The organism is Streptomyces sp. NPDC056987 (assembly GCF_042673865.1).
GTDB lineage: Bacteria > Actinomycetota > Actinomycetes > Streptomycetales > Streptomycetaceae > Streptomyces.
The window spans coordinates 336,921-527,517 of sequence record NZ_JBHURV010000001.1; the positions used below are offsets into that span (position 1 = coordinate 336,921).

The window sequence follows — 190,597 nt, forward strand, 5'->3', positions numbered from 1 at the left end:
GCAACGGCGCCCACCCCGTCACCGTCGCCCCGCTGCCGTACCACGCCACCGGCCTGGTCTGCGCGGTCAAGGCGGTCGAGCGCGAGGTGCTGGCCGCCGCCGAGAGCGGCTCGCGCGCCTCGGCCGTCGCGGCCTTCGCGCTGCACCCGCTGGTGGACTCGGTCGGCGTCGCGCACCGGCTCCTGGACGGCTACCGGGCCGTGCACCCGGGCCTGGCCTACCTCGACCGCCGGTAGGCCGGGCGGGGGAAGTCCCGCCCGGCCTACCGGCGATCGAGGTGGACCGGGCGCCCCATGCCACGTCCGAATGGGGGACGGCGCCCGAATTGCCGCCCCGGGTAACCCGATCTTCATGGAAATCACCGGCGGAGCACGGACATCGCTCTTGTCGTGGGTCTGTATGCGAAATACGGTCGTCGGTATTCCTTGATCGGCTCCTGGCGGGAGGCAGAACCTCGTGCGCCGTACACCTCTTGGGACCGCCGCCGTCGCTCTGACGGTGCTTCTTTCCGGCTGCGCCTCGCTCCAGTCCTCCGCCACCGAGGTCGGCGGGGTGCGGATGACCGACGAGCGGCCCGTACGCGACGGAGGCACGCTCACCGTCGCCCTCAACTCGGACCCCGACAAACTCGATCCGAGCCTCGCCCAGACCCTCGTCGGGCGCACCGTCTTCGCCGGCATGTGCGAGAAGCTGTACGACATCGACCAGGACGGCACGATCGTCCCGCAGCTCGCCACCGCCCTGCCCGATGTCTCGGCGGACGGCCTGACCGTCACCGTACGGGTCCGCCGCGACGCCCGGTTCAGCGACGGCACCCGGCTCGACGCCGACGCCGTCGTCGGCTCCCTGCTGCGCCACCGCGATCTGCCGGGCTCCGCCCGCGCCACCGAACTCGCCCCGCTGGAACGGGCCGAGGCCACCGGCCCCGACACCGTACGCATCACCCTCAAGCAGCCGTACGTGCCGCTCACCGGGGTCCTCGCCGACCGGTCCGGGATGGTCATGTCCCCGGCGGCGCTGCGGACATACGGCAAGGACTTCACCAACAACCCGTCCTGCGTCGGGCCGTTCCGCTTCGTCGAGCGGGTCGGCGGTGACCGGATCGTGCTCCGCAAGGACCCCCGCTACTACGACGCGGACCGCGTCCATCTCGACCGGGTGATCTACCGGCCCATCCCCGACGGCACCGTACGCCTCGCCAATCTGCGCTCCGGCGACATCCAGGTCGGCGACCAGATGGCCCCCGTCGACGTCCGGGGCGCGCTGACCGAGCCGAAGCTCCAGGTCTTCAACTCGCCGTCCCTCGGCTACCAGGGCATCGGCCTCAACGTCGGCAACGTGAAGGGGCTCGGCGAGAAACCGGGGCCGATCGACACCCCTCTCGCCCGGGACGTCCGGGTCCGCGAGGCGTTCGCCCTCTCCCTCGACCGGGAGCTGATCAACAAGGTCGTCTTCCAGGGCATGTACGAACCGGCCTGCGGCCCCATCTCACCCGGCTCCGCCATCGCCCCCGGCGTGCGGCCCGAGCAGTGCCCGAAGCGGGACGCCGAACGGGCCGGACAACTGCTGGCCGAGGCCGGGGTGAAGACGCCCGTACGGATGGAGCTGAAGGTCTCCACGACCCCGGAGTCCGGCCGGCTGGGCCAGGTCGTCCAAGCCATGGCCAAGGAGGCGGGCTTCGCCGTCACACTGCGCCCCACCGAGTACGCCACGCTGCTGGAGGAGACCGACAACGGCGCGTACGACGCCTTCACCAGCGGCTGGTCGGGCCGGCTCGACCCGGACGGCAACATCGCAAGCTTCCTCAGGACCCAGGGCGCGATGAACGCGTACGGACTCTCCGACCCCCGGATCGACGAGCTGATCGCCCGCGGCCGCACCGAGGCCGACCTCCGCGAACGAGCCTCGATATACGAGGAGTTGACGCGCCGGGTGAACGCCGAACACGCCCTCGTCTACGTCTACCGGCAGAAGAACTACGCCGTCGCCGGCAAGGGCGTCGCGGGGCTGCGGATCTACGGCGACGGACTGGTCCGCGTCTCGACCGCCGGATACGTCCAATGACGCGTTATCTGCTCACCCGGCTGCGCCAGTCCCTGATCACCCTCTTCCTCGTCAGCGTCGTCGTCTTCGCGGGCATCAGGGCCCTGCCCGGCGACCCCGCCGTCGCCCTCGCCGGGGAGGAGCGCAGCCCCGAGGCGCTGGCCGCCGTCCGGGAGAGCTACGGACTCGACGACAACATCGCCGTCCAGTACGGGCGTTACCTCGGACGCGCCCTCACCGGTGACCTGGGAACCTCCTCCCGTACCGGACTCCCGGTCGCCGACGCCATCACCGAGGCGCTGCCCGTCACCCTCGAACTGGCCGCGCTCTCCCTGCTGCTGGCCGTCGTCATCGGCATCGGGGCGGGGGTCGTCGCCGCCGTACGGCGCGGCCGGCCCGAGGAATGGCTCGCCAACGCCATCGCCCTGCTCGGGCTCTCCGTGCCCACCTTCTGGCTCGGCATGGTGCTGGTGCTCGCCTTCGCGGTCGCCCTGCCGGTCTTCGCCGCCTCCGGATACGTGCCGTTCACCACCGATCCGCTCGACAACCTGCGCCGTATGGTGCTCCCCTCGATCGTGCTCGGATCCGGACTCGCGGCGGTCGTGATGCGCCAGACCCGCGCCGCCATGCTCGACTCGCTCTCCGCCGACTACGTCCGTACCGCACGCGCCAAGGGTCTGACGCAACGCCAGGTCATCGGTGGACACGCGCTGCGCAACTCACTCGTCACGGTGGTGACCGTGCTCGGTCTCCAGCTCGGCCATCTCATCTCCGGCGCCGTCGTCACCGAGCAGATCTTCGTCCTGCCCGGGTTCGGCAAACTCACCATCGACGCCGTCTTCACCCGCGACTACGCGACCCTCCAGGCCGTGGTGTTGTGCACCGCCACGGCGTACATCCTCATCAACCTGCTGGTCGACACGGTGTATTCGGTGATCGACCCGCGGATCAGGCTCGGAGGTGCCCGGTGACCCCATCCGTCCGTACGGCGCGCGGGCCGGCCGCCGCCGGGGCCACAGCGGTGCGAGCCGCGCGGGCCACGGCGGTACGAGCCGCGCGGGCCCTGGCGTACGGTCCCCGGGCGCGGGCCCTGCGGGCGAACCGGCTCGCGCTCACCGGGTCCGTCATCGCCGCGGTGTTCGTGCTCGCCGGACTCCTCGCCCCGCTGATCGCCCCGTATGACCCGGCCCGGCCGGACTTCACCGACGCCCTGGCCCCGCCGGGGCTCGCGCACTGGCTCGGCACCGACGACCTCGGGCGGGACCAGCTCTCCCGCATGATGTACGGCGCCCGCGCCTCGCTCCAGGTGGGCGTGGTCGCGGTGGCGTTCGCCTTCGCGGTCGGCGTGCCGCTCGGCCTGCTCGCCGGGTACTACGGCCGGTTCGCCGACAGCGCGGTCTCCCGGCTCACCGACACCATGCTGGCCTTCCCCTTCCTGGTGCTGGCGGTCGGTCTCGCCGCCGTCCTCGGCCCCTCGCTGACCAACGCCACCATCGCCATCGGCATCGCGCAGATCCCCGCCGTGATCCGGATCAGCCGCGCCGAGACGCTCCGGCTCAAACACACCGACTACGTGGCGGCGACGGTGGCCAACGGTGGCGGCGACGCCACCGTCCTCGGCCGCCACATCCTGCCCAACGCGTCCTCCGCGCTTCTCGTCCAGGCCACGGTCGGCATCCCCACCGCCATCATCGGCGAGGCCCTGCTCAGCTTTCTCGGCCTCGGGGTCCAGCCCCCCGAACCCTCGCTCGGCGTGATGCTCTCCGGCGCCCAGCCCTTCCTCGCCCCCGCGCCCTGGCTGGCGGTCTTCCCCGGGCTGGCGATCGTCGCCGCGACGCTCGCCTTCAACCTGCTCGGCGACGGGCTGCGCGACGTCCTCGACCCCCGGGGAGGCACCCGATGAGCCCGCCGCCCGTGCTGAGCGTGCGTGACCTGTCGGTGGCGTTCCGCACCGGCCACGCGGGAGGCGGGCCCGACTCCACCCGGACCGTACACGCCGTGGACTCCGTCTCGTTCGACCTCGCACCGGGTGAAGTCCTCGCCGTGGTGGGGGAGTCGGGGTGCGGCAAGTCCGTCACCTCGCTGGCCGTCATGGGCCTCCTGCCGCCCACCGCGACAGTGACCGGCTCCATCAGGCTCGGCGGCCGGGAGCTGGCGGGCGCGCCGGACAAGGAACTGCGGAAGGTACGCGGCAAGGACATCGCGATGATCTTCCAGGAGCCGATGACCTCGCTCAACCCGGTCCTCACCGTCGGCCGGCAGATCGGTGAAGTGCTGCGCGGACACCAGGGGCTCGGCAGGCGCCGGGCCAGGGACCGGGCCGTGGAACTCCTCGAACTGGTCGGCATCCCGGACCCCGCCCGGCGCGCCCGGGAGTACCCGCACCAGCTCAGCGGCGGCATGCGGCAGCGCGTGATGATCGCCGTCGCCGTGGCCTGCGACCCCGGGGTGCTGATCGCCGACGAACCCACCACCGCGCTGGACGTCACCGTCCAGGCGGGCATCCTGGAGGTCCTGCACTCCCTGCGGGAGCGGCTCGGCACGGCGATCGTCCTGATCACGCACGACCTCGGCGTCGTCGCCGACACCGCCGACCGGGTGCTGGTGATGTACGCGGGCCGCGCCGTCGAACAGGCCCCGGTGCACGAGCTGTTCGCCGCGCCCCGGCACCCGTACACGGAGGGGCTGCTGGGCGCGGTGCTGCGACCGGGTGCCGGTGTGGGTGCGGTGGGTGTGGGGGCGGGTGTGAGTGGGGGAGTCCGTGCGGAGAACAGGGCCGTCAAGCGCCGGCTGACGGAGATCCCCGGACTCGTGCCCAGCCTGGACGAACAACCGGATGCCTGCACCTTCGCCCCGCGCTGCGCCCGCGCCGACGACCGGTGCACGGAGGCCCGGCCCGCCTTCCGGCCCGAGCCCGATGCCCCGCACCACCTGGTCGCCTGCCGGCACCCGGCCCGTGCGGCGGCCGGTACCGATGACCCGCCCGCCGGCGAGGAGGAGAGCGCGTGACAACCGATCCGGTCACCTCGGCCCGGGGCGCCCGCCCGGAACGTACGCGGCGTACGGCAGAAACCCCACCCGTCCTCGAACTCACCTCCCTGACACGGCACTTCCCGGCGGGCCGGGGCACGGTCCGCGCCGTCGACGGGGTCACCCTCACCGTCGCCCGGGGCGAAGTCCTCGGCCTGGTGGGGGAGTCCGGGAGCGGGAAGTCCACGGTCGGGCGGTGCGCCGTACGGCTCGACGAGCCGACCTCCGGGACCGTACGGATCAACGGGACCGACATCACGCGCCTTTCGCGCCGGGCCCTGCGGCCGTTGCGCGAGAAGTTCCATCTCGTCTTCCAGGATCCGTCGTCCTCGCTCGACCCCCGGATGACCGTCGGCCGGATCGTCGCCGAACCGCTGCGCCTCCACGGCATCGCCCGCGGCGAGGCCGCCCGCGCACGGGTCGCCGGGCTCCTCGCCCAGGTGGGGCTGCGGCCCGAGCACATCGACCGGCATCCCCATGAACTCTCCGGCGGCCAGCGGCAGCGCGTCTCCCTCGCCCGTGCCCTCTCCGTCGACCCGGATCTGCTGATCGCCGACGAGCCGACCTCGGCGCTCGACGTCTCCGTCCAGGCGGCCGTCCTCAACCTGCTCGCCGACCTCCAGCGCGACCGGGGCTTCGGCTGTCTCTTCATCACGCACGATCTCGCGGCCGTGGAGTTCCTCGCCGACCGGATCGCCGTGATGTACCTCGGTGAGATCGTCGAACTGGCCCCGACCGCCGAGCTGTTCGCCTCGCCCAAGCACCCGTACACGCAGGCGCTGCTCTCCGCCGCACCGGTGCCCGACCCGGTCGTCCAGCGCTCCCGTGAGCGCATCGTCCTCAGCGGCGAACTCCCGAGCCCGCTCTCGCCGCCGCCCGGCTGCCGCTTCCACACCCGCTGCCCGGTCGCGGTGGACCGCTGCCGTAGTGAGCGCCCGGAGCCGCGGACGCTGCCGTATCCGCCGGGAGCGGCCGGCGGCCGGCAGGTCGCCTGCCATCTCGTCGCCGACGACGGCACCGCACCGGACGCCGGGGCCCGCGCCCGCGCCGCGCGGCCGGTCTCAGCTCCGGGCGGCGGCCGGGCCGGAGTCCCCGGCGGCGACTGAGCCGGCCGAGAGGAGCGCGCTGACCGCCGCGACCGCGCCCGCCACCATGACGGGGTCGGCGCCCCGCCGGGCGTGCGCGCTCATCCGTATCGCCGGTACCGGCGGCAGGTCATGGCGTTCGGTCAGGCCGTCGGGCCCCTGGCCGACCGACGCGAGCAGCGCGGCGCCCAGACCGGCGCGCGCGGCGTCCAGCACCCCGGCGAGATACCCCGCGTCACAGACGACGGTGGTGGGGATGGCGCGTTCCGCGAGCACGCCCAGGGCCCGGCGCCGGATCGCGCACGGGTCCTCGACGGCCACCAGCGGCAGCGGCGCCGGTGCCTCGGGGAGCACCCAGCCGGGCGCCGCGTACCAGCTCAGGGGCAGGCCGCCGACCGGGGTTCCTTCCGTGCCCGCCGCCTCGGTCACGTACACGGCCAGATCGACCGTACCCCGCTCCACGGCCTCCACCAGCCGGGCCGAGCGGTCGATCCGGAACCGCACCCGGCACTCGGGCCGCGCCTCGCGCACGGCGGCGGTGAGCAGCGGCAGGATCTGGTCGGCGGCGTGCTCGGTGGAGCCGATGACGACGGACTCCCCGGCGTCCCCGAGCAGCGTACGGACGGCCTCGTCGTGTACGGCGATGATGCGGCGGGCCTGTTCGAGCAGCCGGGCGCCGTCGGCCGTGAACCGGGTCCCGCGGCCCGCGCGCTCGACCACCGGACGGCCCAGGGTCTTCTCCAGCCGCCGAATGTGCTGGCTGACCGCGGACTGGCTCAGCGCCAGGGCCTCGGCGGCGCGGTGGAAGCCGCCGCGGTCCGCGACCGCGACGAGACTGCGCAGCGCGGTGATGTCCAGAACGGGTGCCATGGCCGCACGCTAGCACCGATCGATCAGGAAACGTGATCGATGATGAGTGCGAATCGTCGTTGGACGTGTGCGGTGTACGTCAGCCATGCTGGGGCCATGTTGCGAACTGCGCGCGGGGCAGCCGTCGAGCCGACCCCCTTCGACGCCCGGCGGACCGCCGCCGTGGGCGCGCCACTGACGCAACGCCGCGTGGTCGACTTCGGCCTCGTCAACAGCGCCCGCTGTCGCTGAACAACCGGAACACCCGGATCAAGGGGAACACCCGGAACCCCGGATCAAGCGGAACCCCGGGATCATCCTGATCGCTCGCGCCGGCGTGACCGCTCCGTCCGGTCCGGTCACGCGAGCGCCCTGATCGCTCTGTTCCCTCGGCCCTCTTGGCTCCCTCGGCTCCCGCTGTTCCCTCCGCTCCCTCGGTGAGCCCCGTCCCGTGCCCCCGCCGCCGTCCGGCGGGCGTCGTGCCGTTCCGTTTCGTGCAGTCTCCCGCGCCCGTCCGGCGGGGCCGGACGGGCGGGTGCGCCGTCCCGCCGTGTTCTCCTCGCCCCCGCCGTACCTCCCGGCGGTCCTGGCGGGTCCCCGCCGCTCCGGGGAACCCGCCGTTCCGCCGTATCTCCCGCCCGGCCCGACCTCACGCGCGTCCACCGCCGTACGCGCACGGCCCCGCCGTACGCCCGCTGCCCTCGCCGAGACCGCCGAGACGCCCTCACCCCCGCCGGAGGCGACCGTATGCCCGCCCATGCCACCCACCCTCCCCATGCCGCGACGCCCCGAGTCCTGACCACGGTCACCGAACTGGCGGGCCTGCTCGCCTCCGACGCCGCGCTCTTCCCCGGCTCCTGGTCCGCCTGGTCCGCCGACCCCGCCCGCCCCGCAGCCACCGGCCACCTGCCGGGCTGACCGAGAGGAACCGAGATGTCAGTGCAGGAGCACGCCGCCCCCGGCACCGCCCCGCCACCCTCCGCAGGCCCGGCCCGGCCGTCCCCTCCGGGCGACGCCCCCCGTCTCACCATCCGCCCCGGACCTCGGGCCCGGCGCGGGACGGGCGTCCCCCGGTGGGCGCGGCGCGCGAGCGGCCCCGTCGGGGTACTCCTCGCCTGGTACGCGGCGAGCGCGACCGGTGTGCTGCCTTCGAGCGTTCTCGCCTCACCGGTGGACGTCGTACGCCAGGCATGGGACCTCACCGCCAACGGCGAACTGCCCAGCGCCATCGGCGCGTCCGGGAAACGCGCCGCGACCGGCTTTGTGATCGGCGCCGTGATCGCGCTCTCCCTCGCCCTGACCGCCGGGCTGTTCCGGCTGGGCGAGGACGTCATCGACTCCTCCATGGGCATGTTCCGGGCGATCCCGTGGGTGGGTCTGATCCCGCTGTTCATCGTCTGGTTCGGCATCGAGGAGACCCCGAAGATCGCCCTGGTGGCGCTCGGGGTCACGTACCCCCTCTACTTCAACATCTACGGCGGCATCCGTTCCGCCGACTCCCAACTCATCGAGGCGGCACGGATGCTGGGCCTCGGCAGGCTCGGGCTGATCCGCTACGTGATCCTGCCGTCCGCGCTCCCCGGCGCGCTGATCGGGCTGCGGTACGCGCTGTCCACCGCGTGGCTGGCGCTGGTCTTCGCCGAGCAGGTCAACGCCGGTAACGGCATCGGCTACCTGATGAGCAACGCCCAGCAGTACTTCCGTACCGATGTGATCGTGCTCTGCCTCGCCGTCTACGCGGTACTGGGGCTGATCTGCGACTTCATCGTGCGGGTGCTCTCCAGGCGCCTGCTGAGCTGGCGGGCATCCTTCGACGGCGACGGGGCGTGAGGACACGCGATGAGTACGCATACGAGTACGGACGCGAGCGTGGAGATCCGGGGGCTGACCCGGACCTTCGACGGCAGGACCGTCATCGACGGACTCGATCTCACCATCCGGCAGGGCGAGTTCGTGGCCCTGCTCGGACAGAGCGGCTGCGGCAAGTCCACCCTGCTGCGCATCCTCGCCGGGCTGGACGACGAGATCAGCGGCGAGGTCACCGTCCCGAGCCGCCGCTCCGCCGCCTTCCAGTCGCCCCGGCTGCTGCCGTGGCTGAAGGTGTGGCGCAACGTCGTTCTCGGTCTGCCCGGCAGGCCGGACCGGGAACTCGCCACCCGCCGGCTCGCCGAGGTCGGCATCGAGCAGCGCGCCGGAGTGTGGCCCAAGACGCTGTCGGGCGGTGAGGCACAGCGCGTCTCGCTCGCCAGGGCTCTGGTGCGGGACCCCGAACTCCTGCTGCTCGACGAGCCGTTCGGCGCGCTGGACGCGCTGACCCGGGCCACGGCGCAGCGGCTGGTGGGGGAGTTGTGGCAGCGCCACGGCTGCTCGATCCTCCTGGTCACCCATGACGTGGAGGAGTCGCTGCTGCTGGCCGACCGGGTCCTGGTGATGGACGCGGGCGGCATCGCGCACGAGGTGACCGTGGACCTGCCCCGCCCCCGGAGTCTCGGCTCCCCCGAATTCGTCGCGCTGCGCGGCCAGTTGCTGGCCTGGCTCGGTGTACGGGACGCCTCGGCCGCCACCTCCGCTGCCGTCCCCGCCCCTGGCCCCGACTCGGCGCCGGGCACGAAATCCCTGGAAGGAACGCTCACATGACCCGCATCCGTACCCGTACCCGCACTCGTACCCGTACCCTCGTCGCCGCCCTCGTCCTCTCCGCCCTCGCTCTGGTGACGGCCGGATGCGGTACGGAGAGCGACGGTACGGCCTCCGGGCCGGCGGCCGCCGCCTCCGACGTCACCCTCACCCTCGGCGACCAGGCCAAGAACCTCCAGACCCTGGCCAATGCCTCGGGCGCCTTCAAGGGCGCTCCGTACCAGGTGAAATGGGCCGAGTTCGAGGGTGCGGCGCCGCTCTTCCAGGCCGCGCAGGCCGGGGCGGCGGACACCACGTACGCCGCCGATCTGCCCACGCTCCAGGCGCTCAGCGGCGGTGTGCCGATCAAGGCGGTGGCCGCGCTGCGCAACGACGGGACGGCCGTCGGCATCGTCGTGCGGAAGAACTCGAAGATCAGGACGGTGGCGGACCTCAAGGGGCAGACCGTCGTGGTCTCCTCCGCCAAGGGCAGCATCTCCGAGTACCTGCTCGCCAACGCCCTTCAGCAGGCCGGTCTTTCGTACTCCGACGTCAAGGTCAAGTATCTGCTGCCGACCGACGCGCAGGCCGCCTTCGGCGCCGGGAAGATCGAGGCCTGGGCGATCTTCGGTGTCTACAAGGCGGTCGCCACCCAGCAGGGCGGCCGGGAGATCATCAACGGCGAGGACGGGCGCGTCAGCGGTTACGGCTTCATCGGGGCATCCGAGAAGGCACTGGCCGACCGGGCCAAGAAGCCGGCCCTCGCGGACGCGGTCAAGCGCCTCGGCACCGCCCTGGAGTGGGCCAGGAACCACCCCGACGCGTACGCCGCCGCGATCAGGAAGAACAACGGCGCCTCCGCCGAGGTCGCGAAGACCATCGTGAGCCAGAGCTACGGCGAACTGGTCCCGGTCACCCCCGAGGTGACGCGGGCGGTCCAGAAGGTCGCGGACACGATGCACGGCATCAAGGTCCTGGACCCGAACGTCAAGGTCGCCGACTCCGTCGACACCAGCCTCTCCGTCAAGTAACCCCGCCCGTCGACCTCGCCCGCCTCCGGGCCAGTTGTCAGGAGTCCCCCGCCATGCCTGTCGAATTCATCAGCGCCGTCCACCCCAACCCGACCTTCGACGGAACCTCCACCTTCGGCCGGGGCATCGATCCCGACTTCACCCGCCGTTACGCCCGCGCCCTGGACGACGGCGGCTTCGACTACACACTGGTCGCCTACCACTCGTCGTCCGCCGACGCCCTCCAGCTCGCCCAGTTCGTGGCCACCCACACCGAGCGGCTGAAGCCGATGCTCGCCCACCGCCCCGGCGTCGTCTTCCCGACGCACGCGGCCCGCGCCTTCGCCACCCTGGACCGGATCAGCAAGGGGCGGCTGGCCGTGCACATCATCTCCGGCGGCAGCGACGAGGAGCAGCGCCGTGAGGGCGACTACCTCGGCAAGAGCGAGCGGTACGACCGGTCGGACGAGTACATCCAGATCCTGCGCAAGGTCTGGTCCGCCGACGGGCCCGTCTCGCACGAGGGCACCCACTACCGGTTCGAGGACTTCGTCTCCGACGTCACGCCCTACCACGGCACCATCCCCGTCTCCGTCGGCGGCTCCTCGGCCGACGCGTACCGGGTCGGCGGAGAGCAGGGCGACATCTTCGGGCTCTGGGGCGAGCCGCTGAAGGAGACCTCCGAGCAGATCGCCGCCGTCCACGCCGTCGCGGACGCGGCGGGCCGGCCCCGGCCGCGTATCTGGGTGTCGTTCCGGCCGATCATCGCCCCCACCGACGAACTGGCCTGGGAGAAGGCGCACCGGATCCTCGGCCGGGCCAAGGAGGGCGCCGCCGAGCGCGCGCGGCACCAGCACGCCCACCACTACCCGGCACCGGGCGCGGGCCGGCCCGCCAACGTCGGCTCGCAGCGGCTGCTGGACATCGCGGCCCGGGGCGATCTGCACGACCGCGCGCTGTGGACGCCGCTGGCCACCGCCACCAACGCGGCGGGCAGTTCGACCGCTCTCGTCGGTTCGCCCGAGACCGTCGCCGCCGCCCTGCTCGACTACGTGGACATCGGCTGCGAACTGCTGTCCATCCGCGGCTGGGACCCGCTCAACGACGCGATCGACTACGCGCGGTACGTCCTGCCGCTGGTACGGCAGGAACTCGCCTCCCGCGAGGCCCGCGCCGCCGCCTGAGCCCCGTCCTCCTTCACTCCGCCCGCCCGCGTCGGCCACCGGAAGGAGTACGCCCAGGTCCTCGCGGACCGTACGCACCAGCCCCTGAGCCTCGCGCTCCGCCCGGCAGGCCGACCGGGCCCGACGACCCGACCGAGGAGCCCACATGACCCTCACCCACCAGCCACCTCACCAGCCCCACCACCCCGTACGCCGGCCCCCCGTGCTCCAGCCCACCGAACAGGCCACCGCCGCCGCCCAACTCCTCGGCCTCCTCGCCCGTGACCTGGCCCCCGACCGCCTCACCACGGACCCGGCCGCCACCGCCCCGTACGCCACCGACCGCTCCGGCGCCCGCCCCGACGGCCAGCCCATGGCCGTCGTGCACGCCGCGCACGCCGATGACGTACGGACCACGCTGCGCCACGCCGACGCCCTGCGCGTCCCCGTCGTCCCCCGGGGCGCGGGCACCGGACTCTCCGGCGGCGCCACCGCCCCCGAGGGCTCCCTCGTCCTCGACCTGGCGCGGATGAACCGTATCGTCGAGATCGCCCCCGGCGACCAGCTCGCCGTCGTCGAACCCGGTGTGATCACCGCCGATCTCGACCGCGCCGCCGCCGCGCACGGACTGCGGTACGCCCCCGACCCGGCCGGCGCCGCCCTCTCCACCATCGGCGGCAACATCGCCACCAACGCCGGGGGCCTGCGCTGCGCCAAGTACGGGGTCACCCGCGACAGCGTCCTCGGTCTGGACGCCGTGCTCGCCGACGGCACCCTCCTGCGCACCGGCCGCCGTACGGTCAAGGGCGTCACCGGCTACGACCTCACCGCGCTGCTCACCGGCTCGGAGGGCACGCTCGGTGTGATCACGGCGGCGACCGTACGGCTGCGGCCCCTACCGGTCGCGACCTCGACGCTCGCCGCGTACTTCACCACCTTCGCCGCCGCGGCCGACGCCGCGACCGCGCTCACTGCCGCCCGGATCGAACCGGCCATGGCCGAACTGCTGGACGGTCCGGTCCTCGCCGCCATCGACGAGGCCACCGGCTCAGGCCTGCGCGGCCGGGGCGGCGCGCTGCTGCTCGTCCAGTGCGACGGCGCGGGCGCGGCGGCCGAAGCGGCGCGGGTCGCCGCGCTCCTCCACGGACGCGCCACCTCCGTCGAACTGACCGACGACGAGGGCGAGGCCGAGGCCCTGCTCGCCGCGCGCCGGCTCGCGCTGCCGTCCCTGGAGCGCCTGGGCCGGCCCCTCATCGAGGACATCGCCGTGCCCCGCTCCCGGCTGGCCGAGGCGGTACGGGAGATCGAGACGATCTCGGCGCGCCACGGCGTGCCCGTCTACACCCTCGCCCATGCCGCCGACGGCAATCTCCACCCCATCCTCGTCCTCGACCCGGCGCTCGCGGAACTGCCGGACGCGGCCTGGGCCACCGCCTCCGACATCTTCGCCACCGCACTGCGCCTCGGCGGCACCCTCACCGGGGAACACGGCGTCGGCACGCTCAAGCGCCGGTGGCTCGCCGACGAACTCGGCCCGGACAGTGTGGCGCTGCACCACCGGCTGAAGGCCGCGTTCGACCCGCACGGCATCCTCAATCCCGGTAAGGCGATCTGACGAGAATCCCGGTGAGGCTACCTATCCGGGTGAGGAATCCCTTGCACCCTGGCGATCGCGCCGCCCGGCATGCCATAAGGAGGTAACGCCCAAAAGGGAAAGAGGATGACGATGTCCGCACCCCGTATCAAGAGCCGTGCCGCTGCCGCTGCCGCGCTCGCGCTCCTCGCACTCGCCGGCTCCGCGGCCCTGACGGCCGCCCCGGCGGCGGCCGCCCCGGCCCCGCCCGCTCCTCCGGCCGCGTCCCCCGCGCCGCAGGGGCAGGCGTCCCCCGCCGCGCAGACGCAGACGCCCGCCGCCGAGCCCAAGGGGCGGGTCGTCTCGCGGCTCACCCTGAGCATCCGGGAGCGGCCGACCTCGGACTCGGCCTACCTCGGAGGTCTCCGGCCGGGCGCGGTCATCGCCCTGTCCTGCAAGGTCGTCGGCCAGAACGTGGACGGCAACCGCCTCTGGTACCGCCTCGGCGACGGACGCCCGGGCTATGTCGCCGCCCGGTACGTCGAGAACCTGTCGCCGGTGCCCTACTGCCGTTGATCCGCCGCTGATCCCGGCGCGCACACTTCAGGCCACCCCTCGAATTCCGGGGGGTGGCCTGAAGTATGCGCGCCTCTGTACGGCAGGTCGAACACCCTCGGTGATTCATCCAAACTCTGTGTCGGTTCACGGCTCAATAACGCTGCAATGAGGGGAGATCTGATCCCTTGACAGTCGATACATCCGATGTTTTGATGCGCGGAACGCCTTGGGCGTTGGCTTGCTACCGCGGTAGCAGCGCATGGATCAGGACAAGGAGCCCCAGTGAGCCGGATCACGAGTGTGTCGACGCGGGACGTCCGGTTTCCCACCTCACGGGAGCAGCACGGCTCGGACGCCATGAACCCGTCGCCCGACTACTCGGCGGCGTACGTCGAGATCGCCACAGACGCGGCGGACGGCCACGTCGGGGCCGGTTTCGTCTTCACCATCGGCCGGGGCAACGAGGTGCAGGCGGCGGCCGTCGACGCGCTGCGCGACCGGCTCGTCGGCGAGGACGCCGAGGCGCTCTGCGCCGACATGGGCGGTACGTGGCGCTCGCTCGTCCACGACTCGCAGTTCCGCTGGCTCGGCCCGGAGAAGGGCGTGATGCACATGGCGATCGGCGCGGTCGTCAACGCCCTGTGGGACCTCCGGGCGAAACGGGCGGGGCTGCCGCTGTGGGACCTGCTCGCCGGGATGTCACCGGAGGAGATCGTCGACCTGGTCGACTTCCGCTACCTCAGCGACGCGCTCACCCGCGACGAGGCCCTGGAACTGCTCCGCAAGGCCGAGCCGGGGCGCCCCGAGCGCCGCCGTGACCTCCTCGCGCGCGGATTCCCGGCCTACACGACGACGCCGGGGTGGCTCGGCTACGACGACGAACGGCTGGTCGCCCGCTGCCGCGAGGCGGTCGCGGACGGCTTCACGCAGATCAAGCTGAAGGTCGGAGGGGATCTCGACGACGACATCAGACGGCTGCGCCTCGCCCGGGAGACCGTCGGCGCCGGTGTCGCCATCGCGGTCGACGCGAATCAGCGGTGGGACATCGAGGAGGCCGTCGACTGGATCGACCGCCTCAGCCCGTACGGACTCGCGTGGGTCGAGGAGCCGACGAGCCCGGACGACGTCCTCGGCCACGCCGAGATCGCCCGCCGGATCGCCCCGGTACCCGTCGCGACCGGCGAGCACATGCCCAACCGGGTCGTCGCCAAACAGCTCATCCAGGCGCGGGCGGTGTCGGTGCTCCAGATCGACGCGACCCGGGTAGCCGGCGTGAACGAGAACATCGCCATCCTCCTCCTCGCCGCCAAGCACGGCGTCCGCGTCTGCCCGCACGCGGGCGGCGTCGGGCTGTGCGAGGCCGTCCAGCACCTCTCGATGTTCGACCGCGTCGCGGTGTCGGGCACCGACGAGGGACGCTTCCTCGAATACGTCGACCACCTGCACGAACACTTCGTCACACCGGTCGAGGTCCACGACGGACACTACTGGCCGCCGTCGGCGCCCGGCGCGGGCGCCGAGATGCTCGGCACGTCCCTGACCACCTTCTCCTACCCCGATGGCGCGGCATGGGCGCGGCACGAGGAAGGACCCGGCTCCGTACCACCCCAGTGAAGCACCGATACACAATGAAGTGGATGTCGCAATGAAACAACGGCTTTGCGTGAGTGCCACGGCGGTGGGCGCCGCCCTGGTGCTCGCACTGACGGGATGCTCCTCCAGCACGGGCACGTCGAGTCAGTCGAAGGACAGCCTCGTCTGGTCGATGTGGATCTCGGGGACGGCGGACAAGGCGGCCTGGCAGAAGGTCGCGGACGGGGCCGGGGCGGACGGCGGGCCGAAGGTCACGGTCCAGGGCTCCCCCTTCAACGACTACTGGACCAAGCTCCGTACCCAGCTCGGCACCGGCGGCGCGCCGTGCATCGTCACCGTACAGAGCCTCCGGGCGGCGAACTACACGGACGTCCTGCGCCCGATCGACGCGTACGCCAAGAGCGCGGGCACCGACCTGCCGGCGTTCGACGCGACGGCGCTGAACGGCATGAAGGTCGGCGGCAAGCTCTACGCCCTGCCGTACGACACCGGCCCGTTGATGATGTTCTACAACAAGGACCTCTTCCGGCAGGTCGGCGCGGCGGCGCCGAAGCCGGGGTGGACCGTCGCCGAATTCGAGGCGGCCGCCGCGAAGTTCAAGGCGGCGGGCAAGCCGCTGCTCGCCTCCTCGGTCGAGGACCTCAACCTGGAGTCGATGATCCTCGGCTACAACGGCGGCCGGGTCATCACCTCGGACGGTCAACTCGACCCGGAGAACGCGAAGTTCGCCCAGGGACTCGACTGGCTCTCCGGACTGGTGAAGAAGGGCGAGGCGACCCAGGCGAGCGCGGACAGCTCGGCCGACGACAACGCGTTCGTCGACCAGAAGGCCGGCCTCTACATCGACGGACCCTGGTCGCTGCTCCAGCAGAAGGCGAAGGTGAAGTTCCCGCTCGGGGTGACCACCATCCCGGCCGGCACCTCCGGTCCTTCGAGCTTCTCCGCCGGCTCCGGCTTCGGCATATCGAAGCAGTGCAAGTACCCCGAGCAGGCGTACCGGGCCATCGAGACGATGACCGGTGAGAAGACCCTGACCTCACTCGCCCAGCAGGGCCGGGCCTTCCCGGCGCGTACGGCGGCCCAGAAGGCCTGGTACGACAACGCGGGTATCGACGGCGCCGAGTCCCTCTTCACCGTGGCCCAGAAGAACGCGACCCCGCTGCCGGGCAACAAGCAGAGCGACCAGCTCAACCAGTTGTTCGTCCAGTACGCGATCCAGGCGGTCAACGGCCAGTCCTCGGGCGCCGAGACGATGAAGTCCGTCGCGGGGCAGCTCACCCGGTGAGGAGCACGGCGGTGCCGTCACCGGTCCCTCCCGGTGACGAGGACGGAAGAAGTCGGGTGGTGAAGGGCGTGGCGGACGCGCCGGGCAGAAACGATACGGCGAACGCGGCGGACACACTGAACGCGGCGGACCCGAAGGCGACGGAGGAGGCGGGCGCGCGGCGCTCCTGGTGGGGAGCGGCGTTCGCCGCGCCCCACTCGATCGGACTGGCGATCTTCACGGTGGTCCCGATCCTCGCGTCCCTCTTCGTGAGTTTCATGAACTGGCCCCTGATCGGGGAGCGTTCGTGGGACGGGTTCGGGAACTACACCCAGTTGTTCGCGGACCCGGTCTTCCGGACCGTCATCCTCAACACGGTCGGGTTCGTGGTGCTGTACGTGCCGCTGAACCTGGTGATCTCGCTCGGGCTCGCGGCCTGGCTGACCCCGCGGATCCGGCACCGGCAGATCTTCCGGGTGCTGTTCTTCATCCCGACGGTGACCCCGATCGTGGCGAATGTCGTGGTGTGGCGGATGCTGTACCAGCCCGACGGGCTGATCGACGCGACGCTTCGGTCGACGGTGGGGGCGCAGGCGCCGAACTTCCTCGCGGACGAGAAGTGGGCGATGTTCGCGATCGTCGCGATGAGCGTCTGGCAGGGCTTCGGCTACAACATGCTCATCTTCTCGGCGGCGCTCGACGCGGTGCCGGAGAACCTGATCGAGGCCGCGCAACTCGACGGCGCGGGCCCGTGGCAGACGTTCTGGCGTATCAAGTTCCCGGCCATCTCACCGTCGGTCTTCTTCGCGACGATGATGACGCTCATCACCTCGTTCCAGGTGTTCGCGCAGCCGTTCCTGCTGACGAAGGGCGGCCCGGGCACCTCGACCGAGACGCTCGTCCAGTACATCTACAACACCGGATTCCAGAACCAGCAGCTCGGACTCGCCTCGGCGGGCGCGTGGGTGCTGTTCGTCATCATCCTCGGGATCACGGCGGTCCAGTTCCTCGGCCAGAAGCGTTGGGTGCACTATGGGTAGCGGTACGCGGACGATCACAGCCGGCGGGGCGGGCACCATGACCGCCCCCCGGAGGACCGGCGCCGGGACCGGCAGCGGCCCCGGCCCGGGGGCCGGCGCGGGCTCGCGGGTACGGCGGGCGATCGGCTACGTGCTCCTGTGCCTCATCGCCCTGCTCTTCATGGCGCCGCTCATCTACATGGTGGCGACCAGCCTCAAACCCGACTCCGAGACCTTCTCGAACCCGCCCACCCTGTGGGGTTCCGCCATCCAGTGGCAGAACTACGCGGATGTCTTCACGTATCTGCCGTTCGCCCGCTTCATCCTGAACGGCGTGCTCGTGGCCACCCTCGGGACCGCCGTCAACCTCGCCGTCGCGGCGTTCAGCGGCTACGCCTTCTCGCGGCTGCGCTGGCGCGGCAGGAACCTCGTCTTCCTGCTCTTCCTGGTCACCCTGATGATCCCGCAGGACGTCCTCGTCATCCCCATGTACGTGATGATGCAGGGCGTCGGATGGGTCGACACGTTCCAGGCGCTGATCCTGCCGTGGGCGTTCACGGCCCTCGGCGCCTTCCTCGTCCGGCAGTTCTTCCTGACGGTCCCCCAGGAACTGGACGACGCGGCCCGTGTCGACGGCGCGGGCACCGTCCGTACCTTCTTCAGCGTGATGCTGCCGCTCGCCCGTCCGACCCTCGCCGTCCTGGCCGTCTTCACCTTCATCAGCTACTGGAACTCCTTCCTCTGGCCGCTCGTCGTCATCAACGACGTGGACGCCCGCGCCACCATCCCGCTCGGCCTCCAGGCGTTCTTCGGCCAGCAGGGCAGCCAGTGGAACCTGGTCATGGCCGCGTCGGTGGTCTCCATGCTGCCCACCGTGATCATCCTCGTCCTCCTCCAGAAACACCTCGTCAGGGGCATCGTCACCAGCGGCCTCGGCGGCCGCTGACCACCGGCTCCGCACCCCACCCACGTACGCACGGAAGGATCCGACCGACATGACTGTCCCCGCCTGGTTCACCGAGGACCGCTTCGGCATGTTCATCCACTGGGGCCTCTACTCCCTGCCCGCCCGCCACGAGTGGGTGAAGAACCGCGAGCGGACGACGGACGCGGACTACGACACGTACTTCCGCCACTTCGAGCCGGACCTCTTCGACCCGACGGAGTGGGCGCGCGCCGCGAAGAAGGCCGGCATGCGGTACGTGGTCCTCACCACCAAGCACCACGACGGCTTCTGCCTCTGGGACTCCAAGCTCACCGACTACACGTCGATGAACACCCCCATCGGCAAGGACCTCGTCCGCGAGTTCGTCGACGCCGTACGCGCCGAGGGGCTGCGCGTCGGCTTCTACCACTCGCTCATCGACTGGCACCACCCCGACTTCACCATCGACGGCCACCACCCGCGCCGCGACGACGCGCCCGAGGAGATCGAACGGCTCAACGCGGGCCGGGACATGGACCGGTACCGGGCCTATCTGCACGGCCAGGTCGAGGAGTTGCTGACCGGGTACGGCACCATCGACTACCTCTTCTACGACTTCTCCTACAAGGAGGACGACCACCACGACGTGTGGAACGGCAAGGGCGCCGAGGACTGGGGCGCGGAGGAACTCCTCGCCCTCACCCGCCGGCTCCAGCCGGAGATCGTGGTCAACGACCGGCTCGACATCCCCGGCGACCTCGTCACACCGGAGCAGTACCAGCCCGACCGCCCGATGGAGGCCGACGGCGTCCCCGTGGTGTGGGAGGCGTGCCAGACCCTCAACGGCAGCTGGGGGTACGACCGTGACAACGTCAACGTGAAGAGCGTCGACCTCCTGGTCCGGATGCTCGTCGACGGTGTTTCGAACAACGGCAACATGCTGCTGAACGTCGGCCCCACCGGACGCGGCGAGTTCGACGCGACGGCGATCACGGCCCTGGAGGGCATAGGGGAGTGGATGCGCCGCCATGAACGCTCCATCCGCGGCGCCGGCCCCGCCCCCTTCCGCGCCCCGGCCGACACCCGCTACACCCGGCGCGGCGACCGCCTCTACCTCCACCTCTTCGCCTGGCCCTTCGAGCACCTGCACCTGCCGGGGCTCGGCGGCAAGGTCGCATACGCGCAGCTCCTCAACGATGCCTCGGAGATCCCGTTCCGCGAGATCGACCCCTCGGTGAAGGCCCTCACCACCGGCCTCGGCGGCCAGCCCGCGGGCACCCTGACCCTCACCCTGCCGATCATCCGCCCCGACGTGGCCGTCCCCGTCGTCGAACTGTTCCTGAAGGAGGACGCCTGACCGTCGCGTCAGCCCCGGGGGGCCCGGCCCGTGGGCCGTTCCCCGGGGCGCCGAGAGGGTTACGCGACGTCGCCGGCTTCGCCACCATGGGGGACGCCATGGGGGAGCACCAGCGCCGAGTCGGTGTGGAGGGTGAGGCGCACCGGTGTGAAGGTGGTGGCCTCCACCGGTGACTCCCCGGTGCCGGGCCCGCGGGCGTACCGGGGATGGGCGCCCCCGCTGATCTGCCAGCGTATGCGGTGGCCGACGGCGAAACGGTGGGCGGTCGAGCTCATCGGCACGGTCACCCGCGCGGGTTCCTGCCCGCTCGTCCGCAACCGGCCCAGTCCGTCACAGACGTTGACGGAGCGGCCTTCCGCGTCCACGTCGCACAGACGGGTGAAGACGTCGGCGTGACCGGTGTCCGTGGAGACGCTCAGCCGCGCGGAGACCGGGCCGAGGACGTCCAGGGGCTCGGTCAGCGGAGGGCCGGTGAACGTCACGACGTCGTCCCGGGCCTCCAGGACCCCGTTGTCCCGGGAACCGGCGCCGGGGGAGAGCAGGGGGCCGCCGACGGACGGGGTGGGGTCGGCCGGGTCGTAGCGGAACGAGACCAGAGGCCGGGAGTCCGTGGGGGGCTGCCGGACGAGTACCCCCTCGGGAGCGGCGTACCAGGGGAAGGCGGCGTCCGGGGCCGGCGGCCAGTCGGCGAGATCGCGCGGGCCGTCCTCGCCGCCGACGTGCACGCGCACCCGGGTCGGACGCAGCCCGGAGGGGTCGTCGCACAGGTGCGCGCGCAGCCACGCGAGGCTCTCGGCGAACACCTCGGGCCACCCCTGCTGCAGTGCCGAGGCGTGGGTCCAGGGGCCGACGAGCAGGGCGGTCTCGCAGCCGGCCCGGCGGAGCCTGCCGTACTGCTCGAAGGTCTGGTCGACCAGCGCGTCCTGCCATCCGGAGATCAGCCCGACGGGCACGCGGCACGTCCGCGCCGCCTCCGCGAGTGAGGCGCCGCGCCAGTACGGGTCTCCGGCGTCCGGGTGTCCCATCACGTCGTCCAGCCAGGGGACCTCGCCCCCGAGGGCGGGCACGTACGCGCCGCGCAGCGGCCGCGCGTCGACGGCATCGCGCAGACGGCGCTGGAGACGCAGGGTGGACTTGAGGAAGGGCGCCATGCCCTGGTGCTGGTACGTCATGCCGGCACCGACGGCGAGCGCGGTCTCCAGGCGGAGCACGCCGTCGGCGTGGAACAGGGCGTACGGATCGTGCAGCCCCACCTGCACCACCATCGCCTTCAGCTCCGGCGGCGGTTCCAGGGCGAGAGCCCACTGGGTGTAGCCCAGGTAACTGGGGCCGATGGTCCCCAACGTCTCGTTGAACCACGGCTGTTCACGCAGCCAGGACACCGTGGCCCGGCCGTCGGCCGGTTCGTTGCGCCACAGGTCGAACGCGCCGCCGGAACCGCCGGTGCCGCGGCAGCTCTGCAGGACCACGTGGAAGCCCTGTTCGGCGAAGAGCAGGCCGTACATGGGCGACCACGGCAGCCCTCTGCCGTACGGCGAGCGCACGAGAAGGGTGGGGAAGTCGCCCTCCGCGCGCGGGAAGTAGTGGTCCGTGATCAGCGGGCTGCCGTCGGCTCCCGGCACCACCAGCCCCGGCTCCCACCCGACGTCGTGCCGCCGGGCCGGAAGGCGGCGCCAGGTCGCCCTCATCATCCGTGCGGACAGCGGCGGTTTCCCGGCGGGCGGCGCCCAGGCGGGCTTCGGTACCGGGCCGTGCGTGCGTGATGACATGGTTCCCCCTTCGTCATTTACGTACAGTGTACGAGAATAGGGCATGCTTGGATGACGCCCACAGGGGGCTGCCGTGATCGAGGAAAGGGGGCGCGAAAACCGTGACCCGTGACGGAGGACCGGGCGCCGGGGGCATCGACCCCCAACGGCTCTGGCTGGCCTCGACCCAGCCCCGCAGGGGCCGCAGGCCCGCCCACAGCCGGGAGGCGATCACCGCGGCGGCCGTCGCCCTGGCGGACGCGGAAGGACTCGAAGCGGTCACCATGCGGAGGGTCGCCTCGCAGGTCGGCGTCAGCGTCATGTCGCTCTACAGCTACGCCCCCGACAAGGGGACGCTGCTGGAGCTGATGGTCGACCACGTCAGCGGCGAACTGCGGACCGGCACCGAACGGCGGACCGGCGGTGAACCGCTGACCGATGGGGAACCACCGGCGGACGCTGAACTACCGACCGATGGCGAACCACCGACCGACACCGAACGACCGTCCAACAGCGCTCCGTTGACCGTCCCCGCGCCCACCGGTGACTGGCGCGCGGACCTCAAGGCCATCGGCCACCTCCAGCGCGCCCTCATGCTGCGCCACCCCTGGCTGCCCGCCGCCCTGTCCACCCGCCGCGCCCCCGGGCCCCACACCCTGGCCTTCCTGGAACACGCGCTCGCCGTGCTGCGCCCCACCGGACTGGACGGCGCCGCGAAGCTGGAGATCTTCGCCCAGCTCACCTCGTTCGTGGCCGCGCACGTCGGCCACGAACTCGCCCAGGCCGCGACGGCGCGCTCGCCCGACCGGCTGGCGGCCGAAGCCCGCTATCTCGCCGCCGTCGCCGCCGACGGCCACCACCCGGAACTCGCCGAAGCCCTCGCGGCCCCCGGACGCTCCCTCACCCCCGAGGCCACCTTCACCCGGTTCCTCAACCGGCTGACCGGCGGCCTCGATTCCGCGGCAGAACACCCTGAACAGTCATAGGTACCCCTGTGCGCCGCAGGATTTGTAGCGCGGCCACGGACCTGTTGCCCAGAAGGCCCACCGAACGCCTACAGCCCCGGATTGTGTCCGAGCCGCCGCGAGATGGCGTCCGCCGTGGCGACTGCCAGCGGGCCGAGGCGGTCGAGGGCGGGTTCGACGCGGTCCTTGAGGCCGGCGACGCTGATGGCGGCCACGACATGGCCGGTGTGATCGAAGATGGGGGCGCCGCAGCAGGCGCTGGCGAGGTCGAACTCGCCGTGCTCCTCGGTCCAGCCGCGGGCCTTGGCCGCGGTGATGTCGTGTTCGACGGCGTCGGTGGTGGTGAGTGTCCGCGGGGTGAAGGGGGTCAGGGTGAGGGTGCGGAGCAGGTCGGCTCTCTCGCGGGGGTCGAGGCCCGCGAGGTAGGCCTTGCCGACCGAGGTGGCGTGCAGGGGCCTGCGGGCGCCGAGTTCAGCGTTGACGCTGACCGACTGGGGGCCGCGTTCGCGGTAGATGAACACCATCTCGTCGCCGCTGAGGACGCCGAGGCTGACGGTTTCGCGGGTCTGCTGGACCAGGACCCGGAGCAGTTCCGGCGCGACGTCGGACACGTCGGTGGAGTGGACGGCGGCCATGGCGAGGCGGGCGGCGGCCGGGCCCAGGCGCCAGCGGCCGTTCGAGGTGGCGTGGAGGAAGTCGTACTGGCTGAGCTTTTCGACGATGCGGTACGCGGCGCTGCGGCTGATGTCGGCGGCGGCTGCCAGTTCCGCGGTGGACGCCTCTCGCGCGTCGGCGAGGTGGCTCAGGATGCTGAGTCCCCGGTCGAGTGCGCCCTTGCGGCCTTCGTCCTGCTCGGTCACGTTCTCGGTCCTCCGGTTGTCCGGTCGCGGTGGGCCCGCCCGCGTCGGCCGGGCGGGCGATGCCCGCTGCCAGTCTCTCAGCCCGCCGGGACGGCACAGCCGTGGGCGGGCCGGGAGCAGCCGGTCTCGGACCGTGACGGCCTCAGACCGTGACGGTCTCGCGGGTCCAGGCGCGGGCCTGCTCGCTCAGGCTGAAGCCCAGTCCGGGGCGGTTGGGCACGATCATCCGGCCGTCGCGGATGTCGAGGCGTTCGTTGAACATCGGCTCCAGCCACTCGAAGTGCTCCACCCACGGGTCGATCTCGTACGCCGCGGCGAGGTGCAGGTGGATCTCCATGGCGAAGTGCGGCGCCATCCGCATCTTCGCCTGCTCACCCATGGCCATGATCTTCAGGAACGGGGTGATGCCGCCCACCCGCGGCGCGTCCGGCTGGAGGAAGTCGACGGAGCGGTGACGGACCAGTTCGGCGTGCTCGGCGACGCTGGTGAGCATCTCGCCGGTGGCGATCGGGGTGGCCAGCTCCGCGGCGAGAGCGGCGTGGCCCTCGGCGTCGTACGCGTCCAGCGGCTCCTCGATCCAGGTCAGGTCGAACGCCTCCAGTTTCCGGCCCATGCGGATCGCCGTACTGCGGTTCCACTGCTGGTTGGCGTCGACCATCATCGGGAAGCCGTCGCCCAGCTGCTCGCGGATGGCCTCGACCCGCTGGAGGTCGATGTTCGTGTCGGGCTGGCCGACCTTGATCTTGATGCCGCCGATGCCGCGCTCGACGGATGCCCGGGTGTTCTCGACCACCTGCTCGATGGACATGGACAGATAGCCGCCGGAGGTGTTGTAACACTGCACCGAGTCGCGGTGGGCGCCGAGCAGCTTCGCGAGCGGGAGTCGGGCGCGCTTGGCCTTGAGGTCCCACAGGGCGATGTCGATGGCGGCGATCGCCTGCGTCGACAGCCCGCTGCGGCCGACGGAGGCGCCGGCCCAGACGAGCTTGGTCCAGATCCGCTGAATGTCGTTGGGGTCCTCGCCGATCAGCTCAGGCGCGATTTCCTTCGCGTGGACGTACTGGGCCGGCCCGCCGGCGCGCTTGGAGTAGCTGTAGCCCACGCCCTCGAACCCCGCCTCGGTGCGGATCTCGGCGAAGAGGAAAGCGATCTCGGTGAGCGGCTTCTGACGGCCGGTCAGGACCTTCGCGTCACTGATGGGCGCCGCCAGCGGCAGGCTGACGAGGGAGAGCCTGACCGAGGCGATGGCATCGGTGCTGGCTTCGCCGCGCTCCAGCGCCGCGAAGTGGCGCTCGTTGGTCCTGCTGCTGACGGTGGCGCTGGTCCGGTTGAGGAAATCGGTGCTCACGGATGGGTGTCCCTTCTTCTTTTCCTACGGGGAGATGGTGCGGTCGGCCGTGCGCCTCAGCGCGGATCAGGGGCGGGCCCGTCGGGGCCGGTACTCGTCATGGCCTGTGGTGTCCGGGGACCGGCTTGGCCGAGTTCGGTCCGGTCGACGGCCGAGGGGCCGGCCACCGGCCGGCGGGGGATACGGCGTACCAGGAGGGTGGCCACGGCCGCGATCGCGATGATCACTCCGAGTCCGAGCATCGCGAGACTGGTGCTGCCGGTCGAATCCTTGACCAGGCCGAAGCCGTACGGGGCGACGAAGCCGCCGAGGTTGGCGACGGAGTTGACCAGGGCGATCGCGGTCGCCGCGGTCAGGGGGTCGGTGCGCTCGCGCAGCAGCGGCCAGAAGACCGGTGCGACGGTCTTGAAGCCGAGGGTGGCCAGGACGATGAAGACCAGGCCCAGCCACGAGCCGGTGAGGGCCGCCGCCAGGGTTCCGGCCGCCGCCAGCACGAACGACATGGTCATCAAGGTGGAGCGCTGCTCGGGGTGACGGTCGCCGCGCCGGGAGACGAAGTACAGGTACGGGATGGTGCAGAGCCACGGAAGGGCGGAGAGCAGCCCGACCATGTTGTCACTGCTGACCCCGATGTCACGCACCACGCTCGGCAGCCAGAACGTCGTGGAGTAGATGGACATCTGCACGGCGAAGTAGATCCACATGAAGAGATGGATCACCGGACTGCGCAGCAGTTTCTTGAGGGTCCCCACGGTCGAGCCCGGCTCGGCGTCGGAGGTCCGCTCCGCGGCGATCTGCAGGCTGAGCTGCGTGCGCTCCTCCTCGGTGAGCCATTTCGCCTCACTGATCCGGGAGTCGAGCAGGAAGTAGCCGACGATGCCGAGTCCGACGGTCGCCAGGCCCTCGATGAGGAACAGCCACTGCCAGCCGTCGAGGCCGAGGAAGCCGTGCAGCGAGAGCAGCGGTCCCGAGACCAGACTGCCGGCGGAGTAGGCGAAGAGGGCGCCCACCGCCCAGGTGCCGGTGGCCCGGCCCTGGTAGCGGTTGGGGAGCCAGGAGGCGATGTAGAACAGCACCGCCGGCACGAACCCGGCCTCGGCCACGCCGAGCAGGAAGCGGAGCACGTAGAAGCTGGTCTCACCGCGGACGAAGATCATTGCAGCCGAGACGGCGCCCCAGGTGACGCAGATGCGGGTGATCCACAGCTTCGCCCCCACCTTCTGCATCAGTGCGTTGCTGGGCACCTCGAACAGGAAGTAGCCCACGAAGAACAGGCCGGCGCCGAGGCCGTACGCGGCTGCCCCGATGCCGAAGTGGGCGTCCAGGTCCTCCTGGACGAAGCCGATGTTCGAGCGGTCGATCTGGTTGAGCATCATCATCAGCGCGAACAGCACGATGACGCGCCGGTAGATCTTCCGGCTCGCAGTGGCGACTGCCGGATGTTCGTCTGCAATGGCGGTGGACATGTGTCTCGATCCTCTCGCAACGCTGCGCCTCGGATACCTGTCGGCAGACGGCGTGCATCCCATTCTTCGGGACGTTTTGTCGTTCATTGGTGTGCCGACGTGGGGACGCTAAGCGGCTGACTTGGGGCAAGTCAAGGAGTGGAACCCGATTAACGGGATGGTTGTTCAGTGAATGGGAAGTCGTCTAGGGTTGCGATCGTTCATCCCAGTCCCTGAGGAAGGTGGACCGTGACAGCGCTGGATCTTCCCCCTGTCCCCCCGGACGTGCTGGCCGATCTGGGCCGCGCCAGCACCGCGACCCTGGCGACCCAGCTCTACCGGCGCGGGATCCGTCAACCGTTCCTCGTCGGCCTCAGCCCTGTGGGCACGCACTTCGACGGCTTCGTGGGGCAGGCGCGCACCATGCGCTTCGTCCCTGCCCGCGAGGACGTGGACCCGATGGACGATCCCTACCGCACGGGCAACGTCCTCCAGTGGGAAGCGGTCGAACGGCTCGGCTCCGGCGATGTCCTGGTCGTGGACTCGCGCAGCGACATCACCGCGGCCTCGGCGGGTGACATGCTCGTGACCCGGGCGATGAAGCGGGGCGCCGCGGCCTTCGTGACCGACGGTGCCCTCCGCGACGGGGCCGCGCTCGCCGAGCTGGGCTTCCCGGCCTACTCGCGGGCGATCACCGCCACGACGCGACCCGCCTCCTTCCATGTCGCGGACCTCGACGTCCCGATCGGCTGCGCGGGGGTCGCGGTCTACCCGGGCGACATCCTCGTCGGTGACCGCGACGGCGTCATCGTCGTGCCCCGCGCCCTGGCGGCCGGGATCGCCGGTCCCGCGGCCGAGCAGGAACGGCTGGAGTCCTATCTCCACGACCGGGTCAAGGCGGGGGAGGCCCTGTGGGGCACGTACCCGCCCAGTGAGGAGACCCTGGCCTCCTATGAGGCCTGGCGGTCGGCGAACCCCGTGGACGACGCCCCCGGAACCCTCCAGCCGTCCGCCGCTGCCACCGGGGCGGAGGCAGTGCGATGACCCGCTTCGCCGACCTCCCGCGCGAGGAGCAGCGCAGCCGGATGGAGGCCACCATCCGGACCTACTTCCAGGGATGCAACGACGCGGACGTCGAGGGCATGGCCGCGACGTTCCACCCCGAGGCCGTCCATTACTTCCCGCCGGGACTCGACGGCCCCTGGCGGGGCGCCCGCACCATCGCCGAGAACTGGCGCGCGCTCGTCCTGCGCATCGGTTCGGCCTGGAGCATCGAGCGGCTGATCGCCGAACCCGAGTCACTGCAGGCGGTCATCGAGTGGACCCACTGGAAGACCGCGGTCGGTGGATACCTGCGCGGTGACGAGTGGTACCGCTTCGACCCGGAGACCGGACTGATCACCGAGATCAGGGCCTTCTACGCCGCCGCTTCCGACGGCCGCGCCGAGGTCACGCTCGAAGGCTTCGACTACGAGGCGGAGGGCTACCAGCTCGTCCCGCCGGTCGACCGACCCCATCCGGACGCGCACGCCCGCTGAAGCGACCGCCCCCCCGCCAACGCCCCAGGAGCAGCATGACCGCCGAGACCATCGTCAGTATCGACCCCGCCACCGGAACCGAAGTCGAGGAAGTCACCACCGCCACCTCGTACGAGGAGCTGGAGGAGGTGTGCGGCGCTGCCGCGGCGGCGTTCGCGCAGCTCGCGGACCGTGATCGCGCCTTCCGCGGGACGCTCCTGCGCACCATGGCGGACGCCATGGCGGCCCGGCACGCGGACATCGTGTCGCTGGGCGTCCGCGAGACCGGACTGCCCCGCGCCCGCCTCGAAGGCGAACTCGCCCGTACGGTCTACCAGGCGCGCCTGTTCGCCGATGCCGTCGACGAAGGCGGCCACCTTGAGGTCACGATCGACCACGCCGGTGACACCCCCATGGGGCCGAGGCCCGACCTGCGCCGGATGCTGGTCCCGACAGGACCCGTCGCGGTGTTCGGCGCCAGTAACTTCCCACTGGCCTTCTCCGTGCCCGGTGGCGACACCATGTCCGCCCTGGCCGCGGGCTGCCCGGTCGTGGTCAAGGCCCACCATTCCCACCCGGCCCTGTCGGTCATGATGCACGGCATCCTGAGCGCGGCGGCCTATGACGCCGGGGCGCCCGCCGGGACGATCGGGCTCGTGCACGGCCGCGAGGCCGGCGCGCGGCTGGTGCAGCACCCCGCCATCAGCGCCGTGGGGTTCACGGGGTCGCTGGACGGCGGCCGGGCGCTGATGCGGCTGATCGAGCAGCGTCAGACACCGATCCCCTTCTTCGGTGAACTCGCCAGCCTCAACCCGGTCGTCGTCACGCAGGCGGCGGCCGCGGCGCGGGGAACGGCGTTCGCCGAAGACCTCGTCCTGTCGATCACCGGCTCGGCCGGCCAGCTGTGCACCAAGCCGGGGCTCGTGCTGGTACCCCACGGCCCCGCCGGTGACGCCTTGGTCGACACGGCCGGCGCCCTCATCGCCGGCCGGCCCGCGGCCACCCTCCTCGACGAGCGCATCCGCGACGGCTACGAGGAGACCAGCGCGGAACTGCGGCGCATCCCCGGCCTCCGCGTGGTGGCCGAGGGGGAGAAGCCGTCCGGCAGCGGCTTCTCCGTAGCGCCGCGGCTGCTGGCCATGGAAGCGCGTGACCTGGCCGGGTCGCAGGTCGGCGAGTGCTTCGGCCCCACCACCGTCGTCGTCCGGTATGCCGAGGCGGACCTGGTCGGCATCATCGGCGGCCTGCCGGGTTCCCTCACCGCCACGATCCACTCCGAGCCGGGCGAGGACATGCGCGCCACCGTCCGTGCGCTGCTGCCCAAGGCCGGGCGGCTGCTGTTCAACGGGTTCCCGACCGGTGTGTCGGTCTCGTGGGCCCAGCACCACGGCGGCCCGTGGCCGGCGACCAACAGTCAGCACACGTCGGTCGGCACCACCGCCATCAGGCGCTTCCTGCGCCCGGTGACCTGGCAGTCGGCCCCGGCGGAGGTGCTGCCCGCCGAGCTGCACGACACGTACACGTCCATTCCGCGCCGGGTCGACGGGCGACTCGTCATCCCGTCCATGGCCGCCCAGGGGGATGCCCGATGAGGATTGCCACCGCCCGCGTCGACGGGGTCGTCACCACGGTCGTCGACGACGGCCAGGGGTGGCGGACCAGCCGGGTGCCCGCCCTCGGCGTCGTCACCGGAGCCGACGCCGGGCCCGGCGACCAGGTCGCCGAGGAGCAGCTGGAGTTCCTGCTGCCGTACCGGCCCCCGACGATCCACGGCATCGGCCTCAACTACGCCGACACCGTTGCCGAGATGGGGTGGACGACCCCGACGGCCCCCTACCTCTTTCCGAAACTCTCGTCCTCCGCGTGCGGCCCCCATGACGACATCGTCGTGGACCTGGCGCTGACCGCCCGGGCGGACTGGGAGGCGGAACTCGGCGTTGTCATAGGCCGTCCCGCCAGGTCCGTGCCCATCGACGAGGCGATGTCCTACGTCGCCGGGTACGTCGCGGCCAACGACCTCTCCGCCCGCGATCTCCAGGAGCGGGACGGCCAGTGGGTGCGCGGCAAGGGACTCGACACCTTCTGCCCCCTCGGGCCGTGGATCCTCACACGGGACGAGGTGCCGGACCCGCAGCAGGTCGCGATCCGGACGTGGGTCAACGGCCGGCTGATGCAGAACGGGTCCACCGCCTCGATGATCTTCAGCATCGCCGAACTCGTCTCGTACTGCTCGTCGTTCTTCACCCTGGCGCCGGGGGATGTCATCCTCAGCGGAACACCGGCAGGCTGCGGTGACTTCAGGTCCCCGGCGGTGGCCCTACGACCGGGTGACGTCATCGAGATCGAGGTCGCCGGACTCGGCCGCCAGCGCGCCACCATTTCGGCTCCCGCACCACGGGGCCGGGGGCTGTAAGGGCCGAACCTGGCGATGACCCCAATTCCAGTACCGGTATAGTAATGCCGGTATAGGTATTGGTTGCGCGAGAAGGATGCCACATGATCGAGATCCTCAACCCCACCCTGCTGGCCCGGGCGAAAACCACCGGCGCCCTGGTCGGTGACATCCTGCAGACGCTGAAGAGCCGTAGCACGATCGGCACGAATCTTCTGGACATCGACCGGTGGGCCGAGAAAATGATCGTCGAGGCGGGAGCGTCGTCCTGTTACGTCGACTACGCGCCATCCTTCGGACGCGGCCCGTTCGGCCACTACATCTGCACGGCCGTCAACGACGCAGTGCTCCACGGGCTGCCACACGACTACACGCTCGCCGACGGCGATCTGCTGACCCTCGACCTCGCCGTCTCCCGGGGCGGAGTCGCCGCGGACGCCGCCATCAGCTTCATCGTGGGCGACGCGAAGCCCCCGCAGAGCGTCGCGATGATCAGCGCGACCGAACGCGCGCTGGCCGCGGGGATCGCCGCCGCCGGGCCCGGGGCCCGTATCGGTGACATCTCCCATGCCATCGGTACGGTTCTCGGCGCGGCGGGGTACCCGATCAACACCGAGTTCGGAGGCCATGGCATCGGATCAACGATGCACCAGGACCCGCACGTCGCGAACACCGGACGGCCCGGCCGTGGATACAAACTGCGTCCCGGGCTGCTGCTGGCCCTGGAGCCATGGGTCATGGCGGACACCGCCCAACTCGTCACGGACGCCGACGGGTGGACGCTCCGAAGCGCGACGGGCTGCCGGACGGCACACAGCGAGCACACGATCGCCATCACCGACGACGGAGCCGACATCCTCACCTTGTCGCAGCAGGCGCGGCCGTGAGGTCGCACCCCGCGTTTCCGTGCCCCCGACGCCGTCAAGGACCAATGTTTCCGGTCGGAACACGACATCCTGTCGGGCCCGTGATGCCTCGCTCGGGTGCAGCGTCGTCGGCTCGATAGGGTCCGGGTCATGACGACGGTTCTGCACCGAGGGCTGATCCGTGGTTGAGCTGCGGGACTTCACGCTCGTCGACGGCCGACTGCTCGCAGCGTGGATCGCCGGACCGGTCGAGCTGTGGACGTGGTCCGGCGCCGACTTCAGCTGGCCGTTGGACGAGCGGCAGCTTGCCGAGTACGCGGCCGAGTCCGCGACGCCGCTACGCCGGAGCTGGATGGCGATTGATGCGGCCAGTGACCAGGCCGTGGGCCATGCCTCGGTGCGATTCGACGCGGATCGGGCGAGCGGTCGGATCGGTCGGGTCCTCGTGGCGCCCGAAGCCCGGAGCAAGGGAGTTGGCGCCGCGATGCTGACCAGTGTGCTGGCAACCGCGTTCGGAGAACTGGGCCTGGAGCGGGTCGAGTTGGGGGTCTGGACCGACAACTCCCGCGCGATCCGCCTGTACGAAGGGCTGGGCTTCGTGTGCGATCGCGTGCTTCGCGACGTGGAGCAGTTCGCGGGCACGTCCTGGTCTGCGATGCAGATGAGCTTGCCGAGATCAGCGTGGGGCGCCGGTGCTGTCTCCGGGTAGCAGGGGGGCGGGTGGGAGGCAGGTCGGCGTTTCCCTCGTCAAGTGGCCGGGGCGCTCGTTGCCGGCCCTCGCCCTCGACCACTGCGCCCACTCCGTGCCCGAGGCGGGGAAGAAGGGGCGCAGGCTGATCGATAGCCTTCTGGGGAGTGGGAAAGAGGACCCCTGGCGCACACTCCCCGGACCCTCCCCAGGGCCCGTCCTGAGCGCCCGTCAATCCAGGGCCGATATATGTACACAGCGAGGTGAGAGGCCGTATGTTCACGACCCGACCCACCCTCCAGGGCACCTTCGGCATGGTGTCCTCCACCCACTGGCTCGCCTCACAGTCGGCGATGGCCGTACTGGAGGACGGCGGCAACGCGTACGACGCCGCGGTCGCCGCGGGCTTCGTCCTCCATGTCGTCGAACCACACCTCAACGGCCCCGCGGGCGAGGTACCGATCATCCTCGCCCCGGCCGGCGGTGAGGTCCGGGTGCTCTGCGGACAGGGCCCCGCGCCCCGGGGTGCCACCATCGAGCACTACCGCGCCCTCGGGCTCGGCCTCGTCCCCGGCACCGGGCCGCTCGCCGCCGCCGTGCCCGGCGCCTTCGACGCCTGGATGGTGCTGCTGCGCGACCACGGCACCAAGCCCCTCGCCGCGGTGCTGCGGTACGCGATCGGTTACGCCGAGGACGGCCACGCCCCCGTCGAACGCGTCGGCCGGACCGTCGAGAGCGTCCGGGAACTCTTCGAGACGGAGTGGACCTCCTCGGCCGACGTCTATCTCCCCGACGGCAAGGCCCCCGCCCCCGGCGAGCTGTTCCGCAACCCCGCGCTCGCCGCCACCTGGCGCCGGCTGATCGCGGAGGCCGAGGCCGCCGGGGCCGGTGACCGGGCCGCCGAGATCGACGCCGCCCGGGAGATCTGGCGTACCGGCTTCATCGCCGAGGCGATCCTCGCCCACTCGGCCCGTCCCGCCATGGACACCAGCGGCTCCCGCCACGCCGGCACCCTGGCCGCCGCCGATCTCGCCGACTGGTCCGCCACGTACGAGGAACCCGTCACCTACGACTGGAACGGCTGGACCCTCTGCAAGGCGGGCGGCTGGAGCCAGGGCCCCGTCCTCCTCCAGCAGCTTGCCCTGCTGCCCGCCCGCGCCGCCGACCTGCCCCGCTACGGCTCGGCCGAGTACGTCCACCTCCTCGTCGAGGGGTGCAAACTCGCCATGGCCGACCGGGAGGCCTGGTACGGCGACGCCGCCCCCGTACCGCTCGACACGCTGCTGTCCGAGCCGTACAACACCGCCCGCCGCGCCCTGATAGGCGAGCGGGCCTCGTACGAGCTGCGCCCCGGCAGCCCGGACGGACGCGAGCCCGTGCTCAGCGCCCACGCCCGCGCCGTCGCCGCGGGCGAGCCCGGTTACGGCCCGCCGGGCGCCCCGGCGGCGGGCGCGGGCGAGCCCACCGTCGCCACCGACGGCGCCACCCGGGGCGACACCTGCCACCTCGACGTCGTCGACCGCTGGGGCAACATGGTCGCCGCCACCCCCAGCGGCGGCTGGCTCCAGTCCAACCCGGTCGTCCCCGAACTCGGCTTCCCGCTCGGCACCCGCCTCCAGATGGCCTGGCTCGACCCCGGCCTGCCGAACTCCCTGACCCCCGGCCGCCGCCCCCGCACCACCCTCACCCCGTCCCTCGCCCTGCGCGGCGGCGTCCCCGTGGTGGCCTTCGGCACCCCCGGCGGCGACCACCAGGACCAGTGGCAGCTCCACTTCTTCCTCGCGCTCGCCCTGCGCCCGCCGGTCCGCGGCGGGCTCGACCTCCAGGGCGCCATCGACGCCCCCAACTGGCACAACGACAGCTTCCCCGGCTCCTTCCACCCGCGCGCCATGCGGCCGGGCAGCGTCACCGTCGAGGCACGCACGGACCCCGACGTCATCGCCGGACTGCGCCACCGCGGCCATGACGTCACCGTCGGGGACGCCTGGTCGGAGGGGCGGCTCTGCGCCGTCGCCAGGGACCCGGAGACCGGCGTCCTCTCCGCCGCCGCCAACCCGCGCGGCATGCAGGGATACGCCGTGGGACGCTGACCATTCCAGGGGCGGCCCGTCGCGTCCGGCATCTCCCCGACACTCTCCCGACTGCCGGATGTCAGTGGTCCATGGTTGGCTGGACACATGATCGATGACTCGGTGTACGGAACGGTTCCCCTGTGCGGGACGGCTCGGGACGTCCAGGTCTCCGCCGTGGAGGAGGCGGTGCGCAAGGCCGCGGCGGACGAGATCATGCCTCGCCACCGGCGGCTCGCCGCGCACGAGATAGCCGAGAAGAGCGCCCCGCACGACCTCGTGACGATCGCGGACCGCCGCGCGGAGGCGCATCTCACCGCCGCGCTCACCGCGCTGCTCCCCGGCTCCGCCGTGGTCGGCGAGGAGGCCGTCCACGCCGACCCGGGGCGGTACGAGGCGCTCCACGGCGACGCGCCCGTATGGATCGTGGACCCGGTCGACGGCACCCGCCAGTTCATCCGCGGCGAGGACGGCTTCTGCACCCTCGTCGCCCTCGCGCAGGGCGGCGAGCTGCTGGCGTCGTGGACGTATGCGCCGGCGCTGGACGAGATGGCGATCGCGGTACGCGGCCGGGGCGCCGTCCTCGACGGCGCCCCGCTGCGCCCGGGACCGCCCGCGCCCGCCGCGCCGCTGCGGGTCGCGATGTCCCACCCGGACTACACCACGCCCGAGCAGAAGCACGCCCTGCTGGGGCTGCGCGGGGAGGGGGTCGAGGCCCGCCCGTGCGGCGCGGCCGGGCTGGAGTATCTGGCGGTGGCGCGCGGCGCGCTCGACGCGGTGGCCTTCAGCTGGGAGCTGGCGTGGGACCACGCGGCGGGCCTGCTGCTGGTGACGGAGGCGGGCGGCGCGCACGCGACGCTGACCGGCGAGCCGTACCGCATCACGGGCGGCAACGCGCTCCCGTTCACGGCCGCCAGGGACCGGGCGACGGCGGAGCGGGTTCGGGAGCGGCTGCTGGCCGGGGCCTGAGCGTCGCGGGCGGGTCAGGTGAGCAGGCGCAGCAGGTGCTCGCAGGCCGCCGCCTCGCTCGCGTGACGGGCGATGGTCTCGCTCGTCCCGCGTTCGTACGCGCCGGTCTCCCATGCCCCGTCGGCGGTCCTCCGTACGAAGAGGAAGTCGACGGGGGTGGGGGCCGGTTCATGGACCCCCTCGATGCGGTAGTAGTCGTCGGGTACCCCTGCCGCGCTCAGCGCGGCCCGCAGTGCGTGGCGGTCCATGACGGTGTTACGCGTCCGCGGGGGCCAGATAGCCGTGGTCCAGCAGCCACTTCACGTTGAGCCGCTGCCCCTCGCCCGGGTCGAGGAAGACCGGGTCGAGTTTGATCTGCTGCCCGCGGCCCGGCTGTTCGAACCACGGGGCGATGGAGCCCTGCCAGACCGAGAACGGCTTGAGGACCCGGTAGACGCGGTAGTCGCAGGGCGCGACCGCGTCCCGCGTGTTGAGGTTCTGCGGGGGCAGCGCGCGCTTCGCGTACGGGTCGCCCGCCGGGGCCAGATAGCCGCCGAACTCGGAGCCGAAGCGGTCGAGTTTCTCGCCGGGGCGCAGTGCGGTGGCCTTCTTGTCCAGCTCGCCGTTGACCTCGGCGAACCCGTCGTCGGGCGGGTACTTCCAGCTACCGGAGTCGGCCGGGCCCTCCCAGTACTTCTTCAGGAACGCCGAGGGCGACAGCTTCCCGGTCCGCTGGTACCCCTTCAGCAGCGGGCCGACCGGCTTCTGCCAGGCGCGCGGCAGATACTCGGGGCCGAGCCGGGCGTCGTCGAGGAACTCCCCGGTGCACGGCTCGTGCGGGACCCCGTGGGCGAGGGGGCCCCGGACGGCGTCCGTGACCGGGAACGGACCGGCCGCCGTGGCGGGCCGCTCCTCGTCGTGATGGGGGGTCGCGCTCGCGGCGGGCGCCATGACCAGGACGGCGGCGACGCCGAACCCGGCGAGTGCGGTGCGCATGCGGTTCACTCGGATGAATCCCTTCGGTTCCGATGCCACGGCGGACCTCTGTGTCCGGCCGGGCGTCGTGACGAAGAGTAGTGGATCTCGTGCGCACGGTGAGGATGGGCGGGGTGATGTCCTGAAGAGACGGGGTGATGTCCGGACCCGGCCCCGCGGTCCGCGGATCGTGTGCGGACCGTACCCGCCGTCGGGCTGTCGGTGCCCGGGAATATCCTGGAGTCCTTGCCATCGGCAGACAAAGGAGTCCGAGGTGACGTCGATGCTCGACGCCGTCGTCGTGGGGGCGGGCCCCAACGGGCTGACCGCCGCGGTCGAGTTGGCCAGGCGCGGTTTCTCCGTGGCCGTGTTCGAGGCCAAGGACACGGTGGGCGGCGGGGCCAGGACGGAGGAGCTGACGCTCCCCGGATTCCGGCACGACCCCTGTTCGGCCGTCCACCCGCTGGGGATCGGCTCGCCCGTCTTCAGGACCATGCCGCTCGACCGGTACGGCCTCGACTGGGTCCACCCGGAGCTGCCCATGGCGCACCCCTTCGACGACGGGACGGCCGCCGTGCTCTCCCGCTCCGTCGCCGAGACCGCCGCCTCCTTCGGCCCGCGCGACGCCGGTGCGTACCGCCGGCTCGTCGCGCCCTACCTCGGCAAGTGGGAGACCCTGACGCGGGACTTCATGTCCCTGCCGCTGACCGCGCTGCCCCGCGACCCCGTCACACTCGCCCGCTTCGGCCTCACCGGCCTGCCGCCCTCGACCTGGCTGATGCGCCGCTTCCGCGACGAGCGGGCGAAGGCCCTGTTCGCCGGGCTCGTGGCCCATGTGATCGCCCCGCTGAACGGCTTCGCGACCGGCGCCGTCGGGCTGCTCTTCGCCCTCGCCGCGCACACCGGCGGCTGGCCCGCGGCGCGCGGCGGCTCCCAGTCGATCTCCGACGCGCTCGCCGGGTACCTCCGTGACCAGGGGGGCACGATCCACACCGGGTACGAGGTGAAGCGGCTGGACGACCTGCCGCCCGCCCGCGCCTACGTCTTCGACACCTCCCCGACCGCCCTCGCCAGGATCGCCGGCCTCGGCCGGGTCTACGACGGCTACCGGTACGGCGCGAGCACCTTCAAGATCGACTACGCCCTCGACGGACCCGTCCCGTGGACCGCCGAGGAACCCCGCCGCGCCGGCACCGTCCAGATCGGCCCCACCAGCGGGGAGATCGGGCTCGCCCTGCGCCAGGCGTCCGGCGGCCAGGCACCCGACACGCCCTTCCTGATCACCGCCCAGCCCAGCCTCGCCGACCCCTCCCGGGCGCCCGAGGGCAAGCAGGTCTTCTGGGCGTACGGCCATGTCCCGAACGGCTGGGACGGCGACCTCACGGACGCCGTCGAGCGGCAGATCGAGCGCTTCGCGCCCGGCTTCCGCGACCGCGTCCTGGCCCGCGCCACCGCGGGCCCGCCCGAGCTGGCGGACCGTAACGCCAACTATGTGGGCGGGGACATCGCGTGCGGCGCCGCCTCGGGGCTCCAGCTCGTGCTGCGCCCCAAGATCTCCCTCTTCCCGTACACCACCGCGCACCCCGCGGTCTTCCTCTGCTCCTCCGCGACGCCGCCGGGGCCCGGGGTGCACGGCATGTCCGGACACAACGCGGCGAAGGCCGTATGGCGGCGGCTGCGGTCCCAGGGCCGCGGCTGAGGACGGCCGTACGGGACCGCGGGGCGCCGGCGGCGCGGCGGGTCAGGCCCGGGGGACCTTGAGCCGGTCCCAGCTCGTCCGGCCCGGGACGCCGTCGGCGTCGCCGCCCGAGAAGCCCAGCTTGCGCTGCCACGCGGCGTACGAGGCGCGGTCGGCCTCCGACCAGTCGGGCCCGGGCCCGACCTGATACTGCCCGCACCCCTCCGCCACCAGCCGCTTGCCCATCGCCGTGACGACCGCGCTGCGCCGCCCCACCGCGAAGAACGCCGCGCCGGGGAACGGCTCGTACGACGCCGGGGGCTTGGCCGGAGTCGTCGCCGGAGGCTTCGACGGGACCTCGGGCTTGCCGCCGAGCCGGTTCCCGATCCGGGTGCGCATCGCGTCCATCGTGAAGCCACGCGGATCGATCTTCCCGGGCTGCCACTCCTTGTGACCGATCACCGAACGCTGCGTCCAGCCGTGCGCACGGCAGATCGCCGCCGCGGCCTTCTCGATCGCGTCGAGCTGGGCGGCCGGCCACGGGTCCTGCCCGTTCCCCAGGTTGACGCACTCGAAGCCGTAGAAATAGCGGTTGCCGTCGGTGTTGGCCTCGTTGTCGGCGGGCAGTGCCGTCTCGTTGATCACCGCGCGCAGCACGTCGTCGTCGCCGAGACCGGCGTGGTTGGCCCGGCCGTTGCCGACCAGATGGACCGACCCGTCCTTGGCGATCACCCCGTGGCACAGTGGCCCCGGGAGGGTGGAGTGGCCGTTGTAGCAGAGTTCCACGGAGCTGTCGGTGCCGGAGGTGACGGTGTGATGGATCATCACCCCGTGCATCGGCCCCCAGGCGCCCTTCTGATTGCGGTTGTGGGTACGCCAGCTGCGGTGTTCGACGACGGTCAGCCCCTCGTCACGGAGGGCCTTGAGCAGTCTGGCGGCGGTCAGTGGCGTGGCCATCGTGGTGCTCCTTCACGGCTGTTGCGGTGTGCTGTTGCTGTTGTTGTTGGTGGCCCGGCGCGCCGGTGGCTCTCCCCGCGGGGTCAGTTCCCGGACCCGTCCTCCGTGCTCCCCGGCGCCTCGGCCGGAGGCTGTGCCGCCTGGGCGGCGGCCCGTTCCGCGGCGACGGCCTCCTCCTCCGCCGCGCGCTCCGCGGCCAGTTCCGCCTCGCTCGCCGCCGGCACCGGTGCGGCCAGCGGGCCGAACGCCAGCCGCAGATCGGTCACCGCGCTCTCGCTGAGCACCCAGGCCAGCGGCGCGTAGTGCGTCTCGATCCCGCGCGGGGAGCGCAGCAGCGGCCGGCGGGCCGCGTCCGTCGGCCATTCGACGTCGCCCGTGGCCGTACGCGCGGGCACGGTCCAGAAGTCACCGGAGCGATAGGTCCCGCCCGGCTCGAAGTAGACGTGCACACCGTCCTCCAGCGGCAGCCAGCCGCCCTCCTCGATCCGCAGCGCGCCGCCGCGCAGCTTCCCGGCGCCCTGCCCGGGCCGCCCGGAGCCCCCCGTACCGCCGCCGGTGTGGCGCCCGCCCGCCCGGTGGTCCCAGCGCCGCAGGAACGGGTGCAGCTCCGGGCGCCGCCCCACGTGCCGCTCCGGCTCACCGGAGAGCCGTACGCGCCGCCCCGGCAGGTCGAGTTCCTCCACCCGCAGCAGCGGCAGCGGCTCGCCCCGGCCGATGGCCCCGGTGTCGGTGAACTCGACGAGGTCACCGACGTTCAGGTCGAGCTTGTCGTCGCTGCCGAGGGAGGCCAGCTCCACCCACGTACCGTCGAGTTCGTCCACGGCGAAGGTCACGGAGCCGTTCTCCCGCGACCACTTGTACGTCGCCTCCTTGGCCGTGCCGCCCTCGTGGATCTCCACGCGGTACATCTGGTTCTCCGGCCCCCGGTAGCGCGCGTCGGGCCGCACCAGGCACGGCTCCTCGTCCGCGTGCTCCGGCCGCCGGCTGCGCGCCGCCATCCGGGCCTTCGGCTCCTGCGCCGCCACCCAGCGGTCGAACGCCTCCCGGACCTGGTCCTGGTTCTGCGGCGAACCGTCGGCCGTCTCCAGCTCCAGCGCCGCGCCGGGCAGCGGCAGCACCTGCCAGACGACCTTGAGCCGGGCCGCCGTGTCCGGCATCGCGGAGCCCAGCGCCACCTCCCGCAGCAGCGGGTCCTCGGCCGCCGTGACCGAGCGCTCCCACACCTTCAGATAGGCCAGATAGGGGAATTGGGCGGGCAGCCGGTCGCCGGGGCGCTCCGGGTCCCGGTACGCGTCCGGCTGGTCCCAGTACGTCCAGCCGGCCGGCGGCTCCGGCGCGGCGGGCGCCGGAGCCCCTTCGCCGTCCTGGCCCCCGTCACCCTCCTCGGCGGTCCTGGCCTCGTCGTCCGGGACCGGGACGCCGGGCGCGGGCCGGTCCGCGTCCAGCAGGATGCCGTCCACGTAGTAACGGCCGCCGCCGATGGTCAGATCGTCCAGCTCCCGTTTGCCCGGCACGAAGCCCACCGCGAAGCCGGTGGCGTCGCGCGGCCCGCCGTACCGCCCGATCAGGTCGGCGGCGACGGTACGGGCCCGGGCGAGCTGGATCGCGGCCTGCTCGTTGGCGTCCGCGTCGAGCTGGACTCGGCCCTGCTGCGCGAGCACGGCCGAGTAGTGCCGCTCGGGCCGGAAGGTGTCGCGGGAGATGTCTGCGTGCATGGGAAGGGGTCCCCCTCGGAAGTTCGGTGGGTCATGAGGCGTTGGGCGTCGGGCATCACATGAGGCATCAGACGTCAGGTGTCAGGCGTCAGGTGACGTGGAAGATGCCGGCGTCCGTACCGGCCGGGGTGTACTCGGCGAGCCGGGCTCGCAGGCTGTCCAGGCGCTGCGGCTGGTAGAGGTCGTGGAAGGCGCCCATCTCGGAGCCGTCGTCCGCGCCCCGCGCGATCTCCTCGGCACACCCCGCCGCGAACTGCCCGTACGCGGGCGTCCCGTACCGCTCGCTCGTGAACAGCGGCCGTACGAGCTGCGCGTTCTCCCGGCCCGCCAGATCCGGCTGGCAGCGGTGGCGCCGGGGGGTGCGGGAGCCGGGCGGCACGTACGAGAACCGCAGACAGCCGATGCCCCGCCGGGCCACCCGGACCACCCCCGTGAAGACGCTGTTCTCGGCGATCTCCACCGCGTGCGTGTGGATCTCGCCGATCACCGTGGTGCGGTACGCGTGCAGCACGGCGTGGGCGTGGCGGCAGTCCGGCGCGGACAGGGCGGCCCGGTCGTGGCCGGTGGCGTCGAGGACGCTGTCGCGGATGTGGAGCGGCAGCGGGTCGTGCCGTACCTCGTCACCGATCACCTCGATGGTGCCGAGGACGCTCCGCTCGATCGACACACACGCGGTGGTGCGGTCCAGCACCAGGCTCGGCTCCTCGGGGGAGTGCGGCTCGCAGTGCGGCTCCAGCGACCAGCCGGGGACGAGCGTGCAGTGGCGCAGGGCGAGCGCGCCGAGGGGCCCGGAGACATGGAGACCGCGCCCGGTGATCAGCAGACCGTCCAGCACGATCCGCGGCGGAGCGGGCCGCGCCGCGTCCGCGGGGGTACCTCTCCGTTCCCCGCCCCCGTCGCCTTCACCTGCGCCGTCACCCTCCGATTCCTCCCCGTCCTCCGTGGCACGGATGTTGAGCGCGTCGGGCCGGTTGCTGTACCAGTCCAGCAGCCGGATCACCGGCCGGGCGCCCTCGGCCGCCCGTACCTCCAGGCGGTCGCCGGGGTCCAGCTCGAAGTCCAACTGCTCCTGGTACGCGCCGCTGTGCGTGATCTCGATGACGCCGTCGGGGCCGCAGCGCCCGCCGCGCCGGTCCTCCCGCCACGCGCCGTACGCGTCCGTGATCCGCTGATACCGGCGGCCGGGGCCGACCTGGTACACCGCCGCCGTCACCGGCGTCTCCCGGTCCCGGGGGTACTCGCCGCCGCCCATGTCGTCGGAGAACGCGGTGTGATAGCTGACCCAGACGCCCTGGCGCGGCGCGGAGCGCGCCCCGAACGCGATCCGGCCGAGCACCGGGTCGACGGCCACCTGCCCGCGCGCCGGGCGGTAGCGCCAGTCGGTCAGGTCCGCCACGACGAGGTCCGACAGCGGCACCGGCTCCTTCCGCCCGTCGCGCCGGATGGTGAAACTCTTCCCGGGGCCGTAGTAGTCCAGGAGCCGGTCGGCGAGCTGCCTGCGGCGGATGTACGCGGGGACGTGGTCGATCGTCGCGACGTGGGCTGGCGACGGCTCGGGCACCGGCCTGGTCACCAGCGGTGTGTCGTTGCCGAGGATCGAGAATGTGTAGAGGTTACGGGCCCGGTCCACGCAGTACGCCGGCGCGCCCGTCACGTGGTGCGGCTTGAGCCGCCACACGAACAGCCCCACCCCGGCAGGGGAGTTGCCGCCCTGACGGCGCTCCGAACCGGCCCGCCGGACCTCCGCCGTCCGCGCCACCGCGCCGAAGGGACCGCCCGCCAGATCGAGCGCGGAGCCGTCCCGTACGTCCGCGAGCCTGCCGCGCTCCAGGCGGCGGGCGTCCACCGCGGAGGTCGCCGCCCCGTACAGCTTGACGGGCTGGTGGTGCGAGACGAGCCGGGAGAGTTCCACCGCCCGCGACGGCCAGCCGGCGACCCCTTCGGCCAGCTCCTCCAGCAGGGCGAGCGTGCCCTTGCGCCGCCGGTTGGCGACGGTCGCGGCGACATCGCGGCGCGGCGCCAGCGCCTCCGCGAGCCGCTCCCGCGCCTCCACCGCGTCCGCGCCCTCCGTACCGAGTCCGCGCGCCTGTACGCGCTCGAACCCCGGCAGCGCGGTGTAACCGACCAGGTCACCGAGGTACGGCAGCACCCAGGGCGCCGCGGTCTCCACGAACCGGTCCTCGTACCCCTGCTCGACCCCGTCCCGTACCCGGTCCACCTGCTCGGCGATCACCGCGAGCAGGGCGCGCAGCGGTTCGCCGTCCTCGGCGTCGCGCAGCCGGTGCCACTGCGGGAGGAGCTCCGCGAGCCCGTCCGGTTCCCTGCTCATGCGGTGACCTCCGTCAGGATCAGTGTGTCCGCGACCTCCGGTGTCAGCAGGGCGAGCTGGGCCGGCCTGATGCCCCGGAAGACACACACCACCCGTCCCTTCTCCAGCGGCCGGGTATCGGTGATGTCCGGGTTCAGACGCAGCAGTCGGTCCAGTGACAGGCCGTACCGCGCGGCGATCAGGGTGAGCGTCTCGCCGTCCGCGGCGGTGACCCGGTGGGTGTCCACGTCGTACGTGGCGAGCCGCGCCGGTATGGAGGCGCGCGGGCGCGTGAGGCCGTCCGCGAGCCCGGACAGCCCGTCGGCGGTGACCGATGCCGGCAGCCCGGTGAAGACATCGACATCCACGTACTCCACACCGGGCACCCGGTGGGCGGTCGCCAGGACCTCGGAGAGATGGACGGGACGCCCCAACTCCCCTCGCCCGCTGCCGAACGCGTACAGCAGCGCCTGCCGCAGCCGCGGTTCGACCACGGTCCAGGTGTGGTCGGGGGCCACCTTCACCCGTGCCGCCAGCAGCAGCAGCACCAGCTCGCGCACGTCGACCCGGACCGGGAGGCGCGCGTCGCCGTACCGCGCGAGCGAGGAGCGCAGCGCGCGCAGCACCTCGGAGTCGTCGGCGATCGCGATGTCGTCGGTCCCCGCGACCGTCAGGTGGAGCACGCGCCGCCGCCCGTCGAAGATCTCGCGGGCCGCCGCCCGGCCGATCCCCGCCCGTGAGCGGGCGAAGTCCTCGTAGTCCCGGAGGGAGACGAGGCGGTCGAGCGCGGAGACCGCGAGGGGGACGGTGCGCCGGGTGAGCCCGGGTCCGTCGCCGTCCGCGCCCCCCGTCGCGGCCAGCGGATTGGTCACGGCGGTGACGCCCAGCGGCCGGGTGATCGCCTGGGTGACGCGGTGCGCGGGCACGTTGGCCGCCCGGCCGGTGCCGAAGCGGTAGCGGGCCCGTACGTTCTCGTGCCCGGTGGGCAGCCGCGCACCGATCACCCCGTCGCCGAAGGTCACCGTGGGGCGCCCGTCCGCGTCCGTCCCCGACACGTACACCCTGTCCCGCGGCCCGTGTCCGGCCAGGCTGTCCACCTCGTGCCAGCGCAGTCCGTCGACGCGCACCTCCAGGGTCGGGACGGCGCCCAGCGGATTGTCGGCGGGCAGCCAGGTCAGCGGCGACTGCCAGAGGGCGAACGTCTGGTTGACCCGCTCAGCGTCGCCGTTGCCGATGGGCTCGTCGCGGCTCTCCCCGCGCGTCGCCGGCACCACGTTCCCCTGCACCCGCACCGTGTCACGGCGGTAGCGGTGGGCCAGACCGGCCGTGAGCGTCAGCGTCGTACGGACATGGTCGCCGGGCAGCAGCGGGTCGAGGCGCTGCTCCACCGCGGCGATCACCGCCAGTTCCGTGCCGCGCACCCCGGTCGTGCCGGGGATGTCGGTGCGCTCCCCGGACACGACGAGATGGCGGCCGGCGGTCAACCCGTCGTAGAGCGAGTCGAGTTCCAGCTCGTTGCCGTGGACGTCCGCGCCCAGCGGCTCGTCCGCGAGGCGCAGCGGCTCGCCGCCCGCGTGCACGACGGTGTCCCGGATCGTGGAGAGCAGCACGTCGTGCGCGTCGAGCCACGGGTCCGCGAGGGTCAGCTCGGTGCCCCGCCCCGTGATGCCGTAGTCGGTGTACGCGGCGGTGCGCACCGCGGTGACCCTGGTCCTCACGGACGCGAGCTTCGGATCACCGGGGATCCCGTCCGGGCCGGTGGCGCCCTTGCGGGGCCGCTCGATCGCGACCCAGCTCCCGACCGTGACGCCGTCCTGCACGGAGTCGAGCGCCAGGACATGGCGGCGGGGCCGCTCGGGCACGGTGGCGATCCCGATCTCGACATTCGCCGGTTCGCTGCCGGACGCGTAGCGGACCGTCAACTCGTAGCCCTCGTGGGCTTCCTGCCGGCGCTCGCCGGGTGCCAGCGACCACTCCTTCGACTCGCCGCCCCGGACGGTGATCCGGACGCGCCCGTCGTCGCCGGGGAGGGAGACGAAGAGGGTCCTCTCGGGGAGGCCGGGCAGCAACTGGGCCGTCACACCCGGCTGTTCGGGCTCGGCGCGGTCGCCGTCCCCGCTGCCGCCGTCGCCGTTGCCGCTCGGCGCGGGGACGGTGGTCAGGACGACCTGGCCGGGGCCGAGGCCGAAGGTCTTCGCGGCGGGCAGCGGCTCCGACGTCTGTACGGACGAGCCGTACTCCGTGTGCTGGAACTCGGCCCGCACCGCCACCTTGCCCGCCGTGTCGTACACGACCCGAACGGTGGTCAGCGCGGAGCCGGTGAGCGGCCAGTCCGTCTGGCGGATGACCCGGCCGCGCTCGTCCTGCACGGGCTGGAGCGGCGCGGTCGCCCCGAAGGGGGCCGCGGTCACCCGCATCGCCTGGAGCTCGCGCAGCAGCGGGACGCCGGCCCCGGCGGCGGCCGCCGGAGTGGCGTTGCGCCAGGCCGCGTACAGGCTGTCCGACACCCGCGGATCGAGCGCGGCCAGCAGCCGGGCGCCGAGGTCCGAGCCGGGCGCGAGGAGCCCGCCGGGGGCACCCGACGGCGCCCCGTGGCCGGCGGGCGGCCGCGCGCCACGGGTGCGCAGCGCGGGGAGTACGGCGCCGAGCGCCCGCAGGGCGGCCCCGGCCGTGCTGCCGGGTGCCCGGTCGGCGAGCGGGGACCCCTCCGGTGGCAGGGGCTGGTCCGGCCGGTCGGGTTGCTCGGGCAGCTCCGGTGGCTCGGGCTGGGAGGTTTCCAACTCGGCCGCCCGCTCGGACAGTTCGCCGAGTACGGCGGCCAACTGCTCGAACCAGGCGGCGACATCCTCGTGGGCGGCGGCGACGGCCGCCGCCTCGGCCATGCGTGCACGCGGACCGGCGAGCCGCCGTACGAGCCCCGCCGGCGTGGTGATCCCGTCGAGATCCGCGCGCAGCGGCGCCAGCACCTGGTCGTCGAAGACTGAGATGATCATGCTGATGGGGCGCGGGTTGGGGTTGTCGGGGGCCGGGTCGCCGTCCTCGGTCTCCCGGTCGTCCTCGGTGATCCACTCGCGTACCTCCGCGACCAGCTCGGCGAGGGACGGGGGCGGGGACTGCGGCAGCCCGATCGCCGTCACGTCGTCCTCGCGGTCGAGGCGGACGCGTGCGACCGGCAGCAACAGCGGCTGACCACCCTGCCCGTTGCCGTTGCCGTTGCCGGAGCCCTCACCCGAGCCCGAGCCCGAGCCGGTGCCGGTGCCGGAATCCGAGCCCGAGCCCGAGCCGGTGCCGGTGCCGGAATCCGAGCCCGAGCCCGCCGCCGTACCGAAGACGAAGAGCAGCTTGTCGCCGGTCCGGAGCGACGTGTCGGTTCCCGCGACCTGGATCTCGGACCGCTTGCGCAGATCCTCCGCGGTGAGCAGCGCGGGCCGGCGGCGGCGTACCGCCAGCTCGTTCCACGCGGCGCGGGCGGTGAGGTCCGCGCTGGTCTCGAACGCCTGCGACTCCTCGTCCGCGGTGGCGGGCACACTGTTGGCGCGCGCCCCGCGGGGGATCAGCACCGGCAGGTCCTCGGCGCGCGGATCGCGGTCCAGTGTGTACGCCAGGTGGGTGTCGGCGGCGATGCCCGGCCGGGGCCGGTGGCCGACCAGCCGGCCGAGGAGCGCCAGCGAGCGGTGTTCGTTCGCCGTCCGCAGATACCCCTCGTCGGCCGCCCGTTCGGTGTGGAACGTGAGCAGGTCACCGACGACGGCCGAGGCGTCCAGCAGCCCGATCGCCGGGTCGTCCGGCGTCCGGACGGTCAGCCCGCGCAGCGCCGGGTAGGCGGGGGAGGCGAGCCGGTCGAGCAGGGCCGCGAGGAACGAACCGTACGTACCGACGCGGTAGTCGAGCGCCGTGCGGCCCGGCGGGTTGTACAGCGGTTCGGGCGCCCGCCGCTCGTCATGACCGCCGCAGCCGCACGCGCAGCCGGTCCCGGTGCTGCCGGTCATCGCGCACCTCCGCCGAGCTCGATCGACAGCCGGCCGTTCTCGGGCCGGTCGGGGTCGTTGTCGCAACGCGCGATCTCCAGCGGTCCGAGCCGCAGCACGCCGTCCTCCAGTGCGGTGTCATCGAGGGGATCCCCGTGGAACAGCCTGCGCAGCCGGGTCACCCGGACGCTCTCCACGCCCGGTACACCCGCCGCCAGGGCGACCAGCCGGCTCAGCCGGACGGGTTCGCCGAAGGTGAGCGCGTCGGGGTGGAAGAAGCCGAGTCCGCCGCCCGGCAGCCGTCCGCCGCCCAGCACCCGGTACAGCTCGGCCAGGATCTGCCCGTGCTGGCGGCCGGGGGCGGCGCACACCACGAGCCGGACGTCCAGCGGCACGGTACGGGCGGGCCCCACCACCAGGTCGTGGCCGATCCGGCGGTACCGCTCCAGCGCGTACGACACGGAGTCGAGCAGCTCGGCGGCGGGCTCGTCGGTTCCCAGCGCGTCGACGGCGACATGCGCCTCCCGCACACTCCCGGTCCACCGGATCTCCGCCGCCGCGCGCCGCACCCCGGGCAGGCCGGCGGCGAGCTCCGCGTAGTCCTCGGCGGTGACCGCGCGCAGCCGTCGGCGCTTCAGATCGAGCGGCGCCAACTGGCGTACCTGGTCGACAGGTTCGGGATCCGCACCGCCGACGGCGGGCAGCGGGTTGCGTACCCGGCGCACCGCGGCCGCCTCCCCGGCGCCCGACGTCTCCGGGGCGTCCGGATCGCGGTACAGCACCAGGTGGCCGATGGCCTCGGCGCCGACATTGCCCGCCGTTCCGCCGCCGATCCGGTAGCGGGGCTCCAGCCGGGCACCCGGCCGGGGCCGCGCCCCGTACCGTCCGTCGCCGAAGCGCAGCGCGATCCGCCCGTCGTCCTCCAACTCGCCGACGAAGTGCCGGTCCCGTGGCCCGCTGCCGAGCAGATCCCGCCGCGGGGCCCAGATCGCGTCGCCGTCCCGCAGCCGCACCGCGGGCAGCGCGGCGCGCGGATCCTGGACGACGGCGGTGGCGGGACCGTGCAGCACCGGGTCGTCCGGGTCGAGACCGACCGCGTACTCCGGTCCCCAACTGTGCTCGATCTCCCAGGCGATGGCGCTGTCGAGCACCGCGCCCGCGCGGGCCCGCGCGCTCAGCACCTCGATCCTGCGCAGCTTCGCGGCCAGCAGCCGTTCACTGCGGTGCAGCAACTCCCGTAGCGCGGCCACCGGATGGCGGCGCAGCTCGAAGCGCTCCAGCACCCGCAGCCCGAACAGCACGGTCAGTTCCCGGACTTCCTCGGCCGAGAGCCCGTCGTGGTCCCGGGCGCTGCGCCACAACTCCACGAGTCGCCGCCGTACCCGGCCCGGTATCGCCGCGAGCCGGTCGGCCTGCCCGGCCGAGACTTGGCGGGCCTCGGGGAACGGTACGGACTGGACCACGGGGGAGTGGTGCAGCACCGGCCGGAAGCGCGGCGCGATGCCCGGGTAGGTGACCTGGGCCAGCAGCGCCGCCAGCGCCTCGGCCTGTGCGTACGCGGTGCCGGGGACGACCTTCTCGCGCTTGCGGCCCGCCTGCTCCAGCCCGATGCCGACGCGTTCCGTGGCCTCGTCGCCGACGACGGTGAACAGCTCCCGTACCTGGCGCGGGGTGAGCGCCCGACCGTGACCCGTCTGGTCCATGAGGGAGTTGAGCAGCTCGGCGGGTGCGTTGCCGTGGCCGGGCTCCCAGCAGCCGAAGCCGGAGGGCGTGCACGACCCGAGGACGGCGGGCGCCGGCGGCACGACGACCGTCTCCCCCGTAACGCCCCGGTCGAAGGCCAGGGACCGGCCGTGGTCGACGAGCACGACATTGCCGCGCGCCACACTCACGTCCTCGACCGGCGCACACCGCGGTCCGCCGAGGGTGGAGAGCCGGACGGGGAACGCGAGCGCGTCCCGCGGCGCCCAGGTCACCTCCAGCACGGGCTGATCCGCCAGCCGGTCGACGGCCGGGGTGACGGACAGGAGGCGTACGGCCTGCCGGTGCGCCGGGTCCGCGTCCCCGGGGGTGCCGGTGCGGGCGCCCCGTACCTCCTCGATCAGCAGCAGATCGCCCGGCGACAGATCCAGCGCACGGGCCGAGCACTCCTCGTCCGTCCACGCGTCCCGCAGTGTCGCCGAGACGGCGCCCCGGGGCAGCGAACACACCTCGCCGCCCCAGGTCCAGAAGCGGATGGTGTTGTGTTCCGGCCGCAGCACCAGCGGCGCCCCCGGCCCCGCCGGGCTCTCCGGGACGACCGGCTCGAAGACCTCCACCGACCCGCGCTCGTCCAGCGCGGCCAGTTCGCGGTCGTCCAGGACGGTGCCGGTCTCGGGCCGGTCGCGCGGTCCCAGCCTCCGTACGTCGACGGCCGCGAACCGGAACGTACCCGGTGCCAGGCTCAGCCGGCGCCCGGTCTCGACGGTCACGAACGCGCGGGCGTTGACCCCGTCGTGCATCGGATAGTCGATGAGCCGTACGTGCCGGCGCACCGACACCCGGCGCCGGGCCGTGTCGAGATACGCCTCCGTCGCCACCGCGTCCTGCTGGTAGCTGATCAAATCGGCCGTATGGGCGATGAGTTCGACCAGTGTGGTGCCGAGATCGGCGGCGTTGCGCTCGACCCAGCCGGGCGTGGTGAGCGCCAGCCGGTCCAGGATCACCTTGCGGACCGAGTCGTAGTCGCGCGCCACGTAGTCGATGACCGGCGCGGTGCCAACGGTCGACGCGGTGCCGATGACCGGCGCAGTGCCGCCGACGGGAGCCGTGCCGCCATGAGGCCCCTCATCGACGCAGTCGAAGGGCGTGGGACCACCGGCCCGGAAGTCGAACCCGGCCGAGTGGTACCGCTGGTCGAAGCCGGGGAACGGCTCGGTACCCGGCCGACCGTACGGGTCCTTCTCGACGAGGGAGAGCCGGTAGCGGGACGTGTCACCGGTCCGGTCGAGCGTGACGAACAGCCGGTCGTCGAGCTCCGGGTCCTCCTCACGCTCGACGGAGACGTCCACGGCCTCGATCCCGGTGATCCGCCGGCCACCGTCGATCCGTACGTTCTCCGGGCACAGCCCGTGTGGAGCCTTCCCGAGAAAGGTGACGGTGAGCGTCAGCCCGTCGTCGCCGACCTCGACCGCGTCCACACCGCCGAGCCGCGCGGCCCGCACCCGCGCGCGCCGCCCGTCCGTCCGGCACTCCACCTGGCCTCCGGGCCCGCTCATGCCGGACCACTCCCCTCGAACACCTCGTCGCGCCGGCTCGCGGTGGCGCGCACCACGTACCGCAGATACACCCGCACCACGTTCTCCTCGCTGACCACGTCCAGGGCCTCCACCTCGATCAGTTCACCCAGCCAGCGCTGGAGCGACGCCTGTACGGACAGCTCCAGCGCGGAGGCGAGTTCGGGGCTGTTGGGCGTGAAGACCAGATCGAGCAGCCCGCAGCCGAAGTCGGGGCGCATCACGCGCTCACCGGGGCTCGTGAAGAGCAACTGCTCGATGAGGTCGCGGACATGGTCGTCGTACGCGGCGTGCCCGGTGCGTCCCCGACGGTCGATCCGGAACGGAAAGGCGATGTCACTCCGTACGGTGCTGTTCCTCATCGCGCGCACACCCCCCGGCCCGACAGCGGCGTCACGACCGGCGGCCCCTGCGGCACGAGCGCGGCGCTGAGGCAGAGCGCCGAGGTCGTGTCCAGCAGCACGGGCGCGCCGTCGATCCGTACCGCGTCGTCGCCGGGCCCCGGTGTCCAGCGGACCGTGACACACGGATACGGCACCCGGTCGACGGTGTGCCGGCAACCGCTGACGACGAAGGTGTCGGACGGCGCGGGCACCGGCAGGCCGTCGAGCCGTACCCCGGACGCCGCACCGGCCGTGGGTACGACCCGGCCGCCGTGCGGACAACTGATGGTGAACCCGGTGTTGATGAGATTCCCGGACAACATGTCTCTCCCCGTCGCTGTGCTCATCGCTTCTTGGGCACGGTCAGCCGGCCCCCGTTGATGCTGACCTCGTCACCGATCAACTCGATCGTCGCGCCACTGCCGTTGCCGACGGTCACGCCCCTCTCGTCGATCCGGATGTACGCGCCGCCCCTGGCCTCCAGCAGGATCCCGGTGCCGCCGGGCACGTCCGACATGACCAGCTTGTGGTTGCCGGGGGTCTGGATCACCACCGGCTGCGAGGCGGGCAGCTCCGCGCTCGCGCGGGGCGGCAGCTCGGCGGCGTCCCCGTACCAACACCCCGTCCAGACAGGGAAGCTGGGGTCTCCCTGCTCGAACTCCACCCACACCCCGGCGCCGATCTCCGGGACGGCGTACTGACCCGACTGGCGCCCGGTGAACGGCAGACAGGGCAGCGCCCAGGTGGACGCCTCGTCGCCGAGCACATCCGGCACCTGGGCCGTGATCCTGCCGATCCTGAGCGGATCCCTGTTGTCGATCACCCGGCCCCGGAACTTGCCGAGGAAGCGGTTGTTCGGTGCCGCCATACGAAGTAGCTCCTGGTCTGATCCCTGGCGTCCTCTACGGACGGACGGTGGTGCTCCTGGCGATGAGTCCCTCGCGGGAGATCGTGAAGTTCTGCTGGTACGAGCCGGGCCTGAGGTTGTGGGTGACGGACTTGACGTAGTAGTCGCCGTCGTACGTCACCCCGGCGCCTCGCACCCCGACCAACTCGCGCGGGCGCAGGATGTAGCCGTGCCGGTTCACGTCCAGCGATCCGGACCCGGAGATGGCGTCGGCGGAGGTCGCGGCGCGCGCCAGAGCCTCCGCCTCGGCCTGTCCCTGGTCCTTCTTGGCGGTTCCGGACAAGGTCTTGCGCTTGAGCGCGGGCGTGGCCCGGCGGCCCAGCGGCGGCCGGAGCGGACTGATGTCGGGCTGGGCGAGCAGGGTGATGTCGCGGGTGCGCGGATTCTGGACGCGCGCCTGCGGCTCCTCGCGGGCGGTCCCGTCGTACGCGAAGGTGAGCTGGTCGACGGTGGAGTTGTTGTCCATGTTGACGTTGAGCGCGTGCTGCCGCTGCCCGATCCGCTGCTCGGGCCCCCAGAACGCGACGGACCGCCCGGGGCGTGGCCCGGGTTCGAGATAGAACGTGAACCCGTTCGCCTTCGCCAGGTCGTTCACATACTGGAGGTCGGTCCCGGTCTGATAGTCGACGCGCCACTGCTCGCGAGGCGGCTGCTGAACCTGCTCGCGGATGATGCGGGTGTCGATCCCGTAGTCGGCGTACTTGGCGAGGATCCGTTCGACGCGCTGGGACGGCGCGAGGTTGGGATACCGGTCGGTCCGCTCCTCCAGATCCATCAGCAGGGTGAGGTCCTCGCCGGTGACGGTGAGGGTGGTCTGCCCCGGCTGATTGCTGGCCCCGACCTCCTGCCGCACGATCAGCCCGTCGAGCAGCACGGTGGCGACGCCCTTGACGGCCGCGGTGACGATCACCCGGGTCCGCGGGTCGAAGAACCCCTCGGGCAGCAGCCGCCGGTTGATCACCCCCGTCTTCGTCAGGTCGAACGCGATCTGGAACCCGCTCCGCTCCCCCGCGGTGGTGGTGATCTGCGCGGACAGCAGCGCCTCGGTCACTTCGGCCGGCACGGGACGGGTGAGCTGGGGCCCCATGTACAGGCTGAGATGTACGGGCCCGTTCCCGACCGGCTCATCAGCCACGGCCGCCCCCGGCGAACCCGCCCGGCAGCGGCACGTCGATACGCCGACCGGGCTCGGCGGTCAACTCCCGCGGATCGAGCACGGGGTTGGCATCGGCGATCTGCCACCACTGCCCGGGGTCCCCGAAGTACCGCTGCCCGAGGTGATCGGGCCGCTCCCCGCTGCTGACGATGTGCGGCGCGGTGGCGTTCTCCGTCCCGTCGAGGGCCGGCAGCAACCGCCGCTTGGCGTACCGCACTTCGGTCCCGTCGGCCTGGACGTGCACCCCGATCTCGACATCGTGGTACCGGCTGTCACGGGGATACGGATGGGCCCCTGGAATCGCGTCGAGGGCGCTCTCGTACGGCTCGATCATCTCCGCCTACCTCCCGATCCCGGCGCCGAATCCAACGCCACCGAAGCCACCGACGCCCCCGGCGCCGCCACCGAGCCCAAGGCTCCCGAGCTGCCCCCCGACCGCGGCGGCGGCGAGCCGCTCCTTCTGCGCGAGATGCGCCAGATACAACTCGGCCCCGCGATGCCCGGCAGGCAGATCGCTGACGGTGAGCACTTTGAGCCCGATGCTGAGGCTCGCCCGAATAGGATTGAGATTCACGTCGAACGCCGACTCGTTGACGGACAACTCGGTCAACCGCACGGGCATGACTCTCTTGCTCCCCCAGGTGAAGAGGGTGAGCGGCGTCTCGATCGGACTGATCTCAATGGTCCCGTTCTGCGCCAACTTGGAAGCGGCCCGAAGCTGCGCGGTAGTCGGCTGCACCAGCATTTCGAGCACGGCGAGCTGAGGATGAATCCCGTCGGGCGCCGCCACCTCGAACTGATCGGTGGCATCGATCTCGGCGGTGAACTTCCACGTCTCCTGGGCCGGGCCCTTGAGTCGCAGAGCCTCGTTCCGGTCCCCGCTTCCACTCCCTCCGCCGCCGGAATCCCCACTGCCACCGGCGGCCTGGGGCGAGACGGAGCGTTCGAGGGTGTCGGGGTTGAACTGCAGCACGATGATGCGCTGCGGGGTGCCGCGCTCGGGGTCGACGATGACGATGCCGGAGCGGATGGGCTTGGGTATGTCGGCGTAGCGGGTCATGGGTTCCCTGTCCGTGTGTCTAGCGGAGGCGTTCGGCGAGCTGTGTATGCAGGGGTGCGTAATCGTGGTGCGCGAAAACAGTCGGCAGGACCTCCAACATCACCTGTAGATCAGCAGCTGTGCCGGGGAATTCCACGTCGTCCAGCGGCGCCTCCGTGAAGAGGTGTTGCCAGTCAAACACTCCCTTGGTCAGTCGCAGTGTGTCGACATATTGACGGTAGTCGAGATCCATCTGCCAAAGAGTGTTCGTTCGGTGATCGGAGAACCAGACTTCGGGATTTCCGACCCCGGGCTGTAGTCGCAACGCAACGAAGGAGCCAGTTCCGGTGAAAGGACTGGAGTCGATGACGCGGAACCCTGTGGCCAGTTCGCGTTGTTCGTCCGAGTAGAGCGAGGACGGAAACTCCGGAGATTCCTCGTGCACGGCCAGCGGTAGGGGAGTGAGTCGGAACTCGCCTGCCAGGGCTGGGTAAGGGGCGACGGTCCGCCATTGGCTGCCTAGTTGTGAAAAACGGATGTAGGCGCTGCGCGGTTCCGTGCCAATTTCGATGCCCTCCCATTCGGCGAGATCATCGAAGGCTGAATCCTCCGCCAGTAGATCGATGCCCTCCCGTGCCTCGTTCAGCACGTCGATAGCTGGGCTGTCCCGGAGTTCATCGAGGACTCTGAGCCAGTCCCATTCGTATGATGTTGGTTCATCGAGTTCCAATGCCCTCTCCTGTGATCTAGGCGAAATACAGCTTCTTATTTTGCTCGGCTTTCTCCAATATTGTAATCACTCTGGCCGCCGCAGCCAGCGCTGCAGGCCCTGGCCGCCGCGCCTTCAGCTTGGCTTCGAGGTCGCCCATTCCTGAGAATTTCTGACTCGGCTGGCTTTCCCTGAGGCGAACAATTCGCTTGGCGATGGCGGTGGTGAGTCCGGTGGTGACCGCGATTATCTCGTTGTGGGTCGCCGTGTTCAGGTTGACTGTGAGCGGAGTGTTTCCGGTCGGTCCCCACGGTGGCTCGGCGAAGCTCCCGCTGGTCCAGGACTTTCCTGGGTGGCTCTTCCTCTGCCAATGTCCGTTGGGGTATTCGTAGCTTCCCCAATGCATTTTTACGGAACTTGGGAATCCTGGGTGACTGTCGCGCATGGTGATATCAACGTCATACCAGATCATGTCCTGAAGCTCATTGGTCTCCCCTTTTATTTTTTCCCTCTTGCCGATTGCGCGCGCAGCGGGATGTTCTGCTCCTTCTCGAGCGGCGATGTTGTCTTCGCGGCGAGCGGGTGCCAAGTTCGACGTCGAAGTGTGGCCTCCGAGCTGCGCGGTGAGCATGTGCATGCGCACCCAGGCGCCTCCGTTGGAAAGTCCGCCCGCGACTACGCGGTCCCAGCCCAAAGGCCATGAGTCCGGACGTTCATGAGACTCCGTGCCCAGCGGTGTGTCCTTTTTTATGAAATGCGCCTTGAAGGACTTCGCTGTGTCCCCGTCCGAGAACGCCGGAAGAATGGTGGCCGGCATCGGCGGCTTGCCACCTCCTCGGGAACGCTGTTCCAGGGCTGTTGCGAGTTGTTTCATGAGCGCTCTCAACGCACTTAGTTCTCCCTCGACGTCGGGCCGATCACCGCCGGGGAAGATCGGTTCCCCGTACGAGGGTCGACTCGTGCGCCGCGTGTACCGCTCGTTACTGGTCTCCGGGGCGGGTAGACCTTTCTGCGTCTTCTCCGCGTGCTCTCTCAGCGCTTCTGCTTTTTTCCGAGATTCCTCCTGGCTGGAGTGCAGATCCCGGTCTCCGGAGATCGGCGATGAGTTGTTCTCCAGTTTCCAGTTGTCGATGTATGACTTGATCGAGGCCAGGGTGCTCCGCATCGCGAGGTCGGCGCTGTCGCCCTTGCCGTCGAAGAGCAGCGTGTGCAGCGATCCGTCAACGGTGCGAAAGCGGACGGAGGGGAGGTCGTAGTCCTTCCTGCCCTGCTGCCCAGCCTCGTTGTCCCGATCCCGCCTGTGGTCCCTGCGGCGATCAGACGACCGGTCTTGATCGTGCCGGCGGCGCCACTGTTCCCGCAGCCTGCGCAGCCGGTCGTTCAGACGGCCGCCGACCTTGCGGCGCGCCTTGCCGTACAGCCTGCGGGCCGCCCGACGGGCCCTGTTGACCGCTGACTTGATGGTCTGGCGGGCGCGCCGGATCGGGCGGCGGCGGGGACGGTCACCGGGGCGGCGGGTCTTTTCGGTGTCGCGGCGCCGGTCGTCCCTGCGGTCGTCGTCCCGGCGGCGGTCGTCGCGGCGCGTGTTCCTCGGGTCCCGGTCGCGCTCGTCCTTGCGGTCCGTGCCCGGGCGGCGCCGGTCGGGCCGGAGTGTGTCGCGGGCCGGGCCCCGACGGGTGGGCCTATTCGTGGGGGTGTCCCGGTCGTCGTCCCGTGTCCTGCGGTCCGCGTCCCGCGCCCGCCGCCTGGCCGCGTTCACCTCGCGGCCGTCCTCGCGGCGCTCCTCGTCGCTGCGGCGCTTCTTCGGCCGTGTCGTGTGCGAGGGGCGCGGCTTCTTCTCCGGGGAGGAACGCTTGCCGGGGCTGGGCTTCGGTCGTGGGCGGGACGTCTGGTCCGGGGTCGGCTTCCGGGGTGCCGGGCGGTCGGTGGCCGGGCGGTCGCTCGTCGGAGTGCGGTCGTCCGCGGCCGTGGAGGGCTCGTCGTTCCTGGGTTTGCCGGGCGGGTCCGGCTGGCCCGGAGTGTCGGACGGTCCCGGCTTCTTCTTGCGGAGGTTCTTCAGCATGTCACCTAGCCGGTCGGCCACCTTGCCCATGAACCGGCCGACACCCTCGATCAGGAACTGGTACACCAGCTCCAGCAGCGCGACGACCCCCGCCGCGACCGCCTTCGCGAAGGGCAGCGCCCCCCTGCCGCTCTTGACCGACTTCAGGAAGTCCATGAACAGCCCGAAAGCGGCGAGGATCTCGCTGAGCGCCCCCCACGCCGTCTGCAGGGCGTCGATGACGGCCATGACCCAGCCGGCGCCCGGAATGAGTTTGGCGACGACCTTCTCGACGACCAAAACGCCGATGATGAGGGGCAGTTGCGGGAGGGCCTCCTCCCAGGCCATCTGGCCCATCTCCTCCGCGGTGACCCCACCGTCGAGGAGTGCCTGGAAGTCCTCCATCGGGATGCCGATGATCTCCTGGACCTTCTGGTTGAACCAGGCCTTGACGGCGGCCTTGATCTCCTCGAAGAGGTGATCCTGTGCCCCGGTTTCCGCGGCGGCCCCCGCCTTGCTGATCCAGTCGCCCGGATCCGAGACGATGTCGTTGAAGATGGCCGCCCACTCGCCGAGCCCCTGCACCACCGCGGCGCCGAACTCCAGCGCGCCGACGGTCACGCTCTCCGCGACGTCGACGGCCGCCAGGAGCCCCGTCTCCAGGAGGTCGAGTCCCGCGAGCAGCGCTCCGCACAGGCCGTCGAGCAGCTTCCCGGCGACCTCCTTGAGAGCGTCGGCGAACTCATTGACCTTGTCCACGGCCCAGTCGCGTGCGCCGTCGATCGTGTTCCGCCACTTGTCGCGCATCGCCGGGTAGTCGGCGAGCAGTTCGTCACCCAGGGCGATCAGAGCGTCGGCGAAGACGTTGATCTGGTCGATGACCCAGTTGCGGGCGTCGTCGATGAGCTGGAAGACCGCCTGCTTGAACTTGTCGATGACGTCGGTGACGAACTGGCGTGCTTCTTCGAAGACCGTCTTGATGGCGTTCTTGAGCTCCTCGAAGAACTCCTTCAGCTTCTCGATGGCCTCTTCGAGCCAGTTGTCAGCGTCGCTCTTGCCTTCTTCCTGCTTCTCCTCGGCCTCCCGCTCCGCGTCGGTCTGTGTGTCCGTGATCCTCTGGTTGTCGTCCTCGGTGCGCTTGTCGACGTCCTCGTCGGTCTCCTTCTCCTTGTCGGTGATGTCCTTCCGGACCTTCTCGTACTTCTTGCCCTTCTTGTCGTCGATCTCCGCGACCTTGCCGTCCTGCTCCTGGCGCCAGTCGGCGCGGGAGGCGGAGATGTCGGACCTGCCCTTCTCACGGGTGTCGGACTGCTTCTTGCTGCTGGCGTCGACCTCCCGCTTGAGGTCCTGGTCGTACTTCTCCTTGTCCTGCTGCGACTTCTCGTCCTTCGCCCCCCGCTCCTTGGTCATCTTGCCCCGGCCCTCGGTGAAGCCGGCCTGGATCTGCGGGCCTCGGTCGTGTTCGGCCACGGCGGAGGCGGACTCGATCGGCACGCTCCCGGAAACCGACCGCGGGCCACTCGACTTCGCGGTCTTCTTCCCGCCGGGCACCTTGCCGGTCAGGGTCTCCACCGGCACGTCGGGATAGATCTGGTCCTCGCCCATCGGCAGGCCCGCGTCCGTACGGCCCGACCGGTGCAGTTCGTTCTTCCGGTCGTCCAGCTTCTGGCTCTGCTCGTCCGTGCGCTGCGGATCCGAGTCGTTCTCCAACGGCAGCCTGGGCGCGTCGCCCACCTTGGCGTTCTGCAGCCCCTCGTCCTTGGTGGGGAGCCCCAGGATCGAGTCGATCAGGTCGTCCAGCGGCAGAATCTCCTTGAGCAGGCTGCCGAACAACTGGGCGCCGATCGTCACGGCGATGTCCCACCAACTGGGCTCCGGCACGTTCGAACCCGGCAGCTCGCCTTCCGGTTTCTGCTCGCCGGTGATCTCGGGCGTACTGCCTTGCGCCGCCTTGGTACGGGCCACCTTGGCGTTGGTGTACGTACCGGGTGCGGCCACGGTCGGGCCGCCCGGCACCGTCCTCGGGGAGCCCGACGGGCGCCGCGTCTTCGGTGGTGCCTTGCGCAGCGTCGTCCGTTCCTTCTCGACCGACCGGCCGACCGCGCCGTCGACGCCCTTCAACGTCTCCAGCGCCTGGTGCGGCTTGAGCCCCGACGCGGTGGCCAGCCCCGACTCGGGCGTCGCGTTCGAGACGTCGGGCGCGGGAGCCTCCTTCTTGGCCTTTCCCGCGCCGGACCCACCGGTCCTGCCCGCGCCACGACCGGCCCGCCCGGGAGCCGGAGCCGAGGCCGAGGCCGAGCGACCGCCTCCGCCACCGCCGCCCCGGCGGACGGTCTTCGCCGCCTGCCGGGCGGCCTGACGCTTGGCAGGCGTCTGCCTCGCCCGCGGGGCCGCCCCCGCGGAGCCGGAACGCGGCGCTGCGGCGGCCTTGGGCGATGTGCCCTTCGCTTCCTGACCGGCCATGGGCGAGGGACCGTTGCCCGGCGACAGCGCCGGAGCGGAAACCGGTCCCGGCACCGAGACCTTGTCCGGGCCGCTCTGCGGAGCGGGGGAGGTGGCGGGCCCACCGCCCTCGGTGACGTCCTGGTCGGTGGCGGCGGGGCCGGGCGTGGGGGCGGGTGTTTCCTGTGCGCTGTTCCCGCCGTCGCCGGTCCGGCCCGTACCCGCCTCGGCGGACCCGCCGGTTCCGGCACCGCTCTCCGCGCCGGTCGGCCCGCCAGAGCTCTGGGGCCCGGCGGAACGCTCCGATTCCCCGCCCGCCTCCGTCCGGCCGCCTCCGTCGGTCGCGGCAGCCTTGCCCTCCGCAGCGGAGCCGGAGCCGGACGAGGCCGTGTCGGCTCCCTGGCTACGGGCGTCCTCACCGGCCTTGTCCAACTGCTCAGGTGCGGCCGTCTCACCGGGCCCGGAGGCTGTTCCACCCCCGGCGCTGTCGGCGGTACGAGCCGCTTCCTCCCGCCGCTGCGCCTCGGCGTCCTCCCCGCGCTCCTCCGCCTGCCTCTTCTCCCAGGCCGCTTCAGCGGCATCCGCCCCGGGTGCCACGGCCGTCCCGGAATCCGGCACCCCCAGGTCGCCCGCACCGCTGCCTTCCGCGGCCCCGAGACTCTGCTCGGCGGACGCGGCACCCAAGAGGTCCTGAGCGGACTCTCCTCCGGCGTCCTCCTCGGCCCCGGAACGCGAGGAAGAGTCCGCCGATGCGTCCGATGCGCTCTGGTCCTGCTCCGCGCTCGGCGCCGACGCGACAGCCGTGGAGGGAAGGCTGGGTCGGGCTGCGGTTCCCTTCTTCCGTTCCTCGACGAGTCCGGGGTTCTTCGCCGCATCCGTGTATCCGACGAGGTCGATGTCGGGGACGGGTTCGTTACCCCTGCCCGCGTCCTCGTCCGCTTCCGTGTCGCGCTGTTCCTCGGCGCCGTCCTCCGAGGATTCCGACTCCAGCCCCAACGGCTCGTCGTCAGCGCCCTCTTCATTGTCCGGATCGCCCGCGGCGCGGGCCGTGCCGAGGTCACCGCCGGTCCTGGCCTTCTCACCCGGTTCGGCTCCGCTCCTGTCCACGGCTGCCGGGGCAGCCGTGGCGTCCCCGCTCTCGGCGCGCCCCCCGGCAGGGGCGTCGTCCTGCTGCGGCTGCTCCTCCGTGGCCTGCCTGTCCTGCTCCTGAGCGGCGTTGTCCGCCGGGCCTTCCGCCTCCTGCTCCTGCTGCTCCTCCTCGTTCGCGCCCGCTTCGTCCTTCGACGCGTCCTCCTGCGCGGCCGCGTCCTTGCCGTCGCGGGCGGCGGCGTCCCTGTCCTCCTGCTGGGACTGCGACCGGTCCTGCTGCCGGCCCGCCGCCTCTTCCCGGTCCTGGTCGGCGACCTGTGCCGGGGAGGCCGCGGTGTCGGCGCCGTCCCGGGCACCGGTCCCTCCGCCACCCTCACCCGGGCGGTCCCGTTCATCCTGCCGGGCGGATTCCTGCGGGCCTTCCGCCGGCTCCCGTCCGTCGCCCCGCTCCTCACCCGGCTCGGGCTCCCGCTCCCGTTCCCGCGTGATCTCCTCCGCCTCGCCGGGAAGAGGCGTCGGGGCCCCGGCGGCCCGTAGTGGCAGCGGGCCTTGCCGCTCCGTCTCGTCGACCAGGTCCAGCAGCCGGCCGAGGACCGGGGTGGGCAGCCGTACCTCCAGCCGGTCGAGCACGCTCTCCTGCACCGTCGGTGCCATACGCGCCAGTTGGAGCCGCGCCCGGCCCGACCGGTCCTCGGGGTCGCCGCGCAGGGAGCGTACGACGCCGTTCGTGAGGCGGTCGATCAGCGTCGCGGGGTCCAGCTCCTCCATGCGGCGCCGGTCCGCGTCCACGGTGGCGTACCGCAGCCAGCCCGGAGTGGCCTGTCCCTCCTCGACCAGCGGGGCGGACCGCTCGGCATCGTTCGGCTCCGGGTGTACGAGGGCCTGGGCCGTCCCCTCCGCCTCGCGCTCCATTTTCTCCTGCGGCAGGCTCACCGCGCCCAGGTCGCGGCCCGCGCGCAGGGTGCCCAGGCCGTCCGGGTTCTGGATCGTGTGCAGCAACTCGTGGGCCAGCAGGCGCTGTCCGTCCGCCGTGCCCGGGCGGTAGGCGCCCTCGCCGAAGAAGATGTCCTGGCCCACCGCGACCGCGTCCGCGCCCAGAAGGGACGTCAGGTGGCTCGCGTCGCGGTCGGTGTGGAGGCGTACGCGGCCGAGGTCGTGGCCGAGTTGTTCCTCCAGCTCGCGGCGGACGCTCACGTCCAGCGGCTGGCCCGCGCCGCTGACGATGTCCTTGGGCTCGGGGGTACGGGACGCCGCGGCGCGCTCCTTGCGCTTGCGGCGCCTGGCCTCCTGCGCGGCACGGGCCTCCTGCGCCGTCGCCGACGTGCTCTGCGTGCTCATCGACCGCTCCCTCGTGTCGACTCACCGCGTCCTGAAAGGCCCGCGTGGACCGCGCGCGCCAGTGCCTCGCCCAGGCGGCGCGGCGAGGTGGTCGCGGGGAGGGGCGGCAGGCCGGTCAGGGCATCCAGGGCACGTCCGCCGTCCGTGGCCAGGGGGACGCCCCGGTCGCGTACGAGCCGGGCCAACTCGGCCTCGAAGGCGGCCGATACGCGGTCCGGGTCCAGCCGGTCGAAGCCGTCCAGGACCAGCTCGCCGATCTCCACCCGCACCGAGGGCAGGGGCGATGGCGCCGCGCCTCGCGGTTCCTCGTGGCGCCGCTCGTCGTGCCGTACTCCGTTCAGATCCATCCCTGGACCTCCGAAGGCGTCAACGACCGGTCCAGTTTGAGGTATTCGGTGCGCGCCGCCTCCAGCATGTGGCGCATCCGGAGGCGGTCGCCCTCCTCCGCCGCGAGGAAGGCGCCCGACAGCGCGATGTTGCGGATGGAGCCGCCCGCCACGGTCAGCCGGGCCAGCCGCTCGGGATCGATGCCCTTCATCGGGGCCCGCGCGGGCAGCACCCGCCGCCAGATCTCGGCGCGTTCGGCCTCACCGGGGAACGGGAAGTCGACGACGAAGCGGATCCGGCGCATGAACGCCGTGTCCAGGGCCTGCTTCATGTTGGTCGTCAGGATCGCCAGGCCCCGGTACGCCTCCATCCGCATCAGAAGATAGCTGACCTCCAGGTTGGCGTACCGGTCATGGCTGTCCTTCACCTCGCTGCGCTTGCCGAAGAGCGCGTCCGCCTCGTCGAACAGCAGGAGCGCGCCGCCGCGTTCGGCCGCGTCGAAGACCTTGCGCAGGTTCTTCTCGGTCTCCCCGATGTACTTGCTGACCACCTGGGACAGATCGATGATGAAGAGATCCAGCCCCAGCTCCTTCGCCATCACCTCGGCGGCCAGGGTCTTCCCGGTGCCGGAGCCGCCCGCGAAGAGCGCGGTGACCCCGAGGCCACGGCGCAGGGTCGACGCGAAGCCCCACTCCTGGTACACGGTGGCGCGCTGCCGCACATGTGCCACGGTCTCCCGCAGGATCTTCAACTGCCGCTCCGCCAGCACGAGATCGCCCCAGGACGCCTGCGGCTCGATGCGCCGGCCCAGCTCGTCCATGCCCATCCGGGCCTCTTCCAGACCCGCCTTCCACGCCAGTGCGGTGGCGCCCGTACCGTTCGCGTGCGGAAGGTCCCGTACGACACCGGCCCCGGCGGCCCTGACGAGGTGCGGCGGCAGCGAGAACTGCTCCACGAGGCCCCGCAGATCGTCCTCGGAGATGTCCGGTACGCCGTCGAAGGCGGCCGTCCACACACCGAGCTGTTCCTCGGAGTCGAGTGTCGGGACGGTGACCCGCTCGCCCCGCTGCCGCTCGCTGGGCCGCGGATCGGTGCTGGAGACGCAGAGCGGAACAGCCGCGCTCTCGATGAACGCGTCGGCGGCGCCCGCCTGTTCGCGGTCCAGGCCGTCGCCGGTCTCGACCAGCAGCGCGGCCGGCAGCAGCACCGCCTCGCGCTGCCAGAGCCGGGCCAGCCGGTCGCGTTCGTCCGGGGCGGTGGGCAGATCCGCCGCCGTCAGCGTGTAGAGCCCGAGCCCCGAACGGCGCGCCGCCGCCGCGGCGATGTCGGCGCGCGACCGCTGATCGCCGCCGACCAGCTCGACCCGGAGCGGGGCCCGCTGTCCGGCGTCGCCCGCCCACCCCGCGGCGACCCGGTCGGCCGCCAGGTCGTACGAGGCCGGGAGCGCGTCCGGTGCCGCCGTACGGCGCAGCAGCCCGTGCAGCCGCGCGTCCAGATAGGGCGAGCCGGCCAGGAAGTGCAGGACGCGTTCGTCGAGGCGGAGCCGGGACACGGTCAGCCGGGTCTCGTCGGCCAGCTCGATCAACCGCCAGCGGCGCAGGGGGGCGACGGGTGTCAGCGCGCTCCAGTGCGGTTCGGGGAGCGCGGCGAGGGCGAGGGAGAACGTCGGGTACGCCCGCTCCGGGTCACCGCTCGCCGCAGCGCAGCGGGCACCGGTGGTGGGGTCCAGCTCCGCCGCCGCGGCGAGGAGCACGATCTCGCGTTCGAAGGCGCTGAGCCCGAAGCAGGAGGCCAGGGCCTCCAGGGTGGCGGGGTGCGCGGGGCCGGGGCCGGTTGACCGGGTGGGGGCGGGGGAGTGCGGTGGGGCGTTCTCGGGGTGTGCGCGCCGCGCGTGGGCGTCGACGTGCGCGAGGACGGAACGTACCGCCTCGGTCAGTGCGCGGCCCTCCGCCGCCTCCGCGTTGTCCGTCGCCGTACCGGTGCTACCCGCCCGTGTGCCCGTGTCCATGTCCTCACCCGCCCCCGTCTCGCTCACGTTCCTCAGCTCTCCTTGCCGTCGTCGCCCGCGTCGGTGTCCGTCCGGGGCCCGGCGGGGCGCGATCTCGCCCGGCCGCGTCCGCCCGAGGCGGTGGTCTTGCGGGTACGGGACGAGGGTGCCGCCCGTTTCGACGGCGCGGATCCGCTCTGGGCCCGCTTCTTCGCGGGCTCGGGCTCGGGCGTAGACGTGGCAGTCGAAGTCGAAGTCGAAGTGGGTGTGGGTGCGGGCGCCTTGTCCTGGGGGGAATCGGCGGTGGGTTCGGCGTTGGGGTCCGCGTTGGGTTCGGGGGCCTGGTCACCCCGCGGCCTGAACGGCACGGCGCGGACCGTCCGGCGTTCCACCGGCTTCGCGGGCACCGGCTTCTCGCGGCCCTCGATCAGGACCAGCGACGCCTGATAGGCCACCGACAGGGTGTACGGCGTCTGGTGGAGCATCCCCCAGAGCTTGGACGTCTCGTCGATGTCCATCACCGTCGGGGTGAAGCGCACCCGCTGCGGGGACGCGGCCAGGTCGCTCCCCGCGAGATACGGGCGTTCGGCGGCCAGCTCGATCAAGTCCTTCGGCAGTACGGGGATTTCGTGCAGCGTGCGGACCACGCAGCCGATCAGCCGCTGCCCGACCAGCGTGGTCTCGTCCCCGTACGCGCTGATCAGGTAGTTCAGATCCAGCGCCGCCGCCGCGCGGTTGACCAGCCTGCCGTCCGAGGCGCGGGTCGGCAGGTCGGTGTGGCGCATCGACGGGTTGGGTGCCACCTGGTAGAGGAAGACGTTGATCGTCGGCTCCGTCGGGGGTTCCGCGGGTGGCTTGCGGGTCTCCACCGTGACCGCGATGTCCATCTCGGGTGACAGGTTGTTCCCGATCAGCAGGGCCAGGGCCTGGGTGACCGTCGCGACGGCAAGTGCGTTGCTCATGAACTCAGTTCCTCCTCTCGCCGCGGGCCAGATAGTCGTCCAGGGTCAGCGCGGGCGCGCGCCGTCCGGTGGGGCCCGGGCGGTCGGCCGCCGGGCGTGGCCCGCCGGGCGGCGGCGCCGCGCTCACCTCCAGCCGGCCTATCTGTACGTGGACCACGCGCTCGGCGGGCCGGGGCGCCCGGCGTCCCACCCCGCCCTGCGCGGCGCCGCGTGCGGTGGTCGTGTCGCTGTCGCGCGGGCGGGCCCGGCCCGGGGTGGCGCCCCACGTTGCACCGGGCGCGCCGGATGCGGGCGCGGCCCGGGCGTCCCGCCGCGCGGGGGCGTCGTCCTCCGCCGGGTGGCGCGACGGGCGCGAGCCGTCGGCGGCCCCCCTGCGGGGTCCGGCAGCGGGTCGCGGAGTCGGCCGCACCGCGGGCCGCTCCGCCTCCGCGTCGGGGGAGGGGCCGGCGGCCGGGTCCGGCCGCCCCGCCGCCTCTTCGGCGCGCGCGGCCCCGGTCCGTACGACCGTGTGCCGGTCCGTGCGCACCTCGCGCTCGTGCCGTATCAACTCGACGGTCCCGAGAGCCGGTTCGGGCGCCGTCGGGATCAGGGAAGCGGGTGCGTCGGGTTCCGGTGGCGCCGTACGCAGCGCCTCGACGCGTTCGAACGGGCCGGGCAGCCGGGGCCGTACCCGGGTCACCCCGGCAGCGCCCCCCGGTGAGCCGGTGTCCCCGCTCCCGGCGCCGTCGGCCACCGGTGTGTACCGGGCGAGCAGCCGGTCGAAGTAGTCAGACATCCGCGCACAGCTCCAGGTAGTAACGGCGCCGCAGCGGGCTGAGCGCCAGGATCTCCGGCTCGCTCCACCCGTAGGCGGTGGCGAGCAGATGAACGTCGAGGAGCAAGTCCCTTGCCCAGGTGTCGAGTTCCGCCCACAGATAGGAAGAGATGTCCAGCTCGGCGGCGGTGGCCCCACCGCACTCGGGACAGCTCACGTTCAGGGTCACCTCGGCGGCCGGGTCGGCCTCCGCCGCGGCCTCGGCCAGCCGCCGCTGGACGCCGGCCGGCAGCAGCTCGGTCAGCCGCTCCGGCGGTGCGGCCGCCCCGTTCCGTACGGCCGAGACCGTGCAGCGCGCCACCAGCAGCCGACGGGCCTCCGCCGCATCGGCCGCGGCGCCGGCCGCCGCGAGGTCGGCGACGGTGGGCAGCCGGAACTCGACCACCCACTCGCCCTCCGTCACCCGCAGCGGACCGTCCCGGCCCGGTCCCCGGGCGCCGAACGCCGTCGCGTCGAGGTCGAACTCCATGGCCGCCCCGCAGGCGCCGCACTCCGCGCGTACCTGCATGCGCTCGCCGAACAGGGCCCGGCGCAGCGCGAACAGATCCGCCTCCCGCTCACCGACGGGCAGCGACAGCAGGGTGTCGTTGGCGGCACCCGGGCGGGCCGCCCGGTGCAGCAGCAGCGACCTTCCCGAGCCGTGCTGGGCCAGTCCGGCCTCCCAGGTGGCGAGCAGCTCGGCGGGGCCCGTCGGCGTCATCCCTCAGTCCTCCGTGTCAGGATCCGGGTCGGGGGAATGAGGCGTCTAGGCCGGGTGGGTGAAGGACGGCTCCACCGGCTCCTCCACCTCGTAGTCCCGTTCCCAGCCCTCGCATTCGAGCTTCACGCTCTGGATCGCGACGGCGTTGGCATTCGCGTCCAGTTCGCCGAGCACCTGGTATTCGCTCACCCAGGCCCGGTAGAGCTTGTGCGAGACCGCCACCTGACCGGCCTCGTTGAGGACCTGGATGATGATGTCCTTGCGGAAGTCGCGGAGTGATACCTCGGCGCCGAGTCCGGCTCCGACCTGCCAGACCTTGTTGGCCCAGCGGTCGAACTCCGGGTCATGGGTGACACCGCGTTCCAGCGTGACCCCCTCGAATTCGGAGCGGCCCGGCGATTTGCGCGGAGAACTGGGGTCGCCGCCGTGGCGGTGCTTGACCACCTCGGTGGTGCGCTTCAGTGGACTGATCTTGCTGACGCCCGCGACCGTTCGACCGTCCCAGAGAACCAGGAACTTGAAATTCTTGTAGGGGTCAAAACGATGGGCGTTGATCTGGAACTCAGCCATCGGTTTCCTTTGCGTTTCCTTGTTCCTCGGCCTGGTCAGGAAAGGTCGAACTGCCCCGCGACCTGCTGGATCTTGACGATCACGAACTCCGCGGGCTTGACCGGCGCGATGCCGATCACGACGTTGACCACCCCGTTGTCGATGTCGGCCTCGGTGGTGGTGTCCTTGTCGCACTTGACGAAGTACGCCTCGCGCGGTGTGCCGCCCTTGAACGCGCCCTGCCGGAAGAGGTCGTTGAGGTACGCCGACGCCTTCAGCCGGATCTGCTGCCACAACTGCTCGGTGTTGGGCTCGAAGACCACCCACTGGAGACCGCGGTACAGGGACTCCTCGACATGCAGTGCGAGCCGCCGCACCGGCACGTACTTCCACTCGCTGTCGAGCGCGTCGGCGCCCGCCAGCGTCCTGGCGCCCCACACCAGCGGGCCGACCACCGGGAACGTACGCAGGCAGTTCACGCCGAGGGGGTTCAGCAGGCCGTTCTCCCGGTCGCTCAGCTTGACCGTGAGCGACCGCACCCCGGCCAGCCGCGCCTCGGTGCCGGCCGGCGCCTTCCACACGCCGCGCTCGCTGTCGATGCGGGCGATGACCCCGGCGACCGCGCCCGACGGCGGGAAGGCGCGCAGCCGTCCGGTGAGCGGGTCCGTGAGCTGTACGTGCGGGAAGTACAGCGCCGCGTGATCTCCGCGTACGGCGTCGAAGGCGCCGATCCCGGCCCGTGCCGCGTCCACACTGCCCCAGGCGGAGGGCGAGTCCACGAGCAGGAAGATCCGGCGCTCCTGGCAGAGCTGCCCGGCGGCGGAGACCACGGTGACCATGTCGTCGGTGGACTCGTACGCCGAAAGCTCGGGCAGGACCAGCAGGTTGACGTCGTCGACATCGCGCAGCGCCTGGATGCCGGTCTTGCCCGCCTCGCTGCCGATGAGGTCGCGCGGGCCGGGCGGGTCGCCGTCCTCGCCGCCCTCCAGGGCGAACGCGGGCGGGTTGACGGACCCCTCCAGGCCGAGGTCGTTGGCGCACTCGCCGATGAAGCGCACCACGTCGGCGGGGTCGATGGAGCCGGCGACGACCTGGATCCGCCGGCCGAACGGGGTGACCTGGACGCCGGCGTACGTGTGCTTGCCCGGCGCGTCGGGCAGCGCGCGCAGCTTGCGCTCCAGCAGCAGCGCCAACTCCGCGACGTTGGACGGCGCTTCACCGTCGTGGTGCGGGTCGTGGAGCGTGAACTCGCGCTCCACCTCGCCGATCTTGACCTTCAGTTCGACCTTGAGGTCGGGGAGTTTGGCCGCGAAGGGCTTGGAGACGGTGCCGGAGGGGTCCGGCCGGTCCCGGTCGACGGCCTTGACCCGGACGAGGGCGGAGCCGCTGTTGACGACCGTCTCCACGAACCGCCCGTGACCGGGATCCATCGACAGCCCGGTGAAGGACTCGCGGGCCCCGCCGCGCGCGTCGAGGACCTGGAGGTTGAACGTACGGTCCGGGGTGGGCGTGTCGTGGTCGACCGCCACCCGCAGCCGCGAGCCCCAGCCGCCGGGCTCCTTGGCGTGCACCTCCAGCACGGGGCATTCGCTCTTCCCCTCGGTGGAGTTGAGCGTGACGCACGCTTCCTTGCCGGTGCCGGCCTTGGCCACCCGCACGATCACCGCGACCGTTCCGCCGTTGCCGAAGAACTGGTGCACGGCGTGGCCGACGGCGCTGCGGGAGGTGAGCCCCCCGAAGCGGCGCTCGAAGTCGGCGAAGCTGGTGACCCGCACCGGCTGGTGGAGCGGCCCCCGGCGGGTGTGACCCACGAACGCGGTCACCGACGTGGTGACCGACGCGATGGTACGGACGCTGCTGGGGAGTTCTTCGATGTATACGCCGGGATAGCCCATGTGCGACGGCATTCCCCCTCCATTCCCTTCGCGCATCAAGGGATGAGATGAGGAGGAAAAGTGGAGGTGCGGCGCGCATGCGTCCCAGTAAAATTCACATGCGTGCGCACTTCCCCCGTTCCCCCGTCTCACACCCCCATGCGATAGCGGTACCTGTTTCGCATGGTCATCCGTATGGCCGTTCGCGTTGGTCATCCGCGTGGTCATCCGCGTGATCATGCGCTGCGCTCTCGGCTGTGACTCTTGGTGTATGAGTGCCGCTTGCGAGTCTCGTTTCTTTCCCAAGGAATGGTCAAGAGGTCGATTCGGTCATCGGGCGGTTCTTTCACGGGAGGCCGGCCGTTGGATAAATGGCGTGGTCAGCGGCGTGCGGCCGGAAGGATATGAAGGCGAATTCACGATCGCTTCACAGAAGGATTTCGAGTCAGGGTGGGAAACAAGCCGAAGAGATTTTCTTCCGGCGCGCCCCTTTGCCCGGCGGGTGTTTCCGTGCCGTCCCCCGTTCGGGCGGTGTGCTGGCCGTGCCCGGGCCACGTTCGGGCGGTGTCCGGAGGGGGTGCGCGGGCGGCGTACGGAGGGGTTGTGGGGCGGTGTCCGGAGGGGGTGCGGGGCGGTGTCCGGGCGGTGTCCCGCGCCGGACCCTGATGTCGTTTTCCTGCCAGCCGGGCCGCTCCGGATGCTCGATGCTTGACCCATGCACACCGCCACGCACCTCGCGATGCACGCCGACACGGAGCGCTGCGTCCGGGCCGTCAGGTCCAAGGACGCACGGTTCGACGGCTGGTTCTTCACCGCGGTCCTGACCACCCGGATCTACTGCCGGCCGAGCTGTCCCGTGGTGCCGCCGAAGGCCGAGAACATGACCTTCTACCCGAGCGCGGCCGCCTGCCAGCAGGCCGGATTCCGGGCCTGCAAGCGGTGCAGGCCCGACACCAGCCCCGGCTCGCCGGAGTGGAACGCCCGCGCCGACACCGTCGCCCGCGCCATGCGGCTGATCCAGGACGGGGTCGTGGACCGCGAGGGCGTGCCCGGTCTCGCCGCCCGCCTCGGCTACTCCGCCCGCCAGATCGAGCGCCAGCTCCTCGCCGAGCTGGGCGCGGGCCCGCTCGCCCTCGCCCGCGCCCAGCGGGCGCAGACCGCGCGACTGCTCGTCGAGACGACCGGACTGCCGATGGCGGAGGTCGCGTTCGCCGCCGGGTTCGCCTCGATCCGGGCGTTCAACGACACCGTACGAGAGGTCTTCGCGCTCTCACCGAGCGAGCTGCGCGCCCGTGCGGCACGCGCCGCGCGCGCCGCGCGCGCCGCGCGTATCCCGGACACGTCACCGGACGCACACACCGATCAGCGGCGGGCCGGGAACCCCGAGCGGGCCCGAACCCCCGGGGTGATCTGTCTGCGCCTGCCCTTCCGCGCGCCCCTCAACCCGGACAACCTCTTCGGCCACCTCGCCGCCACCGCCGTCCCCGGCGTCGAGGAGTGGCGGGACGGTGCCTACCGCCGCACGCTCTCCCTCCCGTACGGGCACGGCATCGTCGCCCTCACCCCGCGCCCCGACCACATCGCCTGCCGGCTCTCCCTCACCGACCCGCGCGATCTCACGGTCGCCATCAGCGGCTGCCGCCGGATGCTCGACCTCGACGCCGACCCCGTCGCCGTCGACGGGCAACTGCGCGCCGACCCGCTGCTCACCCCGCTGGTCGACAAGGCGCCCGGGCGGCGGGTCCCCCGTACCGTGGACGCCGCCGAATTCGCCGTACGGGCCGTACTGGGCCAGCAGGTCTCCACCGCCGCCGCCCGGACGCACGCGGCCCGGCTGGTCAGGGCGCACGGCGAACCGGTCGAGGACCCGGAGGGCGGCCTCACGCATCTCTTCCCGTCCCCCGCGGCCCTCGCCGCGCTCGACCCGGAGGCGCTGGCCCTGCCGCGCACCCGGCGCACCACACTCACCACACTGGTCGCTGCGCTCGCCGACGGGACGCTGCGGCTCGGCGCCGACAGCGACTGGGAGGAGGCGCGGGCCCGGCTCACCGCGCTGCCCGGCTTCGGACCGTGGACGGTGGAGGTGATCCTCATGCGCGCGCTCGGCGACCCCGACGCGTTCCTCCCCACCGACCTCGGGATCCGCCGGGCCGCGGCGGGCCTCGGACTGCCGTCGACGCCCGCCGCGCTGACGGCGCGGGCCACCGCCTGGCGGCCCTGGCGCGCGTACGCCGTGCAGTATCTGTGGGCCACCGAGGACCACGCCATCAACCAATTGCCCGGATAAGGGAGTTGAGTACACCATGACCACGGAGACCACCCGCTCGGCCGCCACCGCGGCCGGCCCCGCTCAGGCCGCTCGTGTCGTGCACACCGTGATCGACAGCCCGTACGGACCGCTGACCCTCGTCGCCACCGACGGCGTCCTGAGCGGCCTCTACATGCACGAGCAGCGCCACCGCCCGCCCGAGGAGTCCTTCGGCGCCTCGGACCCCGGCCCGTTCGCGGAGACCGTGCGCCAGCTCAGCGCCTACTTCGACGGCGAACTGACCGCGTTCGACGTGCCGTTCACCCTGCGCGGCACCCCGTTCCAACGCCAGGTGTGGGAGCGGCTGCTGCGGATCCCGTACGGCGAGACCCGTTCGTACGGTGAACTCGCCGAAGAACTCGGCAAGCCGGGCGCCTCGCGGGCCGTCGGGCTGGCCAACGGCAAGAATCCGATCAGCATCATCGTCCCCTGCCACCGGGTCATCGGATCCACCGGGAGCCTCACCGGGTACGGCGGCGGACTGAGCCGCAAGCAGCGCCTCCTCGCCTTCGAGGGCGCCCCGGCGGCCGGCGGGGGCGCCGTGACCGACGCGCTGTGGTGAGGAAGGCGCGGTCCCGGTCCGGGCCGCCCGGCCGCCGCCCGGTCCGGTCCGGGGCCGTAAGCCACTGCGGCCCGGCCCGGCCCCGGGCCGTTCAGCCGCCGTGGAGCTCCGCGAGCAACGCGGGCAGCGCCGTACCGATCGGCTCGCGGACGATCCGGTCCGCCCGGTCGTCGTACGGCGTCGGCTCGGCGTTGACCACGACGAGCCGCGCGCCGTGGTCCGCGGCCAGCCCCGCCAGCGAGGCCGCCGGCTGCACCTGCAGAGTCGTGCCCACCGCGAGGAACACCTCGCACGCCTTGGCGATCGACAGGGCCTGCGCCAGCACCTCCGGGTCGAGCCGCTCGCCGAACATCACCGTCGCCGACTTGAGGATCCCGCCGCACGCACGGCACGGCGGGTCCGCCTCGCCCGCCTCGACCCGGTCCAGTGCCTCCCGCATCGAGGAGCGGACATGACACCCCGTACAGATGATCTCCCGTGCGGTGCCGTGGAGTTCGAGCACCTTGCGGGCGGGGAGACCGGCGAGCTGATGCAGCCCGTCGACATTCTGCGTGAGGACGCGCACGGCCGTCCCCGACCGCTCCAGCTCGGCGATCGCGCGGTGCGCGGCGTTCGGCTCCGCGCGCAGCGCGGGGCTGTCGCGCCGCATCAGCCACGAGCGCCGGCGGATCTCCGGGTCCGCCATATATGTGTCGTACGTGACGAGCTTCTCGGCACCGGGGTCGCGCCGCCACAGGCCGTTCGGCCCGCGGTAGTCGGGGATGCCGGAGTCGGTGGAGATCCCGGCGCCGCTGAGGATCGCGACGAGAGTCATGATCCGATCGTAGGCGCCGGGCCGGACGGGGGCGAAGGGATTACGAGGTCACCCGCGTGAACGGGTCCGGTGTCAGCCCCGTCCAGCGGTGCAGGACCACCCGGCCCGTCTGCCGGGTCACACCGCCGGACTGGACCGTACCGGCCTCGGCGACGTAGTAGCGGCCGTCGTCCAGCGCGATCAGCCCGTACTGCCCGGCCGACTCCCAGCCGTACACACCGGATGCCGCGTGGTGCAGCCCGCGCGGCAGGAGCGACAGCAACTTCCCGCGCTCGGCCTGCTGTTGACCGCGTACCGGGCCCTGCACCGCGCGCTTGGAACCGTCGACGACGAAGAGGGAGTAGTTGGGGAACGAGCTCTTCTTGCCCTTGTAGACGGCCATCAGCCAGTTGCCGCTGCGCGCGTCGTACTCCAGGTTCTGCACGCCGTACGTGGTGTTGCCCGTGTACGCGAAGTACTTGCCGTCCGGCGCCGGCGGGCCCGAGGTGTGCGGGGCGTCCTCGGTCAGCGGGCGCTCGTACTGCTTCCACGCGCGGACGTCGTACTGGAGCAGGACCTGATGGTCGTTGTCCTGCCGGGCGGTGTTGGAGTAGATCCCGTACGCGACGGTGAGCTTGAGGCCGCCCCGTCCGTCGAAGGAGGAGCCGAAGGCGACGCCGTCGATGCCGCTGCAGCCGTAGCGGTGGTCGGGGGTGTCGGCGGTGTCGCCGTCGAAGACGCCGTCGCCGTTCATGTCGGCCGTGTAGTCCTTCACGACCTCGTCGAGATGGACGGTGGAGACCACGCCCGTGGACGCGGCGTCCATGTTCATCCGGTCGATGCGGTCCCCGTCGAAGACGGCGATGTAGAACGCCTTCGCCGCCTTGTACTCCAGGGAGCCGTACACCCGGCCGTCGGCCGTGTTGAAGTCGAGGTCGCCGAGGTGCCCGGTGAAGCCCGTGACGGAGCCCAGCGGTCTGCCGCTCAGATCCGTCTTCACCAGCAGGTTGGTGAAGGAGAAGTACATCAGGCCCTTGCGGCGGTCCACGGCCGTGCCCTGAAGATGCCCCGACTCCCAGGCACCGCCGTCCACCGACACCGGCAGGGCCGGGAGATCCGCCGCCTTCGGCAGGACGGGGACCGCCGCCTTCCGTACGGCGGGGGTCCGCGCCCCGTCCTCGGCATAGGCCGTTCCCCCGCCGGCCACGACGGCCGACCCGACGAGCGCGGACGTGAACAGGGCCGCCGTGAGTCGGCCGCGTGTCTGCCTTCGCATGATGCCTCCTGGGGGTCGTGGGACACCAGGATGATGGCGCGAGGGCGTGCACGGGGGACCAACACGGAATGAACCCGCGGCGCGGCCCGGACGGTCCGTCACCCCGGCCCGGCGCAGGGCGGGTTCCCGCCCCGCGCCCGGTCCGGACTCAGGCCGCGCGGGCCCGGATCGCCTCGGCGAGGGCGTGCTGCTCGGGCTCCGGCAGCCGCCGTTCGGCGTGGAGCATGCGCAGCACCGTCGTGATCCGCTCCTCGTCCTCCGGCGTGCCGAGGCTCCCCATACAGGCGGGCAGGAGCAGACTCAGCGCCTCCAGATCGGCGCGTGCGCAGAGCCGGGTGAGGAGAGCCGGCACCGGGTCGTCCGGGGCCGGCGGCGTGCCCGTTGCCGTGGCCCGCAGGCCCCGCGCGACGCAGAGACGCAGCCAGTCCTGATACGGGCCCGGTGGTACGGCGCCGAGATGGCGGGCCGCCGACTCGAAGTGGGTACGGGCCTCTTCGGGTCGCCCGAGATCGAGGAGCGCGCGGGCGATGTTTCCGTGCAGGGAGGCGTAGAAGCCGCGTACACGGTCGTCACCGACCCGGTCGGCACGGGTCAGGCACTCCTGGTTCCAGCGCAGCGTCTCCTGCGGGGTCGGCTGGTGGCGGGCGAGGTAGTGCGCCGCGACACACGCGTCGTAGTCGTTCTCCGCCGCCTCCCAGGCCCGCAGATACAGGGCACGCGCCTCGTCCGCCCGCCCTTCCGTCTCGGCCCGCATGCCCTGCGCGCAGAGCCGTACGACGGGGTTCTCCGGGTCCATCTCCGCTTCCGCCGCCTCTTGCTCCGCCATGTCAGTCCTCCGCAACCGCGGTGAGCGCGACGGGCATGACGAGGGTGGTGAAGCTGCCCTGGTCGGCCGAGCGCACCACGACCGGCCGGGTCGCCTCGGAGATCTCCAGCAGGACGTCGGGGCCGACGCTCGCGTCGAGTGCCGGGGCGAGTACGGCGGGGTCGAAGCCGATCCGCAGGGGCGGTTCGCCGATACGGAGCGCCCGCAGGGTGGTGGACGCGGGCGGCGGGCCGTCCTGGGCCCCCGGCCGCACCGGGGAGATGTGTACGTCGTCCTCGCCGAGCCGCAGGGCGATCACCGGCGCCTCCGTGCCGTCGGCCGCACCGTCCGTCTCGCCGTGTGCCGTGACGGCGGCGAGCAGTGCCGTCCGGTCGACGATCAACCGGTGGAGGGTCTCGGGCAGTTCGGCGAGCATGTCGCGGTACGCGGGGAACTCGCCCTCCCACAGGCTCAGTTCACGGGAGCCGGAACCGTCCGCGTCGGATATCCGGGCCACGTCCGCGCCGATCTCGACGGTCACCGCCGCGCACCGCGCCGCCCAGGCGCCCGCCTCGGCCAACGGCCCGGCGTCCAGCAGCACCTGACGCTCCGGGCCCTCCACCGCGACGACCGGCTTCAGGACCCGGGTCGAGAGGCGGTAGCGGTCGGTGGCGACGAGCCGGACCTCGCTGTCGTCGATCTCGACGAGGACCCGGCCGAGTACCGGATGGTCCGGGTCGTCGCCGACCGCCGTGCCCACCTGCCGTACGGCACCGGCCAGTTCGGCCCCGCCGAGCCGTACGCGCGTCACCGGCTCGGCCCCGTCCCCGCTCCCGTCCCCGGTCGCGCCGTCCGCGCTCTCCTGGCCGGGCAGGGAGCGCAGCACGGCTGCGATCGTGGCGTCGGCCGTCCGCGACTTCTCCCGTACGGAGCTGCGGTGCCGCTCCAGCACCGTACGGGCCGAGTCCGAGTCGCCGTCGAGGACGACCATGACCTCCGCGAGCGGCAGCCCCGCCTCCCGCAGGCTCCGCAGCACCCGCGCCCGCATCTCCTGGTCGAGGCTGTAGGAACGGTAGCCGGTGGTGGCGTCGACCTGGGCGGGAACCAGGACGCCGCAGTCGTCGTAGAAGCGCAGGGCGCTCGGTGCGAGGCCGACGCGCCGGGCGAAAGCGCTGATGCTCAGCAGCTCGGGCTGGAAGAGGCCGATCGAGATGTCCACCGGAGTGGAGCCTGTAGTGCTGTCCATGGCGGTGATTGTCGAGGTTCAGGCAACGTGAAAGTCAACTCCGGCGGCGGATCCCGGGGGAGGGGACACGGGAGGGGACGAAGGGGAGGCCGCATCGCCCCCGTCCGCGTCGCCGCTTCTGTGCAGAATCCACGGGTACGGATAGGGTCGGACCGGCGCGACTGCCTGTTCGAACGTAAGGGATGCATAGTGACGGACGGAGCGGTGTCCACGACCGCGCGGGTACTGATCGCGGCGGACAAGTTCAAAGGATCGCTCACGGCGACGCAGGTCGCCGAGCGGGTGACGGCCGGGCTCCGGCGGGTCGCCCCCGACGTGCCGGTGGAGACGCTGCCCGTCGCGGACGGCGGCGACGGCACGGTCGCGGCGGCCGTGGCGGCCGGTTTCGAGCGGCACGAGACACGGGTGGCCGGGCCCCTGGGCGACCCGGTCACCGCGGCCTACGCCCTGCGGGACGGCACGGCCGTCATCGAGATGGCCGAGGCGTCGGGGCTCCAGCACCTTCCCGAGGGCGTCTTCGCCCCCCTCACCGCCACGACGTACGGCTCCGGCGAGCTGCTGCGCGCCGCGCTCGACGCGGGCGCGCGGACCATCGTCTTCGGCGTGGGCGGCAGCGCCACCACCGACGGCGGGGCGGGGATGCTCGCGGCGCTCGGCGCGCGCTTCCTGGACGCGGACGGCAAGCCCGTCGGCCCGGGCGGCGGCGGACTGCGGGAGCTGGCCACCGCCGACCTCTCCGGTCTGGACGCCCGGCTCGGCCGTACGGAGATCGTCCTCGCCAGCGATGTCGACAACCCGCTGACCGGCCCCCAGGGCGCCCCCGCCGTCTACGGTCCCCAGAAGGGCGCGGGCCCCGAGGAGGTCGCCGTCCTCGACGCGGCCCTCGCCCACTACGCCGCGGTACTGGCGGCGGCCGTCGGCCCCCGGGCCGCCGATCTCGCGCTCTCGCCCGGGGCGGGCGCGGCGGGCGGCATCGGCTACGGCGCGCTCGTCGGCCTCGGCGCCGGCTTCCGCCCCGGCATCGAGGTGATGCTCGACGTGCTGGGCTTCGCCCCGGCCCTGGCCAGGGCCACCCTGGTGATCACGGGAGAGGGCTCGCTCGACGAGCAGACGCTGCACGGCAAGGCGCCCGCGGGCGTCGCGGCGGCGGCCCGCGCCCAGGGCGTCGAGACCATCGCGGTCTGCGGCCGGCTGGCCCTGACCCAGGAGGCGCTGGACCGGGCCGGGATCGCCCGCGCCTACGCCCTCACCGCCCTGGAACCGGACCCGGCCCGCTGCATGGCGCAGGCGGGCCCGCTGCTGGAACGCCTGGCGACGGACATCGCCCGCGACTTCCTGAGCTGAGCGAGCAGAGCGGTACATGGGAAGGGCCCGGGCGCTGTCCGCCCGGGCCCTTCCCATGTACCGTCCGCTTCCGCGTGTGCCTTACGGGAGCTGCGCCGCCCGCGCCTCGCGGCGGTTGCCGCGGAACGTGTTCACCCGCCGCGCCGTGGCGAAGAGCGGGATCACCGCGCCCGTCACCACCTGGAGCGCGCAGCCCGTCTGGAGCAGCAGCTGACCGCCGGGCGCGTCGAACGCCCAGGCCGCCAGCAGCCCCATCGCGGCCACGATCCAGCTGAGCATGGCCACCGCGAGGACACCCCGCGGCTTCGGGTACTCGACCCGGCTCACCATCAGCCACGCCACGCCGACGATCGCGAGCGTCGTCGGTACGAAGGGCAGCTCCAGCAGGACGATCGAGACGACCGTCAGCGCGCCGAACGGGGACGGCATCCCCTGGAACATGCCGTCCTTCATCGTCACGCAGGAGAATCTCGCCAGCCGTAGCACGACGGCCAGCAGCACCACGACCGCGGCCAGCGCCGAGACTCGTTGATGCGCGTCGTCCGCGACCATTCCGTACACCAGTACGAAATAGGCCGGGGCGAGACCGAAGCTGATCAGGTCGGAGAGGTTGTCCAGCTCCGCGCCCATCGGGGAGCTGCGCAGCTTGCGCGCCACGAGCCCGTCGAACAGGTCGAAGATCGCCGCCGCGAGCATCAGGATCACGGCGGTCGCGGCGGAGTGCCGCGCCATGCCGCTCTCGTCGCTGCCCGTGAGGTGCGGGATCAGGATGCCGGTCGTCGTGAAGTAGACCGCCATGAAGCCGCAGGTGGCGTTACCGAGCGTGAGGGTGTCGGCTATCGACAGCCGCAGTGAGAGCGGCATGTCCTCCGCGTCGTCCTCGGCCTCCGCCTCGGCCTCCGCGGCCCACCCTGCTTGTGTGTCGGGATCAATCACGGTCAATTCGAGTCACCCCTGCGGTCGTGGTCTGGCCGACCTCGACGGCGACCTCGACACCTTCCGGAAGGTAGATGTCGACGCGCGAGCCGAAGCGGATCAGGCCGATGCGCTCGCCCTGCTCCACCTTGGTCCCCTGGGGCAGGTACGGGACGATGCGCCGGGCCACCGCGCCGGCGATCTGCACCATCTCGATGTCACCCAGCTCGGTGTCGAAGTGCCAGACGACGCGCTCGTTGTTCTCGCTCTCCTTGTTGAACGCCGGGACGAACCCTCCGGGGACGTGCTCCACGGACGTCACGGTTCCCGCGAGGGGAGCGCGGTTGACATGAACGTTCAGCGGGCTCATGAAGATGGCGACCCGCGTGCGCCCGTCCTTCCACGGCATGATGCTCTGCACCACACCGTCGGCCGGGGAGATGACCCGGCCCTGCGTGATCTCGCGCTCCGGGTCTCTGAAGAACCACAGCATGCCCGCCGCGAGCGCGGTGGCGGGCACAGCGAGGACTGCCGCACGCTTGGAGCTGCGCGCGCGGGCCAGTCCGATCGCCGCGGTGGCGACGGTCGGGAGAAGCCACGGCGATGCTCCGCGAGCGATGCGGACACGACCGCGTGGTGCAGAGGTTTGGCTGTGGGGCATGGATGACCTTCGTAGCGGATGATGCCGCGCTGGCAACGGGGGACGGCGGCTTTCCAGCGATGGTACTGGTTACCAGCCGCAACTGAGCAAGCCAGCAGCCGAGTCGGGCGGCTTGAAGCGTGCGGGAGAGCACCACAGGGTGTGATTTTCTTCGCCACCAAAGCGGATCAAAGCCGATAATTAACCCTGGAATCGGTACTCCTCCAGCAGTCGGCGCCCGATGATCATTTTCTGGATCTCGGCGGTACCCTCGCCGATCAGCAGCATCGGTGCCTCGCGGTAGAGGCGCTCGATCTCGTACTCCTTGGAGAAGCCGTAACCGCCGTGGATCCGGAAGGCGTCCTCGACGACTTCCTTGCAGTACTCGGAGGCGAGGTACTTCGCCATCCCTGCCTCCAGGTCGTTTCGTTCCCCGGAGTCCTTTTTGCGTGCCGCGTTGACCATCATGGCATGGGCCGCCTCGACTTTGGTAGCCATCTCGGCCAGCTTGAACTGAATCGCCTGGTGCTGGGCGATGGGCCTGCCGAAAGTATGACGCTGCTGGGCATACGCGACACCCAGCTCGAAGGCGCGCTGAGCGACGCCGCAACCACGCGCCGCGACATTCACCCGGCCCACCTCCACCCCGTCCATCATTTGGTAAAACCCTCGGCCGGTGGCCCCGCCGAGGACCCGATTGGCCGGAATGCGTACTCCGTCCATGATCAGCTCGGTGGTGTCGACGCCCTTGTACCCCATCTTGTCGATCTTCCCGGGGATGGTGAGCCCCGGCCGCACCTCACCGAAGCCCGGCTCCTTCTCCACCAGGAACGTGGTCATCGACCGGTGCGGGGCCGTGCCCTCCGGGTGGCCCTCGTCCGTCCGGCACAACACGGCGACCAGGTGCGATGTGCCGCCGTTGGTCAGCCACATCTTCTGGCCGTTCAGTACGTACGCGTCCCCGTCCCTGACCCCCTTCGAGGTGATCGCGGAGACGTCCGAGCCGAGCCCGGGCTCCGACATCGAGAACGCGCCACGCACGGTGCCCTCGGCCATCCGGGGCAGGAACGTCTCCTTCTGTTCCTCCGTGCCGTGCTGCTTGAGCAGGTACGCCACGATGAAGTGGGTGTTGATGATGCCCGAGACGGACATCCACCCCCGGGCGATCTCCTCCACGCAGAGCGCGTAGGTGAGCAGCGACTCGCCGAGACCGCCGTACTCCTCGGGGATCATCAGCCCGAACAGCCCGAGTTCCCGCAGGCCCTCCACGATCCGGGTCGGGTACTCGTCACGGTGCTCCAGCTCCGTGGCGACCGGCAGGATCTCCTTGTCGACGAAGTCCCGCACGGTGGCCAGGATCTCCCGCTGGATCTCGGTCAGTCCCGCGGTCTGGGCGAGTCGGCTCATGACGTCACTTCTCCTGCGGCTGAGGGCGGCCCGGCTGTTCGCCGCCGCGTTCCTTGACGTAGCTCTCCGTCGGGACCATGACCTTGCGGCGGAAGACACAGACGACCGTGCCGTCCTGGTTGTAGCCCTTGGTCTCCACGTACACGACACCCCGGTCGCTCCGGGACCTCGACGGTGTCTTGTCCAGCACCAGCGTCTCGCCGTACAGCGTGTCGCCGTGGAAGGTGGGTGCCACGTGCTTGAGCGACTCCACCTCCAGATTGGCGATGGCCTTGCCCGACACGTCCGGCACCGACATGCCCAGCAGCAGCGAGTAGACGTAATTGCCGACGACGACGTTCTTCCCGAAGTCCGTCGTGTTCTCGGCGTAGTTGCTGTCCAGGTGCAGTGGATGGTGGTTCATGGTGAGCAGGCAGAACAGGTGGTCGTCGTACTCCGTGACCGTCTTGCCGGGCCAGTGCTTGTAGACCGCGCCGACCTCGAACTCCTCGAAGGTGCGTCCGAACCGCATCGCTCAGCCCTCCGGCGCTTCGAAGCTGGTGGTACGCCGCATTCCCGCGGCCCGGCCCTTGCCCGAGATCACCAGCGCCATCTTCCGGCTGGCCTCGTCGATCATCTCGTCGCCGAGCATGGCCGAGCCCTTCGCGCCGCCCGCCGCCGAGGTGTGCCACTCGTACGCGTCGAGGATCAGCTCGGCGTGGTCGTAGTCCTCCTGCGAGGGCGAGAAGATCTCGTTGGACGCCTCGATCTGGCCCGGGTGCAGCACCCACTTGCCGTCGTAACCCAGCGCCGCCGCCCGGCGCGCCACCTCGCGGTACCCGTCCACATCGCGGATCTGAAGGTACGGACCGTCAATCGCCTGGAGATCATAGGTGCGGGCCGCCATCAGGATGCGCATCAGAATGTAGTGGTAGGCGTCCGCACCGTAGCCGGGTGGCTGGTGCCCGACCACCAGTGTCTTCATGTTGATCGACGCCATGAAGTCGGCCGGGCCGAAGACGATCGTCTCCAGACGGGGCGAGGCGGCGGCGATCGCGTCGACGTTCACCAGCCCCTTGGCGTTCTCGATCTGCGCCTCGATGCCGATCCTGCCGACCTCGAACCCCATCGTCCGCTCGATCTGGGTGAGCAGCAGATCGAGGGCGACGATCTGCTGGGCGTCCTGGACCTTCGGCAGCATCAGACAGTCCAGGTTCTGCCCCGCGCCCTCCACCACCGTGATGACGTCGCGGTACGTCCAGTGCGTCGTCCAGTCGTTGACCCGTACGACGCGCGTCTTGCCCGTCCAGTCGCCCTTGTTGAGCGCGTCGACGATGGTGTGCCGGGCGCCCTCCTTGGCGAGTGGTGCGCACGCGTCCTCCAGATCGAGGAAGACCTGGTCGGCCGGGAGCCCCTGCGCCTTCTCCAGGAAGCGCGGGTTGGAGCCCGGTACGGCGAGACAGGAGCGGCGCGGGCGCAGCCGGTTCCGGGCGGGGCTCCCGGGAGCGGCGGGCGCGGGAATCCCGGGGGTGGCGGGCGCGGTCATGGGCGGACCTCCAAGGGGTCGAGTCTGTTCGCTTGCCGGATCTCGTCGACGATACGGCCGATGATCTCCGTGATCCCGAAGTCCTTCGGGGTGAAGACGGCGGCCACGCCGGCCGCCCGCAGCGCCTCGGCGTCGGCGTTCGGGATGATCCCGCCGACGATCACCGGGAGCTCGCCCGCGCCGGCCGCGCGCAGCCGCGTGAGCACGTCGGGCACGAGCGCGGCGTGCGAGCCCGACAGGATCGACAGGCCCACACAGTGCACGTCCTCCGCGAGCGCGGCCGCGACGATCTGCTCGGGCGTCAGCCGGATGCCCTGGTAGACCACCTCGAAGCCGGCGTCCCTGGCGCGTACGGCGATCTGCTCGGCCCCGTTGGAGTGCCCGTCCAGACCGGGCTTGCCGACCAGCAGCCGCAGCCGCCCCGCGCCCAGCTCCCCGGCGGTACGGGCTGCCTTCTCCCGTACGGCGGCGAGCGGAGAGCCCGGCTCGGCGCTCACCGTGAGCGGCGCCCCGCCCACCCCCGTGGGCGCGCGGTACTCGCCGAACACGTCGCGCAGCGCCCAGGACCACTCGCCGGTCGTCACCCCCGCGCGGGCGCACTCCAGGGTCGCGGCCATCAGGTTCTCGGTGGAGGCGGCGGCCTTCTTCAGGGCGGCCAGTGCGTCGCCGGCCCGGGTCTCGTCCCGCGTATCCCGCCAGGCGTCCAGGGCGGCCACCACCCGGGCCTCGTTCGCCGGGTCGACCGTCATGACCGCCGTGCCGAGATCCGCGGTGAGCGGGCTGGGCTCGGTGGACTCGTAGCAGTTGACGCCGACGATCCGCTCCTCGCCGGACTCGATCCGCGCCCGGCGCTCCGCGTGCGCGGCGACCAGCCGCGACTTGAGATAGCCGGACTCGACGGCCGCCAGCGCGCCGCCCATCTCCTCGATCCGGTCCATCTCCGCCAGGGCCCCCTCGACCAGCTCGGCGACCTTGGCCTCGACGACGTGCGAGCCGTCGAAGAGGTCTCCGTACTCCAGCAGGTCGCTCTCGTGCGCGAGCACCTGCTGGATACGGAGCGACCACTGCTGGTCCCAGGGGCGCGGCAGCCCCAGCGCCTCGTTCCAGGCGGGGAGCTGTACGGCGCGGGCGCGGGCGTCCTTGGAGAGTGTGACGGCCAGCATCTCCAGCACGATCCGCTGGACGTTGTTCTCCGGCTGGGCCTCGGTCAGCCCCAGGGAGTTGACCTGGACGCCGTAGCGGAAGCGGCGCTGCCGGGCGTCCTCGATGCCGTACCGCTCCCGGGTGATCCGGTCCCAGATGCGGGAGAAGGCCCGCATCTTGCACATCTCCTCGACGAAGCGCACCCCCGCGTTGACGAAGAAGGAGATCCGTCCGACGACATCCCCCCTGCGCTCCTCGGCGATCCGTCCCGACGCGAACACCGCGTCGAGCACGGCGATCGCGGTGGACATGGCGTACGCGATCTCCTGGACCGGGGTCGCCCCGGCCTCCTGGAGGTGGTAGCTGCAGATGTTGACGGGGTTCCACCGGGGCAGGTGGTGCACCGTGTACGTGATCATGTCCGTGGTCAGCCGCAGACTGGGCGCCGGCGGGAAGACATGCGTCCCGCGCGACAGGTACTCCTTGACGATGTCGTTCTGCGTCGTGCCCTGGAGCCCCGCGGGGTCCGCGCCCTGCTCCTCCGCGACCACCTGGTAGAGCGCCAGCAGCCACATGGCGGTGGCGTTGATGGTCATCGACGTGTTGGTGCGCTCCAGGGGGATGTCCTGGAAGAGCCGGCGCATGTCACCGAGGTGCGCGACCGGCACCCCGACCCGGCCGACCTCGCCGCGCGCGAGGACATGGTCCGGGTCGTAGCCGGTCTGCGTCGGCAGGTCGAAGGCGACGGAGAGGCCGGTCTGGCCCTTGGCGAGATTGCGCCGGTACAGCTCGTTGGACGCCTCGGCGGTCGAGTGACCGGCGTACGTCCGCATGAGCCAGGGCCGGTCCTTGTGACGATCGGTCATGTGGGCCCCCTCGGGGGGTCGGGCGGCGGGTCGGGCGGCCGGGTGCGCGGACGGGGGGCGGGTCACAGGTCCCGGAAGCGGTTGATGGCGTCGAGATGGCGGGCCCTCAGCTCCTCGTCGCGCACGCCCAGGCCCTCGCGCGGTGCCAGCGCCAGCACGCCGACCTTGCCCTGGTGGCGGTTGCTGTGCACGTCGTACGCGGCCTGGCCGGTCTCCTCCAGCGCGTACACCTTCGACAGGGTCGGGTGGATCTTCCCCTTGGCGACGAGCCGGTTCGCCTCCCACGCCTCGCGGTAGTTGGCGAAGTGCGAGCCGACGATCCGCTTGAGGGACATCCACAGATAGCGGTTGTCGTACTCGTGGGTGTAGCCGGAGGTGGAGGCGCAGGTGACGATCGTGCCGCCCTTGCGGGTGACATACACGCTGGCGCCGAACGTCTCGCGTCCCGGGTGCTCGAAGACGATGTCCACGTCCTCGCCGCCGGTCAGCTCGCGGATGCGCTTGCCGAACCGCTTCCACTCGCGCGGGTCCTGGCGCTCCTCGTCCTTCCAGAACCGGTACCCCTCGGCGGACCGGTCGATGACCGCCTCGGCGCCCATCCGCCGGCACAGCTCGGCCTTGTGGTCGCTGGACACCACGCAGACCGGGTTCGCCCCGCCCGCGAGCGCGAACTGGGTCGCGTACGAACCGAGCCCCCCGCTCGCGCCCCAGATCAGCACGTTGTCGCCCTGCTTCATCCCGGCGCCGTTGCGGGAGACGAGCTGGCGGTACGCGGTCGAGTTGACCAGCCCGGGTGCCGCCGCCTCCTCCCAGCTCAGATGCTGGGGCTTGGGCATGAGCTGGTTGGACTTCACCAGCGCCAGCTCCGCGAGACCGCCGAAGTTGGTCTCGAACCCCCAGATCCGCTGCTCCGGGTCGAGCATCGTGTCGTTGTGCCCGTCGGACGACTCCAGCTCGACGGAGAGGCAGTGCGCGACCACTTCGTCCCCGGGCCGCCAGGCGTTGACGCCGGGTCCGGTCCGCAGGACGACGCCCGCCAGATCGGAGCCGATGACGTGGTACGGCAGGTCGTGCCGCCTGGTGAGGTCGCTGAGCCTGCCGTACCGCTCCAGGAAACCGAAGGTCGGCACGGGCTCGAAGATCGAGGTCCAGACGGAGTTGTAGTTGACGGAACTGGCCATGACGGCCACCAGGGCCTCGCCCGGCCCGAGTTCGGGCACCGGCACCTCGTCGAGGTGGAGCGAGGCGCGGGGGTCCTTCTCCCGGGTGGCCAGACCCGCGAACATGTCCGTCTCGTCCTTGTGCACGGTCACCGCGCGGTACGAGGCGGGCAGGGGCAGTGCGGCGAAGTCGGCGGACACGGCGTCCGGCGACTGGATCGCGTCCAGGATGTCCTTCACGGTGGTGCCTCCGGCGAAGCGGGGATCCGGGCGGGGATCCGAGTGCGAGGGTCGCGTGCGTGAGTGCGGTGGAGGGGCGGTGCCGATGCGGCGGGTCCTGCGGGTACGGCGGACCGTGCTGATCGGGGGCGCGCGGAGGTGCGGGTGCCTGTGACGCAGGCGTCCGGGACGCGGGCGGGATACGCCTGCGGGGACAGCCGGACACCTTCAACGTATGGCACCCCGTGACACCTGGCAAGGCACTGGGTGCCAAATTTCTGTCTCAGTTGTCGGGCTCGCGGCACGCATGAGCAATCCCTACCGCCCGGCCGCCGGTACGTATCACTTCCAAAGGGGGCAACGGGGCGGCGGGGCAACGGGGCAACGGGGCAGAGCTTGCCGGGAAGGGCGCTAGCGGGGCGCGTCCAGCAGGTCCGCCAGGCAGGCCAGGTACAGGGCGAGGGCCGTCGCCGGCTCCCTGACCGGTTGCCCCGACAGCCGTTCGATCTTCTCCAGCCGGTACAGCAGCGTGTTGCGGTGCACGCCCAGCCGCTCCGCCGTGCGGACCAACTGGAATCCGCCCTCGCCCCAGGCGATCAGCGTCTCCCGCAGCACCGGCCAGTCCGCGCGCTCCCGTACGGCGCCGAGCACGGACCCCGTGTAGCGGATCCGCTCCTGCCGTACGGCCGAGGCCACCAGCCGCGGTATCCGCAGCTCCGCGGCGGCGAAGACCCGCGCGGCCGGATCCAGCGCGGGGCCGATCCGCAGGGCCGCCGCCGCGTCACGGTACGAACCGCTCATCCCCGCCGCGCCCGCCCCCGGCTCACCGACCGCCATCCGGGCGTCCACCCCGTGCCGCTCGCGCACCAGCTCCACCAGGAGAGCGCACCGCTCCAGCAGCGCGGAGCGCTCCGCCGGCGAGGGACACCCCGGCGAGGGATGGAGGACGGCATAGCGTCCGGCGGCGATCTCCCCGGCCACGTCCTGGCCGCCGTGGAACTCCTCGCGCACCGTGCGCAGCAGTGACATCCGGGACACCGGGGGCGGGGGAGCGCCCGCCGCCGTCGGCCGGGCGGCCGGCGCGGGCCGCGCGTCGAGCAGCACCGCCGTCCGCGCGAGCCGGACATCGAGCCCCAGCTCCGTGGCGCGCCCCTCCACGGTCTCCGCGTCCACCACCTCCGGGTCGTACAGCGCGACATCCCGCACGAAGTCGTCCACCGCCCGCTCGTGCAGCAGCCGGGAGCGCAGCAGCGCCGCCTCCTCCAGCAGGATCTCGGTCTGCCGCTGCACGACCAGACCGAACCGGTGCACCTCCTCGGGTTCACCGGTCAGGCAGACCGTGCCCACCGCCTCGGCGCCCACCCGGATCGGCAGGCTGATGCCGGGCCGTACCCCGCGCAGCCGCTCCGCCTGCCCCGCGCTGTGTGTGGCGGCCCGCCGGGTGCGCAGCACTTCGGACGACGCCTCGTGGACCGTGCCGAGCCGCTCCCGGTCCCCGCAGCCGATCACCACCGACTCCCGGTCGGTGATCAGCACGTTGAAACCGATGATCCTGCCGATGTCGCAGGCGATCTCCTGGGCCAGTTCAGGGGTGAGAACCGCGGAACCCTCACGTCCGTCCATGTGCGGACCGTACAGGGAGAGCCGTATTCCGGTCCCCCGATCAGGACGCTTCGTACGGTGACGCCGCGGCCGGGACTCCCTACCTTCTACGCACACCCCACAAGGGCACCCCGCAAGCACACCCCCCCCACACCCCCCACACCCCCCACAGGCGCACCGCACAAGCGCACCCGCACCCCGGGGCCGTACGTCCCCTTCCCCCTTCCCCTTCTCATCCCGGAGACGGCCATGACCGCTTCATTGGAGAAGACCCGCCCCGGCAGGACCCACTGGCTCATCACGCTCTACGCGGGCGGCGGTGAGCTGTGCGACGGCTACATCCTCAGCATCATCGGGGTCGCCCTGCCCCTGATCACCATGGACTTCGGACTCGGCTCCGCGATGTCGGGGCTGGTCGGCTCCGCCTCGCTCATCGGGATGTTCGTCGGCGGGCTCGTCTTCGGCTACGTCACCGATCTGATCGGCCGGCAGAAGGTCTACCTCGCCGACATCACCGCCTTCATCGTGCTGTCCGCCGCCCAGTTCTTCGTCACCGACCCCTGGACGCTGACCCTGCTGCGGTTCGCCATGGGCATCGCCATCGGCGCCGACTTCGCCATCGCCGGCACCATCGCCTCCGAGTTCGCGCCCAAACGCTCCCGGGGCCCGCTGCTCGTCGTCATGGTCACCATGTGGTCGGTCGGCGCCGCGCTCGCCTATGTCGTCGGCTGGGCGATGCTCACCACGGGCCACGACGACTGGCGCCTCATGCTCGCCAGCAGCGCCGTCCCCGCCGCGCTCATCCTGCTGCTCCGCTTCGGCACCCCGGAGTCACCGCGCTGGCTGCTGAGCAAGGGCCGCGTCGAGGAGGCCACCCAGGTCCTCAAGCGGATGCTCGGCCCCGACGCCGACATCGCCGAGCTGGAGGAGGAGGCCGCCGCGCCCACCCGGTACCTGGACATCTTCCGGGGCGTCTACCGGCGCCGGACGGTCTTCATCGGGGTGTTCTGGGCCTGTCAGCTCCTGCCGATCTACGCCATCACGACCTACGAGCCGACCATCCTCGCCTCCCTCGGCCTCGACCACGGGGACAGCGCCTATCTGGGCGCCGTCGCCCTCCAGATCTTCTTCGTGCTCGGCTCGCTCTCCGGGATCCTCTTCGTCAACCGGGGGCGCAGAGCGCTGCTGCTGTGGTCCTTCGCGCTCGCCGCCGTGCCGCTGCTGGTGCTCTCGCTGCTGGCCGACCCCGGCCCGGCCGCCGTCCTCGTGCTCTTCGGGCTCTTCGGCCTCGCCTCGTTCTCCAGCCAGTGCCTCCAGGCGATCTATCCCTCCGAGCTGTTCCCCACCGGGATCCGCGCCACCGCCAACGGCTTCGCCACCGGCGCCAGCCGGATCGGCGCCGCCATCGGCACCTGGGGCGCCCCCGTCGTCCTCGGCCACTCCACCCGGCTGGCGATGTTCCTCGCCGCGCTGATCTGCGGCATCGGATGGCTCGCGTCCTATCTGCTGGCCCCGGAGACCAGCGGCCAGACCCTCGCAGAGTCCAGCGGCCCCGGGACGGGGAGCGGCGCCCGTACCGGCTCCGGTACCGGCTCCCGCGCCGCGTCCGCCGACCGGACCGACCCGCACGTTACGGAGACCTCGTGACCCCGCACCCGCCGCCCCTCCCGCAGCCCGCACCGTCCTCGAAGGCCCCACATCCCTCGCGGCCCTCGGGGCCTTCCGGGGCCCCGCACCGGAGGCCCGCGTCGGCGGTCGTCGTCGGCGGCGGCGTCATCGGCCTCTGCTGCGCCCACTACCTGAGCCTCGCCGGACTCGACGTCACCGTCCTGGAGCGGGACCGGCTCGGCAGCGGTGCCTCCCGGGGCAACGCGGGCGAGGTCTGCCCCGATCTGGTCGAACCGCTCGGCGCCCCCGGCGTGGCCGCCAAGGCGCTGATGGGGATGGCGCGCGCCGACAGCCCGCTCGCGGTCCGGCCCACCCCCCACCCGGAGCTGCTCGGCTTCCTGGCCCGCCTCGGACGGCACAGCACCCGGCACCACCACGCCCGGGGCGCGGCCGCCCTCGGCGCCCTGGCCAGGGACACCTTCGAGCTGTTCGAGGAACTGGAGGCGGCCGGGGTCGACGGGCGGGCGGACAAGGACGGCTATCTCTTCGCCTACCCGACGGCCCGGTCGGCGGCCCGAGCCCAGGAAGGCTTCCGGCGGCTCGGCGCCCCCGTGGCCGCCGGGGGGATCCTCGGCCCGGGGGCCCTCGCCGAACGGGAACCCGCGCTCGGCTCCGCCGCCCGCGCCGGGTTCCTGGTGGAGCGCCAGTGGTCGCTCGACCCCTCGCTCTTCGTGGACGGGCTGGCCGGCCGGCTGCGCCGGGACGGCGTCACCCTCGTGGAGGGCGCGCGCGTCACCGCCGTACGGCGCCGGGGCGCCCGTACCGAGGTGCGCACCAGCGCCGGGACGTACGCCGCCGACGTGACGGTGATCGCCGCCGGGGTGTGGTCACGTGAACTGTGCCGGGGGCTCGGGGTCGACATCGACCTGTTGCCGGGCAAGGGCTACAGCTTCTCGGCGCCCGCCGCCCGGCTGCCCGCCCGGCTGATCCACCTCGGGGCCGCGAAGGCCGTACTGACCCCGCTCGGCGACCGGCTGCGGGTCGCGGGCACGATGGAGTTCGACCGCGACCCGGACCGGTTCCGGCAGCGCCGGGTGGAGGCGATCGTCGCCGCCGTCCGCCCGTATCTGCGCGGAGTGGAGTGGGACCGGCGCGAGCAGGAGTGGATGGGGCCACGCCCCATGACCCCGGACGGGCTGCCGCTCATCGGGTGGCTGCCCGGCCGGCCGGGGGTACTGCTCGCCACCGGGCACAACATGCTGGGCCTGATGCTCGCCCCGGCGACCGGCAGGCTGGTCGGCGCGCTGGTCACCGGTGGCGCGGGCGACGCGGCGCCGGGTACGGCGGACGACGGGACGGCCGCCGCCATGGCCGCCGCCTTCGGCCCGGCGCGGGGCGCGCGCCGCTACCGGGGGGCGCTCACGCGTCCTTGAGGGCCCGCTGGATTGTCCGCATGACCTCCTCCAGCGGCGCGTCCGTGCGCGCCACCGTCACGAGCACCTCCCCGGTGGCGCGCGCGGTGGCCGCGGCGGGCAGCGGGGCGCGGCCCATGGCCCGGCCCGCGCCGATGCCCGTGCCGAAGGTGTCCCGGACGATCGCGAAGGCGTGGTCGAGCTGCCCCTCGACATCGCCCTCGCCGCCGGCCCGCAGCCAGCGGCGCAGCACATGGTTGTGCGCCGTGACGACGGCGGACGCGGCCACCTCGGCGAGCAGCGGGTCGTCGTTGCCGTCGGTGTGGTCGCGCTCGTCGAAGTGGCCCAGCAGATAGCGGGTGAACAGCCGTTCGTAGCGGGCCACCGAGGCGATCTCGCGCTCCCGGAGCGTGGGCACCTCCCGGGTCAGGCGGTAGCGCTCCACGGAGACCGCGGGGGAGGCCGCGTACATCCGCATGACCTCCTTGATGCCCCGGCAGACCGTGTCGAGGGGGTGCTCGTGCGGGGGCGCGGCGTTCAGCACGGCCTCGGCCCGTACGAGGGTGTCGTCGTGGTCCGGGAAGATCGCCTCTTCCTTGGAGCGGAAGTGCCGGAAGAAGGTACGGCGTGCCACTCCCGCGGCGGCGGCGATCTCGTCGACGGTCGTCGCCTCGTACCCCTTCGTCGCGAACAGCTCCATCGCCGCCGCGGCCAGTTCGCGGCGCATCTTCAGCCGCTGGGCGGCGGCACGGGTGCCCGCAGCGCTCTCCGGGGCGTCGGACCTGGTGCTCGTACGGGGGGACTTGGCGGGCTGGGACATGAGGTGAACGTACTGCATCGGCGCAGGAGAGCGCGCCCGCGGGGGCGGACCGCCCGGTCCCGGAGGCTCCGGTTCCGGGCCGGGCGGTCCGTCCGGGCCGGCGCCCCGCTCCTCGCCCGGGTCAGCGCCGCGCGTACGCACGGAAGCCGCGCCCCGACTTGCGGCCCAGGCAGCCCGCCGCCACCAGCCGCTCCAGCAGCGGCGCGGGGGCCAGGCCGGGGTCGCGGAACTCGCGGTGCAGGGCGCGTTCGATGGCGAGCGAGACGTCCAGGCCGACCACGTCGAGCAGTTCGAAGGGCCCCATCGGATAGCCGCCGCCGAGCCGCATCGCGGCGTCGATGTCGTCGAGGGTCGCGTAGTGCTGCTCGACCATCTTGATCGCGTTGTTCAGATACGGGAAGAGCAGCGCGTTCACGATGAAACCGGCGCGGTCGCCGCACTCCACCGGGTGCTTGCGGACCGTGGCGGCCACCTCGCGGACGGTGGCGTGCGCCTCGTCGGAGGTGAGGACCGTACGGACCACCTCGACCAGCCGCATCGCCGGGGCCGGGTTGAAGAAGTGCATGCCGACGACGTCCGCCGGGCGGGTGGTGGCGCGGGCGCAGGCCACCACGGGGAGCGAGGAGGTCGTCGTGGCCAGCACCGCGCCGGGCCGGCAGACCTTGTCGAGGGTGGCGAAGAGCGACCGCTTGACCTCCAGGTCCTCGGCCACCGCCTCGACCGCGAGATCCACTTCCGCGAGGGCGTCGGGCGAACCGGCCGGCACGATCCGCGCCAGCGTGGCGTCGCGCGCCCCGGCGCTGATCCTGCCCTTGGTGACGGAACGGCCGAGGGACTTCGCGATCCGGTCCCTGGCCGCCGCGGCCTTCTCCGGGCTCCGGGCGGCGAGCACCACCTCGTACCCCGCCACGGCGAAGACCTCGGCGATCCCGGCCGCCATCGTCCCGGAACCCACGACGCCGACGGAGCCGACCGGCCGGCCCGGGGCGCTGCCCGCGACAGGGGAGGGCGTGAGGGCGTCCGGCACGGGGACGGGGCTGCCCGGCGCCTCGTACGTGTAGAAGCCGCGCCCCGACTTCCGGCCGGTCAGCCCGGCGTCGCCGAGCTGCCTGAGCACCGGCGCCGGGGCGTGCAGCCGGTCCTGCGAGGCCGCGTACATCGCCTCCAGGACCGTACGGGCGGTGTCGATCCCGATCAGGTCGAGCAGCGCGAGCGGCCCCATCGGCAGCCCGCAGCCCAGCCGCATCGCCGCGTCGATGTCCTCGCGGGAGGCGTATCCGGCCTCGTACATCGCGGCGGCCTGGTTGAGATAGCCGAAGAGCAGCCCGTCCGCGACGAAGCCGGGCCGGTCGCCCACCGCGACGGGCTCCTTGCCCAGCTCGCGGGCGAGCGCGGTGACGGCCGCGACGGCCCGGTCCGCGGTGAGCACCGAGGAGACCACCTCGACCAGCTTCATCGCCGGGGCCGGGTTGAAGAAGTGCAGCCCCAGCACGCGTTCGGGCCGGGCGGTGTCGGCGGCGAGCCGGGTCACCGAGAGGGCGTTGGTGCCGGTGGCGAGGATGGTGGAGGGGGCGACGATGCCGTCCAGCTCGCGCAGCACCCGCAGCTTGGTCTCGTACGACTCGGGCACCACCTCGATCACCAGCGTGGCGTCGGCGGCGGCGCGCAGGTCGGAGAAGGTACGGAACCGCGCGAGCACGGTCCGCCGCTCCGCCGCGCCGATCCGGCCGCGCTCGACGGCCCGCGCGGTGGACGCCTCCAGGGCCGCGACGGCCCGGCGGGCGGCGGCCTCGCTGATGTCGATGCCGATGACCTCGCGGCCCGCCCGGGCCAGGACCTCGGCGATACCGGTGCCCATCGTGCCGAGACCGACGACGGCGACGGGGGAGAGAGGGATGTCCATCAGGGGACTCCAGGGGAGAGTGACGACTGGAAGGGCGCGCGGGGCCGGTGTAGGGGGCACGTGTGTAAGGGGCACGTGCCCGGAACGCGGAAACATGCGGCGCGCGCGGAAGTACGGCACTGCGGCACGGAAAGCTCGGTGGAACGACGGCGGGCCCTGTCCCGTGGCCGCGCCGTACGGTGCGGTGCCGAACCGACAGCACCGCCGACCACACTCACGAACGGCTGCGTCACCAGGCCCTCGTGAGCGGCGGAGGTCATCCGCTCATCTGAGGTTAACCCACGGGTAACGAGCGCGCCAGGGCTGGGCCGCTGTGCGCTCGGTCACCCGGCCGGCGCCCGGCTCCCAGGGGCGTCAAGAGTGGCCGGTCGGGCGGTAGTTGCTGCTGGTGGGCGCCGATATCCTGGGCCCATGGACGAGGACTTCCGCTCGCTCGCCGACCGGACCAGGGACGAGTCCGGGGGCTCCGGCGCGTACCGGCGGCTGATCCGCACCGACGACCGGGAAGCGCTGGCCGACGTCCTCGTCCAGCACGGACAGCCCCTGTGGGCGCGGGAGATCGCCGCCTTCCGGCTCGGCTGCGCGGGGGACCGGCGGGCCTTCGAGGCGCTGGTGCTCCTCCTCAACCACCGCGATCCGGAGCGGTGCGTCTCCGCCTCGTACGCCCTGGCCCGGCTCGGCGACCCGCGCACCTCCCGGGCCGCCGCCGCGCTCGCCACCAACGGGCTCCGGACGGCCTACGCGCTCCACCCCGTGCGGCTGCTCACCGAGTTACGGGCGCCCGAGTCCGTACCGGCGCTGATCACCACCCTGCAGCGCCTGCTGGCGCCGGACGAGCCGCACTGGCGGGTCGCGCTCGCCTGCGTCGAGGGCCTCGGCCACCTCGGCGACGCCCGCGCCCGCCCCGTCCTGACCGCGGCGAGGGACCACCCCCGCCTGGCGACGGCGGCCGGCGAGGCGCTCACGCGCATCCCCGGCGCCTGACCCGCTCGATCACTCTGCTGTCGGTCGGCCATGCCCGTGTGGACATCTACCAGGGCGCGGTCGCCTCTCTCGTCGATTCCTTTGGTGATGGCGGCCACTTGCCACGTGGGCGATCAGCCTGTCAGCCCCAGCAGGTCGGTCAGGTGGCGTCGGGTGTACGCGTATGCCTCCTGGGCATTGAGTGACCCTACGTCCACGGTCAGAACCCGCCACGGAGTGTGCGCGAGGAGGCGACATGTCAGGTCCGCCTCGAAGCGGAGATGAACGGCGGCCGATGCGAGGTCATGGACGGCCCGAGTGCCGGGGGAGTTGGCGAGTTTCCGCACGTACCAGTCTTCCCATGCCTCCCCCTCTCGGTCGACAGCGCGTCGCAGTGCCGTCTCCGGGTCGTCGTGGACGTACACCACGATGACCTGGGCCGGCTCCACTGCCCGGACTTGCTCTCCCAGGACGTGGACGAGAGTGCTCTCGCCGTGGCCCCAAGCCACGAGGGACGGGATGAAGGGCAGGAGGGCATCCGTGACCAAGTAGTCCCTGCCTGCCGCGAGTGACTCCGCGACATAGGCGCGCGTGGACTCGACGAGGGTCTCAGGCCGGACGCCGGCAGCTCCGCCGGCGAATTCTTCGGCCACGGGCCGGAAGGCCGACCGCGTAAGGATTTCGGCTTCCTCGAAGTGGTCGACCGATGCGCCGGTGCCGGCCAGCCACTCGGCCACAGCACGGCACAGGGTGGACTTGCCGACACCAGGGCTGCTCCCGATGACGGAGATGAGGTGCGCGGTCATGGTGAGAGTCTCGCACCGGTGAGATTCCCTTCACTTGATGAGGCGGCGGAAAACGATGAGGGCTGCGGCAACGAGGGGAGTGATGCCGCGGTGGCGGAGCTGCCGTCACAGCAGGGTGAGTTGGGTACCGCCGGGTTCCTGGGGCGGCGGTGCCGCGGGGGTGGTGCGGATGCGGCGGGCCGTGCCGCTGCTCGCGGGGCCGATGCCGAACTCGTCGGCCAGTTCGTGGACTTGGCGGGTGATCCGCCGCTGGTACCACTTCGGGGCGTACGACCCGTCCGCGTACAGCCGTTCGTACCGCGCCACCAGATGCGGGTGGTGCCGCCCCAGCCACGCCATGAACCACTCGCGCGCGCCCGGCCGCAGATGCAGGACGAGCGGGGTCACGGAGGCGGCGCCGGCCGTGGCGATCGCCCGGACCGTCTCCCTGAGCTGTTCGGGGCTGTCGCCGAGGAACGGGATGACCGGGGCCATCAGCACCCCGCAGCCGATGCCCTGGCCGGTCAGCGTCCGTACGACGTCGAGACGGCGTTCGGGGGAGGGGGTGCCGGGTTCGACCGTGCGCCACAGCTCCTGGTCGAGGAAGCCGACCGAGACCGAGATGCCGACGTCGGTGACGGCAGCCGCCTCGCGCAGCAGATCGAGATCGCGGAGGATCAGCGTCCCCTTGGTGAGGATGGAGAACGGGTTGGCGTGGTCGCGCAGCGCCGCGATGATCCCCGGCATCAGCCGGTAGCGGCCTTCGGCCCGCTGGTAGCAGTCGACGTTCGTGCCCATCGCGATGTGCGCCCCCTGCCACTGGCGGGAGGCCAGTTGGCGGCGTACCAGCTCCGGCGCGTTGACCTTCACGACGATCTGTGAGTCGAAACCCAGACCGGTGTCCAGGTCCAGATAGCTGTGGGTCTTGCGGGCGAAGCAGTAGACACAGGCGTGGGTGCAGCCCCGGTACGGGTTGACCGTCCATTCGAACGGCATACGGGACGCGCCCGGCACCCGGTTCACGATCGAACGGGCCCGGATCTCGTGGAACGTGATGCCGCGGAACTCCGGGGTGTCGAAGGTGCGCGTCGTCACCGCGGCCGTGCCGAAGAGCGCGATCTCCCCGGGCGGCGGCCCCGGTGTGCCGGTCGGTCCCGGGGGTCCGCTCGCTCCGGGCGTTCCGGTCCCCGGGGTGTCGGGTGGGCTTTCGGCCAGATTGTCCCAGCGCATGGGTGCCTCCTCGGTAGCACTGGCGACAGAATAGAACACTTGTTCCCTTGATCGCTGCTACCCCGGATTTGGGCGGGTGTGCCGGGGGGTGGTTGGCTGGCCGCACCCCACTGAAGAACCGAGTGCTGGAGGAAGAGCCATGGCGCAGGTCGAGGCCACGACGGAGCGAATCATCGCGGCGGACCCGGAGACGGTGTTCGATGCTCTGGCCGACTACGAGAACACCCGCGCGAAGCTCCTCCCGGGGCAGTTCAGCGAGTACGAGGTCCGCGAGGGCGGCGACGGTGAGGGCACCCTCGTCCACTGGCGGCTCCAGGCCACCAGCAAGCGGGTGCGCGACTGCCTGCTGGAGGTGACCGAGCCCAGCGACGGCCGGCTCGTGGAGAAGGACCGCAACTCCTCGATGGTCACCACCTGGACCGTCACCCCGGCCGGCGAGGGCCGTTCGAAGGCCGCCGTCACCACGGTCTGGGACGGCGCCGGCGGCATCGGTGGATTCTTCGAGCGGACCTTCGCGCCGAAGGGGCTCGGCCGCATCTACGACGAGCTGCTGGCCAAGCTCGCCACGGAGACCGAGAAGGGCTGACCCCCTCTCACCGTTTCGAGTGGTTTTCCCCGCGGCGCGGTGGTGCGCCCCCGGCGTGCGGCGTCGCGGGAAAGCCCCTGATGAGCGCCTCGTTGCCACCTTTTCCGCTCAACTTCCCACCGTCACACTCCTCTTCGGGGGAGAGCCTTCCGCTTGCTCCTGCTCGGCGGCCAATGCGAAGAATGACGCCGCGCAGGTGCGACGAGGGGAGCAGTACGTGGGTGGGACCACTCTGATGCCGGAGGGCGGGCCGGCCGTCGAAGGCGACGGCGGAGCCGCCCACGGCGGGGACGGGCACGGCGACGGCGCCGGACGGCGGCCCACCCCGCGGAGCGCCGGCCCGGACACGCCCGGGCCCCCCGCCCCGGGCGTGTCCGGCGCCGCGGCCCCGCTCAGCCCCCGCCGGATCCGCCTGGTCTTCCTCGGCCTGATGCTCGCGCTGCTGCTGGCCTCGCTGGAACAGATGATCGTGGCCACCGCGCTGCCGAAGATCGTCGGCGAACTCCAGGGCCTGGACCGGATGTCCTGGGCGATCACCGCGTATCTGCTCACCGCCACGATCGGCCTGCCCGTCTACGGAAAGCTCGGCGACCTCCTCGGCCGCAAGGGCGTCTTCCAGTTCGCGATCGTCGTCTTCGTCATCGGCTCCGCGCTGGCCGGCTGGTCCCGCACGATGGACCAGCTCATCGCCTTCCGCGCGCTCCAGGGCGTCGGCGCGGGCGGACTCATGATCGGCGTCCAGGCGATCATCGCGGACATCGTGCCGCCCCGGCAGCGCGCCCGGTACATGGGGCTCATCGGGGCGGCCTTCGGGCTCGCCTCCGTCGCGGGGCCGCTGCTCGGCGGCTTCTTCACCGACCACGCCTCCTGGCGCTGGTGCTTCTACTTCAACGTGCCCTTCGGGCTCGTCACCCTCGCCGTCGTCACCGCGGTCCTCAAGCTCCCCAAACCCGCCGCCCGCGCCCGGCTCGACGTCCTCGGCACGCTGCTCCTCGCCGCCGCGTCCACCTGCCTGGTGCTGCTGACCAGCTGGGGCGGTACGGAGTACGCCTGGGGCTCCCGCGTCATCCTCGCGCTCGCCGCGGGCGCCGTCGTGACCTCGGTGCTCTTCCTGGTCGTCGAGCGCTTCGCCGCCGAACCGGTCATCCCGCCGCGCCTCTTCCGCGACTCCGTCTTCAACGTCACCGGACTGCTGGGCGCGATCGCCGGGGTGGCGCTGTTCGGCGCGGCCAGCTATCTGCCGACCTTCCTCCAGATGGTCGAGGGGGCCAGCGCCACCGAGTCCGGGCTGCTGATGCTGCCCATGATGGGCGGCATCGTCGTCTCCTCCGTCCTCGCGGGGCAGCTTGTCAGCCGTACAGGGCGCTACAAGATCTACCCCGTGCTCGGCTCCGCGGTCGCGACCGTCGGGATGTGGCTGCTCTCCCGGCTGGAGGCCGACACGTCCCTGGTGTTCTGCGCGGTGGCGCAGGCGGTCCTCGGGCTCGGGGTCGGCCTGGTGATGCCGGTGCTGGTGCTGGCCGTGCAGAACTCCGTACGCCCCGCCGACCTCGGCACCGCCACCAGCGCCAACAACTACTTCCGGCAGATCGGCGGCAGCGTCGGCGCCGCCGTCTTCGGCACGCTCTTCGCGGGCCGTCTCGCCGGGGCGCTGGCCGACCGGCTGCCCGCCGGGGCCGATCTGCCGAGCCCCGAGTCCATCACCCCGCAGACGGTCCACGCCCTGCCGCCCGCGCTGCGTGACGGCTATGTCCAGGCGTACGCGGACGCCATGCCGCGGATCTTCCTCTATCTCGTGCCGGTGCTCGCGCTCGGCCTGTTGACCGCCTTCTTCCTCAAGGAGAAACCGCTGGTGTCCCAGAACGCCTCCGCCGCCGAGCCCACCGCCGCCGAGCCGGCCGCGGTCCCGCCGCCGCGCGCCGCCCAGCCCGCAGCCGGGGCGCCGCCGGTGCCGGGGACACCCGCCGGATACGTCCCGGAGACGTCCCTCGGGTACGCCCCGGGGGCGCCCGCACCGTACGTCCCGGCGGCGCCCGCACCGTACGCCCCGGCGCCCACCGCGTACGTCCCGGGCGTGGCCGTCTGCGGCACCGTCCAGCACCCGGACGGCTCCACCGTGCCGCGCGCCGCCCTCACTCTCATCGACGTCCAGGGACACCAGATCGGGCGCGGCGCGAGCGGCCAGGACGGGCGGTACGCGCTGAGCGTGCCCGGACCCGGCTCGTACGTGATGATCGCGGCGGCCGGCGGGCACCAGCCGCAGGCCGTCACGGTGACCGTCGGTGAACGCCCCGTCGAGCTGGACGTGGTCCTCGGCGGGGCGGGCCGGCTGGCGGGCGCCGTGGTGACCGCCGACGGCACCCCCGTACGGGACGCCGCCGTGACCCTCACCGACGTCCGCGGGGACGTCGTGGCGACCACCCGCAGCGGACGCGAGGGCAGTTACGTGATCTCGGAGCTGGTGGCGGGCGAGTACACGCTGGCCGCGAGCGCCCCAGCCTTCCGGCCCGCCGCGCTCCCGGTCACCGTGCAGGCGTCACGGGAGACCCGGCAGGACATCGAGCTGGCCGGCGGGGCGGTGCTGCGCGGCACGGTGCGGGCCGGGGGCGGGCGGCCCGTCGAGGACGCCAGGGTCACCCTGCTCGACGCGGCGGGCAATGTGGTGGACACCCTGACCACTGGCGCCGACGGCACGTTCCGTTTCGTGGATCTCTCCTCCGGCGAGTACACGGTCATCGCGGCGGGCTATCCTCCGGTGGCCACCGTGCTCCGGATGGCGGGCGGCGGGCGCACCGAACGTGATCTGCAATTGGGTCACGAGGACTGACCGGAATTCAGTGAAGTTCCGTGAAGAAGGGGTTGTGCGCGGGCGCACTACCGATTAGTTCATTGCCCGGCGCAACCTGTGCCGAAGTGCGTACCGTGGAGGCGGAGCCGCGGATCCCGGCGGCAGGGAAGGAGCCTTCCACCCATGGACAGGGGTATTCCGCCGGGGCCGCCCGAGCAATTCGCGGCGGCCGGCCGGATTCCGCTCGCCGTGGTCGTCGTGGACGGCGACGGACTGGTGTCGCACTGGTCGAGCGGGGCCCGGCGGCTGTTCGGGCCCACGCGGGACGAGGCGGTGGGCCAGGCGGCGGCGGATCTGATGCCGGTGGCCGGCGCCCTCGCGCAGGACGAGCCGAGCGTCGCCCACGGCGGCGACGAGGGCCCGTACGGCCGGCCCGGCCAGGACATCACGCCCCGGGACATCCCGTCCGGGCAGTCCGGCCAGGACATCCCGTCCGGGCAGGGGTACGACGTCCGGTACGGCCGCGACGAGCTGGGCCCGGAGCTGCACACCCGCGGCTCCTACGCGACCGCCGGGTGCGCCAAGCTCTCCGAGCCGGGGCGCGGCAGGCTCGACGTGCTCTGGTGGGCCTATCCGCTGGTCGGTCCGGGCCCCGGACGCCATCTCGTACTCGCCGCCGACGCCGCGCAGTTCCGGACGGCCGACGGCGAGGCGACCGGCGACCCGGACGGCGGCGCGCTGCGGATCACCCCGGCCTTCGCCCTGCACACGGAGTTCCCCGACGCCGACCGGCTGGCGCGGCGGCTGCCGGACATCCTGCCCAACATGGGGCCCGCCGCGGCCGGCCGGATCGTCTCCCAGGTCCTCGAACTCGGCTATCCCGTGCTGGAGTTCAGCCACCAGGACCGGGTCCCGGTCACCCCCGACTGGGGCGTGCCGAAACGGGCGGTGGGGCGCCCGGGGAGCCCGGCGCCCGAGGACGGGTCGGCACCGTACCGGCGGCGGGCGGCGCCCCGGCCCGAACTCGACCTGGAGTATGCGGAGGTGCGCGAGCGCCTCGAATTCCTGAACGAGGTCAGCGGCCGGATCGGCACCTCCCTCGATCTGGCCCGCACCATCCGCGAGGTCACCAGCGCCGCGGTGCCCCGCTTCACCGACTTCGCCGGCACCCATCTGCGCGCCGCCGTGCTCGCCGGCGAGGGGTTCCCGGACGGGCCGCCCGACGTCACGACCATCTGGCACCGCGTCTGGGTCGAACACAACGACGAGCCGGGCCGCTGGGACGACACGGTCCCGGTCGGCGAGGCCATCGCCTTCCCCGAACACACCCCGTTCTTCCAGTGCATGGTCACCGGCGAGCCCGTGCTCATCCCCCGGATCAGCGAGGAGCAGGGCAACCGGATCTCGGGCGAGTTCGAGAAGCGCGATCTGCGGCCCCTCATCAACCACCGCTCCATGCTGCTCGTCCCGCTCAAGGCGCGGGACGTGGTGCTCGGCTTCATGGTGCTGATGCGGCGGCCCGAGCGCGAGCCGTTCGACGCCATGGACCGGACGACCGGGGCCGAACTCGCCGCCCGCGCCGGGCTCGTCCTCGACAACGCCCGCATGTACACGTACCAGGAGAACGTCGCCGAGACGCTCCAGGACAGCATGCTGCCGCAGGTCCCGCCGCGCATGGCGGGGTGCGACATCGCCACCCGCTATCTGCCCGGCACCCGGCTCGGCCGGATCGGCGGCGACTGGTTCGACGCCGTCAAGCTGCCGGGGTCGCGTACCGCGCTGGTCGTCGGCGACGTGATGGGGCACGGCCTCAACTCGGCCGCGATGATGGGCCAGTTGCGCACCGCCGTCCAGACGATGGCCACCATGGAGATGCCGCCCGCCCAACTGCTCCGCAATCTCGACGACCTGGCGCAGCGGCTCGGCGAACAGTATCTGGCGACCTGCCTGTACGCGGTGTACGACCCGATCCGCTCCGAGGTCCAGATCGCCAACGCGGGCCACATCCCGCCGGTGCTCGTCCGCGCCGAGGACGGCAGCGGCGAAGTCCTCGACGTGCCGACCGGCGCGCCCATCGGCGTCGGCGGCGTGGCCTTCGAGACCGCGACCGTACGGATCCGCCCCGGCGACCGGCTGGTGCTCTGCACCGACGGGCTGGTCGAGGTGCGCGGCGCGGACATCGGGGACGGTCTCGCGGCGCTCTGCGCCACCGCCGCCCACCCCGCGGCCTCGATGAACGACGCCTGCGACACGATCATCCGCGCGCTGAACACCCGCGACGGGCGCAAGGACGACGTGGCGCTGCTGATGGCGCGGCTCAATGGCATCCCCGCCGACGACGTGGCGGAGTACGAACTCGCCCTGGACCCGCGCGAGGTGGGGCGCGCCCGGCGGCTGGTACGCGACCGGCTCCTCGGCTGGGAGCTGCCCGGCCCGGTGGTGGACACGGCCGAACTGATGGTCAGCGAGCTGGTCACCAACGCCGTGAACCACGCCCGTTCGCACCGGGTCGTGCTGCGGCTGGTCCGTACGGACGCCCTGCTCTGCGAGGTCCTCGACGACGAACCGGCGCCGGCCACCCTGCTCAGCGCGGGCCGTTCCGACGAGTACGGCCGCGGACTGCGGGTGGTGAGCGCGCTCGCCCGCGAGTGGGGCAGCAGCAGTTCGGCACACGGCAAGACGGTCTGGTTCGAACAGGCGCTGCCGCGGGCGCCGCGCGTCCGTGCGAAGGGCAGGTGAAGGAAGCACCCGGCCCTCTTGCCCCACGCTCCCCACGGACGGTACTCCTCGGTGCGACAACTCGCGCCTGGCGAGCCGGACTTGGGGAGGACCGACATGGATGTGTCGTCGCGCTACCGTGAATCCTGGGAAGGGTACTGGCGGGAGACCTCCGACGTGCCGGGCGAGGCGATCTGGGACTGCGACCCGTCGCTCAGCTCCGTCCCGCACAGCGACCTGCTGGTGCCGCACGCCGACACCTCACTGCCCGTGGTCGACCTCGGCTGCGGCAACGGCACGCAGACGCGCTATCTCGCGACCCGTTTCGCCCGCGCGATCGGGGTGGATCTCTCGCACGCCGCGATCGAACACGCCCGCCGCGCCGACACCACGGGGACGGCCGAGTTCGAACAGCTCAATCTGGTCGACCACGACGCCGTGCGCGCGCTGCGTCAGCGCACCGGTGACACCAATGTCTACATGCGCGCCGTCATACACCAGAGCGAACCGCAGGACCGGCCCGCGGTCGCGGCGGCCGTCGCGGAACTGGTCGGCACGCGCGGCCGGGCCTTCGTCGCCGAGCTGACGCCCGCCTCCAAGGCGGTGCTCCAGGGGGCGGTGGAGAGCCCCGGCGGCCCGCCGGAGAAGCTGCGGCGGGTCTTCGAGCACGGGCTCAGGCCCGCGAGCGTGACCGACGAGGAGGTGCCTGACCTGCTCCGCGAGGCCGGCCTGGAGATCCTCGCCAGCGGTGACACCGCGCTCCCGCAGACGGAGCACCTGCCCGACGGCACCCGCATCGACCTCCCGGCGAGATGGTTCGTGCTCGCCGGCCAGTGACCCGGGAGGGCCGTACGGGGTTACCGCACGGGGCAGTTGTACGGGGCGGGCCGCCGGCCGCCCCGTACGGGTCACCCCTCGCCCGCGCCCACTCCCGCCCCCGCCCTCGCCCCGACCGTCGGACGGCGGCGCGGGTGGGGGATGGGCAGCGGAAAGCCGCCGGGGCGCCGGGGCGTCAGCGTCTGGAGCCGGATGACGGCCTCCAGGCCACCGCCCGGCGCGGGCAGCAGCAGCGCCTCGCCGCCGCTGGCCAGGGTGAGCCGCTGCACGAGGGAGAGCCCGAGACCGGTGCCGCCCTTGGGCGCGTCGGGCGCGCGCCAGAACCGGTCGAAGGCCCGCCGCCGCTGCTCCGCGCTCATCCCCGGCCCCTGGTCGGCGACATGGAGCTCGGCGCCGGTGCCGCGCAGCCGCCGGAAGACCGTCACCGTACTTCCCGCCGGCGCGACCCGCAGGGAGTTGGAGAGCAGGTTGTCCAGGATCTGTTCCACGGCCCCGGGGACGGCCAGCGCGTGACCGATCGGATCGCCGAGCAGCAGCAGCCGTACGCCGTGCCGCTCGTACAGGGCGTTCCAGGCGTAGACGCGCTCCTTGGCCGCCACGTCCAGATCGACCGCCTCGGGGGTGAGCGCGGTCTCCTCCATCCGGGCGAGGGAGAGCAGCCCCTCGACCATCCTGGCCAGCCGTTCCGTCTCCGTCATCGCCGCGTCGAGGTTGGACCGCAGATGCGGCGGCACATCGGGTTCCAGATTGTCCAGGCGCAGCCGCAGCGCGGCGAGCGGCGTCTTCAGCTGGTGGGACGCCTCGCCCGCGAACGCGGCCTGCGAGGCGAGCAGATGCTCCAGCAGCGCGGCCGTACGGTTGAACGTGGCGGCCAGCACCCGCACTTCGGGCGGGCCCGTGGTGACCGAGGCCGGAGTGGTCAGGCTGCCGCCCGCCAGAGTGCGTGCGGCGCGCTCCAGTTCACGGATGGGCCCGCCGATCCACCGGGCCAGCGCGAACGCCACCGTACCGACGGCGATCAGCACCCCGGCCCCGCCGAGTGCCAGCCCCAGCCACACCCGGTGGACGTCGCGCGCGACGGCGTCCGTGGGCACGATGAGCCGCACGGCGCCCTGGAGCGTCGCGCCGTGCCGGACCGGGACGGCCACCGAGAGCCAGTTGACGCCGCCGATCGAGGAGGTGCGCACATCGGCGCCGTTGCCGCCGCGCAGCGCCGCGGAGATCTCGGGGCGCTCGGCGAGGCCCGCCTGCTCCCGCGCGTCGAGCCGGTGCGAGGTGGCGAGCGGGACGCCCGCCGGGTCCACGACCAGGACCCGGCCGCCCATGCGCTCGGCACAGGCCACGACCCGCGCGGCGAGATCCTCCGGACTGCCGTAGGCGAGGGAGAGCGAGGCGAAGTCGGCGATCGACTCGGCCTCCTCGTGGGCGGCGTTGGTGGCGCGTTCGCGCTCCGCGCGGCTGTAGACGTAGCCGAGCGGGATCTCCAGACAGATCAGGACCAGAGCGGCGAGGGTCAGATAACTGACCAGCAGTCTGCGCGTCATCAGAACCGTGACCCCGGGTGGTCGAAGGCGTGCTCGGCACCGGCCGGGCCCTGGTGTTCCTCGTGCGGTTCGGTCCGCACGGCGAGCCGCAACCCTACCCCGCGCAGCGTCTGGATCCAGGCCGGATTCCCCAGCTTCCGCCGCAGCGTGGCGACATGGACGTCCAGGGTCTTGGTGGGCCCGTGGAAGTTCGGGTCCCAGACCCGGTCGAGGATCTGCTGGCGGGAGTAGACCGCGCCGGGATCCTCGGTCAGCAGGGCCAGCAGATCGAACTCCTTGGGGGTGAGGATCACCGCCCGCTCACCGACCCAGACCTGCCGGGTGCGCCGGTCGACGATCAGCGCGCCCGTGGCGGACGGCGGGGGCACGGACCCGGCCTCGGGCGGTTCATGGAACGGGTCCGCCGCAGGACCCCCCGCCGGTCCATAGGCCGGCGGCGCCTCGTAGGCCGGTGCCGGCTCGCGGACCCGCGGGGGCGCGGGCGCCCGTCCGGGCGGGGCGGGCCGGCGCGGCGCGGCCGGGGCGGACGCCGCCGCGGGGGCCGGGGGAGCCGCGGGGGCCGGGGGAGCGGAAGGAGCCGGGGGAGCGGCCGGCATCGGGTACGGGAACGCCCCGCGCCCGTGGGTCACCTCCACCCCGATGGGCGCCGGGATCCCGCCGAAGGCGCCCGTGGCGCCGTTCGGCCCCATGGGCGCGGTGCCCGCCGGGGCCGGACCCGCCCAGGCCGCGGTCCGGCGGGTGACGGCCCGGATCCGGGCGATCAACTCCCGTACGCTGAACGGCTTCGCGAGGTAGTCGTCGGCGCCCAGCTCCAGGCCGAGCACCCGGTCGGCCTCCGTGCCGCGTGCGGTGAGCATGATGATCGGCACGTCCGAGACCTGCCGGATGCCCCGGCAGACGTCGATGCCGTCCATGTCCGGCAGCCCGAGATCGAGCAGGACGATGTCGCCGTACGGGCCGCGCAGTCCGTCCGCGCCCGTGGTCACATGACCCACCGTCAGGCCGTACCGGCCCAGACCCTCGACCAGGGGCTCGGCGATCGTCTCGTCGTCCTCGATGAGCAGGGCCCTCAGGGTCATGTATTTCCGTCTCTCCGTGAATTCGGCCGGCGCGAGTTCTCCCCCGTATTCGCGCCGGGGCGAACACCGTACGATAAACGAATGCGGCGAACACCGTTTTCGGGAGAGTGGGAGCCAGGTCACAGAGTCCGGCCGAATGATGGTATTGCCTTAGTGTTCCTCTAACCTTCGCCTTGGGTAGCGCTCTCTACGGTGTTGAACCAGGTCCTGGCCCGCAACCACCCGCCGGCCACCACCACCCCCTGGGGAGGCACCATGAAGGCTCTGCTCGAACGCGCCCGCTCGTTCCGGCGCCGTGTCGATTTCGAAAGCGACACATATCGGAAACTGGCCGACGGGCAATTTCCACAGGCACTCTTCGTCGCCTGTTCCGATTCCCGTGTCATCCCCGCATTGATCACGGGTGCCCGGCCCGGCGACGTCTTCGAAATACGCAATGCGGGCAACATCGTCCCGCCGCACCGGCCGCACCTCGTCTCCGGCGAGGCCGCCACCGTCGAGTACGCGCTGGAGGTGCTCGACGTACGGGACATCGTCGTCTGCGGGCACTCGCACTGCGGCGCGATGGGCGCGCTCGCCTCCGGCAAGGACCTCTCCGGCCTGCCCGGCGTGGGGGCCTGGCTGGAGAACGCCAGGCCGGGGCTGGCCCCCGTACTGGACCGCGCGCCCGTGGACGGCGCGGATCCCGCCGCACCGGGCGACGCGCTCGTCACGGAGCTGGCGCAGCTCAACGTACGGGTCCAACTGGCCGCGCTGCGCGAGTATCCGGCGGCCCGGCGGCGGCTGGCGGAGGGCCGGCTGCGGCTGCACGGCTGGTACTACGAGGTCCACACCGGCGAGGTGTGGGAGCTGAACGAGGACGACGACAGCTTCCGGGTGCACCCGTGCTGAGCCCGGGGCAGGGATACGGCGGCGGCCCCGTCCAGCCGGGCCCGCCGGGCCCCGGCCGCCACCGCGGCCGGCACGCGGGGCGCGGTCCTGGCCGTGCGGAGAGCTCCGAACCGGCCCCGGAACCCGGGTACGGCGCGCCACCGCCGGATCCGTTCGACGCCTTCGGGGCGGACCCGTACGCGACCGACTTCGCCTCCGCGGGAGCGCACTCCGCGGCGGATCCATACATACCGGACCCGTTCGCGTCGACGGGGCAGTACGCGGCCGCGGAGTCCTTCCCGCGGGACCCGTACGCGACCGACCCGTACGCGACCGGCCCGTACACGGCGGACCCTTACGCGACCGACCCCTACGGGAGCGCGCCGGGTTCGTACGGGGCGCCGCCGTCCGCGCCGCCGAGGCCGCCGGGCCCGCCGCGGCCCGCCGGGAAGGCGAAGACCTGGCCGGGCGGGAAGGCGAAGGCCGGGCAGCCCGGGCCGGGCGGGCCGGGCGGGAAGAAGAAGGCGGGGGCCGGGCAGAAACCGGATCTCGCCACCGAGATCACCGCGTCCTTCGTCGTCTTCCTCGTCGCGCTGCCCCTGTGCATCGGCGTGGCCGTCGCCTCCAGCGCGCCCCCCGAACTCGGCATCATCTCCGGGGTCGTGGGCGGTCTGGTCGTCGGCATGGCGCGCGGCAGTACCCTCCAGGTGAGCGGCCCCGCCGCCGGGCTCGCCGCGCTGGTCGCCGAGGCGGTGCTGGAACACGGACTCGCCACCCTCGGCGTGATCGTGCTGGCCTCCGGGGTGCTCCAGATCGGGCTCGGGCTGATCCGCCTCGGCCGGATGTTCCAGGCGATCTCCATCGCCGTGGTGCAGGGCATGCTCGCCGGGATCGGGCTGCCGCTGATGTTCAGTCAGGCGTACCCGATGGCCGACGCCAAGGCCATCGGCGTACCGGTCGAGAACATGCTCGGCATCCCCGGGCTGATCGCGAGCACCCTGGCCGACCCGCAGAAGATGATCGCGGCCGCGCTCGGCATCGGCACCGTCGTCCTCAGCTTCCTCTGGAAGAAGATGCCGGCCCCGGTGAACAAGGCGCCCGCCGCGCTGGTCGCGGTGGCCGGCGGCATGGCGGTGGCCTCGCTGCCCGGGGTGGACATCAACACCCTCCAGGTCGGCAATCTGCTGGCGTCCGTGCAGGTCCCCGGGCCCTCGCAGTTCGCGATGCTCGCCAACGGCGCCGTCCTGAGCACCGTGCTCACCTTCACCATCATCGCCTCGGCCGAGAGCCTCTTCACGGCCGCCGCCGTGGACCGGATGCACACCGGCGCACGCACCCGCTACAACTCCGAACTGATCGCGCAGGGCGCGGGCAACACGATCTGCGGGCTCCTCGGCGCGCTGCCGATGACCGCCGTCGTCGCGCGCAGCTCCGCCAATGTGCAGGCGGGCGCCAAGACCCGGATCTCCCGCACCCTGCACGGCCTGTGGCTGCTCGCCTTCGCCGTGCTGCTGCCCGGGGTGCTCGCCCTCATCCCGATCTCCGTCCTCGCGGGCGTCCTGGTGCACAGCGGCTGGAAGCTGTTCGCCCCGGCGGAGTTCCCGAAGATGTGGCGCCAGGACCGGGGCGAGTTCGCCGTCATGACCCTCACCACGGTCGTGATCGTCGCCACCGCCCTCCTCGAAGGCGTCCTGGTGGGCCTCGCGGCGGGCATCGTGCTGGCCGCGCTGCGGATGTCGCAGACCTCGGTACGCACCGAGGTGGCCGGCGACACGGCGAAGCTGGTCATGGCGGGCAACGCGACCTTCCTGCGGCTGCCGAAGCTGATCGACGCGCTGGAGGAGGTCGCCTCCGCCGGGATGCCCAGGATCCGGCTCGATCTGACCGCCGTCACCCACTGGGACCACGCCTGCCGCAGCCAGGTCGACGAGTTCGTGGCACAGCAGCGGGGCACCGGTGAGGTACGGGTGGAACTGCTGCGGCCGAACACCCCCAACGCACCCGCCCCGCCGCCCACCCCGGTGGCGGAACCGGAGCCCCGGGCGGACCAGGAGGCGACACCGGGACCGACGGCCCAGTGGTTCTACCTCGACCCGACGCCGGTCGAGGAGTACCGGCCCTCGGCACGGATGCGCTGACCCCGCGCCCGCCCCGGTCCGTACGGCGCCCCACGCGAGGGCGCCGTACGGACCGGCGCGCGTTCGCGGGCTTCCCCGCCGTACGGACCGGCGAGGGTCCCCGGTGGCCGGCCGCACCGTCAGCGGCAGGCCGCCACGTTGTCCGCGGTGCCGGGCGCGGCCGCCGACCGTACCCGCGTGAAGTTCGCGAGGAACGCGTCGTACACCGAGCCCGTGGTGATGCGCACCATCGACTCGTCGTTGTCGCGCAGCGCGGGTCCGCTCCAGTTGTGGCTGCCGGTGAAGACCAGCCGCGACACCGATCCGGCGTACTTCCCGTCGATCATCATGTTCTTGGAGTGCACGATCCGGTTGGGCGTGGCAGGGTCCGCGTCGTGGTCGTGCTGGTAGCAGCGGGTCGTCAGCCGGGTCTGCCCGTGCAGCGCGTTCCACGTCCCCGCGTCGGTCTCGCTGTAGACGAGATCGACCGTGCACCCTTCGGCGGCCTTGGCGCGCAGCTTGTCCGCGACGGCCTGCCGGGTGATCTTCAGCATGGCGGCACGGATCACCGAACGGTGGCTGCCCGCGCTGTCCGTCCACACGCACTCGACGTTGTCGAGCGTGTTGACGACCGTGTCGGTCGACGCGGTCGTCCCGGCGCGCGGGAAGAAGTACACCTTGTAGTCACCCGCGTTGGCGTACGTGTACGACCAGGCGGCCCGGTCCTGCTTGCCCAGCTTGACGAAGTAGTCGCCGTACGCCGTGTACAGGGCGGTGTTCCCGCCCACGACCACCGCGCTGTTCCAGAAGCGGGAGTAGTTCGACGGCGTCAGATTCGACGAGGTCTGCACGACGACCTGCTGGGCGGCGCCGCCCCCGACGCTGCTGAACAGCAGGAACTTGTTGTGGTTGATGCCGCCGCTCCCGGTGGAGAGGCACGACCGGCCCGCCGCGCACAGCTTCACGTACGAGGTGCTCGCGATATCCGTGCCCAGCGCCGCCTTGAGCGTGTTGTACGGGGCCGGATCGATGCCGGTGGTGCTGACACTGGACTCGTCCAGCACCACCTGGACCCGTACCGCCCGGTCCTGGTGCGCCGTCACCAGATCCTGCGCGACCGTCTTGTCCCAGAGATGGTACAGGGCCATCCGGATGGTGGAGCCCTCGTCGGCCGCCGCGATCAGCGCGCGGATCCGGTCCCTGATGGCGTTCTGCGCCGCCGCGTCCCCTGTCGGCTCGTTGAAGACCGTACCCATGGGTGGCGCGTCGGCGGCGGCGGCCACCGTGGCCGGTCCCGCCACCCCCATGCCGGCGGCGGCCAGGACCAGCGCCGCCCCCAGTGCGGCCAGCCGGCCACGCGTCCCTGCGAACACCCGGAATCTCATGAATCCCATGTCTCCCCCTGAGACATTCCGGCACTCCGGTGATGGAGGTGCCGTTCGTCGCGGGACCTTACAGTCGTGCTGTCGAGTCGGTCCACACCCGCCCTGCCCTCAGGACCGGCGCGCGGTCGCGCGGCGCCGGGCGGAGAACGGAGCCCACCTGTGAAGATCCTCATCAGTGCCGACATGGAGGGTGCCACCGGGGTGACCTGGCCCGGCGACGTCCTGCCGGGGACCCCGCAGTGGGAGCGGTGCCGCCCCTTCTTCACCTCGGACGTGAACGCGGCGGTGCTCGGGTTTTTCGACGGCGGCGCCGACGAGGTCCTCATCAACGAGGCGCACTGGTCCATGCGGAATCTGCTGCTGGAGCGGCTGGACGAGCGCGCCGAAATGCTCACGGGGCGTCACAAGTCGCTCTCCATGGTCGAGGGCGTGCAGCGCGGCGACGTCGACGCCATCGCCTTCGTCGGCTATCACACGGGTGCGGGTACGGAGGGCGTGCTGGCCCACACCTATCTGCCCAACACCCTCACCGGGGTCTGGCTGAACGGCGCCCGCGCCAGCGAGGGCCTGCTCAACGCGCATGTCGTCGCCGAGTACGGCGTCCCCGTCATCCTGGTCACCGGGGACGACCTGACCTGTGAGGACGCCATCGGCTACGCGCCCGAGGCGCACAAGGTCGCCGTGAAGGACCACGTCTCGCGGTACGCGGCCGTCTGCCGCACCCCCGCCCGTACCGCCGCGGACATCCGCGCCGCCGCCCGGGAGTCGACGGCACTCGCGGTGCGCCACGCGCCGGTCGAGGGCGGTCCGTTCACCGTGGAGGTGGAGTGCGACGCCGCCCATCTCTCGGCCGCCGCCACGGTCGTACCGGGCGTCGCGCCGAGCGGTGAACGGCGCGTCACGTACACCAGCGGGACGATGTACGAGGCCATTCGCACGTTCAAAGCGGTCACGACGATCGTGTCGTCGGCCGTGGAGGAGCAGTATGGCTGACATGAACGCCAGCGAGACCAGCGACAACAGCGAGACCAGTGACAACAGCGAGACCGGGGAGAACGGTTGCACGCCCGGCGGCTCCGGTGCCGCCCTGGACGCGGCCGTCCTCGACGAGGTGGTCACCTTCACCTCCGAGCTGATCCGGATCGACACCACCAACCGGGGCGGCGGGGACTGCCGGGAACGGCCGGCGGCCGAGTACGTCGCGGAGCGCCTCGCCGCGGCCGGACTCGAACCCGTCCTCCTGGAGCGCACCCCCGGGCGCACCAACGTCGTGGCGAGGATCGAGGGCACGGACCCGTCCGCCGAGGCCCTCCTCGTCCACGGCCACCTCGACGTCGTACCCGCCGAGCCCGCCGACTGGACCGTCCACCCCTTCTCCGGCGAGGTCCGTGACGGCGTGGTGTGGGGCCGGGGCGCCGTCGACATGAAGAACATGGACGCGATGGTCCTGGCCGTCGTCCGGGCCTGGGCCCGGGGCGGGGTCCGCCCCCGCCGCGACATCGTCATCGCGTACACCGCCGACGAGGAGGCCAGCGCCGAGGACGGCTCGGGCTTCCTCGCCGACCATCACCCCGGCCTGTTCGAGGGGTGCACCGAAGGCATCAGCGAATCCGGGGCCTTCACCTTCCACGCGGGCCCCGGCATGGCGCTCTACCCGATCGGCGCGGGGGAGCGCGGCACCGGCTGGCTCAAGCTGACCGCGCGCGGCAGGGCGGGACACGGCTCCAAGGTGAACCGGGCCAACGCCGTGAGCCGGCTCGCCGCCGCCGTCGCCCGGATCGGTGACCACCCGTGGCCGGTCAGGCTCACCCCGACCGTACGGGCGGCGCTCGCCGAGATCGCGGTGCTGCACGGCATAGAGACCGACGTGTACGCCACCGACCTCGATGTGGACGGCCTGCTGGGGAAGCTCGGCCCGGCCGCCGCGCTGGTCGAGCCGACCGTGCGCAACAGCGCCAACCCGACGGTCCTGGAGGCCGGTTACAAGGTCAATGTGATCCCCGGGCAGGCCACGGCGTACATCGACGGGCGGATGGTGCCCGGCGGCGAGGAGGAGTTCCGCGCCACCATGGACGTGCTGACGGGGCCCGACGTGGAATGGGAGTTCCACCACCGGGAGGTAGCCCTCCAGGCCCCCGTCGACTCACCGACCTTCGCCAAGCTGCGCGCCGCCGTCGAACGCTTCGACCCGGCCGGGCACGTCGTGCCGTACTGCATGTCGGGCGGCACCGACGCGAAGCAGTTCTCCCGCCTCGGCATCACCGGCTATGGTTTCTCCCCGCTCCGGCTGCCCCCCGGCTTCGACTACCAGGCGCTCTTCCACGGCGTGGACGAACGGGTGCCCGTGTCGGCGCTGCACTTCGGTGTCCGGGTGCTCGACCATTATCTGAAGTCCGCCTGAGTCCACACCAGTTGGTCCGCGTACACCCGTGCACCGCCCGAACAGGCCCGGCCGTCGCCGGGCCGGGGAGCGAGGAACGTCCGTGATACTGCCCATGGGGCCCTACGGGACCTGGCCGTCCCCCATCGACGCCACACTGGCGGCCTCGCACGACGGGCGTCCCGATTACGTGGGGACGGTCGGCGACGAGGTGTGGTGGACCGAGCCGCGCCCGGCGGAGGGCGGCCGGCGCGCCCTCGTGCGCCGCCGCGCCGACGGCCGCGAGGAGTCGCTGCTGCCGGCGCCCTGGGACGTCCGCAGCCGGGTGATCGAGTACGGCGGCGTGCCCTGGGCGGCGGCCGACCGCCCCGCCGGCGGCCCGCTCGCCGTCTTCGTCCACCTCCCCGACCAGCGGCTGTACGCGTACGAGCCGGACGGCACGGCGCGCCCGCGCCCGCTCACCCCGGTGTCGGCCACCGGCGGCGGGCTGCGCTGGGCAGACCCGGTGATCCACCTGGACCGGGGTGAAGTCTGGTGCGTCATGGAGGAGTTCACCGGCGAGCGGCCCACCGATGTGCGCCGGGCGATCGTGGCCGTACCGCTGGACGGCACGGCCGCCGAGGACCGTACGGCCGTCACCGAACTCTCCGACGACCGGAACCGCTTCGTCACCGGACCGCGGCTCTCGCCCGACGGGCGCTCCGTCACCTGGATCGCCTGGGACCATCCGCGGATGCCGTGGGAGGGCACGGTGGTGATGCTGGGCCGGGTCGCCGCCCCCGGCGCGCCCGCCCGCACGGCCCCCTTCACCGGGGTCCGGCCGCTCGTGGGGGACACCGACGAGGCGGTCGCGCAGGCCGACTGGGCGCCGGACGGCTCGCTGCTCTTCGTCTCCGACCTCAGCGGCTGGTGGGAGGTGCGGCGCAGCCGTCCCGAGGGGACCGGTGGCGGCGCCGTCGCGAGCACGGCGCTCTGCCCCGGCCGCCGGGAGGAGTTCGGCGGCCCGCTGTGGAAGATCGGCCTCCGGTGGTTCCAGCCGCTGGCGAACGGGCTGATCGCCGTCGTCCACGGCCGGGGCTCCACCGCCCTCGGCATCCTCGACCCCGCGACCGGCGAACTCGTCGACGCCGCCGGGCCCTGGACCGAATGGGCGCCCACCCTCGCGGTCCGCGGCGACCGCGTCATCGGCGTCGCCGCCAGCCCGCGCAGCGGGTACGAGGTCGTGGAGGTGGACACCGCCACCGGGGAGGCCCGGGTCATCGGCTCGGCGCACCACGACCCGGTGGACCCCGCGTACTACCCCGAGCCGCAGATCCGTACCTTCACCGGGCCCGACAACCGCGAGATCCACGCCCATGTCTACCCGCCGCACCACCCGGGACGCGGCGCCCCCGGCGACGAACTGCCGCCCTACGTGGTGTGGGCCCACGGCGGGCCCACCGGGCACGCGCCGCTCGTCCTCGACCTGGAGATCGCCTACTTCACCTCGCGCGGCATCGGCGTCGCCGAGGTCAACTACGGCGGCTCCACCGGCTACGGGCGCGCCTACCGCGAACGGCTGCGCGAGCAGTGGGGCGTGGTCGACGTCGAGGACTGCGCGGCCGTCGCCGAGGCACTGGCCGCCGAGGGCACCGCCGACCGCGCCAGGATCGCCGTACGCGGCGGCAGCGCGGGCGGCTGGACCGCGGCGGCCTCCCTCACCGGCACGGACGTCTACGCCTGCGGCACGATCATCTACCCGGTCCTCGACCTGGTGGGCTGGGCCACCGACGAGACCCACGACTTCGAGTCCCAGTACCTCCACTCGCTGATCGGACCGTTCGCCGAGGTCCCCGGCCGCTACCACGACCGCTCGCCCCTCCAGCATGTCGACCGGATCACCGTCCCGTTCCTGCTGCTCCAGGGGCTCGACGACGTGATCTGCCCGCCCGCCCAGAGCGCGCGCTTCCTGGAGCGGACGGCCGGCCGCGGCATCCCGCACGCGTACATCGCCTTCGAGGGCGAGGGGCACGGCTTCCGCAGGGCCGACACGATGGTCCGCGCGCTGGAGGCCGAACTCTCCCTGTACGCCCAGACCTTCGGCGTCACCCGTACCGATGTCCCGCGCCTGGAGCTGACGACATGACACCCCTGCCCACCTCCCGGACGGCGCCACTGACCCGGCCCGCGCGGCTGCGGCAGGGGGACCGCGTCGCCGTCGTCTCGCCCAGCGGCCCCGTCCCCGCCGACCGGCTCGACGCCGGACTCGCCGTCCTGCGCGGCTGGGACCTCGACCCCGTCGTGGCGCCCCACGCGCTGGACGTCCACCCCCGCCTCGGCTATCTGGCGGGTACGGACGCGGACCGCGCCCGCGATCTCCAGGAGGCGTGGTGCGATCCGTCCGTCTCCGCCGTCCTCTGCGCCCGGGGCGGCTACGGGGCCCAGCGCATGGCCGACCTGCTCGACTGGGACGCGATACGGGCCGCGGGCCCCAAGGTCTTCGTCGGCTACAGCGACATCACCGCGCTGCACGAGGCGTTCGCCGTGCGGGCGGGACTGGTCACGCTGCACGGCCCGATGACCGCCGCGCTCACCTTCCTCAAGGATCCCAGGACCCAGGAGTCCCTGCGCGCCACGCTGTTCGAGCCCGAGTCGGTCCGCACCCTCGGCCTGGAGACGGCCCGCGCGCTGGTCCCCGGGCGGGCCCGCGGCATCACCCTGGGCGGCTGCGTCAGCCTGCTCGCCGCCGACCTCGGCACCCCGTACGCCCGCCCCTCCGCCGCCGGCGGGCTGCTGATGATCGAGGACGTCGGAGAGGAGCCGTACCGCATCGACCGCATCCTCACCCAACTGCTCCGCTCCGGCTGGCTGGACGGCGTCGCCGGCGTCGGCCTCGGCTCCTGGGCGGAGTGCGGCCCGTACGAGGAGGTCCGGGCGGTGCTGGCCGACCGGCTCGGTGGGCTCGGCGTGCCGGTGGTCGAGGAACTGGGCTTCGGGCACGGCGAGACGGCCCTGACGGTGCCGCTGGGCGTGCCCGGGGTGCTGGACGCGGAGAGCGCCACGCTGACCCTGGACGTGCCCGCGCTGACCTGACGGGGCGGCCCGGCCGGGTGCTCCGGGACCGGCCGGGTGCCATGAGTCCGGCCGGGTGCCGTGGGCCCGGCGGGTGCCGTGGGCCCGGCGGGTGCTGTGGGCCCGGCGGGGCCCACGGCACCCGGTCGTAAGCTGGCGCGATGCCCGCAACGCCCACCACCCCGCTCGCCGAGGGCCCCCGCACATATCTGCGCCCGTTCCGCCCCGAGGACGCCGACGAGTTCACCGCCCACACCCGCGCGAGCGCGGAGCTGCACCGGCCCTGGCTCTTCCCGCCGGACGAGCCCGCCGCGTACACCGCGTACGCGCGCCGGCTCATCGAGGATCCGACGCGGGCCGGTCACCTCGTCTGCGCGCGCGAGGACGACCGCATCGCCGGGTTCATCAACATCAACAACATCGTCCTCGGCGCGTTCCGGTGCGGGGCGCTCGGCTACGGCGTCTTCGCGCACGCGGCCGGGCGCGGCCTGATGAGCGAGGGGCTCGGGCTGGTCCTCGGCCACGCCTTCGGCCCGCTCGGGCTGCACCGCCTGGAGGCCAACATCCAGCCCGCCAACACCGGTTCCGTCACGCTCGTACGGCGCGCCGGGTTCCGGCTGGAGGGCTACTCGCCGGACTTCCTCCTCATCGACGGCCGGTGGCGCGACCACGAGCGCTGGGCGATCACCGCGGGGCCGTCCTGGACCCCTTCCGGTTGATCTTCATCGTGTCCATGTCGGTCACGGTGGACCGCAGCGCGCCGTGACCGCAGCCCAGCGCCCGCAGCGCCGACTCGGCACGGTCCTCGGCGAGCGCGCCCGCCATCTCCTCGCCGTCCGCCGCGTCCGAGACCACCTCGTAGCGGTAGCTGAAGTGCTTCAGCGTCGCGTCGTACGTGAGCGAGCCCTCCGGCGTGAACCGCATCTGCTCCAGTCCGTGCCCGGCCAGCTCCGCGAGGAGCCGCGCCCGGCTCTCCTCCGTCAGCCCCTCCCACGTCCCGCGCACGATCACCCGGTACGTGTGCTGAGTACTCATCCCGCCGCTCACTTCCTGCCGTTACGTGCCGGCCCACACCGCCTTGAGGAGCGCAGCGTACGGCAGCGGGACCGGCCCGCGCGCGGAATATTCGGACCGGCCGGGGGCCTGTCCGGAGCGGCCCGTCAGGCGCCCGGGACCACCTTGCGGTCCGCGTACTCGAAGACCGAGCCGTCGGGGTGGACGGCGATCAGATTGCGCCCCGCCGGGGTCGGCACCGGGCCCGCGACGACGCGGGCGCCGCCGCCGGTGAGCACCGTGAGCGTCTCCTCGACGTCCTTGACGGCGATGGTCGCCGTCACCTTGCGCAGGACGTCGATCTCCGAGGCGGGACCGCTCATCAGGAGGAAGCAGCCGACGGCGGCCACGGAGACCCCGCCGCGCTCGAAGCGGAGCGCGGGGCTTCCGGTGAGGCGCTCGTAGAACGCCACCGATGTCTCCAGATCGTCGACGCAGATGCGCAGCGTGGTACCCATGATTTCCATGCCCACCAGGTTAGTTGGTGTCAGGCCCGGCCCAGGATCTCGCCATGGGGCACCATGAACCAGGCGTCGTCCGCCGCGCCCCACTCCCGCCATCCCGCGGCGATCTCCGCGAGCCGCTCGCGCGTCGCGTGTCCGCCGTCGACCGCGAGCGCCGCGTAGGCCGAGGCGACCGTACGGTCCGCCCACAGCCCGCTCCACCACGCGCGCTCCTCCGGGGTGGCGTAGCACCAGGTCGCGGCGGTCGCGGTGACCTCGGTGAACCCGGCGCGCCGCGCCCAGGACAGCAGTCGGCGGCCCGCGTCCGGCTCCCCGCCGTTGGCCCGCGCCACCCTGCGGTACAGCTCCCGCCAGTCGTCCAGTACCGGTACGGCGGGGAACCAGGCGAAGGCGGCGTAGTCCGAGTCCCGTGCCGCCACCGCCCCGCCGGGACGGCAGACCCGGCGCATCTCGCCCAGGGCCCGGACGGGGTCGCCGACGTGCTGGAGGACCTGGTGGGCATGGACGACATCGAAGGAGTCGTCGGGAAAGTCCAGGGAGTGGACATCGGCGACCGCGAAGCGGACATTGGTCGCGCCCGCGGCCTCCGCGGTCGCCCGCGCCGTGTCGAGAACGCCCTCGGAGGCGTCGACGGCCGTCACCGTGCCCGGCGCGACGAGCGCGGCCAGATCGGCGGTGATGGTCCCGGGCCCGCACCCGACGTCCAGCACGTCCTGTCCGGCCCGCAGTTCGGGCAGGAGGTAGGCGGCGGAGTTGGCGGCCGTGCGCCAGGTGTGCGAACGGAGCACGGACTCGTGGTGCCCGTGCGTGTAGACGGCGGTCTCCTTCGGCATGGCCGGACTCCCTCTCGTGAAGTGGTCAGGCCACGCTACGCCTCCGTGTCGGAATATGAGATACGTGTCTTATGATGCGGACATGGTCCGGTCGGTGACGGGGCCGGAGCCGGGCGGTCGTACGGTGAGCCCGTCGATCACCGCGGTCGGCGGCGCGCCCTCCGACAGCAGCAGCGCGGTGATCGCGTCGGCGGGTCCCTCGGTGAAGTGCACGGCCCCGAGCGGGAGTTCCACCACCGTCGGCGACGTGCCGGGCGCCAGGCCGAGCAGGGTGCCCAGCCAGGCGGCCGAGGCGACCGGGTCCGGGGTCTCGACCAGGAGTCCCGCTAGATCGTGCGGCCCCCGGTTCACCCGCCCCGGCGCGCTGTACCGGGTCAGGATCGTGTGGCGGTCCGGCGTGTACGTCACGAAGAACGGCGCCCACGGCGGCACGTCCCGAAGGATCGCCTCGCGGAACGAGACGGGCGACCCCTCCGGCGCGAAGCCCAGCACCTCCACCGAGTGCCCCTGGGTACGCAGCCGTTCGGCGGTGGCGTCGGCATCGGTCACGTGGACGCAGAAGGTGAGCGCGCCGCCGCCCCGGGCGACGAGTTCGTCGTAGCGCGGCTGCCACGTCCGCATGGCCCTGCCGTACGGGGAGTCCAGGAAGGCCACGCGGTCGACGACGCTCGACAGTTCGATGTAGCGGGTGTCGAGCCGCCATGCGCCGTTGCGGTACCCCCGGTACTCTGGATTGGCGTGGGCGGGCAGCCCGGTCCGCGTGTAGGCCAGGGAGGCCGCCTCCACGTCCGGTACGCAGTGCACGAGGTGGTCGAACTCCGGCTGTTCGGGCAGGGGTGACTCCGGGCTCACGGCGCCTCCGTTGTAGGTTAGGTGAGCCTAACCGCCTCCCGAGCCTTCCAGTCCTCCCGAGCCTCCCAGTCCTCCCGGGTCAGTTCGTAGGCGACATCGCCGTGCTCCGACCCCTCGATCGTCTCCGGCCACTCCTCGAAGAAGGTGCGGACGTACCGCAGCCCCGCCTTCTCCAGCACCCGCCGCGACCCGGTGTTCACGGTCATGGTCTGCGCGGTCACCCGTTCCGCGCCGAGCGCGGTGAACGCCGTACGGACCAGGGCGCGCGCCCCCTCGGTGGCGTATCCCCGGCCCCACGCCGCGCGGCGCAGCCGGTAGCCCAACTCCACGACGTGCCAGTCCGGTTCGCCGCCGGGCTCCGGGGCCGGGCGCGGCGCCAGGCAGAACCAGCCGAGCCAGGCGCCCGTGGTCCGCTCCTCGGCCGCCCGGAATCCCGGGGCCAGCAGCCTCGGCAGGGTCGTGCCCCGGACTGTGCCGGCGGAGACGGGCCGACCGCCGTCGATGAACCGCCGGACGCCCGGGTCGTTGTCGAGCGCGACGACCCGGGCCACCTCGTCCTCGCCGTCGGTGAAGGGGCGCAGCCGCAGCCGCCGGGTCTCCAGGAAAGGTTCCATGTCCACGACCGGAATCCTCGGCCGCGCGCCCGGGGCTGTCCAGCGGATATCCCCGCCGGGAGCGGCTACAGCAGCGCCTGCGGCCGGTAGACCGTCAGCGCCTCGATCGCCTTGTCCAGCGTCAGCTCCCGTGGGGCCGGGGCCACTTCACCGTCGTACGCGAGCCGCGTCCCCGGCGCGATGTCCTTGATCCGTACGCGGCGCATCCGGACCGCGGCATGGACGGGCGAGCGGCTCAGCGGTCCGGCCAGGGCGGCGGCGAGCAGGCGGGCGCCCGGGGCCCGGCCGCCGTGCACGATGCGCAGGTCCAGCAGGCCGTCGGCGAGGTTCTGCCGGTGGCCGGGGGTGGGGCCCATCTGCTGGTAGATACCGTTGCCCGCGAACAGCAGCCACAGCGACCGCCGCCGGCCCTCGAACTCCGCGTCGATCTGGTGCTCGGCCCGCAGCACCCGCGCGGCGGCCAGCACCCCGGCGGGCCAGCCGCCGATCCGGGGCGCCCACTGCTCGCGCACCCGGACCAGCTCCGGATAGACGCCCAGGCTGAAGGTGTTGACGAAGTGCCCGGGCGTGCCGTCCCCGTCCGGACCGGGGGTGAAGCGCCCCAGGTCGACCCGTACGGCGTCGCCCGCCGTCAGCGCCCGGCAGGTGTCGTGGACGCTCTCGATGCCCAGGTCGTACGCGAAGTGGTTGAACGTACCGCCGGGGAAGACCGCCAGCGGCAGCGTGTGGCGTACGGCCACCGACACGGCGCGGTTTATCGTTCCGTCGCCGCCGAGGACACCCAGCGCCCGGCAGTCGCCCGCCGCCTTCTCCAACTCCGTGTCCACCTCCTCCGGCGCGCAGACCACCAACCGCGCGAACGGCAGCGCGTCACGCACCAGCGATGCCGTGTCCGCCGAGCCCGAGGCGCTGTTGACGACCACGGTCAGCCCCCGGCCGCCGGGCAGCGCGGGCGCCTGGGTGTGCGGCCGTCCCGGCGCGGGCAGTTGCGAGCGCGTCGGCACCATCCCCCGTACCGCGTACGCCGCCCCCACCCCGAGCGCCGCGCCCACCAGGACATCGCTCGGATAGTGCACGCCGGTGTAGACCCGGGACAGCGCGACGGCCGCCGCCACGGGCGCCACCGCGGCGCCCCACCCCTTCGACTCCAGCGCGACCCCGGTGGCGAACGCCGCCGCCGAGGCCGCGTGGCCCGACGGGAACGAGGACGTGAACGGCTGCCGCTTGAGCCGCCGTATCACCGGGACGACATCGAGCAGCGGACGCTCCCTGCGCACCGCGCGCTTGCCCACGGTGTTGATGGCCGCCGACGCGAGGGCCAGCGACGCCACGCCCCGCAGGGCCGCCCGGCGCGAGCGCGCGCTGCCGCCCAGCGCGGCCATCCCCGCCGCCGCCCCGAACCACAGCAGCCCGTGATTGGCGCTGCGGCTCAGCCTGGGCAGTACGGGGTCCGCGCCCGGCCAGTGCCGGCCGGCGACCGCGCGGAAGGCCCGGTTGTCCCACTGTTCGAGCAGCGCGGTGATCCGGGCGCGGCTGAGGACGGCGGAGGCGGCTGCGGTGTTCGGCATGGCACGCGGATACCCCGGCGGGGGCGGATCAAGCGGACGGTCCGGTACGGCGAACGGTCCCCCCGAGGGGGACGGGGCGGCGGAACCCGAGAAGCGCACAGGGACAAACCTCCGTATAAAGGGCTCAAGATACCGGGCGTACGGGACGGGCCGGCCCCCGGGCGGCCCCGGAGGTGGCGCATATGCGGCGGACGGCTCCCGAGGGCCGTGGCCCCGTACGCTACGGCCCGCCCGCCCCCGAGGCGGGACTGCCCGTCCTGCCCGAACTGGCCGAGGAGTGCGCGGCGGCCGCCCGCCGGACCGCGCCGGAACCGCCCGGCGGCGGCGCGGTCCTCCGGGAGGCCGCCTGCGGCTACTGGTCCCGCCGCGGGCTGCCCGGCGGCCTCGACGACGTGGCCGCCGCCCCCGGCGCGCAGCCGCTGCTCCTCGCGCTGCTCGCCGCGTACGGCGGGGACGTGCTGATGCCCCGGCCGTGTCCCGCCTGGTGGACGCCGCAGGCCCGGCTGCTGGGCCGGCCCGCCTATCACGTGCCGGCCCCGGCCGACGCGGGCGGCGTGCCCGACGCGTACGCCCTGCTGGAGACGGTCCGGCGGATCCGGTGGGAAGGGGGTGTTCCGCGCGTGCTGCTGCTCTGCCCCGCCGACGACCCGACCGCCACCGTCGCCCCGCCCGAACTGGTCGGCGCGGCGTGCGAGGCGGCGGTCGCCGAGGGGCTGCACATCATCAGCGACGAGACCTGGAGCGAGACCCTGCACCGGCCGCACGAGACGGTGCTGCTCAGCCCGGCCCGGATGTGGCCCGACGAGGTCACCGTCGTCAGCGACGCGGTCGGCTCGCTCCTCCCCGCCGCCTGGCCGCTGGCCGTCGCCCGCTACCCGGCCACGCCGGCCGGGGCCGCGCTGCGCGCCAGGACCCTCGACTTCCTCACCGCGCTCGGCGCCCTCGTCGCGGGCCCGGTCGCCGCGGCCGCCGCCCACGCGCTGGACGAGCCGGGGGCGGTCACGGCGCGGGCGCGGGACGCCGCCACGCTCTACGGGCGGATCGCCGGGGCCGCCGAGCACGCGGTGCTCGGCTCCGGGGCCCTCGCGCGCACCCCGCGGGCGGGCCGCCACCTCTACGCCGACCTCGGGCCGCTGCGCGCCCGGCTGGCCGCGCTCGGCGTCACGGACTCCCTGGAACTGGAGAACCATCTCGGCGCGCGGCTGGGCATGGACACCCCGGGGGGCCACCGGTTCGGCGACGAACTGGGCGCCCTGCGCGTCCGGCTGCCGACCGGTCCGCTGCTCGGGGCGACCCCGGAGCAGCGCCTGGAGTCGCTCTCCGCCGCGGCGCCCCTGGAACTGCCCCATGTGGCCCGCGCGCTCGCGGCGTTCGCCTCGGTCTTCGACGAACTGCGCTGACACGGCGACGCACCGCGCCACCCGCGCCGAAGAGGCCGCCGCCTCGGGCCCTGGTGCTCAGGCACTCACGCCCTCACGCTCCCCGGCCCTCCGGACCCCGGTCGGCCGCGGCCCCCGTGACCCTCGCGGTCCCGTCGGCCTTGTCCGTCCCGTCGGCCCCGTCGGCCCCGGCGTCTCCCCGGCGCCGTCGCAGTCTGCGCCACAGCGCCGGAGCGCCGCTGACCACCACCGTCAGCAGCACCGCCGCGAGCACGCCCTCCCACGGCTCGGCGAAGAGCGAGCCGCCCGCCACCCCGATGAGCTGGTACGTCGCGGCCCACGCCAGACACGCGGGTATGTCGCCCCGGGCGAACCGGCGCAGCGGCCACTCGCCGAGCAGACAGGCCAGCATCACCGGGATCCGGCCGGCGGGCACCAGGCGCGACAGCACCAGCACCGTCACCCCGTGCTCCCGCAGCCTGTCCTGCGCCTGTTCCAGCCGGTCGGGCGGGGCGCTCCTGCGCAGCGCCGCCAGCCAGCGCGAACCGTTCTTCGAACCGACCCCGCGCCGGCCGAGCCAGTACAGCGCGACATCGCCGAGGAAGGCCGCACAGGACGCCACGAGGAAGAGCCAGACATTGGAGAGCGGCGAGCTCTGATGGAACGCCACCACCGCCGCCGTGCTCACCACCGCGCCCGTCGGCACCACCGGCACCAGCGCGCCCAGCGCCACCAGCAGAAAGACCGACGGATAGCCGGCGGCCTGCTGGGTCGACTCCGGGGGCAGCACCGCGAACTGGGCCAGCAGCCGGTCGATCACCGCGCGACCTCCGGCCGCGCGCTCTCGCCGTGCCTCAGCAGATGCACCGACACCTGCGGAGCGAGCCGCGCCGCCTTCCGTACGAACTCGTCGCCCGGCGCGTAGAACTCGTGCGGTCTGACCCCGTCGAGCCCGATCGGCCAGTACGTGCCGTAGTGCACCGGCACCGCCGCGCTCGGCGCCAGCCGCGCCAGTGCCTGCGCCGCGCGCCCCGCGTCGAGGTGCTCGGGCCCCAGGTGCGGCCCCCAGCCGCCGACCGGCAGCAGCGCCACGTCCACCGGGCCCACGGACGCGGCCATGGTGTCGAAGAGCCCCGTGTCGCCCGCGAAGTACGTCCGTGACTCGCCGGTGATCACATAGCCGAGCGCGGGGGAGCGGTGCGGCCCGACCGGCAGCCTGCGCCCGTCGTGCAGCGCGGGCACCGCCCGTACCCGGACCGGCCCGACCGCCACCTCGTCGCCCGCGTCCACCTCCGTGATCCGCAGCCCCGCCGGATTGCGCCGCGCGTCGAGCCGCCGGAGCCCCGGCACCGAACGCTCCGCGCCACGCGGCACGATCAGCCGGGTGCCGGGCGCGAGCCTGGCCAGCGACCGCAGATGGAGATGATCGGAGTGCAGATGCGAGACGAGCACCGCGTCGGCGACGCCCGCCTCGGGCGGCGGTACGGGGCCCAGACGCCGGCGCAGGTGCGCGAGACGGCGCACGAAGACCGGGTCCGTCAGGATCCGTACCCCGGAATCCTCGACCGTGCAGGTGGCATGGCCCCACCAGGTGATGACAGTTCCCAACCCGACCTCAGCTCCGTCCGCCCCGGCGCGCACGGGGGCGCGTGGTGTCCCGCTCCCCGCCCGGGGCCGCTCCTCGGACTCAGCGTACGGCCGCCACCCGTCCGGGCGAACGAGGTGCGCTCGAACGCGCGCCTCCGACCGCCCCGTACGCGCCTGCCTCGCGAAGGCGTGCGCGGGTTAGGGTCGGCGGAACGAAGGCGGGTCCGGGGGGACGGGCCCGGAGTGCGCGGGGAGCGGGGGAGCGGCATGGGCGAGGTACGCGTGACGGCGATCGCCAGCCTGACACCGCTGGAGCAGCTGGACCGCGACCCCTTCCTGGTGGACACCCACGGACAGCACCTGATGTGCGCGCGCTGGGCCGAGGACAAGGGCTACATCGTCACCCGCCAGCTCTACTTCTACCGGCTGCGCCCCGACCACCGCGGTCTGTGGACCGACGTCGAGGACGGGCTGGTCGACCTCTTCGTCGCCGCCAACGACCGTGTGCTCGAACGGGCGTTCACCTCGGTCGCCGCCTTCGCCGCGGAGTGCGAGCGCCGGGGCGTACGGCTGGAGACGGCCGGCCTGGACGAGCCGTGCTACGACGCCGAACGGAAGGCGGAGGTCCACCGCAGGCTCTCGATACCCGCGAAGGGACGCCGCGCGCCGCTGTGACCCCGACCCCGCCCCGGTTCCGGCGGGGACCGCGCGCGCCTGTGCGAGGCTGGGGGCCGAGCCCGTGAGCCGTACGGGTCCGGACGTGAGGTGACGGGTAGTGGTGACGGGGCGATGGCGTACGACGAGCAGAGCCCTGCTGCGGGTGATCATCGTATGGGCGGTCTCCACCGTGACGATGCTGGCGCTCGCCGGCATCCTGCCCGACTTCCAGCTCCAGTCCGACGACGGGGACAGCCCCACCCGGATCGCGGTCACCGCGGCCTGGGGCGCGGGCGCGTTCGGCCTGCTCGGCGCGCTGGTCTGGCCGGTGCTCGTCCGCGCGCTGCTGCTGGTCCCGGCGCTCGTCCTCGGCCTGCTGGTGTTCTTCCTCAACGGATCGCTGCTGCTGATCGCGCTGCGGCTCATCCCCGACGGCCGGGGCGCCGCCGATCCGCGGACCGCGGTGGTGGTCGCCGCCGTGATGTCCGCGGTCGCTTCCGCGACGTCCACCGCGCTCGCGGTCGGTGACGACGAGGCGTACCGGCGCAGGCTCTCGCGGCTCGCCGACCGCCGCCGGCGCAGACGGGGCCGGCCGGGCGACGAGGGCCGCGCGGACGAGCAGCCCGGCACGGTCTTCCTCCAACTCGACGGGGTCGGCCACCAGGTGCTGCTGGACGCGGTCGCCGCCGGGGTGGTGCCGCACATCGCGAGCTGGCTGGGAGAGCGGCCCACCCACCGGCTGACGCCGTGGCGCACCGACTGGTCCAGCCAGACCGGCGCCAGTCAGCTCGGCATCCTGCACGGCTCCAACCACGATGTCCCCGCCTTCCGCTGGTACGAGAAGGACAGCGGCCGGATCATGGTGAGCAACCGGCCCGCGAGCGCCGCCGAACTCCAGCGCCGGGCCATCGCGCGCACCGGCGACGGCGGGCTGCTCACCCTCGACGGCGCCAGCCGCGGCAACCTCTTCAGCGGCGGCGCCGACCAGCTCGCGCTGGTGCTCTCCATCGCCGCCCGGCGCGGCCGGGCCAACCGGTCCCGGGCCGGCTACTTCGCGTACTTCTCCGACCCGGCCAACGCCGTCCGTACGGTCGTCTCCTTCGTCGCCGACGTCTGCCGCGAGATAGGCCAGTCGACCCGGGCCCGGCTGCGCGGGGACCGGCCCCGGGTGGGCCGGGGCGGGCTCTACCCGTTCATCCGGGCCTTCGCGACCGTCGTCGAACGGGACGTCGTGGTCGCGGCGGTGCTCGGCGACATGCTGGCGGGACGGACCGCCGTCTACGCCGACCTGGTCGCCTACGACGAGGTCGCGCACCACTCCGGGCCGCACAGCCGGGACGCCGCGCGGGTGCTGGCCCAGCTCGACCGGTCGGTCGGCATGATCGCCAGGGCCGCCGAACACGCGCCCCGTACATACCGGATCGTGCTCCTCTCCGACCACGGCCAGAGCCCCGGCGAGACCTTCGAGGGCGCGTACGGGCTCACCCTCAAGGATCTCGTCAGGGCCGGGTGCGGACTGCCCGTCTCCCGCCGGGCGGGGCGGACCAGGAGCGGCGCGGAGGCGCGCGACGCCGCCCGGCACGCCGTGCTCGGCGCGCTGCACCGTCCCGAGCGCGCCGAGGACGACGCGGCGGAGCCTCCCGCGAGCTCCTCGGAGCCGGTGGTGCTCGCCTCCGGGAACCTCGCGCTGATCTCCTTCCCCGACGTGCCGGAGCGGATGAGCCGGGAGGCGATCGACCGGCGCCACCCGGCGCTGCTGCGGACCCTCGCCAGCCATCCGGGCATCGGTTTCCTGCTGGTACGGAGCGAGGAGCACGGCTCCGTGGTGCTGGGCCGCGGCGGGGCGGAGGTCCCCGTCGGCGCGCTGGCCGACGACGGGCCGCTCGCGGGGCTGGGCCCCGGCGCGGCCGACGCCGTGCGGCGCACCGACGGTTTCCCGCACGTGGCCGACATCATGGTCAACTCGATGTACGACCCGGAGACGGGGCGGGTGCACGCCTTCGAGGAGCAGATCGGCTCGCACGGCGGGCTCGGCGGCGAACAGGCGCGGCCCTTCCTGCTGTCGCCGCTGGTGCTCAGCGCGCCGGTGCCCGACCACGCCGAACTCGTCGGCGCCGAGCAGGTGCACGCGGTGTTCCGGCGATGGCTCCGGGAGGGCGGCGGGCCGCAGGTGCCCCTGGCGGCGGTGACGGCGGCCGGCGCGGAGGCCGGGGTGGACGCCGACAACGGTGCCGACACCGGTGCGGGTGCGGGTGCCGGTGCCGGTGTCCCCGCGGACGCCGGCGCGGGTGCCGGGACCGCCGCCGAGGCCGGCGCGGGTGCCGAGGCAGGGGCCGGGGCCGGGGCGAATACGTTCTCTGCCGGGGCACGCACGGCCGAGAACGAGCGGGACCCGGCTTAGCGCGCGTACCCCGTGCGAGCGGTTTCCGCCGGTAGCAGGACCGGGTGCGGCCGTGCCTGGGCAGGGGTGGCATGTCCCAGGAGGTCATGCCCATGCGCTGTGCCCCGCCTCTCACTTCCCGCGCCGCGGCCGCTCGTGCCGCCGCCGTGCGCCGGGCCGTGGTGGTGGCGCTGCTGGTGCTGATCGCCTTCCTGGGCCTCGCGGCCGCGTCCTGCGCCACGGCGGCGCGGGCCGTCGAACCCGTGCCGCCCGCCTCCGGCACCCCGGCCCCGGCCGGGGAAGGACAGGGCGACGGGCAGCAGGACACCGCCGAGACCGATCAGCACACCGACCCCGCCAGGACCGAGCGTCCCGCGCGGGCCCGGATGGAGCCCTCGGTGCTCGCCGCGCCGGGTGCCATGAGGCCGTCGCCGTACCCGGACCGCCGTCTCCCCGTGGGCCCCCCGCGCGCGGCGGGCCCGACGCGCTGTGCGGTGCTGCGCTGCTGACAGGACGTGCACCCGCGCGTTCCAGGGACCCCTCCGGTCCCGCCCCCTCCAGCAGCAGCATCACCCCCTACAGCGTGAGGACACAGCCATGCCCATCGACGCCTTCGCCGCGCTCAACGCCATGATCCGCGCAGAGGCCGCGCGCGCCGACACACCGAAGCCCCGCCGCCGGTCCCCGGAGCCGAGTCCGTCCGACGGTCCGGCCTCCGCCTCCACACCCGCCGCGGCTCCCGTGTCCGTGTCCGCCGCCGAGCGCGGCCGGGCCGCGGAACGGGCCTCCGTGGAGGAGGAACCCGCGGAGAGCGGTACGGCGGCGAGCTGATCGCCGCACACTCCCGGTCGCGCCCGCCCGTACGCGGGTGCGACCGGACCGACCGTGAGTGAACGGATCGACCGTGACCGGACCGTACCGGCCGGGACCGCCCCGTAACCGGTCAGGCGCGGCCCCGGGAGAGGCTCTCGCGCTCGATCAGCCGGGGCAGCGGGACCTGTACGGTACGGGCCGCGCCGCCGTCGAGGAGCGCGGCGAGCTCCCGCGCCGCGATCCGGCCGAACGCGACGGAGTCGCGGGAGAGGGCCGTCAGCCACGGCCGTACCAGCCGGCAGAGCGCCGAGTCCTCCCAGGAGATGACCGAGACATCGCCGGGCACCGCGAGCCCGAGCCCGGCCGTGACCGCCGCCCCGGCCGCCGCCATCACGTCGTTGTCGTAGATCAGGGCGGTCGGCGGGCGGTCCTCCTCCAGCACCCGGCGGGTCACCGCCGCGCCCTGCGTGTCCGAGTAGTCGGTGGTGAGTGAACGCACCTCGGGGAGGCCGTACCGCTCCGCCTCGGCCCGCAGCGAACGGATCCGCCGCTCGGTGTGGGCGAGCGAGGACAGCCCCGCGATATGGACGATCCTGCGGTGCCCCAGCTCGTGCAGCCGGCCCACGACGGCGGCCATCGCGCCCGCGTCGTCCGCCCGGACCCGGGAGAGCGCCGGGTGCGACCGGGTGTCGCCGTCCGGCAGTTCGCCGATGACGACGGCGGGCAGCGCCAGCTCGTCCAGGAGCCCGGGGCGGGGGTCGTCGGTCCTCGGGTCGACGACCAGGACACCGTCCACCCGGTGCTCGGCCCACCACCGGCGGTAGACCGCGCACTCGGCTTCCACGTCTTCCACGACCTGGAAGAGCAGGCCGAGTTGACGGTCTGACAGGATCTCCTGGATGCCGGAGATCAGTTGCAGGAAGAACGAGTCCACGCCGAGGGACGCCGCCGGGCGGGCCAGCACCAGCCCCACGGTGGCCGAGCCCTCGCCGGAGAGCGCGCGGGCGGCGGTGCTGGGGCGCCAGCCGAGCTGTTCCGCGACCCGGCGGACCCGGGCGCGGGTGATCTCCGAGACGCCGGGGCGGTCGTTGAGGGCGAAGGACACGGCGCTCTCCGAGACTCCGGCGCGCTGGGCGATGTCCTTCATCGTCGGACGGCGCGCGGGGGTCCGGCGGACCGGCGCGGGCTCCACCGTGGGGGGCCGGGTCTCTCCGGCCGACGGCTGGTTGGCTGCCACCTCGGATCCCCTTTTCCTGCCGTATCGGACGAGCCATCGTGACTCCGGACTAATGCGCTTGAGTCAGAGCATCCTAAAGCGCATTAGTACCTTGCCGCAACTAAACCGTAATACCCCTCTGACCTGCGGTGAAACCAGCTTCGGCCGTGTTTGTGGCGAGAATGTGTTGACTTTCACCCGCGCACCTTGCAAGGTCTGCTGGACATAAGGAGTCGGGGCGCCGAAGCTCCGGCTCGCCCACCGCACGCCTGGTCCGAGCAGAAGGAGCCGTTCACCGTGCGCATCTCCCGAAGAGCAGTCGCCCTCGCCGCTGTTCTCGCCACTGTCCTGCCTCTCAGCGCCTGTGGCGGAGGATCCGACGACGAGTCCTCCGACGCCTCGGGCGCCATCAAGGGCAAGATCACCTTCCAGACCTGGAACCTCCAGGCCAACTTCAAGGACTACTTCAACGGAGTCATCAAGGACTTCGAGAAGGAGTACCCGGACACGGAGGTGAAGTGGGTCGACCGGCCGGCCGAGGGCTACGCGGACAAGCTCAGCGCGGATGCCGCGGGCGGCACACTGCCCGACGTCGTCAACATCTCCCCCGACCTGGTGGCCCCGCTGGCCAAGGCCGGCCTCGCCCTTGACCTCGACAAGGACAAGACGGCCGCCGGCTTCGCCAAGGACTATCTGCCGGATGCCTGGAAGAGCCACCAGATACCGGGCATGGAGGGCACGTACGGCTTCCCCTGGTACCTAAACACCGGCCCCACCTTCTACAACAAGCGCCTGTTCAGCGAGGCCGGGCTCGACCCCGAGAAGCCCCCGACCACCTATGACCAGGTCTTCAAGGACGGGCTGAAGCTCGCCGAGCAGAGCAACGGCAAGATCGCCACCCTCGCCCAGGTGCCCACGATCGAGGACTTCGGCCGCTACGGCGTGCAGCTCATGAACGACAAGGGCACCGGCTTCGCCTTCAACGACGCCAAGGGCGTCGAACTGCTCACCAAGTACAAGGAGCTGTTCGAGGCCAAGGCGCTCGACTCCCAGGCGCTGACCGCGACCCCCGAGGCCTCCGGCACCAAGTTCCTCACCGAGTCCGTGGCCATGAACCCGGGTAACGCGCTCGACCTGGAGAACTTCAAGACGAAGGCCCCGAACCTCTACAAGAACATCGGGATCACGGACCAGATCAGCAACACCGGCAAGGTCAACATGTACGTCATGGGCATGATGGTCAACTCCAAGACCAAGCAGAAGCCCGCCGCCATCGCCTTCGCCCACTTCGTGACCGACGCGACCCGCCAGATGTCCTTCGCCAAGCAGGTCGCCATCTTCCCGAGCACCAAGGGCTCGCTGGACGACCCGTACTTCACCAAGGAGGACGGCACCGACGAGACGCGCGTACGGATCGCCGCCGCCAAGTCCCTGAAGAAGGCCGAGAACTACACGCCCGTCCTGTTCAGCGAGCAGATGAAGACCGAGCTGCGCAACCAGGTCGCCAAGGCGCTCCAGGGCAAGCAGAGCCCGCAGGCCGCGCTCGACCAGGCCGTCGAGGCTTGTGACCGTCTGCTCAAGCAGAGCTGAGAGCTGAGCCCCGCACCATGACAAGCTCCACCGCCCCCCGGGCGCTTCCCCCGGAATCCGCCGCGGCGGGGCCCACGCTCCGGAGCTCCGGCTCCGGCGGCCGTGGGCCCCGCGGCGGGCCCGTCCGCGGGATCCGGCGTCAACACTCCCTCAGTCCCTGGCTGTTCGCCGCCCCGGGACTGCTGATTGTCGGCGCCTTCAGTCTCTATCCGTTCTTCAGCACCGTCATCAACTCCTTCACCGACCGCCGCACCCTGATCGCCGGCAGCTTCGTAGGCCTGGACAACTTCCGGGAGCTGATCCACGACGAGATGTTCTGGATCGGGCTGCGCAACAGCACGCTGTACGTCCTCTGCGTCGTCCCGGCCCTGGTCCTGCTGCCGCTGCTGCTCGCGATGCTGGTCCAGCGGCAGATTCCCGGCATCACCTTCTTCCGCTCGGCCTTCTACACCCCCGTCGTCGCCTCGATCGTGGTGGTCGGCCTCATCTGGGTCTGGCTGCTCGACGACCGCGGACTGGTCAACTCGGTGCTGGAGGCCGTCGGCGTCGGCCGGATCGGCTTCCTCAGCGACCAGTGGCTGCTGCTGTTCAGCGCGATGGCCGTCACGGTCTGGAAGGGCCTCGGCTACTACATGATCATCTACCTGGCCGCGCTGGCCAACGTACCGCGCGAGCTGCACGAGGCCGCGGCCGTCGACGGCGCCGGGGCCATCCGCCGCTTCGTCACCGTCACCGTGCCCGCCGTACGTTCCACCATGGTCCTCGTCGCGGCGCTCTCCTCGGTCGCCGCCTTCAAGGTCTTCTCCGAGGTCTATCTGATGGCGGGCCCGAGCGGCGGACCGGCCGGCCAGGACACCACCCTCGTCATGCTCGTCCAGCGGGTCGGTACCGGGCTGAGCGGCCGGGTCGGCTACGCCTCCGCGATCTCCGTGGTCGTCTTCGTCGTCACGGTCGCCCTGATGCTCCTGGTGCTGCGCGCCGACCGCAAGGAGGACGCGTGACCATCCTGAAGGCCACCGACGCCGAGGGCCGGCGCATCGCACCCTGGCAGCTCGCCCTCCGCTACGCGCTGCTGCTCATCATGCTGGCCGTGATGATCGGTCCGTTCCTCTGGCAGCTCTCCACCTCGCTCAAGGGCCCGACCGAGGACATCTACAGCTACCCGCCGACCTTCCTCCCGGACGACGTGACCCTCCACAACTACGGCCGGGTCGCCGAGATCATCCCGGTGTGGGAGTACGCGTTCAACTCGCTCAAGGTCGCCCTCGCCAACGTTGTCACCAACTGCGTCGGCGCCGCCCTGGCCGGCTACGCGCTCGCCCGGCTGCGCTACCGGGGCCGGACCGCCGCGACCCTGGGGTTCATCCTCGCGATGCTCGTCCCCGTCGAGGGCATCATCATCGCCCAGTTCACCACCATGCGGGACCTCGGCCTGAACAACACCCTCATCGGCGTGCTGCTGCCGGGATGCATCGGCGCGATGAACGTGCTGCTGATGCGCAACGCGTTCCTCAACCTGCCGCACGAGGTGGAGGAGGCGGCCTTCGTCGACGGCGCCAACGTCTGGCAGCGCTTCCTGCGGATCTCCCTGCCCGCCGTCAAGGGCACCCTCGCCGTCGTCGCGATCTTCGCCTTCATGGGCGCCTGGGACGACTTCCTCTGGCCGCTCATCGTCCTCAGCGACCCGGAGAACTTCACCCTGACCGTCGGACTCAACTACCTCCACGGCACTTTCGCCCAGGACCCCCGGCTGGTTGCCGCGGGGACGATCATCGCCGTGGCCCCGCTCATCGTGCTCTTCGCCTGCCTCCAGCGTTACTTCTTCCGGGGCGTCGGCGAAGGCGCCGTGAAGGGCTGACGCCACGCACTCGGAGCACCCGGCACACCACGGGCATTCCGCGCACCACCGCACGCTCCGCACAGAAGCAGGACAACGTTGCCCCCCATGAGCACTCCCGCACCGCGCTTCGGCGTCAACTACACGCCCAGCCAGGGCTGGTTCCACCACTGGCTGGACTTCGACCTGGACGACGTACGCGCCGACCTGGACTCGATCGCGGGGCTCGGCCTCGACCACATCCGGGTCTTCCCGCTCTGGCCGCTCTTCCAGCCCAACCGCACCCTGATCAGACCGCGCGCCGTCGAGCAGCTCGTCCAGCTCGCCGACGCCGCGGCCGAACGCGGCCTGGACGTCAACGTCGACGGGCTCCAGGGCCATCTGTCGAGCTTCGACTTCCTGCCCGCCTGGACCCGGACCTGGCACCGGCGGAACCTTTTCACTGACAACGATGTCGTCTCCGGGCAGGCCGCCTACCTCCGTACGCTCGCCGCCGCCCTCGCCGACCGGCCGAACTTCATCGGCATGACCATCGGCAACGAGATCAACCAGTTCTCCGGGCCGCCGCACCCCGACCCCGACCCCATCACCCCGGAACAGGCCGGAAGCTGGCTGCGTACGCTCCTGGCGGCCTGCGAGGAGGGCGCCCCCGGCAAGCTCCATCTGCACGCCGAGTACGACGCGGCCTGGTACCAGGACGGACACCCCTTCACCCCCGCGCACGCGGCCAGGATCGGCGCCGTCACCGCGGTGCACTCCTGGGTGTTCAACGGCACCGCGCAGCGCCACGGCCGGACCGGCACCGCCACCGAGCACCACGCCGCGTACATGATCGAGCTGTCCAAGGCGTGGGCCCTGGAACCGCGCCGGCCGGTCTGGCTCCAGGAGGTCGGCGCCCCCGCGCCGCTCATCCCGGCCGAGCACGCCGCCGCGTTCACCGACGCCACGGTGGCCGCCGCGCTGGACTGCGCCGACGTCTGGGGTGTCACCTGGTGGTGCTCGCACGACGTGTCGCGCTCCCTGGCCGACTTCCCGGAACTGGAGTACGGACTCGGCCTGCTGACCAACGACCGGAAGGTCAAACCGGCCGGGGAGGCCCTCGCCCGTACGGTCGCCGAGTGGCGGGAGCGGGCCTACGCGCCCGCGCCGCGCACCCTCGCCCTCGCCGTCGACACCGGAGACACCGGCGAAGCGGCTGACATCACTGACGCCGCGCCCGCCCGCGCCACCTGCGCTCCCGGCGGCGCGTTCTTCGAGGCGTTCGCCCGGCTGACTGAGGCGGGCGCCCGGCCCACCGCCGTCCTCGCGAGCCGGGCCGGGGACCGCGCCCATCTCGCCGCCCGCGGCATCACGGAGGTCGTCCACCCCGACGACGTCCGCTGACGGACCGCCGCCGGCCCTCCCGGCGGCGCGGCCACACTGGACACCGCACCCACGGAACCCACGGCACCCACCGCACCCACGCACCTCAGGAGCACCCCGCATGCACGACGACCGCACCCTGGTCGAAGGCCGTCTCAAGCGCGTCCTCGACGAACGCATCAGGCCCGCCGTATACCCCGAGTCGATCCCGCTCGACATCGCCGTCTGGCACGCGCCGGGAGAGCCCGTCCCCGTCGAGGAGGGCATCGCCGGGCCCACCGAGCCGGTCGCGGTGGGCGACCGCTGGGGCGCGCCCTGGGGCACGAGCTGGTTCCGGGTCTCCGGGACCGTCCCCGAGAAGTGGGCGGGCCGTACCGTCGAGGCGATCCTCGACCTCGGCTTCGACGAGAACATGCCCGGATTCCAGTGCGAGGGCCTGGTCTACCGCCCCGACGGCACCCCCGTGAAGGGCCTCAACCCGCGCAACCAGTGGGTACGGATCGGGGCGCCCGCCGCCGGCGGCGAAGAGGTGCTGCTGCACATCGAGGCCGCGTCCAACCCGGTCATCCTCGACTACCACCCCTTCCTGCCCACGAAGCTCGGCGACAAGGAGACCGCGGGCGGCGAACCGCAGTACACCCTCGCCCGGATGGACCTCGCCGTCTTCGACGAGACGGTCTGGCAGCTCATCCAGGACCTGGAGGTGCTCGGCGAGCTGATGGCCGAGCTGCCCGTGGAGGGCGCCCGCCGCTGGGAGATTCTGCGCGCGATCAGCCGCGCGCTCGACGCGGTCGACCTCCAGGACGTGAACGGCACGGCCGCCGCCGCCCGTGAGCAGCTCGCCGAGGTGCTCGCCACCCCCGCGCCGGCCACCTCCCACCGGCTCAGCGCGGTCGGCCACGCCCACATCGACTCGGCCTGGCTGTGGCCGCTGCGCGAGACGGTCCGCAAGGTCGCCCGGACGACGGCCAACATGACCGCCCTGCTGGAGGACGAGCCCGAGTTCGTCTTCGCGATGTCCCAGGCGCAGCAGTTCGCCTGGATCAAGGAGCACCGCCCCGAGGTCTACGCCAAGGTCAAGAAGGCCGTCGCCGAGGGCCGGTTCGTGCCGGCCGGCGGCATGTGGGTCGAGTCCGACACCAACATGCCCGGATCCGAGGCGATGGCCCGCCAGTTCGTGCACGGCAAGCGCTTCTTCCTCGACGAGTTCGGGGTCGAGAACGACGAGGCGTGGCTGCCCGACACCTTCGGCTTCGCCGCCGGGCTGCCGCAGATCATCAAGGCCGCCGGATCCAAGTGGCTGCTCACGCAGAAGATCTCGTGGTCCACGATCAACAAGTTCCCGCACCACACCTTCCGCTGGGAGGGCATCGACGGCACCCGGATCTTCACCCACTTCCCGCCCGTCGACACGTACAACTGCTCCATGACGGGCGAGCAGGTCGCCCACGCCGCGAAGAACTTCAAGGAGAAGGGCGTCGCACGCCACTCGCTCGCGCCCACCGGCTGGGGCGACGGAGGCGGCGGCACCACCCGCGAGATGATCGCCAAGGCGGCCCGGCTGCGCAGCCTCGAAGGCTCCGCGACGGTCGAGTGGGAGACCCCTTCCGCCTTCTTCGCCAAGGCCGAGGCCGAGTACCCGAACCCGCCCGTCTGGGTCGGCGAGCTCTACCTGGAGCTGCACCGCGCCACCCTCACCAGCCAGGCCAAGACCAAGCAGGGCAACCGGCGCAGCGAGCACCTGCTGAGGGAGGCCGAGCTGTGGGCCGCCACCGCCGCCGTCAGGACCGGCGCGGCCTACCCGTACGAACTGCTCGACCGGGTCTGGAAGACGGTGCTGCTCCACCAGTTCCACGACATCCTGCCCGGCTCGTCCATCGCCTGGGTGCACCGCGAGGCCGAGAAGACCTACGCGAAGGTCGCGGCCGAGCTGAGCGGCGTCATCGGGACCGCGCAGCGCGCCCTCGCCGGTGACCCGGCCGGCGGCACGCCCCTGGTCTTCAACGCGGCGCCGCACGCGCGCGGCGGGGTCGCGGCGGGCGCGGCGGGACCGGCCGGCGGCGGCGCGGGCGCGCAGCTCACGGCGCGTGAGGGCGGCGGCTTCGTGCTCAGCAACGGCCTGCTGGAGGTCGAGGTCGACGGCCGAGGCCTGGTGGTCTCGGCGTACGACATCAGCGCGGAGCGGGAGACGGTCGCCCCGGGCGAGGCGGCCAACCTGCTCCAGATCCACCCCGACTTCCCCAACCAGTGGGACGCTTGGGACGTCGACGCGTTCTACCGGAACACCGTCACCGATCTGACGGACCTCGACGAGCTGACCGCCGTCGAGGGCGACGGCACCGCGGGCGCCGTCGGCGTGCGGGTCGTGCGGTCCTTCGGCGCGTCGAAGGTCACCCAGCTCCTGACCCTCGCGCCGGGCGCCAAGCGGCTCGACATCGACACCGAGGTCGACTGGCACGAGACGGAGAAGTTCCTCAAGGCAGCCTTCCCGCTGGACATCCACGCGGAGCGGTACGCCTCGGAGACCCAGTTCGGCCATGTGTACCGGGCCACCCACACCAACACCAGCTGGGAGGCGGCCAAGTTCGAGGCGTGCAACCACCGCTTCGTCCACCTGGAGGAGCCGGGCTGGGGCGTCGCCCTCGTCAACGACTCGACGTACGGACACGACGTGACCCGTACGGTCCGCGCCTCGGACGCCGGTACGACCACCACCGTCCGGGTCTCGCTGCTGCGCGCGCCGCGCTTCCCCGACCCGGAGACCGACCAGGGCGTCCACCGCTTCCGGCACGCGCTGGCCCCCGGCGCCGCGATCGGTGACGCCGTACGGGAGGGCTACCGCGTCAACCTGCCCGAGCGCCGGCTCACCGGATCGGGGGAGGTCGCGCCGCTGGTCACCGTCGACAACGACGCGGTCGTCGTCAGCGCGGTCAAGCTCGCCGACGACGCGAGCGGCGACCTCGTCGTACGGCTCTACGAGGCGACCGGCGGCCGGGCCAAGGCGCGGGTCGCCCTGGGCTTCGACGCCACCGGACTCGCCGTCACCGACCTGCTGGAGCGGCCGTCGGCCGAGCTGGCCGGCGGCGCGGGCGGACCCGAGCTGGCGGACGGCGCGGTCCTGCTCTCGCTGCGCCCGTTCCAACTGGTGACGCTGCGGCTGACCCGGGGCTGACCCGCAGGAGCGGGCGGCGGACCCCTGCCCGGTCCGCCGCCCGCCTTCGGGCCGGGTGACCACCGCCCGCCCGGCGGCGGTCACCCGCGGTGCTCCGGCCCACCGCCCAGTGCCTGCGCGGAGACCAGATCCAGGAACGACCGCTCGTTGCCCGCTAACCCCGCGGCCATGAGCGCCTCGTCGGCCTCGGCCATCGGGGCCGCCAGCAGCGGGACGGCCAGGGACGCCCGCGCCGGGTCGTCCAGAACGGCGCGTACGGCCGCCAGCAGCCGCAGATAGGCACGGGCGGCGGTGCGCTCGTCCGGGGCGGCGGGGGTGCGGGACGTGGTGATGGCCATCGAGGCTTCCTCCCCATGGATCCGTGGGTCCACGGTCCCCGGACTCCGGGAACCGTCAGGACCCCCCAGTCTGATCCATGGGTCTGACAACGGGGCGTGACACCGCGCCCCGGCCGCCCGTTCCGCGGCCTACACCTCGGCGGCCTACTCCTGCTCCTACTCCTCGACGAGCATCCCCGCGCGCAGCCGCGTGATGATGCGGTTGAGCAGCCGGGACACATGCATCTGCGACACGCCCAGCTCCGTACCGATCTGCGACTGCGTCATCTCCTGGCCGAACCGCATCGTCACGATGGAGCGTTCCCGCTCGTCGAGCTGTTCCAGCAGCGGCGCCAGGGCGTGCAGGTTCTCGACCTTCTCCATCGCCGGGTCCGTCTCGCCCAGCACATCGGCGAAGGTCCGGCCGCCGCCGGTGCCGCCGTCCTCGTTCGTGGGCATGTCCAGCGAACCGGCCGTGTAGCCGTTGGTCGCGACCAGGCCCTCGATGACCTCCTCCTCGGTGAGGCCGAGGAGTTCGGAGAGTTCCCTGACGGTCGGGTCCCGGTCCAGGACCGTCGCCAGGTGCTCCTTGGCCTTGGCCAGCTCGACGCGCAGCTCCTGGAGGCGGCGCGGAACATGGACGGCCCAGCTCGTGTCGCGGAAGAAACGCTTGATCTCACCGACGATGTACGGCACCGCGAAGGAGGTGAACTCGACCTCGCGGGAGAGGTCGAACCGGTCGATCGCCTTGATCAGGCCGATCGTGCCCACCTGGAGGACGTCCTCCAGGTCACCGCCGCCCCGGTTGCGGAAGCGGCTCGCCGCGAACCGCACCAGCGACTGGTTCATCTCGATCAGCGTATTGCGGGCGTACTGATATTCGGGCGTGCCCTCCTCCAGGACCTGGAGCTGGTCGAAGAAGAGCTTCGACAGCGCCCGCGCGTCCTTCGGAGCGATCTTGGTGGGGTCCTCGATACGGGGCAGCTCACCGGTCGTCCCGCTCGCCACCGTTCCGACCGCCAGGACGCCCGCCAGCTGCTCCGCCTCGACAGCACTCACAGTTCTGGTCGTCATGACACTCACCCTCCAACGCAGCGGACCGTACAGGTTCGGCTAGTGCCCCGGCTTCCGATTCTTATGCACCGTCCTGTCAAGAGTTTTTGAACACCCTTGGAAACGCGCCACGTTTTACGGAGTGAGCGACGCCAGATAGGTGACCGTCGACGGGTCCGCCGGGACGAACGTCTCGATGGCCAGTTCGGCGACGGTCACGTCCATCGGCGTGTTGAACGTGGAGATGGACGAGACGAAGGAGAGCGTCCGCCCGTCGTGCTCGATCACCATCGGCAGCGCGAGGAGCGGCCCGGACGGCCCTTCCTCTGCCACAGCCACCGTCTCCCCGGACGGCTTCCCGGACCGCTCCGGCGGCGGATACGCGGCGACCTCCTCGTACAGCGCCCGCAGCGCGGGGGAGCGGTGCAGCGCGAGCTGACGGCCCATCTGGTCCAGGAGATGCCCGCGCCACTGCGGCAGATTGCGGATCCGGGAGGCGATCCCCTCCGGGTGGAGGGTGAGCCGCATGGCGTTCAGCGGCGGCGTGAGCAGCCGCTCCGGCACCCCCTCCAGCAGCATCGCGACGCCCCGGTTCGCGGCCACCACCGTGTACGTCCCGTCCACGACCAGCGCCGGATACGGCTCGTACCCGCGCAGCAGCCGCGTCAGCCCCTCGCGGAGCGCGCCCATGGCCGGGTCGTCCAGCGCGGTCTCCGTGAAGCGGGGCGCGTAGCCGGCCGCCAGCAGCAGGGCGTTGCGCTCCCGCACCGGGACGTCGAGACGGTCGGCGAGCCGCAGCACCATCTCCTCGCTCGGGCGGGCGCGGCCCGTCTCGACGAAGCTGATGTGGCGGGCCGAGGAGTCGGCGCGCAGCGCCAGTTCGAGCTGGCTGAGCCGCCGCCGGGTCCGCCAGCCGCGCAGCAGCGGGCCGAACGCGCCACCGGGGAAGGAGGGAACCGTCGTACCGTCTGCCGCCATCGCGCGCGCCGCCATAGGAGGACCGTAGTACAGCCCCGTATCGTCGGCCGCGTCGCCCGACCCTTCCCCTTCCTCTGCCCTTCCTCTGCCCTTCCCTTCCCCTTTCCTTCCCCCCATTTCTTTCCCCGAGGAGCCCGCCATGGCCGCCGAGCCGCTGTCGCAGGACGAGATCGAGAACCGGCTGCGGGAGCTGCCCGGCTGGACCCTGGAGGACGGGCGCATCACCCGTACGTACCGGCTCGCCTCGCACCGTGCCGCCGCCGCGCTGGTCGCCCATGTCGCGGCGGTCCAGGACGAGCTGAACCACCACTCCGACCTGACCCTCGGCTACAACACGGTCGTCCTCGCCGTGCACACGCACGACGCCGGCGGCGCCGTCACCGCCAGGGACTTCGCGCTCGCGCACCGCGTCGAGGAGCTGGCCCCCGCGCACGGCGTCCGCTGACGGTGCGCCCAACTACCCTGGGGCCATGGACGTACTCGCCGGGCTTCTCGACGGACCGCGTGCCCGGGGGGCCTTTCTGCTGCGCATGGTGATGGAGCCGCCCTGGGCCGTCCGGATCGAGGACCGCGCGCCGCTCTGTCTGATGTGTGTCACCAGCGGCGAGGCGTGGATCGTCCCGGACGGCGGCGGCGACCCCGTGGTGCTGCGCGCCGGTGACATCGCCATCAGCCGTGGCCCCGACCCGTACACCGCCGGCGACCGGCCGGACGCGGTGCCCTGCGCGGTGATCGGCCCCGGCGGGGTCTGCCGGACCCTGGAGGGCGAACCGCTCGCGGAGTCCATGCGGCTGGGCGTACGGACCTGGGGCAACGCCCCCGACGGCGGTACGACGATGCTCGTCGGCACCTACCGGATGGACGGCGAGGTGAGCCGTCGGCTGCTGGACGCGCTGCCGCCGCTGGTGCGACTGCCCGCCGACGCGTGGAGCTGCCCGCTGACGCCCGTTCTGGAGGAGGAGATCTCCCGGGACGACCCGGGCCAGAGCGTGGTGCTCGACCGGGTCCTCGACCTGCTGCTGATAGCCGCGCTCCGGGAGTGGTTCTCCCGCCCGGGGGCCGAGGCGCCCGGCTGGTACGGCGCGATGGCCGACCCGGTGGTCGGCAAGGCCCTGCGGCTGATCCAGGACGAGCCGGCCAGGCCCTGGACGGTCGCCTCCCTCGCGGGTGCGTGCGGCATCTCCCGCGCCGGGCTGGCCCGGCGCTTCACCGAACTGGTCGGGGAGCCCCCGATGGCCTATCTCACCGGCTGGCGGCTGGCCACGGCCGCGGATCTGCTGCGCGGCACGGACGCCACGGTCGAGTCGGTGGCCAGGAAGGTCGGCTACAGCGGCTCGTTCGCGCTGAGCGCCGCCTTCAAGCGGGTCCGGGGCGTCAGCCCGCAGGAGTTCCGCAAGAACGTGACGCCGGCCGTCTCCCGGACGCTCGTCTCGGGCTGACCGCCCGCCGCGTCGGTACGCCCGTACGGCCGCGCGACCGGGCACGGCCCGGCCGGACGGCGTACGGACGGCACCGCGTGCTCAGTTGACGTCCGCCGGGTGGCTGCCGAGGCGCTTGCCCTCGTCCAGCGCCGCGAACGCGGCCAGGTCGTCGGCGTCCAGCTCGAAGCCGAACACGTCGATGTTCTCCTGGATCCGGGACGGGGTCACGGACTTGGGGATCACCACGTTCCCCAGCTGGAGGTGCCAGCGCAGCACGACCTGGGCCGGGGTCCGCCCGTGCTTGCGCGCGACCGCCACCACCGTCGGGACCTCCAGCAGCCCCTTGCCCTGGCCCAGCGGTGACCACGCCTCGGTCGCGATGGACCGCTCCGCGTGGAAGGCACGGGACTCGGCCTGCTGGAGCTGCGGGTGCAGCTCGATCTGGTTGAGCACCGGAACCACGGAGGTCTCGCCGAGCAGCCGCTCCAGGTGCTCGGGGAGGAAGTTCGAGACACCGATGGACCGGGCGCGCCCGTCGGCGAGGATCTTCTCGAACGCCTTGTACGTGTCGACGTACTTGTCGGCGGCCGGGGTCGGCCAGTGGATCAGATACAGGTCGACGTGGTCGAGGCCGAGCTTGCCCAGGGACACGTCGAACGCGCGCAGCGTCGAGTCGTAGCCCTGGTCGCCGTTCCACAGCTTCGTGGTGACGAAGAGTTCCTCACGGGCGATGCCCGAGGCGGCGAGGGCCTTGCCGGTGCCCTCCTCGTTGCCGTAGATCGCCGCGGTGTCGATGCTGCGGTAGCCGGCCTCCAGGGCGGTCGCCACGGCCTGCGTCGCCTCGCTGTCCGGAACCTGCCAGACGCCGAAGCCCAGCTGGGGCATCTCGATGCCGTTGTTGAGAGTGAGGGTGGGGACCTTGCTCACGGGCGGTCGATCCTAACGTCGTCGGTTACTGCTCGGTCGTCCAACGATTTCGGAGCCGGGCGGATTCCCGTCCGCCTGTCCGCTCCGTCTCCTGAGGACAGGTGTTCAACGGTAGAGTGCCGCGACCTCGGCCGCGTAGGCGGCCTCGATCGCCTTCCGCTTGAGTTTCAGCGACGGGGTCAGCAGCCCGCGCGCCTCGCTGAAGGGGTGCGCCAGGATCCGGAACGTACGGATCGACTCGGCCTGCGAGACGGCCGTGTTCGCGGCCACCACCGCACGCCGGATCTCCGCCTCCAGGTCCGGGTCCCGCACCAGCTCGGCGGCCTTGAGCGGCGGTTTGCGCCGGACGGCCAGCCAGTGGTCGACGGCCTCCTGGTCCACCGTCACCAGCGCCGCGACGTAGGGCCGGTCGTTGCCGACCACGATGCACTGCGCGACCAGCGCGTGGGCCCGTACCCGCTCCTCCAGCACCACCGGCGAGACGCTCTTGCCGCCGGAGGTGACCAGGATCTCCTTCTTCCGTCCGGTGATGGTCAGGTAGCCGTCCTCGTCCAGCGCCCCCAGGTCCCCGGTGGCCAGCCACCCCTCGTTGAGGACGGCGTCGGTGGCCTTCGGGTCGTTGAGGTAGCCCGTGAAGATCTGGTCGCCGCGCAGCCACACCTCGCCGTCGTCCGCGATGTGCACGGAGGTGCCGGGGATCGGCTGCCCGACCGTTCCGTACCGGGTGCGCTCGGGCGGGTTGGCGGTGGCCGCCGCGCAGGACTCGGTGAGCCCGTACCCCTCGTAGATCCGGACGCCCGCGCCCGCGAAGAACAGCCCGAGCCGCCGGTCCATCGCCGACCCGCCCGACATGGCGTGCCGGACGCGCCCGCCCATCGCCTCGCGGATCCGCCCGTACACCGCCCGTTCGAAGAACTGGTGCTGCATCCGCAGCCCGGCGGAGGGGCCGGGGCCGAGGTCGAAGGCCCGCTGCTCCACCGCCTCCGCGTACCGCACCGCCACCTCCACCGCCTTGTCGAAGGCGGCGGCCCTGTCCTCCGTCTCCGCCTTGCGGCGCGCCGCGTGGTAGACCTTCTCGAAGATGTACGGCACGGCCAGGATGAACGACGGCCGGAACGCCGCCAGATCGGGCAGCAGCGCACTTGCCTGGAGCACCGGCTGGTGGCCGAGCTTGACCCGGCCGCGGATCGCCGCGATCTCGATCATGCGGCCGAAGACGTGCGAGAGCGGCAGGAAGAGCAGCGTCGATGCCTCGTCGCCCGACCGGGTGTGGAAGACCGGCTCCCACCGTGCCAGCACGGTGTCCGCCTCGAACATGAAGTTGGCGTGGGTGATCACACAGCCCTTGGGGCGGCCCGTGGTGCCCGACGTGTAGATCACCGTGGCCACGGAGTCGGGGGTGACGGCCGTACGGTGCCGGTGCACCACCTCGTCCTCGATCCCCGCGCCCGCCGCGTACAGCTCGTCCAGCGCGCCCGCGTCGAGCTGCCAGAGCCGCCTCAGCCGCGGCAGCCGGCCGATGACCGAACCGACGGTCATCGCGTGGTCCTCGTCCTCGACCACACAGGCCGAGACCTCCGCGTCGTGCAGCATCCAGTAGATCTGCTCGGCGGAGGAGGTCGGATAGACGGGGACGGGCCGGGCGCCGACGGACCAGAGCGCGAAGTCGAAGAGCGTCCACTCGTAGCGGGTACGGGACATGATCGCGACCCGGTCCCCGAACCGCACACCCTGCGCCAGCAGCCCCTTCGCCAGCGCGAGCACCTCGTCACGGAAGTCCGCCGAGGTCACGTCGTGCCAGTGGCCCGCCGCGTCCTTGCGGCCGAGGGCGACCCGGCCGGGATCGTCCAGGGCATGGTCGTACACAGCGTCCGCGAGCCCACCGACGTGGGGGGTCGCCGGCAGAGGGGGGACGGTGAACTCGCGCAATGACCTGGCTCCTTGTGACGCTCCGCACAGCGCGGTGACGGTACCCCACTGGCGGGACCGGGGGGTGGCCGCGGGAGCAACCGGCACAAAAGGGTGTCACCGCAGGTCAGAGCGGTGAAGGTCGCACTGCCATGGCGGGCTGGGGCCCTGTTCTGACCCCGGAGTAAGGAGACAACGCGGGAATCTCCACCGAATCCGTACGCCGTGCTCACCGGCGCTCTACCGGTGCGGGATTCCTGGTACGTACCTGAACGTACGCGCGTCAGTCCCCGGCGGGCGGCCGGTGCAGCCGGTCGCCGCCCGCCAGGATCGCCGCGGCCAGTGCGTCCGCGGCCGCCCGGGTCGCCCCGCCGCCCGGCCCCGGCCGGCCGGAGCGGCCGCCGTCCAGCAGGACGAACTCCACCTCGCCCAGCTCGGGCAGGCCCGCCCTGGCCGGGACCGGCACCAGGCCCGGCGGGACCAGCCCGCGGGTGTGGGCCATCACGCCGAGCCCCGCGCGGGCCGCCGCTATGAGCCCGCTCAGGCTGGCGCTCGTACACGCGACGCGCCAGTGCCTGCCGTGCGCCTCCAGCACCTCCAGCGCCCGGGCGCGGGTGATGCCCGGCGGCGGGAAGACGATCAGCGGCACCGGACGGTCCGGGTCGAGCCGGAACCGCGGCGCCCCGATCCACACCAGGGTGGACCGCCAGACCGGCCGGCCGTGGGTGTCGCCGGGACGCCGCTTGGCCAGCACCAGATCGAGCCCGCCGGCCGCGAGCTGCTCGTGCAGGGTGCCCGACAGCCCGACCGTCAGCTCCAGATCGACCTCGGGGTGGTCGCGCCGGAAGGCCTCCAGGATCTCCGGCAGCCGGGTCAGCACGAAGTCCTCCGACGCGCCGAACCGCAGCCGCCCGCGCAGCCGGGTCCCGGTGAAGAACGCCGCCGCCCGGTCGTGCGCCGCGAGGATCGTCCCGGCGAAGCCGAGCATGGCCTCCCCGTCCTCCGTCAGCTCCACGCTGTGCGTGTCGCGGGTGAACAGCGGCCGCCCCGTCGCCTCCTCCAGGCGGCGGACGTGCTGGCTCACGGTGGACTGGCGCACCCCCAGCCGGCGGGCCGCCTGCGTGAAGCTGAGCGTCTGAGCGACGGCCAGGAAGGTGCGGAGCTGTCCGGGGTCGTACATGGGTCCAGCGTACGGGCTCATCGCGAACCGTGATGACAGTCAGAGCGGTATACGGGATTCCCGATCAAGCGGAAGGGGCGCACGATGGGGAGGCACGATCTGTACCGACCCGCGAGACCGCCGTAGTGGAGCACATGAACCGCCGCACCGTCCCGAGCATCCTGTCCCGGCTGCCGGTCGACCCGTACGTCCTGGCCCTTCTCGCGACCGTCGGCCTCGCCGCGCTCCTCCCGGTCTCCGGCACCGCCGCGACCTTCGCGGGCGGCGCCTCGACCGGCGCGGTGGGCCTGCTGTTCTTCCTCTACGGCGCGCGGCTCTCCACCCGCGAGGTGGCCGACGGGCTACGGCACTGGCGGCTCCATGTGACCGTCCTCGCCTGTACGTTCGTCCTCTTCCCGCTGCTGGGACTGGCGGCCCGGGGGCTGGTGCCGTTCGTCCTCACCCCGCAGCTCTACAGCGGGCTGCTCTTCCTCTGCCTGGTGCCGTCGACGGTCCAGTCGTCCATCGCCTTCACGTCCATCGCCCGGGGCAACGTGCCCGCGGCGATCTGCGCGGGGTCCTTCTCCAGCCTCGTCGGCATCGTCGTCACCCCGCTCCTGGCCGCGCTGCTGATCGGCGGCGGCACGGCCGGCTTCTCCGCCGACTCCCTGTTCAAGATCGTCGCCCAGCTCCTGCTGCCGTTCCTGGCGGGCCAACTGCTGCGCCGCTGGGTGGCCGGCTTCCTCACCCGGCACAGGAAGGTGCTGGGCCTGGTGGACCGGGGCTCGGTGCTGCTGGTCGTCTACACCGCGTTCAGCGAGGGCATGGTGACGGGCATCTGGCACCAGGTGACCCCGGCGCGGCTCGGGGCGTTGCTGGCCGTGGAGGCGGTGCTGCTCGCGGCGATGCTGGCGGCGAGCTGGTACGGCGCGAAGCGGCTCGGCTTCGTACGGGAGGACCGCGTCGCCATACAGTTCGCCGGCTCGAAGAAGAGCCTGGCGGCGGGGCTGCCGATGGCGACCGTACTCTTCGGGGCGCACGCGAGCCTGGCGGTGCTGCCGCTGATGCTCTTCCACCAGATGCAGCTCATGGTCTGCGCGGTCCTGGCCAAGCGCCGCGCCGATGATCCGGAGTCACCGTCCGGGGAGCCGCTCCCCGCGGGGACCACGGCCCCGGACGAGGCCGTCCCGGCGGGAACGCGCTGACAGCCCGGGCCGCGGTTTCACGGTGCCGGTCCATCGGCCCGCCTCCCCGCCACGGCGGCGAACCGAGCCCCCAAAAGAAAGGGGAACCCGGCCGACGCAGGGGGCGCTCCCCGCCGGCCGGGTCCCTTCCCGTGCGGCGGGGGAGGGTCGCACCCCGGTGCGGTCATACGCCGGTGTGCAGTGCGATCCGTTCGTCTCCCGCGTACACGTTCATGGAGGGGCCGCGGAGGAAGCCGACGAGGGTGAGCCCTGTCTCGGCGGCCAGGTCCACGGCGAGCGACGACGGTGCGGAGACCGCCGCCAGTACGGGGATGCCCGCCATGACGGCTTTCTGCGCCAGTTCGAAGGAGGCGCGTCCGGAGACCAGGAGGATGGCCCGGGAGAGCGGCAGGAGGTCCTGGCGCAGGGCGCGGCCGACGAGTTTGTCGACGGCGTTGTGGCGGCCGACGTCCTCACGGATGTCGAGCAGTTCGCCGTCCTCGGAGAAGAGGGCCGCGGCGTGGAGCCCCCCGGTCCGGTCGAAGACCGCCTGCGCCGCCCGCAGCCGGTCGGGGAGGCCGGCGAGCAGGGCGGGTTCGACCCGGACCGGGGGAGTGTCGCGTATCGGGAAGCGGGCGGTCGTGCGGACGGCGTCGAGGCTGGCCTTGCCGCACAGCCCGCACGAGGAGGTGGTGTAGACGTTGCGTTCGAGGGTGATGTCGGGGACGGGGACGCCGGGGGCGAGCTGGACGTCGACGACGTTGTAGGTGTTGCTGCCGTCGGCCTGCGCGCCCGCGCAGTAGACGATGGACCGGACGTCGGAGGCGGCGGCGAGGACGCCTTCGCTGACGAGGAAGCCGGCCGCGAGCGCGAAGTCGTCGCCGGGGGTGCGCATGGTGATGGCGAGAGGTTTGCCGTTGAGGCGGATCTCCAGGGGTTCCTCGGCGACCAGGGTGTCGGGGCGGGTGGTGACGATCCCGTCCCGGATCCGGATGGTGCGGCGGCGCTCGGTGACCCGTCCCATGGTGATCAGTCCTACTCGTTGCTCGTGGAGATGTCGGCCCGTTCAGCGCTGCTGTACGTGCTGGAAGCCGAAGCGGCCTTTGATGCAGAGGTTGCCGTGGGTCACGGGGTTGTCGTGCGGTGACGTGACCTTCACGATCTCATTGTCCTGTACGTGGAGCGTCAGGTTGCAGCCGACGCCGCAGTAGGCGCAGATCGTAGTGGTCTCGGTCTGTGCCGTCTCGTTCCAGGTACCCGCGGCGCGCATGTCGAACTCGGATTTGAAGCTGAGGGCTCCGGTGGGGCAGACCTCGATGCAGTTGCCGCAGTAGACGCAGGCGGAATCGGTGAGCGGCGCGTCGTGCTCGGTGGAGATCCGGGCGTCGAAGCCGCGGCCGGCGACGGAGATCGCGAAGGTGTTCTGCCATTGTTCGCCGCACGCGTCGACGCACTTGTAGCACTGGATGCACTTGTCGTAGTCGCGGACGTAGAGATCGTTGTCGATCTTGGGTTCCTCGTCGAGCCGGGCCGCGTCAGGGCCGAAGCGGGCCGGCTTCGCCTCGTACTCCTTGATCCACTCGGCGGCCCTCGGCGTGGTCGAGAGGTCCGTCGCCGAGGCGAGGAGTTCGAGGACGATCTTTCTGCTGTGCCGGGCGCGCTCGCTGTCCGTGACGACGGTCATGCCCGGTTCGGCGCGGCGGGAGCAGGCGGGGGCGAGCGTCCGGGCGCCCTCGACCTCGACCACGCAGACGCGGCACGCGTTCTTCGGGGTGAGGGTGTCGCCTTCGCAGAGGGTCGGGATGTCCTTGCCCGCGGCGCGGCAGGCGTCGAGGATCGTGGCGCCCTCGGGGACTCTGGTCTCCTGGCCGTCGAGGGTGAACTCGACCAGCCGGCGCGGCGGCTGGAGCGGTATCGCGGTCACAGGGCTCCCTCGGTCTTGTGGGCGGAGTCGTAGACACCCAGTCGGTCGATGGCGGATTCGACGGCGTTCCAGGCGGTCTGCCCGAGTCCGCAGATGGAGGCGTCCTTCATGGCCCGGCCGACCTCGCGCAGCAGCGCGATGTCGCCGGCCGCGGCGGCGCCCGTACGGTCGGCGATCCGGTGCAGGGCCTCCTCCTGACGGACGGTGCCGACCCGGCAGGGCACGCACTGCCCGCAGGACTCGTCGCGGAAGAACTCGGCGATGCGCAGCAGCATGCGGGGCAGTTCGACGGTGTCGTCGAGGACGAGGACGACGCCGGAGCCGAGTGTCGTGCCGGCGGCGCGGGTGCCTTCGAAGGTGAGCGGGATGTCGCGTTCGTCGGGGCGTACGAAGCCGCCGGCGGCGCCGCCGAGCAGGATGGCGCGTACGGTGTCCGGCGCGTCGGCGAGGTCGAGGAGTTCGCCGAGGGTGGCGCCGAAGGGGAGTTCGTAGATGCCGGGGCGGCCGACGTTCCCGGAGACGCAGAAGAGTTTGGGGCCGGTGGATCCGGCGGTGCCGGTCGCCGCGTACGCCTGGGCGCCGCCGGTGAGGATGGGCAGTACGTTGATCAGGGTCTCGACGTTGTTCTCGGCGGTCGGCTTGCCGAACAGGCCCTGTTCCACGGGGAACGGCGGTTTGGAGCGTGGCTCGCCGCGGTAGCCCTCGATGGAGTTGAACAGGGCGGTCTCCTCGCCGCAGATGTACGCCCCGGCGCCGCGGCGGATCTCGATGTCGAACGCGTAGCCCTGGCCGAGGATGTCGTCGCCGAGCAGTCCGCGGGCGCGCGCCCGGTCGATGGCGTGCTGGAGCAGGCGCAGGGCGCGCGGGTACTCGCCGCGCAGGTAGAGGAAGCCGCGGTGCGCGCCGACCGCGTATCCGGCGATGGTCATCGCCTCGACGAGGGAGTACGGGTCGCCCTCCATGACCACCCGGTCCTTGAAGGTGCCGGGTTCGGATTCGTCGGCGTTGCAGACCAGGTAGTGCGGGTGGGCGGGCTGGGCGGCGGTGGCCTGCCACTTGCGCCCGGTGGGGAACGCGGCGCCGCCCCGGCCGACCAGACCGGAGTCGGTCACCTCGCGGATCACTCCGGCGGGCCCGAGGTCGAAGGCCCGGCGCAGCGCGGTGTAGCCGCCGTGGGCGCGGTAGTCGTCGAGGCTGTACGGGTCGACGACGCCGACGCGGCGCAGCAGGGTGAGTCCGGGCTGCCCGGCCTGCGGGACGGCGCTCGCGGCGCCGGGTTCGGCGGGGGCCGCGAGGGGTTCGGCCGCGGCGCGCACCACGGCGTCGGCGGTGGCGGGCGCGACGACGGCGGTGGCGTACGGGCGGGCCGGCGGGTCCTGCGCGGCGGCGGTCCCGGCCGGGGCGCCCGCCTGGACGAGGAGCGCGGCGGGGGCCCGTTCGCACAGACCGAGACAGGGACTGGGCTGCCAGACGAGCCCTCCGGCGGCGGTGTCCCCGGCGCCTGGGCCCGCGGTGTCCGTGCCCCCGGCGGCCGTGGCCCCGGCCGCGGTGCCGACGTCCGCCGTGCCGCCCCCCGCGGTCGCGCCGCCCGCCGAGTCCGAGGCCGCGGTGCCGTCCCCGGCCGTGCCGCTGCCCGCCGATATGCCCGTGCCGCCCCCCGCGGTCGCGCCGCCCGCCGAGTCCGAGGCCGCGGTGCCGTCCCCGGCCGTGCCGCCGTCCGCCGGTATGCCCGTGCCGCCGCCCGCCGGGGCTCCCACCGGGGTGCCCGCCGGGCCGAGGCGTCGTTCCAGTTCGGCGCGGAGGCCGGTGGCGCCGCGGCTCGCGCAGGCCAGGTCGGTGCAGACGTGCAGCACCTTCGCGGGGCGCGGCCGGACGGCGAACATCGCGTAGAACGTGGCGACGCCGTACGCCTCCGCCGGGGGTACGGTCAGCCGCCGGCAGAGGTAGTCCAGGGCGCCCTCGCTGATCCAGCCGACCCGGTCGTTGACCGCGTGCAGCCCCGGCAGCAGCAGATCGCGCCGCTCGCGCGCCTCCCGGCCGCCGCGGGCCCAGCGCAGATCCGTGTCCGTACGGTCGTCCGCGCCCTCCCAGGCGGAGCCGGGCGGGCCGAGGAGGGCGTCGACCGCCGCCCGTTCCTCGTCGGTCGGTTTGCTGTCACCGAAGCGCAGATCCACCTGTTCAGCTCCTTGTCGGGAGGGGCAGCTTCTCGATCCGGATCGCGGACGCCTTGAACTCGGCGGTGCCCGCGATCGGGCAGTTGGCCTCGATGGTGAGCTGGTTGGTGTCCACCTCGTCCGGGAAGTGCATGGTCATGAAGGCCAGCCCCGGGCGCAGCCCCGGGTCGATCCAGACCGGTGCCTGGACGGTGCCGCGCCGGGAGCTGATCCGTACCTCCTCGCCGACCGTCACCCCGTACCGCTCGGCGTCCTCCGGGCACAGCTCGACGTACTCGCCCCGGCGCAGCGGGGAGGCGAAACTCCCGCTCTGCACACCGGTGTTGTACGAGTCGAGCCGGCGTCCCGTGGTGAGCCTGATCGGGTAGCGGTCGTCGGTCAGGTCGACCGGCGGGTCGTGCCGGACGAGGCCGAAGGGGGCCCGCCTGCCGCGCCGTTCCGGGTCGTTCTCCCACAACCGGCCGTGCAGGAAGGTGGGTTCGAGCCGTTCGGTGTCGGGGCACGGCCACTGGATGCCCTGGTGCTCCGCCAGCCGTTCGTAGGTCATGCCGTAGTGGTCGGGGGAGACCGACCGCAGCTCGTTCCAGACCGACTCGGCGTCCGCGTACTTCCAGGCGTGGCCGAGGCGGCCCGCGAGGTCGCAGATGATGTCGATGTCCTCGCGTGCCTCGCCGGGCGGTTCCACGGCCTTGCGGACGCGCTGCACCCGGCGTTCGCTGTTGGTGGTGGTCCCGTCGGTCTCGGCCCACGCGGCGGTGGCGGGCAGTACCACGTCGGCGAGTTCGGCGGTCTTCGTGAGGAAGATGTCCTGCACCACGAGGCAGTCGAGCCGTCGCATCCGCTCCACGGCCTGTTCGCTGTCGGCCTCCGACTGGGCCGGGTTCTCGCCGATGCAGTAGACCGCCCTGAGGGCGCCGGTCTCCATCGCCTCGAACATGTCGGTCAGGTTGAGCCCGTAGCGCGGCTGGATGACGGTGTCCCACGCGGTCTCGAACTTCCGCCGTACGTCCGGCTCCAGGATGTCCTGGAAGCCCGGCAGCCGGTTCGGGATGGCGCCCATGTCGCCACCGCCCTGCACGTTGTTCTGGCCGCGCAGCGGCTGCACCCCGGAGCCGTACCGTCCGACGTGCCCGGTGAGCAGCGCGAGGTTGATCAGCGCGCGTACGTTGTCGGTGCCGTTGTGGTGCTCGGTGATGCCCAGGGTCCAGCAGAGCTGGGCGCGTTCGGCGCGGGCGTAGGCGTGGGCGAGGTCCCTGATCGCCTCGGCGGGCACCCCGGTCACCTGTTCCGCCGCCGAGAGGGTCCAGGGCTCGACCTCGGCCGCGTACGCCTCGAACCCGGACGTGGCGCGCTCGATGAACGACGCGTTGTGCAGCCCCGCGTGGATGATCTCGCGGCCGACGGCGTGGGCCATCGGGATGTCCGTGCCGACGTTCAGCCCCAGCCAGCTCTCGGCCCACTCGGCGGTGGAGGTGCGGCGCGGGTCGACGGCGTACATCCGCGCGCCGTTCCTGATGCCGCGCAGGACGTGCTGGAAGAAGATCGGGTGCGCGAAGCGGGCGTTGGAGCCCCACATCACGATCAGGTCCGTGTGGTCGACCTCGCCGTACGAGGAGGTGCCGCCGCCGGAGCCGAAGACGGCGGAGAGCCCGGCGACGCTCGGCGCGTGGCAGGTCCGGTTGCAGGAGTCCACGTTGTTGGTGCCCATCACCACGCGTGCGAACTTCTGCGCCACGTAGTTCATCTCGTTGGTGGCGCGGGCGCAGGAGAACATCCCGAACGCGCCGCGCGCGGCGCCGAGTCCCTCGGCCGCCCGGTCCAGCGCCTCGTCCCAGGACGCCGGGCGCAGGGGGCCGCCCTTGGTGTCCCGCACCATCGGATGCGTGATGCGGGCGTATGTCTTCGGCGTTCGGTCTCGCTTCTTCACGCTGCGCTCTCCTCGGAGTGAGGGCCGGCGGTCGCACACAAGGTCATTGCATACAGTATTCTGTAGGCGGGTGCGCAACGGAAGCCCTGTGGAAGGGATTCGGCCACGCACCCGCCGGATCAGGCGGCGGCGCCGCGGGCCAGCAGGTCGGAGATCGCGCCCACCGTGCGGAGCGTCGGGACGTCCACGCCGGTGATCTCCGCGAGCTCCACGACGGCGGCGAGCAGGACGTCCAGCTCCAGGGGTTTGCCCTTCTCCAGGTCCTGGAGCGTGGAGGTCCGGTGGTCGCCGACCCGTTCCGCACCCGCGAGGCGCCGCTCGACGGAGATGGCGGGGTGGCAGCCCAGCGCCGCCGCGACCCGCAGGGACTCCACCATCATCAGCTCGATGACCTCGCGGGTGGAGCGGTGCAGGCACATCTCCCGCATGGTGGCGCGGGTCAGCGCGCTGATCGGGTTGAAGGAGATGTTGCCGAGGAGCTTGATCCAGATGTCCTCGCGCAGTTCGGGCTCGACCGGGCACTTGAGGCCGCCCGTCCGCATGGCCTCGCTGAATTCCAGACAGCGCGCCGAGACCGAGCGGTCCGGCTCGCCGATCGAGAACCGGGTCCCTTCGAGATGCCGGACCACGCCGGGACCCGCCAGCTCCGTCGCCGCGTACACCACGCACCCGATCGCACGCTCGGGCGGCAGGACCGCGCTGACGGAGCCGGCGGGGTCGACGCTCTCGACCCGCCGGCCGTCGTACGGGCCCCCGTGGCCGTGGAAGTACCACCAGGGGATGCCGTTCTGGGCGGCGACGACCGCCGTGCGCTCCCGGAGCAGCGGCGCCACCAGCGGCCCGCACGCCGCGTAGGAGTTCGCCTTCAGGCCCAGGAACACGTAGTCGACCGGACCTATGCCGTCCGGCCGGTCGGTGGCGTGCACCCGTGCGGTGAAATCCCCGCGCGGGCTGCGCACCCGGACTCCGTACTGCCTCATGGCCGCCAGATGCGGTCCACGGGCGATGAGATGGACATCGGCGCCGGCCCGGTGCAGGGCGGCTCCGACATAGGCGCCGATGGCTCCGGCGCCGACGACTGCGACTTTCACGGTGAGGCTCTCCGTTCGGTTGAGGGGACCGAGGGAAGGCGTGTGCCTGCCGACTGCACGGTCGGCGATATATTGTCTACAGTATGGAGTTCTGGCCGACAAGGCTCCTGTGCGGTATGCGGTCGGCAAACTCGCCCGCTGAAAGATCTTCCCAACAGGGCATCCGGGTTCCTAGAGTCCGGACATGACCCCACCACTCGCACCCGCCGGCTGGAGCCGCTGGCTGGTGCCCCCCGCCGCGCTGTCGGTGCACCTCTCGATCGGCCAGGCCTACGCCTGGAGCGTGTTCAAGCCCCCGCTCGAATCCGCGCTCGGTCTCTCCGGCACCCAGAGCGCCCTCCCGTTCCAACTGGGCATCGTGATGCTCGGTCTGTCGGCCGCCTTCGGGGGCACCCTCGTCGAACGCAACGGGCCGCGCTGGGCGATGACCGTCGCCCTGTGCTGCTTCTCGTCCGGCTTCCTGATCGCCGCGCTCGGCGCCGCCACCGAACAGTTCTGGCTGATCGTCCTCGGCTACGGGTTCGTCGGGGGGATCGGCCTCGGCATCGGCTACATCTCCCCGGTCTCCACCCTGATCAAGTGGTTCCCCGACCGGCCCGGCATGGCCACCGGCATCGCCATCATGGGCTTCGGCGGCGGCGCGCTCATCGCCTCGCCGTGGTCCGCGCAGATGCTGAAGTCGTACGGCACGGGTTCGGAGGGCATCGCGTACGCCTTCCTGACGCACGGCCTGGTGTACGCCGCGTTCATGACGCTCGGCGTGCTGCTGGTCCGCGTGCCCCCGCCCGGCTACCGGCAGAAGGCGCCGGAGGGCGCGGACGGGAAGGCGCCTCAGGCGGCAGCGGGCTCCTTGATCTCCACCGCGCAGGTCTCCGCGAAGTCCGCCGTGCGTACCCCGCAGTTCTGGTGCCTGTGGCTCGTCCTGTGCATGAACGTGACCGCGGGGATCGGGATCCTGGAGAAGGCCGCCCCGATGATCACCGACTTCTTCGCGGAGACGTCGACGCCCGTCTCGGTCTCGGCCGCCGCCGGGTTCGTCGCGCTGCTCTCCGCGGCCAACATGGCGGGCCGGATCGGTTGGTCCTCCACCTCGGACCTGATCGGCCGGAAGAACATCTACCGCGTCTACCTCGGCGTCGGCGCGGTCATGTACCTGCTCATCGCGCAGTTCGGCGACTCCTCCAAGCCGCTCTTCGTCGTCTGCGCGCTGGTGATCCTCTCCTTCTACGGAGGCGGCTTCGCCACCATCCCGGCCTATCTCAAGGACCTGTTCGGCACGTACCAGGTGGGCGCGATCCACGGCCGCCTGCTCACCGCGTGGTCCACCGCCGGCGTCCTCGGCCCGCTCATCGTCAACTGGGTCGCCGACAGCCAGGAGGAGGCGGGCAAGAGCGGCGCCGGGCTCTACGGGCTCTCCTTCACGATCATGATCGGTCTGCTCGTCGTCGGCTTCGTCGCCAACGAACTCGTCAGGCCCGTCCACCCCCGTCACCACGTTCCCGCACCGAGGGAGGCAGCCGATGACCAGCTCGCAGGCGAACAGCGCCAGCACTCCTGAATCCGGCCGTACCGGTCTGATCGTCTTCGCCTGGCTTTGGGTGGGGATCCCCCTCGCGTACGGTGTGTACGAGCTGGTCCTGAAGGCCGCCCAGCTTTTCACCGGATGAGGCGGAGTCTCCAAGCCGCGCGGTGGAATCCTGTTGATTCCCCTGCACCCCTACCGGCGAGTCGCTGACGAGACTGGAGCATTCCTGTACGTCGACGAAGAGGGGGTCCGGGACATGACCGGAACTCGTATCGCCGCGCTGGGGCACTATCAGCCCGCCAAAGTGCTCACCAACCACGACCTGGCGGCGATGGTCGACACCAGTGACGAATGGATCACGAGCCGGGTCGGGATCAAGACCCGGCACGTGGCGGGTCCCGAGGAGCCGGTGGACGAGCTGGCCGCGTACGCGGGCGCCAAGGCGCTCGCCGCGGCCGGTCTCGACCCGGCCGACATCGACATGGTGCTGGTCGCCACCTCCACGGCGATCGACCGGTCACCGAACACCGCCGCGCGGGTCGCCGCCCGGCTCTCCATGGAGGCGCCGGCCGTCATGGACCTGAACGTGGTGTGCGCGGGCTTCACCCACGCCCTCGCCACCGCCGACCACGCCGTACGGGCGGGCTCCGCCTCGCGGGTGCTGGTCATCGGCGCGGACAAGATGGCCGCGATCGCCGACTGGACGGACCGTACGACCTGCGTCCTGGTCGGCGACGGCGCGGGCGCGGCCGTCGTCGTGGCGACCGGCGACGACGAGGAGCCGGGGATCGGCCCGGTGCTCTGGGGGTCGGTGCCTGAGATGGGGCACGCCGTACGGATCGAGGGCACCCCGCCGGTCTTCGCGCAGGAGGGCCAGTCCGTCTACCGCTGGGCGACCACCCAGCTCCCGCCGATCGCCCGCAAGGTCTGCGAGCGGGCCGGTGTCACGCCCGAGGACCTGGCGGCCGTCGTGCTGCACCAGGCGAACCTGCGGATCATCGAGCCGGTCGCCCAGAAGATCGGCGCGGTCAACGCGGTCATCGCCCGGGATGTCGTGGAATCGGGCAACACGTCCGCCGCCTCGATCCCGATGGCGCTCTCCAAGCTCGTGGCGCGCGGCGAGGTCGCGTCCGGGGCTCCCGCGCTGCTCTTCGGCTTCGGCGGCAACCTCTCCTACGCGGGTCAGGTCATCCGCTGCCCATGAACCCGGCGGATCTCGGTAGACTGTAGACGATAGCCAATGTGGTGATGCCCTCACATGTACGGTGCGGGCACTCCGCCGGCGGCTGTCGCCAACCGTCACCGTCATCGACACTGCCGGCCAGGAGGGGGACCGCGATGCTGTCCGCGAAGTTGGCGCAAGGATCCGTGCCCAGGCTCGAAAGACCGGGTCCACTGCGGGAGCGCGTCTACGAGGCCCTGCTCGAACTGATCACGACCCGGGCGCTCCAGCCGGGCCAGCATCTCGTCGAGAGCGAACTCGCGGGCCATCTCGGGGTGTCGAGGCAGCCGGTGCGCGAGGCGCTCCAGCGCCTCAACACCGAGGGCTGGGTCGATCTGCGCCCGGCGCAGGGCGCGTTCGTCCACGAACCGACCGAGGAGGAGGCCGACCAGCTCCTCTCGGTCCGTACGCTGCTGGAGGCGGACGCCGCCCGGCTCGCCGCCGCCAACTCCGGCACGGCGGGGATCGCCGCGCTGGAGGAGCTGTGCGCCCAGGGGGAGCGCGCCGTGGCCGACGACGACGTGGACCTGGCGGTCGCCACCAACGCCGCCTTCCACGCCAAGGTGATGGAACTGGCGGGCAACCTCGTCCTGGCCGAACTGGCCGCGCAGGTGGACCGCCGGGTCCGCTGGTACTACACACCGGTCGCCCGGCAGCGCGGCCATCAGTCCTGGATCGAGCACCGCGAGCTGATCGCGGCGATCTCGGCACGGGACGAAGGGCGCGCCACCGAGATCATGAAGGCCCACACGGAGCACACGCGCACCACGTACCACCAGCGCGCACGGGACTGACCGGGAGCTGCCCAAGAAGGCGCCGGACGGGTCACGCCGTGCGGCAGAGGGCATGGTCGATCAGGTCGCGCAGGGCGTCCTCCTGGCGGGCCGCTGTCTGCGGATCCGCCGGGCGGCTGTGTGCGGAGACGGTGATGGCGCGTCGACCATCGGTCGTGGTGGCGGCCCGGATGAGATAGCCGAAGCCGCTTCCACCGTGCCCGAGGTAACCACCGCCGCAGGACAGAGGGGTGAAGAACAGACCCAGGCCGTCCCGGGTGCCCGTGGGGTGGCCGCTGTCCTGCGGCACCGGGACGGCGGTTCGCATGGCGGCGAGAGCGGCGGGCGTCAGCAGCCGTCCGCCGACCAGGGCTGTGAAGAAGTGATTGAGCTCGCGGGCCGTGCCGGTCATCGAGCCGTCGGCCCCGCTGTCGAAGGGACGGTAGGGGATCGTGGTGTCGACCATTGGCCCGTCCTCGGCGAACTGCTGGTAGTTGGCCGCGTGTGGGCGCGGGAGGAAGGGCCAGGTGCCGGGGGTGTCCGTGTGGCGCAGCCCGAGAGGTCGCAGGATGCGGTCGTGGACCTGCTGTTCCCAGGAGTGGCCGGTGACCTTCTGGATGATCATTCCGGCGAGCACGTAGTTCGTGTTGGAGTATGCCCAGTCTGTTCCCGGCGGGAAGGCGGGCTTGTGGCGCATGGCCATGGCGACCAGCTGTTCGGGCCGGTAGGCGTGCCACCGGTTGGTGTAGTACGTCTGGGCGCTTGGGTCGGGGAACACGTCGGCCGTGTAGTCGTACAGGCCGCTGGTGTGCTGCAGCAGATCGCGGATCGTGATGGTCCGGCCGTCGTTGTCGGCACCGGACACGACCCCGGGCAGCAGTTGCTCCACCGTCCGGTCGAGCGTCAGCCGCTTCTCGTCGACCAGTTGCAGGACGACGGTGGCGACGAACGTCTTGGTGATACTGCCCAGACGCAGATAGCCGTCCTTCGGAACCGGGCGGCGACCGACCAGGTCACTGACGCCGGATCGGGCCGTGACGGTCCCGTCCGGGGTCTCCAGGCGGACCGACACCCCCGTGACCCCGGCAGCGTGCAGCATGTCGGCATCACGCTGAATGGACAGGTCCACGGCGGAAGGGCGTGGCGTGGCCGCCGAAGCTCCAGCGGTTGGCACGGCCGACACGGCTAACGTCAGGACAGCGGCTGACACCCATGAACGGCGAAAAATCATGGACCGAGGCTAGGCGCGACAGGTGCTGCCACCCATCCGGGCCACCCCCGGACACACCGGGGTGCTAACGGGATGGACACCACCCCGGCAGTAGGAACCCGGACCGTGCATGAGACAGACCTGAATCGGCACTCACGAGAGCACGAGAGCGCTCATGCCTGCGCGTATCCACCGTCGGCGAAGAACTCGGCACCGTTGACGTAGCTCGACGCGTCCGAGGCGAGGAACGTCGTCACGGCGGCGATCTCCTCGGGCTCGGCGAGCCGGCCGAGGGGTACAGCGCCTTCGGCCTGCTTGAGCATCTCGGGTGTGACCAGCTCAAGCAGACCGGAGGTGCGCGTACCGCCCGGGGACACGACGTTGACCCGGAAGCCGTGTGCACGCGCGCTGAGGGCCCAGCCGCGGGCGAGCGTGCGGATTGCGGCCTTCGACGCCGCGTAGATCTCAAGTCCCGGGTTGGGGCGTGTCGCAGCGGTCGAACCCGTCAGGATGACCGAAGCGTTGGTGCTGAGCAGCGGCAGCGCCTGCTGGAAAGTGAAGATCGTTCCCTTGACGTTGGTGGCGAACACCGAGTCGATCAGATCTTCCGTCACCTCGCCGAACGGCGCCGCGGTGCCGACACCGGCGTTGGCGACCAGCACGTCGATGCGTCCGGCCCGGTCGCGCACGGTGCTGTAGAACGCATCGAGCTCCGAGGGCACCGAAGCATCGCAGACCACGCCGGTCACGCCAGGTCCGAGCTCGGCAACCGCGGCGTCGAGCGCGTCCTTGCGGCGACCGGTGATGAACACCGTGGCGCCCTCGTCGCGGAATGCGCGCGCGGTCGCGAACCCGATGCCGGTGCTGGCTCCGGTGATCACGGCGACCTTGTTCTCCAAGACGGCCATGCCGCCCTCCTTCAAGTTATGGACTGTTGCGTCCATAACCTTCCCCGATATGGACCGTGCGGTCAAGATTGCTTCGGTATCCGGGCTTCCCGGTGCGGCGCCGGAGTGGGCAGCAGTCGTGCCAGGGCGGACCGGGCTGTCGCGGCGAGCGTTCCGATGTCCATGCCGGTACGCCCGAGAGCGATGAGGCCGAGTTGCGCGACGAGGGCCGCGCGGGCGGTCTCGGAAGGGTCGATGCCGGGGTCGAGGTCGCCTTCGCTCCGGGCGCGCTCCAGCGCCGCGGTGAGGATGGTCGCGATCGCGTCGTAGCTGCGGCGAGCCTCGGCCGCGACGTCCGGGGTGCCGGTCGCAAGCTCGGCGTTGCTGTTGGCCAGCAGGCAACCCCGACGCGCGACTGCCCCGGTCGGATCGCCGGTCAGGCCGAGCACGAACTCGCGCACCACGTCGATCCCCCGCGCAGCGGAGGCCAGGCGCTCGCGCAGCATCAGCAGGTTCGCGTCGTCGTAGTCGCGCAGCACCCGCAGGAACAGGCTGCGTTTGTCTCCGAACGCGCCGTAGAGGCTGCCTTTGCCCAGCCCGCTCACGCGCAGCAGGTCGTCCATCGATGTCGCCGCGTAGCCCTTGTCCCAGAACTCGTCACGGATGGCGAGAAGTACACGATTTTCATCGAATTCACGAGGTCGAGGCATGCCTGCACCATACTAGTTCTGGACTGTATGGGCCATAACGGACTCCGGGGTGCCATGTGCCCGGCCCGGCTCGGGAAAAGACGCGCGTCCCGGTGGGCGAAGCCGGGGTTTTGGTCACTGTGGTGTTGCCGATGTCGCGTTTTGTTTGTTTTGACGTGTTTGTCCGATGGGTCGCTCGTCTTTGTCCTCGGTGTGGAGAAAGTTGGTACCGATTCCTGCGCAACTTCTTCCCACCGTGGGCAAGCGCTGCTACGTTCCCTCGAAAGCGCGACGTACAGGCTCACCGAAGGGCCCGGTCGCACACACCGACGTACACCGACACATACGGCCGAGAAGGCGGGGAGGGGCGCGTGAGACGCATGACGGCACGACCCGCAAACGCTCACCAGGCGCGACTGCTCCGGCTGCTCCGCGACGGTGGACCCAACTCCCGTGCCCAGCTCGGGGACCAGGTCGACCTCTCCCGCTCCAAGCTCGCGGTCGAGGTGGACCGGCTGCTGGAGACCGGCCTCGTCGTGGCCGACGGGCTCGCCGCCTCGCGCGGCGGCCGGCGTTCCCACAACATCCGGCTGGCGCCCGGCATGCGCTTCCTCGGTGTCGACATCGGCGCCACCTCCATCGACGTGGCCGTCACCAACGCCGAGCTGGAGGTCCTGGGCCATCTCAACCACCCGATGGACGTCCGCGAGGGCCCCGTCGCCGTCTTCGAGCAGGTCCTCGTCATGGCCGCCAAGCTCAAGGTCACCGGACTGGCCGAGGAGTTCGACGGCGCGGGGATAGGGGTGCCGGGCCCGGTGCGCTTCCCCGAGGGCGTGCCGGTCGCGCCGCCGATCATGCCCGGCTGGGACGGCTTCCCCGTACGGGAGGCGCTCAGCCAGGAACTGGGCTGCCCGGTCATGGTCGACAACGACGTGAACCTGATGGCGATGGGCGAGCAGCACGCGGGCGTCGCGCGCTCCGTCGGCGACTTCCTCTGCGTCAAGATCGGTACGGGCATCGGCTGCGGCATCGTCGTCGCCGGTGATGTCTACCGGGGCACGACCGGCAGCGCCGGCGACATCGGCCACATCCAGGTCGAGAAGGACGGCCGCCCCTGCGCCTGCGGCAACAAGGGCTGCCTGGAGGCGTACTTCAGCGGCGCCGCGCTCGCCCGGGACGCGGAGGACGCGGCCCGCACCGGCCGCTCACCCGAACTGGCCGCCCGGCTGGCCGAGTCGGGGGGACCGCTCACCGCCGTGGACGTCGCCGCCGCCGCGGCGGCGGGAGACCCGGCCGCCCTCGAACTCATCCGGACCGGCGGCAACCACGTCGGCCAGGTCATCGCCGGCCTCGTCAGCTTCTTCAACCCCGGTCTCGTGGTGATCGGCGGCGGGGTGACCGGCCTCGGCCACACCCTGCTGGCCAGCGTACGGACCCAGGTCTACCGGCAGTCCCTGCCGCTGGCCACCGGCAATCTCCCCATCGTCCTGGGCGAGTTGGGCCCGACCGCCGGGGTCACCGGCGCGGCCCGGCTCATCAGCGACCACCTGTTCTCACCGGCCTGACGCCGGTGCAGCACCACTGATCCGCCCCGCACCACCCGTACCACCACCGCACCACCCGTACCCACCGGGACCCAGGTCCCACCGGAAGTACCGCGCCACCCGCACCACCGTGCCACCGCGCGACCCGTACCACCCGTATCACCCGCACCACCGCGTGATCCGTACCCACCGGTACGAGCCGCACCACGTACGACACACCGCACACCGCACCTCGCGGGAGCGGTGAAACACACCGCATACCGCACCTCGCACACCGCACCTCGCACGAGCCGCAACACTCGCACGAGCCGCGCCGTATCCGTACCCCGCACCCTGCCCGTGGGCCGCCGTGTCCCGCAGGCGGGCCGCTATCCGCCGAGGGGATTCGCCATGGCACCACCTCCACCACCGACCCCGCTGCTCACCATGTCCGGCATCACCAAGACGTTCCCAGGCGTCCGCGCCCTCGACGGTGTGGACCTGGAGGTCGAGGCCGGTGAGGTGCACTGTCTGCTCGGCCAGAACGGCGCCGGCAAGTCCACCCTCATCAAGACGCTCGCCGGAGCCCACCAGCCCGACGGCGGTGTGATCACCTGGCAGGGCGAGACGGTCACCCTCAAGTCGCCCATCGCCGCGATGCGGCTCGGCATCGCCACCATCTACCAGGAACTCGACCTGGTGGAAGGGCTGTCGGTCGCCGAGAACATCTTCCTCGGGCACGAGCCGACCACCGCCGGGTTCGTGGTCAGGGGCCGTGAGGCGCGGACCAGGGCGACCGCGCTGCTGGCCCGTCTCGGCCACCCCGAGATCCAGGCCACCCGCGCCGTCGGTTCGCTCTCCGCCGCCCAGCAGCAGATCGTCTCGATGGCCCGCGCCCTCTCCCACGACGTACGGCTCATCGTGATGGACGAGCCGTCCGCGGCCCTCGACCCCGACGAGGTCGACAACCTCTTCCGCATCGTCGACACCCTCACCGCCGACGGTGTCGCCGTCATCTACATCTCCCACCGGCTGGAGGAGATCCGGCGCATCGGCGACCGGGTCACCGTCATCAAGGACGGGCGCACCGTCGCCGTCGCGCTGCCGGCCAAGGAGACCCCGACCCGCGAGGTCGTCGCGCTGATGACCGGGCGGAACGTCGAGTACGTCTTCCCCGAGCGGCCCGGGGACTCCGGTACGGAGAGCGGCGCCGCGCGCCCCGAACCCGTACTGCGCGTCGAAGGGCTCGCCAGGGAAGGGGAGTTCGCCCCGGTCGACCTCGAACTGCGGCCCGGCGAGATCGTCGGGCTCGCCGGACTCGTCGGCTCCGGGCGCTCCGAGATCCTGGAGACGATCTACGGGGCGCGCAAGCCGAGCGCGGGCCGGGTCCTGGTCGACGGGGTGCCGCTGCGACCCGGCAGTGTGCGCGCCGCCGTCCGCGCGGGGCTGGGCCTCGCGCCCGAGGAGCGCAAGGCCCAGGGCCTGCTGCTGCTCGAATCCGTCACCCGCAACGTGTCGGTGTCCTCGCTGGGCCGCTTCTCCCGGGGCGGCTGGCTCGACCACACCGCCGAGCGCACCGCCGCGCAGACCGCCACCAGGGAACTCTCGCTGCGTCCCGACAACCCGGACGCCCGTATCCGTACCCTCTCCGGCGGCAACCAGCAGAAGGCGGTCCTCGCGCGCTGGCTGCTGCGGGGCTGCCGGGTGCTGCTGCTCGACGAACCGACCCGCGGTGTCGACGTGGGCGCCCGCGCCGAGCTCTACGCCGTGATCCGCCGGCTGGCCGACGAAGGCCTGGCCGTACTGCTCGTCTCCAGTGAGGTCCCCGAGGTCCTGGGCCTCGCGGACCGGGTGCTCGTGCTCCGGGAGGGCCAGGTCGTCCACCGGGCGCCGGCCCAGGAGCTGGACGAGCACCGTGTACTCGATCTTGTGATGGAAGGGAGTCCGACGCCATGACACAGCCCGCCTCCGAGGAACGGCGGGGCGGGCCCGAAGACGCCCCCGCGTCCGGGCCTCCCACTTCGCTCGCCAAGCCGGCCGCATCGGCCGCGCCGGCCGACACCGGGCACACCACCAAGGCCGCCCAGGCCGCCAAGTCGCCCCAGGGTGGCGGCGGTTGGCGCGACCTCGGGATGCGTCTCGATGTCCGTAACCTCTCCCTGCTCGGGGTGCTCGCCGCGCTGATCGTGGTCGGCGGCATCACCAAGCCGGACCAGTTCCTCGACACCAGCAACCTCCAGCTGGTGCTGACCCAGGCGTCGGTCATCGGTGTGGTCACCGTCGGCATGACCTTCGTGATCACCAGCGGGGGCATCGACCTGTCGGTCGGCGCGATCGTCGCCCTCGCCTCGGTGTGGGCCACGACCCTGGCCACCCAGGAGTACGGATTCGCCGGGATCCTCTTCACCGCGGTCCTCGTCGGACTCGGCTGCGGCCTGGTGAACGGGGTGCTGATCGCGTACGGCGGGATGGTGCCGTTCATCGCGACCCTCGCGATGCTCGCCTCCGCCCGGGGGCTCGCGCTCCAGATCACCGACGGCAAGACCCAGATCGTCACCGTGACCTCGGTCCTCGACCTCGGTGTCCCCGACTCGTACCTCCTGGGGATACCGCCGCTCGTCCTGGTCTTCGCCCTGGTCACCGTCATCGGCTGGCTGATCCTGAACCGTACGACCTTCGGCCGGCGCACCGTCGCCGTCGGCGGCAACGCCGAGGCCGCCCGGCTCGCCGGGATCGACGTCCGCAGGCAGCGGCTCTACCTCTACCTCCTGTCCGGGCTGTGCTGCGGGATCGCGGCCTTCCTGCTGATCATCCTGGCGGGCTCGGGACAGAACACCAACGGAAACCTCTACGAGCTGGACGCCATCGCCGCGGCGATCATCGGCGGCACACTGCTCAGCGGGGGCCGTGGCACCATCGTCGGCTCCGTCCTCGGGGTCCTCGTCTTCACCACGATCACCAACATCTTCGCTCTGAACAACCTCCAGAGCGACGTCCAGCAGATCGCCAAGGGCGCCATCATCGTCGCCGCCGTACTGGTCCAGCGCCGCACCGCGCGCAACGGCGAGGCCTGACCTCCCGCCTCGCACCCGCCCCCTGTCGTACCGCCCTATCCGAAGGGTTGAACCGCCATGCCAGAAACCAGCCGCAGAGGACTGCTGTTCGGCACCGCCGCGATCTCCGCCGGTGCCCTCCTCACCGCCTGTACCAGCAACGAGCCCGCCGCGAGCAAGGAGACGGCCGCCGACACCGCGCCCGCCGCCGACGACAAGCCGGGCAAGCCCCTCACCATCGGTTTCGCCGGGCCCCAGGCCGACCACGGCTGGCTCAACGCGATCAACGAGCAGGCCAAGTCGCGCGCCAAGAAGTACTCGGAGATCACGCTCGACATCACCGAGGGCTCCAACGACATCGCCGCGCAGATCGGCCAGGTCGAGACGCTCATCAACAAGAAGGTCGACGTCCTGGTGATCCTGCCGGCCGACGGCAAGGCGCTCACCCAGGTCGGCCTGAAGGCCATGCGCGCCGGGATCCCGGTCATCAACCTCGACCGGATCTTCTCCAACCCGCAGGCGTACCGCGCCTACATCGGCGGCGACAACTACGGCATGGGCGTCAGCGCCGGCAACTACATCGGCCAGCGGCTCAAGGACAAGCCGAACGCCAAGGTCATCGAGCTGGCCGGGGTCGACGGCCTGGAGCTGACCCAGCAGCGCACCCAGGGGTTCGACGACGCGCTGAAGAACTACCCGAACATCAAGAAGGTCGCCCGTCAGGCGGCCGAGTTCACCGTCGAGTCCGGCCAGGCGAAGATGGCGCAGCTCCTCCAGGCGCAGTCCTCCTTCGACGCGCTGTGGAACCACGACGACGACCAGGGCGTGGGCGCGCTGCGCGCCATCCAGCAGGCGGGCCGCAAGGACTTCCTGATGGTCGGCGGCGCCGGGGCCAAGTCGGCGATGGACGCGATCAAGGCCGACAACAGCGTGCTCAAGGCCACCGTTCTCTACCCGCCGACGATGGCCGCCTCCGCCATCGACCTGGCCCGCGCCCTGGGCAACGCCAAGGGCATCAGCGGGATGGCGGAGCTGGAGATCCCCGCCTCGGTCACCCTCTACTCGGCCGTGGTCGACAAGGACAACGTCGACCAGTACCTGCCCACCGGCTTCAACTAGTCCAGGGCCTGGAGCGGACCCGCCCGTGCCGGAAGGGGCACGGGCGGCGCTGGGCAACCCCCCACCGAGCGAGAGACGAGGAGTACTCCGTATGACCTCCAGTGAAGCGGCGGAGCAAGCAGCCGGTGCACCGCCGACACTCGGCGTCGGCATGGTCGGATACGCGTTCATGGGAGCCGCCCACTCGCAGGGGTGGCGGACCGCGGGACACGTCTTCGACCTGCCGATGCGGCCCGTGCTCGCCGCGATCTGCGGCCGGGACCGGGACGGTGTCCGGGCCGCCGCCGAGAGACACGGCTGGGCCGCCGCCGAAACGGAGTGGCGGGAGCTGATCGCGCGCGACGATGTGCAGGTGGTCGACATCTGCACGCCCGGGGACAGCCACGCGGAGATCGCGATCGCCGCGCTGGAGGCGGGCAAGCACGTCCTGTGCGAGAAGCCCCTCGCCAACTCGGTGGCCGAGGCCGAGGCGATGGTCAGGGCGGCGCGGGCCGCGCGCTCCCGCGGCCAGCTCGCCATGGTCGGCTTCAACTACCGCCGGGTGCCGGCCGTCTCGTACGCCCGGCAGCTCATCGAGGAGGGCCGGCTCGGCACCCTGCGCCATGTGCGGATCACCTACCTCCAGGACTGGCTGGCCGATCCGGCGGCCCCGCTGACCTGGCGGCTCAAGCGCGAGCACGCCGGGTCGGGGGCGCTGGGCGACCTGGGCGCGCACATCGTCGATCTGGCGCAGTTCCTGACGGGGGAGCCCCTGGTGGGGGTCTCGGCGCTCACCGAGACCTTCGTCAAGGAGCGGCCCGTGCTCAGCGGCGCCACCGCCGGCCTGTCCGGGGCGGGCGGTGCGGAGACCGGCGCCGTGACGGTCGACGACGCCGCGGTGTTCACCGGGCGGCTGGCCTCGGGCGCGCTGGCCTCCTTCGAGGCGAGCCGGATGGCCTCGGGGCGCAAGAACGCGCTCCACCTGGAGATCAACGGCGAACTCGGCTCGCTCGCCTTCGATCTGGAGCGGCTGAACGAGCTGTCGTTCCACGACCACACCGAGCCCGCGCCCTCGTCCGGCTTCCGCCGGATCCTGGTCACGGAGCCGGAGCATCCCTATCTGGAGGCGTGGTGGCCGCCGGGCCACGGGCTGGGGTACGAGCACACGTTCGTGCACGAGGTGCGCGATCTGGTCGAGGCGGTGGCCGCCGGGCGCGATCCGGTGCCGTCCTTCGAGGACGGGCTCCAGGTGCAGCGGGTGCTCGCCGCGGTGGAGGACAGCGCCGCGAAGAACGCGGTGTACACGCCCGTACCGCAGGGGCACGACGCGTCGCCGGCCGGGGAGCCCGCGGCGGCAGCGGCGCAGCAGCTTTCCTAGAGACTCCGGTAATTCTTAGAAGGAGGTCCGAATGCCACGTCCGTTCACGCTCTTCACCGGCCAGTGGGCCGATCTGCCCCTGGAGGAGGTGTGCCGGCTCGCCCGTGACTTCGGTTACGACGGGCTCGAACTCGCCTGCTGGGGTGATCACTTCGAGGTGGACAAGGCCCTCGCCGACCCCGGCTATCTGGCCGGGCGCCATCAGCTCCTCGACAAGTACGGGCTGAAGTGCTGGGCGATCTCCAACCATCTCGTCGGCCAGGCCGTCTGCGACAACCCGATCGACGAGCGCCACCAGGGCATCCTGCCGTCCCGGATCTGGGGCGACGGCGAGCCCGAGGGCGTCAGGCGGCGCGCCGCCGCCGAGATCCAGGACACCGCCCGGGCGGCGGCCGCCTTCGGCGTGGACACGGTCGTCGGCTTCACCGGCTCCTCGATCTGGCACCTCGTCGCGATGTTCCCGCCCGTACCGCCCGGCATGATCGAGCGGGGGTACGAGGACTTCGCGGAGCGGTGGAACCCGATCCTGGACGTCTTCGACGCCGAGGGGGTCCGCTTCGCGCACGAGGTCCACCCGAGTGAGATCGCGTACGACTACTGGACCACGCACGAGGCGCTGAAGGCGGTGGACCACCGTCCCGCGTTCGGGCTGAACTTCGACCCGAGCCACTTCGTCTGGCAGGACCTCGACCCGGTCAACTTCCTCTACGACTTCCGTGACCGGATCTACCACGTCGACTGCAAGGAGGCGCGCAAGCGTCTCGACGGCCGCAACGGGCGCCTCGGCTCCCATCTGCCCTGGGGCGACCCGCGGCGCGGCTGGGACTTCGTCTCGGCGGGACACGGCGACGTGCCCTGGGAGGACGTCTTCCGGATGCTGCGGTCGATCGGCTACGAGGGCCCTGTCTCCGTCGAGTGGGAGGACGCGGGCATGGACCGGCTGGCCGGGGCACCCGAGGCCCTCGCCGGTCTCAAGCGCTTCGACTTCGACCCGCCGAGCGCGTCGTTCGACGCCGCGTTCGGGGGCGGGGAGTAGGCGGAGCAGGCGGAACACGGGGAGCAGGGCCTTCCGGACCGTGGGGTTAGGCGGTACGGGGCCCCGGGCCCCAAGTACACAGCCCTGCGCTACGGGCCCCCGGGCCCTCGCGCAAGCAGCCCGGCGGCGTTCCGCGCCGCCGGGCGGTCCGGCCTCTCCGGGGGCCGCTTTGTCCAGAAACTGGAAAAAGTTCAACTTCACTCGTGCGCAAGGTCTTTCCGTACGGGACGAACACGGCTACCGTCCATGACGATTGAGTTGTACAGAACAACGCAAGGCGAACACGACACAGCACAACGGTGGTCACCGATGTGACGGCGCACGTCGGTGACACGGCCACCTCCACGGGGACCCGGGTGCGGGACGAGCACCCCCCTGGGGAGGCGAGGGCGCGAGGGACCGCGCGCCCTCCCGGCACCCCGCAGGTACGAACAGCCCACTGTGGAGGACTTTCGTGCACAGAAAACGCCCCCGAGCCGGCAGACACCCCCGAGCCAGAAATCTCCTCGCACTCCTGACGGGCGCCCTGCTCGCCGGATCGAGCCTGAGCGCCGTACCCGTCTCCGCCGCGGAGCCCGCCGCCCCGGCCGCCTCGGCCGCGGAGGAGAGCTTCCAGCAGGTGACCCTCGCCAAGGGCGCCGACGAGGTCGGCGAGCCCATGTCGCTCGCCGTGCTCCCGGACCGCCGCGTCCTGCACACCTCGCGCGACGGCACCCTGCGCATCACCGACGCCGGCGGCGACACCATGGTCTCCGGCACCCTCGACGTCTACAGCCACGACGAGGAAGGCCTCCAGGGCGTCGGGGTGGACCCCGGATTCGCCGAGAACCGGGCGATCTACCTCTACTACGCACCCAAGCTCGACACCCCCGCCGGTGACGCCCCCGAGAACGGGACGCCCGCAGACTTCGCGCCCTTCGACGGCATCAACCGGCTCTCCCGCTTCACCCTCAACGAGGACGGCACGCTCGACAAGGCGAGCGAGAAGAAGGTCCTCGACGTCGCCGCCACCCGCGGCACCTGCTGCCACGTCGGCGGCGACATCGCCTTCGACGCCGACGGCAACCTGTACCTGTCGACCGGCGACGACACCAACCCGTTCGCCTCCGACGGCTACACCCCGATCGACGAACGGACCGACCGCAACCCGGCGTTCGACGCCCAGCGCAGCGCGGGCAACACCAACGACCTGCGCGGAAAGCTGCTGCGGATCAAGGTCGCCGAGGACGGCTCGTACACCGTCCCCGAGGGCAACCTCTTCGCCCCCGGCACCGACAAGACGCGCCCCGAGATCTACGCCATGGGGTTCCGCAACCCCTTCCGGATCTCCGTCGACCAGCAGACCGGCATCGTGTACGTGGGTGACTACGGCCCCGACGCGGGGGCCGCCTCCCCGACCCGGGGCCCGTCCGGCATGGTCGAGTTCGCGCGGGTCACCGGCCCCGGCAACTACGGCTGGCCGTACTGCGTCGGCAAGAACGAGCCGTTCATCGACTACGACTTCGCCACCAAGGAGTCCGGCGCCGCCTTCGACTGCGCCGCGCCGAAGAACACCTCGCGGAACAACACCGGGCTCACCGATCTGCCGCCCGCCCAGCCCGCGTGGATCGACTACGACGGCGGCAGCGTGCCCGAGTTCGGCACCGGCTCCGAGTCCCCGATGGCCGGTCCCGTCTACCGCTACGACGCTGACCTCGACTCCCCGGTGAAGTTCCCCGAGGAGTACGACGGCGACTTCTTCGCCACCGAGTTCGGCCGCCAGTGGATCAAGCGGATCGAGCAGGGCGAGGACGGCACGGTCGAGAAGATCAACCCGTTCCCCTGGACCGGCACCCAGGTCATGGACTCGGCCTTCGGCCCGGACGGCGCGCTCTACGTGCTCGACTACGGCCTCTCCTGGTTCGGCGGTGACGAGCACTCCGCGCTCTACCGCATCGAGAACTCCACCGGCGGCAAGTCACCGATCGCCGTGGCCAAGGCGAGCAGGACCTCCGGGACCAGCCCGCTGAAGGTCACCTTCTCCTCGGCCGGCACGGAGGACCCCGACGGCGACGAGCTGAGCTACGCCTGGGACTTCGGCGACGGGGCCACCTCCACCGACGCCAACCCCGTCCACACGTACCGGAAGAACGGCACGTACACCGCGCGGCTCACCGTCACGGACCCGACGGAGCGCACCGCCACCGCGTCCGTGCGCGTGGTCGTCGGCAACACCGCGCCCAAGGTGACCCTCGAACTCCCGGCGGACGGCCACCTCTTCAACTTCGGGGACGAGATCCCCTTCAAGGTGAAGGTCACCGACCCGGAGGACGGGACGATCGACTGCTCCAAGGTCACCGTCCGCTACATCCTGGGCCATGACAACCACGGCCACCCGATCACCTCGGCCAACGGCTGCGAAGGCACCATCACCGCGCCCGCCGACACCGAGCACGACCCCAACGCCAACATCTTCGGTGTGATCGACGCCGAGTACACCGACGGCGGAGGCGGCGGCCAGGCCGCGCTCACCAGCCACGACCAGGCGCAGCTCCAGCCGCGCCACCGGCAGGCCGAGCACTTCAACAACTCCTCGGGTGTCTCGGTCATCGAGAAGGCCGCGGCCAACGGCGGCAAGACCGTCGGTGACATCGACAACGGCGACTGGATCTCCTTCAAGCCGTACAACCTGACCGGTTCGAAGACGCTCACCGCCCGGATCTCCTCCGGCGGCGCCGGCGGCTTCCTGGAGGTACGGACGGGCTCCGCCAAGGGCAACCTGCTCGGCTCCGCGCCGATCCCGGTCACCGGCGGCTGGGAGACCTTCCAGGACATCGACGTACCGCTGCGCTCCGTTCCGAAGAAGACCACCGAACTCTTCCTGGTCTTCAAGGGCGGCTCGGGCGCGCTCTACGACCTGGACGACTTCCAGCTCTCCACCGCGGTCCCCGGCAAGACCGAGAAGCGGGTCCTGGTCTTCTCCAAGACCGGCGGATTCCGCCACGACTCGATCCCCGAGGGCGTCGCCGCCCTGAAGGAACTGGGGAAGACGACCGGGATCACCGTCGACTCCACCGAGGAGGCCGGGCAGTTCACCACCAACAACCTCGCCCGGTACGACGCGGTGGTCTTCCTCTCCACCACCGGTGACGTGCTCGACGCCGACCAGCAGAAGGCGTTCGAGAACTATGTGGCCACCGGCGGCGGCTACATGGGCGTGCACGCCGCGGCGGACACCGAGTACGACTGGAAGTTCTACGGCGGCCTCGTCGGCGCCTACTTCGACTCGCACCCGGCGATCCAGCCCGCCACCGTACGGGTCGAGGACAAGGGCCACCCGGCCACCGCCCACCTCGACGACGAGTGGCAGCGCACCGACGAGTGGTACAACTACCGCACCAACCCGCGCGGTCAGGCCCGCGTCCTCGCCACCCTGGACGAAACCACCTACCAGGGCGGCAAGATGAAGGGCGACCACCCGATCGCCTGGTGCCAGACCTACGAGGGCGGCCGGTCCTTCTACACCGGGGGCGGCCACACGAAGGAGTCCTACGCGGAGGCGCCCTTCCGGCAGCACCTGCTCGGCGGACTGCGGTACGCGGCCGGCCAGGTCAAGGCCGACTGCAAGCCGAAGACCGGCTACCGCTCCCTCTTCAACGGCAAGACCCTCGAAGGCTGGAAGCAGGCGGGTCCCGGGAAGTTCGACATCGTCGACGGCGAACTGCGCTCCGAGGGCGGCATGGGGCTGCTCTGGTACCAGGCCAAGGAGTTCGGTGCCTACTCCCTGAAGCTGGACTGGAAGATGGCCGGGGACGACAACTCCGGTGTCTTCGTGGGCTTCCCGGCCTCCGAGGACCCCTGGTCCGCGGTGAACAATGGGTACGAGGTGCAGATCGACGCCACCGACACCCCCGACCGCACCACCGGCTCCGTCTACGGCTTCAAGTCGGCCGACGTCAAGGCCAGGGACCGGGTGCTGCGCCCGCCGGGCCAGTGGAACAGCTACGAGATCAAGGTCCAGGGTGAGCGGCTCCAGATCTTCCTCAACGGAGTGAAGATCAACGACTTCACCAACACGGATCCGGCCCGCAGCCTGAAGAACGGGTACATAGGCCTCCAGAACCACGGGGCCGACGACCAGGTGTCGTTCCGCGACATCCAGATCAAGGAACTGCCCTCCTCCTGACGGGCGGAACCGCCGGCCGGCGGCGGGCGGGGAGGCGCCGTACCCCCCGCCCGCCGTCCACCACGCACCGCATGTGTCTTGCACCCCACGCACCGCATGTGTCTTGAACGCCACGCACCATCGACCGCACCACCGGCAGGGAGGCAGCCCGTGACCACGACCGGTACGGAATCAACAGCAGCGGGGACGGCCGGGGCCGCCGTACGCACCGGAGTCTGGTTCGTCGGGGCCCGCGGCTCCGTCGCCACCACGGCCGTCGCGGGATGCGCGGCCGTCACCGCCGGGCTCCATCCCCCGACGGGCATGGTCGCCGAGACCGCGCCCTTCGCCGGGGCCCACCTGCCCGCCCTGTCCTCGCTCGTCTTCGGCGGCCACGACACGGCGAGCTGCCCGCTGCCCAAGCGCGCGGAGGCGCTGACCGCCGCGGGCGTGCTGCCGCACGGGCTGCCCACCGCGATCCACGCCGAACTCGCCGCCGCCGACCGGGAGATACGGGCCGGTGGCCCCCTGCCCGGTGACACCAGGAGCGACGACGAGATCATCGACGGCTTCGCCGCCGACCTCACCGACTTCACCCGGCGCACCGGCGTCGCCCGCACCGTCGTCGTCAACGTCTCCTCCACCGAGGCCGAACCGGACCCCGACGACCCGCGGCTGCCCCCGAGTTCGCTCTACGCGGCGGCCGCGGTACGGGCGGGCTGCCCGTACGTCAACTTCACCCCCTCGACCGGGCTGCGCACCGAGGCCCTCACCGCCGCCGCGCGGGACCGCGGACTTCCCCACGCGGGCCGCGACGGCAAGACAGGCCAGACGCTGCTCCGTTCCGTGCTCGCCCCCATGTTCGTCCAGCGGGCCCTGACCGTAAGGGCCTGGTCCGGGACGAACCTGCTGGGCGGCGGGGACGGAGCGGCGCTGGCCGACCCGGCCGCCGCGGCGGCCAAGAACGCGGGCAAGGAACGCGTCCTCACCGACACCCTGGGCGCCGCGCCCGAGGGCGAGGTCCACATCGACGACGTCCCGGCCCTCGGCGACTGGAAGACGGCCTGGGACCACATCGCCTTCGACGGCTTCCTCGGCTCGCGGATGGTCCTCCAGACCATCTGGCAGGGGTGCGACTCGGCGCTGGCCGCGCCGCTCGTCCTCGACCTGGCCCGGCTGGTGGCCCGCGCCCACGAGGCAGGGCTGAGCGGGCCCCTGCCGGAACTCGGCTTCTACTTCAAGGACCCGGACGGCGGACCCGCCGCGCTCGCCGAACAGTTCGAGGCGCTGCTCGCCTTCGCCGGACGGCTGGGGGAGACCGGACGGCTGGGGGAGGCCGGATGAGTGCTCGCGGCAGCGGGGGAGCGGCGGCCGGATCCGCCCGGGAGACCCTGGGCGCCTGGGCCGAACTGCTCCGCGTCTCCGCCCTGTTCACCGTGGTCGGCGACGGGCTCGCGGGCGCGGCGGCGCTCGGGGCGCGGCCGGGCCGCGCCACCGCGCTCGCCGTGGGCGCCTCGCTCTGTCTGTACGAGGCGGGCATGGCGCTCAACGACTGGGCCGACCGGGACGAGGACGCGGTCGACCGCCCGCACCGTCCCATCCCGTCGGGCCGGATCTCCCCGCCCGCCGCCCTCGCGGCGGCCGGGGGCCTCACCGCCGCGGGCCTCGCCCTCGCCGCCCGCGCCGGACGCCCCTCGCTGGCGGTGGGCACGGCGCTGGCGGCCACCGTCTGGTCGTACGACCTGCGCCTCAAGCACACCCCGGCGGGCCCGGCGGCGATGGGCGCGGCCCGCTCCCTGGACCTGCTGCTCGGTGCCACGGCGACCGCGCACGCGGCCGGTTCCGCGCAGGGCGCCGCGCCTCCGGCAGGGACGCGGCGCGGGGTCCGGGCCGCGCTGCCGGCCGCCGCCGTCCTCGGCGTGCACACCGCCGCCGTCACCACCGTCTCCCGCCGCGAGACCCAGGGCGGCTCGACCGCACTGCCGCTCGCCGCGCTCGCGGTGACCGGGACCGTCGGGGCGCTGCTCGGCCGCCGCCCGCCCGAGGCCGGCCCCGGCACCCCCGGCCGGGGCGCCCGCCACGCGCTCGCCGCCACCCTCGCCGCCGTCTACGCGGCGACCGCCGGGCGGCCCCTGCTGCACGCCGCCCTCAACCCGTCCCCGGCCCTCACCCAGCGCGCCGTCGGCGGCGGGATCCGGGCCATGATCCCGCTCCAGGGCGCGCTCGCCGCACGGGGCGGCGCGGTCGGAGTGGCCCTCGGAGTCATGGGGCTGGTACCGCTGGCCCGCACCGTCGCACGGAAAGTGAGCCCCACATGAGCCCGCGTTACGGATACGGCACCAACGGGCTCACCGACCTGCGGCTGGACGACGCCCTCGGCCTCCTCGCCGACCTCGGCTACGAGGGGGTCGGACTCACCCTCGACCACATGCACCTCGACCCGGCGGCGCCCGAACTGGCCGAGCGCACCCGCCGCGTCGCCCGCCGCCTCACCGCACTCGGCCTCGACGTCACCGTCGAGACCGGCGCCCGCTACGTCCTCGACCCGCGCCGCAAGCACGGCCCCACCCTGCTCGACCCGGACCCCGCGGGCCGGGCCGCCAGGACCGGGCTGCTCGTCACGGCCGTCCAGGTCGCCGCCGACCTCGGCGCCCACGCCGTGCACTGCTTCAGCGGCGTCACCCCGGACGGCACGGACACCGACACCGCCTGGAAGCGGCTGGAGGAGGCGATGGGGCCCGTGCTCGACGCCGCCGAGGCCGCCGGGGTCCCGCTCGCCGTCGAGCCGGAACCCGGCCATCTCGTCGGGGACCTCGCCGGCTTCCACGAACTCAGACGCCGGCTCGGCGACCCCGGGCCGCTCGGCCTCACCCTCGACATCGGCCACTGCCAGTGCCTGGAACCCCGCTCGCCCGCCGACTGCGTACGGGAGGCCGGGCCCTGGCTGCGCCATGTGCAGATCGAGGACATGCGACGCGGTGTCCACGAGCACCTTCCGTTCGGGGACGGCGAGATCGACTTCCCGCCCGTCCTCGACGCGCTGGCCGCCACCGGCTACCAGGGCCTCACCGTCGTGGAGCTGCCCCGGCACTCCCACGCCGGGCCCGAACTCGCCCGTACGTCCCTGGACTTCCTCCGCGCCCTGGAGGTACGCGCATGACCCTCAGCCGCGCGGAACTGGCCGACCGGATCGCCCCGGACGCCCTGCCCTGGCTCGACGCGGCCCTGGCCGAGGCGGCCGCCCCGGCCGGGCACACCGCCCCGGACACGGCTGCCCCCTGGGAGCTGCGCTTCGCCGCCGCCGGGCGCCACTGCGGCCAGGACCACGCCGACGCCGTACGCACCCTGCTGCTCCAGGAGGCCGAGGCCGGCCTGGCCACCCTCACCCGGCTCTACCACCAGGGCACCGCCGCCGAGCGCCGCGCCGTACTGCTCGCCCTGCCGCCGCTCGGCACCGGGCTCGGCGCGCTGCCCCTGGTCGAGGACGCCCTGCGGACCAACGACACCCGGCTCGTCGCGGCGGCCGTCGGCCCGTATGCCGCCGCCCACCTCGGTGCGCACGGCTGGCGGCACGCCGTCCTCAAGTGCCTCTTCACGGAGGTGCCCCTCGACGCCGTCGCCGACCTGGCCGTACGCGCCCGCGGGGACGCCGAACTGGCCCGTATGCTCCGCGACTTCGCCGCCGAACGTACCGCCGCCGGCCGCCCCGTACCCGCCGACCTGCACCGCGCGCTCGAACTGACCGGCGAGGAGTCCTGATGCGTATCTTCGACCCCCACATCCACATGACGTCCCGCACCACGGACGACTACCGGGCGATGTACGCCGCCGGTGTGCGCGCCCTGGTCGAACCGTCCTTCTGGCTCGGCCAGCCCCGCACCTCGCCCGCCAGCTTCTACGACTACTTCGACGCCCTGCTCGGCTGGGAGCCCTTCCGCGCCGCCCAGTACGGCATCGCCCACCACTGCACCCTCGCCCTCAACCCCAAGGAGGCGGGCGACCCGCGCTTGACCCCGGTCCTGGACGAACTGCCCCGCTATCTCGTCAAGGACGGCGTCGTCGCCGTCGGCGAGATCGGCTACGACTCCATGACCCCGGCCGAGGACACCGCGCTCGCCGCCCAGCTCCAGCTCGCCGCCGACCACGGCCTGCCCGCGCTCGTGCACACCCCGCACCGCGACAAACTCGCCGGGCTGCGCCGCACCGTCGACGTCGTACGCGAATCCGCCCTGGCCCCGGACCGGGTCCTGCTCGACCACCTCAACGAGACCACCGTCAAGGTGGCCGCCGACAGCGGCAGCTGGCTGGGCTTCTCCATCTACCCGGACACCAAGATGGACGAGGACCGGATGGTCGCCGTGCTCAAGGAGCACGGCACGGAGAAGGTCCTCGTCAACTCGGCCGCCGACTGGGGCAACAGCGACCCCCTCAAGACCCGGAAGGTCGCCGACGCGATGCTCGCGGCCGGATTCGACGCCGACGACGTCGACCAGGTCCTGTGGCGCAACCCCGTCGCCTTCTACGGACTGAGCGGCCGGCTCCAGCTCGACGTGGCCGCACCGGACGCCCTCCACGAGGGCAACTCCGTGCTGCGCGGCGGGGAGTGAGCCGATGCGCTTCCGCCACCCCGACGGCTCCACCGTCCACCTCGCCTACTGCACCAACGTCCACCCCGCCGAGACCCTCGAAGGCGTCCTGGCCCAACTGCGCGACCACTGCGAGCCGGTACGCAAACGCCTCGGCCGGGACCGCCTCGGCATCGGCCTCTGGCTCGCCAGGGACGCCGCCCAGGCCCTGATCAACGACCCGGCGGTGCTGCGCGCACTGCGCGCCGAACTCGACCGGCGGGGCCTGGAGGTCGTCACCCTCAACGGCTTCCCCTACGAGGGCTTCGGCGCAGAAGAGGTCAAGTACCGCGTCTACAAACCCGACTGGGCCGATCCCGAGCGGCTGTCCTACACCGCCGACCTGGCCAGGCTGCTCGCCGCGCTGCTGCCCGACGACGTCACCGAGGGCTCCGTCTCCACCCTGCCCCTCGGCTGGCGCACCGACTGGGACGACGCCGCGGCCCACACCGCCCACGCCGCGCTCACCACCCTCTCCGGACGCCTCGACGCACTGGAAGAGCTGACCGGCAAGTCCATCAGGATCGCCCTGGAGCCCGAGCCCGGCTGCATCGTCGAGACCACCGCCGACGCGATCGCCCCGCTCACCGCGCTCGGCGGCGACCGCATCGGCATCTGCGTCGACACCTGCCACCTCGCCACCTCCTTCGAGGACCCGGCCACCGCCCTCGGCGCGCTGGAGGCGGCCCGTATCCCCGTGCCCAAGGCGCAGCTCTCCGCCGCCCTGCACGCCGAACACCCGCACCTCCCCGAGGTACGGGAGGCGCTGCGGGCCTTCGCCGAGCCCCGCTTCCTCCACCAGACCCGCACCAGCACCGCCGCCGGACTGCGCGGCACCGACGACCTGGACGAGGCGCTGGCCGGCCGCTCCCTGCCCGAAGGGGCGCCCTGGCGCGCCCACTTCCACGTACCGCTGCACGCCCCGCCCGCCCCGCCGCTCACCTCCACCCTCCCCGTCCTCCAGGACGCGCTCGCCCGCCTCGTCGGCGGCGCCGTGCCGCGCACCCGCCATCTGGAGGTCGAGACGTACACCTGGCAGGCGCTCCCGCCCGAGCTGCGGCCCCGCTCGCGCGGCCGGCTCGCCGAGGGCATCGCCGCCGAACTCACCCTGGCCAGGGACCTGCTGGTCGACCTCGGTCTCAAGGAGCTGCCATGAGCGACACCCCGGCCGGGCCCCCGGCCGACGCCCCGTCCGGCACCCGGCCCGGGGGCGGGGCCGCGCGCCCGACCCCGCTGCTGGTCCTGGACGTCGTCGGCCTCACCCCGCAACTGCTGCGCCACATGCCGAACCTGTCCAAGCTGGCCGGAGCGGGCGCGCGCGCCCCGCTGACCACCGTGCTGCCGGCCGTCACCTGCAGCGCCCAGTCCACCTTCCTCACCGGCACGCTCCCCGCCGAGCACGGCATCGTCGGCAACGGCTGGTACTTCCGGGAGCTGGGCGACGTCCTGCTCTGGCGCCAGCACAACGGCCTCGTCTCCGGCGACAAGCTCTGGGACGCGGCCCGCCGCGCCTACCCCGGCTACACCGTCGCCAACATCTGCTGGTGGTACGCGATGGGCGCGGACACCGACTACACCGTCACCCCGCGCCCCGTCTACTACGCCGACGGCCGCAAGGAGCCCGACTGCTACACCCGGCCGCCCGCGCTCCACGACGAACTCACCGAGCTTTTCGGCACGTTCCCCCTCTTCCACTTCTGGGGGCCCGGCGCCGACCTGGTCTCCTCCCAGTGGATCACCGACGCGACCCGGCACATCATGGCCACCCGCCGCCCCGATCTCGCCCTCTGCTACCTGCCGCACCTTGACTACGACCTCCAGCGCTTCGGCCCCGACGACCCCCGCTCGCACCGGGCCGCCGCCGAACTCGACGCGGCCATGGCCCCGCTGCTCGCCGACGCGGAGGCGGAGGGCCGTACCGTCGTGGCGCTCTCCGAGTACGGCATCACCCGGGTCTCCCGGGCCGTCGACATCAACCGCGCCCTGCGCCGGGCCGGGCTGCTGGAGGTCCACACCCAGGACGGCATGGAGTACCTGGACACCATGGCCTCCCGCGCCTTCGCCGTCTCCGACCACCAGCTCGCGCACGTCTACGTACGCCGCCCCGAGGACCTGGACGCGACCCGCGAGGCGCTGAAGGACCTCGACGGGATCGAGCAGCTCCTCGACGACGAGGGCAAGAAGGCACACGGGCTCGACCACCCCCGCTCCGGGGAGCTGGTGGCCGTCGCGGAACCCGACGCCTGGTTCACGTACTACTACTGGCTGGACGACGACCGGGCACCCGACTTCGCGCAGCTCGTGGAGATCCACCGGAAGCCCGGCTACGACCCCGTCGAGCTGTTCATGGACCCCCTCGATCCGTACGTACGCCTCAAGGCGGCCAAGGCGATCGCCCGCAAGAAGCTCGGGATGCGCTACCGGCTCGCGGTCGTGCCCCTCGACCCCTCGCCCATCCGCGGCAGCCACGGCCGGCTCCCCGCGAACGACGAGGAGGGCCCGCTCATCCTCTGCTCCACACCCCATGACCTCGGTGACCGTGTCGCGGCCACCGACGTGAAGAGCCTTCTCCTCCACCTTGCCGGACTGCACTGACTGACAGAAGGAGTTCCGCCATGAGCCGCAAGACCCCAGCAGACCCCGAACTCGCACACAAGCTCAGCCGGCGCGGCATGCTCGGTGTGGCCGCGGGGGCCACCGCGGCCGCGGTGGTCGGCGCCTCGGCCGTGGCCACCCCGGCCGCCGCCCACGGCTCGGGCCCCCGCCCCGGCCACGGCGGGCACGGCACGGGACAGCCCGTCCTGCCGCCGGGCCGGCTCGGCATCCAGCTGTACTCGCTGCGCGACAAGGTGTCCACGATCGGCTTCGCGAAGGTCTTCGACGAGCTGGAGCGGTTCGGCTACGACGAGATCGAGTTCGCCGGATACACCCAGGGCAGCGCCGGCGCCATCACCCTGCCGCAGCTGAAGAGACTGGCCAAGAACCACGGTCTCAAGCCGATCGGCAGCCATGTCAACTACGCCGACGACAGCAACCCCAACGCCTACAGCTTCGCCCAGAACCTCACCAAGGTCCTGGACGACGCCCAGGAACTCGGCCTGGACCACATAGGCACCGCGTCGGGCCCCTTCCGCTACGGATCGACCGTCGACGCCTGGAAGCGGGCCGCCGCCGACTTCAACGCCTACGGCGCGGCGGCCAAGCGGCGCGGCATGAAGTTCTACCAGCACAACCACGCGGAGGAGTTCTCCTTCGCCACCGACCAGCCGAACGTACGGCTTTACGACATCCTCCTCGCCGAGACCGACCCGAGCCTGGTCTACCTGGAGATGGACATCTACTGGGCGTACGCCGGCCAGTTCCGCTTCAGCAAGACGCCCGAGGGCAGGCCCGCGCCCTTCGACCCGCTGCGGTACGTCCTCAAGCAGCCCCACCGCTACCCGCTCTTCCACGTGAAGGACGGCATCGAGGACATCACGGCCCGCGACGGCTACCGCATGGTGGACGTCGGCGACGGCGACATCGACTACCAGCGCTTCATCTCGGCCGTCAACAAGACCCACGGCGGCCGGCGCGGCCACCACTGGCAGGTGGAGCACGACCAGCCGGTGGACTCGCTGCTGTTCGCCCAGAAGTCCTCGGCGCATCTGCACTCGCTGCGCGAGAAGCGGTAACTCCCGCACGTCGCAGGGGAGATACGACGGCGGCCCTCCGCGCGGCCGGTACAGCGCCGCGGGGAGGGCCGTCTGCTGATCCGTCGTGCTCTTCAGGGTTTCGTCGTGTTCCCTTGAATGTGCTGTATTTGCCGTGTTCCGCCGTGTTCCGTCGTGTCAGGCCGCGCCCGGGGGCTCAGCCGTTCAGGCGGTGGCCTCACCCGGCTGTGGCAGCCGGACCGGGCGCCGTCCGGGCCGCGGGCCGCCCGGTTGCCGCAGGACCAGCGAGAGTCCCGCGGCGACCAGCGAGACCACACCGGACGCCACATACGCGCCGACGTACCCCCACGAGGCGACCACGACCGCCCCCATCCCGCCGCCGAACAACCCGCTGACCAGCTTCGCGCTGTAGACCATGCCGTAGTTCGACGCGTTGTAGTTCTCCCCGAAGTAGTCCGGGACCAGCGCCGCGAACAGCGGATAGAACGCTCCGCCGCCGAAGCCGGACAGGAAGGCGAAGGCCAGGAACAGCGTCTGGTTGCGGATCTCGCCCGCCCACAGCACACCGAACTGCGCCACGGCCAGCACCAGACACACGTAGGTGAGGGTCGGCCGCCGGCCCAGCTTGTCGGAGAGCCAGCCGACCACACCCCGCCCGGTGCCGTTGATCACCGCCATCACGCCCATGGAGGACGCCGCGATCAGCGGACCGAACCCCATCTCCTTGGCGAACGGCACCTGGAACGAGATCCCGAAGATCGACACGCCCGCGCAGCACAGCATGCACAGCCACATCAGGGGCACGATCCCGGTCCGTAACGCCTCCCGCGGTGTGTACTGCCGCACCGCGGGCGGGTTCTTCGCCAGCGCCAGCGACGACTTGGCGTCCCCGGAGCGGCGCAGCGGATCGATCTCCTCGGGCCACCAGTTCTTCGGCGGATCCTTGAAGAACACCCCCGCCACCAGCGTCAGCACGAGCACGTACACCCCGACGAGGTCCAGGACCGTCCGGTAGTTCGAGGTGTCGAAGCCGTACGTGAAGAGGAAGACGAACGGCACCGCGCCATAGGCGAACGCGCCGTTGACCAGCCCCGTCTTGCCGCCCCTGCGCTCGGGGTACCACTTGCCGACCATGTTGACGCAGGTCGAGTAGATCAGTCCGGAGCCGAGCCCGCCCAGCAGGCCGAAACCGGCCAGCGCGAACCAGAAGTCCGGCGCGTGACCGAGACTGACGAACCCCAGCAGCGAGCAGAACGAGCCGATCAGCATGGCCGCCCTGCTGCTCAGGATGCCCTTCTCCCGCAGGCGTCCCGCGGGGAAGGAGACCGCGGCCTGGAAGAAGATCCAGACACTGAGCACCCAGAAGGTGTTCGTCGAGGTCCAGTGATGTGCCCTGGACAGCGTCTGCTCGGCCGCCCCGAAGGCGTACTCGAAGACACTGATGGCGAGCATGGCGAGCCAGGGCAGGGCCACCATCGTCCAGCGGGGGAGGCCGAGGATCTGCCGGTCGGACTCGCCGACCCGGTAGACCCGGCCATGGGCGTCGGTGATCTCGCGGTAGCCCGCGCCGGCGGTGGCCGACGCGGACGGACCGGAGAGTGGTTCAGTGGTCATATCAGGCGATCTCCCGGCCGATCGGGTTCGGGTTGGGCTGGATCTTCTTCACGTCGGGCCTGCCGGGTGCCTTCAGGAACACCGCGAGGACGGCGGAGGCGAGGCCGATGCTGCCGGCGATCACGAACGCGCCCTCGTAGTCCCAGGCCCCCACCACGAGGGCTCCCACACCGGAGCCGACCAGGCCCGATATGAGCTTGGAGCTGTAGACCATGCCGTAGTTCGAGGCATTGTTGTTCTCCCCGAAGTAGTCCGCCGTCATCGCCGCGAACAGCGGGAAGATCGCCCCGCCGCCGAAACCGGAGACCATCGAGCAGAACAGGAAGAACGGCATGCTGCCCATCGACCCGGAGATCAGCACACCGAACTGCGCGCTGCCGAGCACCAGACAGACGATGATCAGGGTGTTGCGGCGCCCGTACCGGTCGGATATCCAGCCGATGACACCGCGCCCCGTACCGTTCACGATCGCCTTGAGGGACATCGCCGTGGCCACTATCCCGCCCGCGAAGCCCATGTCCTTGCCGAAGGGCACCTGGAACGCTATGCCGAAGATGTTGATCCCCGCCGTGCAGAGCAGGCAGAACCACATCATCCACAGCACCGGTGTACGGGCCGCCTCGCGCGGTGTGTACTGCTTCACCGCCGGCGGGTTCTTCGCCAGCGCGCGCCGGACCCTCGGGTCGTCGGAGACCTTCAGCGGATCGGCGCCCCGCGGCCACCAGTACTTCGGCGGGTCCTTGAAGAACCAGCCGGCGACCGCCACGACGAGGCAGCAGACCACACCGACGAAGACCAGCACACCCTGGTAGTTGCTCAGGTCCATGTACGAGGTGAAGAGGAAGACGAACGGCACCGAGCCGTAGGCGAAACCGCCGTTGACGAGGCCGGTCTTGCCTCCCTTGCGCTCGGGATACCACTTGCCGACCATGTTGACGCAGGTCGCGTAGACCAGCCCGGCGCCGATCCCGCTGAACATGCCGAAGCCGAAGTACGCCACGATCACGTGCGGGGCGTACGCCAGGGACACATAGCCCAGCAACGTCCCCAGCGCGCCCAGCATCATGGCGTAGCGGGCGGGCAGCCTGCCGCTCTCCCTGAGCTGCCCGGCCGGGAAGGCGACGGCCGCCTGGAAGAAGACCCAGACGCCCATAAGCCAGAAGATGTGCCCGCTGCTCCACAGATGGGCCTGGTGCAGCGTGTCCTCCGCGGAGGTGAACGCGTACTCCGACGAACTGATGCCGAGCATGCCCATCCACGGGAAGAGCACCATCGTCCATCGGGGCCGGCCCATGATGTCCCGGTCGCTCTCACCGATCCGGTACACGCGTCCGTTGCGGTCCGTCACCTCTTTGTAGGGGACGGAGCTGTCGAGTTGAGTGGTTGTCGTTTTCATGATGGTCTCTCGCACCCCTTGCATCGAAAGAACTGGCCAGCGCCCCCTGTCCAAAACCTTCGTGCCGTGCCCGGGTGAGGTCAGGTCATGAACCGCCTCCCAACAGCCCCGCCGCCCGCGCCCATCGGGCGGCGGCATACCCGGGGGCAACCCCCGGACCCCCGGCCGGTAACGACTGCTGTCGGTACGTCACAACAGCCCCGCCGCCCGCGCCCATCGATATTTCGCGCCGAGCACCGCGACCGGCTGTTCCGTGGTGTAGGGGTAGGCCACCACCCCGTGGTCGAAGAGGTACTGGCACGCCTCCTCGACCTCCACGTCGCCCGCGAGGGAGGCCACCACCGGTTTGTGGACGCCCCGCTCCCGGAACTCCGCCACGACCCGCGCCGTCAGTTCGGCGAAGACCATCGGCGGGGTGACGATCGTGTGCCAGTACCCGAGTACCAGCGCGTGGATCCGCGGGTCCTCCAGACCCAGCCGGATCGTCGCCTCGTACGTGGACGGCGGCTCGCCGCCGGTGATGTCCACCGGGTTGCCGGCCGCGCCGAACGGCGGGATGAACGCGCGGAACGCCTCGTCCAGATCCGGCGGGATCTCCATCAGGGAGAGCCCGTTGTCGACGATGGCGTCCGAGAGGAGCACCCCCGAGCCGCCCGCGCCCGTGATGATGACGACGTTGTCACCCTGCGGCGTGGGGAGCACGGGCAGCGCCCGCGCGTACTCCAGCATCTCGCTCAGCCCCGGTGCCCTGATGACCCCGGCCTGGCGCAGGATGTCGTCGTACACCGCGTCGTCCCCGGCGAGCGCGCCGGTGTGCGAGCCCGCCGCCTTCGCGCCGGCCGCCGTGCGTCCGGCCTTCAGGACGACCACCGGCTTCTTCGGTACGGTGGCCCGCGCCGCCGACACGAACGCGCGGCCGTCCTTGAGGTCCTCCAGGTGCATCGCGATGCACTCGGTGTGCGGGTCCTCGCCGAACCAGGTCAGCAGGTCGTCCTCGTCCAGGTCGGACTTGTTGCCGAGTCCGACGATCGCCGAGACGCCCGTCTTCGTGGACCGCGCGAAGCCGAGGATGGCCATCCCGATGCCACCGGACTGCGAGGTCAGCGCCACGCCGCCCTTGACGTCGTACGGGGTGCAGAAGGTGGCGCAGAGGTCCTGCCAGGTGGAGTAGTAGCCGTAGATGTTCGGCCCCAGCAGCCGGACCCCGTGCTCCTCCGCGATGGCCACGATCCTTTCCTGGAGCTCGTGTTCGCCGGTCTCGGCGAAGCCGGACGGGATCAGCACGGCGTTCGGGATGCCCTTGCGGCCGACCTCCTCCAGCGCGGCGGGCACGAACTTCGCGGGAATCGCGAAGACCGCCACATCGGGCTCACCCGGAACGTCCATCACGCTCTTGTACGCCTTGCGGCCGAGAATGTCATCGGCTTTGGGGTTCACCGGATGGATCTCGCCGGGAAAACCTCCGTCGATCAGGTTCCGCATGACCGAATTGCCGATCTTGCCCTGCTCGTTGGAGGCCCCGATCACCGCCACGGAGGTGGGCTTCATCAGCCGCCGCATCGAGGCGAGAATCTCCTCGCGGCCGTAACTCCGCCGCGCGGGCGGCCGTTCGGCGTCGAGCAGGATCCGTACGTCGGCGGCCATCACCCCGTTCGCCGACGCGAACACCGGGTTGAGGTCGACCTCGGCGATCTCCGGGAAGTCGGCGGCGAGCCGCGACACCTTGACGATCAGCCCGGCCAGCGCGTCCCGGTCGACGGGCGCCGCGCCGCGCACCCCGCGCAGGATCTCCGCCGCGCGGATCCCGTCGAGCATCGACAGCGCGTCGTCCGTGGAGGCGGGGGCGAGCCGGAAGGTGACGTCCTTGAGGACCTCCACCAGCACACCGCCGAGCCCGAACGCCACGATCTTGCCGAAGGTCGGGTCGGTGACGGTGCCGATCAGCACCTCGGTCCCCTCGGGCACCATCTGCTGGATCTGCACGCCCAGGATCCGCGCGTGAGGGTCGTACGCACGGGCGTTGGTGACGATCGCGGTGAACGCGCCCCGCACCTCGGCGGCGGAGGCCAGCCCGATCCGTACGCCGCCCGCGTCCGTCTTGTGCAGGATCTCCGGGGAGACGATCTTCATCGCCACCGGGAAGCCGATCCGGTCGGCCAGCGCCACCGCCTCGTCGGCGCTCTCGGCCAGCGCCTCGGCCGGCGTGGGGATGCCGTACGCGTCCGTGACGACCTTGCCCTCGGGCGCCGTGAGCGCGGTGCGGCCCTCGGCGAGCGCCGCGTCCAGCAGCGCCCGTACGGTCTTCCTGCTCTCTTCGTTGCTGTCCACCGCTAGATGACTCCGTCCGTCTTGAGAAGCCGCAGTTCCTCGTCGCCCAGGCCCAGTTCACCCACGTACACCTCCGCGTTGTGCTCACCGAGCAGCGGCGAGGTGAACACGTCCACGGGGGAGTCGGAGAGCTTCAGCGGGCTGCCGACCGTGGTGAACGAGCCGCGCTGGGGGTGGGGGACCTCGACGACCATCTCGTTGGCCGCGAGCGAGGCGTCCTCGATGATCTCCTTGGTGGAGAGGATCGGGCCGCACGGGATGTTGTGGGCGTTGAGCCGCTCCAGCACCTCCCACTTGGGCAGGGTCGCCGTCCACTCCTCTATGAGCTGGAACATCTTGCCGAGCTTCGGCAGCCGCGCCTCGGGCGTCGCCCACTCGGGATCGTCCGCCAGCTCGGGCCGGCCCATCAGCTCGGTGACCGGCCGCCACCCGACCGGCTGCACGATCACGTACACGTAGTCGTTGGGGCCGCCCGGCGCGCACTTGACGGCCCAGCCGGGCTGTCCGCCGCCGCTCGCGTTGCCGCTGCGGGGCACCTCGTCGCCGAAGTCCTCGTTCGGGTACTCGGCGAGCGGACCGTGGGCGAGCCGCTGCTGGTCGCGGAGTTTCACCCGGCAGAGGTTGAGCACGGCGTGCTGCATCGCCACGTTGACGCGCTGGCCGCGCCCGGTGTGCTCGCGCTGGAAGAGCGCGGCGAGTATCCCGGCGACCGCGTGGATGCCGGTGCCGGAGTCGCCGATCTGCGCGCCGGTGGCGAGCGGCGGGCCGTCCTCGAAGCCGGTCGTGGACATCGAGCCGCCCATGGCCTGCGCGACCACCTCGTACGCCTTGAAGTTGGTGTACGGGCCCTCCCCGAACCCCTTGATGGAGGCGTAGACGATCCGGGGGTTGATCTCCTGGATGCGCTCCCAGGTGAACCCCATCCGGTCCACGGCCCCCGGGCCGAAGTTCTCCACCATCACATCGGAGCGGCGGATGAGTTCCGTGAGGATCTCCTTGCCGCGCTCGGTCTTGGTGTTGAGGGTGATGGACCGCTTGTTGCAGTTGAGCATCGTGAAGTACAGCGAGTCGACGTCGGGCAGGTCGCGCAGCTGCTTGCGGGTGATGTCGCCGCTCGGCGCCTCCAGCTTCACCACGTCCGCGCCGAGCCAGCCGAGCAACTGAGTGGCCGAGGGGCCCGACTGGACATGCGTCATGTCCAGGACGCGTACGCCCGAGAGCGCCTTCTGGGGGGTGCCGGTGGGCGGGGTCTCAAGAGCCTGGGTCATGGGAGGGCTCCTTCACTTGTACATGGTCTGGTTCATGGTTCCGGGGGCGTACGCGTCGGGGTCGACCCAGACGTTGATCAGCGACGGCAGTCCGGACTCGCGGGCGCGCCGCAGCGCGGGCGCGATGTCCGCCGGGTCGCGGACCTCTTCGCCGTAACCGCCCAGCATCTGGGCGAACTTGTCGTAGTGGACGTCACCGAGGGTGTTGCCGACGCGCTCGCGCTCGTCGCCGTACTTGGCCTTCTGGCCGTAACGGATCTGGTTCATCGAGGAGTTGTTGCCGACGATGCCGACGAACGGCAGGTTGTAGCGCACCAGCGTCTCGAAGTCCCAGCCGGTCAGCGAGAAGGCGCCGTCGCCGAAGAGCGCCACGACCTCCTTGTCGGGCCGGGCCTGCTTGGCGGCGAGCACGAAGGGGACCCCGACGCCGAGGGTGCCGAGCGGGCCTGGATCCATCCAGTGGCCGGGCGACTTGGGCTGGACGACCTGCCCGGAGAAGGTGACGATGTCGCCGCCGTCCCCGATGTAGATCGAGTCCTCGGTGAGGAATTCGTTGATCTCGCTGACCAGCCGGTACGGGTGGATGGGCGAGGCGTCCGAGCGCAGTTGCGGCAGCCGCTTCTCGATGGCCGTCTGCTCGGCGGCGCGCAGCTCGTCCAGCCACGCCTTCCGCTTCACGGAACCTCCGTTGAGGCGCCCGCTCGCGGCCTGGGTGACGGAGGAGAGCACGAGCCCGGCGTCCCCGACGATGCCGAGGTCGATGTCCCGGTTCTTGCCGACCGTACGGTAGTCGAGGTCGATCTGGACGACGGTCGCGTCGGGCGAGAGCCGCTTGCCGTACCCCATGCGGAAGTCGAAGGGCGTCCCGACGATGATGATGAGGTCGGCGTTGGAGAAGGCGTAGCGCCGCGAGAGCTGGAAGTGGTGCGGGTCGCCGGGGGCCAGGGTGCCGCGTCCCGCCCCGTTCATGTACGCGGGGATGTTGAGCGTCCGCACCAGCTCGATCGCCGCGTCGGTGGCCCGGGTCGTCCAGACCTGGCTGCCGAGCAGGATGGCCGGCTTCTCGGCGTGTGTGAGCAGGTCGGCGAGTTTCTCGACGGCCTCGGGGTCGCCGGCCGAGCGGGTCGAGGCCCGGTACTGCCCGGCCGCGGGGACCCGGGCCTTCTCCACCGGCACCTTCGCGTCCAGCACATCGCGCGGGATCTCCAGGAAGGACGGTCCCGGGGCGCCGTGGTAGCACTCGCGGAACGCCATCGAGACCATGTCGGCCGCGCGGGCCGTGTCCGGCACGGTGGCGGCGAACTTGGTGATGGGGGTCATCATGTCGACGTGGGGGAGGTCCTGGAGCGAGCCCATCTTGTGCTGAGTGTGCGCCCCCTGACCGCCGATCAGCAGCATGGGCGACTCGGCGCGGAAGGCGTTGGCGACCCCGGTCACGGCGTCGGTGGTGCCGGGCCCGGCGGTGACCACCGCGCACCCCGGCTTTCCGGTGATACGGGCGTAGCCGTCCGCGGCGTGGGCGGCCACCTGCTCATGACGTACGTCGACGACATCGATGCCCTCGTCGACGCAGCCGTCGTAGATGTCGATGATGTGGCCGCCGCAGAGGGTGTAGATGACCTCGACACCCTCCGCTTTGAGTGCCTTGGCGACGAGATGACCACCGGAGATGAGTTCTTGGCTGTCGTCGGGCATGAGGAGGTCCCTGTCCCTTCGTAGTCCTTCGCCGGGGAGGGGCGAGCGCCCGCCCCGGTACATTGCATACAGTCGACGAATACTGTATGAAGCTTGTTATCCCGCATCCGGGCGGGTGGTGTCCAGGGGGCGTGCGCCACTTTTCGTCAACGGGAAAGCAAGGGGAGCAGCCATGGATCTGTACGAACACCAGGCAAGGGAACTCTTCGCGGAACACGGCATCGCGGTGCCGAAAGCCGAGGTGGCGGCCACGGCCAAGGACGCCGGGGCGGCCGCGCGGCGGCTCGGCGGGCGCGTGGTCGTCAAGGCGCAGGTGAAGACCGGAGGGCGCGGCAAGGCGGGCGGGGTGAAGCTCGCCGCCGATCCGGCGGCGGCCGAACTGACCGCACGCCAGATACTCGGCATGGACATCAAGGGGCACACCGTCCGGGCGCTGATGCTCGCCCAACCCGTCGCCATCGAGGCCGAGTTCTATGTGAGCTACGTCCTCGACCGGGCGGCCGGGACCTTCCTCGCCATCGCCTCGGCCGAGGGCGGCATGGAGATCGAGGAGGTCGCGGCGGTCCGGCCCGAGGCGGTGGCCCGGGTCCCCGTCGACCCGGCGGAAGGCGTCACCGAGGAGGTCGCCACCCGGATCGCCGCGGCGGCCGGGCTGCCCGACGGGGTCGTCCCCGTCCTGCGGGCGCTCTGGCAGGTGGTGGTCCGCGAGGACGCCCTGCTGGTCGAGGTGAACCCGTTGGTACGCACCACGGAAGGGCTCATTCTCGCCCTCGACGGCAAGGTCACCCTTGACGACAACGCCCTCTTCCGGCAGGCGCGGTGGGGCGAGACGGAGCCCGATCCCGGCGGCGACCCGCTGGAGGCGGAGGCGGCGGCCAAGGGGCTCAACTACGTGAAGCTCGACGGCGAGGTCGGCATCATCGGCAACGGCGCCGGCCTCGTCATGTCCACCCTCGACGTGGTGGCCGGCTGTGGCGCCCGCCCCGCCAACTTCCTCGACATCGGGGGCGGCGCGTCCGCCCAGGTGATGGCGGACGGGCTCTCCGTCATCCTCTCCGACCCGGCCGTGAAATCCGTCTTCGTCAATGTCTTCGGCGGCATCACGGCCTGCGACGCGGTCGCCGACGGCATCGTACGGGCCCTGGAATCAGTGACGTTGACCCGGCCGCTCGTGGTCCGCCTCGACGGCAACAGCGCGGCCCGCGGCCGGGCGATCCTCGCGGAGCGCGCGCACCCGCTCGTACAGCAGGCCACCACCATGGACGGGGCGGCCCGGCAGGCCGCCGCGCTCGCGAACGCGGGATGAGGAGAGGAACACCATGGCCATCTTCCTGACCAAGGAGAGCAAGGTACTCGTCCAGGGCATGACCGGCGCCGAGGGCATGCGGCACACCCGGCGGATGCTCGCCGCGGGCACCTCGGTCGTCGGCGGCGTCAACCCGCGCAAGGCCGGCGCCCGGATCGACCTCGACGGCGCCACCGTGCCCGTCTTCGGCTCCGTACGCGAGGGCATCGAGGCGACCGGCGCGGACGTCACCGTCGTCTTCGTGCCACCCCAGTTCGCCCGGGGGGCCGTGACCGAGGCGGTGGACGCCGGGATCGGGCTCGCCGTCGTCATCACCGAGGGCATCCCCGTCCACGACGCCGTCGCCTTCACCGCGTACGCCAAGCAGCATGCCACCCGGATCATCGGCCCCAACTGCCCCGGCCTCATCAGCCCCGGGCAGTCCAACGCCGGCATCATCCCGGCGGACATCGCCACCAAGCCGGGCCGGATCGGCCTCGTGTCGAAGTCCGGCACGCTCACCTACCAACTCATGTACGAGCTGAGGGAGATCGGCTTCTCCTCGGCGGTCGGCATCGGCGGCGACCCGGTCGTCGGCACCAGCCACATCGACTGCCTCGCCGCCTTCGAGGACGACCCCGACACCGAACTCGTCGTGCTCATCGGCGAGATCGGCGGCGATGCCGAGGAACGCGCCGCCGCCTACGCCGCCGAGCGGGTGAGCAAGCCGGTCATCGGCTACATCGCCGGGTTCACCGCGCCCGAGGGCAAGACCATGGGGCACGCGGGCGCGATCGTCTCGGGCTCCTCCGGTACGGCGGAGGGCAAGCGCAAGGCGCTGGAGGCGGCCGGGATCCGGGTCGGCTCCACCCCTTCGGAGACCGCGCGGCTGGTCCTGGACCACCTCGCGCCGTCACGCGGTGTCACCCATACTTGAGAGCGGGTGCGTGCCACCCGCACCACCGGCTCCCCGCACCGCCGGTCGGCGGTCCTGATCCGAGCCCGAACCGAGCCATGCACCTCCCGCCTCATCGGAGCGGAGACCCTCAATGGCACCCACCTCACTGATCCTCAAACCGGGCACCGCCTGGCCGGACGCCTGGGAGCGCAGCCTCGCCGCCGCGCCCGAGGCCTTCCAGGACGACCGGGTACGCAACCTCTGGGCCGCGTCCTGGCGGTCCGACGGGCGGGCCCTGCCCGCCACCAGCCCCGTCGACGGGAGCCCGATCGCGGGCCCGCCGCGGCTGGACGGCGACACCGCCCGGCAGGCGGTGCGCGCCGCGCTCGACGCGCACCGCGCCTGGCGCCACATCCCGCTGCCGGAGCGCGCCGCCCGGGTGAGCGCGACGCTCGACGCGCTCACCGCGCACCGCGAACTGCTCGCACTCCTCCTCGTCTGGGAGATCGGCAAGCCCTGGCGCCTCGCCCAGGCCGACGTCGACCGTGCGATCGACGGCGTGCGCTGGTACGTGGACGGAGCCGGGCCCATGCTGGCGGGCCGTACCCCGCTGCCGGGGCCGGTCTCCAACATCGCGAGCTGGAACTACCCGATGTCCGTCCTCGTCCACGCCCTGCTGGTGCAGGCGCTGGCCGGCAACGCGGTCATCGCCAAGACCCCCACCGACGGCGGCGTCGCCTGTCTCACCCTGGCCTGCGCGCTCGCCGCCCGTGAGGGCGTCCCCGTCACGCTGGTCAGCGGCAGCGGCGGCGAACTCTCCGAGGCGCTGGTGCGCGCGCCCGAGATCGGCTGCGTCTCCTTCGTCGGCGGCCGGGACACCGGCGCCGGGATCGCCACCGCGGTCGCCGACGTCGGCAAGCGCCATGTCCTCGAACAGGAGGGACTCAACACCTGGGGCGTCTGGAACTGCACCGACTTCTCCGCCCTGACCGCCGTGATCCCCAAGCTCTTCGACTACGGGAAGCAGCGCTGCACGGCGTATCCGCGCTTCGTCGTCCAGCGCTCCCTCTTCGCGGACTTCCTCGCCGCGTACCTCCCCGCCGTACGCTCGATCCGCCTGGGCCACCCCCTCGCCGTCGAGTCCCCGGACGACCGGCCGCCGGAGCTGGACTTCGGGCCGCTCATCAACGCGGCCAAGGCGAAGGAGCTGGCAGACCAGGTCACCGAGGCGATCGGCCGCGGCGCCGTACCGCTCCACCGGGGCGCTCTCGCGGACGCCCGCTTCCTCCCCGACCAGGACACCAGCGCGTATCTGGCCCCGGTCACCCTGCTCAATCCGCCCCCGTCCTCCCCCCTCCACCACGCGGAACCCTTCGGCCCGGTCGACACGATCGTCCTGGTCGACACGGAGGCGGAGCTGCTGGCCGCGATGAACGCCTCGAACGGCGCCCTCGTCGCGACCCTGTCCACCGACGACCCGGCGACGTATGCCCGGCTGGCACCCCAGATCCGGGCCTTCAAGACCGGCCACGGAAAACCCCGCTCCCGGGGCGACCGCGACGAGCTGTTCGGCGGCTTCGGCCACTCCTGGCGCGGCGCCTTCGTCGGCGGCGAGCTCCTGGTCCACGCGGTCACGGACGGCCCGCCGGGCGAACGCCTGCCGGGCAACTTCCCCGACTACCACCTCATGCCGTAACCCCGGCGTCACCGCGTGCGCACGGGATGACGCCCGGTGCGCGATCGGCCCCCCCCCCCCCCCACCCCCCCCCCCGCCCACCCGCGAGAAACCGGGTGGGTTTAAAAAAAAACAAACCCCCCACCAAACAAAACCCCCCGGTGGACGAGG

Annotated in this window: 155 protein-coding genes (1 of these 155 running past the window's edge); 81 read left to right on the forward strand and 74 right to left on the reverse strand. The window is 72.1% G+C overall.

From position 1 onward, the window contains the following. The 6 genes from ACFTZC_RS01495 to ACFTZC_RS01520 all read left to right on the forward strand — a co-directional run. Window positions 1–236: the 3' end of a 6-phospho-beta-glucosidase gene (locus ACFTZC_RS01495; protein ID WP_382885707.1), read on the forward strand. The gene continues 1,111 nt to the left of window position 1, outside the view; only the last 236 of its 1,347 coding nucleotides appear in the window; the start codon falls outside the window, past its left edge; the stop codon is at window positions 234–236. Window positions 237–456: 220 nt separating this feature from the next. Continuing rightward, complete coding sequence (locus ACFTZC_RS01500) at window positions 457–2,064, forward strand: ABC transporter substrate-binding protein (protein WP_382885708.1); 1,608 nt, start codon at window positions 457–459, stop codon at window positions 2,062–2,064. After that, a complete protein-coding gene (locus tag ACFTZC_RS01505; protein WP_382885709.1) occupies window positions 2,061–3,014 on the forward strand; it encodes an ABC transporter permease in 954 nt (317 codons plus the stop codon). The genes ACFTZC_RS01500 and ACFTZC_RS01505 overlap by 4 nt, the downstream gene beginning before the upstream one ends. 92 nt (window positions 3,015–3,106) lie before the next feature. Then, window positions 3,107–3,946 carry an ABC transporter permease gene (locus ACFTZC_RS01510; RefSeq protein WP_382886012.1) on the forward strand — a complete coding sequence of 280 codons (840 nt, stop codon included), beginning with the start codon at window positions 3,107–3,109 and terminating at the stop codon, window positions 3,944–3,946. Next, the gene (locus tag ACFTZC_RS01515; RefSeq protein WP_382885711.1) at window positions 3,943–5,052 is read left to right on the forward strand and encodes an ABC transporter ATP-binding protein; all 1,110 of its coding nucleotides are present in this window, start codon (window positions 3,943–3,945) and stop codon (window positions 5,050–5,052) included. The genes ACFTZC_RS01510 and ACFTZC_RS01515 overlap by 4 nt, the downstream gene beginning before the upstream one ends. An 89-nt stretch (window positions 5,053–5,141) precedes the next feature. After that, window positions 5,142–6,179, forward strand: coding sequence for an ABC transporter ATP-binding protein (locus tag ACFTZC_RS01520; RefSeq protein WP_382886014.1), 1,038 nt, complete (start codon window positions 5,142–5,144; stop codon window positions 6,177–6,179). Here ACFTZC_RS01520 and ACFTZC_RS01525 read toward each other — a convergent pair. After that, window positions 6,135–7,028, reverse strand: coding sequence for a LysR family transcriptional regulator (locus tag ACFTZC_RS01525; protein ID WP_382885713.1), 894 nt, complete (start codon window positions 7,026–7,028; stop codon window positions 6,135–6,137). The genes ACFTZC_RS01520 and ACFTZC_RS01525 overlap by 45 nt on opposite strands. A gap of 96 nt (window positions 7,029–7,124) precedes the next feature. On the opposite strand from ACFTZC_RS01525, the gene ACFTZC_RS01530 reads away from it, so the two are divergent. The 13 genes from ACFTZC_RS01530 to ACFTZC_RS01590 all read left to right on the forward strand — a co-directional run bounded on the left by ACFTZC_RS01530 (window position 7,125) and on the right by ACFTZC_RS01590 (window position 20,085). After that, window positions 7,125–7,259 carry a hypothetical protein gene (locus tag ACFTZC_RS01530; RefSeq protein ID WP_382885715.1) on the forward strand — a complete coding sequence of 45 codons (135 nt, stop codon included), beginning with the start codon at window positions 7,125–7,127 and terminating at the stop codon, window positions 7,257–7,259. A 495-nt stretch (window positions 7,260–7,754) separates the two neighbouring features. Then, window positions 7,755–7,925 carry a hypothetical protein gene (locus tag ACFTZC_RS01535; protein WP_382886037.1) on the forward strand — a complete coding sequence of 57 codons (171 nt, stop codon included), beginning with the start codon at window positions 7,755–7,757 and terminating at the stop codon, window positions 7,923–7,925. Between the two features lie 15 nt (window positions 7,926–7,940). Beyond that, window positions 7,941–8,837, forward strand: coding sequence for an ABC transporter permease subunit (locus tag ACFTZC_RS01540; RefSeq protein WP_382885716.1), 897 nt, complete (start codon window positions 7,941–7,943; stop codon window positions 8,835–8,837). A 9-nt stretch (window positions 8,838–8,846) separates the two neighbouring features. Next, window positions 8,847–9,644, forward strand: a complete 798-nt coding sequence (locus ACFTZC_RS01545) for an ABC transporter ATP-binding protein (protein WP_382885718.1) — start codon at window positions 8,847–8,849, stop codon at window positions 9,642–9,644. Continuing rightward, the gene (locus tag ACFTZC_RS01550) at window positions 9,641–10,654 is read left to right on the forward strand and encodes an ABC transporter substrate-binding protein (RefSeq protein WP_382885720.1); all 1,014 of its coding nucleotides are present in this window, start codon (window positions 9,641–9,643) and stop codon (window positions 10,652–10,654) included. The genes ACFTZC_RS01545 and ACFTZC_RS01550 overlap by 4 nt, the downstream gene beginning before the upstream one ends. A gap of 53 nt (window positions 10,655–10,707) precedes the next feature. Continuing rightward, the gene (locus tag ACFTZC_RS01555) at window positions 10,708–11,817 is read left to right on the forward strand and encodes an LLM class flavin-dependent oxidoreductase (RefSeq protein ID WP_382885722.1); all 1,110 of its coding nucleotides are present in this window, start codon (window positions 10,708–10,710) and stop codon (window positions 11,815–11,817) included. Between the two features lie 145 nt (window positions 11,818–11,962). Next, window positions 11,963–13,411, forward strand: coding sequence for an FAD-binding oxidoreductase (locus ACFTZC_RS01560; RefSeq protein ID WP_382885723.1), 1,449 nt, complete (start codon window positions 11,963–11,965; stop codon window positions 13,409–13,411). A gap of 111 nt (window positions 13,412–13,522) precedes the next feature. After that, window positions 13,523–13,945, forward strand: coding sequence for an SH3 domain-containing protein (locus tag ACFTZC_RS01565; RefSeq protein ID WP_382885725.1), 423 nt, complete (start codon window positions 13,523–13,525; stop codon window positions 13,943–13,945). Window positions 13,946–14,209: 264 nt separating this feature from the next. Next, window positions 14,210–15,541, forward strand: coding sequence for an enolase C-terminal domain-like protein (locus tag ACFTZC_RS01570; RefSeq protein WP_382885727.1), 1,332 nt, complete (start codon window positions 14,210–14,212; stop codon window positions 15,539–15,541). Window positions 15,542–15,590: 49 nt separating this feature from the next. After that, window positions 15,591–16,805, forward strand: coding sequence for an extracellular solute-binding protein (locus tag ACFTZC_RS01575; RefSeq protein WP_382885728.1), 1,215 nt, complete (start codon window positions 15,591–15,593; stop codon window positions 16,803–16,805). Window positions 16,806–16,816: 11 nt separating this feature from the next. Then, window positions 16,817–17,824 carry a carbohydrate ABC transporter permease gene (locus ACFTZC_RS01580; protein WP_382885730.1) on the forward strand — a complete coding sequence of 336 codons (1,008 nt, stop codon included), beginning with the start codon at window positions 16,817–16,819 and terminating at the stop codon, window positions 17,822–17,824. Between the two features lie 37 nt (window positions 17,825–17,861). Further along, complete coding sequence (locus ACFTZC_RS01585; RefSeq protein ID WP_382885732.1) at window positions 17,862–18,749, forward strand: carbohydrate ABC transporter permease; 888 nt, start codon at window positions 17,862–17,864, stop codon at window positions 18,747–18,749. Window positions 18,750–18,798: 49 nt separating this feature from the next. Then, the gene (locus ACFTZC_RS01590; RefSeq protein ID WP_382885734.1) at window positions 18,799–20,085 is read left to right on the forward strand and encodes an alpha-L-fucosidase; all 1,287 of its coding nucleotides are present in this window, start codon (window positions 18,799–18,801) and stop codon (window positions 20,083–20,085) included. A 59-nt stretch (window positions 20,086–20,144) separates the two neighbouring features. Here ACFTZC_RS01590 and ACFTZC_RS01595 read toward each other — a convergent pair whose 3' ends face one another. After that, window positions 20,145–21,773 (reverse strand): CocE/NonD family hydrolase, encoded by a 1,629-nt coding sequence (locus ACFTZC_RS01595; RefSeq protein ID WP_382886016.1) that lies wholly within the window; start codon window positions 21,771–21,773, stop codon window positions 20,145–20,147. Between the two features lie 182 nt (window positions 21,774–21,955). On the opposite strand from ACFTZC_RS01595, the gene ACFTZC_RS01600 reads away from it, so the two are divergent. Further along, window positions 21,956–22,819, forward strand: coding sequence for a TetR/AcrR family transcriptional regulator C-terminal domain-containing protein (locus ACFTZC_RS01600; RefSeq protein ID WP_382885736.1), 864 nt, complete (start codon window positions 21,956–21,958; stop codon window positions 22,817–22,819). Between the two features lie 68 nt (window positions 22,820–22,887). On the opposite strand, the gene ACFTZC_RS01605 is transcribed toward ACFTZC_RS01600, so the two are convergent. The 3 genes from ACFTZC_RS01605 to ACFTZC_RS01615 form a co-directional block, all read right to left on the reverse strand. Beyond that, window positions 22,888–23,658, reverse strand: coding sequence for an IclR family transcriptional regulator (locus ACFTZC_RS01605; RefSeq protein WP_382885737.1), 771 nt, complete (start codon window positions 23,656–23,658; stop codon window positions 22,888–22,890). Window positions 23,659–23,800: 142 nt separating this feature from the next. Next, window positions 23,801–24,934 carry a mandelate racemase/muconate lactonizing enzyme family protein gene (locus tag ACFTZC_RS01610; protein ID WP_382886018.1) on the reverse strand — a complete coding sequence of 378 codons (1,134 nt, stop codon included), beginning with the start codon at window positions 24,932–24,934 and terminating at the stop codon, window positions 23,801–23,803. A gap of 128 nt (window positions 24,935–25,062) precedes the next feature. Further along, complete coding sequence (locus ACFTZC_RS01615; RefSeq protein ID WP_382885739.1) at window positions 25,063–26,472, reverse strand: MFS transporter; 1,410 nt, start codon at window positions 26,470–26,472, stop codon at window positions 25,063–25,065. A gap of 228 nt (window positions 26,473–26,700) precedes the next feature. On the opposite strand from ACFTZC_RS01615, the gene ACFTZC_RS01620 reads away from it, so the two are divergent. From ACFTZC_RS01620 to ACFTZC_RS01655, 8 genes are all read left to right on the forward strand, one after another. Beyond that, window positions 26,701–27,495, forward strand: a complete 795-nt coding sequence (locus ACFTZC_RS01620; protein WP_382885741.1) for a ribonuclease activity regulator RraA — start codon at window positions 26,701–26,703, stop codon at window positions 27,493–27,495. Next, window positions 27,492–27,989, forward strand: a complete 498-nt coding sequence (locus ACFTZC_RS01625) for a nuclear transport factor 2 family protein (RefSeq protein WP_382885742.1) — start codon at window positions 27,492–27,494, stop codon at window positions 27,987–27,989. The genes ACFTZC_RS01620 and ACFTZC_RS01625 overlap by 4 nt, the downstream gene beginning before the upstream one ends. A 35-nt stretch (window positions 27,990–28,024) precedes the next feature. Next, entirely contained in the window at window positions 28,025–29,560 is a 1,536-nt protein-coding gene (locus tag ACFTZC_RS01630; protein ID WP_382885744.1) for an aldehyde dehydrogenase (NADP(+)), read from the forward strand. Beyond that, entirely contained in the window at window positions 29,557–30,381 is an 825-nt protein-coding gene (locus ACFTZC_RS01635; RefSeq protein ID WP_382885745.1) for a fumarylacetoacetate hydrolase family protein, read from the forward strand. Before ACFTZC_RS01630 ends, ACFTZC_RS01635 begins: the two co-directional genes overlap by 4 nt. An 83-nt stretch (window positions 30,382–30,464) precedes the next feature. Then, window positions 30,465–31,247: a type I methionyl aminopeptidase gene (gene map, locus ACFTZC_RS01640; RefSeq protein ID WP_382885746.1), complete on the forward strand. Its 783-nt coding sequence runs from the start codon at window positions 30,465–30,467 to the stop codon at window positions 31,245–31,247. Window positions 31,248–31,407: 160 nt separating this feature from the next. Beyond that, window positions 31,408–31,935, forward strand: a complete 528-nt coding sequence (locus ACFTZC_RS01645; RefSeq protein ID WP_382885748.1) for a GNAT family N-acetyltransferase — start codon at window positions 31,408–31,410, stop codon at window positions 31,933–31,935. Between the two features lie 254 nt (window positions 31,936–32,189). Then, window positions 32,190–34,004, forward strand: a complete 1,815-nt coding sequence (locus ACFTZC_RS01650) for a gamma-glutamyltransferase family protein (RefSeq protein ID WP_382885750.1) — start codon at window positions 32,190–32,192, stop codon at window positions 34,002–34,004. A gap of 87 nt (window positions 34,005–34,091) precedes the next feature. Continuing rightward, window positions 34,092–34,952 (forward strand): inositol monophosphatase family protein, encoded by an 861-nt coding sequence (locus ACFTZC_RS01655; RefSeq protein WP_382885752.1) that lies wholly within the window; start codon window positions 34,092–34,094, stop codon window positions 34,950–34,952. A gap of 14 nt (window positions 34,953–34,966) precedes the next feature. Here the strand turns inward: ACFTZC_RS01655 and ACFTZC_RS01660 are convergent, their stop codons facing one another. Beyond that, complete coding sequence (locus ACFTZC_RS01660) at window positions 34,967–35,200, reverse strand: hypothetical protein (RefSeq protein WP_382885754.1); 234 nt, start codon at window positions 35,198–35,200, stop codon at window positions 34,967–34,969. Between the two features lie 7 nt (window positions 35,201–35,207). Then, a complete protein-coding gene (locus ACFTZC_RS01665; RefSeq protein ID WP_382885756.1) occupies window positions 35,208–35,936 on the reverse strand; it encodes a TNT domain-containing protein in 729 nt (242 codons plus the stop codon). Window positions 35,937–36,180: 244 nt separating this feature from the next. Here ACFTZC_RS01665 and ACFTZC_RS01670 point away from each other — a divergent pair, with 244 nt between their 5' ends. After that, a complete protein-coding gene (locus tag ACFTZC_RS01670) occupies window positions 36,181–37,605 on the forward strand; it encodes a phytoene desaturase family protein (protein WP_382885757.1) in 1,425 nt (474 codons plus the stop codon). 42 nt (window positions 37,606–37,647) lie between these two features. Here the strand turns inward: ACFTZC_RS01670 and ACFTZC_RS01675 are convergent, their stop codons facing one another. From ACFTZC_RS01675 to ACFTZC_RS01770, 20 genes are all read right to left on the reverse strand, one after another. Continuing rightward, a complete protein-coding gene (locus ACFTZC_RS01675; RefSeq protein WP_382885759.1) occupies window positions 37,648–38,541 on the reverse strand; it encodes a peptidoglycan-binding protein in 894 nt (297 codons plus the stop codon). Window positions 38,542–38,624: 83 nt separating this feature from the next. Next, window positions 38,625–40,256, reverse strand: a complete 1,632-nt coding sequence (locus ACFTZC_RS01680) for a DUF6519 domain-containing protein (RefSeq protein ID WP_382885761.1) — start codon at window positions 40,254–40,256, stop codon at window positions 38,625–38,627. Window positions 40,257–40,344: 88 nt separating this feature from the next. Then, window positions 40,345–42,585, reverse strand: a complete 2,241-nt coding sequence (locus tag ACFTZC_RS01685) for a hypothetical protein (protein ID WP_382885763.1) — start codon at window positions 42,583–42,585, stop codon at window positions 40,345–40,347. Then, on the reverse strand, window positions 42,582–46,553 hold the full coding sequence (locus ACFTZC_RS01690; protein ID WP_382885765.1) for a putative baseplate assembly protein: 3,972 nt from the start codon (window positions 46,551–46,553) through the stop codon (window positions 42,582–42,584). Before ACFTZC_RS01690 ends, ACFTZC_RS01685 begins: the two co-directional genes overlap by 4 nt. Then, on the reverse strand, window positions 46,550–49,789 hold the full coding sequence (locus ACFTZC_RS01695) for a putative baseplate assembly protein (RefSeq protein WP_382885767.1): 3,240 nt from the start codon (window positions 49,787–49,789) through the stop codon (window positions 46,550–46,552). Before ACFTZC_RS01695 ends, ACFTZC_RS01690 begins: the two co-directional genes overlap by 4 nt. Continuing rightward, window positions 49,786–50,169, reverse strand: coding sequence for a GPW/gp25 family protein (locus ACFTZC_RS01700; protein WP_382885768.1), 384 nt, complete (start codon window positions 50,167–50,169; stop codon window positions 49,786–49,788). Before ACFTZC_RS01700 ends, ACFTZC_RS01695 begins: the two co-directional genes overlap by 4 nt. Continuing rightward, window positions 50,166–50,513 carry a hypothetical protein gene (locus tag ACFTZC_RS01705; protein ID WP_382885769.1) on the reverse strand — a complete coding sequence of 116 codons (348 nt, stop codon included), beginning with the start codon at window positions 50,511–50,513 and terminating at the stop codon, window positions 50,166–50,168. Before ACFTZC_RS01705 ends, ACFTZC_RS01700 begins: the two co-directional genes overlap by 4 nt. Window positions 50,514–50,533: 20 nt before the next feature. Continuing rightward, window positions 50,534–51,058: a phage baseplate assembly protein V gene (locus ACFTZC_RS01710; protein WP_382885771.1), complete on the reverse strand. Its 525-nt coding sequence runs from the start codon at window positions 51,056–51,058 to the stop codon at window positions 50,534–50,536. Between the two features lie 34 nt (window positions 51,059–51,092). Further along, the gene (locus ACFTZC_RS01715) at window positions 51,093–52,232 is read right to left on the reverse strand and encodes a hypothetical protein (protein WP_382885772.1); all 1,140 of its coding nucleotides are present in this window, start codon (window positions 52,230–52,232) and stop codon (window positions 51,093–51,095) included. Beyond that, a complete protein-coding gene (locus ACFTZC_RS01720; RefSeq protein WP_382885774.1) occupies window positions 52,225–52,587 on the reverse strand; it encodes a hypothetical protein in 363 nt (120 codons plus the stop codon). Before ACFTZC_RS01720 ends, ACFTZC_RS01715 begins: the two co-directional genes overlap by 8 nt. 6 nt (window positions 52,588–52,593) lie before the next feature. Further along, entirely contained in the window at window positions 52,594–53,313 is a 720-nt protein-coding gene (locus tag ACFTZC_RS01725; RefSeq protein WP_382885776.1) for a hypothetical protein, read from the reverse strand. Window positions 53,314–53,332: 19 nt separating this feature from the next. After that, on the reverse strand, window positions 53,333–54,022 hold the full coding sequence (locus ACFTZC_RS01730) for a hypothetical protein (protein WP_382885778.1): 690 nt from the start codon (window positions 54,020–54,022) through the stop codon (window positions 53,333–53,335). A 16-nt stretch (window positions 54,023–54,038) separates the two neighbouring features. Beyond that, entirely contained in the window at window positions 54,039–60,911 is a 6,873-nt protein-coding gene (locus ACFTZC_RS01735) for a DUF4157 domain-containing protein (RefSeq protein WP_382885780.1), read from the reverse strand. Then, window positions 60,908–61,258, reverse strand: a complete 351-nt coding sequence (locus ACFTZC_RS01740) for a hypothetical protein (RefSeq protein ID WP_382885782.1) — start codon at window positions 61,256–61,258, stop codon at window positions 60,908–60,910. Before ACFTZC_RS01740 ends, ACFTZC_RS01735 begins: the two co-directional genes overlap by 4 nt. Further along, window positions 61,249–63,246, reverse strand: coding sequence for an ATP-binding protein (locus tag ACFTZC_RS01745; protein WP_382886020.1), 1,998 nt, complete (start codon window positions 63,244–63,246; stop codon window positions 61,249–61,251). Before ACFTZC_RS01745 ends, ACFTZC_RS01740 begins: the two co-directional genes overlap by 10 nt. A 32-nt stretch (window positions 63,247–63,278) precedes the next feature. Continuing rightward, window positions 63,279–64,187, reverse strand: a complete 909-nt coding sequence (locus ACFTZC_RS01750) for a Pvc16 family protein (protein WP_382885784.1) — start codon at window positions 64,185–64,187, stop codon at window positions 63,279–63,281. Between the two features lie 4 nt (window positions 64,188–64,191). Then, the gene (locus tag ACFTZC_RS01755) at window positions 64,192–64,962 is read right to left on the reverse strand and encodes a hypothetical protein (protein WP_382885786.1); all 771 of its coding nucleotides are present in this window, start codon (window positions 64,960–64,962) and stop codon (window positions 64,192–64,194) included. Then, a complete protein-coding gene (locus ACFTZC_RS01760) occupies window positions 64,955–65,701 on the reverse strand; it encodes a hypothetical protein (protein ID WP_382885787.1) in 747 nt (248 codons plus the stop codon). Before ACFTZC_RS01760 ends, ACFTZC_RS01755 begins: the two co-directional genes overlap by 8 nt. Before the next feature lie 45 nt (window positions 65,702–65,746). Beyond that, window positions 65,747–66,271, reverse strand: a complete 525-nt coding sequence (locus ACFTZC_RS01765; protein WP_382885789.1) for a phage tail protein — start codon at window positions 66,269–66,271, stop codon at window positions 65,747–65,749. 35 nt (window positions 66,272–66,306) lie between these two features. Further along, window positions 66,307–68,157 (reverse strand): phage tail sheath family protein, encoded by a 1,851-nt coding sequence (locus ACFTZC_RS01770; protein WP_382885791.1) that lies wholly within the window; start codon window positions 68,155–68,157, stop codon window positions 66,307–66,309. Window positions 68,158–68,863: 706 nt separating this feature from the next. Here ACFTZC_RS01770 and ACFTZC_RS01775 point away from each other — a divergent pair. Next, window positions 68,864–70,411, forward strand: coding sequence for an AlkA N-terminal domain-containing protein (locus ACFTZC_RS01775; RefSeq protein ID WP_382886022.1), 1,548 nt, complete (start codon window positions 68,864–68,866; stop codon window positions 70,409–70,411). A 16-nt stretch (window positions 70,412–70,427) separates the two neighbouring features. Continuing rightward, a complete protein-coding gene (locus ACFTZC_RS01780) occupies window positions 70,428–70,994 on the forward strand; it encodes a methylated-DNA--[protein]-cysteine S-methyltransferase (RefSeq protein ID WP_382885793.1) in 567 nt (188 codons plus the stop codon). Window positions 70,995–71,085: 91 nt separating this feature from the next. On the opposite strand, the gene ACFTZC_RS01785 is transcribed toward ACFTZC_RS01780, so the two are convergent. From ACFTZC_RS01785 to ACFTZC_RS01800, 4 genes are all read right to left on the reverse strand, one after another. Further along, complete coding sequence (locus ACFTZC_RS01785; RefSeq protein ID WP_382885795.1) at window positions 71,086–71,808, reverse strand: NAD-dependent deacetylase; 723 nt, start codon at window positions 71,806–71,808, stop codon at window positions 71,086–71,088. Window positions 71,809–71,848: 40 nt separating this feature from the next. Next, window positions 71,849–73,063 carry a hypothetical protein gene (locus tag ACFTZC_RS01790; protein WP_382885797.1) on the reverse strand — a complete coding sequence of 405 codons (1,215 nt, stop codon included), beginning with the start codon at window positions 73,061–73,063 and terminating at the stop codon, window positions 71,849–71,851. A gap of 148 nt (window positions 73,064–73,211) precedes the next feature. Further along, the gene (locus ACFTZC_RS01795) at window positions 73,212–73,889 is read right to left on the reverse strand and encodes a hypothetical protein (protein WP_382885799.1); all 678 of its coding nucleotides are present in this window, start codon (window positions 73,887–73,889) and stop codon (window positions 73,212–73,214) included. A 1-nt stretch (window position 73,890) separates the two neighbouring features. Next, window positions 73,891–75,114 (reverse strand): MerR family transcriptional regulator, encoded by a 1,224-nt coding sequence (locus ACFTZC_RS01800; protein ID WP_382885801.1) that lies wholly within the window; start codon window positions 75,112–75,114, stop codon window positions 73,891–73,893. Window positions 75,115–75,303: 189 nt separating this feature from the next. Here ACFTZC_RS01800 and ACFTZC_RS01805 point away from each other — a divergent pair, with 189 nt between their 5' ends. After that, window positions 75,304–76,458 carry a glycerate kinase gene (locus ACFTZC_RS01805; RefSeq protein WP_382885803.1) on the forward strand — a complete coding sequence of 385 codons (1,155 nt, stop codon included), beginning with the start codon at window positions 75,304–75,306 and terminating at the stop codon, window positions 76,456–76,458. Window positions 76,459–76,539: 81 nt separating this feature from the next. On the opposite strand, the gene pssA is transcribed toward ACFTZC_RS01805, so the two are convergent. From pssA to ACFTZC_RS01845, 8 genes are all read right to left on the reverse strand, one after another. Further along, a complete protein-coding gene (gene pssA, locus ACFTZC_RS01810; protein ID WP_365809140.1) occupies window positions 76,540–77,394 on the reverse strand; it encodes a CDP-diacylglycerol--serine O-phosphatidyltransferase in 855 nt (284 codons plus the stop codon). Beyond that, window positions 77,387–78,034, reverse strand: a complete 648-nt coding sequence (locus tag ACFTZC_RS01815) for a phosphatidylserine decarboxylase (RefSeq protein WP_365808997.1) — start codon at window positions 78,032–78,034, stop codon at window positions 77,387–77,389. Before ACFTZC_RS01815 ends, pssA begins: the two co-directional genes overlap by 8 nt. A 180-nt stretch (window positions 78,035–78,214) precedes the next feature. Next, complete coding sequence (locus tag ACFTZC_RS01820) at window positions 78,215–79,420, reverse strand: acyl-CoA dehydrogenase family protein (RefSeq protein ID WP_382885805.1); 1,206 nt, start codon at window positions 79,418–79,420, stop codon at window positions 78,215–78,217. A gap of 4 nt (window positions 79,421–79,424) precedes the next feature. Then, window positions 79,425–79,931 (reverse strand): MaoC family dehydratase, encoded by a 507-nt coding sequence (locus ACFTZC_RS01825; RefSeq protein WP_382885807.1) that lies wholly within the window; start codon window positions 79,929–79,931, stop codon window positions 79,425–79,427. Between the two features lie 3 nt (window positions 79,932–79,934). Further along, window positions 79,935–80,945, reverse strand: coding sequence for an HpcH/HpaI aldolase/citrate lyase family protein (locus ACFTZC_RS01830; protein ID WP_382885809.1), 1,011 nt, complete (start codon window positions 80,943–80,945; stop codon window positions 79,935–79,937). After that, window positions 80,942–82,954 (reverse strand): protein meaA, encoded by a 2,013-nt coding sequence (locus ACFTZC_RS01835; protein ID WP_382885811.1) that lies wholly within the window; start codon window positions 82,952–82,954, stop codon window positions 80,942–80,944. Before ACFTZC_RS01835 ends, ACFTZC_RS01830 begins: the two co-directional genes overlap by 4 nt. A 62-nt stretch (window positions 82,955–83,016) precedes the next feature. Next, complete coding sequence (gene ccrA, locus ACFTZC_RS01840) at window positions 83,017–84,354, reverse strand: crotonyl-CoA carboxylase/reductase (RefSeq protein WP_382885812.1); 1,338 nt, start codon at window positions 84,352–84,354, stop codon at window positions 83,017–83,019. Window positions 84,355–84,744: 390 nt separating this feature from the next. Continuing rightward, window positions 84,745–85,956: a CdaR family transcriptional regulator gene (locus ACFTZC_RS01845; RefSeq protein WP_382885813.1), complete on the reverse strand. Its 1,212-nt coding sequence runs from the start codon at window positions 85,954–85,956 to the stop codon at window positions 84,745–84,747. 228 nt (window positions 85,957–86,184) lie between these two features. Here ACFTZC_RS01845 and ACFTZC_RS01850 point away from each other — a divergent pair, with 228 nt between their 5' ends. Next, on the forward strand, window positions 86,185–87,582 hold the full coding sequence (locus ACFTZC_RS01850; protein WP_382885815.1) for an MFS transporter: 1,398 nt from the start codon (window positions 86,185–86,187) through the stop codon (window positions 87,580–87,582). Next, the gene (locus tag ACFTZC_RS01855; protein ID WP_382885817.1) at window positions 87,579–88,976 is read left to right on the forward strand and encodes an NAD(P)/FAD-dependent oxidoreductase; all 1,398 of its coding nucleotides are present in this window, start codon (window positions 87,579–87,581) and stop codon (window positions 88,974–88,976) included. Before ACFTZC_RS01850 ends, ACFTZC_RS01855 begins: the two co-directional genes overlap by 4 nt. Here ACFTZC_RS01855 and ACFTZC_RS01860 read toward each other — a convergent pair. Next, window positions 88,963–89,775, reverse strand: coding sequence for a TetR family transcriptional regulator (locus ACFTZC_RS01860; protein WP_382885819.1), 813 nt, complete (start codon window positions 89,773–89,775; stop codon window positions 88,963–88,965). The two genes, ACFTZC_RS01855 and ACFTZC_RS01860, sit on opposite strands and share 14 nt — an antisense overlap. A 121-nt stretch (window positions 89,776–89,896) precedes the next feature. Further along, window positions 89,897–91,678: a 3-hydroxyacyl-CoA dehydrogenase family protein gene (locus ACFTZC_RS01865; protein WP_382885820.1), complete on the reverse strand. Its 1,782-nt coding sequence runs from the start codon at window positions 91,676–91,678 to the stop codon at window positions 89,897–89,899. Window positions 91,679–92,089: 411 nt separating this feature from the next. On the opposite strand from ACFTZC_RS01865, the gene ACFTZC_RS01870 reads away from it, so the two are divergent. Beyond that, entirely contained in the window at window positions 92,090–92,662 is a 573-nt protein-coding gene (locus ACFTZC_RS01870) for an adenylosuccinate lyase (RefSeq protein WP_382885821.1), read from the forward strand. 113 nt (window positions 92,663–92,775) lie between these two features. Here ACFTZC_RS01870 and ACFTZC_RS01875 read toward each other — a convergent pair whose 3' ends face one another. Together ACFTZC_RS01875 and ACFTZC_RS01880 are read right to left on the reverse strand one after the other, a co-directional pair. Next, window positions 92,776–93,447 carry a hypothetical protein gene (locus tag ACFTZC_RS01875; RefSeq protein ID WP_382885823.1) on the reverse strand — a complete coding sequence of 224 codons (672 nt, stop codon included), beginning with the start codon at window positions 93,445–93,447 and terminating at the stop codon, window positions 92,776–92,778. 105 nt (window positions 93,448–93,552) lie between these two features. Next, entirely contained in the window at window positions 93,553–94,656 is a 1,104-nt protein-coding gene (locus ACFTZC_RS01880; protein WP_382885824.1) for an Rv2578c family radical SAM protein, read from the reverse strand. A gap of 139 nt (window positions 94,657–94,795) precedes the next feature. On the opposite strand from ACFTZC_RS01880, the gene ACFTZC_RS01885 reads away from it, so the two are divergent. The 4 genes from ACFTZC_RS01885 to ACFTZC_RS01900 all read left to right on the forward strand — a co-directional run bounded on the left by ACFTZC_RS01885 (window position 94,796) and on the right by ACFTZC_RS01900 (window position 101,585). Beyond that, entirely contained in the window at window positions 94,796–95,242 is a 447-nt protein-coding gene (locus ACFTZC_RS01885; RefSeq protein WP_382885826.1) for an SRPBCC family protein, read from the forward strand. A 235-nt stretch (window positions 95,243–95,477) separates the two neighbouring features. Then, window positions 95,478–98,069: an MFS transporter gene (locus tag ACFTZC_RS01890; RefSeq protein WP_382886025.1), complete on the forward strand. Its 2,592-nt coding sequence runs from the start codon at window positions 95,478–95,480 to the stop codon at window positions 98,067–98,069. Window positions 98,070–98,213: 144 nt separating this feature from the next. Continuing rightward, window positions 98,214–100,769, forward strand: a complete 2,556-nt coding sequence (locus ACFTZC_RS01895; RefSeq protein ID WP_382885829.1) for a SpoIIE family protein phosphatase — start codon at window positions 98,214–98,216, stop codon at window positions 100,767–100,769. A gap of 96 nt (window positions 100,770–100,865) precedes the next feature. After that, entirely contained in the window at window positions 100,866–101,585 is a 720-nt protein-coding gene (locus ACFTZC_RS01900) for a class I SAM-dependent methyltransferase (protein ID WP_382885831.1), read from the forward strand. Window positions 101,586–101,656: 71 nt separating this feature from the next. Here ACFTZC_RS01900 and ACFTZC_RS01905 read toward each other — a convergent pair whose 3' ends face one another. Both ACFTZC_RS01905 and ACFTZC_RS01910 read right to left on the reverse strand, forming a co-directional pair. Beyond that, window positions 101,657–103,129, reverse strand: a complete 1,473-nt coding sequence (locus tag ACFTZC_RS01905) for a sensor histidine kinase (RefSeq protein ID WP_382885833.1) — start codon at window positions 103,127–103,129, stop codon at window positions 101,657–101,659. Then, complete coding sequence (locus tag ACFTZC_RS01910) at window positions 103,129–104,208, reverse strand: response regulator transcription factor (protein WP_382885834.1); 1,080 nt, start codon at window positions 104,206–104,208, stop codon at window positions 103,129–103,131. The genes ACFTZC_RS01905 and ACFTZC_RS01910 overlap by 1 nt, the downstream gene beginning before the upstream one ends. A gap of 255 nt (window positions 104,209–104,463) precedes the next feature. Here ACFTZC_RS01910 and ACFTZC_RS01915 point away from each other — a divergent pair, with 255 nt between their 5' ends. Both ACFTZC_RS01915 and ACFTZC_RS01920 read left to right on the forward strand, forming a co-directional pair. Beyond that, complete coding sequence (locus ACFTZC_RS01915; RefSeq protein WP_382886027.1) at window positions 104,464–105,099, forward strand: carbonic anhydrase; 636 nt, start codon at window positions 104,464–104,466, stop codon at window positions 105,097–105,099. After that, window positions 105,093–107,216 carry a SulP family inorganic anion transporter gene (locus ACFTZC_RS01920; protein WP_382885836.1) on the forward strand — a complete coding sequence of 708 codons (2,124 nt, stop codon included), beginning with the start codon at window positions 105,093–105,095 and terminating at the stop codon, window positions 107,214–107,216. The genes ACFTZC_RS01915 and ACFTZC_RS01920 overlap by 7 nt, the downstream gene beginning before the upstream one ends. A 119-nt stretch (window positions 107,217–107,335) precedes the next feature. On the opposite strand, the gene ACFTZC_RS01925 is transcribed toward ACFTZC_RS01920, so the two are convergent. Continuing rightward, a complete protein-coding gene (locus ACFTZC_RS01925; protein WP_382885838.1) occupies window positions 107,336–108,589 on the reverse strand; it encodes a phospholipase D-like domain-containing protein in 1,254 nt (417 codons plus the stop codon). Between the two features lie 150 nt (window positions 108,590–108,739). Here ACFTZC_RS01925 and ACFTZC_RS01930 point away from each other — a divergent pair, with 150 nt between their 5' ends. The 5 genes from ACFTZC_RS01930 (at window position 108,740) to ACFTZC_RS01950 (ending at window position 114,730) form a co-directional block, all read left to right on the forward strand. After that, on the forward strand, window positions 108,740–109,573 hold the full coding sequence (locus ACFTZC_RS01930; protein WP_382885840.1) for a M55 family metallopeptidase: 834 nt from the start codon (window positions 108,740–108,742) through the stop codon (window positions 109,571–109,573). Then, entirely contained in the window at window positions 109,566–110,981 is a 1,416-nt protein-coding gene (locus ACFTZC_RS01935) for a M20/M25/M40 family metallo-hydrolase (RefSeq protein WP_382885842.1), read from the forward strand. The genes ACFTZC_RS01930 and ACFTZC_RS01935 overlap by 8 nt, the downstream gene beginning before the upstream one ends. 94 nt (window positions 110,982–111,075) lie before the next feature. Beyond that, entirely contained in the window at window positions 111,076–113,085 is a 2,010-nt protein-coding gene (locus ACFTZC_RS01940; RefSeq protein WP_382886029.1) for a prolyl oligopeptidase family serine peptidase, read from the forward strand. After that, a complete protein-coding gene (locus ACFTZC_RS01945) occupies window positions 113,082–114,032 on the forward strand; it encodes an LD-carboxypeptidase (RefSeq protein WP_382885844.1) in 951 nt (316 codons plus the stop codon). Before ACFTZC_RS01940 ends, ACFTZC_RS01945 begins: the two co-directional genes overlap by 4 nt. Before the next feature lie 140 nt (window positions 114,033–114,172). Continuing rightward, window positions 114,173–114,730 carry a GNAT family N-acetyltransferase gene (locus ACFTZC_RS01950; protein WP_382885846.1) on the forward strand — a complete coding sequence of 186 codons (558 nt, stop codon included), beginning with the start codon at window positions 114,173–114,175 and terminating at the stop codon, window positions 114,728–114,730. Here ACFTZC_RS01950 and ACFTZC_RS01955 read toward each other — a convergent pair. The 6 genes from ACFTZC_RS01955 to ACFTZC_RS01980 form a co-directional block, all read right to left on the reverse strand. Then, window positions 114,696–115,046: a DUF6204 family protein gene (locus ACFTZC_RS01955; RefSeq protein ID WP_382885847.1), complete on the reverse strand. Its 351-nt coding sequence runs from the start codon at window positions 115,044–115,046 to the stop codon at window positions 114,696–114,698. The two genes, ACFTZC_RS01950 and ACFTZC_RS01955, sit on opposite strands and share 35 nt — an antisense overlap. A 125-nt stretch (window positions 115,047–115,171) precedes the next feature. Continuing rightward, window positions 115,172–115,531 carry a VOC family protein gene (locus ACFTZC_RS01960; RefSeq protein ID WP_382885849.1) on the reverse strand — a complete coding sequence of 120 codons (360 nt, stop codon included), beginning with the start codon at window positions 115,529–115,531 and terminating at the stop codon, window positions 115,172–115,174. Window positions 115,532–115,551: 20 nt separating this feature from the next. Beyond that, window positions 115,552–116,361, reverse strand: a complete 810-nt coding sequence (locus ACFTZC_RS01965) for a methyltransferase domain-containing protein (protein WP_382885851.1) — start codon at window positions 116,359–116,361, stop codon at window positions 115,552–115,554. Window positions 116,362–116,430: 69 nt separating this feature from the next. Next, window positions 116,431–117,213, reverse strand: coding sequence for a VOC family protein (locus tag ACFTZC_RS01970; protein ID WP_382885852.1), 783 nt, complete (start codon window positions 117,211–117,213; stop codon window positions 116,431–116,433). A 17-nt stretch (window positions 117,214–117,230) separates the two neighbouring features. Then, window positions 117,231–117,827 carry a GNAT family N-acetyltransferase gene (locus tag ACFTZC_RS01975; RefSeq protein ID WP_382886031.1) on the reverse strand — a complete coding sequence of 199 codons (597 nt, stop codon included), beginning with the start codon at window positions 117,825–117,827 and terminating at the stop codon, window positions 117,231–117,233. Window positions 117,828–117,892: 65 nt separating this feature from the next. Continuing rightward, entirely contained in the window at window positions 117,893–119,395 is a 1,503-nt protein-coding gene (locus ACFTZC_RS01980) for a bifunctional phosphatase PAP2/diacylglycerol kinase family protein (RefSeq protein ID WP_382885856.1), read from the reverse strand. 182 nt (window positions 119,396–119,577) lie between these two features. Between ACFTZC_RS01980 and ACFTZC_RS01985 the strand changes: the two genes are divergently transcribed. Continuing rightward, window positions 119,578–120,795 (forward strand): aminotransferase class I/II-fold pyridoxal phosphate-dependent enzyme, encoded by a 1,218-nt coding sequence (locus ACFTZC_RS01985; protein WP_382885858.1) that lies wholly within the window; start codon window positions 119,578–119,580, stop codon window positions 120,793–120,795. A 73-nt stretch (window positions 120,796–120,868) separates the two neighbouring features. On the opposite strand, the gene ACFTZC_RS01990 is transcribed toward ACFTZC_RS01985, so the two are convergent. Then, window positions 120,869–121,594 carry a DedA family protein gene (locus ACFTZC_RS01990; protein ID WP_382885860.1) on the reverse strand — a complete coding sequence of 242 codons (726 nt, stop codon included), beginning with the start codon at window positions 121,592–121,594 and terminating at the stop codon, window positions 120,869–120,871. After that, window positions 121,591–122,382, reverse strand: coding sequence for an MBL fold metallo-hydrolase (locus tag ACFTZC_RS01995; protein WP_382885862.1), 792 nt, complete (start codon window positions 122,380–122,382; stop codon window positions 121,591–121,593). Before ACFTZC_RS01995 ends, ACFTZC_RS01990 begins: the two co-directional genes overlap by 4 nt. A 246-nt stretch (window positions 122,383–122,628) precedes the next feature. On the opposite strand from ACFTZC_RS01995, the gene ACFTZC_RS02000 reads away from it, so the two are divergent. From ACFTZC_RS02000 to ACFTZC_RS02015, 4 genes are all read left to right on the forward strand, one after another. Continuing rightward, window positions 122,629–123,036, forward strand: coding sequence for a hypothetical protein (locus ACFTZC_RS02000; protein WP_382885863.1), 408 nt, complete (start codon window positions 122,629–122,631; stop codon window positions 123,034–123,036). A 100-nt stretch (window positions 123,037–123,136) separates the two neighbouring features. Beyond that, the gene (locus ACFTZC_RS02005; protein ID WP_382885865.1) at window positions 123,137–125,419 is read left to right on the forward strand and encodes a phage holin family protein; all 2,283 of its coding nucleotides are present in this window, start codon (window positions 123,137–123,139) and stop codon (window positions 125,417–125,419) included. A gap of 92 nt (window positions 125,420–125,511) precedes the next feature. Then, window positions 125,512–125,907 (forward strand): hypothetical protein, encoded by a 396-nt coding sequence (locus ACFTZC_RS02010; RefSeq protein WP_382885867.1) that lies wholly within the window; start codon window positions 125,512–125,514, stop codon window positions 125,905–125,907. Window positions 125,908–125,995: 88 nt separating this feature from the next. Next, on the forward strand, window positions 125,996–126,229 hold the full coding sequence (locus tag ACFTZC_RS02015; RefSeq protein WP_382885869.1) for a hypothetical protein: 234 nt from the start codon (window positions 125,996–125,998) through the stop codon (window positions 126,227–126,229). A gap of 112 nt (window positions 126,230–126,341) precedes the next feature. Here ACFTZC_RS02015 and ACFTZC_RS02020 read toward each other — a convergent pair whose 3' ends face one another. Next, complete coding sequence (locus tag ACFTZC_RS02020) at window positions 126,342–127,358, reverse strand: LacI family DNA-binding transcriptional regulator (protein WP_382886033.1); 1,017 nt, start codon at window positions 127,356–127,358, stop codon at window positions 126,342–126,344. A gap of 366 nt (window positions 127,359–127,724) precedes the next feature. On the opposite strand from ACFTZC_RS02020, the gene ACFTZC_RS02025 reads away from it, so the two are divergent. The 5 genes from ACFTZC_RS02025 to ACFTZC_RS02045 all read left to right on the forward strand — a co-directional run bounded on the left by ACFTZC_RS02025 (window position 127,725) and on the right by ACFTZC_RS02045 (window position 135,388). Next, entirely contained in the window at window positions 127,725–129,017 is a 1,293-nt protein-coding gene (locus tag ACFTZC_RS02025) for an ABC transporter substrate-binding protein (RefSeq protein ID WP_382885871.1), read from the forward strand. Window positions 129,018–129,034: 17 nt separating this feature from the next. Beyond that, entirely contained in the window at window positions 129,035–130,018 is a 984-nt protein-coding gene (locus ACFTZC_RS02030) for a carbohydrate ABC transporter permease (protein WP_382885872.1), read from the forward strand. Then, entirely contained in the window at window positions 130,015–130,875 is an 861-nt protein-coding gene (locus tag ACFTZC_RS02035; RefSeq protein WP_382885874.1) for a carbohydrate ABC transporter permease, read from the forward strand. The genes ACFTZC_RS02030 and ACFTZC_RS02035 overlap by 4 nt, the downstream gene beginning before the upstream one ends. An 87-nt stretch (window positions 130,876–130,962) precedes the next feature. Then, window positions 130,963–132,237 (forward strand): glycosyl hydrolase, encoded by a 1,275-nt coding sequence (locus tag ACFTZC_RS02040; RefSeq protein WP_382885876.1) that lies wholly within the window; start codon window positions 130,963–130,965, stop codon window positions 132,235–132,237. Window positions 132,238–132,337: 100 nt separating this feature from the next. After that, a complete protein-coding gene (locus ACFTZC_RS02045; protein ID WP_382885878.1) occupies window positions 132,338–135,388 on the forward strand; it encodes an alpha-mannosidase in 3,051 nt (1,016 codons plus the stop codon). A gap of 80 nt (window positions 135,389–135,468) precedes the next feature. Here the strand turns inward: ACFTZC_RS02045 and ACFTZC_RS02050 are convergent, their stop codons facing one another. The 3 genes from ACFTZC_RS02050 to ACFTZC_RS02060 form a co-directional block, all read right to left on the reverse strand. Beyond that, a complete protein-coding gene (locus ACFTZC_RS02050; protein ID WP_382885880.1) occupies window positions 135,469–135,726 on the reverse strand; it encodes a hypothetical protein in 258 nt (85 codons plus the stop codon). Window positions 135,727–135,882: 156 nt separating this feature from the next. Beyond that, window positions 135,883–136,779 (reverse strand): RNA polymerase sigma factor SigF, encoded by an 897-nt coding sequence (locus tag ACFTZC_RS02055; protein ID WP_382885882.1) that lies wholly within the window; start codon window positions 136,777–136,779, stop codon window positions 135,883–135,885. A 114-nt stretch (window positions 136,780–136,893) separates the two neighbouring features. Beyond that, a complete protein-coding gene (locus ACFTZC_RS02060; protein WP_382886035.1) occupies window positions 136,894–137,736 on the reverse strand; it encodes a helix-turn-helix domain-containing protein in 843 nt (280 codons plus the stop codon). A 139-nt stretch (window positions 137,737–137,875) separates the two neighbouring features. Here ACFTZC_RS02060 and ACFTZC_RS02065 point away from each other — a divergent pair, with 139 nt between their 5' ends. Together ACFTZC_RS02065 and ACFTZC_RS02070 are read left to right on the forward strand one after the other, a co-directional pair. Then, window positions 137,876–138,181 (forward strand): 4a-hydroxytetrahydrobiopterin dehydratase, encoded by a 306-nt coding sequence (locus tag ACFTZC_RS02065; protein WP_382885883.1) that lies wholly within the window; start codon window positions 137,876–137,878, stop codon window positions 138,179–138,181. Between the two features lie 25 nt (window positions 138,182–138,206). Beyond that, a complete protein-coding gene (locus ACFTZC_RS02070) occupies window positions 138,207–139,175 on the forward strand; it encodes an AraC family transcriptional regulator (protein ID WP_382885884.1) in 969 nt (322 codons plus the stop codon). Between the two features lie 81 nt (window positions 139,176–139,256). Here ACFTZC_RS02070 and ACFTZC_RS02075 read toward each other — a convergent pair whose 3' ends face one another. From ACFTZC_RS02075 to ACFTZC_RS02085, 3 genes are all read right to left on the reverse strand, one after another. Then, complete coding sequence (locus ACFTZC_RS02075; protein ID WP_382885886.1) at window positions 139,257–140,084, reverse strand: aldo/keto reductase; 828 nt, start codon at window positions 140,082–140,084, stop codon at window positions 139,257–139,259. Window positions 140,085–140,189: 105 nt separating this feature from the next. Next, window positions 140,190–142,013 (reverse strand): AMP-dependent synthetase/ligase, encoded by a 1,824-nt coding sequence (locus tag ACFTZC_RS02080; RefSeq protein ID WP_382885888.1) that lies wholly within the window; start codon window positions 142,011–142,013, stop codon window positions 140,190–140,192. Window positions 142,014–142,275: 262 nt separating this feature from the next. After that, window positions 142,276–143,172 (reverse strand): LysR substrate-binding domain-containing protein, encoded by an 897-nt coding sequence (locus ACFTZC_RS02085; RefSeq protein ID WP_382885890.1) that lies wholly within the window; start codon window positions 143,170–143,172, stop codon window positions 142,276–142,278. 134 nt (window positions 143,173–143,306) lie between these two features. Here ACFTZC_RS02085 and ACFTZC_RS02090 point away from each other — a divergent pair, with 134 nt between their 5' ends. Next, a complete protein-coding gene (locus ACFTZC_RS02090) occupies window positions 143,307–144,356 on the forward strand; it encodes a bile acid:sodium symporter family protein (protein ID WP_382885892.1) in 1,050 nt (349 codons plus the stop codon). Between the two features lie 163 nt (window positions 144,357–144,519). On the opposite strand, the gene fdhD is transcribed toward ACFTZC_RS02090, so the two are convergent. The 5 genes from fdhD to ACFTZC_RS02115 all read right to left on the reverse strand — a co-directional run bounded on the left by fdhD (window position 144,520) and on the right by ACFTZC_RS02115 (window position 151,451). Next, a complete protein-coding gene (gene fdhD / locus ACFTZC_RS02095) occupies window positions 144,520–145,359 on the reverse strand; it encodes a formate dehydrogenase accessory sulfurtransferase FdhD (protein WP_382885894.1) in 840 nt (279 codons plus the stop codon). Between the two features lie 42 nt (window positions 145,360–145,401). Beyond that, window positions 145,402–146,259, reverse strand: coding sequence for a 2Fe-2S iron-sulfur cluster-binding protein (locus ACFTZC_RS02100; RefSeq protein WP_365808907.1), 858 nt, complete (start codon window positions 146,257–146,259; stop codon window positions 145,402–145,404). Further along, entirely contained in the window at window positions 146,256–148,433 is a 2,178-nt protein-coding gene (locus tag ACFTZC_RS02105) for an NADH-ubiquinone oxidoreductase-F iron-sulfur binding region domain-containing protein (protein WP_382885896.1), read from the reverse strand. Before ACFTZC_RS02105 ends, ACFTZC_RS02100 begins: the two co-directional genes overlap by 4 nt. A 4-nt stretch (window positions 148,434–148,437) precedes the next feature. Then, a complete protein-coding gene (locus ACFTZC_RS02110) occupies window positions 148,438–150,360 on the reverse strand; it encodes a molybdopterin oxidoreductase family protein (protein ID WP_382885898.1) in 1,923 nt (640 codons plus the stop codon). Window positions 150,361–150,479: 119 nt separating this feature from the next. Beyond that, entirely contained in the window at window positions 150,480–151,451 is a 972-nt protein-coding gene (locus ACFTZC_RS02115) for a 2-dehydropantoate 2-reductase (protein WP_382885900.1), read from the reverse strand. Between the two features lie 184 nt (window positions 151,452–151,635). Here ACFTZC_RS02115 and ACFTZC_RS02120 point away from each other — a divergent pair, with 184 nt between their 5' ends. From ACFTZC_RS02120 to ACFTZC_RS02135, 4 genes are all read left to right on the forward strand, one after another. Next, on the forward strand, window positions 151,636–153,009 hold the full coding sequence (locus tag ACFTZC_RS02120) for an OFA family MFS transporter (protein WP_382885902.1): 1,374 nt from the start codon (window positions 151,636–151,638) through the stop codon (window positions 153,007–153,009). Further along, on the forward strand, window positions 152,972–153,118 hold the full coding sequence (locus ACFTZC_RS02125) for a hypothetical protein (protein WP_382885904.1): 147 nt from the start codon (window positions 152,972–152,974) through the stop codon (window positions 153,116–153,118). Before ACFTZC_RS02120 ends, ACFTZC_RS02125 begins: the two co-directional genes overlap by 38 nt. 114 nt (window positions 153,119–153,232) lie before the next feature. Next, complete coding sequence (locus tag ACFTZC_RS02130; RefSeq protein ID WP_382885906.1) at window positions 153,233–154,180, forward strand: beta-ketoacyl-ACP synthase III; 948 nt, start codon at window positions 153,233–153,235, stop codon at window positions 154,178–154,180. Window positions 154,181–154,314: 134 nt separating this feature from the next. Beyond that, window positions 154,315–154,992, forward strand: a complete 678-nt coding sequence (locus tag ACFTZC_RS02135; RefSeq protein ID WP_382885907.1) for a GntR family transcriptional regulator — start codon at window positions 154,315–154,317, stop codon at window positions 154,990–154,992. Window positions 154,993–155,023: 31 nt separating this feature from the next. Here the strand turns inward: ACFTZC_RS02135 and ACFTZC_RS02140 are convergent, their stop codons facing one another. The 3 genes from ACFTZC_RS02140 to ACFTZC_RS02150 all read right to left on the reverse strand — a co-directional run bounded on the left by ACFTZC_RS02140 (window position 155,024) and on the right by ACFTZC_RS02150 (window position 157,778). Next, window positions 155,024–156,070, reverse strand: a complete 1,047-nt coding sequence (locus ACFTZC_RS02140; protein ID WP_382885909.1) for a serine hydrolase domain-containing protein — start codon at window positions 156,068–156,070, stop codon at window positions 155,024–155,026. A gap of 284 nt (window positions 156,071–156,354) precedes the next feature. After that, window positions 156,355–157,089 (reverse strand): SDR family NAD(P)-dependent oxidoreductase, encoded by a 735-nt coding sequence (locus ACFTZC_RS02145; protein WP_382885911.1) that lies wholly within the window; start codon window positions 157,087–157,089, stop codon window positions 156,355–156,357. 62 nt (window positions 157,090–157,151) lie between these two features. Next, window positions 157,152–157,778 (reverse strand): TetR/AcrR family transcriptional regulator, encoded by a 627-nt coding sequence (locus ACFTZC_RS02150; protein WP_382885913.1) that lies wholly within the window; start codon window positions 157,776–157,778, stop codon window positions 157,152–157,154. A gap of 359 nt (window positions 157,779–158,137) precedes the next feature. On the opposite strand from ACFTZC_RS02150, the gene ACFTZC_RS02155 reads away from it, so the two are divergent. From ACFTZC_RS02155 to ACFTZC_RS02225, 15 genes are all read left to right on the forward strand, one after another. Further along, complete coding sequence (locus ACFTZC_RS02155; protein WP_382885915.1) at window positions 158,138–159,322, forward strand: ROK family protein; 1,185 nt, start codon at window positions 158,138–158,140, stop codon at window positions 159,320–159,322. Between the two features lie 369 nt (window positions 159,323–159,691). Beyond that, window positions 159,692–161,236, forward strand: a complete 1,545-nt coding sequence (locus ACFTZC_RS02160; protein WP_382885917.1) for a sugar ABC transporter ATP-binding protein — start codon at window positions 159,692–159,694, stop codon at window positions 161,234–161,236. Continuing rightward, complete coding sequence (locus ACFTZC_RS02165; RefSeq protein WP_382885919.1) at window positions 161,233–162,354, forward strand: ABC transporter permease; 1,122 nt, start codon at window positions 161,233–161,235, stop codon at window positions 162,352–162,354. Before ACFTZC_RS02160 ends, ACFTZC_RS02165 begins: the two co-directional genes overlap by 4 nt. Window positions 162,355–162,411: 57 nt before the next feature. Next, window positions 162,412–163,452 (forward strand): substrate-binding domain-containing protein, encoded by a 1,041-nt coding sequence (locus ACFTZC_RS02170; RefSeq protein ID WP_382885921.1) that lies wholly within the window; start codon window positions 162,412–162,414, stop codon window positions 163,450–163,452. A 91-nt stretch (window positions 163,453–163,543) separates the two neighbouring features. Beyond that, entirely contained in the window at window positions 163,544–164,809 is a 1,266-nt protein-coding gene (locus ACFTZC_RS02175) for a Gfo/Idh/MocA family protein (protein WP_382885923.1), read from the forward strand. Between the two features lie 31 nt (window positions 164,810–164,840). Beyond that, window positions 164,841–165,845, forward strand: a complete 1,005-nt coding sequence (locus ACFTZC_RS02180; protein WP_365808888.1) for a sugar phosphate isomerase/epimerase family protein — start codon at window positions 164,841–164,843, stop codon at window positions 165,843–165,845. Between the two features lie 454 nt (window positions 165,846–166,299). Beyond that, the gene (locus tag ACFTZC_RS02185; protein ID WP_382885926.1) at window positions 166,300–170,010 is read left to right on the forward strand and encodes a ThuA domain-containing protein; all 3,711 of its coding nucleotides are present in this window, start codon (window positions 166,300–166,302) and stop codon (window positions 170,008–170,010) included. A gap of 96 nt (window positions 170,011–170,106) precedes the next feature. Next, window positions 170,107–171,333, forward strand: a complete 1,227-nt coding sequence (locus ACFTZC_RS02190; protein ID WP_382885928.1) for an inositol-3-phosphate synthase — start codon at window positions 170,107–170,109, stop codon at window positions 171,331–171,333. Then, entirely contained in the window at window positions 171,330–172,307 is a 978-nt protein-coding gene (locus ACFTZC_RS02195) for an SCO3242 family prenyltransferase (protein ID WP_382885930.1), read from the forward strand. Before ACFTZC_RS02190 ends, ACFTZC_RS02195 begins: the two co-directional genes overlap by 4 nt. Beyond that, window positions 172,304–173,149 carry a sugar phosphate isomerase/epimerase family protein gene (locus ACFTZC_RS02200; protein WP_382885932.1) on the forward strand — a complete coding sequence of 282 codons (846 nt, stop codon included), beginning with the start codon at window positions 172,304–172,306 and terminating at the stop codon, window positions 173,147–173,149. The genes ACFTZC_RS02195 and ACFTZC_RS02200 overlap by 4 nt, the downstream gene beginning before the upstream one ends. Continuing rightward, window positions 173,146–173,748, forward strand: coding sequence for an EboA domain-containing protein (locus ACFTZC_RS02205; protein ID WP_382885934.1), 603 nt, complete (start codon window positions 173,146–173,148; stop codon window positions 173,746–173,748). The genes ACFTZC_RS02200 and ACFTZC_RS02205 overlap by 4 nt, the downstream gene beginning before the upstream one ends. Continuing rightward, window positions 173,748–174,596: a TatD family hydrolase gene (locus tag ACFTZC_RS02210; protein ID WP_382885936.1), complete on the forward strand. Its 849-nt coding sequence runs from the start codon at window positions 173,748–173,750 to the stop codon at window positions 174,594–174,596. Before ACFTZC_RS02205 ends, ACFTZC_RS02210 begins: the two co-directional genes overlap by 1 nt. Before the next feature lie 4 nt (window positions 174,597–174,600). Next, the gene (eboE, locus tag ACFTZC_RS02215; RefSeq protein ID WP_382885937.1) at window positions 174,601–175,770 is read left to right on the forward strand and encodes a metabolite traffic protein EboE; all 1,170 of its coding nucleotides are present in this window, start codon (window positions 174,601–174,603) and stop codon (window positions 175,768–175,770) included. After that, a complete protein-coding gene (locus ACFTZC_RS02220) occupies window positions 175,767–177,209 on the forward strand; it encodes an alkaline phosphatase family protein (protein ID WP_382885939.1) in 1,443 nt (480 codons plus the stop codon). The genes eboE and ACFTZC_RS02220 overlap by 4 nt, the downstream gene beginning before the upstream one ends. 20 nt (window positions 177,210–177,229) lie before the next feature. Further along, the gene (locus ACFTZC_RS02225) at window positions 177,230–178,288 is read left to right on the forward strand and encodes a sugar phosphate isomerase/epimerase family protein (RefSeq protein WP_382885941.1); all 1,059 of its coding nucleotides are present in this window, start codon (window positions 177,230–177,232) and stop codon (window positions 178,286–178,288) included. Between the two features lie 183 nt (window positions 178,289–178,471). On the opposite strand, the gene ACFTZC_RS02230 is transcribed toward ACFTZC_RS02225, so the two are convergent. From ACFTZC_RS02230 to ACFTZC_RS02250, 5 genes are all read right to left on the reverse strand, one after another. Then, window positions 178,472–179,881 (reverse strand): OFA family MFS transporter, encoded by a 1,410-nt coding sequence (locus tag ACFTZC_RS02230; RefSeq protein WP_382885943.1) that lies wholly within the window; start codon window positions 179,879–179,881, stop codon window positions 178,472–178,474. A 1-nt stretch (window position 179,882) separates the two neighbouring features. Beyond that, a complete protein-coding gene (locus ACFTZC_RS02235; RefSeq protein WP_382885945.1) occupies window positions 179,883–181,277 on the reverse strand; it encodes an OFA family MFS transporter in 1,395 nt (464 codons plus the stop codon). A gap of 189 nt (window positions 181,278–181,466) precedes the next feature. Beyond that, entirely contained in the window at window positions 181,467–183,605 is a 2,139-nt protein-coding gene (locus ACFTZC_RS02240; RefSeq protein ID WP_382885947.1) for an acetate--CoA ligase family protein, read from the reverse strand. Between the two features lie 2 nt (window positions 183,606–183,607). Then, window positions 183,608–184,873: a formyl-CoA transferase gene (frc, locus tag ACFTZC_RS02245; protein ID WP_382885949.1), complete on the reverse strand. Its 1,266-nt coding sequence runs from the start codon at window positions 184,871–184,873 to the stop codon at window positions 183,608–183,610. 12 nt (window positions 184,874–184,885) lie between these two features. Next, on the reverse strand, window positions 184,886–186,568 hold the full coding sequence (locus tag ACFTZC_RS02250) for a thiamine pyrophosphate-binding protein (protein ID WP_382885951.1): 1,683 nt from the start codon (window positions 186,566–186,568) through the stop codon (window positions 184,886–184,888). 172 nt (window positions 186,569–186,740) lie between these two features. Between ACFTZC_RS02250 and sucC the strand changes: the two genes are divergently transcribed. The 3 genes from sucC (at window position 186,741) to ACFTZC_RS02265 (ending at window position 190,447) form a co-directional block, all read left to right on the forward strand. Next, window positions 186,741–187,874, forward strand: a complete 1,134-nt coding sequence (sucC, locus tag ACFTZC_RS02255; RefSeq protein WP_382885953.1) for an ADP-forming succinate--CoA ligase subunit beta — start codon at window positions 186,741–186,743, stop codon at window positions 187,872–187,874. Between the two features lie 13 nt (window positions 187,875–187,887). Beyond that, a complete protein-coding gene (sucD, locus tag ACFTZC_RS02260; protein WP_382885955.1) occupies window positions 187,888–188,790 on the forward strand; it encodes a succinate--CoA ligase subunit alpha in 903 nt (300 codons plus the stop codon). Between the two features lie 112 nt (window positions 188,791–188,902). After that, window positions 188,903–190,447, forward strand: coding sequence for an aldehyde dehydrogenase family protein (locus ACFTZC_RS02265; protein ID WP_382885956.1), 1,545 nt, complete (start codon window positions 188,903–188,905; stop codon window positions 190,445–190,447). Window positions 190,448–190,597 lie beyond the last annotated feature (150 nt).

What these genes read in the sequence shown, in the direction of transcription:
- ACFTZC_RS02070 (WP_382885884.1), top strand. Translation starts at nt 138,207, where the DNA reads ATGGACGTACTCGCCGGGCTTCTCGACGGACCGCGTGCCCGGGGGGCC.
- ACFTZC_RS01560 (WP_382885723.1), top strand. Translation starts at nt 11,963, where the DNA reads ATGACCCTCACCCACCAGCCACCTCACCAGCCCCACCACCCCGTACGC.
- ACFTZC_RS02120 (WP_382885902.1), top strand. Translation starts at nt 151,636, where the DNA reads ATGACCCCACCACTCGCACCCGCCGGCTGGAGCCGCTGGCTGGTGCCC.
- ACFTZC_RS01590 (WP_382885734.1), top strand. Translation starts at nt 18,799, where the DNA reads ATGACTGTCCCCGCCTGGTTCACCGAGGACCGCTTCGGCATGTTCATC.
- ACFTZC_RS01655 (WP_382885752.1), top strand. Translation starts at nt 34,092, where the DNA reads ATGATCGATGACTCGGTGTACGGAACGGTTCCCCTGTGCGGGACGGCT.
- ACFTZC_RS02180 (WP_365808888.1), top strand. Translation starts at nt 164,841, where the DNA reads ATGCCACGTCCGTTCACGCTCTTCACCGGCCAGTGGGCCGATCTGCCC.
- ACFTZC_RS01515 (WP_382885711.1), top strand. Translation starts at nt 3,943, where the DNA reads ATGAGCCCGCCGCCCGTGCTGAGCGTGCGTGACCTGTCGGTGGCGTTC.
- ACFTZC_RS01945 (WP_382885844.1), top strand. Translation starts at nt 113,082, where the DNA reads ATGACACCCCTGCCCACCTCCCGGACGGCGCCACTGACCCGGCCCGCG.
- ACFTZC_RS01915 (WP_382886027.1), top strand. Translation starts at nt 104,464, where the DNA reads ATGAAGGCTCTGCTCGAACGCGCCCGCTCGTTCCGGCGCCGTGTCGAT.
- ACFTZC_RS01800 (WP_382885801.1), bottom strand. Translation starts at nt 75,114, where the DNA reads ATGGACAGCACTACAGGCTCCACTCCGGTGGACATCTCGATCGGCCTC.
- ACFTZC_RS02145 (WP_382885911.1), bottom strand. Translation starts at nt 157,089, where the DNA reads ATGGCCGTCTTGGAGAACAAGGTCGCCGTGATCACCGGAGCCAGCACC.
- ACFTZC_RS02220 (WP_382885939.1), top strand. Translation starts at nt 175,767, where the DNA reads ATGAGCGACACCCCGGCCGGGCCCCCGGCCGACGCCCCGTCCGGCACC.
- ACFTZC_RS01865 (WP_382885820.1), bottom strand. Translation starts at nt 91,678, where the DNA reads ATGGACATCCCTCTCTCCCCCGTCGCCGTCGTCGGTCTCGGCACGATG.
- ACFTZC_RS02045 (WP_382885878.1), top strand. Translation starts at nt 132,338, where the DNA reads ATGCACGACGACCGCACCCTGGTCGAAGGCCGTCTCAAGCGCGTCCTC.
- ACFTZC_RS02015 (WP_382885869.1), top strand. Translation starts at nt 125,996, where the DNA reads ATGCCCATCGACGCCTTCGCCGCGCTCAACGCCATGATCCGCGCAGAG.
- ACFTZC_RS01565 (WP_382885725.1), top strand. Translation starts at nt 13,523, where the DNA reads ATGTCCGCACCCCGTATCAAGAGCCGTGCCGCTGCCGCTGCCGCGCTC.
- ACFTZC_RS02020 (WP_382886033.1), bottom strand. Translation starts at nt 127,358, where the DNA reads ATGAAGGACATCGCCCAGCGCGCCGGAGTCTCGGAGAGCGCCGTGTCC.
- ACFTZC_RS02195 (WP_382885930.1), top strand. Translation starts at nt 171,330, where the DNA reads ATGAGTGCTCGCGGCAGCGGGGGAGCGGCGGCCGGATCCGCCCGGGAG.
- ACFTZC_RS01550 (WP_382885720.1), top strand. Translation starts at nt 9,641, where the DNA reads ATGACCCGCATCCGTACCCGTACCCGCACTCGTACCCGTACCCTCGTC.
- ACFTZC_RS01765 (WP_382885789.1), bottom strand. Translation starts at nt 66,271, where the DNA reads ATGGCTGAGTTCCAGATCAACGCCCATCGTTTTGACCCCTACAAGAAT.
- ACFTZC_RS02205 (WP_382885934.1), top strand. Translation starts at nt 173,146, where the DNA reads ATGACCCTCAGCCGCGCGGAACTGGCCGACCGGATCGCCCCGGACGCC.
- ACFTZC_RS01635 (WP_382885745.1), top strand. Translation starts at nt 29,557, where the DNA reads ATGAGGATTGCCACCGCCCGCGTCGACGGGGTCGTCACCACGGTCGTC.
- ACFTZC_RS02060 (WP_382886035.1), bottom strand. Translation starts at nt 137,736, where the DNA reads ATGGCGGCAGACGGTACGACGGTTCCCTCCTTCCCCGGTGGCGCGTTC.
- ACFTZC_RS02010 (WP_382885867.1), top strand. Translation starts at nt 125,512, where the DNA reads ATGCGCTGTGCCCCGCCTCTCACTTCCCGCGCCGCGGCCGCTCGTGCC.
- ACFTZC_RS01540 (WP_382885716.1), top strand. Translation starts at nt 7,941, where the DNA reads ATGTCAGTGCAGGAGCACGCCGCCCCCGGCACCGCCCCGCCACCCTCC.
- ACFTZC_RS01905 (WP_382885833.1), bottom strand. Translation starts at nt 103,129, where the DNA reads ATGACGCGCAGACTGCTGGTCAGTTATCTGACCCTCGCCGCTCTGGTC.
- ACFTZC_RS02130 (WP_382885906.1), top strand. Translation starts at nt 153,233, where the DNA reads ATGACCGGAACTCGTATCGCCGCGCTGGGGCACTATCAGCCCGCCAAA.
- ACFTZC_RS01785 (WP_382885795.1), bottom strand. Translation starts at nt 71,808, where the DNA reads ATGACTCTCGTCGCGATCCTCAGCGGCGCCGGGATCTCCACCGACTCC.
- ACFTZC_RS02000 (WP_382885863.1), top strand. Translation starts at nt 122,629, where the DNA reads ATGGGCGAGGTACGCGTGACGGCGATCGCCAGCCTGACACCGCTGGAG.
- ACFTZC_RS02190 (WP_382885928.1), top strand. Translation starts at nt 170,107, where the DNA reads ATGTGTCTTGAACGCCACGCACCATCGACCGCACCACCGGCAGGGAGG.
- ACFTZC_RS01850 (WP_382885815.1), top strand. Translation starts at nt 86,185, where the DNA reads ATGACCGCTTCATTGGAGAAGACCCGCCCCGGCAGGACCCACTGGCTC.
- ACFTZC_RS01845 (WP_382885813.1), bottom strand. Translation starts at nt 85,956, where the DNA reads ATGGACGGACGTGAGGGTTCCGCGGTTCTCACCCCTGAACTGGCCCAG.
- ACFTZC_RS02140 (WP_382885909.1), bottom strand. Translation starts at nt 156,070, where the DNA reads ATGCTGCACGCTGCCGGGGTCACGGGGGTGTCGGTCCGCCTGGAGACC.
- ACFTZC_RS01965 (WP_382885851.1), bottom strand. Translation starts at nt 116,361, where the DNA reads ATGCCGAAGGAGACCGCCGTCTACACGCACGGGCACCACGAGTCCGTG.
- ACFTZC_RS01925 (WP_382885838.1), bottom strand. Translation starts at nt 108,589, where the DNA reads ATGGGATTCATGAGATTCCGGGTGTTCGCAGGGACGCGTGGCCGGCTG.
- ACFTZC_RS01900 (WP_382885831.1), top strand. Translation starts at nt 100,866, where the DNA reads ATGGATGTGTCGTCGCGCTACCGTGAATCCTGGGAAGGGTACTGGCGG.
- sucD (WP_382885955.1), top strand. Translation starts at nt 187,888, where the DNA reads ATGGCCATCTTCCTGACCAAGGAGAGCAAGGTACTCGTCCAGGGCATG.
- frc (WP_382885949.1), bottom strand. Translation starts at nt 184,873, where the DNA reads ATGACCCAGGCTCTTGAGACCCCGCCCACCGGCACCCCCCAGAAGGCG.
- ACFTZC_RS02050 (WP_382885880.1), bottom strand. Translation starts at nt 135,726, where the DNA reads ATGGCCATCACCACGTCCCGCACCCCCGCCGCCCCGGACGAGCGCACC.
- ACFTZC_RS01650 (WP_382885750.1), top strand. Translation starts at nt 32,190, where the DNA reads ATGTTCACGACCCGACCCACCCTCCAGGGCACCTTCGGCATGGTGTCC.
- ACFTZC_RS01720 (WP_382885774.1), bottom strand. Translation starts at nt 52,587, where the DNA reads ATGATCGAGCCGTACGAGAGCGCCCTCGACGCGATTCCAGGGGCCCAT.
- ACFTZC_RS02175 (WP_382885923.1), top strand. Translation starts at nt 163,544, where the DNA reads ATGACCTCCAGTGAAGCGGCGGAGCAAGCAGCCGGTGCACCGCCGACA.
- ACFTZC_RS01755 (WP_382885786.1), bottom strand. Translation starts at nt 64,962, where the DNA reads ATGTCTGACTACTTCGACCGGCTGCTCGCCCGGTACACACCGGTGGCC.
- ACFTZC_RS01535 (WP_382886037.1), top strand. Translation starts at nt 7,755, where the DNA reads ATGCCCGCCCATGCCACCCACCCTCCCCATGCCGCGACGCCCCGAGTC.
- ACFTZC_RS01960 (WP_382885849.1), bottom strand. Translation starts at nt 115,531, where the DNA reads ATGGAAATCATGGGTACCACGCTGCGCATCTGCGTCGACGATCTGGAG.
- ACFTZC_RS01505 (WP_382885709.1), top strand. Translation starts at nt 2,061, where the DNA reads ATGACGCGTTATCTGCTCACCCGGCTGCGCCAGTCCCTGATCACCCTC.
- ACFTZC_RS01935 (WP_382885842.1), top strand. Translation starts at nt 109,566, where the DNA reads ATGGCTGACATGAACGCCAGCGAGACCAGCGACAACAGCGAGACCAGT.
- ACFTZC_RS01705 (WP_382885769.1), bottom strand. Translation starts at nt 50,513, where the DNA reads ATGTTGTCCGGGAATCTCATCAACACCGGGTTCACCATCAGTTGTCCG.
- ACFTZC_RS01885 (WP_382885826.1), top strand. Translation starts at nt 94,796, where the DNA reads ATGGCGCAGGTCGAGGCCACGACGGAGCGAATCATCGCGGCGGACCCG.
- ACFTZC_RS02160 (WP_382885917.1), top strand. Translation starts at nt 159,692, where the DNA reads ATGGCACCACCTCCACCACCGACCCCGCTGCTCACCATGTCCGGCATC.
- ACFTZC_RS01630 (WP_382885744.1), top strand. Translation starts at nt 28,025, where the DNA reads ATGACCGCCGAGACCATCGTCAGTATCGACCCCGCCACCGGAACCGAA.
- ACFTZC_RS02165 (WP_382885919.1), top strand. Translation starts at nt 161,233, where the DNA reads ATGACACAGCCCGCCTCCGAGGAACGGCGGGGCGGGCCCGAAGACGCC.
- ACFTZC_RS02055 (WP_382885882.1), bottom strand. Translation starts at nt 136,779, where the DNA reads ATGACGACCAGAACTGTGAGTGCTGTCGAGGCGGAGCAGCTGGCGGGC.
- ACFTZC_RS01735 (WP_382885780.1), bottom strand. Translation starts at nt 60,911, where the DNA reads ATGAGCACGCAGAGCACGTCGGCGACGGCGCAGGAGGCCCGTGCCGCG.
- ACFTZC_RS01780 (WP_382885793.1), top strand. Translation starts at nt 70,428, where the DNA reads ATGACCACGGAGACCACCCGCTCGGCCGCCACCGCGGCCGGCCCCGCT.
- ACFTZC_RS01875 (WP_382885823.1), bottom strand. Translation starts at nt 93,447, where the DNA reads ATGACCGCGCACCTCATCTCCGTCATCGGGAGCAGCCCTGGTGTCGGC.
- sucC (WP_382885953.1), top strand. Translation starts at nt 186,741, where the DNA reads ATGGATCTGTACGAACACCAGGCAAGGGAACTCTTCGCGGAACACGGC.
- ACFTZC_RS02135 (WP_382885907.1), top strand. Translation starts at nt 154,315, where the DNA reads ATGCTGTCCGCGAAGTTGGCGCAAGGATCCGTGCCCAGGCTCGAAAGA.
- ACFTZC_RS01950 (WP_382885846.1), top strand. Translation starts at nt 114,173, where the DNA reads ATGCCCGCAACGCCCACCACCCCGCTCGCCGAGGGCCCCCGCACATAT.
- ACFTZC_RS01985 (WP_382885858.1), top strand. Translation starts at nt 119,578, where the DNA reads ATGCGGCGGACGGCTCCCGAGGGCCGTGGCCCCGTACGCTACGGCCCG.
- ACFTZC_RS01880 (WP_382885824.1), bottom strand. Translation starts at nt 94,656, where the DNA reads ATGCGCTGGGACAATCTGGCCGAAAGCCCACCCGACACCCCGGGGACC.
- ACFTZC_RS02210 (WP_382885936.1), top strand. Translation starts at nt 173,748, where the DNA reads ATGCGTATCTTCGACCCCCACATCCACATGACGTCCCGCACCACGGAC.
- ACFTZC_RS01975 (WP_382886031.1), bottom strand. Translation starts at nt 117,827, where the DNA reads ATGGAACCTTTCCTGGAGACCCGGCGGCTGCGGCTGCGCCCCTTCACC.
- ACFTZC_RS01555 (WP_382885722.1), top strand. Translation starts at nt 10,708, where the DNA reads ATGCCTGTCGAATTCATCAGCGCCGTCCACCCCAACCCGACCTTCGAC.
- ACFTZC_RS01625 (WP_382885742.1), top strand. Translation starts at nt 27,492, where the DNA reads ATGACCCGCTTCGCCGACCTCCCGCGCGAGGAGCAGCGCAGCCGGATG.
- ACFTZC_RS01700 (WP_382885768.1), bottom strand. Translation starts at nt 50,169, where the DNA reads ATGAGGAACAGCACCGTACGGAGTGACATCGCCTTTCCGTTCCGGATC.
- ACFTZC_RS02150 (WP_382885913.1), bottom strand. Translation starts at nt 157,778, where the DNA reads ATGCCTCGACCTCGTGAATTCGATGAAAATCGTGTACTTCTCGCCATC.
- ACFTZC_RS01710 (WP_382885771.1), bottom strand. Translation starts at nt 51,058, where the DNA reads ATGGCGGCACCGAACAACCGCTTCCTCGGCAAGTTCCGGGGCCGGGTG.
- ACFTZC_RS01940 (WP_382886029.1), top strand. Translation starts at nt 111,076, where the DNA reads ATGGGGCCCTACGGGACCTGGCCGTCCCCCATCGACGCCACACTGGCG.
- ACFTZC_RS02030 (WP_382885872.1), top strand. Translation starts at nt 129,035, where the DNA reads ATGACAAGCTCCACCGCCCCCCGGGCGCTTCCCCCGGAATCCGCCGCG.
- ACFTZC_RS02125 (WP_382885904.1), top strand. Translation starts at nt 152,972, where the DNA reads ATGACCAGCTCGCAGGCGAACAGCGCCAGCACTCCTGAATCCGGCCGT.
- ACFTZC_RS01815 (WP_365808997.1), bottom strand. Translation starts at nt 78,034, where the DNA reads ATGCCCCACAGCCAAACCTCTGCACCACGCGGTCGTGTCCGCATCGCT.
- ACFTZC_RS01680 (WP_382885761.1), bottom strand. Translation starts at nt 40,256, where the DNA reads ATGCACGCAGACATCTCCCGCGACACCTTCCGGCCCGAGCGGCACTAC.
- ACFTZC_RS01750 (WP_382885784.1), bottom strand. Translation starts at nt 64,187, where the DNA reads ATGAGCAACGCACTTGCCGTCGCGACGGTCACCCAGGCCCTGGCCCTG.
- ACFTZC_RS02225 (WP_382885941.1), top strand. Translation starts at nt 177,230, where the DNA reads ATGAGCCGCAAGACCCCAGCAGACCCCGAACTCGCACACAAGCTCAGC.
- ACFTZC_RS02155 (WP_382885915.1), top strand. Translation starts at nt 158,138, where the DNA reads ATGACGGCACGACCCGCAAACGCTCACCAGGCGCGACTGCTCCGGCTG.
- ACFTZC_RS01685 (WP_382885763.1), bottom strand. Translation starts at nt 42,585, where the DNA reads ATGAGCAGGGAACCGGACGGGCTCGCGGAGCTCCTCCCGCAGTGGCAC.
- ACFTZC_RS01835 (WP_382885811.1), bottom strand. Translation starts at nt 82,954, where the DNA reads ATGACCGATCGTCACAAGGACCGGCCCTGGCTCATGCGGACGTACGCC.
- ACFTZC_RS01615 (WP_382885739.1), bottom strand. Translation starts at nt 26,472, where the DNA reads ATGTCCACCGCCATTGCAGACGAACATCCGGCAGTCGCCACTGCGAGC.
- ACFTZC_RS01745 (WP_382886020.1), bottom strand. Translation starts at nt 63,246, where the DNA reads ATGGACACGGGCACACGGGCGGGTAGCACCGGTACGGCGACGGACAAC.
- ACFTZC_RS01530 (WP_382885715.1), top strand. Translation starts at nt 7,125, where the DNA reads ATGTTGCGAACTGCGCGCGGGGCAGCCGTCGAGCCGACCCCCTTCGAC.
- ACFTZC_RS01760 (WP_382885787.1), bottom strand. Translation starts at nt 65,701, where the DNA reads ATGACGCCGACGGGCCCCGCCGAGCTGCTCGCCACCTGGGAGGCCGGA.
- ACFTZC_RS01725 (WP_382885776.1), bottom strand. Translation starts at nt 53,313, where the DNA reads ATGACCCGCTACGCCGACATACCCAAGCCCATCCGCTCCGGCATCGTC.
- ACFTZC_RS01525 (WP_382885713.1), bottom strand. Translation starts at nt 7,028, where the DNA reads ATGGCACCCGTTCTGGACATCACCGCGCTGCGCAGTCTCGTCGCGGTC.
- ACFTZC_RS01595 (WP_382886016.1), bottom strand. Translation starts at nt 21,773, where the DNA reads ATGAGGGCGACCTGGCGCCGCCTTCCGGCCCGGCGGCACGACGTCGGG.
- ACFTZC_RS02230 (WP_382885943.1), bottom strand. Translation starts at nt 179,881, where the DNA reads ATGACCACTGAACCACTCTCCGGTCCGTCCGCGTCGGCCACCGCCGGC.
- ACFTZC_RS01545 (WP_382885718.1), top strand. Translation starts at nt 8,847, where the DNA reads ATGAGTACGCATACGAGTACGGACGCGAGCGTGGAGATCCGGGGGCTG.
- ACFTZC_RS02170 (WP_382885921.1), top strand. Translation starts at nt 162,412, where the DNA reads ATGCCAGAAACCAGCCGCAGAGGACTGCTGTTCGGCACCGCCGCGATC.
- ACFTZC_RS01980 (WP_382885856.1), bottom strand. Translation starts at nt 119,395, where the DNA reads ATGCCGAACACCGCAGCCGCCTCCGCCGTCCTCAGCCGCGCCCGGATC.
- ACFTZC_RS01825 (WP_382885807.1), bottom strand. Translation starts at nt 79,931, where the DNA reads ATGCGGTTCGGACGCACCTTCGAGGAGTTCGAGGTCGGCGCGGTCTAC.
- ACFTZC_RS02235 (WP_382885945.1), bottom strand. Translation starts at nt 181,277, where the DNA reads ATGAAAACGACAACCACTCAACTCGACAGCTCCGTCCCCTACAAAGAG.
- ACFTZC_RS01775 (WP_382886022.1), top strand. Translation starts at nt 68,864, where the DNA reads ATGCACGCCGACACGGAGCGCTGCGTCCGGGCCGTCAGGTCCAAGGAC.
- ACFTZC_RS01895 (WP_382885829.1), top strand. Translation starts at nt 98,214, where the DNA reads ATGGACAGGGGTATTCCGCCGGGGCCGCCCGAGCAATTCGCGGCGGCC.
- ACFTZC_RS02200 (WP_382885932.1), top strand. Translation starts at nt 172,304, where the DNA reads ATGAGCCCGCGTTACGGATACGGCACCAACGGGCTCACCGACCTGCGG.
- ACFTZC_RS01870 (WP_382885821.1), top strand. Translation starts at nt 92,090, where the DNA reads ATGGACGAGGACTTCCGCTCGCTCGCCGACCGGACCAGGGACGAGTCC.
- ACFTZC_RS01860 (WP_382885819.1), bottom strand. Translation starts at nt 89,775, where the DNA reads ATGTCCCAGCCCGCCAAGTCCCCCCGTACGAGCACCAGGTCCGACGCC.
- ACFTZC_RS02265 (WP_382885956.1), top strand. Translation starts at nt 188,903, where the DNA reads ATGGCACCCACCTCACTGATCCTCAAACCGGGCACCGCCTGGCCGGAC.
- ACFTZC_RS02250 (WP_382885951.1), bottom strand. Translation starts at nt 186,568, where the DNA reads ATGCCCGACGACAGCCAAGAACTCATCTCCGGTGGTCATCTCGTCGCC.
- fdhD (WP_382885894.1), bottom strand. Translation starts at nt 145,359, where the DNA reads ATGGGACGGGTCACCGAGCGCCGCCGCACCATCCGGATCCGGGACGGG.
- ACFTZC_RS01955 (WP_382885847.1), bottom strand. Translation starts at nt 115,046, where the DNA reads ATGAGTACTCAGCACACGTACCGGGTGATCGTGCGCGGGACGTGGGAG.
- ACFTZC_RS01890 (WP_382886025.1), top strand. Translation starts at nt 95,478, where the DNA reads ATGCCGGAGGGCGGGCCGGCCGTCGAAGGCGACGGCGGAGCCGCCCAC.
- ACFTZC_RS01830 (WP_382885809.1), bottom strand. Translation starts at nt 80,945, where the DNA reads ATGACCGCGCCCGCCACCCCCGGGATTCCCGCGCCCGCCGCTCCCGGG.
- ACFTZC_RS02085 (WP_382885890.1), bottom strand. Translation starts at nt 143,172, where the DNA reads ATGTACGACCCCGGACAGCTCCGCACCTTCCTGGCCGTCGCTCAGACG.
- ACFTZC_RS01740 (WP_382885782.1), bottom strand. Translation starts at nt 61,258, where the DNA reads ATGGATCTGAACGGAGTACGGCACGACGAGCGGCGCCACGAGGAACCG.
- ACFTZC_RS01790 (WP_382885797.1), bottom strand. Translation starts at nt 73,063, where the DNA reads ATGCGAAGGCAGACACGCGGCCGACTCACGGCGGCCCTGTTCACGTCC.
- ACFTZC_RS01675 (WP_382885759.1), bottom strand. Translation starts at nt 38,541, where the DNA reads ATGGCCACGCCACTGACCGCCGCCAGACTGCTCAAGGCCCTCCGTGAC.
- ACFTZC_RS01795 (WP_382885799.1), bottom strand. Translation starts at nt 73,889, where the DNA reads ATGGCGGAGCAAGAGGCGGCGGAAGCGGAGATGGACCCGGAGAACCCC.
- map (WP_382885746.1), top strand. Translation starts at nt 30,465, where the DNA reads ATGATCGAGATCCTCAACCCCACCCTGCTGGCCCGGGCGAAAACCACC.
- ACFTZC_RS01910 (WP_382885834.1), bottom strand. Translation starts at nt 104,208, where the DNA reads ATGACCCTGAGGGCCCTGCTCATCGAGGACGACGAGACGATCGCCGAG.
- ACFTZC_RS01820 (WP_382885805.1), bottom strand. Translation starts at nt 79,420, where the DNA reads ATGAGCCGACTCGCCCAGACCGCGGGACTGACCGAGATCCAGCGGGAG.
- ACFTZC_RS01770 (WP_382885791.1), bottom strand. Translation starts at nt 68,157, where the DNA reads ATGCCGTCGCACATGGGCTATCCCGGCGTATACATCGAAGAACTCCCC.
- ACFTZC_RS02040 (WP_382885876.1), top strand. Translation starts at nt 130,963, where the DNA reads ATGAGCACTCCCGCACCGCGCTTCGGCGTCAACTACACGCCCAGCCAG.
- ACFTZC_RS01585 (WP_382885732.1), top strand. Translation starts at nt 17,862, where the DNA reads ATGACCGCCCCCCGGAGGACCGGCGCCGGGACCGGCAGCGGCCCCGGC.
- ACFTZC_RS01690 (WP_382885765.1), bottom strand. Translation starts at nt 46,553, where the DNA reads ATGACCGGCAGCACCGGGACCGGCTGCGCGTGCGGCTGCGGCGGTCAT.
- ACFTZC_RS01660 (WP_382885754.1), bottom strand. Translation starts at nt 35,200, where the DNA reads ATGGACCGCCACGCACTGCGGGCCGCGCTGAGCGCGGCAGGGGTACCC.
- eboE (WP_382885937.1), top strand. Translation starts at nt 174,601, where the DNA reads ATGCGCTTCCGCCACCCCGACGGCTCCACCGTCCACCTCGCCTACTGC.
- ACFTZC_RS02065 (WP_382885883.1), top strand. Translation starts at nt 137,876, where the DNA reads ATGGCCGCCGAGCCGCTGTCGCAGGACGAGATCGAGAACCGGCTGCGG.
- ACFTZC_RS01695 (WP_382885767.1), bottom strand. Translation starts at nt 49,789, where the DNA reads ATGAGCGGGCCCGGAGGCCAGGTGGAGTGCCGGACGGACGGGCGGCGC.
- ACFTZC_RS02090 (WP_382885892.1), top strand. Translation starts at nt 143,307, where the DNA reads ATGAACCGCCGCACCGTCCCGAGCATCCTGTCCCGGCTGCCGGTCGAC.